The organism is Providencia sp. PROV114 (assembly GCF_032704305.1).
GTDB classification, from domain to species: domain Bacteria; phylum Pseudomonadota; class Gammaproteobacteria; order Enterobacterales; family Enterobacteriaceae; genus Providencia; species Providencia rettgeri.
This window is the reverse complement of the sequence record NZ_CP120528.1, coordinates 1095755-1326440: the sequence shown is the minus strand read 5'-3', so window position 1 is coordinate 1326440 and position 230686 is coordinate 1095755. Positions and strand designations below refer to the sequence as shown.

Sequence of the window (230686 nt, the reverse complement as noted above, 5' to 3'; positions counted from 1 at the left end):
GTACCGCGCGACGGTCTAATGGTTTATCTAACCCTTCAATCGGTAATACTGGGAACACTTGGTCGATTCCCCAAGAGTCTGGTAGCGATTGGAATAAGGAAAAATTCACATAAAACTTATCAGCCATGCGCTCTTGGAGTTCGTCGATTATCGGACGATGAGCACGATTACTTGGATCTAAATCCTGTTGAATACGGCGGCAAATATTTAGATATAACTCTTCTGCCCATGCTCGTTGCGTTAAATCTAGTACGCCGTGTGCATACTGAGTGTGCGCTTCTTGTAAGTCGAACTGGCTATCATGCAGCCATTCACGTAATGAACGGCTATTACCTTGATGCTGCATTGACTCCCACGTTTCCCATAAGGAAATCAATGAACGTGGTGCATCTTCATGAGGTGGTGTTGTTTTGGTAAATTCATTACGCTCAACACCAATTACATTGGAGACTAAAACGGTATGATGAGCAGTAAGAGCTCGGCCAGACTCTGTGATTACGGTTGGGTGCGGTAAATCGAATTCTTCACACGCATCCCCAATTGCCCAAATCACGTTGTTAGCGTATTCATTTAAACCATAGTTGACCGAGCAATCGGATTGAGAACGAGTACCTTCATAGTCAACACCAAGGCCACCGCCCACATCAAAGCACTGAATGTTAACGCCTAGGCGATGTAATTCCACATAGAAACGCGCTGATTCACGGACACCCGTAGCGATGTCGCGAATATTGGCCATCTGAGAGCCTAAATGGAAATGAAGCAACTGTAAGCTGTCTAGGCGATTCGCATTGCGTAAAATTTCCACTAATTGCAGTACTTGAGTTGCAGCCAAACCAAATTTAGATTTTTCACCGCCACTTGCCTGCCATTTACCTGAGCCTTGGGAAGCCAAACGGGCACGAACCCCTAAGCGTGGTGTGACATTTAAGCTTTCCGCTTCTGCCAATACCATCTCAATTTCAGACATTTTTTCGATAACAAGATAAACCTTGTGACCTAATTTTTCCCCAATTAACGCTAATCGGATATATTCACGGTCTTTATACCCATTACAGACGATAACAGTCTGTGTTTTACCTGCGTTGGCTAAAACAGCCATTAATTCAGCTTTTGAACCCGCTTCAAGGCCGAGCGGCTCGCCAGAATTAACCAGCGATTCAATGACTCGGCGTTGCTGGTTAACTTTTATGGGATAAACCAGAAAGTAATCGCCTTTATAGCCATAAGACTCACGTGCGCGTCTAAATGCCGCGTTTATTGAACGTAAACGATGCTGTAAGATTTGCGGGAAACAAAACAATGCAGGTAAGCGTAAATGCTCCTGCTCTTCTTTAACCTGATTAACGAGGTCAGCTAAATCAACAAAGGTGTCCGGGTTCTCAGGATTCGGGCAAACACAGACATTTCCGCGCTCATTCACCTGATAGTAACCACCACCCCAATACGCGATGTTGTACGTCTGACGCATTTTGCGAGCGATATTATCATTCATAATAAACTCCTTTTATGGAGGGGTGAGTGACGCGTTCTCCTTCCTGATGCATGTCAGTGAGGACATAACACTGCAAGGCAGTTATGTCGGGGAAACGGCAATACTCAGATTTTAATAAAAAGTGCTTAGAACTTCTAAACAGTGACAATATACGACCTTAAGCTGACAGATTAATGACTCAGCCTCGAAGGTGTATTAAAGATGTGACGGTAACTTCGTGATGAAGTAAAGAATGACAGGAAAGTAAATGCCAAAGTCACGCGGCGATCCGCATATGACGGTTGGATACTGTTATTCAGTAGATTATGGATCATTACCCATTAACCCCCAATATAACTGTTTACCCCTTTAAAATTTCAATGTGGTAGCACTATTTTGGCAGTTTGACCTGTTGATTTAAGCTATATCACCTTATTTTTTATTGAAATTCAAAAGTTTATAAACATTCCTGATAGATAGCAGAAGTTTTATATCATTCTGCTGGTATATAACGGGAAACAACAACCATCCGTTACGGTCGCAGTTTATACATCTATTGCGCTCAAAAAGCAAAACCAAAATGACTAAATTGCGATAAAACTTTACCCATTGCTGTTTTATGGCTCTATTCCTTTTTTGTATAAATACAGGTAGAAATTTTTACCGTATGGGACTAAAATAGCCGTCTAGATGTTAAAACATCCAATTATAAATTTGCGAATTCTTAAGGTATTAATCTCATGGCTACACATCTCTTTACTTCTGAGTCTGTATCAGAAGGGCATCCAGATAAAATTGCTGATCAAATCTCTGACGCAGTACTTGATGCTATTCTGGAACAAGACCCGAAAGCTCGCGTTGCCTGCGAAACCTACGTCAAAACAGGTATGGTAATGGTCGGGGGAGAAATCACCACCAGTGCTTGGGTTGATATTGAAGAAATCACGCGCAAAACTGTTCGCGAAATTGGCTACACCAGTTCCGAAATGGGCTTCGATGCCAATTCATGTGCTGTTTTAAGTGCAATTGGTAAACAGTCGCCTGATATCAACCAAGGTGTTGACCGTGTTGACCCATCAGAACAAGGCGCGGGTGACCAAGGCCTAATGTTTGGTTATGCAACCAACGAAACTGATGTATTAATGCCTGCTCCTATTACTTATGCACACCGCTTAGTTCAGCGCCAAGCGGATGTTCGTAAAAATGGCACGTTGCCATGGTTACGCCCAGATGCGAAAAGTCAGGTAACATTCCAATACGACAATAACAAAATTGTAGGTATTGATGCCGTTGTTTTATCTACTCAGCATTCTGAAGATATTCAACAAAAAGACCTGCATGAAGCGGTGATGGAAGAGATCATCAAGCCAGTTCTACCAGCAGAGTGGTTATCAAAAGATACCAAGTACTTTATTAACCCAACGGGTCGTTTTGTTATCGGTGGGCCGATGGGTGACTGTGGCTTAACAGGCCGTAAAATCATTGTAGATACCTACGGCGGTATGGCTCGCCATGGCGGTGGGGCATTCTCTGGTAAAGACCCATCAAAAGTTGACCGTTCAGCAGCCTATGCAGCACGTTACGTGGCAAAAAATATTGTCGCCGCGGGCCTCGCAGACCGTTGTGAAATTCAAGTTTCTTACGCTATCGGCGTGGCAGAACCGACATCGATTATGGTAGAAACCTTTGGAACAGGTAAAGTTGATGAGTCATTATTAATTCAATTAGTTCGTGAATTCTTTGACTTACGTCCTTACGGCTTAATCAAGATGCTTGACTTATTACACCCAATTTACCAACAAACTGCTTCATACGGCCACTTTGGTCGTTCACAGTTCCCATGGGAAAAAACTGACAAAGCTGAAGCATTGCGTGCCGCCGCAGGCTTGTAATTACGTCGGTAAATAAACCACATACAACCAAACCCATCTAATGATGGGTTTGAGGTTGTTGACAAAGCGGGATAAAAGCGTGGTTTTTCCCGCTTTGTGTTATCAGCCGAAATCAATAAATTGATTTTCCTCGTTTATTTTCAAAACCGATTAGACTTGCGCTGAATTAACGGTTAATTTTTTTGCGTAAACTGGAAAATAGCCATTCCAGCAACCATCGCTAATGTAAATATTATCCCTTGTGTCAATCCCATTCCTGTTAACAATAATGCAGGTCCTGGGCAAATCCCTGCTAGCCCCCATCCCACACCAAATAACACACTTCCGGTGACTAGTTTTTTATCTATCGTTTGATTGGTCGGAATTTGCAATGGGCAATTTAGTACACTAACAGAGCGTTTTTTAACCCCTAAGAAAGCAATACCACTGATTACCATTCCAACTGCCATCGTAATTAATAAAGAGGGATCCCACGTTCCAGTAATATCTAAAAACGCTAAAATCTTTGCTGGATTTCCCATTCCGGCAATGACCAATCCTAAACCAAACAGTATCCCTGAAATTAATGCGATAAGAATAGGCATTGGTTTATCTCCCTATCCCATAATGGTTGGCTAGTGCGACTGTCGCAAAAGCAACAATCATAAAGACTAATACTGCAACAATTGAACGACGAGATAACCTTGCCATGCCGCAGATCCCATGACCGCTAGTACAGCCACTTCCCAGTCGTGAGCCAAAACCAACAAACAGCCCAGCTAAAACTAAAATAGGTGTACTGGTTGCAATGCTAACTTCTGGTGTAAACGCCAACCAAGTAAATAGTGCTGGGGCGCTCATCAGACCAATAATAAAAGCGACTTTCCACGCAGTATCTCCCTTCGTTGGTTTTAGCAACCCACCTAAAATACCGCTAATACCCGCAATACGGCCGTTAAAAACTAATAAAATTGCAGCGGCTAACCCAATCAATACACCGCCAATTGCAGCAGACAGTGGTGTAAAATTAGCCCAATCGATTGTCATTTCATATCTCCTTCACAGGGCAATAAAGCTGGTATAATGTATTGAGTAACGTAAATAATTTCGCATCTGCAATCGCATAGTAAATGCGCTTTCCTTCACGACGCGTCATCACTAAGCCTTCATTACGCAATACCGTTAATTGTTGAGAGAGTGTCGGTTGTAATATTCCTAACTGCTCTTCTAACTCACTCACGCAGGCTTCACCCTGTGTTAATTGGCATAATAAAATTAAACGATCAGGATTCCCTAGTGTTTTCAATAATGAAGCTGTTTCTGACGCGGCCTGCTTCATCGCTAATAGTTGCTGTTCAGATGGATTATTGTGCATATGTTCTTGCTGTTTTACATTATATAAAAATACAATATATATTTTGGTATAATATATGTCAATTATTGCTTGTTTATGCCCATTGCCTTCACGTATCCTTTACTCCATGAAAACAATCCGTGTTCCACTTTTTCTACAACAACAAGTTATGCGCATATTGCGAGAAAAGCTCGCACTTGCAGAGCATAAACTCGAACAGTCATTTCCAGAACCAACGGTTAATTACAAACAACGGGGAACAACTGCGGGTAGTGCTTACTTAAAAGAATGGGAAATTCGCCTCAACCCCAGTTTACTCATCGAAAATACAGAACAATTTATTGATGAGGTTGTGCCTCATGAATTAGCGCATTTGTTGGTTTTTCATATATTTGGCCGTAAAAATATCGCACCACATGGCAAAGAATGGAAATGGATGATGCAACACGTACTGGAAGTCACAGCGAAACGTACACACAACTTTGCGGTTACGACAGTAAAAAGTAAAACTTTTCGCTACCATTGTGCCTGTGAAATGACTCATGAATTAACCATACGCCGTCATAACAAAGTGCTACGAGGTGAAAACCAATATTTATGTCGAAAATGTGGGGAAGTGTTAAAACAAGAAGAGGTTTTTGTCGCTGCGGCAGAAAATTAACCTTTCTGCCGCATCAAGTTTGAGGTGTGCGCTTAGGCAAACTCTGTCATCACTAATTTTGCGATTTCAAAGTAAATAATTAAGCCAGTTCCATCAATAAAAGTTGCAATGAACGGTGCAGAAACGACTGCTGGGTCCACTTTCAGTTTTTTCAATACCATTGGAATAATCGAAGAAACAACCGCGCTCCACATTGTAATCGCAACGATGGTTAAGCTAACCACAATAGTCACTTCGTGGCCAACACCTAAAATCCATGCACGGATTAATGCCGCACCACCGATAGTCACCGCAACTAAAAATGAGGTAGAGACCTCTTTCTTTAGTACTGTGCCGAGATTACGTAAACTCACCTCGCCCAATGCCATTGCACGGACTAATGTTGATGTAATTTGTGTTCCACTATTACCGCCTGTACCAATCAACAGCGGAATGAAAAACGCTAACGAAATTGCGGCTTCGAGTTGTTCTTCAAATGCTTTTAATACAGTTCCTGTATACGCTTCGGCCACAAATAGCATCAACAACCAAACGACACGTTTACGCCATAAAGTTATAGGGCTTGTCGTTAAGTAGGGCTCATCTAATGGGGTGGTAGCGCCTTGTAGCTGCGCATCAAGTGTATTCTCATCTTCAATCAGTTCGGCGATATCTTGCGGACGCAAAACACCCATTAATTTGCCAAATTGCACCACAGGTATCATATCTAAACCGCTATGATTAATCAGGTCATAAACATCATGACGTGATTGTTCTGGGGCAACAGAAAAATAATTGTGTCTCATGATATCAGACACTAATAAATTTTCAGGTGAAGCTAATAATGATTTAACTGAAAGAATACCATTTAAATAATTGTCGTTATCGACAACAAATAAATAGGTTGGGATTTTCTCGCCATCAAGGTGCTCAATAAGATTTTGTTTCACACAAGCTATTGAGTCTGCGACAGAAACTGGCAAATATGATTGACTCATATAAGCGCTGACTGTTGCATCATCAACTTTTGGTGACGGTGTATTATTGTCTTTGAGGCGCGCGCCTTTCATTGCGGATTGAGCAATAGCAACTGCTCCCGCTTTGTTCTGGGTAGTGAATGTCATTTTTTTAGTCCCTATTACTGTTGGTTACTCAAACAGTACTCACATAGGGGCGAAACCAGATGAGAGAATGCGAAAGCTATCTCTTCGTCTCGGTTTTAGCACTATACAACGTATCCTGATTTAGCAGGAAGTTACATGGGGATATACCTTCGGTCGATATATCCTGTCCTAATCTTGGGCGTCTCTCGACGTCGTCAGATCAGTAACCTATGTTTGTATAGGAGCCTCGCCTAACGAGATACTGCACTTTGGATGCGGCGCGAATTATACCCATTGGTGAATTAATTGCCACCCTATATCTACGGTTTTTTACGCATGAGAAACTTATTGTTTAGGTTTCGTTTAAGTTTATATTAAATAAATCTTCACAAAGTAACAGAATGTAACTAATAATAAAATTAAATATTCAAATTAAAATAAATATATTTAGTTACTTATCAATAACCAACCCTTAGATAAATCTAAATAATATTTGTAATATTATTTAGTAAATCTTATCGATAATTAATCAAAACTTACCTGTCGATTTACCTTATAATACAAAAAAACAATATAAAGGAGTTAGCCTAATTAAATATAACTGAAACGCTTTATTAGAGTATATACAATCACTAATATTAATCACCTATTGGTTTTTTATATTAAAAATAATCAAACAAGTAAATTATGATATAAGAAAATACACTTATATCACTATTTAATTCGACATTATCATTAAAAACTATTCTTTTAAATTGTTAATATTTAATTTCAGACATCAATACAGTATTAAATATCACAAGAATTATCTTAGAATATTTTTTATTTTATTTAACAGTGAAAGTTTTATTATGGATAAAGTAATTGTTGGAATGTTAACAAACTTAACATTTCGCGTAAATGATGAAATCAAAATTGCTGCCATTTCTGCTTTAGGAGATTTCAAAGCAACGATTGAGTATAATGATGCCATCATAAGAATCATAGACTTATGTCAAGACCCAAATAAAGAGGTTGCTGTGTCAGCGATTAATACACTCAGCAAATTATCTATTTATTTTTTACGTAGTTCACTACCGGAACATTAATTACACTCTCAATTCGAGTATTGTAAATAATTACTATGATTTATTTTATAATACTGTCCCATTAATAATCTAATGAGACAGTTTGCATATATTAAATAATTTTACGCTATTTCAGTGTCGCCCTGCAATTGGCAACTACACGCTAAAACATAACCTTCCGCTATTTCTGCTTCGGTTAATGTCATTGTACTTGTGGTTGTATAATTTCCTGACAGCACTTTTGTTTTACAACTTCCGCAAACACCCGCTCGGCAAGCCGCAATAACAGGTTGTTTATTTTGCTCCAGTGCAGATAATAAAGACGTCCCCACTGGGACTTTAAAATCGACCAATCGTTGACGAATTTTTAACGTAAGAATATCTTCACTATCAACAACTTCTGGTTCAGTAGAAAAACGCTCCATAAAGAAATGTTCAGCAGGAACACCTAAATTTGCAGCAAATTGCTGTGCATTTTTCATATAAGGTACAGGCCCACACGTCATCACAATTCGTGAATTAATATCGGGTACTAACGCTTTCAATTTCTCTTCGGTTAAACGCCCTTGAGCAATATCGCCATTATCTGGTGTTTCCGCCATGACACACAATTGCAACCGTTCTGGATATAACCGGACGAGCTTTTGCCATTCCTCAGCAAAAATAACTTGCTTATCATCGCGAACATTGAATAGCACTTTTACATGGGAATTTGGGCGATTCACCATCAGCCAACGTGTCATTGACATAATCGGTGTCACCCCACACCCAGCAGCTAACATCAAATACTGCGAGTTTTGTAGATTGGCACAGGTGAATTCCCCTTGTGCTTCTGAAAGCCAAAGGTAGTCACCTTCTTTAACTGAGCGTGTTAGCCAATTTGACCCTTCTCCATCGTCTAACCGCCTGACAGTAATGGAAATAAAACGACTTTGTCCCGGTGATGATGAAAGAGTGTAAGCACGCATGACATCATCACTATTTTTAATACTGACCAAAGCATATTGACCGGGTGAATATGTATAAAAATCATGATTGATAAGGTTGATTGTCCAGACATCTGATGTTTCTTGAATAATAGAATGAACTTGCATTCTATTTGGACATAAACTACTTGGCATGGTCATCGCGCTACTCCTTTAAAGGGGGTCGCTGCCCCCATCTTTCACATCGTTTTTAAGCTTTTTCTATCGGTTTATTGATCATGCAGGTAAAATTTCTGCCAGATCTTGCTCAACTGTTGTAATACTTCGCATGCCAAATTTCTCATTTAACACATTCAATAAGTTTTCAGTTAAGAAACCAGGCGCTGTTGGGCCGGTATAAATATTTTTCACACCCAACGCTAATAATGTTAAGAGGATAACAATTGCTTTTTGCTCAAACCAAGACAGAATCAAACTCAATGGTAAGTCATTAATACCACAACCAAGTTTCTCTGATAGATTCACCGCAAGCATAATGGCAGAGTACGCATCGTTACATTGGCCCACATCCAATAAACGCGGAAGCCCTTCTAACGTACCAAAATCTAATTTATTAAAACGATATTTACCACAAGCGAGTGTAAGGATTAAGCAATCTTCGGGTACACTACGCGCAAAGTCCGTGTAGTAGCTACGCTCACCGCGGCTACCATCGCATCCACCAACGAGGAATACGTGACGTAATTTTTTCTGTGAAACTAAATCAATCACCGCATCTGCCGCACCGAGTAGTGTTTGACGACCGAAGCCAACTGTAATTTTGTGTTCGATTTCGGTATACGGGAAACCAGCCAGCGACTGAGCTTGAGCAATCATTGCAGAAAAATCATCACCTACTAAATGTTTTGCACCCGGCCAACCCACAATACTACGCGTCCAGATACGGTCTTTATAATCACCGACATCAGGGTCAATAATACAGTTAGAGGTCATCAAGATAGACCCTGGGAACTTAGCAAATTCCACCTGCTGGTTTTGCCAACCGCTACCATAGTTACCGACTAAATGCGCATATTTTTTCAGCTCTGGATAACCATGTGCTGGCAGCATTTCACCGTGGGTATAAACATTGATACCCGTACCTTCAGTTTGTTCTAACAACATTTTTAAGTCTTTCAGGTCATGACCTGAAATTAAAATACACTTCCCTGCGACTGGACGAACGTTAACTTCCGTTGGTGTTGGATGACCAAATTCGCTCGTTTCACCTGCATCCAAAATTTCCATGATCTTGAAATTCATCAGACCAATAGCCATCGCATTATCAAGCAGCTCATTCATATCTGATGGCAATGTTCCAAGCCAAGCCATAATTTCATGGTATTGGCCATAAACCTCATTATCATACTGACCTAAAACATGGGCGTGTTCCATATAGGCTGCCGCCCCTTTTAGGCCATATAGGCATAACATACGTAAACCGTGAATGTCTTCGCCGACATCAGCTTTATCAATATCTAATGAAAATTGAGCCGCTTGTGCCTGTAGGGTTGGAATGTCAGTCCCATTTAATTGCAAATTAATTAATGGATGATTGAAAGCCACAACACTATTCACAGATTGACAATGTTTGATTAATTTATCACGCAAATAAATAGCTTCACGGGCATAACCGATAATACGTTCTGAATCAAAGTTGACGTTAGTTAAAGTAGAGAAAAATGCGCGCGGAGCAAAACTATCAATATCATGGTCAATAATACCCAGCGAGCGAGCAGTGACTGCGCTTGCAGATAAGCTTTGCAATACAGCAACTAATAAATCTTGAAGGTCAGATGTTTCTGCTGTTTTACCGCACATACCCTGCGCGTATGCACAGCCATTTCCAGCTGGAGTTCTAATTGTTTGTTCACATTGCACACAGTACATGTTGTTAGCCTCTTAAAGTTGCATTTCAAATACAACATTAAGACTACGCTCTTTATTAGAATAAAAAAGTGGAATTATTCATTATCTAATGGTTTATTGATCTATATTAATATTCATTGCAAATGAGAACTATTCACAGTAATGAAAGTATGCTATTCGTGCTGCTGTTTTTTGTATTTCAGCTGCCTTGCTTAAATACACTATTTTGCATTTTATTTTTTTCCTGATACCGTTCTTACGGTAACTCTTGTTATACTTACCTATAAGTGTTTGTTATTCCATCGTATAAAGAGAATCCAATAAAGATGAGCCAGGTAAATTCAGCAAGTAAATCTATGATAAAAAGCCGGTTACGGATTTTTAAACGGTTAAAAGAATCAGATAAAACACCTGTAAAAATCTTACTACTCGCGGCACTCATTGGTGCTGCGGTCGGTCTTATCGGTTCTCTATTTGAAATAGGAACAACTTGGATTAGCAACTATCGCGTTCAATCAGTGAGTGAATGGGTTGCTCCAAAATGGCTGATGGTTGTTGGGATGTTTTTTATCTCGGCACTTCTTGCCATGTTAGGCTATTACCTAGTTAAACGGTTCTCCCCTGAATCGGGTGGGTCTGGGATCCCCGAAATTGAAGGTGCATTACAAGATTTGCGCCCCGTAAGATGGTGGAGAGTCATCCCAGTTAAGTTTATTGGTGGATTAGGGACATTGGGTTCAGGCATGGTGTTAGGGCGCGAAGGGCCAACTGTACAGCTTGGTGCGAACCTTAGCCAAATGTTTTATGATTTATTTCGTTTAAAAGATAATGAGTCGCGCCATACCTTACTTGCCTCTGGTGCTGCTGCTGGTTTATCTACAGCATTTAATGCCCCTTTAGCTGGCATTTTATTTATTATTGAAGAAATGCGCCCGCAATTTAAATACAGTTTAATTTCAATTAAAGCGGTATTTATCGGTGTTGTTACCTCCACCATTGTCTATCGGTTAATTAATGGGGAAGCTATTATATTAAATATCGGTCAATTCTCCTCTGCACCGATGAATACTTTATGGCTTTATTTAATTTTAGGATTAATGTTTGGTGTCATCGGTATCTGTTTTAATGGTTTTTTATTGTACCTACAAAGTAAATTTTTAGCATTTTACCAAAATAAAATTTCTCGCTTTGTATTGATGGGCGGGCTAATTGGTGGGGCTTGTGGTGCAATTGGCGTTTATCTACCTGAAATTGTTGGTGGCGGCTATTCAGTGATCCACCAGATGGTTGCAGGCCAATTTACCATCACTTTATTATTCATATTTTTTGCTTTACGGTTTTTAACTTCGACGATTAGCTTTAGCTCTGGCGCTCCAGGGGGTATTTTCTCCCCTTTACTCGCCCTTGGTACCTTATTTGGTGGTGTTTTCGGCTACGCTGCCCTCGAAATATTCCCTAATTACCAAATTGAAGTGGGGACTTTCGCTATAGCAGGCATGGGAGCATTATTTGCCGCAACCGTCAGAGCACCATTAACTGGGATAGTTTTAGTTTTAGAAATGACAAATAACTACCAGTTAATCTTACCGATGATTATTACCTGTATTGGTGCCACAATGATAGCCCAATTTTTAGGTGGTAAACCGCTATATTCTGTCTTGCTCGAAAAGACTTTAGCCCGAAGCGAAAAAGAAACCGCTAATTCCGCCGCTAGCAAACCTTAACGATTAGAAATAAAAAAGAGTTGCCACCCACGGCAACTCTTTTACTAAGATAACCTATGCAAGTCTCTTACTTACTTTTTCCGTGCAATGAGTGTTGCAAAATTTAATTTAATACGATTACCTTGTGAATCAGTGCGGTGTAAATGACCAGGGTTTTCGTTATATTTTAAAATATCCCAATCCTTATAATACCCTTCTAGCTCCCCTGGTTTTAAGAAGCATTTAAATGGCACTAAATCCAGCGGTGCATCTGGCGTTTCAACGGCACACACAATAACGTTAACTCCCCCTGGCAGGGTATGTTCTTGCATATTAGTAATAACATTGGCGATTTTTTCTCGCTGCAAGAACATTAGCACGACAGTGGAAATGATAAGTTCGTAGTTCTCTTGTATTTGGTGACTATTAATATCATAAACAGCCGTATGAATATTCTCTACCCCAGCTTGTTTTTTAACGAAGTCAATTGCTTGGATATGCTGAGGGTTGATATCTACCGAGGTTACGTCATAACCCTGTAAGGCAAGATAAAAGCTATTTCGGCCTCTTCCCGAACCTAAATCTAATGTTTTACATGGCTTACTAAGGTGGTTCTCACACAGGTAGCGCACTTCTGAATGTGGAGTCGTTAACCCGTGTTCTTTATAAAATTTCAGTTCTGGTTTGCATAAAAAAGCCAATTGGCATTCCATGTCATCACTACAAGCAGAAATACGATGCCAAACTTGAGGTTCGATAATAGGCGGCTGGTTATGAATATCAAAAGTAAAATGTTGTTCGCTGCCATCCTCATTAAAAATGATAAAATCTAAAGAGCCTTTTAGCACTTTCAACTGTGCATATGTATCTTCTTTTGTATTATGACGCTCTTGGAACATTAACGGTAAAGACGCTTTATTCCAAACCGGCATGGTTTTGTAACACACGAGATTATTCATATCATCACCAATAAGTTGCATTTTAAATACATCTTATACCGTTCGTTTGCTATCTGCAAAACATTCATGGATAAATTATCGAGGACTTGATTCATATCAACCCCCTATAGATAAAGAGGGCTGATACGCGCTATAGGATAAGTTAGTAACCTAACTGTTTCGCACTTAACCCTAAGAATTCAAAAGGTTTTGTAACCACATATTTATTGGTCGCATCCCCCGAATAAATATGGCTCTGCTCTTCACCCAGATCCAACTTTTTCACTTGTCCAGTTTCTGCTGAAAAGTCAATTTTTGCCAAATCAGTCCAAAAAATATTTGGCGTCAATGCAGATTCAAAAAAATAGAGCTGACGTTTATGGTCAACTAATGTCCGCCAACGCGTTGACGATATTTCAGGTGAATTTTCGGACGTCAATCCGTAAGGGACAGACACATTACGTACGACACTGAAAACACTGGCGACCGCTTTATTAGGCGTTGTTTTCTGAGGAATTGCATTAATATAAAATTGCGCACGAGCAAATCTATCAGCGGAACGGTTTGTCCCCGGTAGCATGACAGTACCACCAATTCCTTGCCAATATTCCTGCATTGCTAATTGCTTCTCATAAGTAGGCGAATTAGTCATAACTTGATACTTGCGACTATGATGAATGACCTGCTTACCATCAATATATTCAATAATTGCGCTATCGCCACTCGCATCTGATAATGACAAATGTAAAGTCGCTAACCTATCTTGCCCAGGAACATTATCCGTTGCCACGACCAGTGGATTTTTTTCTAACGCTGCAACAGCCTCTTCCACTGTCGCATAATTATCTAGCACATATTGTGCCCATAGCGATATCGACAACGCAGGTTGCTTATTATCTACTTGAGGGTATTTTGATTCAGCAAGCCATAATAAATTGGCAACTAGACCTTCTTCGTTCACTCCATCAGTTGTTGAAATATCATAACCTGAGGCGATCACACTACCGTATTTTGATTTCCATTTTAAAGAGTTAGGTCCTGCAATGCCATCACGCTCCATACCTCGAGGAAAGATCCATAGATTAGTGCCTATATCGTATTTCCAATCCATTGTTCTTCCGGTCATTATCTGTTCATTTTCACCTAAATAAACAACCCGAGTACAAGCTTGACTTACTGCAATTGGCATTGATATCGCAGCCGCAGCGGCAAGTGCGATGATACTTTTCTTAATAAATTGCATGCCATCTCCAAAATAGTTAAAAATAAATTTATATAATAAGCATACTACATAAATACGAACTATTTATGCTCAAATAATAATGCATTAAAAAAAGTGCGATTAACGCTATGAAATGTAATACTTAATGACACAAAATGGTACCAATATTAATCAGCACCATTTTGCTAAAAAGAATTAATTATTTACTGATGAAAATAAAGAACGTAACAATGCCGCTTTTTTCGGATTATCTGGAATAGATAATATTTCATCATAAAAACTAATAGAAATACGGCACGCTAGTGCAGGTGATTTCTTCCCTGCTTCTAAATTCCCAAGAATTGCAGTATCTTCACCATACTTTGCAGAAAGCCCACTAGCAAGTTGGGTTAATTCCTCAGAATATTCTGTCGGGGACATTAACGCCTGTTTTACACCCGCTTCACTTGAAATTAAAAGTTCATTGGTTGCCTGAATTTGTTTCAACAAAACAGCTTGGCTTTTTTGTGGTGGAATAATTTCTGCTGTTTCTCTCAAATGCGGAAATAGTGAATAAAAACACGTTTTTCCCGTTGGGTCTTCTTCCAATAAGATTTTTAGGTAATCATTAACTCTGCTAGTAAAGTTAATCACGGAGTCATCAGAGGCATATTCCATACGCTCTAGTACTAACTTCATGACATTCCCGACTACTTGGTCAAACAGTTGACGGCGTAAATCTTCATTAGTTGGGTCGTATTGTGTAATTAGATGCTCAAAACTTTGATAGGTTTCAGGGCTTATTTTCTTAACCGTCGCGATAATCGGTAATTCTTTTTCAACTTGAGCAAGTGCCTCTGAATGAATTGCACTATTATTTTCTGTAGATAACACATTGTTATCTTTACTTAACCAATAAAAACCGAATGCAAATGCAATAAAAATAATGCTAACAATTAATGCGGTTTTACGTGAGTTATTTGTATTCAAAGTTACCCTGCCTTTTCTTGTAAAACGGTTCCCCACAAACACTTTCAAGCTACTTATATACTGTAGAACCAATTGCATATAATGCCATGGCATCTAAAACCGATAATATTCACGTATCTAAAGTGTTAATGCCACGAATTGAACGATAAAAAGTAATAATGCTTATTTTAGCTTGTATTAAAGTCGTCTAGCTATAGGAATAAGGGAAATTGCGAGGTTCAGACGGGGAATTTGCCACAAAGAAACAATTTATAATACGCTGGATTTAAAAAAACCTCCAGCACTCGAAAGCCTGAAGGTTTTTTATGATAAAAATCTTATTTAACTTGAACACCTTCAACTGAAATCAACAGTTGTGCTTCTTGAGATTTAGGACCCAAATCAGATTTGATGTTAAATTCTTTTAACTTAATATTACCTTCTGCTTCAAAACCTGCACGGTATCCACCCCAAGGATCTTTACCTTCGCCCATTAATTTAGCGTCTAATGTAATTGGCTTAGTGACACCATTTAAAGTGAAATCACCAGTGATTTTGTAGGCTTCACCGTCTTTCTTCACTTCTGTTGAAACGAATTTCGCTTCAGGGAATTTGGCTGCATTTAAGAAATCACCACTGCGTAAATGTTTGTCACGCTCTGCATGGTTAGTATCAATGCTACCTGTCTTAATAGTAACTTCGACTTTATCTTTTGATGGATCTTTTGCATCATAAGTAAAAGACCCATCAAAGTCTTTAAAGCTACCATATACCCAGCTATAACCTAAATGCTGAATACGAAATTCAATAAACGCGTGTTGGCCTTGCTTATCAAATTGGTAAGTTTCTGCTAATGCTGAACCTGCCGTTAAAAAAAGTGCACCAGTAGCCAGACCAAGAACCGTTTTCTTCAACATAATTATCTCCACGTTACTTATCGGGGTTAAAACCCAACATTCTTTTTAATGTAATATCACGATCAAAAAAGTGATGTTTAAAAGCTGCAAAAGCATGCAACACTGATAATAGAACCACTGCCCAAGCTAAATATAAATGAACTTCACCTGCGGTATCTGCTTGTGTCGCAGCACCGGTAAATAGTGCAGGAACATCAAACCAACCAAACACACTAATAGGTTGTCCATCAGCGGTTGAGATTAAATAACCACTGATCAAAATACTGAATAAAATAATATAAATCAGAATTTGAACAATAATAGAGCTAGCTTTCGTTAATTTACTGTAGCTTGCTAATGGCTTCGGCGGCGGTGAAATAAATCGCCAAATCACACGAAATGCCATAACAATAAATAATAATATTCCTATACTTTTATGTATCTCAGGAGCTTGATGATACCAACTATCATAATAGCCTAGTGTCACCATCCATAAACCTAAAGCGAACATTCCATATACGACAATTGCGACTAGCCAATGTACGAGCAAAGAGATATGCCCATAGCGGCTTGCATTATTTTTCCATTGCATGATAAAAACCATTTAGAGAAGAAGGTAATATTTTATTAACTAAGCCGTAATAATCATAAGGTGAAATTAATTTTATTCCTATCCCAAAGTTAAACAAATATTTTGTTGAAGACATTCAAATACGATCAACATAATGAAAAATAGATTACTATTTGATTTTGTCTAGTTTTAATTATAAAAGTTGAATAAAGATTCTTCCACTTTTGTAAATGGTCGTAACTAAATACTTAGTTCATTTATTTATTAATTTCAATTAAATCTAGCTTATTCCTAATAGATATAAGCTATTTTCGATAAAATAACATTTGTAGGTCTGCCTTTTTCCCCATACATTGGTATTCGTCCTTTTAACATTGCGCGAACTGACTGATAGGTTAAATACTATGTATAAACTTTGGATAGCAAATAAAAACTACTCTTCATGGTCATTGCGCCCATGGGTTTTACTAAAGGTATTACAGATCCCGTTTGAAGAAAATTTGTGTTTATTTGAAAACGGTAAAAGCAGTCATGAGAAATTCAGTCGTTTTTCCCCTACCGGTTTAGTCCCTTGTTTAATCGATGAAAACCAAACAATATGGGATTCATTAGCCATTTGTGAATATATTGCAGAAGACTTCCCGCAAGTCTGGCCAAAAGATCGCAAAGCCAGAGCATGGGCTCGAAGTGCTAGCGCAGAAATGCACTCAGGTTTTAGTGCGTTACGCCAGCAATGTCCGATGGATGGTGCTCATAATGCACCACTTAATAATATTTCAATTGAATTACAAACTGACTTAAACCGCTTGCAGAAACTATGGCAGGATGGGTTGAACCAATTTGGCGGCCCTTGGCTTGCGGGCAATGAATTTACGGCTGTAGATGCCTTCTTTGCACCCGTTGCCTTCCGAATCCGCAGTTATCATTTACCTGTAAGCCCAGCGGCTAAACAATGGGTTGACCGAGTTTTAGTTTTGCCTGCAATGAAAGAATGGCATGACGCAGGTTTACAAGAACCGAATATTGAGCATTAATAATAGGCGAATAGGGAGGCATTATGTGCCTCCGATTTTATTTGATTAGTAAAAAATCACCTGCTCGAACATCAAAATTAATATTTAATCAATTTGTCGGCTATTCAAGCTACAGTCGGTTATTTAACAGACAAATAGCAGCTATAATTTTTCATCCCACGGGTCTGCCGTCATAATATCGCCAAGTGGTGTGTGTAATGTAACCTGTTCATTTTTAAACCACTCTGCTAATGAAAACCCACCCTTCGGCGTTTCAACATGGATATCGATTGGGCAATAGGGTGTATTCGCCTTAATAGCAAACTCAGCAAAATCTTCTTTTTCTTGAGGGTTCGGGCAGCGAATGACCACATCAAGGTCGCAGTCTGACAACATACTTTGGATATCTGTCGCTAAAGTGTAAGCACAGCTGCCTGTGACTCCCCATTGCCAAGGCCATTTAGTCTGCGAAATGATCCATAAAACCTGCACAGGTGGTAAAGCGATAAACATGGAACGTTGTAGTTCCACCGAATTTGCCACCAAGGATTCCACATTCATAATGTGCGTGATTGCCGATTTTTCAATTTGTGTCGTGATGCGTTGGTGTGGCTTAATTCCTCGAATTGCAACAGTCAGTTTATTCTCATCCGCTTTATTTCGATATACCGTCAACGGTAATTTACTGTTCCATTGTGAGCCAACCCATTCAGGAAGCGATTCTATCGCGACATCATTATTACTGCTGACCCAAACAAAATCATGAGGATTGATTATTTGCATTTTATTACCTTTATGATTGCTACGACTGCTCTTCCCTATTATGCCTTTTTTGTCACATAAAAACAGAATATCAATACTAACAACGCCACTGATACCATTTAATGGTAACTTGTCATAAATACTGAGTGATTGCCTTGAAATTTCACACCGTATAATATTTAATTACGTTATTAATTAATGAGTTAAGCTTCTATTTACGAGCATCGAATTATGAGAACGTTTCCTGCTATTCATGATGGGATTATTTTTACCAGCTGTATGTTTTTTAGTGCCGCAACTGCTTTTGTGATTTTAGATGCGCAAGCAGCGATGTGGGCGACATTCTCAACACTGTATTCATTTAATTTATTCAATGCAGCAAAAGAATATAAAAACTATGCTTACACCGCTTGTTGTTTATTGATGATTTTAGTGGCTATTTTTATCGGTGATACCCTGCGGCTTGGTACGGCGTATTATATTTATCTCGCCATTTTTTCGTTCATTTATTACCAATTGTATGGCACAGATCCCGCAATGGATTTAACGATGAAGTTTATGATTATCATGTCGACAATTGGCACCATTTTACCTGATATATCAAGAAGTTTGGCGTTAGGTTTTATTATTGGCAGTGGAGTAACGCTAATCACGTATTATCTCCTTAGTCATAAAATGACACGCCATAGCGTTATTACGAGTGCTTTAGTTGAACAAAATTTGTTTACGTTGAGAAAAAATATTATTCCCCGTTCGATGATTTATGCTTTAGGGCTATTACTCGCACTTGCCATTCCACGCAGTATAGATCTAGGGCACTTTTATTGGACATTATTGACCTTTGTTTTTGTATTGCATCCAAAATCACAAAGCATCGTTAAAATTACTTTGCAGAGAGTCTTAGGCAGCCTTATTTCTGTTTTATTGCTGTATTTTTTATTCAACCTACCACTTATGCCATACATCGGTTTAATTGCAGTTGTGGTATTCGCCTTTTTAATGCCAATGAGTTTTCATCATGGATATACGTTTATGACATTTGTCGTGACAAGCTTAATTTTATCCATTCTTGAGCTCGTTATATATTGGCGTCACCCAACCTATGAATTATTGTTTGACCGCGTTCTTGAAACCGCCTTAGGAGGAACCATCGCCATCATGACGAGTATTATTTTAAAGTTATTTAGAGAAACAAAATAAAATTAAGCATATTCCCCAATAAGAACGTCTGTTCTATACTCAAAAAAGAACACATTGGGAAAAGAAGTCTTAGTCCTAAAGCCTAGCCCTATCAGTATCATTATTCTTGAGTGTGACATTCAAGCAAAGAGGAACTGAAGATGAAAATATCGATTATTGGCGCAACAGGTTTTGTTGGCAGAGCATTAGTTGCTGAAGCGCTACTTCGGCATCACCAAGTAACAGCGATTTCTCGTCATAGTAATCAACTATCTCAACACGCTCACTTAATCACCGCGGCTGGAGATATCACCGATATTCCATGGTTAACCTCTCGGCTAAAGGGGCAGGATGTTGTCATCAGTGCGTTTAATGGCGGTTGGCAGAACCCTAATTTGTATCAAGATACTGTTGCGGGTAACCTCGCAATTTTACATGCTGTACAAAAATCCATGGTCAAACGGTTCATTGTGGTGGGTGGTGCAGGAAGTCTAAAAACCACTGCAGGTATTGATTTAATTGACTCCCCTGATTTTCCTGCTGAAATAAAGCCTGGCGCCCAAGCAATGAGAGAATTTAAAAACCAATTACAATCCATTGATTCATTAGATTGGACCTACGTTTCTCCTGCCGCCATGCTTGAAGAAGGAGAAAGAACAGAAACCTTCCGGCTTGGCGGGAATCAATTATTAATGAATGGTAATACTCCCGCTAAAATTTCTGTTGAAGACTTTGCAGTTGCTATTCTTGATGAAGTGAATAATTCACAATTTATTCGCCAACAATTTACCGCAGCCTATTAAGTTTAAGCATAAAAAAGCCGGTAAATAGTTACCGGCAAAGATAGATAACAGAACTTAATTCATTCACATATTGCTGTTTTTAACTTACTTTTCACGATGTTTCGCTGCATAGATTTCGCTGTTCACCCAGTTATGGTCTTTTTCCCATGTAAATAACCATTTACGTGTTGGTCCCGCCATCACATTAAGGTAATAGTTATCATAGCCAGCCACTGTCGCCATTGGGTGATACCCTTTTGGTACCATAACAACATCTTTGTTATATACCGCCATGCACTCATCTAACTCGCGGTCGTCAGTGTAAACACGCTGCATACAAAAACCTTGAGATGGATTTAAACGATGATAATAGGTTTCTTCTAGATAAGTTTCATTGGGTTCATTATCGGTGTCATGTTTATGGCTTGGATAAGAGCTGGTGCAGCCTTCATCTGTAAAGACCTCCACGACTAATAAGCTATCAGCGGCTTTATCATCCGGTAAAATATTATGCACGTAGCGCTTGTTATAACCATGGCCACGTTGCTCTGCACCAATATCATCTGGACCAATTAAACGTGTTGGATAGGTGCCCTTTCCTTTAGCACTGCAAACGGCCAATTCAAGATCGGTATCTGCGATGACCTCAGCAAACTCTTGGGCTGTCACATACACAGCATAGGGTTTTTTACGTTCGAAAGGATCCATTCGGTCGCCAATGTTTTCAAACGTTTGATTAGTTGTTTTAATCGTCGCTTTACCTGCTACTAAGACTAAGCACATTTCATTTTCAGAAGCAGGTAAGGAAATAGACTCACCTTGTTTTAATTCGTAAACATCAAAGTGAACATAACCCCAGTTAGCGATTTGTGGAGTGATATGCTGAGTACGCTTATGTGCATCTGGAGCATGGTATTTCGACAATAATTTTGACATAACTTTCCTCTGACACTTTTTAGATTCTAGATAGGCAATTCTTTTTAGTCACTAACCGTTTCATCAATCAAATAGTTCAGTTTGTGGCTAGGCGGCTAGCGCACCAATCCCTAGGAGCATACACAAGTATGTGACTAGGGGGGGTAAGCGAAGCCAACAACGCCACAGACTGAAATATGACGACGATTTAGATTAAACCCGCATCCTTAGCAAACTTAGACAAATTGTTGTAACCCAATGTGGCATAAGTTAATGGATGCGCAATCGCAGGGTCTTGCTCTGCTTCAACCACCAGCCAGCCATTTTCATATTGGCTATTTTTCAATACCTTAAACACGTCAGGATAGTTAACGCAACCATCACCCGGTACCGTGAACACACCGGCTAATACAGCATCTAAGAAGCTGGTTTTACGGTTTTTAACATCTTTTAGGACATCTGCACGGACATCTTTGCAATGTACGTGATTGATCCGTTTTGCCCAACGTTTAGCCACTTCAACCGGGTCTGCGCCAGCAAAGGTTAAGTGGCCAGTATCTAGCAATAAACCGACCTCATCGCCCGTGTGCTTCATTAGGTTATCAACATCTTCTGCTGACTCAATCACGGTTCCCATATGGTGGTGATAGGCGATTTTCACGCCTTGAGATAAGGTATATTTCGCGAATTCGGTCAGTTTCTTACCGTATTCTTCCCATTTATCGGCTGGGAACAATGGACGCATATGAACAGGTTTGTTTTGGTCGCCATGAATACAGTTGGTCACTTCTGCAAACACCATCACTTTAGCGCCTAAATCACGCAGTAACGCTAAGTGCCCTTGTACCGCTTCAATTTCTTCTTCCACGCTGCGAGATAATAGTTCTCCCGAATACCAGCCTGAAACCAGTTGTAAGTCATGCTGTTTTAAAATCGGCCCTAGAATCTCCGCTTTGCGTGGAAATTTATTACCTAATTCAAAACCAGCGAAACCTGCTTGACGGCCTTCAGTTAAACATGTTTCTAGAGATGTTTCTGCCCCTAAAGTGGGTAAATCATCATTCGTCCATGTCAACGGGTTGATACCAAGTTGGATTGCCATGATGAAGCTCCTGTGTAGGTAAAAGTAATATTATTTACGCTGACGCCATAGGGCTATCAGGTTTAAGTAATTAGTTTTGATTTTCTGAACCAGCTCATCGTCATTGATTTCACCTTTCATCCACTCCAACGAAGGCTTACCAAATAAGGTACGACCAACAGCAAATCCTTTGACGATGGATTTTCCAGCTGCGGCATTAAAACCCGCTTGTAACTCAGCTTGTGGCGCATCAAGCCCTAAGAGTACGACACCGCGGCAATATGGGTCACGCTCTTGAATCAATCGGTCAACCGCATCCCAATTTTCTGCTTGTAGTGGTGGTAATTTCCACCAATCAGGCTTGATACCTAAGTTATAGAAGCGTTTGATTGCGCGTAAATACAGCTCATCATTGCGTTCCATATCTGCGGGTAATATCACTTCAAGCAATAATTCATGCCCTGATTGGCAGCAAGCACTGTAAACTTCTTGAACTGTTTTTTCTTGCTCTAAACGCAGGGGATGGTTGTCTTCTGGATGGAAAAATACCAAACATTTCACAATATGCTCTTTTGGCCAACTGATCAGCTGAGAACCGATATTGCCATGTTCTAAGCACAATGGTCTTGATGCCGGTAGCTCAATTGGACGGCCTATCCACCAACCACGACCAGTCACGTCATTCAATACGTCTTGGCCAAAGGTACTGTCGCAAAGTAGCCCTGCTTTACCTTGTAAATTTGCTTCTTGCGCCACTTCACTACTGGCACGGAAAATCAATTTCTTCAGATAAGGAATACAAGAAATATCAGCACCAGCATTACGAGCCATATCAACAAATTGGATGCGATGGTCGAATGCCATAACACAGAGCTCATTCCACTGTGTGCGACGTGAAGTCACTCGATGTAAATGGTTGAGTATAGGATCGAGATCTGGACGTGGTACTGCCGCAGCACGTTCAAGGTAATTATCTAACTCGATTTTTGTTGGCATTGCAGGCGCACAGCCATGGCGAGAAACCACTAAAGCCCCACAAGCGTTCGCATAAGCACAGGCTTTTTCCCAACCATCACCGTTTAAATAACCGCGTAGTAGACCAGACATAAATGCATCGCCAGCACCTAATACGTTAAGTACTTCAACTCTGACACCATGAACAGTGATCCCTTCGTCCAAGGTTTCGGGGATTGCACCGCTAAATACGGAGCAGCCAAGAGAGCCACGCTTGCATACTAGTTCTGCATCCGTTAATTGACGGATATTTTTAAGGGCTTGTACGGTATCCGTTGTGCCACCAGCAATGTGGAACTCTTCTTCGGTACCTACAATCAGGTCAAACTGCGATAATACTTCTTGTAGCTGCGCAGTCACGCTATCAGAAGCAATAAAGCGCGTTTCTCCGTCCCCCAAAGAGGTCAGCCCCCATAAGACTGGGCGATAATCGATATCAATGGCTGTTTTGACGTTATTACGTTTAGCATATTCCAATGCTTTCAATACCGCCGCGCGGGTTTTCGGATTAGATAAATGCGTTCCTGTAATTGCCAAGCAACGCGCGGATGCAATATATTCTTCCGTAAAATCATTTGGCGTAATCGCCATATCTGCACAGTTATCACGATAGAAAATTAATGGGAAAGTATCCTGATCTTTGATCCCTAAGATAACTAATGCCGTTAATCTGTCTTTGTCTGTAATAAGATGGCTGGTATCACAGCCTACCCGCTGTAATTCCTCACGTAAAAAGCGTCCCATGTGCTCATCCCCCACACGGGCAAGCATTGACGATTTTAATCCTTGTATTGCAGTGCCGAATGCCACGTTTCCAGAAGAGCCGCCTAAATATTTGGCAAACGAACTCACATCTTCTAAACGAGAACCTATCTGTTGTCCGTACAGGTCAACGGCAATACGGCCCATACAGATAACATCTAACTTCTTCTGCTTATCCATTAATTACCCCTTAACTACAACAGAATTAATTGATTTCTTTAACGTTAACCCAACGTTGTTCATCATATGAACGTGCTATCGCGTCTAATATTCGTGATACTTTCCAGCCCTCTTCAAAATCAGGCCACATTGGCTGCCCTGTTGCAACGCCATCAATTAAATCACGCACTTCAACTGTTTTTTGGTCATTAAAGCCAATACCATGGCCTGCACCATTACAAAATGGCGCATAATCCGGGTGCTCTGGCCCCACAAAAATGGTTTTAAAACCTTGACGATTGCTAGGTTCATCATGACGATAGAGCTTTAGCTCTGCCATTCTTTCTTGGGTGAAAGACAGTGTTCCTTTGGTGCCAGTCACCACATAAGTTAGCCCCATTTTACGGCCAGCTGCGATTCGTGAAGTTTCTATGACACCCATTGCGCCACCAGCAAAACGCACCATGGCATGCGCCTGATCTTCATTTTCAACCGTAACCATAACGGCTGACCCCGCTTTTTCTGGACGCTGTTTAATGACAATTTCCATATCACCACAAACGGTTTCAATATCCCCTACGAGGAATTGCGCCATATTAATAATATGTGCAGATAAATCTCCCAGAGCACCTAGGCCAGCTTTTTCTTTAAAACAATGCCAGTGAATCGGCGCGCTAGGGTCAGCCATATAATCTTCATTATGGGTGCCATAAAAATGGATAACTTCTCCAATTTCGCCATTTGCAATGATTTCTTTGGCTAGCTGAGAGGTAGGATTTTTCATATAATTGAACCCCACTAACGTTAAGACTCCCGCCTTTTTAGCCGCTTCGACCATTTCTTTGGCATCTTCAGAATTGAGCGCTAATGGTTTTTCGCAATAAACGTGTTTACCGTGCTTAATTGCCTCCATTGCCATTTCTTTGTGCAGGAAATTAGGCGAACAGATATCCACCACGTCAATATTTGGATCTGCAACTAATTTTCGCCAGTCATCGGTTGCACGATTAAATCCCATTTCCTGAGCTCGGGTCTGTGCTAACTCAGGGGTAATTTCTGCTATCATTTCACGAACCAATTTTCCCTGTAATGGAAAAACGGTTGCTGCTTGTGCATAAGCAATGGCATGAGCTCGTCCTATATAGCCAGTACCTATCATCCCGATACGGATCTCTTTCATCTGTTCTACCTCTCGCTCATTTTTTGTAACACAATGGCTGGCCTAATACTTGTTCCAGATTTTTATTTCAATAATCATGTTATACGGAACATTCGTTTCATTATCAATATTATTAGGAATATTAATTTCATTATGTGATCCAACGTTAACTTTTAATGTAATTAGCTAATATATAAGAAAATAATTATTAATTTCAGAGAGGATGAAAACAATAAAGAGGTAATAACCTGGAATGAAATGAAATAGAATAACTAAAGATGAAATTTATTGAGTATGGGATCAGGTAAAGATCCCATACTCGCTTCAAAACCCAAAGCTAGCGATGAAGAATGCTTAAAAATTCTTCTTTACTTGACGTCAAAGACAATGCATTGGCAATAAACTCATCACTGAAAATCAGTGCAATTTCCCTAAGTACATCAATGTGTTCCCTTGATTTTGCAATCACACCTATTGCGATAAACATCACATTGGTTCGGTCCCATATCACCCCGTCAGGAAATTGAAAAATTTCAACACCGGTATGCAAGATAATATCATTGGCGGACTTAGGTAGATGAGGCAACGTAATGCCATTCCCCAAGAATGTTGATATTTGTTGTTCCCTTTCCGTTAAGAAATGCACACAATCCCTATCAACATAACCTTTATTTTTAAATTCCGTACCCACCATTTTGAGTACTTCAGCTTTATTTCTTGCCTGACAACCTAAATGCAAATTACTTGTGGTTAGTTGTTCTATCATATCCAACCCTCGATTAAGTTAATTAGGTATATTCACACCACCAATAAGTAATAATTACATTGATGAGAGCTCTTCTTCTAATTGCTCTAATGATTTGTTTGATGTTTCTGGTAATAACTTCACCACAAAAACGATAGCTAAGTAGTTTATTACCGCAAAAATTAAGAATACTGGACCTAAACCAAGTTCTGCTTGTAATACAGGGAATAAATAACTCACAATCGCATTCATAATCCACATAAAGAAGACTGAGATCCCCATAGATAACCCGCGGATTTTAAGTGGAAATAGCTCTGCAAGTACTACCCAAGTTAAAAAGCCCATTGTTCCTTGCATAACCCCAACAAACACCGCGCCAAGTAACCAAATTAATGTTGCTTTAACATCCCCGGTTAAGAAGTAGTCTGTTGCTGCAATTAATAAGTGTAACGATGCCATTAGAGCAAAACCACCAACAATCAGTGTCTTACGTTTAAATCGGTCAACAAGGAATAGTACCCCTATCACCATACCACCAACAGAAAACACACCATTTAATACGTTGAAAACTAAAGAAGTTTGCTCAGAAAAACCCGCTGTTTTGAGAATTTCTGTACCATAATACATAATAACGTTAACCCCAGTCGTTTGCTGTAATGCCGCCCACACCATCCCAATTAATACCAATTTAAAAATCCAAGGCGTATTAAAAATTAACGCTAAATTTTGTTTATTGGCATTCGGATGACGTTTAGCTTCCGCAGCTTCAACATCTAATAAGGTCACGATATCTTCATATTCTTGAATAGCACGTTTTTCAGGGCGAATTTGCTTTAAAATTTTCAGCGCTTCTTCACGACGGTTTTTACTCATTAGCCAGCGTGGGCTTTCAGGCGCTTTCCACATACCAAATAATAGGCACAATGCAGGTACCGCCTGCACTAACAACATATAACGCCAGACATCCGGTAGATGACCCCAAATAGAACCGATAATCGCATTGATAGCAAATGCCGCTAACTGCCCGATAACAATAGCAACTTCATTGAGTCCGGTAAGTTTTCCCCGCATTTCAGTCGGGGCCACTTCCGAAATAAATGTCGGTGCTGTCACTGAAGCCCCGCCCACCGCAAACCCCAATATAAACCGAGCAATAAGAAGAACTTCAATGTTTGGAGCCGCCGCAGATAAAAATGCCCCAAATAAAAACAGAAATGAGAGGTAAAGCAAATAAGTACGGCGCCCGACAAAGTCTGCTACACGTCCACCACAAACACTGCCTAATGCCGCGCCCACTAATAGGACACTCATTACCAGCCCTTCCGTGGTTGGCGTTAATCCCATGTTTTCTTTCAGTGATGAAAATGCACCGTTAATGACACCAGTATCATAACCAAATAGTAATCCACCAAAGGTTGCAACCAAGGTTATTTGGTGCAACCTTTTTCTCTGTTGTTGATTGAGATTCATGATTAATGACATATTATTACCTTATTATTTGAATCATTATGTCTTACCAAAAAAACAATTTTTCAATATTTAAATAAATGTTTAATGTTAAATGTTAAATAATGAAATAAGTTTCTGGCACTCTGGTTTGAATCGCTACTTTGCTAGCTTTAGGCCTGATCGATAAACTCTTTGAAAATAGTTTTCGCGAATTTAAAACGATAAATACATCAGTTAAATTAAAGAAAGTAAGATTATAAAAAGCCTCAATTAATCTCAGAATATTGAAAGCCTAAAGAGTATTAAATAAAAGTAAGGTCAGTATTTTATATACTCATTGATAAATGAATATATTTACAATTGCGGCCAAAAATAGATTTTTAACCGCAAGTCTATAATTAAGTTAAATAGTATTACCGTATTAATTACAATTTAACTTCTTTACCTGTTTTTAATGATTCCAGCGCTTTGTCTGCAAGATATAAAGCCAATTCACCATCGGTACCTGTCGTTTCAGATTCCGCACGGCCTGCTAAGATATCAACAAAATGCTGCCACTCTGCTTGGTATGCTTCATGGTAACGTTGTAAGAAGAAATACTCTGGCTTGGCAGATAAACATCCAACTTCGCTTAACAGCGCAACACTGTTCTCTTTAATATTACCTGCCGTTAATAAGCCTTTTTCACCATGTAATTCAATGCGTTGGTCATAACCGTAACCTGAACGACGGCTGTTAGAGATGGTCGCCATTGCGCCAGATGGGAATTTTAAGATAATAAACGCGGTATCAATATCACCTGCTTGACCGATAGCAGGGTCAACAACATTGCTGCCTTGTGCGTAGACAGAGCAAGGCTCTTCGCCAATCATAAAGCGCGCCATATCAAAATCATGAATCGTCATATCTCTGAACATACCACCGGAGGCTTTGACGTATTCCGCAGGTGGTGGTGACGGATCACGAGACGTGATAATCAAAGATTCTGCTTTACCAATAGCGCCTTGTTGGAATAAATTTTTCAAATGGCGAAATTGAGGGTCATAGCGACGATTAAAACCAATAAACAGTGGAACATCATGTTCTTTCACGCTTTTTAAACACTGTTTCACACGCTCAAGGTCGAGATGAACAGGCTTTTCACAGAAGATCACTTTTTTATGTTTGGCTGCGAGTTCGATTAAATCAGCGTGAGTATCTGTGGCTGAAGCGATTAAAACCCCTTGTATATTAGGGTCTTGTATTGCTTCTTCTGTCGTCTGTACTTTTGCTTGGTATTTTTCAGCCAAGGCAACCGCATTCGGTTGATAAGGGTCGATGACAGAATAAAGTTTGGTTTCTTTATGGCCGGCAATATTAACAGCATGAACCTGTCCGATACGTCCTGCGCCGAATAGTGCTATATTGAACATTCAAATGCTCCTTGATACCTTAAATCCACTATTTGGATATTACGGAATATACCAAATAAAACGTTCATTTCAATTTATAATTTTTTGAAAATTATATTTTTGGGCTCTAGATAACAAATGTTATATTAAAGTGTATTTTTAGTGTTATTCAGATCACAAATTGACAATGCAAGCGAATAGCATTTAACAATAAAGTCTGTGTTTGTTGGCATATTAAATTTCCATAACTTCTTTTTTTGTTCTTTCCCTACCTCGCAATAAAACATATATTTCAATAAATAAATTTTCAAACTATAAAAACCATAAAAAAACCCAGCCAAAGCTGGGTATATAATCCAAAATGATTCGAGTTGTGTTGGCGATGAGCGTAACGCTATCCCCATTTAACTTGAAGTATGACGAATATAGAACGGCAAGTGATAACCACTATGCAAATAAAAACCAAAGCAATCCCTGCTAAGTTTCCAGTAACTACCCTACTTAGTTACACATCTGACTCATTAAGAAAACGAAAAACATTCCTCGACGGTAAAACACCGTCGAGTTATTTTGACACTATAAGGCACTAGCGCAATATGTTGATTAATAAAGACGAACTTTATGTTCAACCATCTCTTTAATTTTTTCAGCGGAAGCAACTATTTGAGGCTTTTTAGAAACTTGAGCCGTTCCTGTGCGCCACCAAGCTTCATAACCATCGGTCATTGTTTTCGGAAGTACTTTAATATCAATCAATACACAGCCCGAATGGGACTTCGCGTCTTTCAGTGCAGCAATCAATTGTTCCTCATCATGTACCCGATAACTTTTACAGCCATAGCTTTCTGCGTTTTTAGCAAAATCGACCTTCACTAACGGCCCATCCATCAACCCCGTCTGTGGGTTTCGATGCCGGTTCTCTGTACCAAAACTTCCCATGCCTTGGCTCATCTGCAGATTATTAATACAGCCGAATCCCGCGTTATCAAACAATAAGATGGTGATCTTAATATTCTCCTGAATCGCAGTTTGCAGCTCACTGTGTAGCATTAAATAAGAACCATCTCCGACCATCGCATAAACAGGTTGTTTTGGCGCAGCAATTTTAGCCCCAACAGCAGCGGCAATTTCGTACCCCATGCATGAATAGCCATATTCAAGGTGGTATGTATCCCGTTGTTTTGGTAGCCAAATACGTTGTAAATCACCCGGTAATGAACCTGCAGCCCCGACAATAATGGCATCGTCTTCCATGTATTGCTGCATCAAGCCTAGCACCCGTGTTTGCGCCAATTCTGTACCAAGCGTTTTACGGTACTCTTCAAGCTTGTCATCAAGATGGCCTGCAATTTCAGGGACAAAATCTAATGGCCGATACTGTATACTAAACAAGCGCTCCAGCTCATTTTTCCACTGTTGTTTAGCCTGCTGAATTTCATCCCCCCACTGAGCTTCATAGTGAGAATCTTTCAATTTTACACTCAGTGCTTGTAACGCTTCTTTGGCATCTGCGACCACTTTCAATGCATCTAACTTACTTGCATCAAACTCCGCAACATTGATATTTAAGAACATCACATTCGGATGACTAAATAACGACTTAGAGGCGGTGGTAAAATCCGTAAAGCGAGTCCCCACACCAATCACTAAGTCGGTTTCTTTAGCCAACAAATTTGCCGCTAACCCACCTGTTGTACCAATTCCGCCCATATTCAAGGGATGACTAGCAACGATGGCACTTTTACCTGCTTGAGTTTCGCCAAATGGAATACGGTAATCTTCCGCAAATTGCAAAAATGCGTCGTGAGCTTCGGAATAACGTACCCCACCACCACAGATGAGCAATGGTTTTTTCTTGCCACGAATTAAATTTACGGCTTCTTCGATACTCACCGTTGTCGGTGGTCTACGTTCAATACGATGGATGCGTTTTTGGAAAAAATAATCGGGGTAATCCCACGCCTCACCTTGAACATCTTGAGGTAGGCAAATGGTTACCGCGCCAGTATCCGCAGGGTCAGTTAACACTCGCATGGCATTAACCATCGCCGCCATCAGTTGTTCAGGCCGTGAAACCCTATCCCAATAACGTGAAACCGGGCGAAAACAATCATTAGTACTGATAGTCCCATCACCGTATTGTTCGACTTGCTGCAATACTGGGTCGGGCTGACGAGTCGCAAAGGTATCCCCTGGCAACAATAATAATGGAATACGATTGGCAGTTGCCGTTGCTGCTGCGGTAATCATATTTGCGGCACCGGGGCCAACTGAAGATGTCACAGCAAAAATTTGTTTACGTTTTTTTTGTTTAGCAAAACCCGTCGCAATGTGCGCCATACCTTGCTCATTACATCCTTGATAAACGCGTAGATGACCAGGCGCTTCTTCAAGCGCCTGACCTAAACCCACAACATTACCATGGCCAAAAATCGTAAATACTCCCTGAATAAACGGATATTGCTCACCATCAACATCAACGTATTGTTGGTTTAAAAATTTAACCAACGCCTGAGCGGTCGTCATTTTCTGCTTATTCATACGGGTCTCCGTTTATTCCATGGTTGGCATTGTGAAACTACTTTCATGGTGCTCTAAGCGAACACTGGCAGGCCAACGGCTAGTGACTGTTTTCATGCGAGTATAGAAACGAACACCGTCATTTCCATGTACATTTAATGGACCAAAAATAGACCGTTTCCAACCACCAAAACTGTGGAATGCCATCGGTACTGGAATAGGTATGTTAATTCCGACCATTCCCGCTTGAACATTTTCTTGGAATTCGCGCGCTGTTTCACCATCACGGGTGAAAATAGCCGTTCCATTACCATATTCATGTTGGTTAATCAGTTTCAAACCCGTTTCAAAGTCTGGAACTCGCACTACGGCTAATACAGGCCCAAAAATTTCTTCTTGATAAATGTCCATTTCAGGCGTGACATTATCAAATAATGTTGGCCCTACAAAATAACCATTTTCGAAGCCTTTCACTTTAAAGTCACGGCCATCGACCAATAACGTCGCACCTTGTTTTTCGCCACTGGTAATATAGTCACAGATTTTGGCTTTATGTTGCGTGGAAATCACAGGTCCCATGTCATTTTCTTTACCGTCAGTAATACCAGGACCCACGGACATTTTGGCAATTTGGCCTTTCAGGTTAGCAATGAGCGCATCTGCCGTTTCATCACCGACAGCTAAGACGACGGATAATGCCATACAACGTTCACCTGCAGCACCAAACGCAGCGCCCATAATAGCATTAGCTGCCTGCCCCATGTCTGCATCAGGCATTAAGATACAATGGTTTTTCGCTCCACCGAGTGCTTGGCAACGCTTACCATGAGCGGATGCCGTCGTGTAAATATATTCAGCAATAGGCGTTGAGCCAACAAAACTAACGGCTTGAACTTCTGGTGCAGTTAAGAGCACATCAACGGATTCTTTGTCCCCTTGAACAACATTAAATACGCCATCAGGTAAGCCAGCTTCTTTTAATAATCTAGCTAATGCTAATGCTAATGAAGGATCTTTTTCTGATGGTTTTAAAACAAAGGTATTACCTGTTGCAATAGCTACTGGGAACATCCACATCGGTACCATTGCTGGAAAATTAAATGGCGTGATCCCCGCACAAACACCCAAAGGCTGCATTAATGAGTGGCTATCAACACCTGTAGCAACATTGGCTGAGTGCTCACCTTTTTGTAAGTGAGGAATACCGCATGCAAATTCAACGACTTCCAAACCTCGGGTTAATTCACCTACCGCATCAGAAAAAACTTTACCGTGTTCTCTTGAAATTAAACGCGCCAGCTCATCCATATTCTCTTCAAGTAAAGCTTTAAATTTGAATAAAACCCGAGAACGTTTTAGGGGAGATAGTTTTGACCATTTAGGGAATGCTTTATTCGCAATCTCAATGGCTTTTTTTGTTTCATCGGCACTGCTGAGTACAACTTGAGCAATTTGCTCCCCCGTTGCCGGGTTGAATACAGGCGCAAAACGCCCACTTTTGCTGGATACTATTTCACCACCAATGAAATTATGAATCTGTTCCATGTTGCCTCTCTTTAGCTGACAGAGTTACCTTGTTACTCAATGTATATGAAATATTTATTTCATTTACAACTAAATTTGAAATAACATTCAATTTATGTGATCTAGACAAAGTTTTTGTGAAATTTTAATCGCGACTAAAAAAATACCAATCCTAAACTTATGTCCATCACCTATTTATTGGCTATTTTGCCGTTGTATTGAGCTAAACATGGCCTTCTTTCAATCAAGAAAATAAGAGAGCAAATTGATGTAAGCTGTTCAATTTATTATCCCAAATTCAAATTATTTCACGATCCTAAAAAAAGAAAATTTTTAAATATGAACTAAGTGTTTCAAAAAGATTCGACTAACGCTGTAAAACAACTACAATTAGAGCCAAATTCTGGAGGTTATATGTCAAGTGCATCAAATTTAAATGAGTTTCAAGAGCAAGTTCGCTCACGATATGACGAACTAAGTAAACGGTTACAGCAAGTGGCACGCTATGTATTAGATAATACGAATAGTGTGGCATTTGATACCGTTGCCGTCATTGCAAAGGAAGCTAAGGTTCCGCCTTCGACGCTGATCCGCTTTGCAAATGCTTTTAATTTCAGTGGGTTTAATGAAATGAAACAATTGTTTCGTATGAACCTTGTGGAAGAAACGGCCAGCTACACAGATAGAGCCCGTATGTTTCGTGAAATGGATGGTTCCCAAGAACTGAGTGATGACCCCTCACAAATTTTGAAGGAGTTCGCTCATTCTAACGCCCAAGCGTTACAACAAATGGCAGCCAGAACCCCTGCTGAAGATATTGAAAAAGCCGTATCACTTTTAGCGAATGCACAGAATATCTACATTATCGGTTTGCGTCGTTCATTCAGCGTTGCAACATATTTAAGTTACGCACTTAGCCATTTGGAATGCCGCCCTGTCCTTATTGATGGGCTTGGTGGAATGTTCAAAGAGCAGATCAGTCGGATCAGTGAAAACGACGTTGTAATTTCAATCAGTTTCACACCTTACGCCTCAGAAACTGTCATGGTAAGTGAGAAAGCGGCTCAAGCGGGTGCACAGCAAATCGTGATTACTGATAGTCAAATCAGCCCATTGGCAAGTTTCAGTGATGTTTGTTTTGTTATCAAAGAAGCCCAAGTAGATGCATTTCGTTCGCAGTCAGCCACCTTATGTTTAGCACAATCACTAACCGTTGCATTAGCCTATCGTCAAGGCAGCAGCTTAGTCTAGTTATACGGCTCTGTAATTAAACACCTCCATTAATTCAGAGCCCCTTCCTACCTTTTCCCTGATTAACATAAACGTCATTATTGAATACTAATTAAGTTTCATCTTTTTCTTTAATTTGTGAATCCCATCAGAAAATACAAGTTCTAAAATAACAATAAAATGAAATTATTATTTCACCCTGTTATGTTGGAATTATATCGCGTGTTAGATAAACCAAGAATAAGGGCTAAGCATGTTAAATACACACTTTCTTTATTTACTCGGCCACCTGCGTTTACTTGAAGAACAGCATTCTGTCACGTCAATTAATCGTTCTGGTATTGGTTTAATCGGCACTGCACCTTATAACCAACTTTATATAAATGCGATAAAATGCTGCACCCATCATAGTGAGCTAAAGTCAATTTGCCATTTGTCCCCATCTCTTCCTTCTATGACTGACTTCATGTGCCAAAAGAAAAAAATAGAAGCGCTAATCAACAATGATGACGTTGATTGCATCATAGTGACATCCACTTGTAGTGATGAATTACTAAAGTTTGCTATTCAGACAGCGGTAACTGCTGGAAAAGATGTTCTATTGAATGATATCCCTAACTTTAGTGAAAGCGAACTGAATGAAGTATTAAAGCAAGCCATGCGTCATGACGTATTTATTGACTACAACCAACCTTTGAGCTCTGATAACCAGTTCAATCAAATAAAAGCATCTTTAATGCCTAAACATGGTAGCGAAACAGGGTTATTACGTATCACAACACACCGAATAGTAGAGCCAGAAAACCAACTACCATTCAATATATTACGAAACACCATCACAAAGAACATAGAATTATTGTTATCACTAATGCCTGATTTTGTCCTTTCACTTCCTTCTATTCAGTTCTCGCATCCCTTCAATCAAAGATCCGATGGCGACGTCTTAATAATTAATTTACGCCAAGAAAACGGTTTATTGGTTTCATTTGAAATCTTTTTTAATACAGGAAAGATCTCAGACAAACTATCATTGAAGCAGTGCAATAACCGCTATGAGGTAGAGAAAAAACTTTCTTTTAATGAAAAATATCAAGAGGTTAATCAAGATAATTTCATTGTAAAGCAACTTGACCAATTTGTTTTAAGGCTCAGTAGTAATACAAAATTAGCTAAGATTAATCAATGGAGCCGCGCTAATGAGCTAACAGATAAAGTAATAAAACAGTTAAATATCTATGGATATATTTGATTACCATAAAATATAAAGATTATTCTGATAGAAACAGAACACATTATTATATTAGTGGGTTATATAATAATACTCTAAAATTTAATGTAACATAATCAAATTACTTATAATCAGTGTATTAACCTACACGTTCCACTATTTACATTGACAATCCCATATAAAAAAGAAGCCGGGTCAACATTGAAGAGGTATGCAAATTGGAATAATGAATCAACATCAATACAACTCTCTCCTGTCTCAAATCGATTCATTTCTTCTTCTGTTACACCGATTAAACTCGCCATTCTTTCTATCGATATTTTATGGTTTTCTCGTTGTTTTCGGATTTTTATCCCTAGCATTTTAGCAATACTTTCTTTCCCCATAATAACCTCTACTAAATATTAAAATTAATATAATTAACCGGCGCGTAAATTATCACCAACCATAAATTTATAAATTGACTTAAAATAATAAAACCCTAATTAAATAAGTCATTTAAAGACCATTCATTTATGATTTAAAAAACCAAACCATTAGCTAACTTACTGATATAAAAAGGCTAGGTGATTTTCATCATTACATTTAACTCGTGAAGCTGGTCACATTATTTAATCTCACTATCAATAGTTAAATTTACATTATTATCAGTCGACGACTAAAAGTTGTATTTTCAAGTTAACTAAAATTCTAGCTTAGCTCTTCAGTTAGATAAAACTATCTTGCTTGATTTAATGTTATAACCTTAAGAAATTAGTGACAATTTGTATTCATGCGTATCAATAAGTTTCCAGAAGATAATTATAATAAATTGAATTTTTTCACATCATAAAAAAAGACGTTTTTTTTTATTTATTAGTCGGAATTACAACATTAAATTTAGACGATAAAGCAAAATATTTCATATTATGCTTATAATACTAAATGACCTTTTCAGATTAATGGTTTACATTACACACCTCTTATATTGAGCCTCAAAAATAGATTACTTCAACAGGCTGTTTTCGATAAAAATAAAATTACTTCACCCTATTTATGCCATGTTCATTACTTTCAGTCCATACTGCAATATGTAAAAATTAGATAAATTACACAAACTCTAAATAGGTGTATTTAGGTAATATTCCTACTTTTTTACTTCCCAAAACTTACTTAACTTCACATCTTTTTAATAAAATTGTCAGTTGGCGTGGTATCATATTACGAGCACCTATGAATACTTACCTGTCATAACCTTGATGTATTTTATGGCTTATTATTTTTTTGGTAAGTAAAAGAGACCTGAAAGGAAAATCATGCTACAAGAAAGTGTTATCAGGGAAATCATTCTCTGGATAGAACAAAATTTAGAATCTCGCCTATCCCTAGATACTGTTGCCGATAAATCAGGATACACCAAATGGCACTTTCAGCGCCTGTTTAAGAACCAAACAGGGCTCGCGCTTGGTTCCTATATCCGAGCAAGACGCCTTTCTTGTTCTGCTGTCGCATTACGACTAACAAATGACAGCATAATGGATATTTCTCTGAGGTACCGTTTTGACTCACAACAAACTTTTTGCCGCGCGTTTAAAAAGCAATTTAATCTCACGCCTTCTGAATATCGAAAACGCGAAGGTTGGAAGATTGAAGGGTTCTGTTTACCTCTACGAGAAAGTAAAGAGTTAAATGTTCGAGTTAAATTGACTCAATTACCAGCCATTAATTTACTCGGCACTAAACATCGTTACACTAAAGATATTAATGAGTGGAACCTAAAAACGGATGAGCTACGCCGATACTATTGGAAAGCTTTTTTCGATAAAAACCCTTATGTCACTCAGCATTTATATGCAATTCATGGTGTAGACCAAAGTGCGAATGCAGAAGGCCATTTCCTATATACCACGGCTCTAGATGAACAAGATGTAGAGATTGCACTTCCCCAGACAACCCATTTACAATTACCTGCAGGTAATTATTTAGAAATCAAGATAACCAGTAGCCTTCATGGTATAGATTACAATGATATTATTTATACTGCTTATGGGAAGGTACTTGCTGAAATGGACATCGTCCGTGGCGAGGGACCAGATGTAGAACAATATGTCCTGAAATCGAAGCCCTCTTATGAAGCGTTCGTGAATGACTCACGAAATTTTATTCAAGAGCTAAATTACTATATTCCTGTTATTATTTAATAAATAGCAAACAACCCATACGGAAACTGTACGGGTTGTTTACCTAATAATTAAAATGTCACATTAATTTTTGCCCAGAAATTTCTTCCTGGTTCATTTACTGGCACATTGGATGAATAACCAAAACCGCTATTTCCAGCTAAGTTAAGGTGCTCACTGTAGGTTTTGTCGAACAGGTTATCAACGCCTGCGCTTAACTTCATGTTTTCATTAATTGTATATGCTGTATTTAATGAAAAAATCGTAAAACCTGCACTTTTACTAAAGTCTTTACCCACCACATTGCCATCGTTTATAGCAACGCGATTTTGGCGGCTAACAACGCGTACTAAACCTGTCGTGGTCCAATCGCCTTTTTCCCATGATAAGCCAAAACGGCTTTCCAACGGTGGCATCTGCGGTAATGCCTTTCCATCTGTGCGATTTTCTCCCCACGAATAAGCCAAGCTTGCATCTGCTTTCCATTCATCACTGAGTTTTTGTGCTACACCGAGCTCGCCCCCCATGATTAACGCATTCACATTTTCAACCTGACTCATTCTTGGGTTTGTTGCGCTATAGCGGAAAAGAATAAAGTCATCAACATGCCCCACATAAGCAGAAACCCAGGCATTGGTATCTTCATGACTATATTTAGCACCAATATCTAACTGAGTCGTTTTTTCTGTTTTTAGCTTATCAAACACATTATTGCTACCATCTGGGCCAAGTTTAGGCGAGAACAGCTCCCAATAATCCGGAAAGCGTTCGGTATAGCCGACACCTGCATATAGCATAATAGGCGTGCCAGATAATGAATGCTCATAACGCGCAAAGCCCGCTGGCATCACCGTATTACGCCCTGAAGAACCTACTTCTGTATTATTTTCAACTATCACGCGATCTAAACGAGCTCCACTGACCACTTTGCCTTGTTCAGTCGCATGCCAAGTTAATTCACTAAAAACACCATAGTCTTGGAATTGTGCATCTTTTTTCCAGCTATTATTATTGTTTTTACGGTGTTTATTGGTCTGCATGTCAGCCCCTGCACGCAGTTCATAATCTTTCCACAACCATGTTCCCATGGTACGGCCACCCATGGTTTCGCGATCAACACGCATTTTCATTGGCATATTCATCATACCGTGGCCTCCATGCCCCATATGGCCACCGCTCATTCCACCGCCTGATGGAGAGCGAAGCGAGTAGTTATCCATAATATGGTCGGCATAATTGTAGTAAATATTAGCCTCAATTTTATCAAATACCTCGCCGATATTACTCTTTTCAAAGCGCAAGCCTAAGCTTTCGCGTTTAAATTGAGCCCCATCCATTCCTCTCCCCGCATAGCGAGCTTCCCCATCACCTTTACCGGCGGTCAGTTCTAATAATGTGTATTCATCAGGCGTCCAGCCAACAGCAATATCTGCATTCCACTTATCCCACTTCGAAGGAACCTTATCACCATTGCCATCTTTATAATCATTTGAACGTGATTTATTACCAATGACACGAATATACCCCGTTTCATTACCTAAACTGATATCTGCATTGCCATCCCAACGCTCATTAGATGCTGTTAAGGCACTTGCGTTGCCTTTAATACCCGCTTCAGTAAATAGCGGCTTTTCGCGCTCAAAACGGATTGTTCCAGCAGAATTTCCTGGCCCCCATAAAACAGTTTGCGGGCCTTTAATCATATTCAGTACATCAAAGTTTTCAGGTGAAATATAAGAAGTCGGCGCATCCATACGAGAAGGACACGCACCTAACATTTCACTATCATTGGTTAAAATACGCAAACGAGAGCCGAACATGCCACGAAAAACCGGATCACCGTTAGTTCCACCATTACGTATTTGTGAAAAACCAGGAATGGTTTTGAGGTAATCAGAACCATCACTTGCAGGGACTGGCTGCCTTGGTGTCTTTGGCGACGTGGTGATTGTTAATGGCGAATCAACAGGCGCCGTCACAATCATTACTGAGTTTTCAGAAATAGGGCTTTGATTATCTTCATTTTTCGCTAATGTTGATGCCGTAAAAATCGCACTAATTACCAGTGTCGCAATAGGAGCCACTTTAAAAACGTGTGTATTCATTTTTCACCTGTTTCTTAGAAAAGGAAGATGCTACCTTCATCTTTTAGGCTGCAAACACATTTCAGCTCCCACAGATAAATTGCTTAATAAGCAAAGAAATTCAAGGCGAGCGAACGCGTTTTGCCCAGTGAAGGCAAAATAGCAATAAATTGATTTGTAATATTTACAATGCTAAGACATCAGGAAATAGGCGGGGCTCGAGCAAGGTGTAATGACCATGGTCTAAATAACCAAATGTGAACACTACGTTCAAAAGGAATAAATAGTGCCAGTGTCGCTAATTGCCGAATAACTACGGCAATAAATAAGATAAGAAATGGGAAGTGGATCAATAATTGGCAGTAACCACATGCAATGTCTTCCATCGGAGATTGCCCAATCCCCGTCATTAACATGTGATTCATTGGTGCAGAAACGTCACAATTTTCAGGCATCAGCATACCTTGATGCGAGTGCATCGAATGGCCTGCCATTGATGAATGCTCAATTGTACTATTAGGGTTAGTGCTCACGCAGTGTTCCATCAGCCTCATCGATTTAGAGAACAATGGAGCGATAAACAGCATAACCACAGCCAATAGTGCAAGATAGGCAGCAAATTGTCTGATTGAAGTGCGCAGGTGCAACGTTTTTCCGTCATCTGAGTACGAATTTATAGTGCAGAATTGTATCTTATTTAGATACCCATTGTTATTGATATTTACCGAAAATGTTAATTTAAGATGAACTTTATTGATAAAATTGATTATCTATCATCAATACAAACCCATTGAAAAATCAATCAATTGACTGATTTATAGTATTAGGTACATTTCTCTAAGTCAGCAAACTGTTTTAAAGGCGCCATAAAAAAGTAGCAACCACAAGTGATTGCTACTAATTTTCCATCCAAAGAATTCTAAAAATAACAAAGGGTATTCTATGCTAATAAGTTTGCAGGGTTATCAATACAAAGGCGGTTAATCATCGATTTATCCACCCCTTTTTTGGCCAATAACGAGAGAAAAACATTGGGTACAAATCCCCAGCCATTACCCCCATTTTTTGCCCACATTTGTTTGAGAAAAACATCATGACTCAACACGATTTGTGCCCCATACCCCATCTCAATCAGTTTACAAACCGCAACCGCAGTTTCTGTTACTGTTGGTGCAACACCTTCTTTTGGAAATGAAATATCTAGACCAATCATGTCAAACTCAAGCCAAACACCTCTATCAAGCATACGGCGTTGATAGTCAAAATCTTTACCTGACGGGTCTGAGTGTGCCAATGAAATTTTAGCGGGATTAACACCCATTTCTTTGATTAAAATATCGAGAACCTCATCTCCTCGACGTTGCCAACCAGGCATATGAATATTCATTGAAACATGGTCATTAGCCAGTTGCGCTACTGATGCCGCTCTTAGGCTATTCTTTTCACCATCAGTAAAAAAAGGAGATACCCCGATTTCACCAATCATTCCTGCACAAATATCCGTTCCATCAATGCCTACATTTAGCTCATCATCAATCATTTTAGCCATAGCATCGATATCATTGACTAACCGGTCACCTTCAAACTTTTCAATATACAGGCCAGAAGAAGCAACCACATTAATACCCGTTTTAATGGCAACTTCGCGCAATTGATGTACATCACGGCCAATCGCTTTGGAACCTGTAGCATCTACCAATGTTTTACCACCAAGTTCCTTAAAATTATTGACTTCATAAATCACATCTTCGATTGGCTTTTTATCCATATTGTCACAGCAGCAATATGGGTCGTGCTTCAGTCCCCATTGAATATCGGCACTGACTTTTTTATCAACCAACACATGTGAGAAGTCATAAAATGGCTCATCGACAACCGTTGATAAATCATTAAACAGATGTTCATGTGGTAATGTCAGTCCCATATCTTCTTTTTTAACGGGCCCTGTCACCGTTTGGATATAACCTTTCATTTTATACTCCTGCGGCTTTTGTCGCTTTGGCTTCTCTAAACTCAGGAATGGTCGTAATAATTGCGCCGACTAAAGCAAATACTGTTCCAATAATAGTCACTAAGTACACGGTATTGCCCAAAGACGGTAGCAATAAGTCAATCAGTACCGAACCCAATAACTGCCCTGCCGTTGAAGCAACACCGAGCATCAACAAACCTAAGCCGCGGACTAAGATTGCCATTAATGCAATGGACATTAAACCTAACGGGCCACCTAGGTACATCCACCAAACACCCGGTAAATCTAAAGTGAGATGACCTAATGCCATACGGATCACGAGAGCTATCGTCAGTACGGTAAAACCAACAATAAAGTTCCACGTAATAGAAACCATCATTGAACCTGTTGCTTCTGCAACTTTTGAGTTACCTGCGGGTTGCCACCCTGCTAACAAACCAGCTAAAAAAGGCAAAATAGCTAAATAAATGGCAGAACTTGAATGCCACTGTGGTGAAACCACAAACAACGTCGCGACAACCGCAAAAATGGCACCTAATACACGAAAGGTAGTGAATGGTTTTTTCTCATCGATACCAATACCAAAACGGTCACACAGCAAGCCTGATAATAATAGTGCAGAAATCAATGCAGTTTGGAAAGTTGCGATACCTAATGCACTCGCGGATGCGCCTTCAGAAAACACCACCATCGCACCGCACAGGCCTGCAAACCAATTCCACAATGGAATTTTTTTATTTTTAATTAAGCTAGGAATTGCTGCAAATTGTTGTCTGGTTTGTTTCTTCGCAATAATGATAAAAAACATCACCACCAAACCACTGGCAAATGAAATAACGGCGCTCGCATTTCCATCTTTTAATACATCACCCAGCTGCCCATTCACTGCGGATTGCATTGGCGATAACATACCGGCTAATACCGTCGCTATCATTAAAAAAGGGGTAGAATAACTTTTAACACTCATAAAATATTCCTTTTGGATTTTTGACTATGAGTCATTATTTTTTGTAATCGGCTTACAAGGTGCTGAATTAACTCAGCACCCATTTTCTTTATTTTGATTTTTTACTTTTAAAGAATTAATTAACGAGCGATTTGCTTAAGAATATTTACCCACATATCTGAATAATGCTCCCAAGCCATAAACTCACGACTTCCCCAGTGTGGCGAGCAGTCACTCATAAAACAGCCTGTTTTTCCTTTGTCATATTCACCGAATACCAATAATGGGTCTTCACCAATATTTAAAACAACTTGTGTATTTTCTTTAGCAGCAACTTTGTTATAACCTAAAAACATTGGCCAATTACCAAAGTTTTTAATTGATTCATGGCCTGTATTAGCGGGTGTTGCAAAAACTCCCTCAGGGGTTTCAACGCGGTCGTCACCATCTAACATTTCAACCGGTAATACATCGGCTAATAATGTATTTTTATAATTAGCTTTGGCTTCAATTCCCATAAATGACAAGTAACCACCGATCATTAATAAACCACCACCTTGGCTAACATATTGTTTAATTAATCCAAGTGCGTTAGGTAATACTTTCATATTATAGAAAGTGTCATTTTGTAATAAGAAAGTATTGGCACCGATATCGCTAATAACAACAACATCGTACTTTTCTAATTCCTCTACGGTTTTAGGGAATGCCATTTGCACGGTATGTGCAGGCATATAATCAATTTCAACGCCTTTATTTCTTAAACATTCTAATAAGAAAGTTGCACCTTCTTCATATTTACTTGAAGTAAAGCTGTCATAACCTTTAGTGTGGATCATATGGATATGCCATGATTCACCAATAAATAGAATTTTCATTTTTTTCCTCTTTTCAGAATATTAATTTATTCAGGGGATTGAGTCACAACCTGAGAATAGGTTGTTTGATTAATACGATGCATAACATTTATATCTTCAGGCATTTCTGAAGCATTACTTGTTTCAACAGCAAGGGATGAAAACGCCGATGCATAGCGCAAGGCGTAAGAAAACTGTTTACCTTTCGCCAAAGATGCAGCAAGAGCCCCATTGAATGCATCGCCGGCACCCGCCGTATTCTTAACAACAGCAGTGTAAGCCGGGGAATAAATGAACTTATTACCATCAAATGCAATAGAGCCTTTGCTTCCGAGTGTAATAACTACTTTTTTTACACCTTTGTGATAGATAACTTCAGCCGCTTTTTTAGCACTTTCTAAATCAATAACATTAATATTAGAAAGCAGACTTGCTTCAGTTTCGTTAGGGGTTAAAATATCAATCTTTTCAATTAATTCATTAACGATGTCGTTATACGGCGCAGGATTTAAAATAATTGGAATTTTATATTCATTACCAATCTCAATAATTTCCTTTAACGCTTCAATATTCGTTTCTAACTGAAGAAGAATAATATTTGAGTTTACAATTTTATCTTTTTGAATCTTCACTTCGTCAGCAGTAATATCCATATTAGAACCTGGATATATTGAAATAATATTTTCTCCACTATTTTCAGATACAAATATAGATGCTGTACCCGTTTGATATTTTTCAGTTTGGTATATGGTCGAAGTTTTAATTTTAGATGACGATATGAAGTTTATTGCATATTCACTAAATTGATCTGTTCCTATCTTCGTAATAAAGTGGACAGGTGAATCTGAATAACTCGCTGCTAATGCTTGGTTACACCCTTTACCACCAGGAGAAAAAATAAATTTATTTGATAATAATGATTCGCCTGCCTCTGGTAACCGAGGTAAGTAACTAATCATATCTACGTTAAATGAACCTAATACACATACTTTACCTAACACGGCATCATCCTTATCTGTTCTTTCATTAAAACTTTCATTGCACTCAAGAAATTGAATTATTTCTTTTTTAGCAACTTTATCTAGTGTTTCAAATTCGATGTATGCGCCACCATGGCAACGGCTAATAATTCCTTTTTTTGCTAAAGAGTTTAAATCTGCTCTAATGGTTTCTTTAGTGACATTAAGTTCTTTCGATAAAACAGAAACTTTGGCTGATCCAGTATTTTTTAAAATATTAATTATTTTCTTATGTCGTTCTGCTTTCATGCCATTTTACCTCATGGCATTTACTCTAATTTATACCTTGTTACATTAATGTGATTGTACTCATAGGTTCTCCCTGCAAAGCAAAAAAAAGCAAAAAGCATAAAAGTAAAAACAAAAAAAACCAAAAAAGAATAACTAAAGGTAAATCTTCTATTATTATCAAAATAATATAAGAATTGATTAGTTTACTTTATGGAATTTAGACTAAGAAGGAAGTACATAAGTAAATATAATAATTCGGATTATTTATTATATATTTCATAAATATAAAAACTTTAAAATAAAACAAAGTTAAATTAATAAGTTATATTTATATCTTCATTAATTAAATAAGATAAAATAACCCTGATTAATCGCTATAATCTATTATGGGTAAAATAATGATAGGTTGAGAGAAGGATCACAATTTGAGTAAATGGATTATTCACCAGATAAACAAAAGGGAGCGATTGCTCCCTTTTTAGACTTGCTGCCAAACCTATTATGTTTGGCAGCAAGTCTAATTGGTTTTGAAAATACATTAGGAAAATCAACTCATTGATTTTCGGCTGATAACACAAAGCGGGAAAAACCACGCTTTTATCCCGCTTTGTCAACAACCTCAAAAGGGAGCGGTTGCTCCCTTTTGGTCATAGTAATTGACTGCCGTTAACTATTCCGCTTTCGCTGGCAACCCTTTCTTTTCGTGTACCATCATCAGTGCTTGTTCAACACTGCGCTCGATGATAGGGCGACGTTGGTCATTCTCTGGCAGTAGTTTTAACATCATTTGCCAAGCAGAAATGGCTTCAGCGTAGCGTTCTTGCTCAAACGCATTGAATGCAAAAATGCTCAACGCTTTCACATTGGTACGGTCTTCTGCAATCAGCTTTTTAAGTAGTTCCGCACCTTGACGGTTATCTTCTGGGTCAGAAGAGCGCGTCAAAACTTCCGCATAGCCCATCACTACATTTTCATTTTTAGGTGCTAGGCGATAAGCACGGCCATAGGCATCGGTTGCCATGGTCGCATTCCCCAACACCATACCAATACGGCCTAGCATTTCCCACGCTTCTACATTTTGCGGGTCTTCTTGAAGGCGAGTACGTAGACCTAAGGCGAGGTGTTCCATTTCCGCATTATTAAGTGGCGGCTCTGACGGGTCTAGCGCTCTATCTAGCAAGGCCGGAGCTTGTTGGTAGGCATTATTCCAATCCGCCACTTTCTCGTAGCTACCTACCTGATAATAAGCACCACCCGCAACACCTAATGCAATGATAAAACCGGGTAAATAAACCCAATTGCTAGTGCGAGAAGCCTCAGGTAATGATTCTTCATCACCCTGCTCAACCTGTTTTAATCTAACGCGTTTTTTAGAACGGGCAAAAATGATCCAACCGCCTACCGCTATCGCAACAAACGGTAATCCCCACAGCATAACCGTTAGCGGTGTCAGCGGTGGGTTATAAGTGACGAAGTAACCATAACGGGCAACCATGTAATCAACAATTTCATCACGGTTCTTGCCTTCTTTCATTAACTCATACACTTTTTGGCGCAAGTCCAGTGCAATCATTGAGTTAGAATCTGCAATGCTGTTGTTTTGGCATTTAGGACAGCGCAGTTCCTCGGTTAATTTACGGAATTGCTGCTCTTGTTGTTCATTATCGAAAGTAAAGACTTCTGTCGATGCATATGTCACCGTTGCACTTAACGTTAACATCAATAAACCCAGTAAATACCTCATTGGTTCGCCTCCTGATTATAGCGCTCCCAAAGGGGTTTAAACTCTTTTTCCCAAACGCGCTCGTCCATTGCCCCTGCGTGACGATAACGGATCACACCATTACCATCAATTAAGAACGTTTCAGGTGCCCCATATACCCCTAGGTCAAGGCCTAACATCCCTTCACCATCAAATAAGCTTAAGGCATAAGGGTTGCCCAACTCACGCAACCACACAATGGCTTTATCCCGTTTATCTTTATAGTTCAACCCAACCACACGAACACCCTGTGCAGACAACTTATTCAAATATTGATGTTCTGCTCGGCATGTTGGGCACCATGTTGCCCAAACATTCAATAAGATAGGTTGCCCTTGTGTTAATACATCAGATTCGTAGTGCTGCCCCGGGTTTTCTAATGACTCAAGACGAAAAACAGGCACTGGCTTACCAATTAAAGCAGATTCTAATAAACGAGGGTCATCCCCTTCTGCATTACGCATCAATTGCCATAACAGAACCGCGGCAATTCCTGCAAAAATAATAAAAGGAATTAAGAAGACTTTGCGGTTCATGCTGTTTCCCCTTGTAATTTACGGCGACGATAACGTGGGTCAAACAAGCAGAATAACGCACCAATAGCCATTAATACGCCACCAGACCAGATCCAACGAACAAACGGTTTATAATACAAGCGCATAGTCCATGTATCTTTAGCAATTTCCTCACCCAATGCAGCATATAAATCGCGAGTAAAACCACCATCTATCGCCGCTTCAGTCATAACAGCTCGACTAACACTATAAAAACGTTTTTCTGGCATTAAAACACCGATGACTTTGTCTTTTTCCTTCACTGAAATACTGCCAATGACACCTTGGTAGTTAGGGCCATCAGCTTCTCGTACTCCATTAAATACAAAGGTATAAGCACGAATTGAAATGCTATCACCCGGCTTCATTTTCACGTCACGCTCAATACTGTAATTTTGGCTAAAGGCAATACCGACGATAGTTACCGCCAAACCTAAGTGCGCCAGTACCATTCCCCAGTAACTTGGTGTGAGCTTGATTTTCTTACTGATGCGGACTCGCATTTCTGCGAAGGCAAGAATAGCAATCCAGCACGCCATCATTAAGCCGACAACCGTTAGGGCTTCTACCCTATCTTCCATCAATAATGGCAGAGCAAATGAGAGAATAACGGTTAAAACAGTTGCAATGATTAATAACTTTTTAATCGCCGCAGGGCGGTCACGCCCCCAACGTACGAGTGGCCCAATTCCCAGTAACAAGGCAAATGGCACCATCAACGCGATAAACATGGTATTAAAGAACGGTTCACCAATGGAAATCGTACCTAGACCAATTTGTTTATGAACCAACGGTAGCAAAGTACCGAGTAACACGACTAACATCGCGGCTGTTAGGATAACGTTATTGCCCAATAACATGGATTCACGGGACCATAGCGCATTGTTAACTCTTGAGCGTACTTTGTGCCCACGCAGTGCAAACACTAATAAAGAGCCGCCAATCACTAACACCATGAAGGCTAAGATGAATAACCCTCGAGATGGGTCTGAGGCGAAGGCGTGTACGGAAACCAGTACCCCCGAGCGGACTAAGAAAGTCCCGAGCAAACACAATGAGAAAGCAAAAATCGACAATAATAGTGACCATGCTTTAAAAGTGGCTCGCTGCTCAGTCACGGAGAGTGAGTGGATCAATGCTGTTCCCACTAACCATGGCATAAAGGAAGCATTTTCCACCGGGTCCCAGAACCACCAGCCCCCCCAACCTAATTCATAATAAGCCCATGCGGAACCTAACATGATCCCTAGCGTTAAAAAGAACCATGCTGCCATCGTCCAAGGGCGAGCAAAACGCGTGAAAGAGCTATCTAACCGGCCACTTAACAATGCAGCAATCGCAAAGGCGAATGCCACTGAAAAACCGACATATCCCATGTATAACAATGGTGGGTGGAAAATCAGCCCTGGATCTTGCAGTAATGGATTGAGGTCACGCCCTTCAATCGGAAAGGCGGGTAGCGTGCGCGAAAACGGATTTGAAGTGAAGATGATAAACAGCAAAAAACCAACGCTAACCATCCCCATAACAGCTAAAACACGAGCAACAATATCGAGAGGCATGCGATAACTGCAAATTGCCACCGCAAATGTCCAGCCACTCATTAATAATACCCAAAGTAATAATGAGCCTTCGTGAGCTCCCCATGTTGCCGCAACACGATACCAAATAGGTAATTGCGTATTAGAGTTATTGGCAACATAAGTGACTGAGAAATCATTAACAACAAAGGCATTCACTAATACTAGGAATGCCCCTGTTACACAAAGAAAAAGTAACCATGCTAATGGACGTGATGAAGCCATTAAGCGTGCATCATTGCGCGCCACTCCCCATAGCGGGTAGAAAGACAGCAAAACGGCAAGACCTAATGCCAAGCACAGTAAAACGCTACCAATTTCAGGGATCATGATGCATTGTCCTTATAGGCAGCAGCTGGCCTGCGATGGTTTTCTTGCATCGCTTTTTCAACCTCTGGTGGCGTATAGTTTTCATCATGTTTCGCAAGCACTTCTTTCGCTAAAATATGATTATTCTCTTGTAATTCCCCTTGAACAACGACACCTTGCCCTTCTTTGAATAAGTCGGGCAAAATTCCATGATAACTTACGTTAACCTCACCTTCGGCATCATAAACAGTGAAAGTGATATTGACAGCGTTAGAGACAGGGTCAGAATCACGTACTACACTACCTGGCATGACCATGCCACCGACACGTAAGCGTTGCCCAACTTCAGGGATTTGCTGAGTTTCTCGCTTACCATAAATGATTTCACCGGGGGTATAAAACAAGTCAATGCTTGAGCGTAATGCATAGAGAATTAATGCGAGGGTTAGCCCCACACCAACCAATATGGAACAGATCAGCCAAAGTCGGTTACGACGACGAATATTCACACTCCCTCCCTACGCGCTCTTGCTGCTTTTTGCCTGACTTCACGAGCTTGCTGTTGAATAATTGCATTTATTATCATTTTTCTTTGTATATACGTATGCAAACAGAGTAACAAAATAGGTATTAATGTCAGCGCAACCGCCAGCCATACATAAAAACCATAGCCGCCCATCGCCCAAAATTCACTCCAAGATGCAAATGCGCTAGTCATGATTGACGTCCTTTTTTATTCACAATATCTAATACCCATGGACGGTTACGTTCTAACATCAATAATTGGCTACGTAAACGGATTAACGTTAATGAGATAAAAAGAAATAGGTAACCAAGGATAGCTAAACGAAGTGGTGTACGCATAGCAGGGTTGATGCTTTCTTGCATGCGAGTCGAAGGTTGGTGCAAGGTTTGCCACCATTCAACTGAATAATGAATGATAGGTAAGTTAATCACACCAATTAATACTAAAATTGCAGCGGCCTTTCCTGCGGTGCGACGGTCATCAAACGCATGCCATAAAGCAATAATCCCCACATACAGAAAAAATAGAATTAATTCAGAGGTTAAACGTGCATCCCATACCCACCATGCACCCCACATTGGTTTACCCCATGTCGCACCTGTAACTAATGCAATAAAGGTAAATACCGCCCCTATTGGTGCCATCGCCGCTATCGCCAATTCCGAGACTTTCATTTGCCAGACTAGCCCAACAAAAGCAGTAATGGCCATCGTGGCATAAATTCCCATCGACCACATTGCGGCAGGAACATGAATATACATAATACGATAGCTTTGGCTTTGAACTTTATCGGTTGGCGCAAAACCAAATCCCCAAATCCATCCCACCGCTAAACAAATTACACTCAATATAATAAACCACGGTATTAGACGCCCACATAACCGATAAAGGTTGACTGGGATGGCTAGTTGATGAAGCTTTTTCCACATAGTTTAATTACCCTGATTTATTATATTGTTAGTAAATGCTGCGTGACAGCATCATACAATACACATTAAAAAAGCAAATATATTGATTTAACACAAATATAACTTAGGCTGATCATACTCAAACGCATAACCAGCCTATTTATTGATCATTACTTATAATTCATCGATGTAACTCATCATAAAATGATTACCTTGAATTAAAAGCCAGGTTCAACTTCACGCATGTCCGGCAACTTATGGGCGATCCCTTTATGGCAGTCAATGCAGGTTTTACCATCCGTGATGGCTTGGTCATGCATTTTGGCTGCAACTCCTTTTTGTGCTGTAAAGTCCATATACTCAAAGTTATGGCAGTTACGACACTCTTGTGAGTCGTTATTTTTCATTCGTCGCCACTCACTTTGCGCCATCGCTAACCGATGGTCTTCAAATTTTTGTGGCGTATCAATGATGCCAAAAATTTTTCCGTATAACTCTTTACTCGCTTGAATTTTACGCACCATTTTGGGACCAAACTCATGCGGTACGTGACAATCAGGGCAAGTTGCGCGGACACCACTACGGTTAGTATAGTGAATAGTATCCATATATTCTTCATAGACATTCTCACGCATTTCATGGCAGCTAATACAGAACTCTTCCGTATTGGCCATTTCCATACCGGTATTGAAGCCGCCCCAGAAAATAACACCACTCACGAAACCAATCAGCAATAAGGTTCCTAATGCTAATCGGCTTGGCCTACGCCACCAGCGCCATACTCGGCCGATTAACCCAAACAAGCCCTTTTTCTTCGGCTTGTCATCATTTGTTTGCTTATCATTGTTATTTGACATAATTCCCCCTTATTTCCCAAAACCTTTGGATGGGGTAAATGTGTTATCAACAATCGGTGCTGTGTCTGACTGAGGCACGTGGCACTGTAAACAGAAGTAGCGATTTGGTGCAACTTCGCCAAGGACTTTGCCTGTTGCATCCATAAAGTGCGTTGGGCTGACTCTTGGTGCCCCTGTCGTGCGGTAATTTTCCACACCATGGCATTGCAAGCAACGATTAGTATTGGTGGTAATTTGATAACCTTCAACACTATGAGGGATCATTGGTGGTTGATTCACATAGTTTAATGCCATTCTTTCTTGCTCTTTCGGAATATGAATGCTTCCTTCTGACGTACCGGATACTTCTGGTGATTGGGTCAGGTCTACACCATTAGCAGCCCAAACAAGACTGCTTACAACAAAGGCCATTCCAGCCACCCAACGGCTGATCGTCTTTTTCAGGACAGGATTTTTCATGATTTTGCTCCCGAACTCCATCTTAGTGTTATTTTAAAAACATCCTCAGAACAAACATCGATGCAACGACCGCAAGTGATGCAATCTTTATCGGATATCTGCGCTGGAGCTTGTTTATCTAGGACCGGTGCGCGCAGAACTTGCGGCTCCGGACAAATGTGGAAACAGTCCATACAACGGCTACAGTTTTCTTTATTTTCCGCTGTAACAACCAATGCGCCCTTGCACCCTGCCACGCCATATAGCGCACCTAATGGGCAAAGGTGACCGCACCAACCATGTTCCACAACTAATAAATCGAATAAAAACAGTGCAACTAAAACCAATGCACCGCTGCCAAAACCAAAAATTAAACTGCGCCCCATTAATGAAACTGGATTAAGCCATTCCCAAAGTAAGGTACCTGTAATAGCAGAACCGATCAGGATCACGACCAGCAATACATAGCGAATATTGCGCGGTATTGTTGCGGATTGGTTAAAATCAAATTTAAGTCTTAACCACGCCGCCGCATCCGTCACTGGGTTTACAGGACAGACCCAACTACAGAAAATGCGCTTACCCAGCAGTGCATAAACCCCGAATACGATAACAGCCCCAACTAATGCTGAGATCCCCGGTAAGTAACCACTTGCTAAGCTCTCTAAGGTGATTAATGGGTCAGTCAAAGGTACGGTGTCTAACAATAAGCTACTGCTGTAGTTACCATGTAAAATCCATACCCCAAACCATGGCCCACTCAAGAACATCGCTAACACCAGCAATTGGCTTATACGTCTAAACACCAACCATTTGTGGCTCTGCCACCAGCCTTTTTTTGCCTGAGCTTCACGTCCGGCATCACGTTTACGATTCGCCATTGTTACCCTCCAGCCAACCAAAGCGGTAATGGTGTCCTAACTCACCTTTCGCCAGCGACCTTGGTAATACCTTGATAGCTGCCTCTTCCAATACACATGCCTGTTCACATTTACCGCATCCCGTGCAGTAGTTGCTATTGACGGTGGGTAAGAAGCGCGCGTGCTTACCTGTTCGGTGGTTTTGTTCAAGTTCCAATGTGATGGCTTCATCAATCAGTGGACATACGCGGTAACATACATCACACCTTAGCCCTTGAAAGTTCAGGCAGTTTTCCTGATCGAGTAAAACGGCTAACCCCATGCGTGCATCGTTAATCGACTCAATGTCTTTATCCAATGCACCACTTGGGCAAACCTTGGCGCAAGGAATGTCCTCACACATTTCACACGGATTTTCTCGGGCGATGAAGTATGGCGTTCCAGAAGCCAAACCGGATGCCAATGTCGCTAATTTCAACATGTCATACGGGCAGGCTTGAACGCATTGTCCACAGCGGACACATGCACTGGCAAATGCTTTTTCATCAAGGGCTCCCGGCGGACGAAGCTTAACGCCACTCGCACGGGAAGTTTGTTGCTGAAGCCCCAGCACCACACCAACAGCCGCCAACCCACCCGCAGTACGGGCGACATCGCGTAAAAAGCGACGACGACTATTCTGGGACTTAGCCTGTTGAGACTTAGCTTTCTGGGGCATGAGCAATTACACCTTTTCCAGTTTAACGGCACATTTTTTGTAATCCGTTTCTTTTGAAAGCGGATCGGTTGCATCCAGTGTTAAGTTATTCACTAGCTGCGCAGCATCGAAGAACGCCATGTAAACTAAGCCTTTTGGTGGTCTATTACGGCCACGTGTTTCGACAATCGTGGTCACATCACCACGGCGTGAAACCACTTTGACTTTATCACCACGGCGTAAACCTCTCTCTTTCGCATCGATTGGATGTATAAACACAAGAGATTCAGGGAAAGCACGGTGCAGTTCAGGAACACGGCGTGTCATACTACCGGTATGCCAATGTTCTAATACACGGCCTGTTGATAACCATAAGTCATATTCTTTATCTGGCGATTCCGCAGCAGGCTCAAATGGCAGAGCAAAAATCACCGCTTTACCATCTGGTTTACCGTAGAATTGATAACCCGCGCCAGCCTTAACGTAAGGGTCATTTCCTTCGCTATAACGCCACTGAGTTTCTTTGCCATCAACCACTGGCCAACGGATACCGCGCGCTTTGTGGTAGTCATCAAAATCAGCCAAATCATGACCATGACCGCGACCAAAGCCAGCGTATTCCTCGAACAGCCCTTTTTGTAAGTAAAAACCTAATTCACGAGACTCATCATTAAGTTGGTCTTCTGCTAACTCGCTCACAGGGAACTTCGTTACAGCTTGGTTAGCGAATAACACGTCATATAGGGTTTTACCGCGTAATTCAGGTTTTTTCGCGAGTAACTCTTCAGGCCACACTTCATCCGTTGTAAAGCGTTTAGAAAACAGTACCATCTGCATTAAGTCAGATTTTGCTTCGCCTGGTGCCTTAACTTGCTGGCGCCAAAATTGGGTACGACGTTCCGCATTACCGTAAGCCCCTTCTTTTTCTACCCACATGGCTGTCGGTAAAATTAAGTCGGCAGCCAATGCGCTGACCGTTGGGTATGGGTCAGATACCACGATAAAGTTACGTGGGTCGCGCCAACCAGGCATACGCTCTTGGTTGATATTCGGGCCCGCTTGCATGTTGTTGTTACACATTACCCAGTAGAAATTCAATTTACCGTCTTTTAAAGCACGGTCTTGGGCAACAGCGTGCAAACCCACTTTTTCAGGGATCGTCCCAGCAGGTAACCCCCACACACCTTCTACTTTTTCACGGTGTTTTTCATTGGTAACCACCATGTCCGCAGGTAAACGGTGTGAGAACGTACCGACTTCACGAGCAGTACCACACGCTGATGGCTGGCCTGTTAATGAGAACGGCCCACAACCCGGTTGAGAAATTTTTCCTGTCAGTAAGTGCAAGTTATACGCTAAGTTATTCGCCCAAACACCGCGAGTGTGCTGGTTAAAGCCCATGGTCCAATAAGAAACCACTTTCGTTTTAGGGTCTGCGTAAAGTTTAGCGAGTTCTTCTAACTGATCTTTTGGAACCCCGGTCATTTCTGCGGTTTTGTCTAACGTATATTCTGCAACAAAGGCTTTATACTCGTCCCATGTCATTGGCTCAGACGCATCAGAACCTGCATTTTTCGCATTTTGTTCGAGTGGGTGAGTTGGGCGTAATCCATAACCGATATCTGTTGCACCACGACGTAAATTCACGTGTTTATCGAGGAATTCCTGATTAACTGCGTTATTTTGAATGATATAGTTTGCAATATAGTTCAGGATCACCAAGTCAGATTGTGGTGTAAAGACGATGCCGTTATCCGCTAATTCAAAGCTACGATGTTTGAAAGTCGATAACACCGCAACACGCACGTCAGGGTTAGACAGACGACGGTTGGTGATACGAGACCACAAGATTGGGTGCATTTCTGCCATGTTTGAACCCCAAAGGACAAACGCGTCAGCATGTTCAATGTCATCATAACAACCCATTGGTTCATCCATACCGAAAGTACGCATGAAGCCCACTACCGCAGAAGCCATACAGTGGCGTGCATTAGGGTCTAAGTTATTAGAACGGAAACCACCTTTGAACAGTTTTGATGCCGCATAGCCTTCCCAAACTGTCCACTGGCCCGAACCGAACATACCAATCCCTTCAGGACCTTTTTCTTTTAATGTGGTTTTGACTTTTTCTTCCATAACATCAAAGGCTTGCTCCCACGTAATCGGTGTGAACTCCCCATTTTTGTCATATTCGCCGTCTTTCATACGCAACATTGGCTGCGTTAAACGGTCTTTTCCGTACATAATTTTTGGTAAGAAATACCCTTTGATACAGTTTAGACCACGGTTTACAGGGGCTTCTGGGTCACCTTGGCTGGCCACAATACGACCATTTTGAGTGCCCACCAGTACCCCACAGCCTGTACCACAAAAACGACAAGGGGCTTTGTCCCATTTAATACTTTCTTGTTGACCAACCACTGCTTTCGCAATGCTCGGTGCGCCAATACCGGCCGCCGCAGCAGCGGCCGCTATCGCATTGGCTTTCATAAAGCTACGACGACTGAGTTTCATAATCTTCCTCACCTTGCTCTTCCTGCTGATGGTAAACCAGCGAAACATCTAGTACGCCGTCAATATCGCGTACTAAATCAATAGTATCTAACAACGTTCTACTACCTTGCCCTTCAACAACCACAATCAGTTTTCCGTTTTCCGGGGCGCTTAGCGCCACTTCACAATGGGAAAGTTGATTAATTTCTTCGGCCACAGTAGACAGTCGCTCACTTTTTACTTGTACTATTAAACTGCACACTTGATAGTTACTGTGCATGTTCATGCTCCACGGTAATGGCTGAAACTGGGCAACCTGCGACGCAAGCACCACAGCCTGTACAACCTGGTGTTTCTACTTTTGGCTGGTATATACCGGCCATTGACGGACGAAAAGAGATGACTTCAGGCTCACAACTGTCTTGGCAACGACGACATTCAATCGAAAGATAAGCAAGACAATTTTGGCCAATCGAAATTGAGATATCCCAAGGTTGGGAATGTTTTGGTAGGAAAATAGGTTCTGGACATGCTGTTGCACATGCATAGCAAAATGTACATTCACCACGCTTAAAATCAACAACAGGGTAGCCCCCTGCTCCTGGTTGGATAATTGCCGTTTCGCAACTTTCAACACAGGCATTGCAACGGGTACACAATTCGATAAATTGCGTTTCACTACCACTCCATGGCGGCCGAACCACTGGGGCTGCACTACGCCACGCACCAGTTAATACTCCCCGACGGGTGAGATCAACCATGTTTTTTTCCTTTACATTGCCAACAAAAAAACTAAAACGTATTGATAAACCGCATTTTTTATATGTGTATTTATGAGAAATATTAACGATAGAGGTTATAAAAATACATACTACCAAGTGGGTAAAAGAGGTAATTACCCGTATACGACTAGAAATGACAACATTTACGTTATTTACTCACCATTAGCTAAAAGTAGCACCAAAATGATAACCAAGTAGGCCTTTTTAATTATTTATTAACATTTTTTTAATATGTATTATTAATTTAAACTCAAGTTTTAATTTTTTAAATTATAATTCCAGCTCAAAACTACTACTAAAGTGGTATGTGCAATGTCATTTAGCAAAAAAATATCTGTATTTTTTTTGATATTAAACAACTTTCATTTCTAACTTTATTTTAAAAACAGCACTCAAATATTTAAAATAAAAAAATTATTTTAAAATCAATAAAATAAAATCAGATAACGCCAAATATCAAAATAAGAATCATTACTAATTAATTATTAAAAGTAACAGTTTAAAACTACAGAAAAATAACTATATCAATTTCAATAATACCTATTTTTTATTATTTCCTCACATTCTATTTCCTTATTACAAATTATCTTTTGATCAAAAACAATATTTTTAGTGTGGTTTTTTGTTACACATATAAATTGGCAATGTCTTGGTAGCAGATGAAAGCTTGCTATCAAACCTAAATAACAAAAAGATACCCAAAATAGTTCGAGTCACAGGTCACATTACAACAACAACTCGAAAAATGAAGGGATGACTGGCTAAAATTACTCGAGGCCCTTTTTATGGCAAACATAAGAAATAATGCACTATGCTTATTGAGTCTGGTTGCAGGAATATTTCTCTTTACCTCTGTTCATGCTCAAACTCCGACTAAAGATAGTACATCTACCATCAACGCTCGAAATGAAACTTTCGAAGCTGCTCACCCTGATCAATACCACTCTTGGCGAGCAACATCCGAGCAATCAAACCGAGAAGACGCATTAGCGGAAGACCCTCGCTTAGTCGTTCTCTGGGCTGGATACCCATTCTCACGCGACTACAACAAACCTCGTGGTCACGCCTATGCCATCATCGACGTCCGTGAAACCTTACGAACTGGTGCTCCGAAAGATGCCCAAGATGGCCCGCTTCCGATGGCATGTTGGAGCTGTAAAAGTCCCGATGTGGCTAGGCTTATCCAAGAACATGGCGAAGATGGCTATTTCGAAGGTAAGTGGGCAAAAGGTGGCCCAGAAGTGGTGAATGTCTTAGGTTGCGCAGATTGCCATAAAACCGACTCAGAGGATTTTGCAAAAGGTAAACCAGAGCTAACACTTTCTCGCCCTTATGCAGAGCGTGCAATGGAAGCGATTGGCAAACCGTTTGATAAAGCCAGCCGGTTCGACCAACAGTCCATGGTGTGTGGCCAATGCCACGTAGAATATTATTTCTCTGGTGATAAAAAAGCCGTGAAATTCCCATGGGATAACGGCACCAAAGTGGAAGATATGGAAGTCTACTACGACAACATTGGTTTCTCTGACTGGACCAACTCACTGTCGAAAGCTCCAATGCTAAAAGCCCAACACCCAGAATATGAAACTTGGAGTGCGGGTATTCATGGCAAAAATAACGTGACCTGTATTGATTGCCATATGCCAAAACTGCAAAACGAAAAAGGCGAACTGTATACCAGCCATAAAATTGGTAATCCATTCGACAATTTCGAACAAACCTGTAGCACTTGCCATACCCAAAGCAAACAACAACTGCAAGATGTGGTTGCTGAACGTAAAGTCGCTATCCAAGAGATGAAAATCAAAGCGGAAGACCAATTGGTTCGCGCTCACTTTGAAGCGAAAGCCGCATGGGATGCAGGCGCAACAGAAGATGAAATGAAACCAATTTTAACCGATATTCGCCATGCACAATGGCGCTGGGATTTAGCTATCGCCTCCCACGGTATTCATATGCACGCACCAGATGAAGGCCTACGTATGTTAGGTGGTTCGATGGATAAAGCGGCAGATGCACGTACCAAACTCGCTCGCCTGTTAGGCTCTAAAGGCATCACCCATGAAATTGCCATTCCAGATATTTCAACCAAGGAAAAAGCACAACAAGCCATTGGTTTAGATATGCAAAAAATCAATGCGGAGAAACAAGAGTTCTTAAAAACTGTCGTTCCGCAATGGGATGACCAAGCTCGTAAAAATGACCTATTAGCCAAATAACCATGATTTGCCCCAAATAATGGGGCAATACAACCAATGGAGTGAATATGAGCGTACTACGTTCGTTATTAACTGCTGGGGTGCTGGCAACAGGCTTATTATGGGCAACAGCCGCATCCGCAACCCCACAAATGGCACAAGAAAATGCAGAAGGCCGTTGGGTTGTCACGCAGCAACGCAGTGCTGACAGCGCCTGCTTAGACTGTCATAAACCAGACCAAGAAGGCATGCATGGCACTCACGCAGAAGTGATTAACCCTAACAATAATTTACCCGTGACTTGTACCAACTGCCACGGTAACCCAGGGCCTGATCACCGTGAAGGCGTCAAAGATGTCATGCGCTTTAACAACCCAATGTATAACGTTGAACAACAAAACAGTGTCTGTCTGTCATGTCACTTACCAGAGCAACTACAAAAAGCGTTCTGGCCTCATGATGTCCACGTCACCAAAGTGGCCTGTGCCAGTTGCCATGACCTTCATCCGAAACAAGATACGATGAAGGTACTGACTGATAAGGGCAAAGTAAAAATATGTGTCGACTGTCACTCAGATCAACGCAATAACCCTGATTTCAATCCAGCAGCGGTGAAATTGCGTAAGGAGCAGCCATGAGTTGTTCTCGTCGTCAATTCATTATCTACACAGGAGCACTGGCGGCGGTAGGAGGGGTTGCTAGCCATACGCTAGCTAACACCATGAAAATAGATGGCGTTCGCTACGGCATGGTGCACGATGAAAATCTGTGCATCGGCTGTACGGCGTGTATGGATGCGTGCCGAGAGGTTAACCAAGTACCGGAAGGTGTTTCACGGTTAACCATCATCCGTAGTGAGCCCATAGGCCAATTTCCTGATGTTAAATACCGTTTTTTTCGCCATTCCTGTCAACATTGTGAAAGTGCGCCTTGTGTTGATGTTTGCCCTACTGGTGCCTCTTTTATCGACAAAACAACGGGGATTGTTGATGTAAACCCTGACTTATGTGTCGGCTGCCAATACTGTATTGCTGCCTGCCCTTATCGTGTCAGATTCATTCACCCTATCAATAAAACTGCGGATAAATGTGATTTTTGTCGTAAAACGAATCTAAAAAAGGGTAAGCAACCAGCTTGTGTCGAGTCTTGCCCGACCAAAGCATTAACCTTTGGTAATTTAGATGATCCTAAGAGCGATATTTCGTTGATGCTAAAAGAAAAACCGACTTATCGATTCAAGATTGCACTCGGTACTCACCCCAAAATGTATCGAGTCCCGTTCAAATATGGGGAGGTTAGCCAATGACAACAGCTTCTGCTTTCCATTTTGAATCCTTAGTGTGGGACTGGCCCATTGCCGTTTACTTATTCTTAATTGGTATTTCAGCTGGGCTCGTGGTACTTGCGGTACTTATGCGCCAGTATTATCCCACTGCGGCTGGCAGTGATAGCACTCTCATGCGCACAACACTGATTTTAGCTCCGACAACAATCATCTTTGGGTTATTGATCTTAATTCTCCATTTGACGCGTCCATGGACATTCTGGAAATTAATGTTTCATTACAGCCCAACTTCGGTGATGTCGATGGGGGTAATGTTATTCCAAGTGTATATGGCTGTACTTGTTATTTGGCTTGCTAAAATTTATGAAAAAGAGCTCATGGTTTTACAGCAAAAATGGCTGCCTAAGTTTACGCTTATCCCAAGAATATTAACCCTGCTAAATCGTGCGATGCGTTCTCTGGATATTGTAATGCTAGTCTTGGCTGTTTTGCTTGGGGCTTATACCGGATTTTTACTTTCAGCATTAAAATCTTATCCATTCTTAAACAATCCATTATTACCAGCTTTATTCCTATTTTCAGGAATATCGTCAGGTATCGCGGTATCATTAATGGCAATAGCATTACGCTACCGTAAAAATATCCATAACGACGAAACCGCATTTTTACACCGTATCGAAGGCTTTGTTATTTGGCTCGAGATATTCCTATTAGCAGCCTTTTTTGTCGGGCTAGCGTTAGGGGATGACGGGAAAATTCGTTCATTAATTGCCGCATTAGGCGGTGGTTTCTGGACTTGGTGGTTTTGGATTGGCGTTGTCGGGTGTGGTTTTATTATTCCTCTGCTATTCAAAAAATGGATGGATAAAGGACAAGGTGCAGCAAGAGTATTGATTATCAGTGGTGCAAGCTTACTGGGTGTCTTCTGCTTACGCTTCTTTGTGTTATACGCAGGGCAGTTGACCGTCGCATAACTCACTCAAAAATAAGGGTAATCATTGGAACTAATACTCCCAGAAATTGGCTTTCTCTGCCTCGCATTGGCACTCTGTATTGCCTGTTTCCAAGCATTGTTTGGAGTTATTGGTTTCTTCCGCCATATTCCGAGGCAAATGCCTCGGAATATTCTTTGGACCTACTTACAGTTTCTTTTCTTGCTCGTTGCCTATGTTTGTTTAACTCTCAGCTTTATTCAAAGTGATTTTTCAGTCGTGTATGTGGCGCAACATAGCCACCGGCTATCGCCGCTATATATTAAAATTGCCGCAGTATGGGGAGGCCATGAAGGCTCAATATTTCTTTGGCTACTGTTTATCTCTGCTTGGAGTTGCCTATTTGCATGGTGTTATCGTCGGCAAACTCACCCCGTATTTCCTCTCACATTAACCCTACTCGCTATTATTAGTACCGCATTATTACTGTTTATCGTCTTTTATTCGGACCCCTTTGTTCGCATTTTCCCTCCTGCTATTGAAGGGCGAGATCTCAATCCAATGCTGCAACATTGGGGGTTGATATTACACCCTCCACTGCTTTATTTAGGTTATAGCGGGTTAATGGTCGTAACCGCCTTGGCACTTGCATCCACGCTGTGCACGCAATTTAACCAAACTGTTGCAAGGCTCTGTTGGCGCTTTGTCGTTCCTAGTTGGTGCATACTCACTTTGGGTATCACACTGGGTTCATGGTGGGCATACAGTGAACTTGGTTGGGGGGGATGGTGGTTTTGGGACCCAGTTGAAAATGCATCACTGTTACCATGGCTAAGTGCAACTGCGTTATTCCATAGCCTTACCATTTCATACAAAACGGGTCATTATCGTCATTGGTCAATATTACTGGCGATCCTCACGTTTATTTTATCTCTATTGGGCACGTTGATTGTACGCTCAGGTATTTTAATGTCTGTCCATGCGTTTGCTTTAGATAACGTTAGGGCTGTCCCCCTCTTTTTACTATTCAGTTTCCTGAGTTTCGGTGCTTTATGTATATATGGTTGGAAAGCTAAAAACATTGATAATTTACCAACCAAAACTAATCGCCGTCAGCTTTATTTATTACTCACTTTAATCCTATTTTCTACTGTATTATTCATTGTCCTGACGGGCACACTTTACCCGATGATTTACACGTTATTTGGTTGGGGAAAAATATCGGTTGGGGCACCTTATTTTAACCAAGCATTACTGCCATTTGGTATTTTGATGCTAATCATAATGGCGGTAAGTGCCATTTATCCGCTTAACAAAACTCGGATTAAAGCCCAATGGCGTATTCTTTTCATTATACTTCTCAGTGTATTAGTAAGCTTATCTCTTTGGTCTAAAGGGATTATTATCGCTCTTTCTTGTGGTTTTTTATTTGCTATTTTACTTATCTTTTGGCTACGACCCATCGATGCTATTCGTCAACAATTCCCTTCCCTTATCGCTCATACAGGGGTTGTGATTTTTGCGGCTGGCATTGCCTTATCCATTGGTAGTCACCATGAAACCAGTGTTAGTCTTTCTGTTGGGCAATCTATCTCACTCGCAGATTATCAATTTCAATTCAACGAGTTGCAACTTGAAGCTAAATCTAATTACACTACCGAAAAAGCCATTATACAAATTAGCAAAGCTAACCAACCATTACACCAGCTAATCACCGAGCGCCGCTTTTATACTGCTCGCCAGCAATTAATGATTGAACCCGGTATATATTGGGGGTGGCTACGTAATTGGTATGCGGTATTAGGTGAGAAAACGGGAACAAATAGCTATGCAATACGCCTTTACGTACAAGATGGCATTCAATGGATTTGGAGCGGTGCGTTTGTAATGTGTTTTGGCCTATTAATAAGCTGGATAAAAGGGAGGATAAAAAATGCTTAAAACCCTATTAGCACTATTTTTCCTATGTTGCTCTTTTATATCCAATGCTCAGATTGTTGATGTGTGGCAATTTAATTCTATTGAAGAACAAGAATATTCTTTGCAAATAGCCTCACAATTACGTTGTCCGCAGTGCCAAAACCAAAACTTACTCGAATCCAATGCACCCACTGCAGTAAGTATGCGCCACCAAGTTTTTAAAATGGTTGCAGAGGGGAAAGATAAAGCGCAAATCATGCATTATATGACCGAGCGATATGGCGATTTCGTGCTGTATAACCCTCCCTTGACTATTGGTACCGCACTGCTTTGGGGATTACCGGGCATTGCTCTAGTTGGCATTTTTTATTTCATTTTCAAATTTTATCGCTCACAAAAACAGCCGATTTTAGAGAACAATTTTCACCATCAGCAGGTATTCGAGCAATTATTGTCAGATGATGTAACAGCGCCATCAGTTGCAAAGCAATGGCATATTAATAAATTACTCGCCATATTAATGGTGTCAGTTGTTATTGGTTACTTTTTTTCGCCTCGGTTTGAATTAGCCTACCAGGAATACCAACGTATTTCAGATCCTCTACTCTCATTCACACCATTGCAGCAAGAACAAAATGATTTATTACGCTTGCAAGATGATATTCGCCAATCCCCTAAAAATAGTGAGCTTTGGGCTACTCTAGGTGAATACTATCTCTATCAAAATAGTTATGATAACGCATTAATTGCTTATCATAGAGCGTTAAAATATGGAGGAGAAAATGCTCAGATATACTCCGCTATTGCAACCGTTTTATATTACCAAGCAGGTCAACAACTAACAGAAGATGTCAGAGCGGTAATCAACAAAGCATTAAACCTTGATAAACAAGAAATTACTGCTTTAATGCTAGTCGCTTCAGATGCTTTTATGAATGCAAATTATGAACAAGCAATTGATATTTGGCAAAAATTATTAGATAGTAATAGTTCTCGTATTAATCGTTCTCAACTCATTGAAGCTATTCATATGGCAAAAATAATGAAGAACAAAAAATAATAATCTTATTCTATATATTTTCGTTACTCTAGGGATTAATACATACTGAATTATCACAATAGTGATAAAGTATCCTTTTATGAAATGTCTATTTATTTAAATGTGTAATTTTTCGTTTCTTATTGGTTACCATTGTTTCCCTTCTATATTACTTCAAATAATCTTATGTTAGATTGGTAACCGTTAATTATCCCAAATGTAATCCAAGTATATCTCCGTAAGTGAAATCACCAATTAAAAGTTAGCCTATGGCAATGAATTTTTATTCAATTTTTATATTTTGGCATTCATTGGGAGGTTCAAAAATAATAACATAAGAAATAAACACTATGAAAAATAAAATATTTTCATTTTTAGTCGTTGGCCTAATTGCAGGCGCTTCCTTTATAGGAGGCGTTGTAAGTAACTATACACCTGATTTAGATATTGTAGAAAAATCTCAAAAAGCGGTTGAGGATTTTTTAGCATTCCCCAAAACGGCCGAGTATAAAAATGTTAAATATCATGAGATAAGAGAAACCTTAGACCATGGTATGCTAGGTTATGTATGCGGTGAAGTGCTTATTTTCACTAGCCAAAACTCATATTCATTTAAACGTTTTGTGGTCAAAACCTATCTTCATGATGACGGCCGTAATGTTGTTTCTATTCCATTAATTGATAGAGATGATAAAGAATTTCCTAATAATGATTTTAATGTAATTTGGAATAAGTATTGTAATAGTTAAAAATATATAAAACCTAACTGTTTAAATAAGATATTTCCGAGAACCTCTTTAACATTACATTAAAATGTTAAAGAGGAGGAAAAATAAAATATTACATCACAAACCACACTCTAAATAAAAATAGCTTTAAATAACCTTAATATTATCGATAGGTATTTTTATTTATCCACCTTAAGCTAAATTAATTACGCCCTTTTTATGAACATCAATAAATCAATCTTTCAATAATGCTTGCATTTTGTTATAGAGCCTCTGTGCTTTCAGAGCATCTAGACAACATACAATCAATTCAAGCTATCTACTTTTGGATTTTTCCCTTCGCATCGAACTATTTTTTCGATAGTAATTCATTCCTGCTTGATATAAAGTCTCTGCCTTTTTTCAAAGTCGTTACTCTTGGAGGCGAAATGTTTATTGGTTTTGATTACGGTACATCTAACTGTGCTGTCGCAGTCATGAAAAACGGGATACCCACACTATTACCATTAGAAGGCGATAACGTTTATATTCCATCAACCTTATGCGCGCCAACAAGAGAATCAGTTTCTGAGTATTTATTTCGCCATTGTAAAATCTCCCCCTCGAATGAAATCGGACAACAAATTTTAAAAAGATCTATCGCGTTTAACCGTGATGAAGGGATCGATTTACTACCCGAGGACATTGTATTTGGGCAAGCTGCTTTAGATTTATATCTGAGCGACCCTAGAGATGTTTATTATGTAAAATCCCCAAAATCTTTTTTAGGGGCTTCAGGCTTACATGATACTCAAATTAGTTTTTTTGAAGACCTTGTCTGCGCGATGATGAAAAATATAAAGGATACTGCAGAACATTCTTTACAGCAGGTTATTGATGACACAGTCATTGGCCGGCCAATTAACTTTCATGGGCGTGGCGGGGAACTTTCAAATCAACAAGCAGAATCCATACTCTATCGTGCGGCAAAACGCGCAGGTTTTAATCATATTGCTTTCCAGTTCGAACCTGTTGCTGCCGGGCTTGAATATGAATCCACATTAAGTAAAGACCAGATCATCTTAGTCGTTGATATTGGCGGTGGAACAACAGACTGTTCATTAATTCAAATGGGACCGACTTATCGAGGTGCACAAGACAGAACACAATCCTTACTTGCACATAGTGGCCAACGAGTGGGTGGAAACGACCTTGATATTTACCTAGCATTAAAACAATTGATGCCACTTTTTGGGATGGAAAGCCAATCTTTATCGGGCATTAAAATGCCATTTCTACAATTTTGGAACCCGATTGCTATCAATAATGTTGAAGCGCAAAAAGAATTTTACTCACGACAAAATTTGACTGCATTAACACGCTTAAAACAAGATGCAAAAGAGCCTCAAATAATATCTCGATTGTTAGAAGTTTATAATGAAACATTAGGTTATAGCTTAGTACGTAAAGCTGAAGAAGCTAAAATTGCTTTATCGGACACTTCCAGTTATTTAGCTCAAATTAAATTAATTTCTGAAAAACTAGAAGTGAATATTCCACATGAACAAATGGTGGAATCAATTGAATCACCAAAAAGTAAAATGATTGAATTAGTTAAAGAGGCTGTCAATCAAGGTGGGGTCAAACCTGATGCGATTTACGTTACAGGTGGGAGTGCTCGCTCACCAATATTACACCAAGCAATTAGCCAAGAATTACCTAATATTCCGATAATACGTGGAGATGATTTTGGTTCCGTTACTGCTGGACTAACGCGCTGGGCAGAAACCTGTTTTAAATAAAGCTACAATAGAGCAATAATGCCGCAGAATAAATTACTCAATCAATGAGCTTTATATCTAGACTGCGGCATTGGTTTAAATGTTATTTTTTAACTTTATGGACAATATCAAAGTACTTATCTTTGCTATCTTGCTCTGGATAAATACGATACGTATATTCTTCAGGTGTTACTGTCACATTTTCAACAACACGAGTAAATAAAACTTTACCGTCATCATCTTTCGCTGTTAATGAACGGCTTTTGCCATTTTCATCAAATGACCAGTCACCTTTCATTTTGGGTTTGCCATCGAACGTGGTCATATTAAAAGTCCCGTCTGGATAATATTCGGCAACCCCAAAGAAGTTTGCAACTTGTTTATCTTCTGCATTTACTTCTTTTTTATCTTGATCTAAAGCTTCTGTCGTTACCCAGACTTTGCCTACCATAATTTCTTCGTAAGCATTTAATTTATGTTCTGCTTTCTGTGATTGGCTTGCTGCTGGAGTTGTCGCTGCATTAACAGCAAATGACATAGTAGATACAACAGCAAAAAGTGTAGGTACTAATAATTTTTTCATTTTTATCCTCTAATAAATTAACTCAAACAACAATTTGATTAAGTTTAGATTAGCGATATAAAGCCAACTTTAAAAATTATATTACGTTTATTTACAAGATAACATCTTATTACATTTAATATAGACTGTTTTACAAAATAAAATATAGCACAAACACATTGATTTTAAAATTAATCTCCTTAAATTTAGCTATTAAGTAATTTATTAATCAGCCAGTAACCCGCTTTTCCCGGTGGATTATTCTTAGACCAAACTAAATCCACATCAATTTTACGTGGCCATAAATCATAATTAATACTCACTAAACGGTTATGGCCAAATTGCTTAACTAACCATGTCGGTAATATTGCCCATCCTGCACCTTGTTCTGCCATTTCTAATAATAGTAAATAATTAGGCGCAAACCAGTTCTTTTCACTATTAATAATAATTTGGCTACTACTACTTAGCCGTAGTTGGCGTGTCATAGTTAAATGCTGATAAGTAATTTTTTTCTCTTTAGCTAATGGATGGCTATTTAATACATATAAACCTAATTCACCTTGAATAGGTAAACGAGAAAAAGAAATATCTGCAGGATATTCTGTTCGAGATTCCATCATACCAACATGAGCCTGTTGGTTTTGGATCATTTCAATAACGGCATTATTTTCTGCAATTAAAAACTCGAACTCAAGATGCGGAAATTGTCTATCTAATGTCGTTACAATATGTTCAGCATGAGGGGGCTGATAAATATCTGAAAAAGCGCAGCTTAATCTTGGTTCTATATCTGGTAGCAGTTCAACTCGAAGCGCTTGAAGACGCTCATCTGCCGATAAAATATCCTCAACTAAACTCAAAACTTTTCTACCTGCAAAAGTTAATGTTGATTCACGTCCCTGCCTATCGAATAACAAAAAGCCCAAGTCGTCTTCAAAACCACTGATTGTCGTACTCACAGTTGATTGGCTTTTATTTAATTTACGAGCCGCAGCAGAGAATGACCTTAGGGATGCCGCCTCCACAAAGGTACGCAATGTTTCTATAGAATAATTCATAAGGTATCGCTTTTTCCGATGGCTGCCATTTTGTATATATATAAAAAAAAGCAAATAATTGCACCCGATTTTTACCCAAAAAATAATTTTCCATATCTTTGAGGTAGTTATGAGCAAGTATACAAAAACATTAACTGAACGAATTTTTCATGCAGTTTCATTTGAAGTCATCGCGATCGCGATAACTGCACCGGTCAGTGCGTGGCTTTTAGGACGCTCAATTTTCCAAATGGGAACAGTCGCTATTGTCTTGTCGACACTGGCAATGCTATTAAACTTATTTTATAACATGGTCTTTGATCGTTATTGGCCCTTATCCAAAGGGCCTCGCCCAGCCAAAGTACGCATTTTTCACGCCGTTGGATTTGAATTGAGCTTTGTGATCATGGGTGTACCAATGCTGGCGTTTTTACTTAAAATGTCATTCTTAGACGCATTCTTACTTGAAATCGGCTTTTTTGCCTTTTTCTTATTTTATACTTATGCGTTTAATCTTGTATATGACATCTTACGTGAGCGTTGGTTTGCGAATAAAGAAAATGCAATACGCGTCTCAGAAACAGCGGTTAAACGTTCTTAATTTTAATTAAATATTCAAACACCGTGTAGCTTATCTATACGGTGTTATTTATGTATCATAAATACGATAAACACGCCGAAATAATTCTCTCTTTTTTTTTTGCAAAATGATGAATGCGTTTTATGCACTCATCATATGCATAGATGTCAATTTCATCATTGAACATGATCACCTATATTGACGCCATCGTAATGATTAGTCCTACGATAACTTTATAAAAATACTACTTAGATGCGTTTATCTATCAATAACAGACCTAAGTTCGAGTGCAGTAAATAGAAGTTAAACATTAAATTCCTTCATTTTTTAGAACTCATTTATATAAAGTTATCCATTATTTTGTCCAAAGTTTAGGCAATGTTATTTAAAGGTATTCAGATGAACAAACTATTTATTTCTTCTGCACTTTTTCTGGTATTTAATTTAAGTGCTCAAGCAGACGTAACCACCCATAAAAATGCCATTATTTCACTCAGTTTTATTGAAAATAATACCGCTTATGCAAACCAAATCGCTATTGCTAACCATGCAAAAGCCGCTAATTTATCACCTAATGGTATCCAAGGTATTACGAAATCTTTTGCACAGATGAATTCGCATGAAAAAGCCACTACTGCATTAAGTTTTAATGAAAATAATATGTCCGCAGCGAACCAAGCAGCCATTAATTCACATCTAAAAGCTGGTAATTTAGCAACAGATAAAATTAATGGTATCAGCAAAAGTTTTTTAGCAATGGATGGACATGAAAAAGCCGCAGTCGCGTTGAGTTTTACCGAAAACAACCAATCCCCTTCTATCAAATACGCTGTACAGCAACACTTAAGCAGGAGCCAGACAAAATAATAAAATAGAGAATGATATTTAACTGATTTATCACACAATTAATCTTATTAAGGCTTGGTGACTCACCAAGCCTTTTTCATTTTTAAAATTATATTATTAAAAATCAATGCATTAATAGTAAATAACATATACCCATCAAAGTTGATAATAACTATCATTTGCAATTGATAATTATTAACATATAATTCGAATCGTTATTTTATCTTATGAGTTATAACTCAAGCATAACTACTTAAGACCTGTTTTGGTCTACCCTCTTTAGGTTCAACAAGAAAGAATATTGAGGTCTTATGATGAGTCGAAAATTAATCACTTTTACGCTATCCATAACCCTGCATATTCTTGTTATTGGGTACTTAACCTATGTTACGGCTCAATCATTATCCTTAAAAAACCAAGCACAACAGGATGCGCCGATTATATCGATCGCATTAACTCAAGCGGTTAACGTTGCAGAACCTGAAGAGCTCCTTCAACCGATAGAACTCCCTAGTGAGGTAAAAATAGAACCCAGCCCAATTATTGAAAATGCCGCCGTTGTTGTGCCTAAAAAGCAAAAAAAGGTGATCAAAACACAAAAAGAACCCGTAAAACCCAAAGAACTCACTAAAAGAACTGAAAACCCCAGCAAACAAGCTGATTCCGAAATTAAAAATGATTTGCCAATCGCACAACAACAAAAAGCCGGTGACCTTGTTTCTTCTCAATCAGCAGGAATTAAAGGCCCCAAAAACCAACATGCGACTAGTGACACTAATAGCCAACTAATTAATGCCTATCGAGAAAAACTGCGCCAAGAAGTTGAGCGAAACAAGCAATACCCTCGCCGCGCAAAAAAAATGAAAAACCGTGGTATCGCAACTATTCAATTTCAATTAAGCCAAACCGGAGAAATTAGTTTAATTCGCTTAGCAAGCAGTTCAGGAAATGATTTATTAGATCAAGCCGCTTTACTTGCAGTACAAAAAAGCCGCTCTGTCGGTAAGCCACCAGCAGGTTTTGCTCAATCTATCACTCTCAATATTGAATTTAATTAACCAACACTGATAATAACAATTATTTTCAATAAAAAAGTACACCTTAATTGGATATTAGATGTTCACTTTATAGTTAGTTATTCTGTATTTATTTTTCATTCCAAAAAATAATAATAAATTTTATTGTTTTTTCAGAACAATCAATGCTCCTAGAGAAATTTATTATTATTTTCCAACTATATGACTAAAAGTCTTCTCCCTATTTTCCGAAAATGGCCTTACCGAGAGAAATATTTTCTCTACAAAACTCAATATTAACATTTCTAAATTTTTAGACACGAGCAATAAAAATAAAACCTGTTTTTATTCATAACGTTATAATGATATCAATTATCATTAATATTTATTTATTATAAAAAAGTTACCAGTTTTGCAAATATAACTTCGTTGATATGGCGCAAAAAAAACTAAATATGTCAGAGTAAGATAGCCCCTGAATAACACTATATTTAATATGGTCATAAAGGCTAATATCAATGAATACAAAAAATAAATTATTAAATAGCCCTATCTCAAGGCGCAATGTCGTGAAATCTGGCGCTGCTGGCGGTTTATTTGCTGCAGTTGGCGGTTTATCACTTCCTTTTAATGCAAAAGCAATCGATACCTCTCAAAACTCAACATCCCCTGAAGAAAAAGCCGTTTGGAGTTCATGTACCGTTAATTGTGGTAGCCGTTGCCTATTACGCCTCCATGTGCGTGACGATGAGGTATATTGGGTTGAATCTGATACCACGGGAAAAGATGAATATGGTAATCATCAAGTCAGAGCTTGCCTGCGTGGTCGCTCAATCCGCAGAAGAATGAATCACCCAGATAGATTGAAATACCCAATGAAACGTGTGGGTAAACGTGGTGAAGGCAAATTTGTCCGAATTTCATGGGAAGAAGCCCTTGATACTGTTGGTAATAGCTTACGCGATATTCTAAAAAATTATGGTAATGAAGCCGTTCACGTTTTATATGGTACTGGCGTTGATGGCGGTAATATCACCAACTCAAATGTTCCTTATCGCTTAATGAATTCATGTGGTGGTTTCCTGAGCCGCTACGGCAGTTATAGTACTGCACAAATTCGTGCAGGTATGAATTACCTATACGGCTCCCAAGAAGCAAATAGCCCCGATGATATTGCAAATACAAAACTAGTTGTGATGTTTGGTAATAACCCTGCCGAAACTCGTATGAGTGGCGGAGGTGTCACTTATTATGTCGAACAAGCGCGCGAACGTTCAAATGCGCGCATGATAGTCATTGACCCTCGTTATAATGACACTGCTTCTGGTAGAGAAGATGAATGGTTACCTATTCGTCCTGGTACTGATGGTGCACTTGCTGCCGCATTGGCTTACGTGATTATTACTGAGGATATGGTCGACCAAGAATTTGTCGATAAATACTGTATCGGCTATGACGAAAAAACCTTGCCAGCTTCGGCACCTAAAAATGGTCACTATAAAGCGTATATTTTAGGCCAAGGTGCTGATGGTATTGCTAAAACACCACAGTGGGCCGCTAAAATTACAGGTATCCCAGCAGATAAAATCATTAAGTTAGCCCGTGAAATAGGCCAAGCAAAACCCGCTTATATTGTTCAAGGTTGGGGACCTCAACGTCATTCAAATGGTGAGCAAACGGTTCGAGCAATTGCCATGTTAGCCATTATTACCGGTAATGTTGGCATTAGTGGTGGAAATTCAGGCTGTCGTGAAGGTACTTATGATTCCGGTGTTGAATGGTTCCCGATGCTCGATAACCCAGTAAAAACTCAGATTTCTGTTTTCACATGGACTGATGCCATCGAACGCGGTACCGAAATGACAGATATTCATGATGGTATCAAAGGGAAAGATAAATTAGATGTTCCCATTAAATTTTTATGGTGCTATGCCAGTAATACATTGATAAATCAGCATAGTGATATCGCTCGCACCCATGAAATTTTACAAGATGACAGCAAATGCGAAATGATTGTCGGCATCGACCACTTCATGACGGCCTCTGCAAAATATTGCGATATTTTACTACCTGATTTAATGCCTACCGAACAAGAAGATCTTATTCCTAGCGAGTCCGCAGGAAACATGTCGTACATGATCTTAGGCCAACCAGCCACTAGCGCTAAATTTGAGCGTAAGCCCATCTATGAAATTTTGTCAGAAATAGCTAAACGCTTAGGCCCTGATGTCGAACAGAAATTTACCGAAGGCCGCACCCAACACGAATGGGTTAAATATTTATGTGAAAAAAGCCGCGAGCGCTTCCCTGATATGCCAACTTATGAAGAAATGAAAACCGTGGGTATTTTCAAGCACAAATGCCCAGATGAGCATGTCATTGGATTTAAAGCCTTCCGAGATAACCCTCAAGCTAATCCACTGAAGACGCCTTCAGGAAAAATAGAAATTTACTCAGAAAGCCTAGCTGAAATAGCAAAAACATGGCAATTAGCACCAGATGATGTGATTGACCCGCTGCCAATTTATACCGAAGGCTTTGAAAGCCATACCGATAGTCTTAATAAAAAATACCCATTACAAATGACAGGGTTTCACTATAAAGCCAGAACACACTCAAGTTATGGCAACATTGATATCTTAAAACAAGCTTGTCGCCAAGAAATATGGATTAACCCTATAGATGCCAAAGCACGTGGTATTAAACAGGGTGATATGGTCAAGGTTTTCAATGACCGAGGTGAAGTTCATATTCCAGCGAAAGTGACACCACGGATCATGCCAGGCGTGACTGCTATGGGCCAAGGGGCTTGGTTAGATGCCGATATGTTTGGCAAAAAAGTAGACCAAGGCGGGTGTATTAATGTCCTCACGACTCAACGCCCTTCACCGCTTGCTAAGGGGAATCCTCAGCATACTAACTTAGTTGAAATTGCAAAACTATAAGGAGCCCGGTATGTCACAACAATATGGTTTTTATATTGATACACAACGCTGTACGGGCTGCAAAACGTGCGAACTCGCCTGTAAAGATTTTAAAAACTTATCCGCTGATGTTCATTTCCGTCGTATTTATGAATATGCAGGCGGCGACTGGACAGAGCAAGATGGTGCATGGCATCAAAATGTATTCTCTTATTATCTTTCCATTTCATGCAACCATTGTGAGGACCCTGCTTGCGTTAAAGTTTGTCCAAGTGGCGCGATGCACAAACGTGAGGACGGCTTTGTCATTGTCGATGAAAGTGTTTGTATTGGTTGCCGTTATTGCCATATGGCATGTCCTTATAGTGCGCCTCAGTTTGATGCAGTTAAAGGGCATATGACTAAATGTGATGGCTGCTATGAACGTGTGGCTGAAGGCAAAAAACCCATTTGTGTTGAGTCTTGCCCGCTACGTGCATTAGATTTTGGGCCCATTGAAGAGCTACGTGCAAAATACGGCACAATCAATGAGATAGCACCTCTACCCGCTGCACATTATACCAAACCCAATATTGTGTTAAATCTCAATGCAAATTGCCGTCCTGTTGGTGACACCACAGGTTATTTAGCGAATCCGGAGGAAGTTTAAAATGGGCGCAGGCTTACATGAATATCCGTTAATCTTCTTCACCGTTATAGGTCAAAGTGTTGCCGGTGCATTTATTCTCATGGCTCTGGTATTGTTAATGAAACCCTTGCAAGAGCAGCATCATAAAATAGTGATGAGCATGTTTGGTTTATGGGCGTTAATGGGAATTGGCTTTTTACTTTCCATGCTGCATATGGGCTCGCCGATGCGTGCATTCAATTCAATGATACGTGTTGGTCATTCCGCTCTTAGTAACGAAATAGTCAGTGGTTCAATATTCTTCGCCTTAGGTGGGGTATATTGGTTACTGTCATTATTGAAAAAAATGCCTAAGTCTATTGGTACTATTTGGTTAATTATCACTATCATTTTTGCGGCAATATTTATTTATGCCATATCCCGCGTTTACCAAATTGATACCGTCCCAACTTGGTTTAATCACTATGGTAGTTTGCAATTTATCCTAACCAGCTTTATTGCAGGGCCTGTTCTTGCCGCATTTTTATTACGCATAGCAAGCTATGATATCAATAACGTCCGTTTCTTTACATTAATCAGTATTGTTGCAGTGGTTGCGAGTAGTATTTTGGTGACGGCACAGGGGTTTGAATTAGGCTCTATCCAAAGCTCTGTACAGAAAGCATCAGAGCTTGTTCCAGATTATGCCTCACTGATGGGTTGGCGTACTGTTTGCTTAACATTAGGGCTAGCTTTCTGGATTTACCCACATGTTAAAATGAAAAACCCTTCAATTATCGGGCTATTAGTCGCCGTATTATTGGTGATTTTTGGTGAATTGATTGGTAGAGGCATTTTCTACGGGCTACATATGACGGTAGGTATGGCTATCGCCGGATAACGACTATTCCATTGTTTTTACGATGATAAGGGGGCTAATTACCTTCTTATCATCGACAACAATCGCATGTTTCGCTACGATCGCACCAAAGCGTCATCATCAACATAGCAAGTGGACAAATATGGAACAAAAATTATTGGCAGATTTTTCGCTTTGCGCGCAAACTTTGGGGGCATTATTTTATTATGACCCTTCTGATGCACGCGTAAATAAACTAATTGATTTATTTACGACGAGCGAATGGTTAGCTGAGTGGCCATTTACTCAGGATTATGATTGCCAACGTATTGATAAACTTTTTCAAGATAGTCTTTCTGAATCAGAAACTTTACAAGAAGCCTACCAGCGCTTATTTATTGGCCCTTATGCATTACCTGCACCACCTTGGGGTTCTGTTTATCTTGATAAAGAAAATGTTATTTTTGGTATTTCGACACTTGAATTAAGAGCATGGCTTCGTAATAACCAAATCAATATTGAATTAAATCAAAAAGAACCCGAAGATCATGTGGGGCTAATATTTCTTCTCACTGCCTGGGTGATTGAAAATAAACCAGAACTGTTACGTGAATTACTAGAAATACATTTTTTACCTTGGGTATATCGCTATTTAGAAAAAATGCAATTGCAAAGCGGGAATGCTTTTTATGAAGCCACTGCGCTGCTGGCGACAGAAACTTTAAGACATATCCAACAAAGCGCTCAATTAACCCCAGCGAATAAAGAGCTTTGTCTTTAGTTTTATATCGTTCAAATAAGCATTTTGTGAAGTAAAAACCCTCTAAATAAATCAGACTATTTAGAGGGCTTAAAATATTATGGGCGTTTTTTAGGTGTGTGGTAGGTATCACTCAGAAGTAAAAATGCGTTACTAATGGCCTAATTACTGTACCTGCGATAAAGCAAAATCGGCATCAGCGAGTAAATCATCTATATCTTCACAGCCCAATGAGAACCGCAATAATCCATCCGTTACGCCTTGCAGTAATCTTTCCTCTTCAGGGATACACGCATGAGACATCATTTTAGGGTAGGAAATAATTGATTCAATTCCCCCTAAGCTGACCGCAACGAGTGGAATACGAATTGCTTCTAAAAATTGTTTTACATTGTCATAGCTACCCAAATCAAAGGAAACCACCATTCCGCCATTTTTGGACTGTTGCATATGAATCATATGGTTTGGGTGTGAAGCTAACCCCGGATAAAAAACGCGTTGTACTTTTGGGTGCTCATTCAGATATTCTGCAAGCTTTTGCGCATTTTCACTAGCTCGTTCAACTCGCATTGCCATTGATTTTAAACCACGCATCGTCAGCCAGCTATCAAATGGAGCTGCAATACTGCCAATAGCCACCGCAGACTTATGTAACCACCTCGCATATTCAGGGTTATTCGTTGCTACTGTCCCCAAGATCACATCACTATGGCCATTTATAAATTTAGTCGCACTATTAATAGAAAAATCAATTCCAAGAGAGATAACATCTGATAACAATGGCGTCATAAAGGTATTGTCACAGATGGTAATAATATTATGCTGTTGCGCAATTTCAATAACAGATTTTAAATCAGTCACTTGTAATGTGGGGTTAGATGGCGTTTCAATATAAAACGCTTTGGTATTCTCCGTTATTGCTTGCTGATAGTTCATTGGGTTAGTCGCATCAACAAATGTCACTGAAATGCCATAACGAGGCAGAAATTCAGTCATTAACTGGAAAGAACCACCGTAAATATTTTTGCAAGCAACAATATGGTCACCCTGGCTAAAATTAAGTAATACTGCGCTTATTGCTGCCATTCCTGATGAAAAAATCTCAGCAAATTTCGCGTTTTCAATCGCGCAAATTGCCTCACTTAATGCATCTCTTGTTGGATTGGAAAAACGCGAATAAATATGGTCGTAACTTTCCTCAATATTGGCTTGTGAAAATGTGGATGATTGATATAACGGAATAGAAGAACTTCCGGTATATTTATCTGTCATGGGGTAACCATGAATAACCTTGGTATTAATTTTCATAAGTAAATCGCATTATCAAAAGTCTATTTAATCGTTGCTACATTGATTTCAGAATAAGCAAAAATAGCGGGTGCTCCGCCAGTATGAATAAAAAGTAATGGCTGATTGCCATCAATACTTTCTTTTAAAATATGATCAACTAAACCCGCCATGGCTTTACCGGTATACACAGGGTCAAGTAGTATTCCTTCTTTTTGAGCTAATAGCTCAATGGCTTGTTGGCCCTTGTTATTCGGCTGACCATAGCAAGGTGAAAAATACTGATCCCACAGATTCACTTTAGGAAAATCTGTCAGGTTTAATAATTTACCAATTTCCTGCTGTAAGGTTTCTACCTTAGGTTGTTGCTGCGCAACTGTTCTTGAAACGGTAACACCTATCACTGGAGTTTGAGGAAATACCGATTGTAATCCCATAGCTAGCCCTGCATGCGTTCCTGCGCTACCAGAAGCAACAATAACTGCGGCAAATTCAATATCTTTAGGAGTCTGCTCGGCAACTTCTAATGCACAATTAACATAACCTAATGACCCTAAAGCATTAGAACCACCAATAGGTACAATATAAGCATCTTGCAATCTAAGGGATTCAACTAACGCTTGCATTTGTAAGCTTGGGTCGGTTAACTCATCACAAAAATAACAGCGGGCATTAAATAAATCTGTCAGTTGTTTATTACCATTTGTTAAAAATAATGAATTCAAACTCTGTAATGGGTTTTCTAATAATGCGACACATTCCAGACCATACATTGATGCTATTGCAGCTGTTTGGCGAACATGGTTTGATTGAATAGCCCCTGCCGTAACAATCACCTTAGACTTTTTTTGTATCGCATCTGCAATAATATATTCCAATTTTCGCAGTTTATTGCCCCCCATTGCTAGGGGGGTCATATCGTCACGCTTAATATAAATATCACGGCCTAAATATTCTGAAAGATTATTTAATTTTGCTAACGGTGTTGGTCCTTGAAGTAGATCTATTTTATTTATTGCAGCTAATCGTTGTTTAATGCTCATTATATTATTCACCTTATTAATATGTGAAACCTAAATAGAGATAAACCATCAGCGCAAAAGCGGCAGTCACCGTGGCATAAGGCATTTGGGTACGAATATGCTCAATATGGTCACAATCTGTTGCCATAGAGGCCACAATCGCATCACTGGAAATGGGTGATGTCATATCCCCATAAATTGAACCTGCTATTGCGGCACCAATCATATATTCAACAGGCATTCCGACTGAAAGCCCTAATTGCACACCGATTGGGATCATAATCGCAAATGTCCCCCACGATGTTCCAGTTGCTAATGACATCACCGCACTAATTAAAAATATAAAACCGATTGAGAAAGCCGGTGAAATGACACCAGAGGTAATTTCAGCTATATAAGCACCAGTGTTTAAATCTGAAGAAACGGTTCCCATTAAAAAAGCGAGGATCATCACTGAACTAATTTTTACCATGCTGGCATAGCCGATGTATAACTCTTTAAAGAAAGTCTCAATATTAAGCACACGACGCGCTAAGAACCACACAAAAGAGACTAAAGTTCCAAACATGACTCCCCAATATACCGATGTTGAGCCACTACCTTTACTAAAATCACCATTACCAGTGATATAAAGCGCAATAGGTACCATTAATACTGTTGATAAAATTGGAATAAAAAAGTTAAGAGAGGTATGGCAATTAGGATGCTCAATAATATCTTCATCATCCTGCTCAGTTTCTTCAGCAGACAATAAAGTTAAAGCTTGCTGCTCTGCGCGTAAATCCGCTTTTTTCATTGGTCCCCAAGAAACATTGGAGAAAATATAAAATAATACTGAAGCTAAAGAAAACCACGCCATGATATTAAATACCATTGAGCCTGCTAAAATTTCAAATGGCTCTCCAGTAATTAAACCTTTAGATATTTGTACACCAATAACACCCATCATTGCCGCTCCCCAGCCGTTAATCATGGCTGATGAACAAACTGATACGCAGGAAGTTTGTACAATATAGGACATTTTTTCTGGCGAAACACCGTATTTCTTCGCTAATGTTTTTGTTGATGCTCCAGCAATTAATTGGTTAATTGAACTTTCAATAAAAATTAATGATGTAATAATCATCGCCATTAATTGAACAGCTTTTTTATTTTTAATTAACCTTGTTTTATTTGTTAATAATTTAACTAATGATCGCACACCACCAGTAACAACGACTAGCCGCATAATACCGCCAATCATTACCATAAATAGGATAGTTTTTGTATTTCCCGGTGATGCAAACGTATTAATAATACCATCGAGCGTTCCGTTTATACCCAATAATATATTATGGTCATATATAACGGTAAAACCAACTATAATCCCCAGCAATAACGATAATATAACTTGTCGTGTAAAAATGGCTAAAAGTATCGTCACCATTGGCGTGACGATGGTCCAAATTCCATAATCATTCATTAGATGCTCTCTTATTATATTTTAATTTTATTTTGATTTTAATAAATTAAGATAGTGCGTTTTCTAAATCATTTAATAAGTCAGTGATATCTTCAATACCTACAGATAAACGTAATGTGGTGTCATATACATGGATACTTTCCCTTTCTTCTTTTGTCATCGACCCATGTGACATCGTTGCCGAATGGTTTACCATGCTTTCAACACCACCCAATGATTCGGCTAATACAAAGTAATTAACTTTAGATAAAAACGTTTTAGTATCTTCAATATCCCCTTTCAATTTAATTGTCACAACTGCTCCACCTGTACGCATTTGCTTTTTACATAATTCATATTGAGGATGTGAAGCTAATCCTGGGTAATAAACCTGTTCCACTTTCGGGTGCGTAGACAAATAGCTAGCAACTTGCGCTGCATTGCTGCATTGTGCCGCCATACGTAACGCTAATGTTTTTAATCCACGTAAAGCAAGGTAGGCGTCAAAAGGAGAAGCAATTGCTCCTAAAGTCGTTTTTAGAAAATCAAGGCGGCTGGCTAAGTCTTCCCTTTGGGTGATCACAGCACCACCAATTAAATCGGAATGACCGCCAATATATTTACTTGCCGATAGCATCACTAAATCAGCACCTAATTCTAACGGCTTTTGGTTCCAAGCTGTTGCAAATGTATTATCAACACAAGTCAAAATATTATGTTTTTTTGCAAGTGAACAAATCGCATTGATATCAACTAACTCCAATAATGGATTAGTTGGGCTTTCAATCCAAATTAAACGCGTATTCTCTTTTATTTTTGTTTTAACTTCATCAAGGTTATTCAAATCTACATAATCTATTTGATGACCGCTATTAATGGTTGAAACTCGTTCAAATAACCGAAATGTTCCACCATAAACACCTTTCATCGCAATAATATGCGAGTCTTTTGGTAATAAATTTAAGACTAAACTTGAAGCCGCCACACCGGATGAGGTTGCTGTTGCATAACTTCCACCTTCAATTTCTGCTAATAAGGTTTCATATGCATAACGCGTTGGGTTGCTGCAACGTGAATAACAATATTCACCATGCTCTGTTAAACTTTGCTGAACAAAAGTACTGGCTGTTGTAATAGCAGGGAAAATAGCATGATTAACTGTATCTTGCTGCTTTCCACCATGAATTAAAATTGTAGCAATATTCTTAGTCATAATCTAAAACCCAATATAGTAAAATAAAAGTGATATCTTTATATTTGTTGCTAAAAAGAATATGCCATAGGGAAATAGAAAATTTTTTCTAAAAATTGGTGTCTTTATTCAAATTAAGAGAAAAATTTTCTATTAAAGAATTAATTTCCTTTTAATTCATAATGTTGATGCGTTTCCCATAAATGAGCGAGCCGTCACAATATTATTATTTTGTTTATCTTCCACAACCGACCAATCCATAAAAAATACATAACCCACTAAAACAAAACAATAAATGTTTTATTAAAGTTAAATATATCATCACGCAATGTAATTATTTAGTAGATATTCTGTCGTTGATTTAACATGAACCCTAGTACTCATACCTATTTTTCCTCTTCTTATACTGCACAATAGGCATATAAGAGAAAGTTATTCTCTTTTACTTTATTTCTTATAATGAGCTATATCACTTGAAAGCTATAACAATTCGATTAATGCAAATCAACACGCAAAAGAATGGCTATCAAGCAACAATATGCTCAAGGACTATTTATAAGATAGGCACAGAGACTAAATTTGATTGAGTTATTTTTAATTTAATCACCCCAATTTTTTGTTTAAAAAAAGTACAATAACTATTACAAACTATGATAAATGAAATGCTACCGCTATTTAAATTATTAGAAAAATGCATGACCACTATATATTTTATAAATTATTCTAATCACTTTTTCTTAAAGAATCTCAATTTAGCCTAGTGCAGAACTATTCATTATAAATTCAAATTTGCTCGAACAAATTCAGTAATGTATTCCATATTACATATCTTCGTAAAATTACTCTCTATATGGGTTTAATTTTTTAGTGAAGAATCATCTTGTATACAAATTATTTATTATGATACAGTCAAAAAATGCCTATGATTCAAGCATCAAGTATCGATATTGGTTATATCCTTTACTGTGATATGACTCGCTTGAGCATAAAAATTTGGGGCATTAGTTTTCCACAATACAAACAATGAGAATCAAAAAAAAACACAATTATTATTAGTAAATTTGAATTTTATCTTTTGTTCTTATCTTTAATAAAAGCCACGTTTTATTTAGCGAAAATCTGAATTATATAAATTTAACTTAATATAAACTCTGTTTTTATATTACCTAAAATTAAATTTACCACAATAAAAACAACTTAATTTTGTAGTAGAGACAATATAAGGAAACAATTATGAATAATAACTTTTCAGTGCATGAAGCCAGTATGCTTGCGCTACTTAAACAAGTAGTCAATATTGAATCAGGTTCTTATGACAAAGAAGGTGTAGATAACCACGCTGCTGTCTGGTGTGAAAAATATCGCGAAATGGGGTTCGAAGTCGAAATCATTGAAAATGAATCACTCGGTAATAATTATCGAATTTATCACCCATCAACAAAGGCTGATATATTAATTTTATTGCATTTAGATACCGTTTTTCCTAAAGGTACCGTTACTGAACGTCCTTTTAGCATTGAAGGTGACCGCGCTTATGGCCCTGGCGTGATTGATATGAAAGGCAGTCATGTCATGGTATATCAAGTCATGAAACAACTTTATGATAATCAAGACATTCGCTATAAAAATATTGAGATTCTCCTCAATTGTGACGAAGAAATTGGTTCTATTTCATCTCGCGGTGTCATTGAACAATGTGCTTTAGGAAAACGCTACGCACTTGTGATGGAACCTGCGCGTGCCAATGGCGCGATAGTGAGTGCTCGCCGTGGTGTTGGGACTTATGTGTTAAATATTGAAGGGAAAGCCTCACATTCAGGTATCGCACCTGAAGCAGGTATTAGTGCAATTCAGGAACTATCATATAAAATTCAAAGCCTACACGCACTCTCAGCTCATGATAAAGGCCTATCCGTTAACGTTGGTTTAATTTCTGGCGGAACCTCCGTTAATACTGTCGCACCGAATGCCAGAGCAGAAATCGATGTTCGTATCTCGTCTGAAGAACAAGGTATTGAAATCGATAAAAAAGTCAGGGAAGTGTGTAGTACACCAATATTAGACGGTATCAAACTCACCTTAACCGGCGGAATTAATCGCCCACCTATGGCTAAAACGGATGAAAGCACCGTTCTTATCAACATCATTAAAGAAGAAGCTGCACAACTAAATATTGATTTACTCGATGTTTCTACTGGCGGTGGCTCTGATGCCTCTTTTACTGCGGGTGTCGGAACTGCCACTGTAGATGGGTTAGGCCCGATTGGTGGTTACCAGCACAGTGATAAAGAATATTTAGAAATACCGTCGCTCACAGAGCGTGCTCAACTATTTTTCAATGTATTACAACGCATTACACAATAAAAAATAATCCAATAGGAAACTCTATGACAACGATGTCAACAAACACAACAACACCACCTAAAAAACGTTCTGAAGGCTTAAATCCTTATGTGCTTTTGTTTTTTATCTTAGTATTGGCAGGCATTGCGACGTGGATCGTTCCCGCGGGGCAATATGCATCAGAAACAAAAGTCATCACCATGGTAAAAGATGGTATAGAAACAAAAGTATCTAGTTCTTACACCATTCCCGGTAGTTATGAACGCTTACCTGAACAACATGGCATTTTGCCAGGACAAATTTTCACCTCAATTGCCGATGGTCTAATCAAAGCAGCTCCTATTATCTTTTTGATTATTTTCACTGGAGGTGCTTTACATCTTCTTGAAGAAACTGGGGCTATCAAAAAAGTACTCAATAATATCTCGCGCAGTAAAAGGCTTAATGACTTTTTACTAATCAGTATATTCTTTGTCGTTTTTTCTATTTTAGGAACAACAGGAATTGTCGTTAACTCAATTATTGCATTTGTTCCTATCGGTCTTTTAGTTGCTAAATCCGTGGGAATGGACGATAAATTTGGTGCCGCTTTAGTCTATGTCGCGGCTTATTCGGGCTTTAACGCCTCAATCATGGCACCAATGACAGTTGGCCTATCTCAAGGTTTAGCCGACGTCCCGTTGTTATCCGGTCTCGGTTTTAGAATGGCAATTTATATTGCATTTGTTATCGCGGGTATTTTATTTTTAACGATTTATACCAAAAAATGCCGTAACAAAGGTATGGTTCGACCTGATATTGAAATTAATACTGACGAACACCAAACCTCTAAAATTTCAGCTTTGCATGTCATCACCCTTTCCTATAGCGCATTCTGCTTAATCGGATTTATTTTCGGTGCCGTTGAGTGGGGCTGGGGAGAAAAAGAGATGATGGCAATGTTTATCATTTTAGGCGTTGGCGTGGGTATTTTAAACCGTATGTCGCCTAATACCATTGCTACTGGTTTCTTAAAAGGTTGTGCAGGAATGGTAGGCGGCGCGTTTATCGTTGGTATGGCTCGTGCGATTGCTATCGTATTATCTGATGGCATGATTCTGGATACCATCGTTAATGCCATTATTTCAATGATGGACGGTTTACCGAAGACTTTATCTGCCCTTTCCATGTTCGCAACCGCAGCAATTATGCACTTCTTTATTTCATCTGGTTCTGGTGAAGCGGCAGTGCTTGTACCTATTTTCACGCCAATGGGAGATTTATTAGAAATTACTCGCCAAACGACGGTGCAAACTGTATTACTTGGAGAAGGTGTTGTTAACTGTATTAACCCAACATCAGGAATTTTAATGGCTGTACTTGCAACGGCAAAAATTCCTTATACACAATGGGTGAGATTTATTTGGCCATTAGTCTTCACATGGATAGCCATTTCTATTGTCGCTCTCATATATGCAGTAATGACAAATTTAGGTCCTATCTAAAATATCAATATTGAATAATCCACTCTTCTTAGCACCGCTTTTTAGTGGTGCTAAGGGTTGTTGATACAAAATAGAGTAAAAAGGTGTTTTTCTCGTCTTGTGTTATCAACCGCTGTTGTAAATTTTCCATTTCATCACTTCCTGTTGATTTAATTTTGAACTATATCAGTGATAACCAGGTTCTACATTAATAACGAATTAAAAACAGACAGAGTAAGGTAGGAATAGTATTATTAGCCCCATTATGCCTTTTATTCTATTTGAGATTGTATTGTGACTTCATTTGCTGACCTAAATGCGCTTTCTGCGGAACAACTCGCTAACTTGCAAGAGTTAGGCTACCTAAACATGACGCAGATCCAAGCTGCCGCTCTTCCTCCGATCCTTGCTGGTAAAGACGTTCGAGCACAAGCTAAAACTGGCAGCGGCAAAACTGCTGCTTTTGGTCTGGGCTTATTACAACATATTGATGCCAAGTTATTTAAAACTCAGTCATTAGTTTTATGCCCAACTCGCGAACTGGCAGATCAAGTCGCCAATGAATTGCGCCGTTTAGCTCGCGCTATCCCTAATATCAAAATTTTAACACTCTGCGGTGGTGTACCTTTTAGCGTACAACGCGACTCCCTTGCTCATGCAGCACATATCATTGTTGCTACACCGGGACGCTTACTTGATCATCTAAATCGTGAAACAGTACAACTTGATGCCTTGCAAACATTGGTTTTAGACGAAGCAGACCGAATGCTCGATATGGGCTTTATGCCAGATATTGAAACCATCATTGACTACGCACCAATTAATAGGCAAACATTATTATTTTCAGCTACTTGGCCAGATGAAATTGCACGAATTAGCCAGCAAATTCAAAATAATCCACAAACCATTGAAATCAATAGTGTTGATGAACTTCCCGCGGTTGAGCAGCAATTTTATGAAGTTGCGCGTCACGAAAAAATTACATTATTACAAAAGCTCTTGAGCCGTGAACAGCCCGCTTCTTGCGTCGTTTTCTGTAATACTAAAAAAGATTGCCAAGCTGTTTATGATGCCTTAACTGCAAGCAAACAAAGTGTCCTAGTGCTTCATGGTGATATGGAACAGCGTGAGCGTGACCAAACTCTTGTGCGTTTTGCTAATGGAAGTAGCCGTGTATTAGTGGCTACGGATGTCGCATCCCGCGGGTTAGATATTAAAGCCCTCGAAATGGTGATTAACTATGAATTATCATGGGATCCTGAAGTGCATGTTCACCGCATCGGCCGAACTGCACGCGCCGGTGAAAGCGGTTTAGCAATTAGTTTATGTGCACCAGAAGAAGCCCAGCGGGCCAATGCTCTAGAAGAAATGTTAAACATGAAGCTTAATTGGCAAGCCGAACCAACAGGTTTACGAGTCACTCCATTAGAAGCGACGATGGTGACCTTATGCCTTGATGGCGGTAAAAAAGCCAAAATACGCCCCGGCGACATTTTAGGTGCCTTGACCGGAGAAGTTGGCCTCAATGGCGACGATATTGGCAAGATTGTGATCCACCCTACCCATGCCTATGTGGCACTCAAACGTGAGGTTGCCGAACATGCTCGCAAGCATTTACAGCAGGGGAAAATTAAAGGGAAATCCGTTAAGGCTAGGTTATTAAAATAATCGGTGTGATTCGTGTTTCCTTCTGCACAATGTTAGTACGCAAGGAAACACGATAATTTTCTTACTTTTTTATGATGTGGCGTTATTCTCTTGCGGTAAGGCAGATTTAGGCAATCCAAAAATCTTATCAAAGGCCCAATTAAAAAAGAAAGTATAAATTGGGATAAAAATAATTAAGGCGAAGTCGAGTATTAACGCCTGTAAAAGACTAATTGATAACCACCATGCAATTAAAGGAATTAAAAAAATCACTAACGTTAATTGAAATAATATAGCGTGTACAAACCGGCGCCTAAAGGTTCTAATGCGTGATTTTTGTTTTGATTCCCAATATTCAAATGCAGTATTGAAAATAAAGTTCCAGCTCACTGCAATAGTCGTTATGACTAAAGCTAATGGGCCTGTTGTTTCCGCTGAATTACCGGAAAGAAAAGCCAATGCCAACGCTGAAATTAACCAGCCAATAACCTCATAAGCCGTTACAAAAACAATTTTACGTTTAATCCCCTGCATTTTCCCACCTCCAAAAATATCATTATCAACAAGGTGGTAAAATAAATATTATTCAATGATAATAAAAGTCAGCTTCTATCAATTTTATTGAAAGGTCAATCATGCCATTTAATAGCGATAACCTAACGATTTTTCTCACCGTGTTAGATAAAGGCTCATTTTCTGCAGCGGCTAGGGCATTAAAACGCGTGCCATCTGCGGTCAGTATGGCAGTCGCTAATCTAGAAGCTGAACTTGGATTTGAACTATTTGATAGACACACTCGGGAGCCTAAACCCACTGAAAAAGCACTGTCATTAGCCCCCTATGCACGACATATTGTCGCTAACTTATCGCAGCTCAATACGTTTTCTTTAGAATTGACTCAAGGCGTTGAAAGCACGCTGACTATTGGTATTGCGGCAGGTATTAATGCCAATTTACTCTTTGACGCTCTACATATTTTAAGCCAGCGTTACCCTTTACTGCATATTGAGCTGATTACCGCACCTCAAGATGATCTTTTACCGTTACTACATGAACAACAAATTCATCTCGCGATTGTCTTTGGCGGTTTAAATGTTAATTCCCAAGAGCAATTTCATTACATTGGCGAAGAATCAATTATTGCCACCATTTCGGCTAAACATCCCTCTTTGCAAAATAAAACGTCACTCTATATCGAAGACCTTGTTGAAAGCCGCCAAATAATTATTGCAAGTCGTCAACGTGAATTGAGTGATATACGCATTCTAGTTTCTAGTAATTATTGGAAAACAGACAGTTTTTCTTTAGCTCTCGGTTTAGTCGAAAGTGGTATGGGATGGGGAAATTTTCCTTTATCACTTATTAAAGATAAATTGCACGATGGTTCACTAAAACCCCTTGAGTTTAAAAATACCCCAAATGGCTTCAAACTGCCTATTCATGTGGTATGTTTGCAAGGTCATGCGCTTAAACGTGGTGCACAAGAATGCATTGAATTACTGAAAAATAAGGTAATTTAAACCCTCAATTATTTATTTTTCCTATTTTTAATTCCATAAATTAAATTATTTCTGGACACATTAATTCTTTTAAACCATCAACGAAAACGTTTGCTTTTTATTTTGATGGCTATAAAATGCGTCGGATTTTTTTGGCCTGAGAAAAATAACTGGAGACAATCGTGCCTGACGATAAAAATTATAGCCATGGCCCCGTGCCCATATCCGCGCGGAAAGGCGGACTTGCATTAACCTTTGTGATGCTAGGTTTAACGTTCTTTTCCGCCAGTATGTGGACCGGAGGCGCTCTCGGTACCGGTCTTGATTTTCATGATTTCTTCCTCGCAGTTCTTATCGGTAATCTTCTTCTTGGTATCTACACCGCATTTCTTGGTTTTATTGGTTCTAAAACAGGCTTAACTACCCACCTTCTTGCTCGTTATTCCTTTGGTATTAAAGGCTCATGGCTCCCCTCTTTCCTATTAGGTGGCACACAAGTCGGCTGGTTTGGTGTCGGTGTTGCGATGTTTGCCATTCCTGTTGGTAAAGCCACGGGTTGGGATATCAACTGGTTGATTGGTATTTCAGGGGTCTTAATGACCGTTACGGTTTTTTTCGGTATTTCTGCTCTAACTATACTGTCAATCGTTGCAGTTCCTGCCATTGCGATACTCGGCAGTTATTCCGTCTACCTTGCTATCACTGACATGGGTGGAATGAGTGCATTGCAGGCAGTCGTCCCCGCAAAACCTATCGATTTTAACCTTGCCTTAGCCATGGTAGTGGGGTCTTTTGTGAGTGCTGGAACATTAACAGCTGATTTTGTGCGTTTCGGACGAAAACCTAAGATTGCGGTGCTTGTCGCCATTATTGCTTTTTTCCTTGGTAATTCATTGATGTTTATCTTTGGAGCTGCTGGTGCGGCATCATTAGGTATGGCAGATATCTCAGATGTGATGATTGCCCAAGGTTTACTATTACCCGCAATTATCGTTTTGGGTTTAAATATTTGGACAACTAACGATAACGCCCTATATGCGTCAGGTTTAGGGTTTGCCAATATCACCGGCTTATCCAGCAAAACCTTATCCATTGTCAATGGACTGGTTGGAACGCTATGTGCGCTGTGGTTATATAATAATTTTGTTGGCTGGCTAACTTTCTTATCTGCGGCTATTCCCCCTATTGGCGGAATTATCATCGCCGACTACCTCATGTACCGCCACCGCTACGAAACCTTTGATCGCAGTAAAATGCGTGATGTCAACATCAGTGCATTAATCGCCGTTGCCGCTGGGGTTATCGCAGGTAACTGGTTACCAGGTATTGTTCCTGTCAATGCCGTGTTGGGCGGTGCATTATGTTACGCTATCCTTAACCCATTATTAAATCGCCGCCATACTACTGATTCGGAGATGACCCGTGCTTAACCAAACTATCAAACATATCCATAATGTCCGTTTACCTGAGCGTGATGGCCTGTGGCGTATTGATATCGACAATCAAAAAATTCAAGCCATTCTTCCACAACCTCAAGGTGAAGTATTACCAGACAGCTTAGACGGTGAAGGTGGATTAGTTACGGCTCCCTTCGTTGAGCCACACATTCACTTGGATACCACTCAAACCGCGGGGCAACCAAGCTGGAACCAGTCAGGAACACTCTTTGAAGGCATCGAACGTTGGGCAGAGCGTAAAGCGATGCTCACCCACGATGATGTTAAAAATCGAGCGTGGCAAACCCTTAAATGGCAAATTGCCAATGGTATTCAACATGTTCGTACTCATGTGGATGTGTCAGATCCGACATTAACCGCACTGAAAGCGATGTTAGAGGTAAAACAAGAAATCGCACCTTGGGTTGATGTGCAAATTGTGGCTTTTCCACAAGAAGGTATTTTGTCTTATCCAAATGGCGAAGCCCTGTTAGAAGAAGCGTTACGCCTAGGAGCCGACGTCGTTGGTGCCATTCCACATTTTGAATTTACTCGTGAGTATGGCGTGGAATCACTCCATAAAACATTTGCTTTAGCACAAAAATATGACCGCTTGATTGATGTCCACTGTGATGAAATCGATGATGAGCAATCCCGTTTTGTTGAAACAGTCGCAGCGTTAGCACATGCACAAGGGATGGGTTCTCGCGTCACGGCAAGCCATACCACCGCAATGCATTCATACAATGGCGCTTATACTTCCCGTTTATTTCGCCTACTAAAAATGTCTGGAATTAACTTTGTCGCTAACCCACTAGTAAATATTCACTTACAAGGCCGCTTTGATACTTATCCAAAACGCCGTGGAATTACGCGAGTGAAAGAGATGCTAGCCGCGGATATTAATGTGTGCTTTGGTCACGACGATGTATTTGACCCATGGTACCCATTAGGTACAGCCAATATGTTGCAAGTACTGCATATGGGGTTACATGTCTGCCAATTAATGGGTTACCAGCAAATCAATGATGGGCTGAAACTGATTAGTGAATACAGCGCACGTACATTGAACTTGCAAGATTATGGTGTGAGTGAAGGAAACCGAGCTAGTTTATTAATTTTACCTGCAGAAAATGGCTTTGATGCCGTGCGTCGTCAAGTCCCTGTTCGTTATTCTGTTCGCGATGGCCAAGTTATCGCTAATACCCAACCCGCAGTAACCCAAATTCATTTAGAACAAACAGAAGCAATCCATTATGGATATTCTCCAAAAATCTAATCATTGAATTTTTATTCCTAAATGGCTCTCTATAATCATAGGTGAGCCATTTGCTCTACGCCTCATCATTAATTTCAATAAAATCAGCCCAAAAAACCAATCTTAATCAGATAAAAAGCAACAAATAACGTTTTTTTTCACACAAATGTCATTTCTATATACTAGACTTATTCCAATACTCATTGAAGAGCTTGAAAAGCTTTGATGAGCAAATAATTGTCTTATAAGAACTCTTTTTTTGGTTATAAGTGCCATTTCTAAGTATTAAGTGCAATTTCTATTGAAATTCAATGTGAACGTTTTATATTTTTTATAGAGTTATCTGAAACTGGATTTGAGCTTTATTTATAGCAACAATAACGCTAATACACTGACTGTCGTGCAGCGGTGGTCAATATTCCTGTTTTGCTGTACCACGAATACGTCACAAATAAAGTTCTCTGAATCCCACTTTGATAAAAATTGGAGATCAGATGAGTACTGAACAAGTCGTTAACCAAAAAACCACTATCGACTCCTGGCAACGCATTGCTACTGAATTATTGAGTGAAGCTGGCATTAAAATTAATGGCTCCCGCCCTTTCGATATCCAGGTACACAACCCCCATTTCTTTAAACGAGTGCTACAACACGGCTCAATAGGATTAGGTGAAAGCTATATGGATGGTTGGTGGGATTGCGAGCGTTTAGATATATTTTTCCAATATGTCTTACGCCATAAACTCGATAAAAAAATACCTCACAATTTCAGTGATACACTGAAAATTGCTGTCGCACGTGTTCGCAATTTACAAACCCTAAAACGTGCTCGTATTGTTGGAAAAGAACATTACGACCTCGGAAATGACTTGTTTTCCCTAATGCTCGACCCTTATATGCAATATTCTTGTGGCTACTGGAAAGGTTTAGAAACGGTTCCTGAAAACCTTCCTCTCGCGCAAGAACAAAAATTAAATTTAATCTGCGAAAAACTGCAATTAAAACCCGGTATGCGATTACTTGATATCGGCTGTGGCTGGGGGGGACTCGCTGCCTATGCAGCAAAAAACTTTGGGGTTTCTGTTACGGGTGTCACTATTTCCGCTGAGCAACAAAAATATGCTCAAGCTCGCTGTGCAGGCTTAGATGTTGATATTAAATTAGAAGATTATCGGAATCTTAACGACCAATTTGACCGTATTGTCTCTGTAGGTATGTTTGAGCATGTCGGCCCTAAAAATTATGCGACTTACTTTGATGTTATTCAACGCAACCTAAAAGCTAACGGTTTGTTTTTACTTCACACCATTGGTTCTAATCAAAATAAAGTGAATGTTGACCCATGGACTAATAAATATATTTTTCCAAACGGCTGCCTACCTTCTGTGCAAAATATTGGCGAAGCCAGCGAAGGTAAACTGGTCATGGAGGATTGGCATAATTTTGGTGCTGATTATGACCATACTCTCATGGCATGGTATTCCCGTTTTCAAGCCGCTTGGCCTGAGCTCGAACATAATTATACGCCTCGTTTCAAACGCATGTTTTCTTATTATTTAAATGCTTGCGCTGGTGCATTTAGAGCACGAGATATCCAATTATGGCAAATACTGTGGAGCCCACAAGGTGTGAGCGGTGGCCTGCGTGTTGCGCGCTAAATCTTAGCCCTGAACATGGTCTTCAACAGATAAACAGCAGCTAAATGAACCTTACTGGCTATTTGAAGAATCAATGCGCTCTATTCAACCATTGCTCAATAGCCTGTAAGCCTTGCTGTATATCATTTTTCAGTTGAGTATCCGCCATTGGCTGCTGCTCTAATAATGCACAGCTTTGTACTGCACTTTGCATTCCTAAACTAGCACAACTGCTTTTTAACTGGTGAGCAAGGCGTTTTATTTGTTCTGTGTTATTTTCTGCTCGTGCAATATCAATTTGGTCGATTAGCGGCAGGGAATGCTGTTTAAAAATACTCACCCATTCACGAATTTTTGAGAGCCCCATTAATTCAGCATCACTAATAAGCTGTTGCAAATCTACAAATTTTTCCTGAACACTAGAATCGGACAACGTATACTCACCGCCTGAAATATATTTAACGATCAACTGGTTTAACCTATCTCTTGGTACTGGTTTTTGAATGATACCGCGAAAAACTTGACTCGTCCGTTGGTGCAATGTTTCATCAATCACATGAGCACTAAAACCAATCAAAACCAATGCGGGGTAGGCTTTCGCTATTTGTTTAGCCAAGGTGATCCCATCGATATCAGGTAAACCAAAATCCACCAACGCTGCCGTAAATTGTTGCCCAGTTTGTAAAGCAGCTAATGCTTCTGCCGCAGAACCAACAGTGGTTACCTGTGCCCCACTTCGAGTTAACATTTCTCCACTTATTTTCTGAGTCAATGGGTTGTCTTCTATGAGTAATAAATGTACGCCTCGCATGTCTGATGGTAGATCCGCCGATTTACTAACTGGATGTGAGGCGATAGATAACGGTAATGTTAAACGAAAACAGCTTCCACTCCCTAACTGGCTACTAACCGTCAATTCACCGCCCATCGCTTGTGCTAAACTTGCACTAATTGTCAGCCCAAGCCCTGTTCCACCCCGCTGGCTATCGACTTGCACAAATGGCTTAAAAATATCAGTAAATCGCGAGTTATCAATGCCACACCCGGTGTCTTCCACTTCAATAAACCAATATTTGCCATAACGGCAACTACGCAAAGTAATCCGCCCCTGCTGAGTGAAACGTAGTGCATTACTGAGTAAATTCGTGATAATTTGCCGGATCCGGAGCGGGTCCCCTTGTAAGGCAGTAGGTAAATCATCTGCAATATCAGCAACTAACTGAATGGCATGATTTTTATTACTGGCATTCATTAAATACAAGGTACTTTCCAATAATGGCTTGGGCTCGAAAGGTTCCTCATTGATAGAAACATTTTGTCCCCCTGCTTCAATAGCAGAGTAATCCAAAATGTCATTTAAAATAGCTAATAAGGATTCACCTGAATCCGTAATTGCATATAAATCATCATGATATTGATTAAGCGCTTTATTTTCTAATAGCAATTGCGCTGTCCCCAAAATTCCATAAAGTGGCGTGCGAATTTCATGGCTCATTGCCGCCAAAAATGCCGATTTTGCCTGATTGGCTTTTTCTGCTTCAGCGCGAGCTTTGCGGTGCTCAACAACCATCACCCGCAGTTCTGCCGTTCTCACTTTGACTTGGTCCGCTAGTTGTTCACGCTGATTATTTAAAGCATGGACACTCGCACGAAATGCATCCATTAAACGGCCAATCGTATCAAGCTCTTTCACGCCTGCGGTTTCAGGAAATGCAGAGTCAATATCGCCCTCAAGCAAGCGCTGAAGCGCTTGGGTTTGCTGTGCCAACGGCTTTGTCACTAAGCGGTAAACCACTCGCCAAAGGATCAAAATCAATGAGAGTAATGAAACAATACTTAATGCTAACAACCAATTTTGCCCCCGTTCACTGGCTTGTTTAAGTTGCCCCAATGCGGTTTGGTTACGAAGTTCAATGATGTCAACTAATTGAGCTACTTCACTACTAAAACGTGCAAATTGGTCAATATTATTTTGCGATAAAATCTGTAAACGAGTTGTGATGTCGTTATCTTGGCGATACAACGTAATTAACTCGGTATAACGCTTAACGCTATTTAAGGCATTTTCTACCTGGCTTCTCACGGCAGGGTCTTCAATATATTTTTGCCGACGTTGTAAGATTTTGACTGCAGAATTCAGCTGATTTTCTAATTCTGCCATATTACGATTGGGTTGGTTTGAACCTAAATTAAGTACCATTTGCTGTACGCGCATAGCGCTTAATCGCAGCTCATTCATTTGGCTAGCATATTCAAGATCAATATCAATAAGTTGATCAAGGGCTTGCTGTGCTTGTTCCCCTTGTTTTCGCTCGATTAGGTCATAAATACTCACCTGCGTTGCACCAGCGGAGGTCGCTGCATTATTGGCTTGGCCATGCGCTTTTTGGGCGATATCACCCGCCGCAGCGATGATATGTTGCCTTAACTGTTGTTGCTCAGTGCGCAGTTTTAACCGCTGGCCAACTAATTCACCTTGTTGGCTTAATGATTGAGCGATTTCTTTTTCTTGTTGTTCTATATCTTGTGTGTTGAAGCCTTGTTCCCGTAATGTTTTCAGCAAATTAGTGATTTTAAGGCTTTGTGCCGTTAACATCCGTCCTTGCGCTAACCAAATACTTTCGCTATCTGCATTGGTGAGATTCTGCGCAGAAAATAGCTCCCAAGCACTTGCTTCACTCAATTGCCTTGCCATATTCATGGTTGGAATCAAAGCCTCGGTATTGGCCTGTTCAACTTGGCTAACAAAACGTAAGTTGTACCACCCCACAAGGGTGCTGATAAAGGTCAATACTGCCATCAGCGCAAAGCCCATCCACAATCGTCTAGTTAGTGATAAATTCACGGTTTAGTTAGCCTAAAAATTAAAATGGTTGAGTTAACTGCAAGAAAGCATTTAGGATAAAGGTTTCTGGTTTGTGAGGCTATCATGCGTGTATTGATTTTACTACTGTTCACATTTTACTCATTACTGAGCCTAGCAATGGCGCAGAATAGTTCACTCATTCAGTGGCGTGATACACTACACTTTACCTCCCAACCACATAATCCCATTACCGCTACAAAAACATGGAAATTGTGTGCGCTTTATCCTAGCTTAAAAGATTCTTATTGGTTATCAATTAATTATGGTATGCAAAAAGCAGCCAAAAGCTATAGTATTGACCTAAATGTATTAGAAGCTGGCGGATATAACCAGCTAGCCACTCAGCAAAAGCAAATTACGCAATGCCAACAGTGGGGAGCAGATGCCATTTTACTGGGCAGTAGCACTACAGCCTTTCCAAACCTGAGCCAACTGGTAGGAAATACGCCTGTCATTGAAGTCATCAACGCGACACACGATAAAACAGTTAAAACCCGCGTGGGTGTACCTTGGTTTCAAATGGGCTATCAGCCGGGACGCTATTTAGTGCAATGGAGCCAAGGTAAGCCATTGAAAGTGTTACTTATGCCTGGGCCATTAAATGCTGGCGGTAGCCTTGAAATGGAACAAGGATTCAGAGAGGCTATTGCGGGTAGCCATGTACAAATTGTGGATGTTGCACAAGGGGATAACGACATTGAAGTTCAACGCAATTTATTACATGAAATGCTAGAGCGTAGCCCAGATATTGATGTCGTCGTTGGCACAGCTATCGCCGCTGAAGCCGCAATGGGTGAAGGCCGTAACTTAACAAAACCATTGAATATTGTTTCTTTTTACTTATCACATCAAGTCTATCGCGGCTTAAAAAGAGGCCGAATAATTATGGCAGCTAGCGACCAAATGGTTTGGCAAGGTGAGCTAGTCATTGAACAAGCCATCAAAGTATTACAAAAGCAGCCAGTTCCAAACAATATAAGCCCGCCAATTTTAGTGCTTACTCAACAAAATGCAGATAGTGAACACTTACGTAATTCATTATCTCCAGGAGGATTTAGGCCCGTATATCAGTATACATCGGCGGCTAAAAAATAACCTTCACCATGCTGAGTCACTAATAAATCAGCATTAATCTTGTGGCGTAAACGGCGAATAAGTACATCTACCGTGCGTAAATCAGGGTGATCAACTCGACGGGCTGATAACATACGTAAAAGACGTTCTCGGGTTAGAATCTCCCGTGGGTTTGTCACAAAAGCCACTAGCATTTCATATTCAGCACGAGTGAGTTTGATTGCTTGATGCTTAAATTCGAGCGTATGCATCGAAACATTTAGGCAATAGCCAGCGAACTGATAGCAATTATCTTGAGAAACAACCTGGGTTTGTGATGGTTTAGCAAGATCAATTCGCCAAAGTAAATTTTTGACACGAACAACGAGCTCCCTGAGTTCCAAAGGTTTAGTAACGTAATCATCTGCTCCCATTTCTAAACCCACAATACGGTCAATTTGGTCACAACGGCCTGTGACTAAAATAATTCCTACTGTAAAACGCTCACGTAGCGCCCTTGTTAACATTAACCCATTTTCATCCGGTAAATTAATATCCAACAGAATCAAGTCAACTACTTGCTGATCCATAATTTCGCGTAAACCTGCACCATTCCCCGTAACAGAAACACGATATCCTTCTTGCTCAAAGTAAGCCTGTAAACGCGCCTGAGTAACGGGTTCGTCTTCAACAACCACAATATGATGTGATGTCATTGATATACTCTCTTCTGTTCATATCTGTTCATATTTACCCATATCTTGCCGTAAGCTGTTCATCCTGACTAGTACCGCTATTCATATTAACTCAATAAGATCGCCTGTATTAAACCATATAATTACAGGGGCTATTATGCGGAAACTCTGGAGAGCGTTGCGAAAACCAAGTGCTCGTTGGTCAATGCTTACGTTAATCGTTGTCGGGATTGCAGTGGGTGTTGCGTTAATCGTTGTACCCCATGTTGGGATGAAAGTGACTAGCACCACCGAGTTTTGTGTCAGTTGCCATAGCATGGAACCCGTTTACGAAGAATATAAGCAATCCGTGCATTTCCAAAATGCCTCTGGGGTACGTGCAGAATGCCATGACTGCCATATTCCCTCCGACCTTCCAGGCATGATTAAACGGAAACTCGAAGCAAGCAATGATATTTATCAAACATTTATTGCTCATTCGATAGATACCCCTGAAAAATTTGAAGCCAAACGCGCCGAACTTGCAGAACGTGAATGGGCTCGCATGAAAGAGAACAATTCGGCCACTTGCCGCTCTTGTCATGATTACGACTCGATGGATCACGCCAAGCAAAATCCAGAAGCGGCTCGCCAGATGCAAATCGCTGCGAAAGAGAATCAATCCTGCATTGACTGCCACAAAGGAATTGCCCACCAATTACCTGATATGAGCAGCGGTTTTCGTAAACAATTCGATGAGCTGCGCGCGAAGGCAAATAGTGATTCAGATATTCTGTATTCACTTGATATTAAACCTATTTATGCAAATAAAGGGGATAAAGACCCTGCTGGTTCGTTACTTCCTGCCTCAGAGGTGAAAGTCCTAAAACGTGATGGCGATTGGCTACAAGTTGAAATCACTGGGTGGACAGAAACTGATGGCCGCCAACGAGTCCTATCCGAATTCCCTGGTAAACGAATTTTCGTTGCTTCTATACGCGGTGATGTTCAAGAAAATGTGAAAAATTTAGAGAGTACCGTCGTCGCTGCAACAGATACCTCATGGAGCAAATTGCAAGCGACCGCCTGGATGCAGCAAGGCGATATGGTCAATGATATCAAACCGATATGGGCTTATGCAGACTCTTTATATAACGGCTCCTGTAATCAATGCCATGGCGCGCCAGATATTGCTCACTTTGATGCTAACGGTTGGATAGGCACATTAAACGGTATGATTGGCTTTACCAGTTTAGATAAGCGAGAAGAGCGTACCTTACTGAAATACTTACAAATGAATGCATCTGATACCGCAGGATCTTCACACGGTGATAACGGAGTACAGAATGAAAAATAATCCAACTTTTCAAGCTTCTCGTCGACGCTTTTTGTTCCAGCTTGGCGGGCTCACTGTTGCGGGTATGTTAGGCCCTTCCCTCTTAACACCACGTAAGGCTAGCGCTGCAACGGCTGGTGAACAAACTGCGGTGGTACAAGAAGGCATTCTGACTGGGTCGCACTGGGGTGCAATCCGCGCTACTGTGGTTGATGGTCGCTTTATCGAAGCCAAGCCCTTTGAACACGATAAATTTCCATCCAAAATGATTGCAGGGTTACCTGACCATGTTCATGGTACTGCCCGTATTCGTTATCCAATGGTACGTGTTGATTGGCTACGTAAACGCCATTTAAGTGATACCTCACAACGAGGTGATAACCGCTTCGTACGTGTTTCTTGGGATGAAGCCCTTGATTTGTTCTATCAAGAATTAGAACGTGTTCAAACAACCTATGGACCAAGTGGATTACTCACTGCAAATGGTTGGCAATCGACAGGGATGCTTCACAACGCTTCAGGTATGTTAGCTCGCGCCATTGCGCTGCATGGCAATAGTGTCAGTACTGGCGGAGATTACTCAACAGGGGCTGCACAAGTAATTTTACCTCGAGTTGTTGGGTCGATGGAGGTTTATGAACAACAAACCTCTTGGCCGTTAGTCCTCAAAAATAGTAAAACCATTGTGTTGTGGGGCTCTGACCTGATTAAAAATCAACAAGCTAACTGGTGGTGCCCTGATCATGACGTTTATGAATATTATGAACAATTGAAAGAAAAAGCCGCTAACGGTGAGATAAAAGTCATCAGTATTGACCCTATAATCACCTCAACGCATGATTACCTTGGGCGTGCCAATGTTCAACATATTGCGATTAACCCGCAAGCGGATGTACCATTACAATTAGCCATCGCCCACACGCTTTACATTGAAGACTTACATGATAAAACCTTCTTAAAAGAATATTGTGTCGGTTTCGAGCAATTTGTTCCCTACTTAATGGGAAAAACGGATGGGCAACCCAAAGATGCACAATGGGCAGCTGAAATTTGTGGTATTGATGCCGATACAATCCAAGCTTTAGCTCGCCAAATGGCAGCAGATCGCACCCAAATCATTGCAGGTTGGTGCGTTCAACGCATGCAACATGGTGAACAATGGTCATGGATGATTGTTGTTTTAGCTGCGATGTTAGGTCAAATTGGCTTACCGGGTGGAGGATTTGGCTTCGGTTGGCACTACAATGGAGCAGGAACCCCTAGCCGTCAGGGAATTATTTTAAGTGGTTTTTCTGGCTCAACTAAAGTGCCCCCCATTCATGATAACAATGACTACAAAGGCTACAGCAGCACCATTCCTATTGCTCGTTTTATTGATGCGATTTTAGAGCCCGGAAAAACAATCAACTGGAACGGTAAAGCGGTTAAATTACCGCCACTAAAAATGTGCGTATTTGCCGGAACCAATCCATTCCACCGCCACCAACAAATTAACCGTATTATTGAAGGTTGGCGCAAGCTTGAAACGGTTGTTTCTATCGATAATCAATGGACATCCACTTGCCGCTTTGCCGATATCGTATTACCGGCAACCACGCAATTTGAACGTAATGACCTTGACCAATACGGTAACCATTCAAATCGTGGCATTATTGCAATGAAACAACTCGTTGAACCGCAATTTGAGTCACGCAATGACTTCGATATTTTACGCGACCTATGCCGCCGTTTTGGTCGTGAAGAAGCCTTTACTGAAGGTTTGGACGAAATGGGCTGGCTAAAACGTATTTGGCAAGAAGGCAGCCAGCAGGGGAAAGGCCGTGGTATTCATCTACCCTCCTTCGATGTCTTCTGGGAAAAAGACGGTTATGTAGAATTTGAGCATCCACAAATGTTTGTTCGTCATCAAGCATTTAGAGAAGATCCCGACTTAGAACCATTAGGAACACCGAGTGGTTTAATTGAAATTTACTCAAAAACTATTGCCGACATGCAATATGATGATTGCCAAGGCCACCCAATGTGGTTCGAAAAAGCAGAACGCTCTCATGGTGGTCCAGGTTCAAAAAAATGTCCATTACATTTGCAATCTGCACATCCCGATTTTCGCTTACACTCACAACTGTGCGAGTCCCCTGTATTACGTCAATATTATTCCGTTAGTGGCAAAGAACCGGTCTTTATTAGTCCTCAAGATGCGAAAGCTAGGGGTATACAAAATGGTGATATCGTTCGCGTTTTCAACGACCGAGGGCAAGTGTTAGCGGGAGCCGTGGTTTCAGACCTATACACAAAAGGCGTTGCCCGTATCCATGAGGGAGCTTGGTATGACCCGACTAAGGGCGGAGAAATCAATGCGCTGTGCAAATACGGAAACCCAAACGTATTGACGCTTGATATTGGAACCTCTCAATTAGCGCAAGCCACCAGTGCACATACAACCTTAGTAGAGATAGAAAAATATACAGGACAAGTGGATAACGTGAATGCATTCGATGGGCCAATTGAAATGGTTGCTCAGTGTGAATATGTTCCTGCATCACAGGTGAATAAATGACAAAACAAAGCACTTTTGCACCAGAACAAATAGCGTGTATTTATGCATGGCTAGCACAATTGTTCTCACGTGAACTAGATAGTGCAACATTAGTGCAACTTCAATCTAGCGAGATGATGGATTGGTTTACGACTGTCGAGCAGGAACCCGTTCTAACTTTGCCAATTCAAGCAGTTAAAACAAAAGTCCAAGCGCTAATAATGCGAAATGATGCACAACTCGAATTAGCCGCCGACTTCTGTAGCTTATTTTTAATGTCTGATAAGCAATCAGCTTTACCTTACGCCTCAGTTTATCCAAACTGTGAGCAAGGTAATGAACAAATTAAGTACTTATTAGCCGAGGCTGGAATGGAAACTAATGAGGCATTTAGAGAGCCTTCTGATCATATTTCAATTTTTTTAGAGCTATTAAGTCACTTACATTTTTCATTAAATGAAGCCCATTTGGACCAAGAAAAAGTAAGGCAATTGCGCCTAAAAACCTTGTCACTTTTACTGCAATGGCTACCAATATTTAGCCAAAATTGCCAACGGTATGATGAGTTTGGTTTTTATGCCGCTTTGAGTCAACTGTCGTTAGCACTAGTTCAATGGGATAAGCAAACCTAGTAGATGCCATTTAAATAATTTATATATTATTCAACTATTATTAAATAAAGGGATATTGATAAATAATATCCCTTTTAAATCTGAGTCATAACACCTGAGTTACTGTAAAGAAATAAGTTTTTCACGGCTCAGCCCAGTGCTTTTCATTATTATCTCGATACTAACTCCTTGCTCCAAAAGATTCCGTGCAGTTGCTATATTTGCCTCTTCTTTGCCTTTTTTAAATCCCTCTTGCAACCCTTCTTGCCGCCCTTCTTGCCGCCCTTCTTGCCGTCCTTTATCTTGCAATCGTTGCGCAATATTCATGATTGTCTCCTTATGCTTTTCTGTTTGTTCACCTAAAACTTGAATAACTTGTTCAAAATTATGGGAGTCCAAGGCAATAAACAAATAATTTAGGATAGTTATGATGTCGTTATCACTATTATAATGTTTATTGAGTGCCTTCGCCAAGAGAGGGAGTACTTGTTGGAATTCATCCCGAAGATATTTATGTTTCATCGCTAATTCCATTACTGCTATTTTTCGATGGTTAACGAGTTCATTATCATCAATAACGGTAATATCTACGAGTGGAAACGGTTGTGTGTATAACTCATGTGCAATCTCTGGTAATGGAAAACACTCCGTCCAAAGTTGTGTATATGGATAAGGCGAACGCCCCCCATGGTAAAATAATATAGGCACAACAATGGGTAATGTTGTATTTCCTTGCTGCATATGCTGATTCATCGCTAAAAACGCATAATGCATTAAACGCCACGCCATAAGTTTATCGGGGGTTGATTGGTGTTCAACTAAAAGATAAATATAACCTTCCCCTTGAGAGGTTCGTACTGAATACAATACATCCGATAACCGTGAGCGAAGTTGTTTATCAATAAACGAGGAATTTGTCAGCGATAACGTATTGAAATCACATAATGATTTTATATGTTCCGGTAAATGAATTTCAAAGAAGTCTCGTGCATTTGCAATGTTTGTCATAAATCCTTTAAAAGCCGCATCATGTATCGTTGATGTCGTTTTTTTCTTCATTCAACAATCCTTATTGAAAAGAGCAACGACCACACAATAAAGCAAAAAATTCAGTTTGTCTGTTCAGTATAACCATGTGATAAAAATCGAAATTTTTGAAAGAATCGATATTCATAACCTTAATATTACATTAATGAAAATAACGTTTGAGTAATACCACAAAATATATCGATGGCTTTATTAAAAAACACCAAAATAGCTTTTAGCACTAACGCATTCAAACCATCATAGTCAATTTTGATATGCTATATACTTTGCTCCTACAAGCTTAACGATTTTTTATTTCAGCCCTCTTTACAATTATTCCATGGTGCTAAATGACAATAGAATATAAAAACAAACACACATCTCAACTTTCAGCAGAGAATAGAGAGGCATTATATTTCATGCTATTTCAAAGCTTTGAGCAAGATTTTACCCATGATGATTTTGAACATGCTTTGGGGGGAATGCACGTCTTGGCTTATGACCAACAACAAATTATTGGCCACGTTGCTATTATTCAACGTCATATGGCAATCGGTAATACTCCAATAACGGTTGGCTATGTTGAAGCGATGGCGGTACGGGAAAACTACCGTCGCCAAGGGATCGGCAAACAGCTTATGCTGGCTACCAACCAAATTATTGCCGATTGTTATCAACTGGGTCTGCTTTCTGCATCAGATCAGGGCTTCCCTGTATATCAATCTGTCGGCTGGCAGGTATGGAACGGGCCATTATATGAGCTCAATCAAAGCCATTATATCCACTCTGTCGATGAAGAAGGTGGCGTCATGGGGTGGTCAAAAAACAATTTAATTGATTTTTCACAACCCCTATATTGTGACTTTCGCAGTGGAGACCAATGGTAGCCCTATTTGTAATAAAAAACAGATAAGCTACACAAATAACCTCGTTTTTATTAAGCGGGTACCAACCCCGGCTGTACTACGCTATAAATTTGTTTTTTCAATTCACCTTGCTTAGCCAACTGATAAACATGCGCAGCAACATCCGCACGCATCACTAAGCCATGAACTTCAACCTCTTGTTGAAGAACTGCTTTTCCCGTTGGCTCACCATGTAATAACCCACCAGGGCGAACAATCACATAATCTAATGAGCTAGTTTGTAACCATGACTCCGCAAGGGATTTTTCTCTCACAGCCTGACCAAATGCAGCGCGTGACCGGGCAGACAAATAAGGCCATGAATCCCCACAACCTAATGATGTGACTAACACCATACGAGATATCCCAGCTTGTTCTGCACAATCAATCACCGTACGGTGAGCTAAATAATCTTGACTCCCTCCCATGGTTGAAATAACCGTGGCAGTTGTTCCTGCTGCATGACAAGCAGCCTTAACCACTTCACTATCACAAGCATCACCAATGAAGATTTGCGCACCTACCGCCTCCAATGCCTCTGCAGACTGCTTATTACGCACAACAACGATGACAGGGCGTTTCTTTGCAATTGCCAACTGAGCAATTTGACGACCAACACCTTTTCCACCCGCGCCAAAAATTAACCATGGAGCCATATCTTTATTCCTTTATATTTTGAGTGATTATAAACCTAGCTGTGTACCGTAAAGACAAAATTACCACAACAGTAATGATAATGCGCATTGTTTGCATTTGTTTTTTTTTGATTTATTTACCCCACCATTGTCTACGAACGATGATGAAATAATAAACAACATCAACTTTAATGTTTTTAATGTAATCCATTCAATCAAACGCATTAAAATGTGACTAATTTAACTTTTTTATCAAAAAATAATTACCATTAAAATTGATAATCCAACAAATTAACTACAAAAATAAATCGTAATATCAACCACTAACAGCAAGATCAATATCACTATCTCATTGATACCCATAATTATTTTAATGTTAATGCGAAGAATTATCATTTGCATTTATATTATTATTTGATTTAATACAACTCGTCATATATATGCGAAATAATAATTTCTTAATCAATAGTATCGTTAATATCTTTAATAAAAATGGAGTATTTCGATGAAAAAGTTAAATATTATCGCTCTAGCACTCGCAACCTGCACAGTAACTTTTGGTGCTTCTGCAGCAATCGGTTCTGGCCAAAGCCAACCTTTCGATGCTAATCAGCCTTCCGTCCGTGTTGGTGCAACAGAAGGAACCGGTGGTGGTCATGGCGGTGCTGCGGGTGACCCAGGTATTGGTGTGCAATCTGTTTATGGTGGAAAAACCATTTCTTTCTCAGGCTTAACTCGAATGGCACCAATACAGGCAGGAAATGAAGCACATGTTATTTCCATGCCTAATGGACCTGGTTCGCATGACAAAATGGGCGTTTTTAACTTTGCCAAAATTGCAGATGCAGAAGTCTATTTTGGTGAATGGTCATCGACAGGACAAGTTAGTGACACCACACATACCGCTTACTATTCTGGCAAGGATGTCACCACCAATATGCCTACAGCTGGCACAGCGGAATACTCCGTTAAAGGAATAAGCCAATACAATGGAGGCGCACTAACCGCAGGGACTCTGACAGCCAACTTTGGTACTAAATCCTTAGCAGGGAATATTGGTGCAACCAATATTGATGCCACCATTAAAAACAATGCCACTTTCGCCGGGGCGGCCACTCTTAATGGTGAATCAGGCTCAACAAATGGACACTTCTTTGGCGATCAAGCTAAGCATATTGCTGGTGTCACTCAATTTGAAGATCACAGCAAAGATATGGCCTTTGGTGGAAGCCGTGGGAATATTTCCCAGTAACCCGTAAATCAACCTTGGTGGCCAACCATAAAGCGTGACAGGCAGTTGGCCACTGCCTTTTATTACCGAAGCTAATCCTATGCGATATCTGTTATTAACTCCTGCTATAATGATGCTTATAGCCGCATTCTCTGCATTTCCAGCCAGCTTGGACACTGACCGAGAACAATTGTTATGGCAAAAAGACAAACAAAACTATCGTGATAAAAGTGCAGTAGTCCCCAATAAAGACCAATTGCTTCTCCCAGATGACCTATCAATTAACTTAAATGGGGAAAATTATGCCCTTGAGAATAATGCCCAAGACCTCGGGCAAGCCATTTATCTGGCAATTAACCACAGGCAATTTGAAGACGTACAGCGCTTATTACCCCGCTACCAACAACTCGCTGATGCGGATCCACTACTCATTTTATTTGCAAAAGCAGAAATTGCTAAATCGCAAAATCATTACCCTGAAGCGATTGCCCACTACCAACAAATATTGGCACGGTCGCCAAAGTTTCTTCGCATAAAATTAGAACTGGCCCGGGCTTATTTTGAAGATAACCAAAATAAAGAGTCTTTGGCTTTATTCCAAAATTTAATCAACGATAAAACACTCGCATTACCTACGAATGTGAAGCAAACCATCCAGCAATTTATTAGTGCTATCGAAAACCGCACCGCTTGGACTGGCAGTCTCTCCTTTGGCTATAAATACAACAGTAATATCAACCAAGTTCCAGATAAAAATAAAGTTTGGGAAACGCCAGGGGGAACCTGGAAAATGGCTAACCCCAAATCATCACCGGGACTCACCTATGATGCAAGTCTGAGTAAAATTATTCCTATCTCGGGCAATCATTCCCTGCAAATCAAGGGGACATCTTATGGTGACCGCTATCCGCACTATGCTGAATTCAGTGAAAACACGTCTTCTTTAGCAACTTTATATCGTTTTAATGATGCGAACACCACTATCGCATTCGGCCCATTAGTTGAGTTAAAAACGGTCAATGAAAAGCGCCGTTATTTAGGCATAGGGGGAAAAATTGAAGCTGACTACCAATTTTCACCTCGTGTGCTCCTAAGTACCTCCGCTGACTACCAACAACTTCATTATCAAAAACCGTATGACAGTGCCAATGGTAATCGAAGTAGCCTACATCTAACCGGTGTCTATGGTATTACCCCAGATACCTCCCTCTTTTTGGGGGCTGATGCGACTCGTCTCACCACAGAAGTTCGTAGCGATGATTATGACCAATTGGGTATCCGAGGCGGCTTTTATCACGTGCTAACACCCGATATTCATTTACTGGCACTTGCAACTTACCGAGAAAGCCAATTCAAGGCCTTCAACCAAATGTTGAATGTTAAACGCCATGATAGAGAAGCGATGTATTTTGCGCGTCTTAGTTTTCCAAATTATTCATTGCTCACATTTACGCCTTATACCAGTTACCGCTTTCGTGATAACCGCAGTTCTGCAGATGGAATTTACTCCTACCACCAGCACGAAATTTCTATTGGGTTAGAAACCCGTTTTTAAGCGTTATGGCATAGAGAAAAACACAATGTATAAATACAAATTAACACCTATTACTACTGCAATTATTACTGCTCTTTTTATTCCAACAACCGCTTTAGGGGAAAAAGAAGAACACATCGGCACCATTACTGTTCAAGATTCAGCAAAAACTATCAAAGAACGGGATCAACAAGGTTACGATGATCAATATGATGCTAAAGGTTCTAAAATTTATTTAGGAAAAGACCTTGTTGAGCGCTATAAAGGTACCAGTACCGCGGATGTGCTTAATAGTGCAGTTGGTGTCTATAGTGGTGATGCAAGGAACAGTGGCGCGTTAGACCCGAATATTCGAGGCATTCAAGGGCAAGAACGTGTTCCTGTCACGGTTGACGGCACAGAACAGTCGTTAACCGTTTATCGGGGTTACAATGGGGCAAACAACCGTAACTATGTGGACCCAAACCTCATTAGTAGCATTGAGATTGAAAAAAGTGGTTCTCTTGCTGGTGATATAAAAACCTCTGTAGGTGGTGGGATAGCCATCAGAACCATAGGAATAGATGACGTTGTTGAACCGGGTGAAAAATTTGGTGTCAGCTTAAAATTGGAAACCAGCAGTAATTCTACTCGTGAGCGTGTTCCCCACTTTGGTTATGGCGAAGATTACCGAGATCACCCTGAGATTTATAAAAATAATAACTATGTTTTCTCTGATCCAGTCGTCAACATCACACCGAAATCCCGAGGAAGCGCTCAATTCTTTAATTTTAAAGATAATGGCGGAAGAATAGCGGTTGGGACTCGACAGGAAAAGTTTGATTTAATGGCCGCCTATGCTTATCGCCGGCAAGGTAATTATTTTGCGGGGAAAAATGGCGCTCACCGTTATAAAGAATCGGTTCAATTAAATGAACAACAAACAGTACAGCAACAGCTTGGTCCAGACCCTTACTTACCTTTTGCTGCCAATGTATTTCGCCCCGGAAAAGAAGTTACGAATACCTCCAATGAGTTGGAATCCTATTTAGTTAAAACTAATTTATATCTCACTGAAAACCAAACATTACATCTTGGTTTTCGCCGAAGTGAAAGCACCTATGGTGAAATCATGCCATCACGTTTAGGATTTGCTGAGCTTGAAGGAAAACAAGTATTACCCCAATGGCCATTAGCTCACTTTACGGTCAATGCTTATAATGCCGAATATAAATGGAAACCTGAAGATAATCAATGGATTGACCTAAACGCAAATGTGTGGATGACCCATTCCGTAGGGGATACCAATACCTCAGGTGGCTACCCACGAGAACCCAAAGAACGCGATTGGGGCTTCGAGTATGGTTATGGTGGTGGAAAAGACCCTAACATTGATGGTTCATTAATTAATACCGCAGCAACTAACTCTGAGAATGACCGTATTGGCTTTAATTTGCGCAATACCATGGCACTCACGCCCGATCTTGATTTAACGATCCGCGGTTCAATGCTCAAAGAAAAATTGGACTCTAACGACGTACCGCCATCTCAAACCGCCAGCCCTTTTATTGCCCTTCCTCGTAAAGGTCATCGCCAAGAAACCAGTATTGCCTTTAACTTTAACTATCGCCCAACGAGCTGGTTAGAACTGGATGCGGGAGCAAAATATATTGATGGCTGGACAGAAGATGATTATTTAAAAGAACAAATGCGCAATCGCACCAAGGGCTTCCAAAACCCTGACGAGCGCCTTGCTAAACAAATAAATTACAACCGAATTTTAACCAAAGAAGAGTATAACGAGGCTGTTGCCAATGGCTACCAAGCGTTTAATGGTGGTTATAAAAACAGCCAAATATTACTTAAAACATTAGGATTGGAAGATACCGACTATACCGTTTTTATTACTAAAAGAAACAACGCTCAGCGCCCAGAAGAAAATGGTGTTTTAGACGTTAATTTCCGCGCCGAATGGAAATCAGATAGCGATGGACGCTATACCACCAAAACAAACCCTTTCCATAACGGTACTTTTGACTCTCAAGCCCGTGCTGTTGACCCTGTTACTGGCAAGGAAGTTTATGTCTATGGTTCAAGTTATTCACACCCAGCCGATGACATCAAGCGCGAACTCACTGAAGAAGAAAAATGGAAGTTCTCAGGCAAACAAAAAAGCCATGGCTGGGCTCCCGCTTTTGGTGCCAATATTTGGTTATCTGATAACGACCGGGTTTATGCACGCTATATAGAGACGGTTCGCTTACCGAGTATTTTTGAAAACAGCATTGGGTTTGCAGGGGAAAGTGAAGCCCGTAAAGAGAAAATGTTATTTAAACCCGAACGTGCAAAAACCTTTGAATTTGGTTATTCACGTAATTTACAAGGTTTACTCGGCGCTGAACGCCACGCTGACGTGAAAATAGGCTATTACCATACTGTCATTGAAAATGCTTTTGACCGTGATGGACGTCTTAATTTTGTTCAAGTAAAAGAACATAAAACAGCAGGAATTGAAGCTTTGGCACGCTATGATAATGGTGGTGTATTTATGGATATTGGTGTCGATTACCGCCTCAAAAATGAAGTCTGTGATGATTCGGCTCCAGCCAATCTTGACCCGGCTAATCGCTATAATATCTCCCAATGTACAACTGCAGGTTTCCCTGGCGGTTTTTTACGTACACAATTACAGCCTAAATATGCCATAAATTCCAACCTAGGCATGCGCTTTATGGATGAGGCCCTCGAAGTGGGAACACGCTTACGTTATACCAGTAGCGTACAAAATAAAGATGAACGCAAACTGATGCAGCAGTTCCCGGGGAGTTATTCGATGGCGAATAATAGCCCAATGCACTGGACGCCTACCTTTACTGCAGATGCCTACGCAAGTTATCAAATTGACAAAAATATTAATGTCGAATTCTTAGTGACCAACTTAACTGACCGTTATTATATCGACCCACTGACGCGCAGTATGATGCCAGCCCCCGGGCGCACACTACGCTTAGGATTAAATGCGCAATTTTAGATAAATATTGTAGGTTTATCGCTCTACAAATATCCGCTGCTAACTATAAGTTGGAGCGGATATTCGTCATTTCAGCACTAAAAAACTAGCCGCATAATGGTTTCATCAAATTCATCTTGGTCAACAACGGAAAAACCAAACTGTTCAAAAAATGGTTTCATCATGTCATTGCCTTCGATATAACAAATTGATACTGATTGATATTTACCTAAACTTTTTATTTCATCGAGAACAAGTGGAATAGCCAGAGAACCAAAGCCTTTTCTTTGGTGTTTAATATCAATCATCAATTGGCCAATAAAAACCTCTTCGGGCCGACCATTTTCATGGTTTGAATAATATTGAACAAAGCCAACGGGCTCATTATCAACATAGATACCACGATTAATATAGTAATCAAAAAATTTTGAGGCTGCGATTGACTCTGAGTTAAGAGCCACAAAGTCTTCCTGTTCTTTAGTTATTTCAAGACATATAATATCCACCCAATTATCTTTGGTGATATCTTTTAACGTAATAGTCATAAACACCTTTCTTTAGGTTTGCCGTTCACAATGCCGCTGCGATAAAAAGACGATTTAGTGTAAATTAACAACAAACACTTTTTTGTTCGCGCAATTCGTGCCTTTATATTTTTCGATATTCAATAAACAAATAACAGGTAAACATGTTACGGATAACATGAATTTCAGCAAATAGACTAAAATAAAATTTCGACTCATTTATTGCTTTCAAATTAAGAAATATTCAGAATTGAGATCCATGTCAAATATCACTGCCAAATACAATATTATTGTAATTTATCAAATTTTTTTGAAGAAAACTCGCAAAAACAAATCAGTTTATTAATCTAATAATTAAATTAAATTCAGACTAAAATGAAAATAAAAACCCAAAGAAACCATAACAACCTCCAATTAAAATTCAATTTTTATCATTATATAAATTCAGTAAAAATAAAACCTTGCCATAAAAAAATAAATAAAACCTGAACAACCTCACATTTACTGGGTATTTGATAATTTCTCGCATTAACACACCAAAAAATCAAAATTACTTATGAAACAGCATGTTAAATAATTAATAATAATTTGTATCAATCTGAAAAATAAAAATATTTTTAATATAAAAATGCAAAAATATTTCAATAACTACATCTTTATTAATAAATATTAATTTATTGATTTTAACCATGCCTTTTCGGCATGGCTAAGAGACTTTCGGAATATTGTCAGGAAAATAGTTTCATGGATAGTATGAATACGAAAATGATGCATTTTTATTATAAATATATACGAAAAACTCTTAAAAACATTTCCAATGAAAGGTAACACTATGGGTATATTAAAAGATAGTAAGTTGCTTTTGGTTAGCTTACTTATCATTCTTCTTTCGGAAGCTATAGGGCAAATTAAAATCAGTTTAGTCATGGTTTTTCCAATGCTTTATTCCATGTTGATGGGTGGTATTATCAGTTTTCCAAAATTCAAAATCCTCAGCGAAAAAAATATGGCACACGCGAGCTCGATAATGAGTGTTGCGTTAGTTATCTTAATTGCAAAATTAAGCACCTCCGTTGGTGCATCTTGGGAAAAAATAATTCAAGCCGGTGGCGCATTAATCTTGCAAGAAGTCGGCCACTTTATCGGTACTATTTTGCTCGGTTTACCGCTTGCTATCATGTTAGGCATGGGCCGTGAAGCCGTTGGTGCCACCTACTCTATCGGTCGTGAACCTAATATTGCCATTATCGAAGCCAAATATGGTTTAAGTTCACCAGAAGGCCGCGGCGTTATGGCAATGTATATTTGCGGGACGTTATACGGTGCAGTTTGGATGGGTGTTATCGCCAGTGTTATCGCAGGACTCGATATTATGAGCCCACTTGCTTTAGCCATGGGTGCTGGTGTGGGTAGTGGTTCGATGCTAGCAGCATCTGTTGCCCCATTATTGGAACTTTATCCTGAACACGCCGCAGATATTCAAGCATTCTCATCCTCTGCAAACTTGATGTCTTCGGTATTAGGTCTGTACATCTACATCTTCTTCTCCTTACCGTTTGCCTCTTTCTTGTACAACAAATTGAAAAGAAAACGTGCAACCGCATCAGCAGATACAGAATAAGGATATAAGATCATGAAAAAGATGGCAGAAATTGCAATAATCATCGTGTTAGTCATCATCTTCACTTCACTGGGTGATGCACTCGGCGGTTCAATTTATGGCCGTGGTAGCTTTGGCGCAGTCTTTAGTGACTCACTTATCGCCATGGCATTATTAGGGGGTATGTCATTTGTGGCATACTTAATTGCACAAATCCCACCATTAGGTAAGTTACCCGTGATTTTCTGGGTATCTTTAATTGCGGCGGGTCTGTGTTCACCGTTATTCCCTTACGATAAAGAAATGATCGCAATGACAGGTAAAATCTCACTTGCCGTCATCAGTACGACAGTACTTGCCTTTGCTGGTCTTTCACTCGGTAAAGATATCGACAAATTTAAAGCCATTTCATGGCGGATCATCCCAGTTTCACTGGCGGTCTTTACAGGAACATTCTTATTCGCTGCACTTATTGGTCAAGTGACACTTTCATGGAGCGGCGTTATCTAACAATAGGAAATATTTACCATGACAATGACCAAAGACCAATTGAAAGCCATCGTCTGCGAGACAATTGCATCCCATAAAGGGGATATCAAAAAATTGGCTGAAGATATTTGGGCAGAACCTGAGCTCGGCTATAAGGAAGTTAAAACAGCAAAAAAAGTGGAAGCTGCATTTTCTGCCTTAGGCGTTAATTACCGTAACCAACTCGCATTGACGGGGGTTAAGGCTCGCCTTAAGGGTGGAAAAGGGAGTAAACATAGTATTGCTGTGATTGGTGAGCTCGATGCAATTATTTGTGCGGAGCACCCAGAAGCTGATGATTTAACGGGCGCTGCCCATTGCTGTGGGCACAATGCACAAATAGCTAACATGATGGCAGTCACTATTGGTCTGGTTAAGTCAGGTGCTATGCAATACCTCGCGGGAGACGTCGTTCCTTTCGCCGTTCCCGCAGAGGAATATGTTGAACTAGCTTATCGTAATAAACTGATTGAGCAAGGAAAAATCAGTTATATCGGCGGTAAACCTGAGCTGATATCTCTTGGTGAGTTTGATGATATCGATATGGCAATGCAAATTCATTTAACCAGTGTCAAACCTGAACGTGAGACTGGTTTTATTGAAATGTCGACCACCACCAATGGGTTTATTGGCAAGCTGATTAACTACAAAGGCAAAGCATCCCATGCGGCGGCGGCCCCTCATCTGGGCGTTAATGCACTCAATGCGGCAATGATGGGGATCATGGGGGTGAATGCAATTCGCGAAACCTTCCAAGAAAAAGATTATATTCGTTTCCATCCTATCATCACACAAGGCGGTGATTTAGTGAATGTCACCCCAAGTGATGTCCGTATGGAAAGTTATGTCCGAGCGTCAAATGTTCCCGCAATGATTGATGCGAATGAGCGTATTACTCGCGCATTGGTTGCTGGCGCAATGTCAGTCGGTGCAGAAGTAGAAGTCAAAGATTTACCGGGTTACCTGCCGCTATATAACAACGATACGTTAAACGACTTATTGCAGCACAATGCCCACGACTTGATTGGCGAAGAAAATGTTTGGGTTGCTGGCCATATGACTGGAAGCACAGATACAGGTGACTTATCACATATCATGCCAGTGAGTCACCCGTGGATTGGCGCAATTCGCGGTGGCTTGCACGGTAAAGATTACGTTGTTTTTGATGATGATATGGCCTACATCCGCCCTGCGCAAATGATGGCAATGGCAATTATTGACCTATTATTTGATGATGCATCCCAAGCTGACGAAATGTTAGCTGATTACACCCCATTGATGAGCAAAGAGGAATATCTCTCATTTATTGGCTCTTTTAAGAACTAATTATAGAAACATGTCCCTTATTAATGCGTTAATCGCAATAAGGGGCATATAATCTTTCCAGCTTTAATCCTATCTTTATAGTTTCCCCTCTCATTAATTCAATATATTTTATATTCGTCATCTCATGTAAAATAATTTGTAAAGCCATGCTATCTACATCCTATTTCAAATAATAAAATTTAGCGTAAACTCAATAACCGCCTCTCTTAAATATAAAAATTTTTAATATAAAAACCAGAAAATACAAATTTAACATGCTGATATTAAAGGGATTTAATTATCTTTACATTTCCTGATGATTATTTTATTAAATTACCATCCTTATTATTCATGAGCCATGCAATACTGATATGATATAAATACGATCTCCATCACGCTCACTTTTTTAATATCCACGTTAAAATTCACTCTATGAATTATTAGATAAAATAACATCTAGCAGAAGTGATTTATTTCTGAATCTAGCGCTTAAAATATACATAAATTAAATGAGTACGCTGTTTCTTATTCATGCTCACACCAGGGGCTCCTTAACAGCATTAAAAACGCTTTTTGTATACGGGATAAAACGTAATGACCAATAAATACAATATCAGTGAAAAGCTCTTTGCTTTAGAAACGTTTAGCAAAAAAACACGTCAGGATTTACATAAGATCCCTGAATTATCTGGGCAAGAATTCAAAACCTCACAATATTGCCGTGAATTGATGGAAAGCTTTGGCTATAACATCCGTTTATTTGAAGGTTACACCGGTTTTACTGCTGAATTGATTATCGACCCAACAAAGCGCTTGATTGCCTATCGTACCGATATTGACGGCCTTGAAATGCCTGATTTAACATGCAATGAGCACAGCTCTGTCCATGAAGGTTGCGCTCATAACTGTGGCCATGATACCCATATGACCATCGCCTTAACGGCAGCAAAATACCTTAGCGAAAACCGTTCTGAACTCACTCATAACGTCCGTTTTATCTTCCAAATGGCCGAAGAAGACATGCGAGTACCGGGCGCTAACAAAATGGTAGAAATGGGCTGTATGGAAGGTGTTGATGAAGTATACGGCTTACATAATGATGCCGCTTTTGAAACGGGTTATATTAAATTCAATTCAGGGGTTATGTCCTCTTATGGCTCAGCGTGGACGCTAGATGTTCATGGCGTTTCAGCCCACGGTTCAACCCCACATAAAGGGTTAGATGCTATCCGCGAAGCAACACGTATCATTGATTATATGGACTACATTGTTGCCAAAAAAACCGATCCTTTCAGCCCTGCCGTATTTGGTTGTGGCATGATTAATGGCGGAACTATTCCAAATGCGTTGGCTGATCATGTTCAGGCACGCGGTACCATCCGTTCAATGGATGAAGAAACCGACAAAATTTTAAAAGCCAGCTTTCATGAAATTGTCGCTCGTAGTGAAGCCGGCGGGTTTAAAACCACACTAGAAGCAAGCGGTTATCCCGCTGTCGTCAATCACCCGCAGGCTGCTAAAGTGATTTATGATGCTGCTGCGGCATTCTTACCTGCTGAACAGATAGATGCGAATGGTAAGCCAATGACGGGTAGTGAAGACTTCAGTTATATGATCAATGCCACTAAAGATAAACTCGGTGCCATGTACTTTTTAGGAAGTGGTAATCAAGCAAAAGGGATTAATAATTATTTACACGCTAACCCTTACTTTGTTGATGACGATTGTTTGCTGATTGGCGCTCAAATTTTTATTAATATTGCCACTCGTTAGAATAAAAATAACACACACAGTAATTTCAAAGCCGAGTAAATCATATTACTCGGCTTTTTTCTTATAGCTCAGGTAATTCTCTATATAACCTATCTCGCTCATTTTGTTCTGTAGGCACCCATTGATTCGGTTGATGAATATAGTTCAAATCAAGGTGAGGTGCATAATTAGAGATAAAATCATACATATAATCTTTTAAATGCATATGCCGGTTAATGCATACATGTGTATAACTTGGCTTCACTAAATGGCTAATATCAATACAGCGTAATGTCTCGCTATCTTCCTCTGGGTCAAAAGCCACCGTTGAAATAATACCTACCCCAGCACCACGTTTTACATAGTATTTAATAATTTCGGTATCTACCGCAGTTAAAACAACATTTGGCGTTAATTTATGTTGGTAAAAAACTTGGTCAAGTTTTGAATGCCCGGTAAAACCAAATACATAGGTAATTAATGGGTAACCAGCAAGGTCTTCAATAGAGAGCTGTTCACATTGAGCTAGCGGGTGGTCATGGGGCACAATAATACTGCGCGACCATTGGTAGCAAGGCATCACCAATAAGTCATCATAAAGGTGCATAGATTCGGTCGCAATAGCAAAATCCACATCCCCATTATTCACCATTTCTGCTATTTGGGCGGGAGCCCCTTGGTGAAAATGCAGTGAGATATTGGGGTAACGTGCGTTAAAACGTTCAATCACTTGGGGTAATTTATAGCGGATTTGTGTGTGTGTGGTTGCGATATGAAGATTTTGTTTTATCGTGGTATCTTCATGTGAAACGATACTTTTAATTTTATCGAACTGCGCCAGAATATCACACGCGACATGATGAACTTTCTCCCCAATCGGGCTAAGAGACAATAAGTTATTATTTTTTCTATTGAATAATGAAACGTTCAGTTCATCTTCCAATATTTTAAGTTGCTTACTGACAGTCGGCTGAGAGGTATATAATTTTTCAGCCGCGTTGGTGATATTGAAATCACTTCTAACCACTTCAACAAAACTTTTAAGCTGACTAATGTTCATTGCTGATTTATCCAATGCAAAATGGATTAAAAAATAGAGATATAAATCCAGAGTAAGATGCGACACCTTGGTTGTTATGTACAGCAATTATACCATAACGAATGGATTAGCAAGAACTACACTGTTGCTTATTCCCAAGCAAATCACCCCTCTTTTATAATAAAGCAACCTAACATTAGTAAATGAAAAGCAAATTATTCACTCAAGATCACTAAAATTAAATTAATCACAAAATAAATAGTCATTTTGTGATAGCCATCTTACTTACTTTGGTTTTTACGCCATTTTCAAAAATATCTGGCTAAACAATACAATTAATCCTAATTCATTTTACTTAGATTGGGGGCGCCAATTTCTTATTAATCAATTGGTAGACAGGTTAATTATGCCACTAAGAATGGCATTATAAATAAATTATAGGTGCAAACATGAAAAGAATTAAAACCAAGTTTCTTTTGTTATTTTATATAATTATTTCAATAACCTCCACCAGTGCTTTAGCTACATCAGATAGCGATGCCCTTTATTTTTACCTTGTTAGACATGGACAAACTTATTCTAATATTAAAGAAATGACCATTGGTGGAGGCGGTAATGCTCAGCTTACAACCAAAGGGCGCTATGATGCACGCAGCCTTGGTTTAGGTTTAGAAGATGTCGATTTTATCGCCGGATACAGCAGTACATTAGGTCGAGCTCATGAAACCGCCAGTAATATTTTAACTGGCCGTAACATGGATATTATTGAGATTGAGAACTTAAAAGATATTTCTTGGGGTAACGCTGAAGGCGGTAGAATTGATGACTTAACGAGCCAATACGGCCATTCTGGTAATGAATTTGAATACTACTTTGGGAACTATAAAGATAAAAACTTCAAATCTGTCGTCAACACTGAAAGCATGTATGACTTTTCCCAACGCTTCGAGTCTGCATTATTAGATATTGCTAACCGTCATAAAAATGAAACTGGTAATATTTTAGCCGTTGGCCACTCATCAATGGCATTTTACTTGCAGAAATATCGTCAAGATAAGCCATTATCAGGGTTAAGCAATACTGCCGTTTCGGTATTAAAATATAAAGATGGTCAATTTACGCTTATCGACTTTAATAATACGGATTATTTAAAATCAGGTTATGCAAAACAAGAGAAACTTCCGCCTCTTGAAATCTCGATTGTCATCAACCCAATGACTATTTTAAATGATGCCAATGTAATGGAAGGCACCTCAGACTCCGATCTCAGTAAATCAGGTGTTGCGGCGGTTAATCAATTGAAACAACACATTAACCCTACTGACTATTTGGCGGTTTATAGCAGCACATTAAATAGAGCCAAATATACTGCAAACCACTTATTTGAAAATAGCACCCTACCAATCCAAATTAATCGTAATTTAGATGAAATTTTCCTTGGCCTTTGGGAAGCGGAGAAAATCAGCACATTAGAAAAAGACCCTAAAGGCCAGTTTACCAAATTACATTCAGGAAAAAATGTGTTGAGCTTTGAATCCCCAGTCGATGGTGAAACAGGAGCTATTGCAGCCTACCGATTAGAAAGCTTACTTAGAGATATTGGTATCAAAAATGAATTCCATACTGGAAAAATCATGGTGGTTACTCACCCGATTATTTTCAGTGCGTTTTTAAATAAAGTTCAGCCAGAGTACCAATTCATCCCTAAAAAAGACTTACAACTGATTACCCTGCAATATAAAAATGAAAAATTCAGTGTCAAAAACATCCAGTCTTTTAATGGTAAATAAGAGAAATTAACACCTTATAATCGCCAATAAAAAACCTCGCCATTGCGAGGTTTTTATCTCTTCAGAAAAGCTCAAAACGAATTATACATTTTTCCTTTCGATAGTTTCTTCCCCCCAATATAGCCTATCCGCAGTGGTCTTCGAAAAGGCCAGAGGTAAAACTTCATCAGAACCTTCCTCCCAAATTTGTTCTGCTAACACTTCATCATTATTCGCTAACTCAAAAATAGCTTGAGCAATTTCAATTGAGGTTTCTCTAACTTTAGCCCATTCAGCTATATCGTGAGGCTCTTTCATTATTCGCTCCTGATTAAATGGTTCTGGTAAAAATACTGAGAGATTTCAAGTCTGTGAATAAGATCACTACGACTTTAAATATATTGCCATTTTTCCCTTTTAGTGGCGCTCCATTGAACGCGCTCACTATTCACTCTCTCTAGTATATGACTATAAGTTAAGTAATAGAGATAAAAAAGTCATGAATATTCGCCATGTTGTTGCTATTGATTTAGGCGCATCTAGCGGTCGAGTCATGTTGGCTTGCTATGATGTGCATAATAAAAAATTATCATTAGATGAAATTCATCGTTTTACAAACCATTTGATCACTGAAGGCAACCATTGCTATTGGGATCTTGACGACATTGAGAACCAAATCCTGATTGGCTTACACCGTGTAGAACAATCTGGCATCAACATTGACAGCATCGGGATCGACACTTGGGGTGTTGATTATGTCCTACTTGACCGTGAGGGTCATACCGTTGGTCGCAATTTCTCCTACCGAGATAACCGCACGCAAGGTGTCATGGAACAAGTTCAAACCGATCTCGGTGTTCAAAATATCTACCAAAAAACAGGGATCCAATTTCTCCCTTTCAATACCTTATATCAATTGAAGGCATTGCAACAATCACACCCTCAATGGTTGAAACAAGCACACCATTTATTATTGATTCCTGATTATTTAGCATACCGTTTGACCGGGCAAGTCAACCATGAATATACCAATATTACCACCAGCCAAATGGTTAACCTGCAAACAGGTGATTGGGATGAGGAGTTAGTCGAATATTTACAATTGCCACGCCGTTTATTAGGTGAAATCAAGCAACCGGGTAATGTCATTGGCTATTGGATCACACCGAAAGGCCAAAAAACCCCCGTGATCGCCGTAGCAAGCCATGATACGGCCAGCGCTGTCATTGCGGCTCCAATAGCCGATAGCCATAGTGCTTACTTAAGCTCAGGAACTTGGTCATTAATGGGCCTCGAGCGCACATCCCCTTGTACATGTGAAAATGCATTTGTTGCCAACATTACCAATGAAGGAGGAATTAATGGCCACTACCGAGTCCTAAAGAATATTATGGGGTTATGGTTATTCCAACGCATTTGTCTTGAACACGATGTGCAAGATATTTGCAGCCTCATTACCTCAGCAGAAGCTATCCCAGCATTCACGTATCTGATCAACCCGAACGATAACCGGTTCTTGAACCCGGAGTCGATGAGCCAAGCCATTAAAGAAGCTTGTCAGGAAAATCAACAATCCGTTCCAAATACTGCCGCTGAGCTAGCTCGTTGTGTTTTCGACAGCTTAGCACTGCTTTATCGTCAAGTGTTCCTTGAATTACAGCAGATAAATCATGCCCCATTACAACAACTGCATATCGTCGGTGGCGGCAGCCAAAATGCCCTACTTAACCAACTCTGCGCCAACACTTGCGGGGTTCCTGTGAGCACAGGTCCGATTGAAGCCTCCACCTTAGGAAACATTGGGTATCAGTTGATTGCCCTCAACACCATTCCAGATGTACCAACCCTGCGCACCATTATTGCAGAAAATACCGAACTTTGTTGGTTTCAACCTCAAAGCATCGCACTGGATGAACCTTGGAAACGATTTAAAACCATTACGGGCTAACTCAAGTTATTAACCGTATATCGATAAGTTATAAGGAAAATTTCATGTCTAATTACAAAGAAAGTTATCTTATTGCCAAACAACGTTTTGCTGACCTTGGTATCGATACTGAACTAGCGATGCAAGCTATGGCTGACTTGCCTGTATCAATGCATTGCTGGCAGGGAGATGACGTAGCCGGCTTTGAAAAATCAGCAACCGCTTTAAGCGGCGGTATTCAAGCTACAGGTAATTACCCCGGCAAAGCGACTAATGCAATTGAATTACGTGCAGATATGGATAAAGCAATGAGCTTAATTCCGGGCCCTAAACGCGTTAATCTGCACGCTCTTTACCTCGAAGCTGATACCGCCGTCGAACGTAATGAAATTGAACCTCGCCATTTTGCCAATTGGGTTGATTGGGCGAAAAAAAACCATATCGCGCTCGATTTTAACCCATCTTACTTTTCCCATCCGCTAAGTAGCGAAGCGACGCTGACTCACAGTAATAAGGAAATTAGAGACTATTGGATTGGTCATGGACAAGCTTGCCGCCGTATTTCTGCGTATTTTGGTGAGTCATTAAACAGCGCTTCCGTGATGAATATTTGGATCCCTGACGGCATGAAAGATCTCCCTATTGACCGCTATGCCCCTCGTCAACGCTTAGTCGAGTCATTGGATGAAATTATCAGTGAAAAAATTGATATTAAATATCATATCGATGCCGTCGAAAGTAAATTATTCGGTATTGGTGCAGAATCTTACACCGCAGGCTCCAGTGAGTTTTATTTGGGCTATGCCATCACACGTAAAACCGCTTTATGTTTAGATGCGGGGCATTTCCATCCAACTGAAATCATTTCGGATAAAATTTCAGCGGTCATTCCTTATGTTGAACGTCTATTACTGCACGTCAGCCGTCCTGTGCGTTGGGACAGTGACCACGTCATTTTACTCGATGATGAAACTCAAGCCATTGCCAATGAAATCATTCGCCATAACTTAAAGAACCGTGTGCATATTGGCCTCGATTTCTTTGACGCATCAATTAACCGTATTGCCGCTTGGGTCATTGGGACTCGTAATATGAAAAAAGCGTTACTTCGCGCCTTACTTGAACCAACCACAAGACTACGCCAACTCGAAATTGAAGGAGACTTCACAGCTCGCCTCGCGCTGTTAGAAGAACAAAAATGCCTGCCATGGCAAGCTGTTTGGGATGAATACTGTGAACGCAACAATGTTCCTGTCGGCGAAAAATGGTTAGATGAAGTTAAAAAATACGAAAAATCAACATTATTAACACGTTAAGGTGAATTGTATGCAAGATATTCTGACATCTTGGTTTGTTCAAGGAATGATAAAAGCCACCAGCGATATGTGGCTCAAAGGCTGGGATGAACGTAATGGCGGTAATGTGAGCTTACGACTCACTGAAGATGATGTTTCGCCATTTAAACACACTTTTCACGCTGACCCACGTTATATCGAAGCGACAGAGCCAGTTAAAGAGCTCGCAAACCAATATTTTATTGTTACAGGCTCCGGTAAGTTTTTCCGTAACGTTGCCTTAGACCCCGCAGATAACTTGGGTCTGGTTCGTATCGATAACGAAGGTCAGGGTTACCACATTGTTTGGGGCTTTGTGAATGGTGCAATACCAACCTCTGAATTTGCTGCACACTTTCAATCGCATATCACACGTATGCAAGCCACTAATGGCACTAACCGAGTCATCATGCACTGTCATGCAACTAACATCATTGCATTAAGTTATGTTTTACCGCTCGATAGTGCATCCATCACTCGTCATTTATGGGAAATGAGTACTGAATGTTTGGTGGTTTTCCCTGATGGTATTGGTGTGCTGCCATGGATGGTCCCCGGCACAGATGGTATCGGTTTAGAAACAGCGGAACAAATGAAACAACATGGCTTAGTACTTTGGCCATTCCACGGTATTTTTGGCTCTGGCCCAACTTTAGATGATGCTTTTGGTTTAATTGATACCGCAGAAAAATCTGCGGAGATATTGGTAAAAGTTCTCTCCATGGGTGGTAAAAAACAAACTATTTCAACAGAAAATCTGATTGCGCTTGCCAAGCGATTTAATGTCACACCAATGTCTGATGCATTGAAATAAAACCTGTTTCTCTGTGGATACCCCTTTCCTTCCACAGAGAAATTAAAACGATAATAAACAGTGAGGAATAGTTCATGGGCAGTGGAATTTTACTCGGTATTTTTTGGCATTTTGTCGGCGCAGCTTCAGCTGCCTGCTTTTACGCACCATTAAAAAAAGTTAAAAACTGGTCATGGGAAACGATGTGGTCCATTGCCGGTATTTTTTCGTGGATTATTTTACCTTGGACCATCAGTTATATTTTACTTCCTGACTTTTGGGCCTATTACAACTCTTTCAGTGCAAGTATTCTGATCCCTGTATTTTTATTTGGCGCCATGTGGGGGGTTGGTAATATTGGTTATGGCTTGACCATGCGCTATTTAGGTATGTCAATGGGGATTGGGATTGCCATTGGTATTACACTCATTGTTGGTACCTTGATGACCCCTATTATTCAAGGCACATTTGGCGAGTTGATTGCCTCGACTGGCGGAAAACTAACGATTCTTGGTGTCTTAGTGGCTGTTCTAGGGGTTGCTATCGTTTCCTATGCCGGGTTACTGAAAGAAAAGGCGACCGGAGTGCAAGCTGAAGAGTTTAACCTGAAAAAAGGCTTATTACTGGCAGTCATGTGCGGTATTTTCTCAGCCGGTATGTCATTCGCCATGAGTGCAGCCGTCCCTATGCACGAAGCTTCCGCTGCCCTCGGCGTTTCTTCTCTTTATGTCGCATTACCAAGTTACGTCATCATCATGGGTGGCGGCGCATTAATCAACTTAGGTTATTGTTTTATTAGGCTTATTTATCGCCAAGATATCTCTTTCAAATCAGATATCTCTGTCCCCAAAGCCCTACTGATCAGCAATATTTTATTTGCCATTTTGGGTGGCGGTATGTGGTACTTCCAATTCTTCTTCTACGCATGGGGACACGCCAATATCCCATCACAATACGGCTTTATGAGCTGGATGCTACATATGAGTTTTTATGTTCTGTGTGGCGGTATTGTGGGGTTAGCCCTAAAAGAATGGAAAGGCACTGGCAGAAAACCTGTCCGAATTTTATGTTTAGGCTGCTTAGTGATTATCTTAGCTGCAAACATTGTTGGCTTGGGAATGGCAGCATAACGTAACGACTTTTTATTTTAATCGATCGGGAGGTCAGCGATGACCCATAGAATGATACTCAATGAAACCTCATACTTTGGCGAAGGGGCTATTAACCACCTTGTAGAGGAAATTCAAAAACGCCAATTTAACAAAGCACTGATTGTTACGGATGCGGATCTGGTTAAATTTAATGTTGTCAGTAAAGTCACCCAATTATTAGATAACGCTAAATTGGACTACGCCATTTATGATGCCGTTATTCCTAACCCAACCATTGATACCGTCCAACAAGGACTAAAACACTTCAAACAATTTAATGCAGATTATCTTATCGCTATCGGTGGTGGTTCCCCACAAGACACCGCTAAAGCGATTGGGATTATTATCAATAACCCACAGTACGAAGATGTGGTGAGCTTAGAAGGTGTCGCTCCAACCCAAAACCCAGCGGTTCCAATTATCGCCATCCCAACGACCGCAGGAACCGCGGCTGAAGTCACGATTAACTATGTCATCACGGACAACAAACTGTGCCGTAAATTTGTTTGTGTTGACCCCCATAGTATCCCTATAGTAGCCATTATTGACCCATTAATGATGGCATCCATGCCTGCAAGCTTAAAGGCTGCTACTGGCGTTGATGCCCTCACTCATGCCATTGAAGGCTATATCACGAAAGGAGCTTGGGCACTTACCGATGCTCTGCACCTTAAATCCATAGAGTTGATCAGCAATTCGTTACGGCAATCCGTTAAGGGCGACCCGCAAGGCGTTGAAACAATGGCTCTTGCACAATATATGGCTGGAATGGGCTTCTCTAACGTTGGTTTAGGGTTGGTGCATGGTATGGCTCACCCACTTGGGGCGTTTTACAATACACCTCATGGCGTCGCCAATGCCATTTTATTGCCTCATATCATGGCGTATAACGCAAATTATACAGGGGAAAAATACCGCGATATCGCCCGTGCAATGGGCGTAAAAAATATAGACTCCCTACCACTTCAAGAAGCCAGAGATACCGCCATTGCAGCTGTCTTTGCGCTAAACAAAAACGTTGGTATTCCTGAAAAACTGCGTGAAATCGGCATGAAACCAGAGGATATTCCATCCCTTGCTCAAGCCGCCTTTGATGATGTGTGTACTGGGGGTAATCCACGTGATGCAACATTAGAGGATATCGCTGAATTATATCAAGCGATTTATTAGAGGACAGTATCATGATAAAAAAAGCATTTGTGATGCAAGTTGCTCCTAACGCTCACCAAGAATACCAGCGCCGACACGATGAAATTTGGCCTGAATTAGTGCTTACACTCAAAGAACACGGTGCACATCACTATTCTATTTTCTTAGATAACAATCGAAATTTATTGTTCGCCTATGTGGAAATTGAATCACAAGAACGCTGGGATAGCGTTGCACAAACAGAAGTATGCCAAAAATGGTGGAGGTATATGTCGGATATTATGCCATCAAGCCCTGACAACAGCCCTATCAGTGATGAGTTAAGATCGGTATTTTATTTAGACTAATATCCCCCAGACAGTGCTAGTCTTTGGCTAGCACTTACCTCAATTTATTTTTCTGTAAAAAACAGCGTCGATATGCGCTTGCGGTCATATTCATTTTTCTATGGAAAACACTCGAAAAATAATTACTATCCTCATAGCCACATTGCCCCGCGATTTCACTGATAGACAATGAAGTACTACGTAATAATAATGTCGCTTGGCACAGACGTAATTGTTGCAGATATTCCATTACCGTCATTCCTGTTTTCGACTTGAACAAACGCTGTAATGAACGCGCGGACAACTGGTGTTCCTGAGCAAAATTATCTAATGAAAATGGTGTATTTATACTTAAATTTAAACAGTTTATTAGCTGATCCATTTGATGTAATAAGCTTATTGGCGCTTGGTCAGGCTGATACCTTAAACGGTAAATATAAATTGCCAGTTGTAAGAATAACCCTTCACAAAGATGAATCGATGGAATATCAGGCTTTTGGCATTCTGATGCTATTTTTTCAATAATTGGCGTTAATGTTGGTAAACTCGAAGGCGGTAGCTTCCAATGCCTAGATATTGCTGGCTGATGGCCTAATGGCACATACTTTTCAATAGATTGTTGAATCAAAAACTCATTAGGCTTATATAATATATTTACCAGTTTTAAATTATTTACAGAGTGATAGCCATGACGATCCTCTGCGTTAATATAAAACAGATCACCACACGTAATCGGATAATCATCACCATTCCAATGGTGTAAGCCATTCCCGGAAAAAACAATCACAAACTCATTAAAATCATGGCTATGAATAATAAAATCTTCCTGAGAATTCCGTTTTTCTACCGTCACGGTATTTTCAGTTCGAATAAAATAATCGCTGCTGTTGAGAGTGATAATTTTTTGTATCATGGTCACCTCAAAAAAGTGTAAAGATGATCATGGCGATCTTTGTTAATTACTGCAATGACGCAGGTCACGAGGTGTGAAATTATACTCGCTCTTAAAACGCGTTGAAAAATACGCACTATCATTAAAACCACTTTCCAGCGCAATATCTGTAATAGTTTTCTCTGAAAAACGGATTTGATAATATGCTTCAGATAGCCTTAATTTTATTAAATAATTTTGTGGCGATATGCCTAAATTATTTTTCATATATCGATGAAAAGTACGCAGCGAAACCGAAAACTGAGTGGTTAAACTTTCCCAATCAATTTCTTCCATAAAGTTTGCATTCAACCATCGTAACATCTGAATAATACGCTGTTCATTATTCCCCTCACCTACGTGGTTATAACGTCCCTCTTGCAAGTTCATAATTAACTGTAAGAACAAACTTTCAGTATAAGCAGGGTCAGAACCATCACTTTCGTTAAGTTTATCAATAAGCTGTTGCGCTTTATTGCAATGCTCTTTATTTAATAGCCAATGGGAAATGTTTTTTTCAGTGTCGGCAGGAAAAAAATGACTGATATTGTTTAAATAAGTAAAGGCAGAGTCTGAACGATATAACACATTAGTTAAATTGAGGTTAGAGACATTATCAAATAAGTGATAATCGCTGGATTTAATGTAACACACCATACCTGGGCATAATGTATAAGGCCGCCCATTAAGTACATGCAGGCCAACGCCTTGAGTCACCAAAAAAATCTCACTAAAATCATGTGTATGCTCAGGAAAAATAGGCTGAGGTACCCTTGGTTCAACCGCAATGTGCTGCTGTGGTGTGATAAAAAAATCTTCGCTATAGAGTTTCATGAAAGATCTCCCAATAAGTACTCCTCACCTGTATATTCACTGTTGGGTTTATGTCGCGATATTCCATTTACCGTAAATACCCCTACCCTTTCATTCTAGTGATCTTATCCAAAATCACCTTGAAATTACTGCCAAGCAATCACTTGTTATTGGCAATATTTTCAAGAGTTCATCGAATAAATGTGCGAAATGTGACATTGAATACACCAAAGCTACTTCATCTAAGATTACTGTTTTGTAAGAGAAGGCAATTTTCAGGTATTTTAACTCTCTGGCTTATAAAAATAGGATTGGTTATCAATAAACTGTTATCGAATGTAAACATAACCTTATGTTTTCACTTATTAGTTTCTGGATCTATGGCTCCCGATAAAGATCGGTTCATTATTACCGCCAAATGGATAAGTCTGCTTTACTATCACAATGATTTTTCGATTTTAAAGAAACTACATGAGAGGTACGTATTTTTGATCCGCAGTCTGAGTACTTAATTTCATCTATCAATTCCTATTTAAATGAAACGCCCATATCGTATTATCAGAATCGATTTCTATCAAACTGGTCGAGCTTAGTACATTTATAAGAAAGTTAATCTGATAGAAAAATAGTTTGTAGGTATTCATGAGGGCTACTTGGGAAGACTATAAGGTAAAAACCAGCTAATCCACTGAATTTTAGGCATAAAAAAAGACATCGATTGATGTCCATTGACTTCGAAATGGTACGCCCTACAGGATTCGAACCTGTGACCTACGGCTTAGAAGGCCGTTGCTCTATCCAACTGAGCTAAGGGCGCATTGATAATGCGGGCAGCCTATCTGGCTGATGGCGTTGAATTATACGGTTGCTGCGCGCTGAGTCAATGGCTTTTCGCTACTAAAATAACTATATGCTCATTTTATGTAATAGTTTGAACTGACAATGACCTTAACTTCTGACAAAATAGAGTCATTACCGTGTCTCATATATGGATTAAGTTACAGATGTTAGCAAAAATTATTGATGGGAAAACGATTGCGCAGACAATTAGGCAAGAAGTTGCTCAAAAAGTACAATTACGTTTAGAACAAGGAAAACGCGCCCCTGGGCTTGCTGTGATTTTAGTTGGCGCTAACCCCGCGTCACAAATCTATGTCGGCAGCAAACGCCGTGCTTGTGAAGAAGTCGGTTTTATTTCACGTTCTTATGATTTGCCAGATACAACAACAGAAGCTGAATTACTCAAACTGATTGATGATTTAAATCAAGATACTGAAATTGACGGAATTTTAGTTCAACTACCATTACCTGCGGGGATTGATAACGTCAAAGTTATTGAGCGTATTCATCCAGACAAAGATGTTGATGGTTTTCATCCGTATAATGTCGGCCGCTTGTGCCAACGTGCGCCGCGCCTTCGCCCATGCACCCCTAAAGGAATTGTTACTCTACTTGAGCGCTGCGGTATCAACACTTATGGTTTAAACGCTGTAATTATTGGCGCATCCAATATTGTTGGTCGTCCAATGAGCTTAGAGCTTCTGCTAGCGGGTTGCACTACAACAGTAACGCATCGCTTTACCAAAGATTTAGAACACCACGTTCGCCATGCTGATTTAGTTGTTGTCGCAGTGGGGAAACCCAATTTTATTCCTGGTGAATGGATTAAACCTGGCGCGATTGTGGTCGATGTCGGTATCAACCGCTTAGATAGCGGCAAAGTCACAGGAGATGTCGATTTTGACGAAGCCGCGAAAAACGCAGCTTGGATCACCCCAGTGCCTGGTGGTGTTGGCCCAATGACCGTTGCGACTTTAATTCAAAACACCCTTCAAGCATGTGAAGAGTACCACGATATTTAATGTAATTTTGGAGTAATCATGGATATATTCAATTTAAATGGGCACCCACACGTCGAACTGTGTGATTTGCTAAAAATTGAAGGCTGGGCGGAAAGCGGTGCAATGGCAAAAGCCATGATTGCAGATGGCTTAGTTGAAGTTGATGGTGTGGTCGAAACACGTAAACGCTGTAAAATTGTCGCGGGTAAAATCGTTTCAATGGGCAGCCAAAAAATTAAAGTTGTAGAATAATACATTTAGGTAAGCTGAAAAATTTCAGCTTACCTCTCTTTGCATAATAAATAACCACCTCCCTTTCCCCCTTTGTTCAAAATAATCCGATTTATTGTAAAACGACCAAAGCTCTTTTGAGGTTTTAGAAGATTTTTTCTTTAGCCATATTTAGTGTATTAAACATTCAAATAACCAAGCATATTGATAATTTAACTTATTGGTTTACAAAAACAAAAAGCTTCAGCAATTACTTCAGCTTTGTCATAAGACAGATAAAAAACACTCAGTTCCTCCCCTTAAAAAATTTAACTTAGCTCTCATTTTTTGTATTTCGTACCTTAGCGACATAGACAAGGCTAAACGATTCAGCTAACCTTGTTAACGATAACATGATTAACAAATAATCAGATCCGCTTGCAAGTCTTCTGGCTGATCCGGCAATAAATAATAATCAGGAGAAATTATGTTTAACTTACCAATAAGCGATATCCACCTTGCAGCTGCTGCATCTGATAAAAAAAATGCAATAGAACAAGTCGCTAAGGCTCTCGAAAATGCAGGTTATGCAAAAAGCGGTTACGCACAAGGAATGCTTAACCGAGAAACCCAAGCTCCCACCTTTTTGGGTAATGGTATCGCAATCCCACACGGGACAACGCAGACACGAGACCAAGTGTTGAAAACAGGTTTTGCTGTTTTCCAATTCCCTAATGGTATTGACTGGGGTGATAACCAAACTGCTTATATTGTTATTGGCATTGCGGCTCAATCCAATGAACATCTCGAATTACTTCGCCAGTTAACCCACATTATCAGTGATGAGCACACAGCTGACGCGATGGCCAAAGCTGACACCCCTGAAGCCTTAAAGCAACTTCTAATGGGTGAACGCCAAACTCAACCAGTGAAACTTGATGACTCAATGGTCACTGTTAGTGCTCAAGTTGATAATATAAACACATTAAAAATACAGAATATTATTAACTTACAAAACGCCCAAGCTGTTAGTACTGACTTTATTACCCAAGTTCTCACCCAAACACCTTCGTATTTAGGTCAAGGTATTTGGTTAAGTGATAGCCCTATTGGAAATATTCAGAATGCGATTGCGATAACGACCGTAAAAAAAACATTTAGCTTTCAAGGTAACCCAGTCAATGCCCTAATCACTCTCTCTTACGCTAATTATCAGATAGAAACTTTTTTACTTAAAATAAATAATTTATTGAAAAATAAAGAATTAAATCTAATTAACAACAATGGTAACGTTAACAATTTAATTAATTTATTGCGTAGTGAAGATTCACACACGGAAAGTGAATCATCAAGTACATCCGTAATCACTCAGGACTTCACCGTTCTTAATCCACATGGGCTACATACGCGCCCGAGCACCCAGCTAGTCACCACCATTAAGCAGTTCGAAAGCACTATTACTGTGAGTAATCTTGATGGTACTGCGACTCCCGTAAATGGTCGCAGCTTAATGAAAATCGTCAGTTTAGGCGCTAAATGTGGGCACCGTTTACGAATTCACGCAGAAGGTACAGATGCACAAGAAGCTATCGTTACCATTGGCGAGGCAATTAACTCAGGACTTGGAGAAGAAATCGCATGAGCAGAAGAGTCGCAACTATCACGTTAAACCCCGCCTATGATTTAGTTGGGCTTTTACCTGATATTCATAGAGGTGATGTGAATTTAGTCAAAACTGCTGGGCTTCATGCCGCTGGAAAAGGCATAAATGTGGCCAAAGTACTTAAAAACTTAGGAATTGATGTCACTGTTGGTGGTTTTTTAGGTAAAGAAAACCAAGATGGTTTCCAAAAAGCGTTCAGCGAAACAGGAATTGCTAACCGCTTTCAGGTTGTCGAAGGCCGCACCCGTATCAATGTAAAACTGACAGAGCACACCGGTGCAGTTACCGATTTTAATTTTTCAGGCTTCAGTGTCACTAAAGCGGATTGGCAACGTTTCGTCACCGACTCACTCAGCTGGGCGGGTCAGTTTGATATGATTTGCGTCAGTGGAAGTTTACCTCAAGGCGTTGATTTAAAAGATTTTACTCAATGGATGTTACGCCTTAGAGAACAATGCATGTGTGTCATTTTTGATAGTAGCCGTGAAGCTTTTGTTGCTGGACTCAAAGCTTCTCCTTGGTTAGTAAAACCGAATCATCGTGAACTTGAAATTTGGGCAGGAAAATCTCTTCCCACTCATCAAGATATTGTTGATGCCGCAAATCAACTTCGCCAACAAGGTATTGCCCATGTGGTGGTTTCTTTAGGCGAAAAAGGTGCCATGTGGGTCAATTCATCAGGCGCTTGGTTTGCTAAACCACCTGAATGTGACGTTATCAGCACCGTTGGCGCAGGGGACTCAATGGTAGGAGGGTTAATTTACGGGCTAATGATGAGGCAGACAAGTGAGCACACACTACGCTTAGCTACTGCCATTTCTGCACTTGCAGTCTCCCAACCCAATGTCGGTATCACAGACCGAGCGCAACTTGCACATATGATGACAAAGGTTGACTTACAACCGTTTACGGCTCAATGAGGATGAAAAACATGAAAATATTAATCGCTCCAAGCCACCAGCAAGGCCCTGCTATTTGCTGGCTAGCCATCGATGCCTTAAAGAATGTATCTGCCTTACAAAATATCACCTTCACTGAACAGCTTACTGATGCTGATATTGTGATTTGTTTTGACACTCAGTTGCCTGAAGATTTCAATTGTGCAGACAAAAAAATCTATTTCGGCCACCCCGATGTCGCTGTTAGGCAACCTGCTGAATTCCTGACATCAGCAATTAATGAAGCCACACTTTGTGAACAACAAATTGCCGAACCGCAGCACACAAAAACTTTCTCTATATTAGCCGTTACAGCTTGCCCTACAGGGGTTGCTCACACTTATATGTCCGCAGAAGCACTTGAAGCTGAAGCAAAAAAACGAGGCTGGAATATCAAAGTAGAAACCCGTGGTTCTGTAGGGGTTGGAAATGAAATTACACCAGAAGAAATTGCACAAGCTGATTTAGTCATTGTCGCTGCTGATATCGAAGTCAATGTGGATAAATTTGCGGGAAAGCCAATGTACCGCACCTCTACCAGTGCAGCATTGAAGAAAACAGCACAGGAATTAGATAGAGCGATAAAGGAGGCGAGTACATTTTCACCACAAAATGGCAAAAACTCATCACAATCAAGCCAATCCAACGAAAAACGCGGAGTCTATAAGCACTTACTCACAGGTGTGTCTTATATGCTCCCGATGGTTGTGGCAGGAGGATTGTGTACTGCACTTTCATTTGCTTTTGGTTTAGATGCATCCAATGTAGAAGGCTCTCTGGCCTGGGCGCTTAGCCTAATTGGTGGGCAAACAGCCCTTGCATTAATGGTGCCTGTACTATCGGGTTATATCGCCTATTCCATTGCTGACAGAACAGGGCTAACCCCGGGTTTAGTCGGTGGGGTACTTGCGACCACCTTAGGTGCAGGTTTTTTAGGCGGGATCATTTCCGGTTTCCTTGCGGGCTACAGTGCTCACTTTATTAGCACTCGATTAAAATTACCGCAAACAATGGAAGCGTTAAAACCGATTTTAATCGTGCCATTGATTTCGACTTTATTTACCGGTTTAGCCATGATCTATGTGATTGGTCACCCTGTAGCGTGGTTGATGGACTGGTTAACCAACTGGCTAAATACCATGGGAACCACCAATGCAGTGATCTTAGGTGCAATATTGGGTGCCATGATGTGTACGGATATGGGAGGCCCGGTCAACAAAGCTGCTTACGCCTTTGGTGTCGGCCTATTAAGTTCACAAACCTACGCACCAATGGCAGCGATTATGGCTGCAGGTATGGTGCCGCCACTGGCAATGGGGATTGCCACATTAATAGCGAGACATAAATTTGTTCCCGCTGAACGCGAAGCAGGTAAAGCCTCTTTTGTTCTCGGTTTATGTTTTATTTCAGAAGGTGCTATTCCGTTTGCCGCCAAAGACCCTATCCGTGTTCTTCCTGTTTGTATCATTGGTGGTGCAATAACTGGGGCGCTATCCATGTACTTTGGTATTCAGTTGATGGCACCTCACGGTGGTTTATTTGTGCTGTTAATACCCGGAGCTATTAATCATGTATTGATGTATTTATTCGCGATAGTAGCTGGTACGGTGGTTTCTGGTGTGCTTTATGCCATTGTCAAAAAAGCAACGCCCAAAGAAGCTCAACAAGAAATGGCAAGTATTGCTTAATCGCTCAGATTTAAGTTCCATTCCTAGTCCCTGTTGGTAGTCTTATTCCCCCCTTAACTGGGGGGCTTTTATTTCACACTAAAAATAAAAAACGGTTAAATATCAATATCTAACCGTTTAAATATGCAGGATTTTTTAAGTCCATCAGTACTCGAAAGGATAACTTGGGGAGCATACAAAAGTATGTGACCCAAGTAGCCAAGTGATGGCAACACCGCCACAGTATGAATATGACTCTTATTAATACGCTAAATAGTTCGTGTTGTGGCTAGGCGCCGAACGTGGATAACTTGGGGAGCATACAAAAGTATGTGGCCCAAGCAGCCAAGTGATGGCAACACCACCACAGTATGAATATGACTCTTATTAATACGCTAAATAGTTCGTGTTGTGGCTAGGCGCCGAACGCGGATAACTTGGGGAGCATACAAAAGTATGTGACCCAAGTAGCCAAGTGATGGCAACACCGCCACAGCACGAAATATGACGCGTATTATTTGCGACGCCACGTAGTACCAGTAGCCCCATCCTCAAGCACAACCCCCATAGCTGTCAGCTCATCACGAGCCGCATCTGCTTGCGCCCAATCTTTATTTTGACGCGCATCTAGGCGTTGTTGAATTAATGCCTCGATTTTTGCCACTTCCGCATCATCTTCAGTCTGTGCGCCGCCTTTTAAGAAACTTTCTGGGTCTTGTTCTAACAAACCAAGAACGCTAGCCAGTTCACGAAGTTGTGCCGCCATCGCATTGGCCGCTGATATATCTTCTGATTTCAGACGGTTAACTTCACGTACCATGTCAAACAACACGGAATAAGCTTCTGGTGTGTTAAAGTCGTCATTCATCGCCTCAATGAAACGTGCTTTAAATTCATCACCACCAGCAGGAACTGCCGATTTATCGGTACCGCGCAATGCCGTATACATACGCTCAAGCGCAGTGCGCGCCTGTTTCAAGTTTTCTTCTGTGTAGTTAAGTTGACTACGATAATGGCCTGATAACAGAAAATAACGCACTGTTTCTGCATCGTAATACTCAAGTACGTCACGAATAGTGAAGAAATTATTGAGAGACTTAGACATTTTCTCTCTATCAACCATGACCATACCGGAGTGCATCCAGTAATTCACATAAGGGCCATCATGAGCACAGGTAGATTGTGCGATTTCATTTTCATGGTGTGGAAACATTAAATCTGAGCCGCCACCGTGAATATCAAAATGGTTGCCTAATGTTTTACTGTTCATTGCCGAACATTCAATGTGCCAACCTGGACGGCCTAAGCCCCATGGGGATTCCCAGCTTGGTTCGCCTTCTTTAGACATTTTCCACAAGACGAAGTCCATTGGATTACGTTTTACATCAGCCACTTCGACGCGAGCACCTGCTTGCAACTGCTCTAAATCTTGACGGGATAACAGGCCATAATTTGGGTCAGTTTTCACCTCAAACATGACATCGCCATTCGCAGCAACATAAGCATGTCCACGCTCAATCAAGCTTTGGGTTAATTCAATGATTTCACCAATATGATGCGTTGCACGTGGTTCGCTATCAGGGCGTAAAATATTCAATGCATCGAAATCTTTATGCATTTCAGCCAACATACGTGTTGTTAGCTCTTCGACACTTTCATTATTTTCTGCTGCACGTTTAATGATTTTATCGTCAATATCGGTGACGTTGCGCACATAATTTAAGTCGTAACCCAAATAACGTAAATAGCGGCTAATTGCATCAAATGCCACAAATGTACGGCCGTGGCCGATATGACACAAGTCGTAGATAGTGATGCCACACACATACATCCCAATCTTCCCTGCGTGGATGGGCTTAAACTCTTCTTTTTGACGACTTAGTGTATTAAAAATTTGTAGCATCTGAACTTTTCCATTTATTTGAAAAATGATTATCGATTTCTACCGATAAAATATCATGTTATTGAACCCCGATCACCTTAAGAATGCAAGGGTTTACCCCGCTTCCTTTTCAGTTTATTCATTAGGTTTAATACACACCTATTATGCTATAAACTACCCGCTAAGCTTCCTTCCGCTTCAAGTCAGGTTTTATCTGTGATATAAACGTGCTGATCTCAACGCTTTCGCAAGTTAGCGCACAAAAAACAATTATTCAGGATAGCTATTATGGTTACATTTCATACCAATCACGGTGATATTGTTATCAAAACGTTTGACGATAAAGCCCCCGTTACAGTCGAAAACTTTTTAACTTACTGCCGTGAAGGTTTTTACAATAATACCATTTTCCATCGTGTTATTAATGGTTTCATGATCCAAGGCGGTGGTTTTGAGCCAGGCATGGAACAAAAAAACACTAAAGCACCTATCAAAAACGAAGCTAACAACGGTTTAAAAAACAGCCGTGGTACCTTAGCAATGGCTCGTACTAACGACCCTCATTCAGCAACAGCACAGTTCTTTATCAACGTTGCTGACAACGACTTCTTAAACTTCCGTTCAGAACGTCCAGATGGCTGGGGTTACTGTGTATTTGCTGAAGTGGTTGAAGGTATGGACGTTGTTGACAAAATCAAAGGTGTCTCAACTGGCCGTAGCGGTTTCCACCAAGACGTTCCACGTGAAGACGTTATCATTGAAAAAGTGACTGTCAGCGAGTAAACCTGACGCATGTCCACTTACATCATTGCAGATTTGCATTTAAGTGAAGATGAACCGGCGATCACCGCCGGTTTTATCAACTTTATTCAACAGCAAGCCATCCATGCCGAAAGCCTGTATATTCTCGGCGATTTTTTCAATTATTGGGTGGGCGATGATGACAACAACCCGCTACATCAACAAGTTGCCAACGAACTAAAACAGCTTACAGATCGCGGAATACCCTGTTATTTCATTCATGGAAATCGGGATTTTTTAATCGGTAAACGCTATGCGAAACAGTGTGGCATGACCCTATTACCGCAAGAAACATTGCTCGAACTTTATGGTAAACGTATTTTAATTTTGCATGGTGATACATTATGTATAGACGATGCCGCCTATCAAAACTACCGTAAAAAAGTTCACACACCTTGGGTCCAACGGCTGTTTCTGCTACTCCCCCTCTTTGTGCGTCGCCGTATCGCGCAAAAAATGCGACAAAATAGCCAATATGCAAGCAGCATGAAAGCCGAGTCGATTATGGACGTCAATTCGCAAGCCGTTATTGATGCATTACAAAGGCACCAAGCGCAATGGATGATCCATGGTCATACTCACCGCCCTGCTATTCATGAGGTGAATATCGGTGGTGAATTGCATTATCGAGGTGTATTAGGTGCATGGCACTATGAAGGTTCTGCTTTTGTCATTAGCGAGCAAGGCATTGAACTGATTTTCTTTCCATTCGAGTAATTTTAATTAGCCCCAGAATTTCTCTTCGCATACACGACTCGTTTGCTTAATTATTAATCACGCAAACGTTTTCCTGACTGCATTCCCGTGATATGATCACCTTAATTCAATTTCCCCATCTTAGGGTCATGTTTTTTTCACTACAGGAAAGCACCAAATGACTGCCCAAGTTTCTGCTCAATCTGCGGCAAAAATCGCCATTGTTATGGGTTCGAAAAGTGATTGGACGACAATGCAGCACGCTGCTGATGTATTAAATGAACTCCAAATTCCTTTTCATGTCGAAATCGTCTCTGCGCACCGTACCCCGGATAAATTATTTTCCTTTGCTGAAAATGCGAAAAAAAATGGGGTTGATGTGATTATTGCAGGCGCTGGTGGTGCCGCTCATCTACCGGGTATGTTAGCTGCAAAAACCTTAGTACCTGTCTTTGGTGTACCAGTACAAAGCGCTGCTCTCAGTGGTGTCGACAGCCTATACTCCATCGTTCAAATGCCTAAAGGTATCCCTGTCGGCACACTAGCAATCGGTAAAGCAGGTGCAGCAAACGCAGCACTGTTAGCCGCTCAGGTATTAGCAATAAGTGATACTGCTATTTTCAACCGCCTTGCCGCGTGGCGTGAAGCACAAACCAATGATGTGCTAAACAACCCAGACCCGAGGGAAGCATAATGAAACCCGTTTGTGTGCTTGGTAATGGCCAACTAGGTCGCATGCTGCGTCAAGCGGGTGAGCCATTAGGTATCGCCGTTTTTCCTGTTGGGCTTGATGCAGAGCCGGAAGCCGTTCCTTATCAGCAAAGCGTCATCACCGCTGAAATTGAACGCTGGCCAGAAACACCTTTGACAAAAGAATTAGCTCGCCATAATGCCTTTATTAACCGTGATATTTTTCCACGTTTAGCGGATAGGTTCCCACAAAAAAGTTTATTTGATAGTTTGCAACTTTCCACTGCACCTTGGGCATTATTAGAATCCCCTGAACAATGGCCTGAATTATTTGCAACTTTAGGCGATTTCCTCATTGTAAAACGCAGAACTGGCGGCTACGACGGGCGTGGTCAATGGCGTGTTCGCCCTGGTGATGAAAAAGACTTACCCGCTGAAATTTACGGTGAATGTATCGTTGAACAAGGCATCCCTTTTGATGCGGAAGTGTCTGTCATTGGGGCCCGAAATGCAGAGGGGAAATCCGTTTTTTACCCAATTACTCATAATTTGCACCAAGAAGGTATTTTGCGAACGAGTGTAGCCTTCCCTAAGTCAACTAACCCGCAACAGGAACAAGCTCAAGCCATGCTCAGCGCGGTCATGGATGAGTTAGGTTATATTGGTGTGATGGCAATGGAATGCTTTGTCGTGGGCAATAACCTACTGATTAACGAAATTGCGCCTCGAGTACATAATAGCGGCCATTGGACACAAAATGGCGCATCCATTAGCCAATTTGAGTTACATCTACGTGCCATTTTAAACCTGCCAATGCCATCACCTGAAGTGTATAGCCCTGCTGTTATGGTCAATTTAATTGGTACGGATGTAAATATAAACTGGTTAAATTTCCCCCTAGTTCACCTTCACTGGTATGAAAAAGAGGTGCGCCCTGCTCGGAAAGTGGGCCATTTAAACCTTTCTCATCGCGACTGCAATCAATTGTCTGCAACACTTGCTGCTTTAGTTCCACTTTTACCAAATGAGTACAAAAGTGGCATTGAGTGGGCAAATGCAAAATTAGACTGGTACTCTCACCAATAAATAGGGAAAATAGCCCTATTCGATGCCCGAACCTATTTTCGGGCATTATGCTATTTACGCCGTCATCCAGAAAACAAATATCCTGATTTAAGGTGTGCGGCATTACTGGAGTCAATATGTCCTCGCAGCCTTTTAGTCCGTTTTATCAGTGGTGCATTCTTGTTCTATTAGGGCTGGTTTATTTTTTAGCCACTGCAACCACCTTTACATCTCTTGGTGTGGTTTTGCCTGAGATGATAAGTGAGCTCAAATGGAGTTGGAGTGAGGCTGGATTTGGTTTTACGCTACTGGGCTTAACTTGCGGGCTTGCGAGTTTTCTCCCTTCTCTACTGATCCGTAAAGTCGGTGTACGGGCCACTTTATTGCTAGGTACTAGTGTCTTTGTTGCGGGTTTTTATAGCCTTTATTCCACGCAAGCCATCAGCACCTATTTTTTAGGCACCGCATTAATTGGTATTGGTTTCACCTTACTCGCCACAGTTCCTGGGACTTACGTACTTTCACGGCTATTTGAAAAGCAATCCCTTGCCTTTGGGTTATATTTCACCATCGGGGGTTTGGGAGGCGTTGCAGGCCCTTGGATTTACTTTTACGCCTCAAACCAGTTAGGCTCTTGGCGTATGCATTGGGTTCTATGCGCCGTTTATCTGAGCATTGTCACGTTAATCACTATTTTTATGCTGCGTGAAGGTAAACAAGAACAAGAACACGCAAAAAAAGTGATGCAAAAACAAGTGAGTGATGCGAGTAAACCCATTTATCGCACTCCAGAAGTATGGACAGTCGGCAGAGCACTACGTACATGGCAGTTTTACTTAATTGCTGCAACTTATACCTCATTTTTATGGTGTGGTATTACCGTTAATAGCTTTGCTGTTGCCCATATTGAAGAGCGTGGTTTTGGCTTGACCGTGGCGGTTTCATTGTTAAGCACAATGGCATTTGTTAATGCATTCTCAAGGCTTATTGGTGGGGCCGCTGGGGAATGGCTAGAACCAAAGAAACTATTAATTGGTAGCCTAATTACCATGGTATTAGGTGTTATCTTCCTCAGTATTGCCACCTCATGGCTATGGCTAATCTTGTTTGTGTTATGCGTTGGCATTGGCTACGGCATGACTTTTTTGGCATCAAGTGTTTTGCTTTCAAATTATTTTGGCCGAGGCCCATACCTAGAACTATTCTCTGTGGTGAATTTAATTTCAACCGTTGCTTGTTTAGCGCCTTTTATTGCTGGTGCAATAAAAGATTTCACAGGGAGTTTCACCCCTGCATTTTTGATTATTGCTGCGCCTGTTGTCGTGATTTTAGGTCTTACCTTGATGATGAAGCCCCCTGCACTCAATCACAAATAAAAAATCCCGAGTGCTTAGCTCGGGAAAAATTAAAACCAAAGGGAAAACAAGTTTAAGACCAGATATTGGATCAAAACATACCGCTTATTTGTGCCACCGGAAAAATCAAAATGTGGCGCAAAATCAATTACGGTTTTAACAGCTCAGGAACTTTTAATAAGATAAATTCGTTATCATCCGCTTTATTTGGTTCACGACTGGATGAGAACGGGTAGTTATTATCATTGCCAACAATAATGTGTTCGCTATCAACCACATCAACGTTCTCTATGGTAAAGAATGGGAAAGTAAACACCCCGTCATTTAAGGGTTTTCTTGCCATATTGTTCGGGTCTTTGATATTCATTAAATCAATATAAGCCTGCTTATTTACTGGTTTGCCTATATTGTTATCTGAAAATTCAATACGATAAACACGCTTGAATTTAGCTAAATTACTAAAACAATTTTCAGTATTACTGCTTCCCGCCGTGCAGGCTTTATCTGCTGTACCTTCACCATTATCACGCTCAATGATTAGGCCGTGAGTATCATCAATAAGATTAAAATCACCAATGGCGTTTTGGTTATCTTCAAAGACATATAACCAACTTCTGCCAGTCCAATCTTGTTTTTTTACATCAAATTCAAGAATACGTGCTGCACGTTTGCCATCAACATTTTCATAATCTTGTTTGTCATCAAGCCAAATCGCCCCTTCTAGCATTGGATAGAGCTTAGAACCGTCTGGCGATGATGCCATACCTTCAAAACCTTTCGAACGGTTGACTTGGAAAGTCACTTTATCTGTGGGTTTGCCCGGTGTGGTGATTTGGTAGTGGTCAGGAGAAACGACTTTCTTTCCATCTACTTGCGTTTCAAACAAGGCTAATACCTTGCCATCCAAATCCATTTTGATTAAGTAAGGACCAAACTCATCACCAACCCATAAAGCACCATCCGCAAATTGAAAGCTTTCAGGATCAAAATCACTGCCTGTTAAATAGCGTTCTTTTGTACTTTCATTCGTAATATGAAAAGGGATAATTTTATCGGGATCATGGAAGAAAACCGTTTTTAATGGTGTCGTATTACCCGTTTGAAAATCAATGTCATATTGAGTGACATACAACATAGAGTCAGGAGAGTTTACTTTGTTGCCAAATCCATTATCAGTTAAAACCCAGTAAGTACCATCCGCCATGCGTTTGATACCCGAGTGCCCTTGACGTGGTTGGCCTTTAATTGGAATGTGCATTCCCGTTGGGCGATCTGCAGATTTACCTTCCACTTTCCCTAAACTATCTACACGAGCGCCTGTGGTAAATTTACCACTCACTTGCATGTCTGAAGGTGCATTTTCAGGTGTAGCGACAGTGGAATTAACCGGAAGAATGGAGTGACCCGCTAATGTAGCTGGCACTTCTTGTTGAGCAAACCCAATGATGCTAAATGAAATTAAACTAGCCAATAAAGATAACGAGCCCAGTTTACGTTTAATAGAATAGTTATTCTGCATTATTATGTTTCCATTTTAAGGCTATCAATAATTGATGGCGGAATCATAACGTTGATGAATGAAGCTTTTATGAAGGATTGGAGACAGTTATTTTACTGAAAAACAGGTTGTTTTTAGAATATTCAATAAATAGGGGTATCAAGGTATTCCCCTAATACCACATACTCTAAATAATTCGAGTTGCAGCTAGGCGACAAGTGAAGATAGACCGATGAGCATACAAAAGTCTATGACCCGGCTATCTTAGTGCAGTCAACACCCATACGGCTTGAAATATAACGAGTATATACTCTAAATAATTCGAGTTACAGCTAGGCGACAAGTGAAGATAGACCGATGTGCATACAAAAGTATGTGATTCGGCTATCTGAACGCAATCAACAACGCTGCAACTCGAAGTATGACGAGTATTTAACTATTAGGTAAACGACGGTGCTGATTACCCGTCCCTAATAAACGCAGTCCTAACCACCCACCGCAAATAGACAATAAAATTGCCGCGCACAAAGGCAATAATACCCACATACGCCATTCAGGTTGCCATGGGAAATCAAACACTTTACTTTGCAACAGCCACAATGCAATTTCTGCTCCAAAAGCTGCGGCAAGCCCAGCCATTAAGCCAAGTAATGCAAATTCGCTCCATAGCGTTCTACGCATTAATTTTTTGCTAGCGCCTAATGTTCGATATACCACAAGCTCCCGCTCTCGCTGGCTCATCCCCACTTGAATTTGAGCCAATAATAGCAATAACCCACAGAAAATAACCAGTACCACCATAACTTCAAGAGCTTGGCTAACTTGCTGAAGAATTTGCTGAATTTGGGTAATAATTGCGCCAGTATCGAGCACATTAATTGTCGGGTAATGACGGCTAAGTTGCGTCAATAGCTGCCCATCACCGTCATAGTGGAAGCTGCTCAGCCAGGTAGCCGGCATTTGAGAAAGACTTTCTTCAGAGAAAATAAAATAGAAGTTCGGTCGCAGGCTCTCCCAATCAACCGTACGAATACTACTGACTGTTGCACTAAAGACCTGAGCCCCTGCGTTAAATGTTAGTTTATCGCCTAATTTCAATCCGAGCTCTTTGACAACCGTTTGTTCGATCGAAACTTCTCCCGCTTTCGGTGGCCATGTCCCTTCGTCAACCACATTAGCTGGCGCTAAATCAGATTGCCAAGTTAAGCTCAATTCACGTCGCACCGTATTATTATTCGGATCACGTTGATCTGCCCATTCAATCGCTGACTGGTCATTAATATCGGTTAAGCGCGCTAACACCACAGGGTTGAACTCTGTTGGCTTGACATCAAACTCAGCCAATAACTTGGTAACAGGTTCAAGCTGTGACTGGTTCATATTAATTAAGAAATAGTTCGGGCTATCTGCGGGTAACTGTTGCTGCCAGCGATCAAGCAAATCACCACGTACTAAAATTAGCAGCGCCAATAACATAAATGATAGCGAAAATGCACTCATTTGTGTGATGGTTTGTAACGGCTGGCGCAATAGGCGACTAACGGATAAACGCAAACTTAATTGGCGAAACTTAATATGACGTAGCCCCCATAAGCCTACCCAACCAATCAGCGCAAGTAGAATGGCCACCACGACAATACCCGCTAAAATTGACCATAACAGAGGGTTTACGCCAGCAAAAATAAATAACCCACCAACCACAATTAAAATAACAATTGGCAGATAATAATACAGCGGCCAAACGGGTGATTTGGCATCTTCACGTAATACCCTTGAAGGCTGGGTTGCCATCAGTTGGTAATAAGGGCGACTGCCAACAATAATAGCAATAATGAATAATGTACCGATTGCCCAAACCCAAGGCATTAAACTCGCAGGTGGCAATTCCTTCGGCAACATAGCCCCTAAGATTTGCATTAAAATGCCTTCAAAAGCCAAACCTAATAATGAGCCGAGTAAAGCCGCAGCGATTAAAATCACTAACCACTGCCCAATAATCCACTGACGTAATGCGCTACGCCCTGCTCCTAGAGTTTTTAATACTGCGATTAGTTGATGACGGCTGCGGCAATAATGCGTCATTGAAACCACGACCGCAGCAATGGCTAGCAACAGTGTTAATAACACTGATAGCAATAAAAATTGTTGAGCACGTTGAAACGTTTTCCCTACTGCGCCGTTATCTTCGCTTAATGTATACCAACGTTGATCATTTCGCAGATCTTGCTCATATTTTTGTTGAAATGCATCAATCAGCTGACGATCACCGGCAAACATGTCGCGATACGTTAATCGGCTGCCTACTTGAATAGCCCCCGTTAGTGGCGCATCTTCAATCGCTATTAATACTCTTGGAGCAATCTGGAACGGGTTAAATCCGCTGTCGGGCTCTTGGATTAATTTACCCGAGACTTTTAGCGTTGCATCTCCGATATCAATGTTATCCCCTACATTGAGGTTCAATAATTCTAATAGCCGCGGAGCGACTAATATTTCCCCTTTTGTCGGGGTTAACCCAGCGGGTTCAGTGATAAGCTCGCCATATAATGGATATGCCTTATCTGCAGCTTTCACTAACACCAATTGTGGCCGAGCGTCTTCATCTTCTGTCGCATAAGCCATGGTAGAAAATGATATTTGTTGGCTGAGCGCTAAGCCCTCTTTTTGGGCTTCCTGTAACCATATAGGGTCGCTTGGATGAGAAGAGCGTAAAACTAAATCCCCCGCTAACAACTCACGGCTTTGGTAGCTCATGCTATTTTCAATGCGATCGCTAATTCGCCCTAAAGCCAATACACAGGCAACTGCAAGAGTAAGCGCAAGCCAAACAATCAATAACGAGGGTGTTTTCCATTCACGCCAAAACCAACGCCAAATCATGCTTCTTCCCTCAACTGCCCATCAACCAAACGCAAACGACGTTGGCAACGCGCAGCTAGCTCGTTATCGTGAGTAACCAAAATCAAGGTTGTTCCATGCTCTTTGTTCATCGCAAATAATAAATCTGCAATTTTATCCCCTGTATGGCGATCGAGGTTACCCGTTGGTTCATCAGCAAATAAAATCTGAGGGCGGCCATTAAAAGCTCGAGCAAGTGCAACGCGTTGTTGTTCCCCCCCTGACAACTGTGGTGGCATGTGTTTTAAGCGATCTTTTAAGCCTAAATCAGTCAGTAAACTCGCCGCGTGTTGATAACTTTCAGACTCAGATTCGCCACGTAGCAAAGAAGGAAGTTGCACATTTTCAATGGCATTTAAGGTTGGGATTAACATAAAAGATTGGAACACAAAACCGACACTTTGTGCCCGTAAACGTGCCCGTTGCTCTTCATCCATTTTAGTGAGGTCTTGGCCTAATAAATTAACCGTTCCACTGGAGCCGTCATCCAACCCCGCGATAATCCCTAACAAGGTTGATTTCCCCGAACCAGACTCCCCAATTAAAGCAATTGTTTGCCCGGACTCGACAATTAGCTCAACACCTTGCAATATAGTCAGTTCATGTTCACCTTGGCCAACACGTTTAATGAGATGATGAACTTCAAGAATATTATTCGCCGACATATATTGGTATTTCTCCTGTTACTGGCTGCAAGTGGGCACGCACTTGCGTCAACTAAGCTATTAATCTTAGGTGATAGCCTAAGTGCAGGCTACCGTCTACCGGCTGAGCAGGCTTGGGCCTCTTTGCTTGCCGAACGTTGGCAGAAACTTTCCCCACCCGTTGCTATTATTAACGGTAGTATTAGTGGGAATACCTCTGCGCAGGGGTTAGAACGCCTTTCCATGTTACTCGAACAAAACAAACCTAACTGGGTATTGATTGAGTTAGGTGCAAATGACGGCTTACAAGGTCTCCCAGTAGAACAACTTGAAGCTAATTTACAACAGATTATTAAGCAAATCGTGCAATCCGGTGCGAAACCGCTCTTAATGCAAATTCGTATTCCACCTAACTATGGAAAACGTTATACGACAAGTTTCGAAAAAGTCTATCCGAAATTGGCGCAAAGTAATCAAATTCCATTACTGCCATTTTATATGGAAACCGTGATAACTAAGCCTGAATGGATACAACAAGACGGTATTCACCCGACGGTTGAAGCCCAGCCATCCATTGCTGATTTTATGGAAAAACAACTTTCTGAACATATTTTACCGTCTAGTCAATAAAACAGACGTTAAACAAGGGGATTAAAACGCTCTTTTATACCCGAAATAGATTCAGTTGCATGAAACCAAGGTAAAGTTATGCAAACATCAGCACGAAACAAAAAATCAGTCCTAGTCACAGGTGCTTCAAGCGGTATTGGCTTTTGTGCTGCACAAACACTTCGCCAGCGTGGCTACCATGTTATTGTTGCCTGCCGTAAAGAAAGTGATATTTTGCGCCTGAAAGAACAGGGTTATGACACCGTCTCCCTTGACCTCGATGATAAAGATAGCATAGAAACAGCGGCTCAAACGGTGCTAACACTCTGTAATCATCGCCTTTACGGGTTATTCAACAACGCCGGTTTTGGGGTGTATGGGCCATTAAATAGCGTCAGCCGCGAGCAACTCGAAGCACAATTTTCCACTAATTTTTTTGGTGTTCACCAGTTAACTTTTTTGCTATTACCCGCCATGAGCGCGCACCATGAAGGCCGAATTATCCAAACCAGTTCGGTAATGGGGGTGATTTCAACCCCCGGCCGTGGCGCTTATGCAGCCAGTAAATACGCACTGGAAGCATGGTCTGATGCCTTACGCCTAGAGTTGGCAGGAACGGGGGTAAAAGTAAGCTTAATTGAGCCCGGCCCTATTCATACAGCATTTACTCAAAATGTTGAACAAACTCAAAAAGATAAGCCTGTTAAAAACCCAGGTATTGCCTCACGTTTTACCTTAACACCGGAACATGTGGTAGAAAAATTGATCCATGCGTTAGAAAGCCCGCGCCCAAAAGTACGCTATTCTGTCACGTTATTAACTGTCGCTGTGCGTATCTTAAAGCGTATTTTACCTGACAAAATAATGGATAAAATACTGGCAAATCAGGGGAAAAAAGCTTGAAAAAAGCAAAATCAGCCCCATTTTATTACCATCGCCCAAAAATTCTATTGATAACAAATTCAAAAGAGACTTCTTATGTTTGCTAACGCTCAGATAATTGATATTAACGAAACCAACCTACACCAAGTCATTGAACAATCAATGAACTTACCTGTCATGTTTTACTTTTGGTCACCGCGTAGCCCTCATTGCCAAGATTTCGGTACTATGTTGGAAAAAATTGCCAACGACTACGCAGGGTCATTTATTTTAGCTAAAGTTAATTGTGATGAAGAACAAATGATCGCCAGTCAGTTTGGCTTAAAAGCGATCCCTACCCTGTATGTGTTGCAAAATGGTCGTCCTGTTGATGGCTTTGAAGGGCCACAACCCGAAGAGGTCGTACTGGAAATTTTATCTCGCGTGCTGCCAAGCCCAGAAGAAATGAAAGCAGCACAAGCCGCTGAATTAATAGCAGAAGGTAAAACACAAGAAGCGCTACCATTGTTAAAAGAAGCGCATCAGCTGAACCCAAAAAATAGCGAAATCACATTATTGTTGGCAGAAACCCAAATCGGTTTAAATCTTGTTGATGACGCACAAGCTACCTTAGAAGCAGTCCCATTACAGGATAAAGACAGCCGCTACCAAGGTTTAATCGCACAAATTGAATTATTAAAACAAGCTGCGGACACCCCTGAAATTCAGCAATTGCAAGATGAATTCAATCAAGATCCGCAAAATACAACGTTAGCTGTTCAATTAGCCCTAAAACTGCATGAAGTGAACCGCAACGAAGAAGCGCTGGAAATGTTATTCGGCTTTTTACGTACCGACTTGGGTGCAGGTGACGGCGCAGTGAGAAAAACTATGATGGACATTATGTCTGCCATGGGAACCGGTGATGCCATTGCCAGTAAATACCGTCGCCAAGTATATTCATTACTTTACTAATTAAGGGTTAAATATGGACTTGTTCGCCTTTGGTGCAATACCGATTATCATTTTTGTCGCTGTCGTTATTGTTTTTACCTGTGTTAAAACAGTACCGCAAGGCTTTCAATGGACAGTTGAGCGCTTCGGTCGCTATACCCGTACGTTACAACCAGGCTTGCATATTATTGTGCCATTTATGGACAAAATTGGCCGTCGTATCAATATGATGGAACAAGTCCTTGATATCCCATCCCAAGAAGTTATTTCTCGCGATAATGCCAACGTCACTATTGATGCGGTCTGCTTTATTCAAGTCGTTGACCCAGTACGTGCGGCCTATGAAGTCAGCAACCTTGAGCTTTCCGTACTAAATTTAACCATGACGAATATTCGTACCGTATTAGGTTCCATGGAACTAGACGAAATGTTGTCGCAACGTGATTCCATTAATAGCCGTTTATTACACGTGGTGGATGAGGCAACTAACCCTTGGGGTGTCAAAATTACCCGTATCGAAATTCGTGATGTGAAGCCACCAAAAGAATTAATTAGTGCGATGAATGCGCAGATGAAAGCTGAACGTACCAAACGGGCTGATATTCTTGAGGCTGAAGGTATCCGCCAAGCAGCAATTTTAAAAGCTGAAGGTGAAAAACAGTCACAAATTCTCAAAGCTGAAGGTGAACGCCAATCCGCATTTTTACAAGCCGAAGCACGCGAAAGAGCTGCGGAAGCGGAAGCAAAAGCAACACAAATGGTATCTGAAGCGATTGCCGCTGGTGATATGCAGGCGATTAACTACTTTGTGGCGCAAAAATACACCGATGCACTGACCAGTATTGGTTCTGCCGAAAACAGCAAAGTCATCATGATGCCATTAGAAGCCAGTAACTTAATGGGCGCAATTGGTGGGATTACTGAGCTAATCGGTGAAAGCAAGAAAACCGGTGCCATAAAAAAACAGGTAAAAGAATGATAGAGCTTATCAGTGCTCAACCCGCATGGTTTTGGCTGTGTCTTGGTGGGCTATTGCTGATTGGTGAACTTCTTGGTACCGCAGGCTATCTTTTATGGTCGGGTATTGCTGCGGTGCTTGTTGGGGTTATCGTTTGGGCTCTGCCATTCATCGGTTGGGAGTGGCAAGGGATCTTGTTTGCCATTTTTACCGTTGTCTCTGCTGTGTTATGGCGCAACTGGTTGAGGAACAAGCAAAAAAATAAGGCAGATAACGTCAATCAAATCAGTCATCAACTGATTGGTGTGAAAGGCCGTTTGTTGTCAGATACCGAAGAAGGCTTTAGCCGAGTACGCCTTGCAGATGGTAGTTGGCGCGTGTATAGCGACACGCCATTAAGCGCCAACACAGAAGTGGTGGTCATCGCAGTAGACGGTATCACCTTGCAGGTTAAACCTTCTCATGATGACAACACCCACGTGCCAAGTGGTCAATAATCGGGCAATCTGCGCCATCATCCCCAGGGCATACGTCCACGAGCTCTTGTAATGTATCTCGAATGGCAGACAATTTAACGATTGTCTGCTCTATTTCATTTATCTTAGCTATCGTTGTCGTCTTTACATCAGCACTATGTCGGGTTGGGTTGCGAAATAAACCTAATAGTTCGCCACATTCATCCAAGGTAAAACCCACATCTTTTGCCTGTTTTAGCAACACGAGTTCGTTTAGATGGCACTCCTGATAATAACGGTAGCTATTTTCCCCTCTTTCAGGTGGTGTAATTAGCCCTTTGTCTTCATAAAAACGAATAGCTTTTGCAGTTAGCCCCGTTTTTTTGGCAATTTCACTAATATTCATAATTCCTCTTGACCTTAACCTTGCTGGAAGGTGTAACCTTTGTTCATTGTCGAATTATAGACCTAATTGTAGATAAAGTTATAGACCCAATACATCAAACGGGTTTTGGAGGCTGCAAAATGAGTAACATGATTATTTTAAAATTACAGGGGCTAAGCTGCATGCACTGTGTCGGCTCAGTCACTAAAGCGCTCGAAGGGCACGGTGATGTCACTAACTTAAAAGTCACTATCGATTATGCCGTAATGGAAAGTGATGCCAATGTGGCTGACTTAATAAAAACCATCGTTGACGCAGGTTATGAAGCTGAAGTGGCTACAACCCCTGATATCGAGTTACAGCTTTCTGGCCTCAATTGTATGAAATGTGCAGGTAAAACACAAAAAGCACTCGAAGAGGTTGATGGCGTTGCTGCTGCCGTTGTCGATACCACCAGCGCCAAAGTATACGGTTCTGCTGATGCACAAGCGTTAATCGCCGCTGTTCAACAAGCGGGTTACAACGCAGAACTAGCTCAAACAAAAGCGATCACTTTAGCCCTTTCGGGTCTAAGTTGCATGAAATGTGCCGCTAAAACACAGCAAGCACTAGAAGCAGTCGATGGTGTTGAAAGTGCAACTGTCGATACCCAAACCGCTGTTGTCCAAGGTACGGCATCCGCAGAATCCCTAATTGCTGCGGTTCAAGCCGCTGGCTACCAAGCAACTGTGGGTGAATCTCACCCAAAAACTGAGCCGCTGAGTACCACAACTGAACAGCCGGAAGCTGATTCAGCGGCAATCTGTGAGATCCCGGCACAAGAGTCTGATTTAGGTGAACAACCTGAAATTAGCCCAATGGATGACAGTGTGCAGTTACTGCTTGATGGCATGACCTGTGCCAGTTGTGTCAACAAAGTCCAAAAAGCCTTAAATAGCGTACCAGGCGTTGAAAATGCACGTGTCAACTTAGCTGAGCGCAGTGCTTTAGTCACCGGAACTGCTGAGCCGAATGATTTAATCGCCGCGGTTGTTAAAGCAGGTTATGGCGCGGAAATCATTCAAGATGAAGCTAAACGCCGAGAGCGCCAACAGGAGGTCGCGCAAGCCAATATGCGCCGCTTCCGCTGGCAATCAGCATTAGCACTTGCCCTTGGTATCCCTGTGATGGTGTGGGGGATGATGGGCGATAACATGGTGCTGACTGAGCAAAACCATACCATTTGGCTCACCATTGGTGTATTAACCCTTGCGGTCATGGTATTTGCAGGTGGGCACTTTTATCGAAATGCATGGCAAAGCCTAAAAAATGGCAGTGCGACCATGGACACCTTAGTCGCGCTAGGAACAGGGGCGGCTTGGCTCTATTCTATTGTAGTCAATATTTGGCCTGAATGGTTCCCAGACCAAGCCAGACACCTTTATTATGAAGCCAGTGCCATGATCATCGGTCTTATTAACCTAGGTCATGCCTTAGAACAACGAGCTCGCCAACGCTCATCCAAAGCCCTTGAACGCTTGCTAGACCTGACGCCGCCAACGGCCCGTGTTGTCACAGAACAAGGCGAAGTGGATATGCCGCTGGAGCAAGTCAAAAAAGGAATGGTTTTACGCTTAGCAACGGGTGACCGTGTCCCTGTTGATGGTGAAATTATCGAAGGCGAGGTTTGGTTAGACGAAGCCATGCTAACGGGTGAACCGATCCCTCAGCAAAAAAGCAAAGGGGATCAAGTCCATGCGGGAACTGTTGTACAAGATGGTACCGTACTATTTCGTGCCGCTGCTGTCGGCAGCCAAACGACTTTAGCGCGCATTATTCACCTTGTTCGCCAAGCACAAAGTAGTAAACCACAAATTGGCCAGCTTGCTGACCGTATTTCTGCTGTGTTTGTACCGGTCGTTGTGGCTATTGCCTTAATTTCAGGTGCAATTTGGTACTTTATTGGGCCTGCACCACAAATTACTTACGCACTCGTTATTACCACAACGGTATTAATCATTGCGTGTCCTTGTGCGCTAGGCCTTGCAACGCCAATGTCGATTATTTCTGGCGTGGGCCGAGCGGCTGAGTTTGGCGTATTAGTGCGCGATGCGGATGCATTACAGCAAGCAAGTGAGTTAGACACCATTGTCTTTGATAAAACAGGTACATTGACTGAAGGTATGCCACAAGTTACGGATATCCATGTAGTTAATGGGTTCGAACAAGACACCGCCTTACAGTTTGCCGCTTCATTAGAAAATGGTTCTAATCACCCACTGGCTCGCGCTGTTTTAAATCGCGCAAAAGGCTTAACACTGCCCGCTAATCAGCAGTTTAGAACCTTAGCAGGGTTAGGTATTAGTGCAATAATTGATGGAAAAACTATTTTATTAGGTAACCAAAAACTGTTAGCACAAAATAATGTTGATACCCGTGATATTGAAGAAACACTACACCAACAAGCCACTCAAGGTGTTACTCCCGTCTTACTGGCTGTTGATGGTAAAGTTGCCGCGCTGTTATCTATCCGTGACCCATTACGTGAAGACAGCATAAGTGCGCTGGCGCGGTTGCACAAACAAGGTTTCCGTTTAGTCATGTTAACCGGGGATAACCCAGTAACAGCTAACGCGATAGCCAAAGAAGCGGGTATTGATGAAGTGATTGCAGGCGTTATGCCAGACGGTAAATCCGCCGCAATTGAAGCCTTGCAAGCCAAAGGGCACAAAGTTGCAATGGTGGGTGATGGCATCAATGACGCCCCTGCTCTAGCCCGAGCTGACGTTGGTATTGCGATGGGTGGCGGCAGTGATATCGCGATTGAAACTGCATCCATTACCCTAATGCGCCAAAGCTTACATGGTGTTGCCGATGCGGTGTCTATTTCAAAAGGAACACTGCGTAATATGAAGCAAAACCTATTTGGTGCCTTTATTTATAATACGTTAGGTATCCCGATTGCCGCTGGTATTTTGTACCCAATAACGGGAACATTACTAAACCCTGTCGTTGCAGGTGCAGCAATGGCATTATCATCGATTACAGTAGTCAGTAACGCAAACCGTTTACTACGCTTTAAACCTGAAAAATAATAGCTTAAAGTGGGAGGAACTGATGTTCTTCCCACTTTTTAATGATTGATATTGTTCATCTCTAAACCTTCTCTCTACAACACTTCATTTTCATACTAATACTAAGTAAAAATTGTATTATCTTATATGTCATTAATATCAAGCTAAGTCTATACTAGTAAATAGTTAGTTATTTCATATTTGGAGAGCAAAATGCTTAATATTGATCGTGAAAAACTTGCCAAACTTGCGGGTGAAGAGTTTAAAAAACAACGTACATTTTTGGTGATATTATCCATTTTATTATTAGCGGGCGGAATTTTTTGTATCATCAACCCAATGATATCGGGTATCGCTGTCAGTACCGTACTGGGTGTGCTCCTGATTATTGGTGGCGTTGGCGCGATTGTGAGCATTCTAAGTACCGTGATCTATACCGGTTGGTCCCGACTGTTTGGTTTTATCATTGGTCTTATTTATATTATTGTCGGCTACTCTTTCATTAAAGACCCGTTGCAGAGCCTAGTCGCGTTGGCTATTTTAGTGGCGGCTTTATTTATCATCGGTGGGGTTATTCGGTTATATGTCGGCTTCCAACAAATTAGCTCAGCCGGCGGCTGGTTACAAATCATCATCGGGCTGTTAGATTTCTTCATTGCTTATTTACTCATCGGTAATGGCCCAATTACATCAATTACTTTACTGACAACCCTAATTGGCATCGAAATGGTGTTTAGTTCCTTTAGTTTATTCACGTTGCTCAGTGTATTTAAAGGTATTAGTAAAAATAATTAATCCTATCATGCCCCTTAATAGGGGCATTTTTTTACATTATTTCACCTCCACGATGACACCAATCGGCTAAAAAATGCGTAATCGACGATGAGCATTCGCAAATTGCGGTAAGATTGTTTACCCTAAGAAAATGAGAAATAACGCAGGAACGAAATCGTGGGTAACTTGTTTGAAAATTTAAAGAATTGGCTTCATACAGAAACTGCTCCGGTTTACCCTTACCCTGCTGTTGATATTCGGCTATCAAAAAAACTGAAATTGCACATTGTGGGTAGCATTCACATGGGAACAGAAACGATGTTTCCTTTGTCTGCCACATTATTAGACAAACTTAATCTCGCAGATGCCTTGATTGTTGAGGCGGATATCACTGAAACCCACTCTCCATTTCCTAGCGATGATATCGCTGAGCTTCTTCCTGTTGAACAACGGCTAACTCGCGATGAATATCACCTTTTTCAACAATATTGTTTAGAGCTCCGCCAATCCCCCGAGCGTTTTGATACCTTACCCTCATGGCAAATTGCCCTGATTTTGCAAGCGACCCAAGCCCAAGAACTCGGGCTAAGAGGCCACTATGGCATTGACTACCAACTTATCCGTAATGCGCAATCACAACTCAAACCAATTATTGAACTAGAGGGCACTGCCTCTCAAGTTGAATTGCTGCTTTCTTTGCCTAATAATGGGTTAGCGTTATTACAAGACTCGCTGAACCACTGGCGTGCAAACGCGCGCTCGCTACAAACGATGATAGGCTGGTGGTTAGACTACCAACCCAATAATCGTACCGCTTTACCCAATACCTTTAGCGAAGACATTTATCAGGTATTGATGAAGCAACGAAATGCGAATTGGAACGAGCAGCTTAGATCACTCCCTGATGGTAACTATGTGGTCGCCGTTGGTGCGTTACACCTGTTTGGTGAAAATAGTCTGGTAGAATATTTGCGAAACTAAGTTATAAATAGAAGGCTCAAAATGACCCCAGCCGTAAAATTACTCGAAAAACAAAAAATTTCCTTCACATTACACCCCTACGATCACGACCCAAATGAAAGTAACTTTGGTGATGAAGCAGTACGAAAACTTGGGTTAGATGCCAAGCAAGTGTTTAAAACCTTATTAGTCGCACTCAATGGCGATCAAAAAACATTAGCCGTGGCCGTAACACCTGTTTCAGGGCAACTAGATTTAAAACTGGTTGCTAAAGTGTTTAAAGTCAAAAAAGTTGAAATGGCAGACCCACAAATCGCTCAAAAAACAACGGGGTATTTGCTTGGGGGCATTAGCCCATTAGGTCAAAAAAAGCGCTTACCAACAGTCATTGACGACCAAGCTCAGCAATATGCCAGTATGTTCGTTTCAGGTGGAAAACGTGGTTTAGATATTGAACTTGCTCCTAACGATCTCGCCAAAGTACTGAATGCAACCTTCGCTGAAATACGTAAATGATATTAAACCCGTGACAGTCGCAGCGACGATTGAATGGTTATCGTCTCAAGAAGGTGGTAGGCAACAGCCGCCAGCAATTGGGACTTATTATGCTGTTGCTCGTTTCAGCCTCAAACCCGATGAATCTTGGAGTGTGATATTCCAGCTAGCGTTTCATTTACGCAATAGCCATAATCGACAAATAAGCCGAGGAACTGTGCGTTTTCTTGTTGATCATGCGCCTCATGAATATTTATTACATTATCATTCATTTGATATTTATGAAGGCCCTCATTTAGTCGCTCATGCTTTTTTGCTCTAAATAATGACGATAAAAAGCCCCACCGCGAGCGGTGAGGCTTTCAAGGTAATAATGATTTAATTATTTATTATTATAAATAATCTCACCTTTTGGTTCATAATCTGCCGCTTTCAGCGGGGAATGTTTTTCAATATACCCTTTGAGCACTTCCGCATCGACAAAGCCGGTATTAACGTAGTTAGGATGGTTGTCAATTTTCGGGTAACCGTCACCACCAATCGCATTGAAATTCAACGTTGCCATACGATAAGTTTTGGCTGGGTCAACAGGCTTACCATCAATTTTGACATCACTAATCGTGCCATCTTTATTCAGCGTTAAGTTCACGTTGTAGAACTGGCCATACGCACCTGCATCCGGTTTCATATTCGCAACTGCGGTCAGGTATGGGATAACTTCATCCCCTTTGAAATCGACATAAACTAACTCATTAGCAAACGGCTGAACCTTGAGCACATCTTTATAAGTGATATCGCCACTTTCGATAGAGTCACGAACACCGCCGCCGCTCATAATCGCAAAATCAGCCCCTGCGCGTTCTTTTTGTGCGGCTAACAGAAGGTGCCCCATATTTGTTTGCACAAAACGCACTTTACTGCGATCACCTTCAAGTTTACCTTCAACTGAGCCCACTTTAACACTCAATTGCTTGTCACCTTTTTCTTGATAAGGTGTCAATAATTTCATCATATCAGGGTTATGAGCAATTTCTTGCGTATAATAAACACGCTCGCTAGTCCCATCTTCTTTTGTCACTTTTTTCTTCAAGTTAATTGGGATTAACTGGTAGTGTTTCAGCGTAAACTTGCCATTTTTAAATTCAAAATCTGCACGACCAACATATTTACCCCATTCATGGGCTTGCACAATCCAAGTTCCATTTTGGTTATCTGGCGCACACGGTGTACCTGGTACATAATCCTCTTGTTTGTAGTTTTTCTTTTCTTGAGACATACAAACAGGGTCTTGTGAGTGACCACCCACTATCATATCTAAATAGCCAGCAGGTAAGCTGCGCGCCATTTCTACATCGCCCGGAGCATTTGAACCATGATTACCATCATCATAGTGCCCCATATGAGTTGCTGCGATGATAATGTCTGGTTTTTCTGTTGCGCGAAGCTCTTCAACCACTTTTTTGGCTTCGTCCGCAGGCACACGGAATTCGACATCAGGGAAATTGGCAGGGTTACCGATACGCACTGTGTCGTCGGTTGTCAGCCCCATAACAGCAATTTTCACACCTTGTTTATCAAAGATTTGGTAAGGTTTGAAAAGGCGTTTACCTGTGCTGCTTTGATAAATATTGGCAGATAAAAACGGAAAAGTTGCCCATTTTTCTTGCTGACGCAACGTCTCAAGTGGGTTATCAAACTCGTGGTTCCCTAATGCCATTGCATCGTAACCGACTAAGTTCATTCCTTTAAAATCGGGTTCTGCATCTTGTAAATCAGACTCTGGTACACCGGTATTAATATCACCACCAGAGAGCAGTAAAACACTGCCGCCTTGTTTAGCGACTTCGTCACGAATTTCATCAACTACCGTTTTTTGCGCCGCTAAACCATATTCACCATGGTCGTTATGCCAGAAGTGGCCGTGATGGTCATTGGTATGCAAAATGGTAATATTGTATGTTTTGTCTTTTTCCCACGCATTTGCCATAGTTGCGGGTATTAACGCTAACGATACCGTTAATGCGCATGCCTTAAATGCAAACTTCATACATTTCTCCCTGCTGGTATAGGAATTTTTATACAGTCATATTAGATTATAGTTTGTCACTACCTGCTGTCTTATAGCATAAAAATATGAGCAGGATTTGATACCTATTGCAGAATAAGAAATTCGTTTCATAAAAATGAGATCGCCATCAAATAATTTACGAACACTAGTTATTCACGTGATTTATTTATTTATTTAAATAAATTGTATTTCAGTTATATTGATAACAATTATGTAACACATAAAGTTGATAATGACATGAGTGAGCAAACCACAACACCCAACAACCCAAGCCCGTCAAAGCCATTAAATAAAACAGGGAAAACGGTCTTTAGTATCCTAACCGCGATCAGTGTCTCTCATTTACTTAATGATATGATCCAGTCACTAATCTTAGCGATTTATCCTTTATTACAATCTGATTTTTCACTGAGTTTTGCCCAAATCGGGATGATAACCCTTACTTATCAGATTACTGCATCACTGTTACAACCGATTATTGGCTACTATACGGACAAACATCCACAACCTTATTCCTTGCCAATAGGAATGAGCTTCACGCTAACGGGGCTAATCTTGTTAGCGATGGCAGAAACTTTCCCGACCATATTACTTGCAGCCGCATTGGTTGGAACCGGTTCTTCTGTCTTCCATCCTGAATCTTCTCGTGTGGCGCGTATGGCTTCAGGCGGTCGTCATGGTCTGGCGCAATCCTTTTTCCAAGTCGGTGGTAACTTAGGTGCCTCCCTTGGGCCACTACTTGCAGCACTGATTATTGAACCATACGGAAAAGGCAACATTGGTTGGTTCTCGCTTGCAGCCCTGCTTGCGATTGTTATTTTATTGCAAGTTAGCAGCTGGTACAAACAACAACACCGCGCTGCAAGTAAGAAACCACTCAATTCAGGGAATGTTAACGTCTTACCACGAAAGACAATTATTGGCTCTTTGGCGGTACTGTTAATTCTGATTTTTTCAAAATACTTTTATTTGGCGAGCATCAGCAGCTATTACACCTTTTATTTGATCGATAAGTTCGGTGTTTCTGTGCAAAATGCGCAAATTCATTTGTTTGTTTTCTTATTTGCCGTAGCCGCTGGTACTATGATTGGCGGGCCAATAGGCGACAAAATAGGGCGTAAATACGTTATTTGGTTCTCAATCCTTGGAGTTGCACCATTTACCTTAATTTTACCCTATGCATCCCTCTATTGGACTGGGGTACTTACCGTCATCATTGGTATGATTTTAGCCTCCGCATTTTCGGCTATTTTAGTCTACGCACAAGAGCTGATCCCCGGTAAAACCGGCATGGTATCAGGGTTGTTCTTTGGATTAGCATTCGGTATGGGAGGTGTTGGTGCGGCAGTTTTAGGCCATATCGCAGACCAGACCAGTATTGAACAAGTTTATCATTATTGTGCTTTCTTACCATTACTTGGGATTTTTACAGTATTGCTACCAAATATTGGTAACAAATAGATTTATTTTCTTATTTTACCCATACTTACCTAAAAATAAGTATGGGTCTTTCCTTCCATAATCTCGATAAATTTCAGATAAAAATCTCACAAACACAAAGCTTGTAACGATTTAGCTCCTTTAACCTGCATTTTTTTTAAAAACATTTCATTTTTTTAAGGAAATTTATCTCAAAAAAAGTTAGAATATAAAAACATGCAATTTGCATTTTAAAATGAAGGCCTCATTTTAAAAGTCAACGGCATGTACCCACCTTTCTATTTTTATACTAACCAGAGGAGACTAAATGGAGCATTCAACGCCCTTAATCACAACCATTGTTGGTGGTCTCGCCCTTGCATATTTGTTAGGTATGATCGCACAGCGATTAAAAATTTCCCCTTTAGTTGGCTATCTTGCAGCCGGTGTCCTAGCAGGCCCATTTACCCCTGGGTTTGTTGCTGATGCAGCACTGGCACCTGAACTTGCTGAAATCGGTGTTATCTTACTGATGTTTGGGGTAGGCCTACATTTCTCATTAAAAGATTTACTTGCTGTTAAAGCCATCGCCATTCCCGGAGCTATTGCTCAAATCGCAGTAGCAACCTTACTGGGCCTTGGCCTGTCGATGTTATTTGGCTGGGGAATATTTACAGGCGTTGTATTTGGCCTATGTTTATCAACTGCCAGTACCGTCGTATTACTTCGTGCATTAGAAGAACGTCAATTGATTGAAAGTCAGCGTGGGCAAATTGCTATAGGCTGGCTGATTGTTGAAGACTTAGCGATGGTCTTAACACTCGTTCTACTGCCTGCGGCGGCAGCTATCATGAACACGGATGATGCCAGCTTCAGTGAGCTCGCATTAGGCCTTGCATGGACAATTGGTAAAGTTGTTCTATTCATATTTATTATGATTGTCGTGGGCCGTAAAGTAATCCCATGGATTTTATCGCGTACCGCATCAACAGGTTCTCGTGAGCTATTCACTCTTGCTGTTCTCGCACTCGCATTAGGCATTGCCTATGCTGCTGTGGCTATTTTTGATGCTTCATTTGCCCTTGGTGCGTTCTTCGCAGGAATGGTATTAAATGAGTCTGAACTCAGCCATCGCGCCGCACAAGACACTCTGCCACTACGTGATGCCTTTGCCGTACTGTTCTTTGTATCAGTTGGGATGCTGTTCGACCCAGTCGTATTAATTGAGCAGCCTCTGGGAATTTTAGCCGTTCTCGCCATTATCATTATTGGTAAATCCGCAGCTGCCTTGGTACTTGTTAGGATGTTTGGCCATTCACGACGAACCGCATTAACTATTTCAGTTAGTCTTGCGCAAATTGGTGAATTTGCCTTTATCTTAGCCGGAATGGGGTTAACCCTAGGTGTCATGGATAAAGACGCGCAAAACTTGGTGTTAGCGGGTGCAATTGTCTCTATTATGCTGAACCCTGTGTTATTTAGCTTATTAGATAAGTACCTTGAGAAAACCGAAACTATCGAAGAGCAACTGCTGGAAGAGACTCTGGAAGAGGAAACCCAAGTTCCTGTCGATATCTGCGGCCACGCCATCATCGTTGGTTACGGCCGAGTAGGTGGCATGCTTGCAGACAAACTGCGTAGAAGGGAAATTCCGGTTGTCGTTGTTGAAGATACCCGCTCTCGGTTTGAAGAACTTGCTGAAAATGGCTTTAGCGCAATCTTAGGTAATGGCGCCAATAGAGAAATTATTAGCCTTGCCCGTATTGAATGCGCCAAAACATTGCTCTTAACTATCCCTAATGGTTATGAAGCCGGTGAAATTGTCGCAACCGCGAAAGAAATGAACCCAGATGTCACTGTGATTGTTCGTGCCCATTATGATGATGAAGTCAGCTTTATTAAAGAACGAGGAGCAGACCATATCATTATAGGTGAACATGAAATTGCAAAATCCATGGCGACACTCATGTGCAATGATGTGGAAGAGTTCGGTTGTTCTATCGATGATATGATTGATGGTGACAATGATAAAAAAGGTGAAGGCAAAAGTTTAGATGATTATCTAAAACCCGCTCATTAACCTCTATTTCCATTAATAAAAAAAGGAAGCCATTGCTTCCTTTTTTATTACATTGAAATTTATACGCTTATTATTTCTATCCACTCTAGATAGTTTATCTTCGGTTTTTACTTTCCCTCATCGTTCACTCTAAATAGTGAGCGATAAACTCATCCCCAGTCCAAACTGGCAGCCCTTGGTCTTTAAAAAACTGAATTTCAGCTGCAACACCACCGCTTTTTTCCCAGCCAGGTAATGTCAGCACAATTAAACCATCACACCGCTTTAGAAATTCCATATCAATAGAAGACCATGCGACTTTTTGTCCTTGTGAGGCTAAGTATTGGTTAATTGGATGGGTCATTGTGATTTGGCTATAGGTAGCGATACCTTTAAGCGCCAGTTCTGCTGCAAATTTAGTGCATTCAGCAAAGCGCATTTCTACAACATTGCTATCGGGGTCTGAATAAGGGCAAGCAATAAAATAAAGGCTCATAATCTTTCCTAGGTGTTGTTAATTTTCGATGAACATTTTTTAGTTAAAGCAACCCCATGAAAAATAATTAATTATTTTCCACAGGGAGTGTTTAATTTATAGAATTAAAACTTATTCAACGTCCGCAACAATAATTTTCGTTTTAGGATGTTTTTTACTTTCAGGTAATTTAAATTCTTTGCTGGTTGTCACTAAATAATCAATATTGTCCCAACTTGTCACAAAATTAATCGCATGTTTATTCGCTTTCGTGCCATCCGCTAACACCATTAATTTATCGCTGTTTTCCATCATCTTTTGTGCGATTGCCGCTTCGTCGACGTGCTGATCCATCACGCCATGCAATGCGTGTATCGCCCCTGCCCCAATGACTGCATAATCAGCAAAAAACTCAGCAATATTTTTTAGTGCAATAGCCCCTAAGCACGCATTTTGCGCTGCGTTAAATTGCCCTCCAATCAAAATCGTTTCGATAGTTGAGTTTTCTTGTAACGTATTTGCCAATAACGGCGAATTTGTAATAACGGTTAAGTTATCAATCAATTTGATTCTTTGGCTAAATTCAAAGGTGGTTGTGCCAAAATCAATAAACAATGTGTCTCCAGGTTTAATCAGCTCAGCCGCTTTCGCCGCAATCGCTTTTTTCTCATCAACCGCGGCTTGTGCTCTTTCCGTAAAATTACGCTCAAATTTTGATTGAATATTGACAGCCCCACCATGGACTTTTTTCAGTAACTTCTGTGTTTCAAGCTTACTAAGGTCACGACGGATGGTTTCTTGCGCGACATTAAAATGTTTAGCAAGCTCCTGTACGTAAACCTGCCCTTGAGTAGAAAGCAGCTCAATGATGGTTTGATGACGTACTTTTGAGGAACGTCCCTCACACATAGTTTAATCCTTCTTAACCATTTAACTTTCCAGCACTATACAACAGTGATACTAATTTCAGTAGCTTCCTGCTGTATTTTTGTTAAATCAATGTTTTTCAGTAAAATACGTCGTGTTGGTAAACAGCGATGGCGTTTTTCATATAACAGGGTATCCCCTGCCATAACACGAATAGTTCCGTTCACTGGCTGTTCAACTTTGATATTAAAATCAATTTGTCGCACTGATAAATTATCCATATCAATACACGCTGGAACACTAAAACAAATTTTCTCATTAACTTGTACAGGAATACGCTGGGTAACTTTGACATGTTGTTGGTGATGATTTGCTAATAAATCGTCTGCAATATATCCGCCAGTTATAAGACCTTCTTGGTAACATTGGTCACCCATATCGGCTGGATGCAACATATTGCCAGCGGCATAGTAGCGAGTATCAGAGCAACGCCCATATTGGTCTGTTACCGGTTTTCCTGTCGCCGCATCAAAGCTCAAATGGCTTTTACGGATTAGCGTATTTTCACCCACAAATTGCCCCGTAAAAATGACCGAATCACACATGATTTTGTGGCTTTTACCTTTCGTTTCAACAACCACATATTCCACACGATCTAAGCCACCAATTTCAGTAATTTTACTATTTAAATAAACGGGGGTTCCCATCGCTTTAGCAAATAAAGTCGCGGGTTTAAAAGCTAAAATCCGCTCACCACTTTCAATCATCGCTTGGGCTTTAACGCCTGCGTTTTTTAGTGTCCATAGCGCAGAAAAACTCACTAATTCACTGCCTACAATCACGGGATTACGGCAAGGCTTCTTGCCATTTAAATAAACAAATTGCTGTAATGCCCCTGCGGTTAAAATTCCTTGTGGCCGCAAGCCTGAAACTAAGCGCGGATGGCGAGGTGTTTCTCTTACCCCTGTCGCTATCAAAACCCGTTTAGCTTGCATTTCAACAAGACCTTCTGGTGTTGAAACGGTTAATTTCCCATTAGGTTGTAACGCAGTCACCGTGCTACGGGTAAAAATCGGGGTATCTCCCAATTGATTAACAATTTTTTCAGCAAATTGGTTGCCTTTCATCGGCCGTTTAAAAGCTAAAATGCCAAAAGTTGGGTGCTGGCAGTGGCGTGGAACGCCACCAGCATGGGCTTCACGCTCAATGATGGCGATATTTTGTATACCACGACGACGTAGTGCCTGTGCCGCAGCGACACCTGTAGGGCCCGAGCCAATGATAATAACATCATAATTTACACTCATTTTACGGCCTCCACTGCCAATGTGTGGTCGAAGCGACCATTAATAATTTCAGCCACCTGACTACTACAATAAAACCCATTACAACGCCCCATCATCACTCGCGTTCTGCGGCGTAAAGCCCCTAAACACTCTGGAGGAATATCCGAATCAAATGCGGCTTCAATCTCCCGCTGGGTCACTAATTCACAATGGCAGACAATACCGCCATTGCTTTTGCATTGGTAATCCCGTTGATGATATTCAGAAATCATTGGCATAGTTGGCCAAATCAGTACTTCTGGTGGTGATAGCTCAAAAAGCGGTGTGAAATTCTCTTGGTACAATTTACCAAGATAGCTTGCCACCCCTAAGGCTGAAGTTAAACCTGTGGAACGAATTCCCCCTGCACATATCCACTGTTTTTCTGGATAGTCATTAATGCGGTAATATTTTTCTTCTGTAGCAGGGCGTAACCCCGCATAGGTTGCGGTCACACTGTAATTGTGCAATGAAGGTAACATGCGAGAACCTTGGGCAATTAAGTCCTCAAGCACTTCTTGTTTTACCTCTGCTTTCCAGCGGTCATCTTGTTCTTCCGCTGTAGGGCCAAGCAAGAGGTTGCCGAAGATGGTTTTCGATAGCAATACACCTTTTGTGATAGCAGTCGGCACTGGTAGGATAATCGCATTGATATCCGCTGCTGCCGCTTTGTCATAAACAAGAAATTGCCCTTTACGTGGCTTTATTTGGAACGGTGATGGGTGGCAAATTGATTCGACAATATCCCCATTAATTCCTGCACAATTAATGACTAAACGGGCAGAAAACTCACCTTTTGATGTGGTTAAATGCCATAGTCCATCATGGAGTGTTCCACCATTAACCTCACAATGAAAGTGGTACTCAGCCCCATGCTTCACTGCTTGGGTTAAATACGAAAGTGGCGTACTCCATGGGTCAATAACCGCTTCACCTGGCACAGAAACAGCTGCAAGTGCCCCTGGTGCTAAATGGGGTTCTCTGCGATATAGCTCTTCTTTATCAATAATTGCCACATCTAATACGTTGTTAGTATGTGCTTGTTCTACTATCGCCGGTAATTTACTGAGTTGCTCATCATTCCATGCAACCACTAATGCCCCCGTTTCAAGAAGAGGTAAATTCATTTTTTCTCTGATTGCAATGAATTCACGATACCCTTCTTGCATGCACTCAAGTTCTAGACCCCCTGGTGTGGCGTCAAAACCTGTGTGTAATAGCGCACTATTTGCCTTACTTGCTCCCGAAAGGATGTCACCTCCACGTTCAAGTAACAACGTGTTGGCACCCATCAGTGTGAATTTACGTGTCACAGCACAGCCAATGACACCACCGCCGATGACAATGACATCCCAAATTTTTTTATTATTAATATCCATGGCTGAGATCCTTAACTTAAAACTTGCACACATAAAACCACATAATTCCCACAATCACAATAATTAAAACAACACAAAGCACAGCAATAACCAAAAACTTACTCACATTGTTACTTTATTGTGATTTTTGTCACATTAGTGAAACTTACTGTGAGTTTTTTGTGGATTTTATTTCCGATTAAACGATAGTAAGCAAAAAAACAGACCTATTTACAACATTTATAACACTGGGAATACTGTGATGCTCAATCAACGTTATGCGGCTATCGATCAGGGAACAACGGGAACCCGGGTCGTTGTCTTTGAAGAAGGCGGCCATTACCACTCCCCTATGAGTATTCCTCATAAACAAATCACGCTGAATAGTGGTTGGGTTGAACATGACCCAGAGGAAATACTGGCAAACATCATTAAATGCTTACATAGCTGCGAAGTCGTTGATGCTATTGGGCTTTGTCACCAAGGTGAAAGCATTGTCGCATGGGATGCGGATAGCAAGCGCCCTTTATACAACGCAATTGTTTGGCAAGACTTACGGACAGAAAAAACCATCTCAATGCTCAAGGAAGCAGGGTTAGAGCCGCTGGTACAGTCTAAATCAGGCTTACCTCTCGACCCTTATTTTTCCGCCAGCAAAATGGGCTGGATTATTAACAATGTTGTCGGTGCGAAAACATTAGCGGATAAAAATAAATTACGCATCGGTACGATGGATGCTTTTTTTCTCGACCGGTTATGTGGCGTATTTGTCACCGACTATAACTCGGCATCTCGAACTTCATTACTCAATATTCATACGCTAGAGTGGGATCAAGAACTATGTGACATTTTTGGTGTTCCCATCCATTGCTTGCCGCCTATTAAAGATAACATTGGTGACTTTGGCGCAATAAATCTTGATGGGCACCTCACCCCAGTCACCGCCATTATTGTTGACCAATTTGCTGGCACATTCGGCCATGGTTGCCGTGAGAAAGGTGATGCCAAAATCACCTTCGGTACCGGCGCGTTCTTGCAAGCACTAACTGGCACTGATATTCCACAAACTCATGACAGCGGTTTATTGCCCACACTCTGTTGGAAGTTTCCCAATCAACCTCCTGTATTTGGTTTAGATGGCGGCGTCTACAACGCAGCATCTGCCATCAATTGGGCTCGCAAAATCGGTTTATTTGACTCATTCGATGAACTCGGGGATTTCAGAGCTGAATCCGCTATTAAACGCGGCCTAGCCTTTGTCCCTGCATTATCCGGTTTAGGATGTCCATATTGGGATCGCAGTGCTGCAGGCCTTTGGGCGGGTCTTTCATTAGATACCGACAAAAAAGACATGATGCAATCGGTTTTGGAAGGCATAGCCGCACGTTCCGCTGAAGTTATTTTTGCAATGGAAAAAATTTCACCACTAGGCCAGTCAATCTCAGTCGATGGAGGGCTCTCTTCAAATCAATATTTTAAGCAATTTTTAGCCAATTTATTACAAAAAAACATTGAAGCACCAGCAAACCGTGAAGTAACTGCACTAGGCGCCGCCTTGTTAGCTCGCAAAGGTCTCGGGATCACTCATGAAATGGCGGTAAGACGCAATGCAACTGTGACACATCCTGATGGAACGAATATGCAAGGTGTGATGGAACAATATCGCGACATCATTGCCCGTTCTCGCCAATTAAGACACTAAAATAATAAAAGGAAACCCTACCATGGCTGAATTCGGAAATTACATTATTTATTTAATTATGTGTGGCGCCATTATTGGTGCTGTCGCATCCATTGTTAGACCCGCCAGCGAGCTTGGAAAAGAGTTTGTTAATGGGATCTTTTCTATTGGTCCCGTATTTCTCGCTCAAGCCGGGATCATGGCTGCTGTTCCGCTACTCTCGCAATTAATCTCTTACATTCTTGGACCCGTCTTTTCCTCTGTCGGCTCAGACGTTTCTATTGCAGCCTTATCGATTATTGCCGTTGATATGGGCGGCTACCAACTTGCCGATGCACTAACGACTAATCGAGATATGTGGATCACCGCAATGTTGATCGGTTATACCTCTGGAGCCACTATTGTTTACCTGATCCCTGTAGGGTTAACAATGTTAAATCGTAAAGATCATAAATACCTTGCACTTGGTGCGATGGCAGGGTTGATCTCCATACCATTTGGTGTATTGGCTTCGCTGCTATTAATTACCTTCAATAATATTCCTGTAAGGGACATTATTTCTACGAACTCACCAGCGGCACATCAATTAACCTTAGATTTCTTTACCATGTTGCAATACCTGATGCCGTTGTTTGTATTCTGTTTTTTATTAGCCGCAGGGCTAAAATATCGCCCGATGTTAATGGTAACGGGCTTCCTGATTTTTGGTAAAATTATGGATGCATTCGTCAAATTAGTCTTAGCATTTTCCATTGTTGAACACTTTACTGGTGTATTCACCAAAGTTTTCGGCGCATGGGGCTTTGACCCACTGTTTGCTGACCAAAATGAACTATTCCGTGCCATCGAAATTGCGGGTTATATCGGTATCATGTTAGCGGGCACATTCCCCATTTGTTATCTGTTCCAACGCTACTGCAAGCCTTTAGTCCGTGCATTAAGTAACCGTTTAAAACTGAGTGATACAGGTTCTTTAGGTTTTATTATGGTTATGGCAAACATTATCGCTACTTATCATTTATTCAAAGAAATGCGAGCGAGGGATAAGGTATTATGTGTGGCATTTGGTGTTTGCGCACAAGCGACCATCGGTGATCATCTTGCCTTCACGGCCAACTTTCAACCTACTCTCGTTTTACCTATTTTACTGGGCAAACTAGTAGGCGGCTTCTTAGCGGTATTTATTGCGATTAAAATCTCAGTACCACAGGCGATGCGTTATGAAGCTGAAGATGCAAAAGCAGCTGAAATAGTTAAAGAAGAAAGTGAGCTCACTGTTGCTAAACAACATTAATTAGCATTAACCATACTTATTTATTTAAAAATAATTAGCTGTATGCCAAATATGAATACTCCTAAAGTAGCATACAGCTTTTATTTATTAGTCTGAAATTAACTCAAACTCTCATCCATTATTAATATTACACTCACCATATGGATATCTATATTAGTCATCATTAAGCATTACATTATTTATAGATATATAATTTGAAGGTAAAAAAATCACCTCAATTAATAAAATTTAGTGACAACAATTCATCAGAATAATTGTTCGAAAAAAAGCACCTCAATAACAATTATATTGAAGTGCCTTAAAATTGACATCATTAATTCAAATGAGAATTATTTCGCTTTAACGTTCCCAATAAGACTCTTCTAAACTATCTTCTTTTTCAGGTAAGCCACGACTCAAACGAGGTGAATGCTGAGTTAATACTTGATAACTCACACGGTTAGCATATTTGCATACTTGAGCTAAAGAGGAATATGTTAAGTATTGGCGTTCATGTTTACTGGAATTCGGTACATTTGAACGATGGTAAGAATTGGCAGTAATATCGTGAAGTAATGCCGATAACGCCCCATCTCCCGCCCCATTCGTGTTCATTATTTTTTCAGGCCCGCCCATATAAGGCTCAATATGAGAGAAAATACGTAATGGAACTTGGCAATCTTGTTGGCGCATTGCTCGGCTAAATTCATATAAGTTAAATTCTGCAATCGCACCCGGTAATAGTGGGTGCTGCGTCGTACGTTTATAAGCGTCTTCAGTGTAGCCGGCCATATATAGGCCTGATGGGCCCGCTGTACATAAAACTAAATCGACCCAGTCTAATGCCATATTAGAGGCGAGTAATGGGTCGCTCAGCCCTGTCAGTTCCTGCGCTTCGTCCTCATTCATTGCAACGACTGAAATATGTTCCGCTAAGAAATCACGCCAGAATTGAGGGTCTTGAGCGATGACAAATTTTGTTCCAAGCGTCAACACAACGGGAACATTGTGCTTTTTCGCATACGCAATAGCCTGCATAGTCGCATCAGGCATGGTTTCTCCGGGTTTACAACGGACTAAATAAGCCGTTAAAACCAACGCAGAAGCACCCGCAATGATATCCTCTGGAATACTATTTGGGTGCAAGCGATTCATATGGCCAGGGCTGATAGCAAAAGTTCGCTCGCCATTTTCAGTGATCAAGGTAAAACAGCGCCCAATAGGCCCATCCACACCTTGTAGAAAATTTAAATCCATGCGGCTTGAGGTATGGCACAGGTAGCGATATGCATAGCTACCAATTTGGATGTTATTACACATTGTGCCCAATAAAACAGACCTGTCATCCGCTAATACCGAATAATTGTGCAAGGTATTGCCAATCGTTCCACCTGCAAATTCATGAGTAATCAATGCATTATCTGTGAGCTCTTTATACAAAGCTTCGGCGGCATCATCTTCAATAACCAGTGAATGCCCCTTACTCAACTGGTAGCGCTGAATAAAGTCGTCATCCACTTTCGCTTCAATATCGACTAATGTTTGGTCGATACCAACGATATAGGACTTACAATTCTCATCATCTGCCAAGGTTTCTTTTAAAGGCTGTAATAAAGGATCTCTGAGACTAACAGGAAAATAGTGTTTTGATTTGCGCTGACCGGGGAATTTCATAATTAGAAGATTAACAATGGAACATCGCCCTATTCTAACACGATAAAATAAAGCCAGCACCTGCAAAGAAGGCACTGGCTTCATTGTTTGTCATTTGGCGGTAATTTTACTGATTTTGATATTTATAATCGCGATAAAGCTCCCGACTTAACACAAATGCACAGCTCAAAATTAAACCTAATATGGCGCTCAACGCAACAATTAACGCTGATTTAGGCGAATCTTTATGCAATGGTAAGTCTGGCGTTAAAATAAATTTAACTGGCGTAAAATCTAACTCTTTACTGGTTAACTCTTGTAAATCATCAATATAAATCTTACGGTTTTGTAGGTTTTCGCTCATCAATGCTAAATCACGATTTTGAGTTTCAATCAGTAATTTTTTCTCTAAAGCTTCAGTCCCTAACGCAATAGGGTAATCAGGGTCATCATTGATAGCAACAGATTCGCTGGCGATCGGTTTTTCAATTCCAGCGGCTTTTGCAATATCAACAGCTCGTTTAAGCCTTTCAACCTTAACATCGTATTCAGTTTGAATTTTGCTGACTTCGCGTTTTAGTGACTCACTGGCATAAATAAGTTTCTCTGAAATCATATTATCGATTTCAACTTTTAGCTGTTGCCTTACTTTCGATGCACTATAACGAATATAGCCTTCTAGTAAATCTTGGGCTTCAGTTGGCAACGGAGCAGTGAAGCTTAAAACAATATCATTTGAAGTACTGTTTTTTTCTTTTGACAGATCTTGAATTTTAATATCATTTGAAATGATTGAATTCACTAGCCTTTGCTGAGCGATAACATCATCTTTTGGGTCAATTTTCTCTGCAAGGTTATGATAATACTCAGTACTTCTCACATAACTTTCTTGATTAACTTTCGAACGATATTGGTCAATAAACGCAGTAAAAACACGTTGAGCACTTAGATCAACAGGAACATCTAATACATCCAATTGCGCTTTAAATGCATTAACTTCTTTGAGCTCTTCAGATGCGGGGGGAATAACAATAGCAGTACTGCTCCATTTTTGAGGTAATAGTTTAACAACACCAACACTCACCGCAATACAAACAATCGTAAATATAAGAATCAAAAATTTATGTTTTAACAAAATGGAAAACAAGGCCATTAAATCAATCTCATCGTTTTGTTGTATATGAAATTGATGAGCAGAAGACGGCTTCTGCTCTATATTACCTTGTGGGGGCTGCTTATTGCTCATATTAATTCCAAAAGACATAACATTTATTCAATCATTTATAATTTCAGATAAGTGATTATAGTCCATAATGAGCCTATTGATATATCGATAAGCAAACTTTTCTTCATTAATTTGCTGAATTAGTTATTTTAGTACATCTTGAATTATTGAATTAATCATATGAATGCTATTTGGATTATCATTTAAAGCCGGTATGTAATTATATTTATCACCGCCACTACTCATAAAAAATTCTTTATTTTGTTCGCTAATTTCTTCTAATGTTTCTAGGCAATCAACTGAAAACCCTGGACAAATGACCTGAACGGATTTTACGCCTTGGGAGGGTAATTCATGCATAGTTTTATCCATGTAAGGCATCAACCAAGGCTCACGTCCAAAACGTGACTGATAGGTGAGCATGACTTTATCGCTTGGGTAATTCAACGCCTCACGGAGTGCCTCTGCCGTTTTTTCGCACTCTTGCTGGTAAATATCACCTGTATCGCAATAACGCTGTGGAATGCCATGGAACGACAATATTAGCCTATCGGGTTCACCATGCAGGGCAAAGCTTGCTTCTATCGAGGCCACTAAAGCTTGAATATAAGCAGGATGTGTCGCATAGCTACGAATGAATTGCACGCTTGGAATGGTACGTCTACTTTCAAACGCTCGGGTTAATGCATCATAAACCGCTGCAGTTGTCGTGCAGGAATACTGTGGATACAGTGGAAGAACCACTAAGTCGGTAACACCTTGGTCTAGCAAACTATCTACCGCACTTTTAATTGAAGGCGAACCATAGCTCATGCCTATCTCTACAGCAATATTAGGCAATAACTCTGCTAACTTTTGTTTTTGACGCAAAGAATAAACCAGTAATGGTGAGCCACCTTCTAACCAAATAGACTTATATAACTTCGCCACTTTAGAAGAGCGAAGAGGCAAAATCGCCCCATGTAAAATCGGCTTCCAAATCAAGCGCGGTACATCAATAACGCGTTTATCACTAAGAAATTCGGCTAAATAGCGTTTCACTGCTGAGGTTGTTGGGGCATCAGGGGTTCCTAAGTTTGCTAACAAAATGCCGTATTTTTTTTCTGACATGAAACAACTCCTAATTGATAATTATTCCCAACTTTAGCACAGTTAATTAACGATTTTTGTCACCAAGTGGTATAAAAAAGAAAGGCAGCGATCATCGCTGCCTCCATATAATACCTTATACTTAAAATAATTCGAATTGCAGTTACAATTACTGCAACACAAAGCATAGTTAGTACAAATATTAACCTAAAATTTTCGCCAGTTCTTCACTAACTTCAGACACTTTACGTGTACCATCTAATTTGAAGTACTTGGTGTTCCCTTGTTTAGCTTCATTTTGGTAATACGCAATTAAAGGTGCAGTTAATGCATGATATTCAACCAGACGCTTACGCACGGTGTCTTCTTGGTCATCTTTACGGATGGTTAGTTCTTCACCTGTTACATCGTCTTTGCCTTCAACCTTTGGTGGGTTAAAGTTGATGTGATAAACACGGCCTGATGGTGCATGTACACGACGGCCAATAATACGCTCAACAATGATTTCGTCTGGTACATCAAACTCCAGTACATTATCAACAGTGATGCCCGCTTCTTTCATCGCATCCGCTTGTGGGATTGTACGAGGGAACCCATCCAACAAGAAGCCATTGCGGCAGTCATCTTGTTTGATACGCTCTTTAACTAATGCGATAACTAATTCATCAGTAACTAATTTACCGTTATCCATCAGCTCTTTAGCTTGTAAGCCGAGTTCGCTCCCTGATTTAACAGCGGCACGTAACATGTCACCTGTTGAAATTTGAGGGATCCCAAACTTTTCCATAATAAATTGAGCTTGAGTGCCCTTACCAGCGCCTGGAGCGCCAAGCAGAATGATACGCATTGCGTAAACCCCTTGCTATTTAGATTTTTATAATTTGAAAAGAAAACAAGCTACCATACCATTAGCATGCTGCTTTACTCAAGAACACACGTAAACGATTTCGCATTTATCTTTTTTCGCAAAAGAAAAAAACCACGCTAAAGCACAAGCAAAAGCGTGGTTTATGCTCAATATCGAAAATATCAAATTAAATTACTTTAAAAGTAATTCATTGATTTTACGTATAAATAGGTTTGGATCTTCCAATGTGCCACGTTCGGCTAACAGTGCTTGATCCAACAAGACATCCACCCAATCAGCAAACACGGATTCATCTGACACTTCTGCAGCTTTTTTCACCAATGGATGCGTTGGGTTCAATTCGAAGTTATATTTTACTTCTGGTGCGGCTTGCCCAGCTGCTGCAAACAGTTTCGCCATTTGTGTACTCATTTCATCCACGTCTGTTGTGACAATGGCAGGCGTATCCGTTAAGCGATGCGTGAGTTTAACGTCTTTAACGCGCTCACCAAGGAATGACTTAACGCGTTCAACAAATGGCTCTAATTGCTTATCCGCTTCCTCTTGTTCTGCTTTGTTTTCATCCGCTAGCTTATCTAATGACTCGTCTGCTTTACTTACGGATTGGAATTGTTTACCGTCGAATTCAGACAGATAGTTCATCATCCATTCGTCAATACGGTCAGATAACAGCAAGACTTCAATACCTTTTTTACGGAATAACTCAAGGTGTGGGCTACCTTTTGCCGCTGCATAGCTGTCTGCAGTGATATAGTAAATTTTATCTTGGCCTTCAACCATGCGGCTAACATACTCTTCTAGAGAGACGTTCTGTACACTGCTATCGGTATGAGTCGTCGCAAAACGCAGAAGTTTAGCAATAGTTTCGCTATTTGCCATATCCTCTGCAGGACCTTCTTTCATCACTAAACCAAATTGTTGCCAGAAAGTTTGGTATTTTTCTGCGTCAGATTTGGCCAGTTTTTCCAACATTTGCAGAACACGTTTGGTTAATGCGCTGCGTAAACTACGAGTTAATGCGCTATCTTGCAGTATTTCCCGCGAAACGTTCAACGGTAAATCATTGGAATCCAGCACCCCACGAATAAAGCGCAGGTAATTCGGCATGAACTGTTCCGCGTCATCCATAATAAATACGCGTTGAACATAGAGTTTCAAACCATGCTGTTGGTCACGATTCCATAGATCAAACGGGGCTTTAGACGGCACATACAGCAAGCTAGTATATTCTTGCTTACCTTCTACGCGGTTATGTGTCCATGTCAGCGGGTCTGCATAGTCATGGGAGATATGTTTATAGAATTCTGCGTATTCTTCGTCTGAAATTTCAGATTTACTGCGAGTCCATAATGCTTTCGCTTGGTTAATTTTTTCCCAAGTTACCGTACCGTCTTCTTCATTTTTTTCTTCGATTTCAACGGGTAAAGCAATATGATCAGAATATTTGCTAATCACTGAGCGTAGGCGCCAGTTATCGAGATATTCTTTTTCATCATCACGTAAATGCAAGGTAATTTCAGTGCCGCGCTCCGCTTTTTCAATATCAGCGATGGTATATTCACCTTCACCAGCAGATTCCCAGAACACACCTTCATCGGCAGGAGCACCCGCCGCACGACTACGTACCGTCACTTTATCGGCCACTATAAATGCGGAATAGAAGCCGACACCAAATTGACCAATCATTTGGCTGTCTTTGACTTGGTCGCTACCTAATGACTCTAAAAATGCTTTCGTGCCTGATTTTGCGATAGTTCCAAGGTTTTCAATCACCTCTTCACGGCTCATACCGATACCGTTATCACTGATGGTCAATGTACCTTGGTCTTTATCGGCACTAATACGCACACGCAACTCACCATCGTTTTCATACAATTCTGGTTTAGATAATGCTCGAAAACGCAGTTTATCTGCTGCATCTGATGCGTTGGAGATCAATTCACGTAAGAAAATCTCTTTATTCGAATAAAGAGAGTGGATCATTAATTGGAGGAGTTGTTTAACTTCTGATTGGAAACCACGCGTTTCCTGTCCTTTCATACTCATTAATCGCCTCTATTTCATCAATCTAATTGGATAGGTTTGACTTATCGATGCAGATTAGTTGGGGGCGAAAAACAGAAATTCAAGCGAAAGGGATAAAAAATTTAGCAGACCAAACTCAAAAGCCAATGATTAGAAAGAAAATAATAACAACCGCAATCATTTTAAAGGTAGTTAATGAAAGGAATAATTTTACTCATCTCCAATCATATCCTCTAAATAATTTGTGCTGTAGCTAGGCGTCAAATACGTTAATTCCTAGGAGCATACTAGTATGAGAACCAAGTCACCGAGCCCAGCCCCCTACGGCTCAAATTAGTAACTGAATTCTGTAGGGGGATTTTAGAAAAACGAAATCAATATCATCCTCTAAATAATTTGTGCTGTAGCTAGGCGTCAAATACGTTAATCCCTAGGAGCATACACCAGTATGTGACTAGGGTTAACGCATGAAGACAACAACGCTACAGTGCAAAGTATGACGAGGATATCAAAGTTTAAGGCGGCCGGAGAGCGAATGAGACAACGTCGTACTATCGACTAACTCTAACTCCCCACCCACTGGCACACCGTGCGCAATTCGGCTCGCCGCCACCCCATATTGAGCACACATTTGCCCAATATAGTTTGCCGTCGCTTCTCCTTCAACCGTTGGATTGGTTGCTAAAATCACTTCAGTGATAGTCTCGGACGCCAAACGCTCTTCGAGTCTATCAAGGCCGATATCCATTGGGCCGATTCCATCAAGTGGGGACAAATGCCCCATAAGGACAAAATAACGCCCGGAAAATTGCCCGGTTTGTTCTATTGCATAGATATCTGCTGGACTTTCAACAATACAAATCAAACCATTTTGTTGACGACGTGGGTTATCGCAAATATTACAGATATCTTGTTCTGTAAATGTTCTGCAATCACGGCAATGACCTATTTCAGACATGGCTCGAGTGAGCGATTGCGCTAAACGCATTCCCCCACTTCGGTCACGCTGTAAAAGATGAAAAGCCATTCGCTGCGCTGACTTGGGGCCAACCCCCGGGAGACAGCGCAGAGCTTCCATCAACGATTCAAGAAGCGGACTTGTTTGCATTAGAATGGCATCTTAAAGCCTGGTGGTAATTGCATACCACTAGAAACACTCGCCATTTTTTCTTTTTGAGTTTCTTCGATACGACGTGCAGCATCATTAAATGCCGCTGCAATCAAATCTTCTAACATTTCTTTGTCGTCTTCGAGCAAGCTAGGGTCAATCTCAACACGGCGGCAGTTATGTGAGCCATTAATCGTCACTTTAACTAACCCTGCACCAGATTCGCCTGTAGCTTCTAGTTGAGCGATTTCTTCCTGAACTTTTTGCATTTTATCTTGCATTTGTTGGGCCTGTTTCATCAGGTTACCCAATCCACCTTTACCAAACATAGTTATCTCTCACAACTGAGGCTACAGCTTAATAATGAGACTGTAGCGTTAAACGGGGCGAATACTCTCTTCATCTAATTGCGCATCAAACATTGAGCGCAGTTTTTGAATCGTTTTATCCGCAATAATAGACTGGCGCGCTTGTGCCAGTTTTTCTTCATAAATCGCCTGTCGCCATTCTAACGGGGTTTTCACCTCGCTATTATCATCATGAACGATTTTCAGTTCAACAGTACGACCATATTGTTCACTCAGAGCTTCTTCCAACACTTTGTGGGCCGATGGTTTATCGAGGTGCTTCTGAGCTGAGCGCAAATGTAAAATAATTTGCGAATCACTTAATTCTTCTATATATGAATTCAAAGCTAATTGTTCAACCAGTTTGGGAATATTTAATTTTGCGATTTTCCCTGACCAGCTATCCCGAATTCGCCCTTCTTCAATAATTTTAACGGCTAATTCAGGCGTTTTTTCATATTCCAACGCCTCTTTGATTCCGCTTGGCGTTGTTACCGCTTCTTTTGGAGCCATCGACTCTTCATTTTGCGGTTTCCACTGGTACTGCTTTGGTTTTTGTGGTTTTGCTGCCTGAGCCGCTCTATTTTCCACATTTTGTTGATGTTTGCTGGTCACGGCGGCCAGCCTTTCCAGTGCTGATGCCGCCGGCTTAGCCCTTTCAGGCATCACCGGTTTAGCCTTTTTTGGGCTAGGATCCTCACTTTGGGGAGATTGTAACGCCTGCCTCGCCTTCAATAACTGTAATGTTGGGCTATTGTCTGGCAGATTTTCCGCTCGCACTTGTGTCGGAGGCACCCTTTGCGACATATTTAATGCCGCAGACGGTGCTGATTGAACAGCGGCTTGCGGGATAACCTGTGGCGGAGCTTCAATTTCAGCAATCACATTTTTAGGATGAAAAGCTAATGCACGTAATAGTGCCATTTCAACCCCCATACGCCGCTCAGGGGCATAGGGAAGTTCTTTTCTTCCGACTAATAACGTTTGGTAAAACAATTGGAGATCTGCAGGGGAAATTACCCTTGCAACCTGCCGTAACCGCCCCTCTGTCGAAGATGGGTCTGTTTCTTGCTCAGCTGGAAGCAGTTGGATCATTGCGATACGGTGTAATTGCGACAGAATTTCCACCAGCAAGTTTTCCCAATCTGCACCGCGACTAGCAGCTTGCTCTACCTGTTCCATTACCGCCATGCTATCGGCACGTACTAGTGCTTCAATAATAGCTAATGGCTGTTCGTCATCAAGAGTTCCTAGCATTTGGCTAACGATATCAGCCGTGACTTTCCCTTGCCCCATCGCAATGGCTTGGTCAGTTAAGCTTAATGCATCACGCAAACTGCCATCCGCTGCTCTTGCTATCAACTGACGAGCACGTTGATCATGTTCAATATTTTCTGCATTCAGGATGAGTTCAAGTTGCTCACTGATTTGCGTGACATCTAACGCTTTTAGATGGAACTGCAAGCAGCGGGACAAAATGGTCACAGGGAGTTTTTGCGGATCAGTCGTCGCCAACAAAAACTTCACATGTTCAGGTGGTTCTTCAAGCGTTTTTAATAACGCATTAAAACTATGACGAGACAACATGTGTACTTCGTCAATTAAATAAACTTTGAAGCGCCCACGTGCTGGCGCGTATTGGACATTGTCTAATAATTCACGAGTGTCTTCGACTTTAGTACGAGAGGCTGCGTCAATTTCAATTAAATCGACAAATCGCCCTTGCTCTATTTCAAGGCAGTTGGCACATTGCCCACAAGGCGATGCAGTTATCCCTGTTTCGCAATTAAGGCCTTTGGCAAACAGGCGAGCAATCGTCGTTTTTCCTACGCCACGTGTACCGGAGAAAAGATAGGCATGATGAAGCCGCTGATGCGTTAGCCCATTAGCGAGTGCAGTCAAAACGTGCTGTTGACCAACAACGTCTGAAAATTTTTTGGGGCGCCACTTACGGGCAAGTACCTGATAGCTCATGGATTCCACTGTCATTTAACATGGTACGTGAATATATATAATCATAGTACCATGCTACCACAGCCTCAACCTATACAGCGAGGCAGTGATAAAAATAGAGGGAAAATAAAGATTAGTGGCCTGGGAACTCAACAAGGCTATATGAAGAAACACCTTCTTTTTGTAGACGCTCAACACCGCCAAGATCAGGTAAGCTGATGATAAACGCAGCTTCAACAACATTAGCACCAAGCTGTTTGATCATTTTCACCGTTGCTTCCACTGTACCACCTGTCGCGAGTAGATCATCAACAACTAAGACGTTATCGTCAGGGTTGATGCTGTCTTTATGGATTTCAAGTGTATCCGTACCATATTCAAGGTCGTAAGTCATACTTAATACTTCACGTGGTAATTTCCCTTTTTTACGTACAGGGACAAAACCTACGCCTAAACGTAATGCGACTGGAGCACCGAATAGAAAACCACGTGCTTCAGTTCCTACAATTTTAGTGACGCCTTTATTTTGATAATGTTCGACTAACATATCAATTGTTGCTTGGTATGCAGCAGGGTTATTTAATAAAGTGGTAATGTCACGAAAAATCACACCTTCGATTGGATAATCTTGGATAGATGCGATACTTTCTTTAATCAATTGCAGTTGTTGCTCTTTAGCGGTCATAATAAAAGCCATGTAGTAAACACGAAAGTGTAGAATCTATGTAAAGTACCATAAAAATGCAATAAGAAGCCGTCAATTTGGCATCAGTTTTGTTGCTGAATATCAATATTCCGCTATTTTTGACACTTAATGAGAACAAAAAATGAAAATCCCCGCTCTTTTAGATGCGTTAAAAAAGCAGATTGATGAATTGAAAACTCGAGTGGACCCCATAAAAGACCTTGAGTTTTCACATTCACGCTTCGACATGCAATTGTTTAGCCGCAAATCCACCCGTCTAGGGGATTGCCAAAATGAATTACAGACCTTGTATCAGCAATTGTGCCACAGCGTAACGTTAAACCACAGCGAGCAGGTCAATTTCCTAACGGAGAAAATAGTCCACCAAATACAAGCCATTTCTCGGGAGATTTCTACACAAGCTTTACGTGAGAAAGAATCCAGTTTTACTAAGAAAAAGGAACAGATTGATTTATATGAACGTTTATCACAACACCAAGACTATGAACGACGCTTACAAGCGATGGTGAGTGAAAAAGAGCTTCATTTAAGTGAGCTAACTGACCACCGTCTTCAACACCAGTGCCAAAAAGAACTCGCTGTACTTGCAGGGCGTTTGTACCGTTGCCGCCAAGCACTTTTGCGTATTGAGAAAGCCATTGAACATCAAGAAAATCAATATTTTGATTAAATATTGGAAGGAATCAGTATGAGTTCACTCAAAGATGCTCCACAAGAAATCCAACTTGCTGTTGATTTAATCTACTTATTAGAAACCTCTGAGATAGACACCGATGTGGTTCTCAAAGCACTTGAAATTGTGAAAAATGATTATATGTCAAAACAAGTGCAAGCAGCACAAGCTACCTGCACCAAAGAAACTTAACGGGTCTAGTGCGTTTCACCATCACTATCTTTAGGTCTTCGCTTCACTTCTTGCACTTCATCACCTTTATTATTATGCAAATGAACCTCTAACTGGTTGAATGCAATATCAATGTCATTTTCTCGACATAATTTGTCTATCGCGCGGTTCACTTCATCACTTGTCACGCCACGGTCACCAATTTGCCGCACATAAAAACGTAATTCATGGTCTAACGTACTGGCGCCAAAACTGGTGAAATAAACATTGGGAGCGGGTTCGGTCATCACCTTGTTATTGCTGGTTGCTGCCGATAATAAAACCCGCTTCACTTTATCCAGATCTGAACCATAAGCCACGCCGATCGCAATCGTGATGCGCGTGACGGTGTCTGATAGCGACCAGTTGATCAACCGCTCAGTCACAAAAGCTTTATTCGGAATGATCACTTCTTTACGATCAAAATCGACAATAGTGGTTGCCCGGATACGAATTTTACTTACCGTTCCTGAGTAGGTGCCAATCGTAACAGTGTCTCCAATACGGATCGGCCGTTCGAATAGTAAAATGATCCCTGAGACAAAGTTGGCAAAAATTTCCTGTAAGCCAAACCCTAACCCGACGGTTAAAGCAGCGGCTAACCATTGCAATTTGTTCCATGTCACGCCAATCATCCCTAACGAGGCAATCGCGCCAATCCCCACGATAATATAAGTTAATATTGTCGTAATAGCATAAGTAGAACCCTGACGGAGTTTTAACCGTGATAACACCAATACTTCCAGTAACCCAGGGAGATTTCGAGTCATCACCCAAGACACAATGATGATCACAAGAGCCAATATTAAATTCGCTAAGGTTACGAATTGTAAAATATTTCCCCCTTCTGCCGATGTGGCGGTGTAGCTCCACAAGTTCACGCTATCTAAGAAAGAGAAAATGGTGATAAAGTCAGACCAAATTGCATAAAACGCTAACGCAAAGATAATAAACAACACCATCGTTGTCAGGCGTAGCGATTGCTGGCTAATCAACTCGATGGTCATGGGTGGCTCTTTAATGGGTTCGTTTTCAACATCTTCTTGCTTCAACATCGCACGACGTTCTATAGCACGTTGATATGCCAACTTACGAGCCACCAGTGTTAGTCCCCTTAAGCAAGCATTGTAAGTGATATACCACAGGAGTAGAAGATAGAGGCTATCTAACCAACGATTGGCCAAACGCAATGTGGTGTAGTAATACCCCGCCATCATTAAGCCCACTAAAATTAATGGCGAAAATGTCAGTAATGTCATGACAATACTGCGCGTTAAGTGACTACCTTTCTCTTGCCAAACCTGTTTACAAAATGGGATTGTAAAAATACACAACAGTATAAGAGAAACTAGCACAATTAATTGGCCAATCACGTCCTCAGACACTTTCAGTGGGTTGCTAACGCCATAAGTGGAAAAGAAAATAAGTGGCACCAGAGGAATCGATAGCCTAATCATTCTACGTCGTGTTTGAGATATTTTCTCTTTTTCAATACCAAAATGTTTTTGTGCAATACCTTGGGGTTTCAACACACGAAACGTCAGCTCAAATAACGCCCAAAATATCGCTAACTGTTGGCTGAACTGCCAGAAAAATGGGCCTTGTACATTCCCTGTTTTCAAAAACCAGTAACCAAATGCGAGTAAAAACAGTGAAATAGGCAATGTTTGCATTAATGTCAGCAGAATCGCAAATGGCGTACTTAGTACGCTATCATTGCGCAAACTTGAAAGCCGTTGGTCAATATCTTGCAATCGGTTATTAATTTTACGATTAAACCAAATAAACAGTAGCGCGACCAAAACAAGTGGAATAACCACTAACAGTGAATTACTCACGCCCCGTTTAATGCTGCGGTTTGATAAACTAAAATCAAAGCTATTAATTTGTGTCGCTGCGGCTTCAGGAAAAGCTTTCACCCATTCCAAATCAATCGGTTTATTACTATTCACCCAAAATATTTGCTGTGCCAAGGTATTTTCAAGCGACCCCACTACACTCAATAATTGGTTTTGATCCAGTTGTAGGTTGATTGCTTGCGAAATTTGCCCGCCAAGCTGCTGGTTAAGTTCATCTAATAACCCACGACGAACTTCCAATAGTTTCAATAACGTGGATTTATCTTCCGTTGATAATAATGTGCTATTGGTAAGCTCATCCCCAGTTTTTATCTCAAATTGCTGTTCCAACTTCGTAATATAATCATTAGGTTGGTAAAGTTCATCACGTTGTTGGTTAACATCAAATTGTTCAAGCCGCAAATCGGCGATCGTTGTGGGTAAATTTTTCGTTAGAATATCAGGTGGTAAGTCAATTTGTTGTTGAAACAAAATTCGTGAAAGCAATAAGCTACCGCGTAATACATTAATTTGTTCTTTTAAATTTCGTTCTGACTGTGTCGCTCTTTCAAGCCAGGTTTTTACACGGATACCATTTTGAACCAATTTATTGCTATTTTCTGTCACTGTAATTAACCGGTCGCTCAGCGCATTATTAATCGCAATTTCTTTTTGAATAAGGGGATTTTGTTGAGCTTTGATATCGGTTTCAGAAGTACTTAATGCTTCACGCACCGTTGATTGGGAGTCATTTAGGCGGCGATGACTAATAGCATTTTGTACTTGCTGAATATGATGTTCCAATTGTTCAATATATGCTGCGGTATAATCACGCTGTTTTTGCAGTACATCTTGTAATTGAGTGTTAGCCTCTAGAATACGTTTTTGATATTCATTTTGCTGCTGTAATAAGTACTGTTCAACTTGCAGCATTGTGATTTGAGTCGGCCTTAAATTCACAGATTCATTTAATGAACTATTTAGCTCATTACGAATTTCCTGCAATCGTCTCGCATTTTCCAACATCATCGCTTGTGCCCTTTCAGGCTGCGTTTGTAAGCCAATTAATTGGCTACTATAGGTTGCGAGGTCATTTTGTTCTGTTTGCAGATTTTCTAAGTAAGAGGTTTGTAATGCTTTTAATTGTGAAAGAGAGCTATCTTGTATTTTTCGTAGGAAATTTTCGGTGAGTTGTTCATTTTCATTTTTTATTTGCAACAAACCTTGTGCAGCTTGTTTTGATTCTTCACTCGCGCTACTGAGTTTTTTTTGCAGATCAGCCGTTCGTTGTTCGAGTTTATCCAGTTCGTCATAAAAATCTGAGGTTTTTTCCAGATCGGCGAGAACAAGTTTATCTTCCTCACTGAGTGAGTTTTTTTTATTCAATGCATTGAGTGCACTTTTAATTTCATTCTTATCAGGTAAGTTATTTGACGTTAGTGCCGTAATTGAGCTGGAAAAAGATGCGATGAAAAAGAACAGTATGATTGATACTAACTGCTGCCACTTCCATTGTTGTTTCATCATAATGGCATTCCTTTATACGAATAATACGTTGCTTAATTAAACAAAGTGCCGATAACAGCCTATCAGCACCTAATTTTACCTAACCAAACACATTTTACGTAGAATATTAGAAAGTTAATACTTTATCAGCCGTTAATGTCCAGCTTGCAAGCTCGACCAATGTACCAACTTCAACACCATCAGCAAGGGTTAATTCACTCACACCACGGGCATCTGTACAAGTTTTGCATAATTTAACGGGAACATTTTGTGCCGTTAAAATCTCTAACATTTGTTGAAGGTTGTAGCCTTCTTTAGGCTTTTGAGCCGCTAAACCTGCTGTCACTGCATCTGACATCAGAAAAATTTTTAAATCTAACTGTGGCTCTTGCTCTTTTAACGTTATCGCTAATCGCAATGAGTTGAACAATGTTTCACTGCCGTAAGGTGCTCCATTGGCAATAATCAAGATAGAGGTCATGTCGGACTCCACTTATTCAGTTTGAATGGGTTTTAACCGGATCGCGGTATTACATTTTAGTGTTTCTAATAGTGTATCAACCAATGTAATTGTATGTTGATTAATATTAAAATTTTCTGATTGGAGTAGCCAGTTTTCTAACAAACCAGACATTAATGAACGGATCATAATCGCGGCACACTCCACATCAAGGTCTGCTGGAAGCTGCCCCGCATCAATACAGGCAGTCAAGTTATCCACAATTCGGCATTGGCTTGCGACGTAATTAGCGCGTTTAAAATCAACTAACTCTGCCATTTCGCCAACTAATTCGCACTTCAAAAAGAAAATTTCCATCAAAGCGCGGTTTTTAGGGCTTTCAATAAAATCAGTCAAAATATAAACTAATAATTCTCTTAGTATTGAAAGTGGATCGTTGGTATATTTAGAACGATAATATTCTTCGGCTTGTACTATTTGGTTATCACCAAATTCACAAGCTTGATAAAAGAGATCAACTTTGTTTTTGAAATGCCAATATATTGCACCTCGGGTAACCCCCGCTGCTTTTGCAATATCGGCTAATGATGTGGCAGAAACTCCTCGTTCAGAGAATGTTTTGATGCAGCATCTAATATTTCCTGACGGGTTTCTTCAGCCTGTTGTTTAGTTTTTCGTGCCATTGTGACCCGTTTCTATCGAAAGCTGATTTACATACATTCGTGTATGTTTGTACTATAGCACAGTGATAAATCATATTGTTTACCATTTTTCTTATTTTTGTTTTGAACTCATATTGATTAATTGAGGTTAACTTATGCGAAAAAACAGAGGGGTGTTACCTCTGGCTCTGTTAGTTCTTTCAGGTGGCTTGGCTCTATCCGGTTGTAACGATGAACAACAAGGTGGCGGAGAACGCCCGGCGCCTGAAGTAGGAATTGTTACGCTTAAAGCCGAACCTCTGACGCTCAAAACCGAGTTACCAGGCCGAACATCCGCATTTCGTGTTGCCGAGGTTCGCCCTCAGGTTAGTGGCATCATATTGAAGCGCAACTATAAAGAAGGTAGCGACGTAGAAGCAGGGACATCTTTATACCAAATTGACCCGGCACCATTCCAAGCAACCTATGACAGCGCAAAAGCGGAGCTAGCAAAAGCACAAGCTAATGCGAATCTGGCTGCATTAACGGTGAAGCGTTATAAACCATTGTTAGGGACTAATTACATTAGTCGTCAGGAATACGACCAAGCAACGTCAACCTATGCGCAAGCACTCGCTGCCGTCAAAGCGGCTGAAGCGGCGGTTGAAACTGCACGTATCAACCTGAATTATACCAAAGTGACTGCACCGATTAGCGGCCGTACTGGCAAATCGAATGTGACTGAAGGGGCTTTAGTATCAACAGGGCAAACCACTGAATTAATGCGTGTTCAGCAACTTGATCCTATCTATGTTGACGTAACACAATCAAGTGACGATTTCTTACGCCTCAAAAATGAGATAGCGAAAGGCGCTGTACAGCGGGAATCAGGAAAAGCACCTGTCAGCTTGATCAACAACAACGGTCAAGAATACGCACAAAAAGGTGTTCTGGAATTCTCTGATGTCACTGTTGATGAAACAACAGGGTCTATCACGATGAGAGCCATGTTCCCTAACCCGAACAAAGAATTACTTCCAGGTATGTTTGTTCGTGCTGTATTAGAAGATGGTGTTATTGATAATGCGATTCTAGTTCCGCAACAAGGTTTATCTCGTACGGCTCAAGGAACTTCTCAAGTCATGGTTGTTGACGCTGAGAATAAAGTTGAAGTCAGAAAAGTTAAAGCAGGACAAGCAGTTGGCAACAAATGGCTGGTAACTGAAGGTCTAAAAGCAGGTGATCGTGTCATTGTCATCGGCTTACAAAAAATCAAACCAGGAATTGTTGTGAATCCTAAGGAAGCAAACTTAGAAACGCAATCCATAGACAATCAGGCAAAACCTGAAGAAAAGTCTAAATAAGGGAGCGGCTGATTAATGCCTAAGTTTTTTATAGAAAGACCAATTTTTGCGTGGGTAATTGCTATTATCACCATGCTTGCTGGTCTGTTGGCAATTATCCAGTTACCTGTTTCGCAGTACCCGACCATCGCGCCACCGGCTGTTTCTATTTCAGCTAACTATCCGGGAGCGGATGCTGAGACGGTACAAAATACAGTAACGCAGGTTATCGAACAGAACATGAACGGTATCGATAACTTGGTATATATGTCATCGAGCAGTGATTCATCAGGTTCTGCTAGCATTACGCTGACATTTGAAGCAGGAACTGATGGTGATATCGCGCAAGTACAAGTGCAAAACAAATTGCAACTGGCGATGCCATTGTTGCCACAAGAAGTTCAGCAACAAGGTATTAGTGTCGATAAATCAACTAGTTCATTCTTAATGGTTGCGGGTTTCGTTTCTAACGATGGCTCAATGGGGCAATATGATATTGCCGACTATGTAGGGTCAAATATTAAAGACCCACTTAGCCGAGTTAACGGTGTAGATGAAACTCAACTGTTCGGTACCCAATATGCAATGCGTATTTGGCTAAAACCAGAGCAACTTGTTAAGTACAACATGACCACCACAGATGTCATTAATGCGATCAAGGTTCAAAATAACCAAGTCGCAGCAGGACAACTCGGTGGTTCACCATCTGTAGCAAATCAGCGTTTAAACGTTTCTATCATTGCGCAGACACGGTTAAATAGCCCTGAAGAATTTAGCAATATTTTATTACGTGTAAACCAAGATGGTTCACAAGTACGTATTAAGGATGTTGCTGAGGTCCAATTAGGTGCTGAAAACTATAGTACGATTGCCCGCTTTAATGGTAAGCCAGCAGCAGGTATCGGTATTAAACTGGCAACGGGAGCGAACGCATTAGATACGTCTAATAACGTTCGTGCCGCGCTTGAGGAAATGAAACCTTTCTTCCCTCAAGGGTTAGAGATTGTTTATCCATACGATACAACCCCATTCGTTAAAATTTCAATTAACGAAGTGGTTAAAACGTTAGTAGAAGCAATCATGCTGGTTGTTGTTGTAATGTATTTGTTCCTACAAAACATCCGTGCAACACTGATACCAACGATTGCAGTACCTGTCGTATTGTTAGGTACCTTTGCTATCTTGTCGGCATTTGGTTATTCCATAAACACGTTGACCATGTTTGCGATGGTACTCGCCATCGGGCTTCTCGTCGATGACGCCATCGTTGTTGTTGAGAACGTTGAGCGTGTTATGCAAGAAGAAGGCTTATCACCAAAAGAAGCGACCAAAAAATCAATGGGTCAAATCCAAGGTGCGTTAGTCGGTATTGCAATGGTGCTGTCTGCGGTATTTATCCCTATGGCCTTCTTTGGGGGTTCTACAGGGGCAATTTACCGTCAGTTCTCAATTACCATTGTATCCTCCATGATCTTATCAGTACTGGTTGCGATGATCTTAACGCCAGCACTGTGCGCCACCATGTTGAAGCCAATTGAAAAAGGCAGCCATGGTAGCCAGAAAGGGTTCTTTGGGTGGTTTAACCGTACATTTGAAAAACAAGCACACCACTACACCGACAGTGTAAGCCGTATGCTTAACGGTACTGGTCGTTATCTCGTCATTTACCTGCTGTTAGTGGTTGGTATGGCGTTCATGTTCGTTCGCTTACCGTCTTCCTTCTTACCGGCGGAAGACCAGGGGGTATTCTTGTCAATGATCCAATTACCACCGGGATCAACGCAAGAACAAACCCAAGCGGTACTAGATGAAGTGAATAACTACTACCATACCGAAGAAGCTAAAAACGTTGAATCGGTCTTTACCGTTGGGGGCTTTAGCTTCGCAGGTCAAGGACAAAATATGGGTCTTGCCTTCGTCGTTCTGAAAAATTGGAGCGAACGTAAAGGCGATGAAAACCACGTTGATGCGATTGTACAGCGTGCGAATATCGCACTGTCAAAAAAACAAGAAGCATTGATTTACGCCTTTAACCTACCCGCAATTGTTGAGTTAGGTACCGCAGACGGGTTTGACTTCGAGTTAGTTGATAAAGGTAACTTGGGGCATGATAAACTAATGCAAGCCCGTAACCAGTTGCTTGGATTGGCGGCTCAGCACCCAGAAATGCTTCAAGGTGTTCGCCCAAATGGTCAGGATGATACCTCGCAATACCGTATTTATATTGACCAACAAAAAGCACAGGCTCAAGGTGTCGCTATCAGTGATATCAACGCAACATTGAGTTCTATGTTTGGTGGAAGCTACGTGAATGACTTTATCGACCGTGGTCGTGTGAAGAAAGTTTACGTACAAGGTGACGCAGAAAGCCGTATGTTACCTTCTGACATCAGTAACCTGTATGTTCGTAATAACCAAGGTAAAATGGTTCCGTTCTCTGCATTTATGGACGAATCCAAAGATCCTTGGAAGTATGGTTCACCACGTTTAGAACGTTATAACGGTGTCCCTGCGATGAATATTCAAGGCCAAGCAGCTCCGGGACAAAGTACGGGTGATGCGATGCTGTTAATGGAAAAACTCACCACTGAAAACCTGCCTGAAGGAATTGGTTACGAGTGGACGGGTATGTCTTATCAAGAACGTTTAGCAGGTAACCAAGCCCCTGCACTGTATGCGATTTCTTTGATAGTGGTATTCCTGTGTCTGGCTGCTCTATATGAAAGCTGGTCTGTTCCATTCTCAGTTATGTTAGTGGTTCCATTAGGTATTATTGGTGCGTTATTGTTCACCAGTGTTCGTGGTTTAGACAACGACGTTTACTTTAAAGTGGGCCTCTTAACCACCATTGGGCTATCGGCGAAAAACGCAATATTGATTGTTGAATTCGCCAAAGACTTGATGGAAAAAGAAGGCAAAGGGTTAGTCGAAGCAACACTGAATGCAGTTAAAATGCGTTTACGACCAATTCTGATGACATCTCTAGCATTTATGTTAGGTGTTATCCCACTGGTATTTAGTAATGGTGCAGGTTCTGCATCCCAGAACTCAGTAGGTACTGGTGTTCTTGGGGGTATGTTCGCAGCAACCTCGCTGGCTATCTTCTTCGTTCCTGTATTCTTCGTGGTGATCCGTCGCCGTTTCTCGAAGAAATCAGAGGACATTGAACACAGTCACCCACCAACAGCTCAATAAACGCTGATGAATGACAAAAAGAGCCACTAAATGTGGCTCTTTTTTTATCTAAATGCTGATTCCTATAATGCGCTCTAATACATCATCCCAGTGGACAAAAATAAAAAATCAAGCCAAATTAATTTGGCTTGATAAGCCAATTGGTATAAGTTCAGTTCGTTCATTTTTTCCGTCTAGCATAATATCTACATTTAATTGTTCTATGTGACGCATAAAATTTATTCTATCCGTTAATAAATCTATAATATCGGTAGAGTCTGACTGTCGTTTTGCTCTTTCATTAAAATATGTCGATAAATACATTAATCCGTAATTTTCCTTTAGCTTGTTAACTAGATTATCGAGTACTATATAATCATGCTCCTGCGCTATTTTAATCATCAAGTGGCGATAAGACTCAGATTTTGAACCATAGGCTTCACGTAATATTAACGATGTGTCATTATGGATATCTGTAATAATGAGATCATTACCTTGCCGGTTAATGAACATCTTTCTCCAATTGTCAACTGACGGTATAATAATATCATCTACAGCATTATCTTTTGCGTTATTATCAATAATAATGGCACGATAAGCTTTCCAAGCATCTACACTAAATTCATATGTATCCCCCCCTTCTCCACCACTTAATATTAATGTATCAACATGAGCTATTTTAGATGGATTAATGATATCTGCCTCATGCGTTCCTTTAATTACAAATGAAGCGCCTATCTTGTTCGATTCTTTTGTTCCATTGTCAGGCTGATAAAGTATTTCGTTCTTATCCGTTAGCATCATGAAGCCATTATCAATTTTCTTAATATTTTTAAATACTAACTCTGGGTATATTTTAATGCTATCAGCTATATTATTATTTGAACTCATATAGGTATTAATAACACCGAATGAATGTCGCATAGTATCAATATTAACAACTTGCTGACTATATAATTTACCGGTATTTCTATCAAATATAAACCCGTTTTGATTATCTGAATCAAATCCTAAAAATTGTAGCTCATGTTCTGATAACAAAGAGTGAGCAATAATAAATTTGCGATCAAAGTACCATGCAGGAATGATACTCTCATCTGAGCGCCTTAATCCCAATAAAGCAATTGCCTGTTTTGTTCCATTATAGTTGTCGTCAAGCTTTGATAACCAATTAGATGAATCTAATGTTTTTAACCAATGCTCATTAAATGCGACTATATCTATACTACCATCCGCATTAACTTGCTGTATCTTTCCTGACTTTCTTATAACAATAATATTTCCATTCCAATTAAAAACAGTGTTTATTTGTGTAATCGGGATTGAGTGTCCGTATATTTCTTGTGTGATAACCTTTGTTGTTGGATTGTTGATATCAAATACATCTTGCCCCAAGCCTTCTTGACGATATAATCTATCTTTTTCTTTACTATAGAAAAAGAACACTTCCGTTTCACTGTCGTCAATTAAACTACCAACAAGTGTTAAATCAGCAGGGTTTTCAACAACCTTTGTATATTTATTTACACCAAGGTTAACCTTAATTAAAGTATTTGTGTCACGACGTAGCCAATAACGACGATTGATACCATTTTCATCTTTACCATCAATAGTTACTATCTTTGCAAGATTTAACGTAGAAAAATCTAACTTATCAGATTCTACTTCGCTAAGATTTTGACTGTAACGATCATTAGGTACATTATAATACATTTTTAAAATATGGTATCCCGAACTATTTATTTTTGTTGGTGAATTCGCTAAATATTCTAACAGCTTACTACTATTAAAAATATTAACGAGTTCAGATTTTTTTCCATCTATTTTATATTTAGTGAAAATTTCGTCATTATTATCATGATGAGTTAAACTAAAATAAATATTTTCATGCTCCCTCCATAGCTTATGTACTTTAAACGGTGATGATTTCTCATCAGCTAAATAATAATTATTATCGAGTTGACCACCATTATTAATATTGCTCCGCCAAATAATATTTTCTTCCTGAGAAAAGAAATAGGCATACTCTGCATCAATAGTTCCGAGTGTAGGCGAATGATAGATTTTATTTATTGAATTAGTAAAAAGCATTCTTTTTGTTGCGACCTCATAAAAAGCTCTCCCAACATTTTTCTTACCATATATATAATCATCAACTACAATAAAGTTACCGTGCAATTGGTGTTTATCAGCCAATTCATTTAGGTGCTGTTCAATTGACTGGCCTTTATTACTCCACTGTCGACCATCCTCTCTGATAACTTGAATGAGTTTATTTTTAAAATCTACCTCACGAACTTCATGCTCTGAATTAACTAAAATAACTTGATCAGATAAGGCACTTGGATCAATATTTATATTTAAACTGCCAATTCTTAGATAACCATCATTAACTTCTACTGTAGGATCACCGCCATCAATCAAACTTGTATCAATAACCCATTTTGAATTATGCTTAAAATTTGAATCATTTATTAATGTAATATTAACACCATGGTTAATACTAATAATATATTCACCACCCGCTCCGCTAAGGTTATAAGATAGTTTCCCATACCATTCACTGGATATTTTAGGCACGGCAATATGTGCTTTATTTATGGGTAAAATAATATTTGTTTTGGTACTGACATATTCATGATAAATTCTAGTTATAATATACTCACCAGGAAAAGAATAAAAATCATAATCAAATTTATCTGTTTCTTCTAATCTCCGCAAAACATTAAAACCATAATCATAACGAGTCAATGCACCTGGAAATAGATTAAAAGAATAATTAATATATGACTTTGGCACCCCTGGTAAAATAACGGTATCTGTCTCTTGAAATGGAATGTCATGCTTGCTCTGATAACCAAGTCCTTCTCGAATATTAATGGCTTGTTTTTTATCAACCACCGAATAGGGAAGATACGCTGCCCAAGCAATATAATCTTTGCGCCCACTACCATTTCCACTGCGATGGGGCTGTGTACGGTAGAGATACTGGCTATCAAAGTTAATTTTTTTTGAGCGTAAGTCAATACGATCAAATACAGCCAAAGGACGTGGAACTAAGATCCGTTTACCACTTTTATTATCTATTTGATAATCAAATCCATTCCCACTATACGCATCATCTAAATGTTGGAAGTAGACCCCAACTTCTTTCGCATGCTCGCCAATTTCAGCATATGCACGTGCTAGTCCCACAATTCCAATTCCGAGGCCACCAACAATCACACCCACACCACCAAATACAGCAGCTGCCTCTGTAGCTCCGACAATACCTGCACCAATTGTTGCACCACTTAATAGTAAACTTGCTGAATCGAATGCCAGCTGAGTTCCAAATACAGCCTTTTGTGGATCATTTTCTGCATGTGTTAATTCATAAATATCAAACCCAACCATTGCGCCTTGAAAAACAGTACCGATCCCTTCATTAGCTACCCGGGCAAATGATGATGAAAAAGTCTTCATCGCAGAGTGGGTAATTCCCGCCTCCTCACACCAAAGCGTTTTAACTAACTTTACAACCTTTGTCACATCATTTACTGCACCATGCGCCATCATACTATAAGTGACATAAGCATGAATTTTTAATGCTTCCGCTAAATTTGATGACATGCCACTGCTTATGTTTTGTCTATTTTTATTCGCAGCCCACTGAATTAATGCGTGAACGGCCATTCCCATGTTCATTCCATCAACATGTTCCGCATTACCTATGCCACCTCGGCGCCGTAATTCAGAATGGTGAAATTCGTAGCTTTGTTCAAATGTATTTATATTTTCATTAAAGTACTCTTTAAATTCCATCAAAGTACTATCTGTTGTTTCAATCCAGCGCTCTCGAAATGCGATGTCTTTATTAATAAATTGAATGCGGTATTTTCCCTCCTCAGTCATTTCTATACTAGAAAAATTAGGTAACCATGTTTCATCTAATTGATACTGTTCAGATATCTCATTAAATACTCTCTCAATTTTGTCCCCCCATCGTTCAGCGGTCAAAATTGTTAACGATGCTTTTATATTTAACTCTTTAGTGATTCGTATTTGATTTTCAATAAATTTAATCGTATTTTTACGCCTTTCAGCAACAAGATTCAAATCATCTGTATTAGATAAATCTGATACGACTAATCCCCCGCCCACTGCCACATTTCTCATCCCGTCAACATCAATAGAAATTAATTCAAAAATAGGTTTCGAATCAGAGCCTAAAGCAACATATAATTTAGCCATTTTTTTATTTATCATAAACTTATTTAGAGCTGAAAAAAGTTTATGACTACTTTCAAATGTGAATATACCGAAATTAGGATCGTAAAAATAATAGGTTACACTATCTTCATATACAATTTTCCCCAACATCATCGCATGCTTCTGGCTATTTAAGGCATACATTTTCGTTGCATTCCCCTCAGTTAATCTAGCCTCAATAGCATTTAAATCTAGGTTACCTTGAGAACTCGAAGACTGTACCGCTTCAATATTTGAATGAAGCCTTATTAATGATTTTTTTAATAGAATTGAGCTGTTATCTGTTGGTGATGCGGCAGCTAAAAAGAGTTTGTCGAGTAGTACATTACTACCATTTGGCCCATTCTCCTCTAATGCAACAGCCATAGCTCTAACAAGCGGATAACAGCGACCATCTGACATATCTCCCATTAAAGGTAAATAAAAATCTTGGGGGGATAGCCTAGAATTTATACTGCCCTCTCTCTTAAATAATTCATTTATTTCCCTCGTATTTTCTAAAATTTGATGACGACCTTCGTTATCTATCGTATTTTGAATATGCCTATACAATGCGCCACGTTCTGTCACGCTCAATTCAGGATTTAAATATAGAGCCATCATCTCTGATGAAGTCATTTCTTGATTAAAGCCTCGAATATCAGTTTTATTATAGTTATCATAACCTTCATTAAATTTATCATTAGCAATATTACGATCTCGCATCACCGCCAATTTATATTCTTTATTTAGCGCTATATTCGTAACACCGTTACCAAGTTCTTCATTTACGACTTGAACAACAGAGTCAATTCCAGTCTTATTTTTTATTTGTAGCCATAACCAGCTTCTTTCTACAGATAATGACTCAGTTAATATCGATAAATGTTTTTGAGAATAGTAATCTTTAATAATTTTTTTTATTTCCAGAATTGATATTAATTTATCGATCCTTATATTTTCGTCATTACTTCGTATTGACTTACTCTTTAGATTGTTTAATTCAACTTTAAAATCATCAATTTGTTTAATTAATTGATTGATTTTATCATAAATTTTCTTTTTAACCTTGCCATTTAAATCAACCCATGATTTTATTGCTGAGTTCTCCAGCGAAAACCCCCCATCAATATATTCACCTTCTGAAACCTGGTCCGTATTTATACCAAATTCCTTTGCTATTTCTTTTAATTTATTTTGTGATGCATGGCGATATCGATTGAATTTTTCTAATTGTTTCTCGGAAAATTGATTATCAACATAATAACCTATCATAGAACTTTCGTTGTTACGTAGCTTAGGAATAGGTGTTCCATTGATCAATTCATATTCTTGCTTTTGTAATAATAACCGCCAATGGCCATCCTTAAAATACATATACGCCATCGCAAGGCCTTCATCAGAGCCTGGAACTTGGTAGTCCATATAATCAAATGCCATTACAACATTATCATACAATATAGAACTATTCACACGGCCATCATGATAAACACGATAGGTTGTTTCATTCAGCTTAGTAACAATAACGGAGCACCCTGTTAAAGAGCCCGTGAATAAAAAACTATCCTCAGCAGCCTGAATAGGTATATCAACATAAGCAGGCGTTGCACTGGACTGATTAGCCCCGTTATAACCTAAAAAATAAGCATGGAATGCTAATGAAGGCGAGATGCTTGAAGGCTCATATCTATATTCAACCGCATAACTATTCGGACCAATTTTAACTAAGTGTGCACGTCCATAAGGTGGTATTTTACCCATTGTTGTCATGCTATCCCCACTAATCGCATGCAAGCGGGTAAACGATAATGTGTCTGCAAGAAAGTTCTTAACATCAGGACTTGCTGGACTATTTTTAAGTGGCATACTGCCAAATAATCCAGATTTTAAACGACTATCACGCAGTACTTGTGCAACTAAATTAGAGTTAACTGTATCATAGCCCATCTCTTGCACTGTTCTCAGTAAAATTTGTTTTATTTGGCGAATTATTAATAATGATTCTGTATTAATAATTAGAAAATTATTATTTTTTTTAATTTCATCCATTTTATAAATGGAATTTTTTAATAAACAACTATTATTAAACATATAATTAAATCCTTTTATTTACCTATGTTATATAAGAGCATCTCCACATATCAAGAATTACATTTTATAAAAAATAATTCCATTAACAATCATTAAACAAATAATAAAATAAATATAATAGCTATCATTATCTTTTACAGGGATTATATAAGCAATAAGAATACAACTTTCTAAACTTAATATCTTAGCCGATAGAACTGGGGGAAAATACCAAGCTATTAGGCCGGTTCATTTCATTTGAGAGCTATCAATATCAGTGTCAAGACAGTTTTCTTTAGCTTCAAAATACCATTGATATCAAGGTGCTGGTACAAACAATGAATTTTTCATTACGTGGCGACGGTTATTTTGTAATATGTAGCACAGATAAAATACAGATAGGGGAAAATCAATTTAGTGATATTTCTAGTTTATTCTCAATAGCCTATTAGATTTACTACCAAACATAATATGTTCGGTATCAGTCTGATACCGGTCATTAGACTAGCATTTTTTATTTGGTAATCTTTGTAATCTACGCCATCACTACATTATCAAAAGGAATCGAACTATTAATTCTCCCATCATGATAGACCCGATAAGTTGTTTCATTTAGTTCAGTAACGATCACAAAACTATCAGAAAGTGTACGTGTAAATAAAAATTTTGCTTTAGATGAGTACTTGGGTATATCGATATAAACGAGCGATTTTTTACCTGATGATTGCCGTTATATCCTAGTAAAACGAATTGAACATCAACTTTATTATAAATTGTAGGAATGTGACTTAAATGATTTAATATCTACACTTGCAACTCTATTTGTTACACTTACCCAACTAATCGTTGTTGATTTTAATTTTGCATCATTAAAATTTAAAATAATTATTTTTATAGCATCCATGTTAAATTTTAATATACTAATGAAAAATAAAATAGATTATATTTAATTACACCTATTAGGGTTATTATTACAAGGAAACGTAATGAATAAAAAAATGCAATTTATCTTTCTAACAAACTCTTTTTTATCATGTTTGAGTTTTTCTTCCTTTTCTCAAGCCGATGTATCTAAAGCAAAATTAATTAATATCGAAGCTCCTCTAAAAAATCATATTTCATTTAACTCTTTTGAGAGTTTATCTTCTAATGATCATGGCCTCATTTTTAATAATGATATTAATGATAATAATCAACTTGCAAACAAAGCTGCAAAACTAATATTGGCTGAAGTGACAGGAACAGAAGAAAGTAAAATTAAAGGTGTCCTCGGTATTAAAGGACAAGCCGCGAACCTAATTATTGCTAATCCCAATGGGATCTCATGGGCTGATGGCTCCATAAGTAATATTAATAGCTTATCTTTAATTGCAGGTAAGTTAGAAAAACAATATGTTAAAAATAAAGAAACGAAGCAGCTTGAAGCAAAAGCACTAGATGAATACAGTCAATTGAAATTCTCAGTTAGCCCCGCAAGCCAAATCAACATCAGCCAACAGCATGCCAGCCCGTTACAGCTTTCTAAACTGAATGTGTTCGCCGATCGAATAAAACTACAAAATGCACTAAATATTACGGCTGCGGTTCAAAATTATCTGAGTACATCCGGAAGTGCTTCAATTTCCCCACGAGAAGCAGTCATTCACTCAGGCTCTAAATTTAAAACGGATACACCTTATAGCCAAGGCAGCCACCTAGAACTGGGAGAAAATACCAAGCTATTAGGCCGGCTTATTTCATTTGAAAGCCATCAATATCAGTGTAAAGACAGCTTCCTTTGTCCTCAAAATACAATTGATATCAAAGGTTTGATACAAACAATGAATTTTTCATTACGTGGCGACAGTGATTTTGTAATGCACGGCACAGGTAAAATACAAATAGGGAAAAATCAGCAAGTGCTTGTCGCACAGTAATGAAAAACGGGCTCATTTTTAATGAGCCCGTAGGTCGTTGGGAAAGTGAAATAAAAATGTGTTTCTCTCACTTTATACTTTTAGCTAAAATCAATTTAGTGATTTTTCTTGTTTGCTTTATAGCCAAAAGAACCAAGCAAATAGAGAGATAACAATAATACATGCTACGTTCAGAACTGCACCGACCCGTACCATTTCAATTTGCCTGATATAACCAGAACCAAATACAATCGCATTTGGCGGAGTCGCAACAGGCAACATAAACGCACAAGAGGCACCAATACCAATAATCATAGTTAATACAATAACTGGCATACCTAATGCTTCCGCAACAGTAGCAAAAATAGGAACTAACAGGGCGGCACTTGCAGTATTACTCGTAAATTCAGTCAGGATGATAATAAAGGTTGTCACCGCTAAGATAATCACAAACCAATGACTTGTCCCAAATGTCATCTGCATCCAGTCAGCCATAATTTTACTAGCGCCTGAAGAACTTAAAATTGCACTGAGAGTCAACCCCCCACCGAACAGCATCAATACGCCCCACTCGGTATTTTTTTGGATTTGTGACCAACTAGCAACCCCTGTTATACCAATCAAAATTGCAGCAATCATAGCAATAATGGTGTCGAGATCCTTCACACCACCAAGTGCTTCACTAATAAACGTACTGGTGATCCAACAAACTACCGCAAATAGGAAGATCCCCATTGCTGTAATACGTTTGCCATTCCATTTAACATGCTCTAATTCAATTTCAAAACGGTGTTTCAGATTTGGGCGTAACATCATGTACATCAATACAAACATCATCGGTAGTAAAACTACCATGATTGGAATGCCGTATTTCATCCACGATAAGAAATCTAAACCTAATGCAGCAGCGGCAATTGCGTTTGGTGGGCTACCCACAATAGTTCCTAGACCACCAATACTGGCACTATAAGCAACACCTAATAAAACAAACACAAACGTATTACGTTCATGACGTACATCGAGATTAGATAAAATACCTAATACAAGGGGTAACATCATTGCAGCAGTTGCTGTGTTACTAATCCACATTGATAGCAGCGCGGTAACACCAAACAACAGTAATACTGCGACTGATAAACGACCACGTGCAGCCATTAGTAAGCGGTTAGCAATTAGACGGTCTAAGCCTTGAATATGCAAAGCCGTCGCTAAAGCAAAGCCACCGAAGAATAGGAAAATAATTGGGTTTGCGAATGATTTAAGCGCTTCCCCAGTATTCATTAATCCAAGCCCAACCGCTAAGATAGGAATACAAAGTGCAGTAATAGTGACATGGATAGCTTCAGTTAGCCAAAGCACACCAATGAAAACCATCATTGCAAGGCCTGCATTTGCCTTGTCATCAAAAGGCAAATATTTTAAAAGTAAGATCAGTAGAACAATATCAACCGCTAAAATGATCCAACCCCGTTTATTGGATGGGGTCGGGCTGACCGCTGGTTGTAGGGATTCGGAAGCGTCCATGTAAACTCCATTAGCTCGGAAGCAAATTATTTTCGAGTATTATTGTTAATATTTTTTTGCAAGAGCTGGAATATAAAGTTAATTGTATGAAATTAAAATGTGGAGGAACTAAAAGTGCGATCTACACCGTATAATTTCATCGTTTTTCATGTAAACTCCAAAAAACCTACCCATTCACTCGTAAAAATCGAAGAATTAAATACTAAAATAGCTACTATAAATTAGCATATTATTTCTAAAGAGACGTATATCAATCAACTATCTAATTGATTGATTTTAAATTGATTATTAAATATAAAGTGAGTCAATAAAAGGCTGATCAATCATTAAGCTTACTAAAAATCCAATCAAATTTATTATGATACATTAGAGATAATCATAAATTACTGGGAATATATAGTAAAAATGGCTTCCTCAGCAAAGGTTTCAGTCGAAAAAAAAGGAAGCCATCGGCTTCCTTTCGTATAAATTGGTTAACGAACTAAAATTACGCTTGGCCTTTAACTTCTTTTAAGCCATTGAATGGTGCATTTTTACCTAATGCTTCTTCAATACGAATCAGTTGGTTATATTTAGCAACACGGTCAGAACGGCTCATTGAACCCGTTTTGATTTGGCCTGCAGCTGTACCGACTGCTAAATCTGCGATAGTTGCATCTTCAGTTTCGCCTGAACGGTGAGAGATAACAGCTGTATAGCCTGCATCTTTCGCCATTTTAATTGCAGCCAAAGTTTCAGTTAAAGAACCAATTTGGTTGAATTTGATCAGGATAGAGTTAGCAATGCCTTTATCAATACCTTCTTTCAAGATCTTAGTGTTCGTTACAAACAGGTCGTCACCAACCAGTTGGATTTTGTCACCAAGAACTTTAGTTTGGTATGCGAAACCATCCCAGTCAGACTCATTCAGACCATCTTCAATAGATACGATTGGGTACTGTTTAGTCAGTTCTTCTAAATAGTGAGTGAACTCTTGTGAAGTGAAGGTTTTACCTTCGCCTTTCAGCTCATAATTGCCTGTTTCTGCGTTATAGAACTCAGATGCTGCACAGTCCATTGCCAGTGTTACGTCTTTACCTAATACATAACCTGCTTGCTCAACCGCCTCTTTAATTGCTGCTAATGCCGCTGCGTTTGACTCTAAGTTAGGCGCATAACCACCTTCATCACCTACAGCAGTGTTCATACCTTTAGATTTCAGTACTTTTGCTAAGTGATGGAAAATTTCAGAACCCATACGAACAGCTTCTTTCAGCGTTGGTGCGCCAACAGGCTGGATCATGAATTCTTGGATATCAACGTTGTTATCTGCGTGCTCACCACCATTGATGATGTTCATCATAGGTAGAGGCATAGAGTATTGACCGTGAGTACCATTCAGGTCAGAAATGTGCTCATACAGAGGCATACCTTTCGCTGCCGCAGCTGCTTTAGCATTTGCTAAAGATACAGCCAGAATTGCGTTTGCACCAAATTTAGATTTGTTCTCAGTGCCATCGAGATCAATCATGATTTTATCGATGTTAGCTTGGTCTTTAGCATCTTTACCGATCAGCGCTTCTGCGATTGGACCATTAACAGCAGCAACTGCTTTCAGAACACCTTTACCCAGAAAACGTGCTTTATCACCGTCACGCAGTTCCAGAGCTTCACGAGAACCTGTTGACGCACCTGATGGTGCTGCAGCTAAACCAACAAAGCCACCTTCTAAATGAACTTCAGCTTCTACAGTTGGGTTACCACGAGAGTCAATGATTTCACGACCGATCACTTTAACAATTTTGGACATTAGGTTTTCCTCAGTACAAGTTAAATTTTGGGAAGTTGGTGCACCTGCGCCGACTTCCCCATATCTTATTTCAACTCACCTTTCTGGTACTTACCAGCGGCTTTAACAAAACCTGCAAACAACGGATGACCATCTCTTGGTGTAGAGGTGAACTCTGGGTGGAACTGACAAGCCACAAACCATGGATGATTTGGGTTTTCAATAATTTCCACCAGCTTGTTATCTACTGAACGACCTGCAATTTTCAGGCCCGCATCTTCAATGCGTTTCAGCAGTAAGTTGTTCACTTCATAACGGTGGCGGTGACGTTCAATAATGGTTTCTGAACCATACATCTCACGTACAAGGCTACCATTCACTAGGTGGCATGGTTGACTACCAACACGCATTGTTCCACCAAGGTCGCTCTCTTCTGAACGCACTTCAAGGTTACCCTCTTCGTCACGCCATTCTGTAATCAGCGCAACAACTGGGAATTTACAATCCGCTTTAAATTCTGTTGAATTTGCATCTGCCATATTGGCCACATTACGTGCAAATTCAATCAATGCAACTTGCATACCCAAACAAATCCCTAAGTAAGGGATCTTGTTTTCACGTGCATATTGAGCAGTCAGAATTTTACCTTCAATACCACGCTCACCAAAACCGCCTGGCACTAAAATAGCATCTAAATCTTTTAGTAACTCAACACCACGCGTTTCGATGTCTTGTGAATCAATCAATTTGATATTCACAGTTAAACGGTTTTTCAATCCACCGTGTTTTAATGCTTCAATTACAGATTTATACGCATCTGGTAACTCAACATATTTACCAACCATTCCAATGGTGACTTCACCTGCAGGATTAGCTTCTTCGTAAATAACTTGTTCCCACTCAGATAAATTAGCTTCTGGCGCATCAATGCGAAAACGGTTACAAATGTACTCATCCAAACCTTGTGATTTTAACAAGGCTGGAATTTTATAAATTGAATCAACGTCTTTGAGAGAAATAACCGCTTTCTCTGGCACATTACAGAACAATGCGATTTTTGCACGTTCATTTGCTGGGATCACTCTGTCTGAGCGACAGATTAACACGTCTGGCTGGATACCAATTGACAGCAATTCTTTCACAGAATGTTGAGTTGGCTTAGTTTTCACTTCACCAGCTGCTGCAAGGTAAGGCACTAATGTTAAGTGCAAATATAAAGTACGCTCACGGCCGACTTCTGCAGCCATTTGACGAATCGCTTCAAGGAATGGCAATGATTCAATATCACCCACTGTACCACCAACTTCAACCAAAACAACGTCATGGCCTTCGCCACCACGGATGATGCGGTCTTTAATTTCATTAGTGATATGAGGGATAACTTGAATTGTAGCGCCTAAGTAGTCGCCACGGCGCTCTTTGCGCAGAACTTCAGAGTAAACACGCCCAGTCGTAAAGTTATTACGACGAGTCATTTTAGTACGGATGAAGCGCTCATAATGACCCAAATCTAAGTCAGTTTCAGCGCCGTCTTCTGTAACGAAAACTTCCCCGTGTTGGGTTGGGCTCATTGTGCCTGGATCTACGTTGATGTAGGGATCCAGTTTCATAATAGTCACATTGAGTCCACGGGCTTCGAGTATAGCCGCCAAAGAGGCTGCGGCAATGCCTTTACCCAGAGAGGATACGACCCCGCCGGTCACAAAAATATAATTAGTTTTCATGCTGAACCTGAAAGTTTAGGTTTAAAAGATGATGGATATAACAGGACGGGAAAACAGTATACCCGAACCTTAATTTCGCTACAAATGTTCTAAGCATAATAAGGCTAAATTTCATCAATACTCTAATATTATCAGCAAGTTAAAAGCGAAAATTATTTATCGCTTCAAAATTAGTCATCTTTGTCTATTTTCATAGATTAACACAGTTCAAATGCAAAAGCTAAATCCTTTCAGCTCATTGTATGGTATAAAAAATGCGATTCTGCACTAACTTTGATTTTGAATAACTATTTACTCTACTTGTCGCTATTTAACACCTCAATATTTCACGTCACCCATTATTTTTGAAGCTTTGTTTGGTGCTATTGAATGAAGTGCTTTTAGAACAAACCAACAACCGCCAGATTTTAAAACAACTAATGGTTTAAACAATTGCAGACAAGGTTCGCATTACAGCTAGGCGGCAAGAGAGGATATCTTCGGGGAGCATACACTAAGTATGTGACCCGAGTAGCCGAACGCAGCCAACAACGCTGTAGTGCGAGGCCCGACGAGAATTGGCTCTATATAGTTCGTGCTACAGCTAGGCGGCAAGAGAGGACATCTCGGGGAACATACACTAAGTATGTGACCCGAGTAGCCGAACGCAGCCAACAACGCTGTAGTGCGAAATATGACGAGCCATTTTATTCTTGGCTCTTAACCTGCTGCCAAAGTGCCTCCATCTCATTAAGTGTAGCACTTTCTGTCGTTTTACCACTTTCCGCGAGGCTTTTTTCGATTTGGCGAAAACGACCTTCGAATTTGTTACACGCTTTTTGCAACGCTATTTCAGGTTTATAACCTAAATGGCGTGATAAATTCACGGTTGCAAACAATAAGTCGCCAATTTCCTCTTCTAAGCGCGACTGGTCAACAACCGCCTGAGTGGCTTCTTCCATCACTTCTTCAAGTTCTTCATGAACTTTACCAACAACAGGGCCTAGCGTATCCCAGTCAAAACCAACTGACGCACAACGTTTTTGAATTTTATAGGCTTTCATTAGTGCTGGGAGTGAATTTGGAATATCATCTAGCACAGAAAATTGCGATTTTTCAGCTCGCTCTTTGGCTTTTCGTTTTTCCCATCCCTCAATCACTTCTGTGCTACTCAGTGTATTATTTGCATCGAAAATATGAGGGTGGCGATGTTCGAGCTTATCACTAACAGATTGGCAGATATCGCTAAAATCAAAGAGTGATTTTTCATTCGCCATTTGCGCATAGAAAACCACTTGGAATAATAAGTCTCCCAACTCACCTTTTAAGTCGCTAAAATCTTCACGTTCTATCGCATCAAGCACTTCATAAGTTTCTTCAAGCGTATAAGGCGCAATAGTTTTAAATGTTTGTACCTTATCCCATGGGCACCCTGTTTGCGGATCTCGAAGCTGCTTCATAATTGATAATAAACGTTCGATTTGAAGATTTGTCTGACTCATTGTATTAACCTTTAATTTTTTTGTTTCTAGTTGTCCTTTATCCCAAACTTATCAGAGTTGATGAGCAATCGACAAATTTTTCCCAAAAAAATAAATTTTTGCTAACTAACTCATGAAGAAACAGAAGTTGTATAGAAAAGAATAATTAAAAACATGAAGAGAGGGATTTTTAGAATATAAATATACCGATTTTCAAAATAGTTTGAATTGTAGGTAGGCGGCAAGCGAAGATATCTCGGGGAGCATACACAAGTATGTGACCCGAGTAGCTAAGCGCAGCCAACACCCCTACAACTCAAAATATGAAGAAAATCACTGAGAATGACGCTTTGCTTCTATAACATCCGCCAACTGATTCAGCTTAGCTAACACCCGACTCAGCACCTCAATGTTATACAGCTCAATAGTCATATCTATCGTTGCCAGTTGCTGTTTTACATCGCTGCGGCTACTGACACCAAGCACATTGACTTTCTCATTTGCTAATATTGTCGTGATATCACGCAGCAGGCCGCTGCGGTCATTAGCAATAACTCTAACCACAAGAGAATAACCACTCGAGTAGTTTTCTCCCCAAACTGCATCTATTACGCGTTCTGGTGCATGGCTTTGTAGTTCAGCTAATTGTTCACAGTCTGCACTGTGAATGGAAATACCTCTTCCTTTCGTGATAAAACCGACAATTTCATCCCCTGGAATTGGCTGGCAGCAGCGTGCAATATGGTGCATTAGGTTACCAACCCCTTCAACCACCACTCGGCCGCTACTATGAGATGGTGCTCTTGGGAGTGAAGACTTACTTTCTAATGTCTTCATTGCCGCACGGTCTTCTTCTTCGGCAGTGGCTTTGTTAAATTTGCTCTGCAGGAAATTCACTAATTGGTTGATACGGATATCACCGCCGCCAATTCCTGCCAAAACCTCATCCAATGAATGAACATTGTAGCGTGCGATTAGCAGTTTTTCTGCTTCACGAAGGCTAATATCAAGCTGTGATAGTTCGCTATCTAAAATTTGACGCCCTGCAAGGATATTTTTGTCTCTATCTTGTTTACGGAACCAATTTTGGATTTTAGCTCGCCCACGGCTGGTTGTGACATACCCTAAGTTAGGGTTTAACCAGTCGCGGCTTGGATTTGGATGCTTTTGAGTAATAATTTCAATTTGATCGCCCATTTGTAATTGATAGCTAAATGGGACAATACGCCCACCTATTTTTGCACCAATACAACGGTGGCCGACATCACTGTGAATATGATAAGCAAAATCAAGCGGTGTCGAGCCTGCTGGTAAATCCACCACATCCCCTTTTGGGGTAAAGACATACACTCGGTCATCAAACACTTGGCTACGAACTTCATCTAGCATTTCGCCAGAATCTGCCATTTCTTCTTGCCATGCAATCAGCTTACGTAACCATGCAATGCGGTTTTCGTAACTACTGCCTTTACCAATGCCAGTCGCGCCTTCTTTGTATTTCCAATGGGCCGCAACTCCCAGCTCTGCATCTTCATGCATTTGGCGGGTACGAATTTGAATTTCAAGCGTTTTGCCGTTTGGCCCTAACACCACTGTATGAATAGATTGATAACCATTAGGTTTCGGGTTCGCCACATAGTCATCAAACTCATCGGGAAGATGGCGAAAATGGGTATGTACAATCCCTAACGCGGCATAACAATCCTGCAAGCGTTCAACAACAATACGCACCGCTCGCACATCAAACAGTTCATCAAATGCCAATGATTTTTTCTGCATTTTACGCCAAATACTGTAAATATGCTTAGGCCGGCCATAGATATCAGCTTGAATATTCTCTTTTAACATGTACTTACGTAAGGTTGTTACGAAAGTATCTATATACTCTTCACGGTCAATACGACGTTCATGGAGGAGCTTTGCAATTTTCTTATATTCATCGGGATGCAAATAACGAAAACAGAAGTCTTCTAACTCCCATTTTAACTGCCCAATTCCTAGGCGATTTGCTAAAGGTGCATAAATATTTGAGCACTCTTTTGCCGCTAAAACGCGCTCATCTTCAGTGGCATCTTTGACTTCACGTAAATGTGCAATTCGTTCCGCTAGTTTAATGACAACGCAGCGGAAATCTTCCACCATCGACAATAGCATACGGCGAATATTATCGACTTGTGTCGAGCTCGTTTCACTCGATTGCGTGGCTTTGAGTTGACGAATCGCATCCATTTCCAGCACGCCTTTAACGAGTTCGTGAATGGATTGACCAAACTCATCAATAACTTCTTGCTCTTCCAACTTCCCCTCTTCCACTAAAGGAAAAAGTAAAGCTGCTTGTAAGCTGCCGATATCCATACTTAATGTCGATAGGATTTCGGTCATTTCAATACCGCGCCACAGTAACAGAGGGGCGATTTCTTGTCCGGCTAGTTTATCGTGACAATATTGCCAGGTATGGATGAGCTTTTCTTCTGATTGTTTATTGCTCAATCCCAGACCGTTAACCCACTTTTCTGGGGCAAACTCACCTGCTGGGGTAAGATGCGCACTTCTTACTGCAACCATATATTCTCCCTACCTATTAAACCTCTGGGCGACGGATAAATAACGCCATTGACTCTAAATGGCTAGTATGCGGAAACATGTCTAGCATCCGCAACTGTAATAACTGATAGCCCCCATCAAGTAAAACTTTGCTATCTCTTGCCAATGTTGTGGGGTTACATGAAACATAGACAATTTTTTCTGGCATCAGTTTAATTAAATGTTCCATAACACCAGCGGCTCCAGCTCTAGCGGGGTCTAATAATACTTTATTAAAGCCATGAGCCGCCCAAGGTTGTGTGTGTATCTGGGCTTCTAAGTTTTCATTATAGAATGTCGCATTACAAATAGTATTGAGCTGTGCGTTATTTCGTGCCTGTTTGACTAAATTTTCCACACCTTCAACACCCACAACGGATTTCACTAACCGTGCGATAGGTAATGTAAAGTTACCCATTCCACAAAAAAGGTCTAATACCCTATCTTCACTGTTTAGATCTAACCATGCTAAAGCTTGTTCTACCATCAACTGGTTAACTTGCCCGTTCACTTGAATAAAATTTAATGGGTTAAATTTTAGTATTTCCCCAGCAACTTGATACTCAGGTTGTGGCGAATTTGGTGACAGAGCCTGTAAGTTTTCATCATTACCCGCTAACCAGATAGACACTCCGTGCTGATTTTCAAAATCGCTTAACTTTTGAGTATCTGATAACGAAAAAGGTGTTAAGTAACGAATCAATACAATTTTGCTATTGTCTGCGTGAATAAGCTCTACGTGGCCCAATTTCGCTTTATTACTGAGCTGGTTAATGCATTCAGAAAGTGGTTTTAATAAGATATCCAAATCAGGAGATAATATAGGGCAATTTTTTATATCAACTAATGTGTTAGATTGAGATTGACGAAACCCCATAACGACATTTTTACTTTTAGGCTGATATTGTAGCCCCAACCGAGCTCGGCGACGGTAGCCATATGACTCACCATAAATCACCTCGGCACAGGATATATCTTGCAATGTTTCGCGTCGCATCAGATAAGCTAAAGCATGAGCTTTACTTTCTCTTTGTAGTGCAATGTCAACATGTTGCTGTTGACATCCCCCACATTGGTTAAAATAACGGCACCGTGGCTTTACTCTTTGAGGGCTCGTGCTCAAACGTTTAATTACCTTCCCTTTAGCAAACTGCCGTTTCTCTTCCGTCAATTCAATTTGGGCTTCTTCTTCAGGCAATAAACCTGTTACAAAAATGGTTTTTCCTTCGATACGAGCAACACCTTGCCCTGCGGCATCAAGGCTATCAGCTACAACCGTGATCTGGCGGCGTGGAGTGGTACGGCGATTAGGAGAGTAAAATTGAGCCATAAAATAGTCACTACAGAATATTAAGTTATAAAAATCATGATTGTCGAGTTTTCAATTTTAATGCGTTGTTTTTTTTCGCTAATTAATCAAGGAAAACGAGCAGGCTATTATACCTGCTTTCCTATCATTTGATTGACTACTTTTCTATTTTTATTAAGCTATTCAGTTATTATATCAATTGCTAACCATAAATTTACGATATTCTTCATAGGCATAGTGGTCTGTCATACCGCTAATATAGTCTTGAATCAAACGAGCTCGATAATAAAACTCAAGGATAGATTTATCTGCTTCATTCGTTGCAGAAATTTTCTCAAGTGCTTCCGTGTAAGATAAGCGATGCTTATTAGATAATTTATGGAATAACCTCGTTTCAATGAAAAAATGCTTGTGGTAATTTTTGTCCACGAGGTCAGCAAAATCGCTTCTATCCATCATCAGTAGTGGACTATAAAAATCTAATAATCCACTGATAATTCGATAGCCTTGTAGTTCTAACTCTTCAACTTCATGGTGGTTAAATACATGTTTAAAAGCCACTGTTTTCAGTACTTTTAATAGCCTATGCTCTGGACTTTTATCTTCTAACAAAGCACTGTTAAAAGTGCCGTTATAAATTTCGGGTAGATTCTTAATGAATTGTTGTGCGCTATAATGAGACAATTTTCCTGTGATATTTACGCGCAAATACATAAAGAATTGATCTTGCTGAATACGCCTTGTGTGGTTGTCACTGATATTATTGAAAGCTCGCATAATGGTTTGATCGAATAAATCATTTTGTTCAATATCTCCCCACTCTGCTTTTAAATACTCAATCAACTGCTCAACAGTAAAAATGCCTTTTTCCGCAGCGTCATCCAAATCAGCAATGCAATATGAAATATCATCAGCCGCTTCCATAATATAGGACAGCGGGAAACGGCAATATTTTTCCATATCGAGCTTTTTGGTTAGCTCACTGACAAAGTCCACCTCTGACCAATAATAGCCTGGTTTTTTCATCAAATAATCAAACTCAGGGGGAATTGGCTCCAAATCATAAGCTCCACGCGTATATTTTAAGATAGAGCCAACTTGCGCATAAGTTAAGTTTAGTTTGAGTAAGCGATGCGCCATACGTAACCCTTGCGCATTACCTTCAAATGAGCATAAATCCTGTTTTAATTGACGGCGGAATAAATCTTGCTTTTCATTTCCAGTTAACTGTAATGCAGGTATTTTGCATGGATCAGGGGAATTCGGAGTAAATAAGTAACTAGGCGATAGTAATTTAGTAAACCACCGTTGAATTGCTGCCTCACCAAAATGCCCAAATGGTGGATTGCCAATATCATGCATTAAGCAGGCCATTTCGACTAAGCTCTCAAAAGCATCACACCGTTCATCTAGCCCATAAGGTTCAAGCAATTTTTTCTTTTTTAGTTCGCCTAAAACCGTTTTACTGATGTAACGGCCAACCTGCTGTACTTCTAGTGAGTGAGTTAAGCGACTGCGAACTGCTGCATTTTGCTCTAAGGGAAAAACTTGCGTTTTTTGTTGCAAACGGCGAATGGCAGCTGAATTAATGATCCTCCCGCGGTCACTTTCGAATAAGCGATTAACCGCATCTTCATCTTTAGGTGAAATTTTTTGGTTTTTCGCACTGCTCATGTAGTTGCGCTGAAAATTTAACTTCTTAACAAAATTAATCTCACCCACTCTGCCACCCTCCCTATCTCAATTAATGCTTCATTATATAGCCTAAATATAGGAAAAAAACTTCACGACTCACCTTTCAATGTTACACTTCGTGCATCTTTGTAATTTCGTTGTCTAAATCCGAGTTGTTGCAATTAAAATTGCGAACCCACTCGAAGAATACAGCAATAACACAATAAAACATTATCGTCCCTAGTCAAAATATTGACACTAATAGTGCAAATTGAGCAGGGAAAAGGAGACAAAATGAAAGTTGGAATAATTGGCGCCATGGAACAAGAAGTGGCGATTTTGCGCTCGCAAATTGAAAACTGCCAAACTATTAACCGCGCTGGCTGTGAGATTTATACAGGTCAAATTAATGGCGTTGACGTTGCGTTATTGAAATCAGGTATTGGTAAAGTCGCTGCCGCAATCGGCACAACATTGTTACTGGAGCATTGCCAACCAGATGTCGTGATTAACACAGGCTCCGCCGGTGGGCTAGACCCTCGTTTAAATGTTGGTGATATCGTGGTTTCTACTGAAGTTCGTTACCATGATGCTGATGTGACAGCATTCGGTTATGAACCTGGCCAAATGGCACAGTGCCCACCCGCTTTCGTCGCGGATACTAAACTGATTGAAGTTGCTGAGCAGTGCATTCAGCTATTGGATATGAACGCTGTTCGTGGTTTAGTTTGTAGCGGCGATGCTTTTATTAATGGTGCTGAACCACTGGCTCGCATCAAAGCGATGTTCCCGCAAGTTGCGGCAGTAGAAATGGAAGCCACCGCGATTGGCCAAGTGTGTCACCAATTTGGTACCCCGTTTGTCGTTGTCCGTGCCATTTCAGATGTGGCTGATAAGGAATCCCACACAAGCTTCGATGAATTCTTACCCGTTGCTGCCCGTCAATCGTCATTAATGATCACTGCAATTTTATCCAAACTCGCTTAATAATTCTCATAAAAAGTATAACTAATTGTTAGTTATACTTTTTTAATGTCACGATGAATTTTGTTATGAAAAGAATAACGCATTATTTCTCTCTTACTATTACCTTATTATGTGGTTTATTGGTGGCTTTTTCGGCACTAGGAGCGGCAAAGCAACGCGTTATCAGCTTATCACCAGCCAATACTGAGCTTGCTTATTCAGCAGGGCTTGGGGATAGCTTAATTGCGGTCAGTGCTTACTCCGATTACCCAGAACAAGCTAAAAAACTAGAGCAAGTCTCTGATTGGCAAGGCTTAAATGTAGAACGTATTATTGCACTAAAACCTGATTTAATCCTCGCATGGCGAGGAGGCAACCCCCAACGCCCTCTTGATCAGCTTGCGAATCTCGGCATTCCAATTATTTATTTTGACCCTCAAACCATTGATGATGTCATTAATTCAGTCACTGAGTTGGCACAATACAGTCCAAACCCAGAGCTTGCACAACAAAATGTGGGAATAATGCGCGCTAAGCTAGCGCCTTATCAAAATACAAAAATTTCTAATAACAAACCTAAGAGAGTGTTCATTCAGCTCGGCTCTCAACCTCTATTTAGCGCTGGTAACCATACGCTGCAAAATGATGTCGTCGAGTTTTGTGGGAGTGAAAATATTTTTGCTAATAGCTCAGTTCAATGGCCACAAGTCAGTCGTGAGCAGGTACTCACTCGCAAACCAGATGTAATAATCATGACGGGCTCAGCAGAACAGGAAAAAGCAGTGAAAGAATTTTGGCACTCCCAGCTCAATATCCCAATAATCCGATTAAATGAAGATTGGTTTCACCGTGCAGGCCCAAGGATTGTGAACGCAACCGAACAACTGTGTGAGCAGTTAAATTCATTATCTAATTAAGAATTAAGAATTAAGAATTAAGAATTAAGAATTAAGAATTAAGAATTAAGAATTAAGAATTAAGAATTAAGAAAATTTTCTAAATAGTTCGAGTTCTGGCAAGGCGGCAAATGAAGGTATCTCGAGGAGCATACATAAGTATGTGACCCGAGTAGCTGAATGAAGCCAACACAGCTACAGGTTGAAGAAGAACTCAATAATTCTCTAAATCATTCGGCCTGTAGCAAGGCGGCAAATGAGCTAGAACCTAGGAGCATACAAAAGTATGTGACTAGGTCTAGTGAATGCAGCCAACACAGCTACAGGTTGAAGGATGACGAGAATTAGACGCTGAAGGACGAACCACACCCACAAGTAGACTTAGCATTCGGATTAGTCACAATAAAACGCGAACCTTCCAAACCTTCGGTATAATCAACACTTCCACCGACTAAATATTGTAAACTCATTGGGTCTACGACAAGAGCAACACCTTGCTTTTCAATTGTCATATCGCCTTCGTTGATTTGGTCATCAAATGTGAAACCATATTGGAAACCGCTGCATCCGCCACCAGTGATATAAACACGCAGACGCAGATTTGGGTTGTCCTCATCAGAGACTAGATCTTTAACTTTAATTGCTGCCGCATCAGTAAATTGCAAAGGCAGAGCTGCATCATCACTCATTTTTTACTCCAAACCGGTGACCGGTAAATTCATGCGTAGGCTAAAACCTACTCAGATCAATTAACCTAATTATCCGCCACTTGACTAAATGGTTCAAGTGTTGTTAAGCAATTAGACACATTGTGCATATCTTCGTATCAATATTTGGTTTAATTGGTGTGGTGCTTTAGAATGAGGGCAATTTTTTCTTAGCCTCTTTCTGGAGCCCTGCGATGTCACAATCTGAAAAACTTTACGCACAAGCAAAAGAACAAATCCCTGGTGGTGTAAACTCCCCTGTTCGTGCTTTTAATGGTGTTGGTGGAACCCCATTATTTATTGAAAAAGCGGATGGCGCTTATATTTATGACGTTGACGGTAAAGCCTATGTGGATTACGTTGGCTCATGGGGACCGATGGTATTAGGCCATAACCATCCTGAGATCCGTGATGCCGTGATCAAAGCTGTCCATAAAGGGTTAAGTTTTGGTGCACCGACTGCCGCCGAAGTTGAAATGGCTGAATTAGTTTGTGAGTTAGTCCCCTCTATGGATATGGTACGCATGGTGAATTCAGGTACTGAGGCGACCATGAGTGCAATTCGTCTGGCTCGAGGTTACACAGGCCGCGACAAAATCATCAAATTTGAAGGCTGTTATCATGGCCATGCAGACTGTTTATTAGTCAAAGCTGGTTCTGGGGCGCTTACGATGGGTGAACCAAACTCCCCAGGCGTCCCCGAAGATTTTGTAAAACACACATTAACTTGTACCTATAATGACCTAGCTTCAGTTCGCCAAGCATTTGAAAATTATCCAGAAGACATTGCCTGTGTGATTGTTGAACCTGTTGCTGGAAATATGAATTGCGTACCACCAACGGCTGAGTTCTTACCGGGTTTACGTGCGTTATGTGATGAATTCAATGCCGTACTCATCATTGATGAAGTCATGACTGGCTTTCGCGTCGCATTAGGTGGAGCACAAGATTACTATGATGTTCAACCTGATTTAACCTGTTTAGGTAAAATCATCGGTGGTGGTATGCCTGTAGGTGCCTTTGGTGGCCGCCTTGAAATTATGGAAAAACTAGCCCCAATTGGGCCTGTTTACCAAGCGGGAACCTTATCTGGTAATCCTGTCGCGATGGCTGCTGGTCTTGCTTGTTTAAAAGAAGTCTCTCAACCGGGTGTGCACTCACGTTTAAATGAATTAACAGAAAAGTTAGCTCGTGGTTTAAAACGTGTTTCCCAAGAGCAAGGTATCCCGATGGTTATCAATCACGTCGGTGGTATGTTTGGTATTTTCTTCACCGACGCACCAACAGTGACTTGCTACCAAGATGTGATGAAGTGCGACGTTGAACGCTTTAAGAAATTTTTCCATTACATGTTAGAGCAAGGCATTTACCTTGCGCCTTCTGCATTTGAAGCGGGTTTTATGTCAATCGCCCACAGTGATGAAGATATTGAGAAAACAGTTAAAGCGGCAGAAACAGCGCTGATGAAGATCAAAACGAATTAATTCATATTGAAATTACGGAGGTGAAATGTTACCTACTTTCACCTCTATTCTTTTGCATCGGTAGAGAAAGATTGGATAGCCACCAGTTGCAGCCTTACACCACAATTTTCTAACTCATTAATTCTCTAAATAATTCAGCCTGTAGCTAGGCGGTCAGCGAGCTAGAGCCTAGGAGCATACAATAGTATGTGACTAGGTCTAGTGAGTGCAACCAACAACGCTACAGGTTGAAGTATGACGAGAATTTAGGGATTATTGCCAAACATATCCTTAACCCAATCCGGTGCATCATCTTGCTGCTCGCCATTATTACCATTGAGATCCCAAATTGGCGCTTCGTTTTCAGACGCTTGGCATAACCCTTCTGGGTTATCCGTCCAAATCGGCAACATTCTACCGCCGCCGAAGTTTGAGCAACTTAATTGGCCGTCAGCTGTGACTTGCATATCAACAATGCCCTCTGGTGCACGGTTGATAAGAGCTAATGGCGCTTGGTTCTCTAAGTAGCGTTGATACACTTTCAGTGCGCCTGTCGCCCCTGTTAATTGTGTTGGGCCGTTATTATCACGGCCAACCCACACGATCGCTACTTCTTTGCCATCAATACCTGCATACCAGCTATCGCGTAGATCGTTAGTTGTCCCTGTTTTACCGGCTAAATTATACTTAGCATATTTGGTCAATAAAACTCTGCCCGTACCTTGTTTAACCACTTGCTGCATACCATACAATGTGAGGTATGCAGCTTGGGAAGGTACTGCTCGCTCAGCTGATGGGTAGCTTTGGTAAATTTCATTGCCATCTCCATCAATAACAGAACGCAATGCCGATAATTTCGCACGATTACCGTTACCACCAATGGTTTGATAAACTTGAGCAACTTCCGCTGGTGTTAGATTAATTGCACCTAATAGCATCGCAGGAACTTTTTCCATAGCAGCCGCGGGAGCTCCTAAGCGTACAAACGTATTAAACACTTGGTCTAAACCAACCTCTAGCCCTAAGTTTACCGTTGGGATATTTTGTGATTTTGCCAAAGCGTCAACTAACATCATACGGCCGTTGAAATTACGGCTGTAGTTTCTTGGGCTCCAGTTTTGGTTTCCGACTTTTACTGTTAGTGGCTCATCTTTTAACCATGTATTTAAACGAAAACGGTCCGGTTCACTTAGTGCAGCGAGGTATACCGGAGGTTTTGCCAGAGAACCAATGCTACGCCGTGCATTTAACGCACGGTTAAACCCTGAATATTGGGGTTGAGAGCCACCAACCATCGCGCGTACTTCGCCATTAATGCGGTCAACTACCACCATTGCCCCTTCTATGTCATCTAATTTACGAGATTTACGCAAATCAGCGACACCATTTTCAACTGCATTTTCAGCCGCAGTTTGAGCCACTGGGTCTAGAGTGGTAAAAATTTTCGCACCAGAGAGTTCTTTAACTTTATCACCCAATTTTTCATTGAGTTCTAAACGAACCATTTGCATAAAGGCAGGTTGAGAAGCCACCAGCCCTTCTTTGTTTTTCACACCGAGAGGCCTTGCGCTTAGCACTTGATACATTTCTTGGTCAATCACGCCACGCGTTTCCAAGATTTTCAGCACAATGTTTCGACGTTTAATCGCATTTTGTGGCTTAGTCCAAGGATTATACGTTGATGCCCCTTGTACCATACCGACTAATAACGCCTGTTGGTCAAAGCTTAACTCATTGATTGGTCTACCGAAATAATACAGGCTCGCTAACGGGAAACCACGAATTTCGTCATTACCATTTTGGCCTAAAAAGACTTCGTTTAAATACAGCTCTAAAATACGCTCTTTGCTGTAATTGTAGTCCAGTAAAACCGCCATATAGGCTTCATTGGCTTTACGCTTTAATGTCCGTTCATTGGTCAAAAACAGATTTTTGACTAACTGTTGGGTTAAAGTACTTCCCCCTTGAACGGAGCGCCCTGCACTTAAGTTAGCAACAACAGCACGGCCAATAGAGTATAAACTGACGCCATCGTGCTCATAAAAGTTGCGATCTTCGGTTTCTAGTAAGATTTTAACTAGAGACTCAGGAAAATCAGATATCGGTAAAACTAACCGTTGCTCATTATTCGCCGACTGCATCATCGTGATCAGTTTCGGGTCTAAACGGAAAAAGCCAAATGAGCGACCGTTTTCCATGTTTTCAATCTTGCTCAACGCGTTATTTTCAAACACCATGCGCGCAAGGATTTGCCCTTCTTTTTGATCAGGGAAATTAAACGGCCTACGTAAGATTTCGATGCTATTACCACGCACCACAAATTCGCCCGATGTCGTTATCTTACTCACCTTACGGTATTGCATACCTTCAAGTAGGCGAACCATTTCTGCCTGGCTGTAGTCCATCCCCGGCTCAAGGTTGACCATTCGGCCGTATACTGCGGCGGGTAAATCCCAAACCTTACCATCGAGGCGTTCTTTAATTTGTTGATTTAAATAAAAACCATATGCCGCAAGTAAAACAGCAAACACGATCATCAGTTTGACTAGTAGCCAAAACCAACGCCATTTACTTTTTACCTTTCGAGGTTTGTTATTTTTTGAGCCTTTTTTAGCCATTTGCTCTTCTTCATCTTCATCATCGAGATATTGTTCGTCAATATCATCATCTTCGAATAAATCTTCATCGTCATAGTCATCGCGGTCTCTACGGCGGCGGCGGGATGAAGACTGTTTTTTCCCAGCAGTTTTTTTGTTACGTCTGCCGATTGGTTCAAAATCTTTACCTGACATGGTCACTCCATATCACATTACAAAATAACTTAATAACGCACTAGTAATGTCAGTTTAGTGGTTAATTTTGGCCTAGAACCCCAGAGATTTCACCAAAGAAAGCTCTTAATTACATTTCCTTACTCAGTCGGCTCATTGATAGAGCCAATGAGGAAACCCGCTATTAGAGCATAAAAATAGATTATTTCGCACCCATCATCGCTTTTTTTGTTTGTCTCGTTGGCGCAGTATTTACAGGGTCATCTGGCCATAAATGTTTTGGATAGCGCCCTTTCATCTCTTTTTGTATCTCTTTATAGCTGCCTTGCCAAAATGCACCAAGGTCTTGCGTGATCTGTAACGGCCGCATGGCAGGAGACAACAGAGAAACTGTTACGGTTATTTTTCCTTGTGCAACAGTCGGGTTCGCTTTTTCCCCGTACATTTCTTGCATACGAATCGCTATGACTGGTGGTTTATCTAATGCGTAGTGAATACTTACATCATGTGAAGATGGCGCTCGATAGGTTACCGGAAACATGCGTTCTAACCACTGTTGCTGCTGCCAATCTAATCGATTAACCAATAAGGAGGCTAAATCAATCTGCTGTAATTTTTGTTTATTTGTTATGCCATCAAGATAAGGCTCTAGCCATTCATCCAGTGAATCCAATAATGCCGCTTCATCAAAATCAGGCAAATTAATATCAGGAAAATACTGCTTAGCTAACGTGCAGCGGATACACAGTTGTAGAGCATTTTCCTGCCAGTTTAATTGCTGCAAGCCATTTTGCTTCAACCAATAAACTAACGCATAACGAATTTCAGTGTTATCAGGGTTGCTTAAACGTTCTGATTTCACCACTAATTGACCGCATTGCAAGCGTTTCCAAGCTAATAATGTCCCTTTTTGTTCATCCCATTCGACCGTTTCTTGTTTGTTAAACAGCGATGGGCAATCTGCTTGTAGTCTGTCAATATCTACAGGGTAAGCCAAGGAAATACGGGCATCTGCCATATTTTCGGGTTGCCATAAAGCCACGACGATTAACCATGGAGAACCGGATAATCTATCCGATTCATTCAATATCGCCCCTAAACCATTCGCCAGTTGATAGCGTTGTTGGTTATCTCGAGATTTCGCTATGTAGTCAGGAAACGCTGTGGCCAGCAACGTTGGTAACCACTCACTAATAAGTGCATCTTGCTTACCAATGATACTCGATACTCTTTGTTCACAAAGCACTGATGCTCTCTTACACCACCCCTCTGTTGGCCTTTCTATGCAATAGCGAAGATCCGCATCTTGTTGACGAGGTGGTTCCTCGATAATCGCCACCAACAGTGCAGCTAATTGGATAACAGACTGATTTTGGCTTTGTTGTGCTTTACATAACATTGCCGCTGTTCGTACTGAACTGCCTAACTCCGCCATCTGCTGCCCAAAAGGCGTTAACTTGTTTGCTGCATCAATAGCACCTAATTTGCCAAGTAAATTTTTTGCCGCTGATATTGCCGGTTTAGGGGGTAAAGTCAGCCAGTTCAGCTGTGCGGCATCGTGACAACCCCATTGTAATAAAGATAACCATAAGCTGCTCAAGTCACTTTGTGCAATTTCGGCCTCGCTAAATTGTGCCGCACGCTCAGCCTGCTCTTCACTGAATAAGTGCCAGCAAACACCTTCTTCCAAACGGCCTGCTCGGCCTGCACGTTGTGCCATCGACGCTTGGCTAATTCGCTGTTTAACTAGTTTTGTTAGTCCTGTTCGTGGATTGAATTGCCCCACGCGTTCAAAACCACTGTCTATCACAAGGCGGATCCCTTCAATCGTCAAGCTGGTTTCTGCAATATTGGTGGCTAATACGACCTTTCGCACTCCTTCTGGTGCTAGCTGAATCGCCTGTTGCTGGGCTTGTAGGGATAATGCACCGTATAAAGGACATAAAAGTATGTCCTCACTAACCATCAAAGCGAGCTCTGCTCTTACTTTCTCGATTTCCCCCATACCTGGAAGAAATAATAATAAAGACCCATGTTCTTGCTGCAATAACTGCCAAGCCGCCAATGCGACTTCTTTATGAAAGAGTTTATTTGGGTTAATAGGATGATATTCACGTATTACGGGGAATGTACGCCCTTGTGACGTGATAACCGGAGCATCAGGAAACAACTGAGACAGCCCTTGATTATCCAATGTCGCAGACATCAATAGAATACGTAAATCTTCACGTAAGGCTTGCTGTGAATCAATTAGCAAAGCGAGACCAAGGTCTGCCTGTAAATTTCGCTCATGGAACTCATCTAAAATGACTAAACCAACCCCTTCAAGCATGGGATCATTTTGCAGTAAGCGAGTGAGTACGCCTTCGGTAACCACTTCAAGACGCGTGTGGCGACTAACTTTAGTTTCAGAGCGCATGCGTAAACCAATAGTATGACCAACTTCTTCACCGAGTTGCTGTGCAAGGCGAGCAGCCACTGAGCGCGCTGCTAAGCGACGAGGCTCTAACATGATAACCCGCCCGTTAATAACCCCACTCTTTAATATTTCTAACGGTAAAACTGTTGATTTACCAGCACCTGTCGGTGCATGAAGCAAAACTTGAGGAGAAGAGGTTAATGCGGTAAGTATGTCCTCACAAACTTCAAATATCGGTAACACTGGGGTTATCACTCCATGTATTTAACTTTTACTGTTAGACATTGTAGCATTAGCCTCTTTTGCCAGTAAGCATATTACCGACAACGATAGCGGAGACCCCATGGAATTTGAACCCGCCTTACAACCAGCTACTTTAATTAAGCGTTACAAGCGCTTTTTGGCTGATGTCACTTTACCGAGCGGTGAAGAAATTACCATTCACTGTGCAAATACAGGCGCTATGACAGGTTGTGCTACCCCTGGTGATACCATTTGGTATTCGACTTCCAATAATACAAAACGCAAATACCCGTATAGTTGGGAGTTAACCCAAACCGCAGACGGCCATTTTATTTGCATTAATACCCTTCGTGCGAACCAATTAGTTGCACAAGCATTAACCGAAAAACACATTCCAGAATTATCTGAATATAGTGTAATAAAACCTGAAGTTAAATATGGCACAGAAAATAGTCGAATCGATTTTTTTCTAACGCAAAATGGATTGCCAGATTGCTTTATCGAAGTAAAATCAGTAACTTTACTCGAAAATAATCAAGGATTCTTTCCTGATGCAGTGACACTTAGAGGCCAAAAGCATTTAAGAGAGCTCATGCATATTGCGAAAGAAGGAAAAAGAGCCATACTATTGTTTGTTGCTTTGCACACAGGTATTCACGTAGCATCAGCAGCGGCTCATATTGATAAGCAATATGCGCAATTATTAGAGGCAGCGAGACAAAGTGGTGTTGAAGTGCTTTGTTATCAAGCTGATATAACTGTTCAACAAATGGTGTTAAGTAAGCAGATTCACTTTAACTCTATTAAATAAAGTTTTTTTAACCGATTTTTATACGAGGCCGCAGAGTTCTGGGCGCTAAAAAGGGAATAAACACGCTCGCCCTCACAGCATTACAAAACTCATTGCAGGAACGATTGCCAAGAGAGCAGTCTTCTGCTATTTATAGCGACCTTAATTTTTCCCCCTTGGGGTTTTTGTAAAATTTGCGTGTGTAGGAGAAGCATTATGCAAGAAGGGCAAAAACGTAAGACATCGTCCTTAAGCATTCTCGCCATTGCTGGGGTTGAACCCTATCATGAAAAAGCTGGCGAAGAGTACATGAACGAGGCCCAGTTGGCGCATTTTAAGCTCATTCTCGAAGCATGGCGCAATCAACTCAGAGATGAAGTGGACCGGACTGTTACTCATATGCAAGATGAGGCAGCTAACTTTCCAGACCCCGTTGATAGAGCCGCTCAGGAAGAAGAATTCAGCCTTGAATTACGTAACCGGGATCGTGAACGTAAACTGATTAAGAAAATCGAAAAAACGCTGAAAAAAGTTGAAGATGACGACTTTGGCTATTGTGAATCATGTGGTGTAGAAATTGGTATCCGTCGTTTGGAAGCCCGTCCTACCGCTGATTTATGTATCGACTGTAAAACATTAGCAGAAATTCGCGAAAAGCAAATGGCAGGCTAGTGTCTATATGGAGTCCTGAACGGCGCATATTACTGCGCCGTTACAAGGGAAACGCTTCATGCTATTATGTTCCACTCCTGACATGTTCCGCTCCTGACTTTTGATTTACATTAACCATCAAGTCAACCCCATCCTACTCCCTATTTTCTGCCAGTTGATGGCCACGATCGCCTCTCACTCACCTTTAAATAAGATAAATATTTACTTTCACATAATTTTTTACGCAAATAGATTATGTTATTTTTTTGCTCTACAGTTTGAGCTTAAATAATTAACTGACAACAAAAAATCGCTTAAAATAAGGCTTCTAATCGTATCCGCCTATAGCGAGAACGCTTTTCTGGCTATTATTTTACGTAAATTTTATTGGTAACGTTTATAATTAGAGGTGACTTTTATTCGTTTAACCATTCTCAAAGAAACTTCTGTGAGCTATGATTAGCCGCTTATTTTGTTTAATGAATATTGGTAATGACATCGAGGTGTACTATTTTTAACCGAGTAGCAAATTTCTGCCGTAATATTTTATCTCGCAATACAGACGCATCCCCTGAAGATGCAGTACAACATCGTGATCCTTCGCGAGATATACAGGCAGCCGGTAAAAGGCCAGTCACTCATTCTGCTCATGCGCAAACCGCATCTAAAGAGCAGAACACAGCTCAACCCCATAAAACAACCCCTATTAAAAAAACGGTTCGTCAATCTCAACGTGCCGATTCAACACCTGAGAAGCGCCCTACAATGACAACCGTAAACGACGAAAACATTACTGTTATCCCGCGTTCCGAGCACCCTATTTCACGCAGTGATATTAGTGACAATGCATTAAAAGTGCTGTATCGCTTAAACAAAAGTGGCTTTGAAGCCTACTTAGTGGGTGGTGGTGTGCGTGATTTGCTTTTAGGTCAAAAACCTAAAGACTTCGATATTACGACAAACGCAACGCCTGAACAGATCCGCAAATTATTCCGTAACTGCCGTTTAGTGGGTCGCCGTTTTCGGCTGGCACATATTATGTTTGGCCCCGAAATCATAGAAGTTGCAACTTTCCGTGGCCACCATGACCAAAATGCATCAGATGACAAAAACTTATCTGCACAAGCACAAAACGGCATGCTATTGCGCGATAACATCTTTGGCTCCATTGAAGAAGATGCGATTCGTCGGGACTTCACCGTTAACAGTCTATATTACAACATTGAAGACTTCACATTACGTGACTACGTCAATGGCTTGAATGACCTCAAAGCTGGCGTTATTCGTCTAATTGGTGATCCTGAAACGCGCTATCGTGAAGACCCTGTTAGAATGCTAAGAGCGGTACGTTTTGCCTGCAAATTAAATATGAGCATCGAACCAAAAACCGCTGAGCCAATTTACCAACTTGCTCATTTATTGAGAGAAATTCCATCTGCTCGGTTATTTGAAGAGTCTCTCAAATTACTCCAAGCAGGCCAAGGTTACGCTACCTATAAAATGCTCAAAAAGTATGGTTTGTTTGAGCAACTTTTCCCTGTTGTCGCAAGCCGTTTTACAGATAACAGTGATTCGCCAATGGAAAAAATCATTGAGCAAGTTCTTAAAAATACTGACTTCAGACTAAAAAATGATAAGCGTGTTAACCCTGCTTTTTTATTTGCTGTTATGTTATGGTACCCAGTTACAGAGCATGCTGAGAAGTTATCTCAAGAAGGCGGGTTGGCCTATTACGACGCCTTTGCGCTGGCAATGAATGATATTCTAGACGAGCAGTGCCGTTCAATTGCTATCCCAAAACGCATTACAACCACAATGCGTGATATTTGGTTATTGCAGTTACGCTTACCTCGCCGCCAAGGCCGTCGTGCCAATAAATTAATGGAACACCCAAAATTCCGTGCAGCGTTTGATTTATTAGAATTAAGAGCTAATGTCGAGCACCGCAACGAGTTACAAGAGCTAGCGTTATGGTGGACTGATTTTCAGCAAGCAAATAATATCAAACAGCGTGAAATGATTTCGGAATTAGGCAATGCACCCACTCGCCGCCGCCATCGTCCACGTTCATCACAAGGCGGTTCTGGGGCACGTCGGTCAAATAAGTCATAATAGATAGAGAGAATATAATGGAACAAGTCTATATTGCTGTAGGAAGTAACCTTGGTGAGCCACTATTACAGGCACAGCAAGCTATTGCAGCTTTAGATGCGATACCCAATAGCCGCGTTGTTTCTACCTCTTCTGTTTATCGAACTAAGCCTCTAGGCCCGCAAAATCAGCCAGATTTTCTTAATCTGGCTGTGTTACTTGAAACAACTCTTGAGCCCGAAGTTCTCCTCAACTATACACAAAAAATCGAACTTGAGCTGGGCCGTGTACGCAAAGAGGAGCGTTGGGGGCCACGAACGCTGGACCTCGATATCATGCTTTTTGGTAACCGTATCATCAATACTGAACGGTTGATCGTTCCACATTATGGGCTAAAAGAGCGTGAATTTATGTTGTATCCGCTTAGTGAAATCGCCCCTTCTCTTGTTTTTCCTGATGGCGAAAAGCTTTCAGAAAGACTCACACAAGTCCCTCGAAATGGCCTAACGTTTTGGGATATTCCAGCCTGAAATGTTCAACCTCTTATGAGGTATGGTCGCAGGGAGATCATTTCCGGAGGTTATTATAATGAAACCAATTTCTCTGGCTGATTTATGTCAGTTTAAAAAAGACAAACACAAATTTGCAACTATGACAGCCTATGACTCAAGCTTCGCTCAATTATTTTATGAGCAAGGTATCCAAGTGATGCTCGTTGGAGACTCACTTGGAATGACGATTCAAGGTGAATCCTCCACCTTACCCGTTACTGTCGAGCAAATTGCTTACCACACCCGATGCGTTCGCAAAGGCGCGCCAAATGCCTTCATTATTGCAGATATGCCATTTATGAGTTACGCCACACCAGAACAAGCTTGCGCCAATGCGGCTATTTTAATGCAGGCAGGCGCAAACATGGTCAAAATTGAGGGTGGCAGTTGGTTATGTGATACGGTAAGAATGCTAGGAGAACGCTCTGTTCCTGTGTGTGGCCATCTAGGTTTAACGCCACAAGCCGTCAATGTCCTTGGCGGTTATAAAGTCCAAGGACGTGATGAAGTCACCGCCAATCAATTACTCAAAGATGCGATTGCACTAGAAAATGCAGGCATCCAATTGTTGGTTCTTGAATGTGTCCCAACCACCTTAGCCAATCATGTTACGGAAGAGCTACTATTGCCCGTGATTGGTATTGGTGCGGGAAATGGGACTGATGGACAAATTCTTGTTATGCATGATGCGCTGGGTATTACCGCACGAGCCCCTAAATTCGCAAAAAACTTTTTAGCTCAAGCGGGCAACCTTCATGATGCTATTCGTATGTATATCCAAGAAGTGGAAGATGGCATTTACCCAAGTGAAGCCCATTCTTTTTCTTAATTGATGTCAGAAATTATAAGGAACACACGTATGCTTATCGTTGAAACGGCGCTTATCTTACGCCGTGAAATCCGCCGCTGGAAACAAGAAGGCAAACGTATTGCACTTGTCCCAACAATGGGTAATTTACATGATGGTCACTTAACACTCATTGACCAAGCAAAAAAACAAGCTGATGTTGTGATTGCCAGTATCTTCGTTAACCCGATGCAATTTGATAGGCAATCTGATTTAGCCAATTACCCACGAACGTTGCAAGAAGATTGCGAAAAACTAAAACGTCGTGACATCAATTTGGTTTTTGCGCCTTCCCCTCAAGAATTCTACCCAGAAGGGATGGAAAAACAGACTTTTGTTGAAGTTCCAGAGTTATCGACCATATTAGAAGGCGCAAGCCGCCCTGGGCACTTTAAAGGTGTCGCAACGGTTATTACTAAGTTGTTCAACTTAGTACAGCCAGATATTGCCTTGTTTGGTGAGAAGGATTACCAGCAATTACAATTAATTCGCAAGTTAGTTGCTGACTTATCATTTGATACACAAATTGTTAGCGTCCCAACAGTTAGAGCCAAGAATGGTCTAGCACTGAGCTCACGCAACAATAATTTGTCAGCGGAAGAGCTAAAAACAGCGCCTAAGCTGTATCAAATTATGCAACAAGCGGGTGAAAAATTAGTGGCTGAACCTGATGCATCTGAAGTTATTATTGAAGAGATGAACAATAGCTTACGAGAAGCCGGCTTTACTCCTGATGAGCTATTTATTCGCGATGCAGATACATTATTACCACTTGGTGAGTCCAGTAAACGTGCGGTTATTTTAATGGCGGCATGGTTAGGTCAAACGCGTCTTATTGACAATTTACAAGTTGACCTACCAAGTAATATTGCATAAAACAATAAGACTTATAACACTATCACAGCAACCATCTTGCTGCGTTGCTAAGCCTGTTGCGACTTATATACACGTAGTCAACAACGCTGCAATTTGAAGGACGAAGAAGACATGTTAAGAAGAATGTTGCAAGGCAAACTCCATCGCGTCACAGTCACACAAGCAGACTTACACTACGAAGGCTCATGTGCGATTGATCAGGACTTTATGGATGCCGCTGGGATCCTTGAATACGAGGCCATTGATATTTACAACGTTGATAATGGCGAACGTTTTTCGACTTACGCAATTTCAGGCGAACGGGGCTCAAAAATCATCTCGGTTAATGGTGCTGCTGCCCGCCGCGCTGCGGTTGGTGATAAGCTGATTATTTGTTCTTATGTACAAATGGAAGATGAAGATGCGCGCCTACATAAGCCAAAAGTGGCTTATTTTGATGAAAACAATAAAATGAGTCGCATCGCAAAAGCAGTCCCTGTTCAAGTGGCATAATGTTGGATTTTATTTATCCAACAATTTGATTAGTATTGCCATTTATATACATCTCAATAAAAAACGGCTTTTGATTACGCTAAGTACCAAAAGCCGTTTTTTTTACACAATTTCAGCCCAAAATTTAACTTCTTAAGCCTCTACCCTGCTCAATCAAAAACCATGTTAATGCATAAAAGACGACTAAGAAAATCATTAAGACGCCTAACGTAATCGCGATAGAAACATCGGCTATTCCCAGAAAACCATAACGAAAGCCGCTGATCATGTACACAATTGGGTTCAGTTTAGAAACGGCTTGCCAAAACGGTGGTAACAGCGATAGTGAATAAAATACACCACCTAAATACGTTAATGGTGTTAAGACAAAGGTTGGAACAATACTAATATCATCAAATGTCTTTGCGAAGATAGCATTTAGTAAGCCAGCAAGTGAAAATACAATTGCGGTTAGCAATAACGTTATGACTACCATTGACCATGAATGTACTTGCAATGGAATAAAGAATAACGATACCAATGTAACAAGAAAACCCACTAAAATCCCTCTAGCAACACCACCGCCGACAAAACCTGCGATAATAATATGCGTCGGAACGGGGGCTACCAGTAATTCTTCGATATTTTTCTGAAATTTAGAGCCAAAGAAAGAAGAACAAACATTTGAATATGAATTAGTGATCACCGCCATCATGATTAACCCAGGGACGATGAATTGCATATAATCCACACCACCCATATCACCAATTCTAGAACCAATTAAGTTACCAAAAATCACAAAATACAGCGACATTGTGATCACCGGTGGTAATAGTGTTTGTATCCAAATACGACCAAACCGTGTGACTTCTTTTATCCAAATGGTTTTCAATGCGACCCAATATAATGAGATCATCTTGCAATCTCCTTCTCGGTTGCATTACTTTCTCTTTTAACTAAGTTAACAAATAACTCTTCTAATCGGTTTGCTTTATTTCGCATACTTAAAATCTGAACACCTTGCTCACTAAATTGGCTAAAGACACTATTTAGACCTTGCTCTCTTTTAACATCCACCTCAAGTGTTGAAGTATCTATCAAACGAGATTCATACCCTAATAATTGAGGGATCGGACTTTTTGGCATTAAATCAAAAATAAAGGTTTCTGATTCTAATTGGCTCAGTAATTGCTTCATACTAGTATTTTCAACTAATTCACCATGTTGAATAATGCCAATATTACGGCACAACATTTCAGCCTCTTCCAAATAGTGAGTTGTTAAAATAATTGTCGTCCCCTGAGCGTTAAGATTCTTTAAAAATGTCCACATTGAGCGACGAAGCTCAATATCAACACCCGCCGTGGGTTCATCCAAAATTAATAGCTTTGGTTGGTGCATCAATGCACGGGCTATCATTAAACGGCGTTTCATACCACCGGACAAATTACGTGCCCGCTCATCACGCTTTTCCCATAAATCAAGTTGGGTTAGGTACTGCTCTGCACGTTGTACCGCAACAGAACGCGTAACCCCATAATAACCGGCTTGGTTAAGGACAATTTGTAATACCGTTTCAAATGGATTGAAATTAAACTCTTGAGGCACTAATCCAAGTTGCTGCTTTGCTTGCACAACTTGTTTTTCTAAATCATAACCAAATACTTTTACAGACCCGCTTGTTTTGTTTACCAGCGAGCTAATGATCCCTATTGTAGTTGATTTACCCGCGCCATTTGGTCCCAACAATGCGTAAAAGTCACCGTCTTCAACGCTCAGATCAATCCCTTTCAGGGCTTTCACACCACCTGGGTAGGTTTTGGTTAACTGCGATAACTCAAGTGCATATGTCATATGTAAAAAAAACCTTTATTCTTAGAACGGTTTGAAGGCAATATATCGCCATGATGCCACTTTTTTCTGCTCTATGTTATGCAGAAAAGAGATAATTAGTTTATACAATATAATTCAATATGTTATAAATTTAGGGTTGTCTTGTCTAAAAGACAGGTTCATCATAAGGGCATTAAAATTAGTATAACTAATTATTAATTAATCAATAAATGTTGTATAAGATTTTATCGCAAAGTAACACAACTAGGCTATAAGTCATGATGAGAAAAATCGAAGAGCTGTTTGCTAACAATGAAGCATGGTCAGCATCAGTCAATGAACAAGACCCCGAATTCTTCAAAGAATTATCAAAAGCACAAAAGCCGAGATTCTTATGGATAGGCTGCTCTGACAGCCGAGTACCTGCAGAAAAACTCATTAACGCGGCACCTGGGGACCTTTTTGTGCACCGTAATGTTGCCAACTTAGTCATTCACACTGACCTAAACTGTTTATCAGTCATTCAATATGCGGTTGATGTCTTACAAGTTGAGCACATTATTATTTGCGGCCACTATGGCTGTGGTGGTATTGAAGCGGCGGTTGATAATACCGAACTTGGCTTAATTAATAACTGGCTATTACACATAAGAGATATTTGGTACAGACATAGCTCTATGTTGGGTGAATTAAAGCCTTGTGAGCGTCTTAACCGTTTATGTGAGTTAAATGTTGTTGAGCAAGTTTATAACTTAGGGCATTCAACGATCATGCAGTCTGCATGGAAACGTGGCCAAAAAGTGATGATCCACGGCTGGGTATATGGGATTAATAATGGTCGATTACAAGACTTACATATTACTGCCGATAGTCGAGAAAAACTTGAATTGTGTTACCGTGAAGCCATTTCTACTTTAACTCAAAAAAAGTAATTTAAAATATAAATTGGAAGCTCTTATAATTAAGAGCTTCTTTCTTATTAATCCCCAAATCAGCATAATTAAAATATAAAAAACTTTCCTTTCAATTGACTAAAAAAAAGAAAATAAAATTCAATTAAAGCAAATTTATCATTAACAACAAATGAGAGTAAACAATTAAAATTAAGATATAACGTGTTGTTAATATTATATTAAAACAAAAGGACAGCTTACGCTGCCCTTTTTATTCATGCTATTCTAAAGTTTTATTCTTCAAGTAACGTTACATGGCCAATATAAGGTAAATGGCGATATTGTTGAGCGTAGTCAATACCGTAACCCACCACAAATTTGTCTTCGATAGAATAACCAATCCACTCAACAGGAACCTGTACTTCTCGACGTGAAGGTTTATCCAGCAATGTACAAATAGCGACAGATTTAGGGCCGCGTAATTCGAAAATCTCACGTACTTTATTTAAGGTATTACCTGAATCAATAATATCTTCAACAATTAAGACGTGTTTATCGCGAATATCTTCATCCAAGTCTTTGACAATTTTAACATCACGGCTTGATGTCATCGCATTACCGTAACTTGAAACAGTCATAAAATCGACTTCATGGGGAACATCAATCTTACGGCATAAGTCGGCCATAAAAATAAATGAACCTTTTAGTAAGCCAACAAGGACTAATTCACCATCAAGTTTTTGATAATGAGCACTAATTTTATCGGCTAATTCGCTGATTCGCTGAGTAATCTCTTCTTCAGAGATCATCACTTCAAGGGTATGTTTCATCTTCTATTACGCATCTATGGGAATGGAAAGCGCGTAATTTTATCATAGGCAGCACGCATATACTAATAAAGGAAAATGCAGTGCTAAAATTTCACACTACATTTTCTCTGAAAGTAAATGTGGCTGTTAACTCACAGTGAAGCCCAACATCATCCCTGTATCTTCATGCTCTAAGAGATGGCAATGAGCCATATAAGGGTGCTGTTGTGTTGCAGGGTGTTTAAATTCAACTAAAATTTCACTCACCTGCCCTTCTACTTTGACAATATCTTTCCATCCTTGACGATGAGGCTCTACGGCTTGGCCGTTTTCTTTTAGGATACGAAAACGCGTGCCATGAACATGGAATGGATGCAACATCATATCACCGCGTCCTGAAACGACCCAAATTTCTTGTTGATTCATAGGAGCGTTGAATGCAGGATGCGTCATTGAGAAAACTTGCCCATTTATAGTATTCGCATTATGAATATCCAAGCCATCAGAACCTGTACCACAATGGCCGCCACTTCCCATTTTGCCATTCATATTTCCATGATTCATATTACCTGCATTCATGTTACCGTGGTTCATATTCCCCATCATTGCACCATGACCGCCCATATTCCCCATCGCCTGATCGCCATATTTTTCACGCAACATCATCATGCCTTGCATATCTAAGCGCATATCCATCATTAAATGGAAACGACGGCGATTTAAGCCAGCAAGAGAAGGAATCGCGGGTATGGCTGCTAGTGTTGATGGTAAGTCACCTTCCCCTTTCGTCAACGTTGTTTCGATACGCAGCACTGGCAAAGGCTGGTCAAATGGTGCAATCGTCATTCCCATTTGCCCGACAGGTAGCGTTACCAAATCAAATGCGCGGCCATCGGAGGCGTCAATTAATACCTCAAAACGCTCTCCCATCAAGATAGGTAATTCGGTTAGCGCAATCGGCTCAGCTAATAAACCACCATCACTCGCAACGACATACATTTTACGTCCATCACTGGTGGAAATATTTAAGCTTCTAGCATTACAGCCATTTAATAACCTTAATCGTATCCAACCTTTCGGGGCAACATGTTTAGGATAAACAGCACCATTCGTTAGCATGATATCGCCAAACCAACCCACTGCGGCACTCATCACATCAAGTTGATAATCAATTTGGCCATCATCTTTTAGGCGTTTGTCTTGCAAAATGACTGGAATATCATCAACACCCCAATCGTTTGGTAAGCCATGCTTTGTGCTGTCATCATCTTTAATTAATACAAGGCCTGCTAACCCCATAGCCACTTGATAGCCGGTTTTTCCATGAGTATGAGGATGGAACCAACATGTCGCTTCACTTTGGTTTACCGTAAAATTCACTTTTCGGCTTGCGTTTGGTTCGATTATTGCTTGGGGGCCGCCATCTTGTTCACCTGAAATTTCTAAACCATGCCAATGAACTGTCGTGTCTTCTGCCAGTTGGTTAACAATATTGATATTAACATTCTGTCCATTTTTCAAGCTAATTGCAGGGCCTAATAAATTGCCGTTATAACCCCATGTTGTCGTTTGCTTTCCAGGAACAAATTGTGAAACGCCCTTCTGGATAACCAACTGAATGTTACCTTGCGCATCAGGCTCCAATAAGGGGGGGATCGCTAATGTTGGATAATTTCCCGCTGCGACCGCGATGCGGCTCCAAATAGGCAGCGCACTTGCAGCATATGTGATAGCACTTAATTTAAGAAAATCGCGACGTAGCATTGATAACCTTCCTTTTATTTATCAAATTGATAATCATCTGTGGTGTGATTTATGACAAATTACACTTTCGAAGCAAAACATGGTTTAATGACGGTATGATAAAGCTTCCCCTTACAGGAAGGTCAATAAAACCACTCCATAAATGTGGGTTTATTACATGGATTTAAGAAAAATATAGTTGACTAACAATTCTATTCTTATGCTAACGTAACTTGACATAGAAAACAGATAGAATAACGAATGCGCAAATTTATATTGATGTCATGCTTAATGACTCTGTTAGGGATAACCAATTCTGCCAGAGCTCTTTCCACCAACGAAGCTGAAGATCTTGCTGATCTCACGGCCGTTTTTATTTATCTAAAATATGATTGCGGGTATTCACAAATCCCAGATAGAGAAATTGAACGTGCTATTGTTTACTTTGCGAAAAGTAACAAATGGGATCTTAGTAACTATAATGCGGAAAAAATGACCGTTCTTAACAAAGAAAGTTATAGTGATCTAAAAGGGATACCACTCACCACCGAGTTTAAATGCCAGTCTCTTGCTCGCGATTCACTAGGCCTCTTTGCTTACGTCAAATAAGCAGATGAAAAAAGCCTATCAAGAAAACATGCCAAATATCGCCTGCATGTTTTCTTTCTTTACTTTAAATGACTATTTCTTTTTTGCCTTCTTTCTTGCCAAAACAACGCTATCGATGGAATACTTTGAATAATTACCATCCTGATAATATGGTTTGACATAACAAAGCCCGCATCTAAATTCATGGTGATTGCGGCGAATGTCATCGCTTCCATACTCCCCGGAGCCCACGCTAACAATAGTACCGAAATATCATAGCCTGTAATCCAAGAGGCAAATACCGTGATAAGAAAAGTCAGCACGATATTAACCACCACAACTTGGGCCGAAGAGTATATATTTTTAATTAACGATGAAAGTGGAAACACAATGAAATGGTTACCAATGTTCATCCCAATTAATACCATACTGAGTTCAGTCAACATCAACGGGAAATTTAATGGGATATCCGCCCAACCTTGAATAAGAGTTGCTGCCGCTAATGACGTTAACATAAAAGGTGCGGGGACTTTTAAACGCTGTAATATTGCCCCTGAAATTACCCCAACTGCAATAATGAGCACTAGCCATCCCGTTGCAACTAATGTCAATTCTGGAAATTCTATTATCGGTTGAGGATCTCCATCGCTCCCCACAACAATTCCTGCTAATAAAATAAGAATAATTAAGCGAATTGTATGGGAAATAACAATTTTCTGAGGTGGGGTATGAGTATGGTCAGTTAATGCCAGAATAGCTGCCATAGCACCGGGGACAGAGCCAAGCATCGCTTCTTGTTTTGTCCAACCGACTTTGCGGTAAAACCAAAAAAAACTAAATGAAAATTGTACAGCCAAACAGACAACTAGCATCAATAGTAAAAGAAATAAATTGTCTGCTTCATTAAGTGATACTTGATTAAACATCAAGCCCACAGAGGTCCCGAGCGTGACTTGAACAAAGGTAATAGTATGTTTAGGGATGGCAAACGAAACACCAAAACGATGAAAAATGATAATGGCAATGATTGGGCCAAACATCAATGCAAGGGGAACTCCGAGGTAAGTCAGCCCGCCACCAATCAAGGCACAGATGGAAATCCCACCTAACATTTTTAATAATTTCATCATATGGTATTAACCATTAAGTCTTTTTATAGTCCTAATTTATATCATATTATTTTAAGTCATATGACTTTAGTTTTTATTTATTTATTACCCTAGTGGTATCCACCAGAATTTATCTATTTATTAGGTTTTGATCTTATTATTTTGACTTGGTTTGAAAAATTTCTCTTAACTAAAATTAACATAACGTAGCCATAAAACTATTTTTTCCGTTTTATATTATCAGCACGAGCTTGATTCATTATTGCTTTGGACATCCATTGAGCTAACGCAGTGACTTGGGCATCATCCATTTTCCAAATATCTTTTAATACTAAAAATATTTCGGAACCATAAATAACAGAAAAGGCTCTAATCACTTTATCTATAATTTCTTGCGGATATTCTGATTTCATTGGCGATGTCACCATCGCAAGAATTTCTTTGCGATTTCCACGTTCTAGACGCTTATCATTAACATTTTGTGGATCAGCTCGACCCTGAGCCCACTGCTGCAATGACGCTTGCAATGCAGCCCGTAAAACACCTTCATGTTCAAACATACGCGGAAATGCATAGGTTAATAACTCGTCAATACGATCTTCAGTTTGCTCACTTTGTGGGCGCCAAGTTAAAATTGGCCCTAAGCTCTCATTAACCGTTGCAGTAATTAAATCGGCCTGCGTCGGAAAATAACGATAAGCTGTCGCACGAGAAACTCCCGCTTCAAGCGCTAATTCAGAAACAGAAGGCATTGCCCCTTTTTCAAATAAATCTAAAGCCGTCGTAACCAATAATACATAGGTCCGTTTTCGTGTCCCTTTGTATTCTGAGTATGAATTAGTTTTAGACA

General features: G+C 40.4%; 188 protein-coding genes, 1 tRNA gene, 1 pseudogene and 1 riboswitch (2 of these 191 cut by a window edge). Of the genes and pseudogenes, 92 read left to right on the top strand and 98 right to left on the bottom strand.

Features of this window, described 5'->3' with window-relative positions:
• Window positions 1-1495, bottom strand: partial view of a biosynthetic arginine decarboxylase gene (gene speA / locus P3L37_RS05700; protein ID WP_004262076.1) — the 5' portion only. Its footprint begins 410 nt before the window's first position; 1495 of the gene's 1905 nt are visible here — the first part of the coding sequence; it begins with the start codon at window positions 1493-1495; its stop codon lies beyond the left edge, outside the window.
• Window positions 1496-2214: 719 nt separating this feature from the next.
• Here speA and metK point away from each other — a divergent pair.
• Complete coding sequence (metK, locus tag P3L37_RS05695) at window positions 2215-3366, top strand: methionine adenosyltransferase (protein WP_004262078.1); 1152 nt, start codon at window positions 2215-2217, stop codon at window positions 3364-3366.
• Between the two features lie 173 nt (window positions 3367-3539).
• Here the strand turns inward: metK and P3L37_RS05690 are convergent, their stop codons facing one another.
• From P3L37_RS05690 to P3L37_RS05680, 3 genes are read right to left on the bottom strand one after another with little or no spacing between them, the layout of a single operon-like run.
• Window positions 3540-3950 (bottom strand): DUF6691 family protein, encoded by a 411-nt coding sequence (locus P3L37_RS05690; RefSeq protein WP_004262080.1) that lies wholly within the window; start codon window positions 3948-3950, stop codon window positions 3540-3542.
• Window positions 3951-3954: 4 nt separating this feature from the next.
• Window positions 3955-4392, bottom strand: a complete 438-nt coding sequence (locus P3L37_RS05685; RefSeq protein WP_109912702.1) for a YeeE/YedE family protein — start codon at window positions 4390-4392, stop codon at window positions 3955-3957.
• A 1-nt stretch (window position 4393) separates the two neighbouring features.
• Window positions 4394-4720 (bottom strand): ArsR/SmtB family transcription factor, encoded by a 327-nt coding sequence (locus tag P3L37_RS05680; RefSeq protein WP_110732107.1) that lies wholly within the window; start codon window positions 4718-4720, stop codon window positions 4394-4396.
• 106 nt (window positions 4721-4826) lie between these two features.
• Between P3L37_RS05680 and P3L37_RS05675 the strand changes: the two genes are divergently transcribed.
• Window positions 4827-5360: a SprT family zinc-dependent metalloprotease gene (locus P3L37_RS05675; RefSeq protein ID WP_147318185.1), complete on the top strand. Its 534-nt coding sequence runs from the start codon at window positions 4827-4829 to the stop codon at window positions 5358-5360.
• A 32-nt stretch (window positions 5361-5392) separates the two neighbouring features.
• On the opposite strand, the gene P3L37_RS05670 is transcribed toward P3L37_RS05675, so the two are convergent.
• Window positions 5393-6463 carry a magnesium transporter gene (locus P3L37_RS05670; protein WP_109912704.1) on the bottom strand — a complete coding sequence of 357 codons (1071 nt, stop codon included), beginning with the start codon at window positions 6461-6463 and terminating at the stop codon, window positions 5393-5395.
• Window positions 6464-6536: 73 nt separating this feature from the next.
• Window positions 6537-6708: riboswitch (M-box (ykoK) riboswitch) on the bottom strand.
• A gap of 585 nt (window positions 6709-7293) precedes the next feature.
• On the opposite strand from P3L37_RS05670, the gene P3L37_RS05665 reads away from it, so the two are divergent.
• Window positions 7294-7530: a HEAT repeat domain-containing protein gene (locus P3L37_RS05665; RefSeq protein ID WP_004913253.1), complete on the top strand. Its 237-nt coding sequence runs from the start codon at window positions 7294-7296 to the stop codon at window positions 7528-7530.
• 101 nt (window positions 7531-7631) lie between these two features.
• Here the strand turns inward: P3L37_RS05665 and hcr are convergent, their stop codons facing one another.
• Entirely contained in the window at window positions 7632-8636 is a 1005-nt protein-coding gene (gene hcr / locus P3L37_RS05660; RefSeq protein WP_004913257.1) for an NADH oxidoreductase, read from the bottom strand.
• 75 nt (window positions 8637-8711) lie between these two features.
• Window positions 8712-10364 carry a hydroxylamine reductase gene (gene hcp / locus P3L37_RS05655; RefSeq protein WP_004913261.1) on the bottom strand — a complete coding sequence of 551 codons (1653 nt, stop codon included), beginning with the start codon at window positions 10362-10364 and terminating at the stop codon, window positions 8712-8714.
• A 305-nt stretch (window positions 10365-10669) separates the two neighbouring features.
• On the opposite strand from hcp, the gene clcA reads away from it, so the two are divergent.
• Window positions 10670-12067 (top strand): H(+)/Cl(-) exchange transporter ClcA, encoded by a 1398-nt coding sequence (clcA, locus tag P3L37_RS05650; protein ID WP_004913264.1) that lies wholly within the window; start codon window positions 10670-10672, stop codon window positions 12065-12067.
• Window positions 12068-12138: 71 nt separating this feature from the next.
• On the opposite strand, the gene tehB is transcribed toward clcA, so the two are convergent.
• The 5 genes from tehB to P3L37_RS05625 form a co-directional block, all read right to left on the bottom strand.
• Window positions 12139-13026 (bottom strand): SAM-dependent methyltransferase TehB, encoded by an 888-nt coding sequence (gene tehB / locus P3L37_RS05645; RefSeq protein WP_004913269.1) that lies wholly within the window; start codon window positions 13024-13026, stop codon window positions 12139-12141.
• A gap of 121 nt (window positions 13027-13147) precedes the next feature.
• Window positions 13148-14227: a linear amide C-N hydrolase gene (locus P3L37_RS05640; RefSeq protein WP_109912705.1), complete on the bottom strand. Its 1080-nt coding sequence runs from the start codon at window positions 14225-14227 to the stop codon at window positions 13148-13150.
• A gap of 174 nt (window positions 14228-14401) precedes the next feature.
• The gene (locus tag P3L37_RS05635) at window positions 14402-15175 is read right to left on the bottom strand and encodes a hypothetical protein (protein ID WP_004913275.1); all 774 of its coding nucleotides are present in this window, start codon (window positions 15173-15175) and stop codon (window positions 14402-14404) included.
• 317 nt (window positions 15176-15492) lie between these two features.
• Window positions 15493-16071, bottom strand: a complete 579-nt coding sequence (locus P3L37_RS05630; RefSeq protein ID WP_042851639.1) for a YceI family protein — start codon at window positions 16069-16071, stop codon at window positions 15493-15495.
• 13 nt (window positions 16072-16084) lie between these two features.
• On the bottom strand, window positions 16085-16642 hold the full coding sequence (locus P3L37_RS05625) for a cytochrome b (RefSeq protein WP_004913280.1): 558 nt from the start codon (window positions 16640-16642) through the stop codon (window positions 16085-16087).
• A 383-nt stretch (window positions 16643-17025) separates the two neighbouring features.
• Between P3L37_RS05625 and P3L37_RS05620 the strand changes: the two genes are divergently transcribed.
• On the top strand, window positions 17026-17655 hold the full coding sequence (locus P3L37_RS05620; RefSeq protein ID WP_109912706.1) for a glutathione S-transferase family protein: 630 nt from the start codon (window positions 17026-17028) through the stop codon (window positions 17653-17655).
• A 141-nt stretch (window positions 17656-17796) separates the two neighbouring features.
• On the opposite strand, the gene P3L37_RS05615 is transcribed toward P3L37_RS05620, so the two are convergent.
• Window positions 17797-18417: a malonate decarboxylase holo-ACP synthase gene (locus P3L37_RS05615; RefSeq protein ID WP_004913285.1), complete on the bottom strand. Its 621-nt coding sequence runs from the start codon at window positions 18415-18417 to the stop codon at window positions 17797-17799.
• A gap of 210 nt (window positions 18418-18627) precedes the next feature.
• On the opposite strand from P3L37_RS05615, the gene P3L37_RS05610 reads away from it, so the two are divergent.
• Together P3L37_RS05610 and P3L37_RS05605 are read left to right on the top strand one after the other, a co-directional pair.
• Window positions 18628-19596 (top strand): FUSC family protein, encoded by a 969-nt coding sequence (locus P3L37_RS05610; protein WP_004913289.1) that lies wholly within the window; start codon window positions 18628-18630, stop codon window positions 19594-19596.
• Between the two features lie 140 nt (window positions 19597-19736).
• A complete protein-coding gene (locus P3L37_RS05605; RefSeq protein WP_004913290.1) occupies window positions 19737-20378 on the top strand; it encodes an NAD(P)-dependent oxidoreductase in 642 nt (213 codons plus the stop codon).
• 84 nt (window positions 20379-20462) lie between these two features.
• Here the strand turns inward: P3L37_RS05605 and iolB are convergent, their stop codons facing one another.
• The 9 genes from iolB to P3L37_RS05560 all read right to left on the bottom strand — a co-directional run bounded on the left by iolB (window position 20463) and on the right by P3L37_RS05560 (window position 33097).
• On the bottom strand, window positions 20463-21293 hold the full coding sequence (iolB, locus tag P3L37_RS05600) for a 5-deoxy-glucuronate isomerase (protein ID WP_004913292.1): 831 nt from the start codon (window positions 21291-21293) through the stop codon (window positions 20463-20465).
• 187 nt (window positions 21294-21480) lie between these two features.
• Window positions 21481-22374 (bottom strand): myo-inosose-2 dehydratase, encoded by an 894-nt coding sequence (gene iolE / locus P3L37_RS05595; protein ID WP_004913294.1) that lies wholly within the window; start codon window positions 22372-22374, stop codon window positions 21481-21483.
• 30 nt (window positions 22375-22404) lie between these two features.
• Window positions 22405-24309, bottom strand: a complete 1905-nt coding sequence (locus P3L37_RS05590; protein ID WP_110732111.1) for a bifunctional 5-dehydro-2-deoxygluconokinase/5-dehydro-2-deoxyphosphogluconate aldolase — start codon at window positions 24307-24309, stop codon at window positions 22405-22407.
• A 25-nt stretch (window positions 24310-24334) separates the two neighbouring features.
• Window positions 24335-25468, bottom strand: a complete 1134-nt coding sequence (locus P3L37_RS05585) for a Gfo/Idh/MocA family protein (RefSeq protein ID WP_004913299.1) — start codon at window positions 25466-25468, stop codon at window positions 24335-24337.
• 316 nt (window positions 25469-25784) lie between these two features.
• Complete coding sequence (locus P3L37_RS05580; protein WP_004262128.1) at window positions 25785-26213, bottom strand: PTS sugar transporter subunit IIA; 429 nt, start codon at window positions 26211-26213, stop codon at window positions 25785-25787.
• Window positions 26214-26267: 54 nt separating this feature from the next.
• Window positions 26268-27674 carry a sugar porter family MFS transporter gene (locus P3L37_RS05575; protein ID WP_004913304.1) on the bottom strand — a complete coding sequence of 469 codons (1407 nt, stop codon included), beginning with the start codon at window positions 27672-27674 and terminating at the stop codon, window positions 26268-26270.
• Window positions 27675-28066: 392 nt separating this feature from the next.
• Entirely contained in the window at window positions 28067-29053 is a 987-nt protein-coding gene (gene iolG, locus P3L37_RS05570; protein ID WP_272667426.1) for an inositol 2-dehydrogenase, read from the bottom strand.
• Window positions 29054-29635: 582 nt separating this feature from the next.
• Window positions 29636-31573: a 3D-(3,5/4)-trihydroxycyclohexane-1,2-dione acylhydrolase (decyclizing) gene (gene iolD, locus P3L37_RS05565; protein ID WP_110732113.1), complete on the bottom strand. Its 1938-nt coding sequence runs from the start codon at window positions 31571-31573 to the stop codon at window positions 29636-29638.
• 12 nt (window positions 31574-31585) lie between these two features.
• Window positions 31586-33097 carry a CoA-acylating methylmalonate-semialdehyde dehydrogenase gene (locus P3L37_RS05560; RefSeq protein ID WP_004913311.1) on the bottom strand — a complete coding sequence of 504 codons (1512 nt, stop codon included), beginning with the start codon at window positions 33095-33097 and terminating at the stop codon, window positions 31586-31588.
• A 393-nt stretch (window positions 33098-33490) separates the two neighbouring features.
• Here P3L37_RS05560 and P3L37_RS05555 point away from each other — a divergent pair, with 393 nt between their 5' ends.
• The gene (locus tag P3L37_RS05555) at window positions 33491-34327 is read left to right on the top strand and encodes a MurR/RpiR family transcriptional regulator (protein ID WP_004913314.1); all 837 of its coding nucleotides are present in this window, start codon (window positions 33491-33493) and stop codon (window positions 34325-34327) included.
• 232 nt (window positions 34328-34559) lie between these two features.
• A complete protein-coding gene (locus tag P3L37_RS05550; RefSeq protein ID WP_239466005.1) occupies window positions 34560-35555 on the top strand; it encodes a hypothetical protein in 996 nt (331 codons plus the stop codon).
• A 110-nt stretch (window positions 35556-35665) separates the two neighbouring features.
• Here the strand turns inward: P3L37_RS05550 and P3L37_RS05545 are convergent, their stop codons facing one another.
• Window positions 35666-35920: a helix-turn-helix domain-containing protein gene (locus P3L37_RS05545; protein WP_004913320.1), complete on the bottom strand. Its 255-nt coding sequence runs from the start codon at window positions 35918-35920 to the stop codon at window positions 35666-35668.
• A gap of 909 nt (window positions 35921-36829) precedes the next feature.
• On the opposite strand from P3L37_RS05545, the gene P3L37_RS05540 reads away from it, so the two are divergent.
• On the top strand, window positions 36830-37714 hold the full coding sequence (locus tag P3L37_RS05540) for a helix-turn-helix domain-containing protein (protein WP_004913323.1): 885 nt from the start codon (window positions 36830-36832) through the stop codon (window positions 37712-37714).
• A 50-nt stretch (window positions 37715-37764) separates the two neighbouring features.
• Here the strand turns inward: P3L37_RS05540 and P3L37_RS05535 are convergent, their stop codons facing one another.
• From P3L37_RS05535 to napF, 19 genes are all read right to left on the bottom strand, one after another.
• Window positions 37765-39798 carry a TonB-dependent copper receptor gene (locus tag P3L37_RS05535; RefSeq protein ID WP_272667428.1) on the bottom strand — a complete coding sequence of 678 codons (2034 nt, stop codon included), beginning with the start codon at window positions 39796-39798 and terminating at the stop codon, window positions 37765-37767.
• 179 nt (window positions 39799-39977) lie between these two features.
• On the bottom strand, window positions 39978-40310 hold the full coding sequence (locus P3L37_RS05530; protein ID WP_371021336.1) for a DUF2946 domain-containing protein: 333 nt from the start codon (window positions 40308-40310) through the stop codon (window positions 39978-39980).
• A 407-nt stretch (window positions 40311-40717) separates the two neighbouring features.
• Window positions 40718-41749 (bottom strand): phosphotriesterase, encoded by a 1032-nt coding sequence (locus P3L37_RS05525; protein WP_109912711.1) that lies wholly within the window; start codon window positions 41747-41749, stop codon window positions 40718-40720.
• Window position 41750: 1 nt separating this feature from the next.
• Complete coding sequence (locus P3L37_RS05520; protein WP_004913337.1) at window positions 41751-42716, bottom strand: DMT family transporter; 966 nt, start codon at window positions 42714-42716, stop codon at window positions 41751-41753.
• Between the two features lie 119 nt (window positions 42717-42835).
• Window positions 42836-43573 (bottom strand): glutamine amidotransferase, encoded by a 738-nt coding sequence (locus P3L37_RS05515; protein ID WP_109912712.1) that lies wholly within the window; start codon window positions 43571-43573, stop codon window positions 42836-42838.
• Between the two features lie 26 nt (window positions 43574-43599).
• On the bottom strand, window positions 43600-44820 hold the full coding sequence (locus tag P3L37_RS05510; protein ID WP_109912713.1) for a PfkB family carbohydrate kinase: 1221 nt from the start codon (window positions 44818-44820) through the stop codon (window positions 43600-43602).
• A gap of 652 nt (window positions 44821-45472) precedes the next feature.
• Window positions 45473-46546, bottom strand: coding sequence for a cytochrome c-type biogenesis protein CcmH (locus P3L37_RS05505; protein WP_109912714.1), 1074 nt, complete (start codon window positions 46544-46546; stop codon window positions 45473-45475).
• Entirely contained in the window at window positions 46543-47100 is a 558-nt protein-coding gene (gene dsbE, locus P3L37_RS05500; protein WP_004262204.1) for a thiol:disulfide interchange protein DsbE, read from the bottom strand. Before dsbE ends, P3L37_RS05505 begins: the two co-directional genes overlap by 4 nt.
• Entirely contained in the window at window positions 47097-49028 is a 1932-nt protein-coding gene (locus tag P3L37_RS05495; protein WP_004913344.1) for a heme lyase CcmF/NrfE family subunit, read from the bottom strand. The genes dsbE and P3L37_RS05495 overlap by 4 nt, the downstream gene beginning before the upstream one ends.
• Complete coding sequence (gene ccmE, locus P3L37_RS05490) at window positions 49025-49516, bottom strand: cytochrome c maturation protein CcmE (RefSeq protein ID WP_004913345.1); 492 nt, start codon at window positions 49514-49516, stop codon at window positions 49025-49027. The genes P3L37_RS05495 and ccmE overlap by 4 nt, the downstream gene beginning before the upstream one ends.
• Entirely contained in the window at window positions 49513-49725 is a 213-nt protein-coding gene (ccmD, locus tag P3L37_RS05485) for a heme exporter protein CcmD (RefSeq protein ID WP_004262214.1), read from the bottom strand. Before ccmD ends, ccmE begins: the two co-directional genes overlap by 4 nt.
• Window positions 49722-50462, bottom strand: coding sequence for a heme ABC transporter permease (locus P3L37_RS05480; protein ID WP_004913347.1), 741 nt, complete (start codon window positions 50460-50462; stop codon window positions 49722-49724). The genes ccmD and P3L37_RS05480 overlap by 4 nt, the downstream gene beginning before the upstream one ends.
• A gap of 197 nt (window positions 50463-50659) precedes the next feature.
• Complete coding sequence (napC, locus tag P3L37_RS05475; protein ID WP_109912715.1) at window positions 50660-51298, bottom strand: cytochrome c-type protein NapC; 639 nt, start codon at window positions 51296-51298, stop codon at window positions 50660-50662.
• Window positions 51299-51307: 9 nt separating this feature from the next.
• The gene (napB, locus tag P3L37_RS05470) at window positions 51308-51757 is read right to left on the bottom strand and encodes a nitrate reductase cytochrome c-type subunit (protein ID WP_004913351.1); all 450 of its coding nucleotides are present in this window, start codon (window positions 51755-51757) and stop codon (window positions 51308-51310) included.
• Complete coding sequence (gene napH, locus P3L37_RS05465) at window positions 51754-52617, bottom strand: quinol dehydrogenase ferredoxin subunit NapH (RefSeq protein WP_272667430.1); 864 nt, start codon at window positions 52615-52617, stop codon at window positions 51754-51756. Before napH ends, napB begins: the two co-directional genes overlap by 4 nt.
• Entirely contained in the window at window positions 52604-53314 is a 711-nt protein-coding gene (gene napG / locus P3L37_RS05460; protein WP_004262231.1) for a ferredoxin-type protein NapG, read from the bottom strand. Before napG ends, napH begins: the two co-directional genes overlap by 14 nt.
• Before the next feature lie 6 nt (window positions 53315-53320).
• A complete protein-coding gene (napA, locus tag P3L37_RS05455) occupies window positions 53321-55807 on the bottom strand; it encodes a nitrate reductase catalytic subunit NapA (RefSeq protein ID WP_004913361.1) in 2487 nt (828 codons plus the stop codon).
• On the bottom strand, window positions 55788-56066 hold the full coding sequence (napD, locus tag P3L37_RS05450; protein WP_004913364.1) for a chaperone NapD: 279 nt from the start codon (window positions 56064-56066) through the stop codon (window positions 55788-55790). Before napD ends, napA begins: the two co-directional genes overlap by 20 nt.
• A complete protein-coding gene (gene napF, locus P3L37_RS05445) occupies window positions 56056-56547 on the bottom strand; it encodes a ferredoxin-type protein NapF (RefSeq protein WP_004262238.1) in 492 nt (163 codons plus the stop codon). Before napF ends, napD begins: the two co-directional genes overlap by 11 nt.
• Window positions 56548-57353: 806 nt before the next feature.
• Here napF and nrfA point away from each other — a divergent pair.
• The 8 genes from nrfA to yegD all read left to right on the top strand — a co-directional run bounded on the left by nrfA (window position 57354) and on the right by yegD (window position 66451).
• On the top strand, window positions 57354-58787 hold the full coding sequence (gene nrfA, locus P3L37_RS05440) for an ammonia-forming nitrite reductase cytochrome c552 subunit (protein ID WP_109912716.1): 1434 nt from the start codon (window positions 57354-57356) through the stop codon (window positions 58785-58787).
• Between the two features lie 47 nt (window positions 58788-58834).
• On the top strand, window positions 58835-59404 hold the full coding sequence (nrfB, locus tag P3L37_RS05435) for a cytochrome c nitrite reductase pentaheme subunit (RefSeq protein ID WP_004913368.1): 570 nt from the start codon (window positions 58835-58837) through the stop codon (window positions 59402-59404).
• Window positions 59401-60072 carry a cytochrome c nitrite reductase Fe-S protein gene (gene nrfC, locus P3L37_RS05430; RefSeq protein ID WP_004913371.1) on the top strand — a complete coding sequence of 224 codons (672 nt, stop codon included), beginning with the start codon at window positions 59401-59403 and terminating at the stop codon, window positions 60070-60072. Before nrfB ends, nrfC begins: the two co-directional genes overlap by 4 nt.
• Window positions 60069-61025: a cytochrome c nitrite reductase subunit NrfD gene (nrfD, locus tag P3L37_RS05425; RefSeq protein WP_004913373.1), complete on the top strand. Its 957-nt coding sequence runs from the start codon at window positions 60069-60071 to the stop codon at window positions 61023-61025. The genes nrfC and nrfD overlap by 4 nt, the downstream gene beginning before the upstream one ends.
• Before the next feature lie 24 nt (window positions 61026-61049).
• Complete coding sequence (locus tag P3L37_RS05420; protein WP_004913376.1) at window positions 61050-62924, top strand: heme lyase CcmF/NrfE family subunit; 1875 nt, start codon at window positions 61050-61052, stop codon at window positions 62922-62924.
• Window positions 62917-63963 (top strand): heme lyase NrfEFG subunit NrfF, encoded by a 1047-nt coding sequence (gene nrfF / locus P3L37_RS05415; protein ID WP_109912718.1) that lies wholly within the window; start codon window positions 62917-62919, stop codon window positions 63961-63963. The genes P3L37_RS05420 and nrfF overlap by 8 nt, the downstream gene beginning before the upstream one ends.
• Window positions 63964-64292: 329 nt before the next feature.
• Complete coding sequence (locus P3L37_RS05410; protein ID WP_110732116.1) at window positions 64293-64691, top strand: hypothetical protein; 399 nt, start codon at window positions 64293-64295, stop codon at window positions 64689-64691.
• Between the two features lie 407 nt (window positions 64692-65098).
• Window positions 65099-66451 (top strand): molecular chaperone, encoded by a 1353-nt coding sequence (gene yegD, locus P3L37_RS05405; RefSeq protein ID WP_109912719.1) that lies wholly within the window; start codon window positions 65099-65101, stop codon window positions 66449-66451.
• Window positions 66452-66533: 82 nt separating this feature from the next.
• On the opposite strand, the gene P3L37_RS05400 is transcribed toward yegD, so the two are convergent.
• Together P3L37_RS05400 and P3L37_RS05395 are read right to left on the bottom strand one after the other, a co-directional pair.
• On the bottom strand, window positions 66534-67013 hold the full coding sequence (locus tag P3L37_RS05400) for a DUF4822 domain-containing protein (protein WP_004913390.1): 480 nt from the start codon (window positions 67011-67013) through the stop codon (window positions 66534-66536).
• Between the two features lie 185 nt (window positions 67014-67198).
• Window positions 67199-68053, bottom strand: coding sequence for a LysR family transcriptional regulator (locus tag P3L37_RS05395; protein WP_109912720.1), 855 nt, complete (start codon window positions 68051-68053; stop codon window positions 67199-67201).
• Between the two features lie 109 nt (window positions 68054-68162).
• On the opposite strand from P3L37_RS05395, the gene P3L37_RS05390 reads away from it, so the two are divergent.
• The 7 genes from P3L37_RS05390 to dmsD all read left to right on the top strand — a co-directional run bounded on the left by P3L37_RS05390 (window position 68163) and on the right by dmsD (window position 75645).
• Window positions 68163-68633 carry a multidrug/biocide efflux PACE transporter gene (locus tag P3L37_RS05390; RefSeq protein WP_109912721.1) on the top strand — a complete coding sequence of 157 codons (471 nt, stop codon included), beginning with the start codon at window positions 68163-68165 and terminating at the stop codon, window positions 68631-68633.
• A gap of 378 nt (window positions 68634-69011) precedes the next feature.
• Window positions 69012-69479, top strand: coding sequence for a hypothetical protein (locus P3L37_RS05385; RefSeq protein ID WP_109912722.1), 468 nt, complete (start codon window positions 69012-69014; stop codon window positions 69477-69479).
• Window positions 69480-69769: 290 nt separating this feature from the next.
• The gene (locus tag P3L37_RS05380) at window positions 69770-70516 is read left to right on the top strand and encodes an energy transducer TonB (RefSeq protein ID WP_109912723.1); all 747 of its coding nucleotides are present in this window, start codon (window positions 69770-69772) and stop codon (window positions 70514-70516) included.
• A gap of 476 nt (window positions 70517-70992) precedes the next feature.
• Window positions 70993-73419 (top strand): selenate/tellurate reductase subunit YnfF, encoded by a 2427-nt coding sequence (gene ynfF, locus P3L37_RS05375; protein WP_147318183.1) that lies wholly within the window; start codon window positions 70993-70995, stop codon window positions 73417-73419.
• Between the two features lie 10 nt (window positions 73420-73429).
• Window positions 73430-74047 carry a DMSO/selenate family reductase complex B subunit gene (locus P3L37_RS05370; RefSeq protein ID WP_004913401.1) on the top strand — a complete coding sequence of 206 codons (618 nt, stop codon included), beginning with the start codon at window positions 73430-73432 and terminating at the stop codon, window positions 74045-74047.
• A gap of 1 nt (window position 74048) precedes the next feature.
• On the top strand, window positions 74049-74906 hold the full coding sequence (locus P3L37_RS05365; RefSeq protein WP_109912725.1) for a DmsC/YnfH family molybdoenzyme membrane anchor subunit: 858 nt from the start codon (window positions 74049-74051) through the stop codon (window positions 74904-74906).
• Window positions 74907-75027: 121 nt separating this feature from the next.
• A complete protein-coding gene (gene dmsD / locus P3L37_RS05360) occupies window positions 75028-75645 on the top strand; it encodes a Tat proofreading chaperone DmsD (RefSeq protein WP_004913405.1) in 618 nt (205 codons plus the stop codon).
• 144 nt (window positions 75646-75789) lie between these two features.
• On the opposite strand, the gene P3L37_RS05355 is transcribed toward dmsD, so the two are convergent.
• The 4 genes from P3L37_RS05355 to P3L37_RS05340 are packed head-to-tail and all read right to left on the bottom strand — an operon-like array spanning window position 75790 to window position 80587.
• Window positions 75790-76932: a trans-sulfuration enzyme family protein gene (locus P3L37_RS05355; RefSeq protein ID WP_004913408.1), complete on the bottom strand. Its 1143-nt coding sequence runs from the start codon at window positions 76930-76932 to the stop codon at window positions 75790-75792.
• A 23-nt stretch (window positions 76933-76955) separates the two neighbouring features.
• The gene (locus tag P3L37_RS05350) at window positions 76956-77954 is read right to left on the bottom strand and encodes a D-cysteine desulfhydrase (RefSeq protein ID WP_109912726.1); all 999 of its coding nucleotides are present in this window, start codon (window positions 77952-77954) and stop codon (window positions 76956-76958) included.
• A gap of 16 nt (window positions 77955-77970) precedes the next feature.
• Window positions 77971-79395, bottom strand: coding sequence for a Na+/H+ antiporter NhaC family protein (locus tag P3L37_RS05345; protein ID WP_109912727.1), 1425 nt, complete (start codon window positions 79393-79395; stop codon window positions 77971-77973).
• A gap of 46 nt (window positions 79396-79441) precedes the next feature.
• Entirely contained in the window at window positions 79442-80587 is a 1146-nt protein-coding gene (locus P3L37_RS05340) for a trans-sulfuration enzyme family protein (RefSeq protein ID WP_109912728.1), read from the bottom strand.
• A 1212-nt stretch (window positions 80588-81799) separates the two neighbouring features.
• On the opposite strand from P3L37_RS05340, the gene P3L37_RS05335 reads away from it, so the two are divergent.
• The 3 genes from P3L37_RS05335 to dbpA all read left to right on the top strand — a co-directional run bounded on the left by P3L37_RS05335 (window position 81800) and on the right by dbpA (window position 86040).
• A complete protein-coding gene (locus tag P3L37_RS05335) occupies window positions 81800-82930 on the top strand; it encodes a M20 family metallopeptidase (protein ID WP_004913419.1) in 1131 nt (376 codons plus the stop codon).
• Window positions 82931-82953: 23 nt separating this feature from the next.
• Window positions 82954-84393 carry a YfcC family protein gene (locus P3L37_RS05330; protein ID WP_004913421.1) on the top strand — a complete coding sequence of 480 codons (1440 nt, stop codon included), beginning with the start codon at window positions 82954-82956 and terminating at the stop codon, window positions 84391-84393.
• Window positions 84394-84666: 273 nt separating this feature from the next.
• Window positions 84667-86040 (top strand): ATP-dependent RNA helicase DbpA, encoded by a 1374-nt coding sequence (gene dbpA, locus P3L37_RS05325; RefSeq protein ID WP_110732119.1) that lies wholly within the window; start codon window positions 84667-84669, stop codon window positions 86038-86040.
• Between the two features lie 69 nt (window positions 86041-86109).
• On the opposite strand, the gene P3L37_RS05320 is transcribed toward dbpA, so the two are convergent.
• Window positions 86110-86553 carry a PACE efflux transporter gene (locus P3L37_RS05320; protein WP_004262335.1) on the bottom strand — a complete coding sequence of 148 codons (444 nt, stop codon included), beginning with the start codon at window positions 86551-86553 and terminating at the stop codon, window positions 86110-86112.
• Between the two features lie 101 nt (window positions 86554-86654).
• On the opposite strand from P3L37_RS05320, the gene P3L37_RS05315 reads away from it, so the two are divergent.
• The 4 genes from P3L37_RS05315 (at window position 86655) to cfa (ending at window position 91870) form a co-directional block, all read left to right on the top strand.
• Window positions 86655-87539: a LysR family transcriptional regulator gene (locus tag P3L37_RS05315; RefSeq protein WP_004913429.1), complete on the top strand. Its 885-nt coding sequence runs from the start codon at window positions 86655-86657 to the stop codon at window positions 87537-87539.
• 161 nt (window positions 87540-87700) lie between these two features.
• A complete protein-coding gene (codB, locus tag P3L37_RS05310) occupies window positions 87701-88948 on the top strand; it encodes a cytosine permease (protein WP_109912731.1) in 1248 nt (415 codons plus the stop codon).
• The gene (locus tag P3L37_RS05305) at window positions 88941-90233 is read left to right on the top strand and encodes a cytosine deaminase (protein ID WP_004913433.1); all 1293 of its coding nucleotides are present in this window, start codon (window positions 88941-88943) and stop codon (window positions 90231-90233) included. Before codB ends, P3L37_RS05305 begins: the two co-directional genes overlap by 8 nt.
• A gap of 473 nt (window positions 90234-90706) precedes the next feature.
• Complete coding sequence (gene cfa, locus P3L37_RS05300; protein WP_109912732.1) at window positions 90707-91870, top strand: cyclopropane fatty acyl phospholipid synthase; 1164 nt, start codon at window positions 90707-90709, stop codon at window positions 91868-91870.
• 70 nt (window positions 91871-91940) lie between these two features.
• Here cfa and torS read toward each other — a convergent pair whose 3' ends face one another.
• On the bottom strand, window positions 91941-94694 hold the full coding sequence (gene torS / locus P3L37_RS05295; protein WP_196718820.1) for a TMAO reductase system sensor histidine kinase/response regulator TorS: 2754 nt from the start codon (window positions 94692-94694) through the stop codon (window positions 91941-91943).
• A gap of 93 nt (window positions 94695-94787) precedes the next feature.
• Between torS and torT the strand changes: the two genes are divergently transcribed.
• Window positions 94788-95810: a TMAO reductase system periplasmic protein TorT gene (gene torT, locus P3L37_RS05290; protein ID WP_375372865.1), complete on the top strand. Its 1023-nt coding sequence runs from the start codon at window positions 94788-94790 to the stop codon at window positions 95808-95810.
• Here torT and torR read toward each other — a convergent pair.
• A complete protein-coding gene (gene torR, locus P3L37_RS05285; protein WP_004913440.1) occupies window positions 95783-96484 on the bottom strand; it encodes a two-component system response regulator TorR in 702 nt (233 codons plus the stop codon). The two genes, torT and torR, sit on opposite strands and share 28 nt — an antisense overlap.
• Window positions 96485-96620: 136 nt before the next feature.
• Here torR and torC point away from each other — a divergent pair, with 136 nt between their 5' ends.
• From torC to torD, 3 genes are read left to right on the top strand one after another with little or no spacing between them, the layout of a single operon-like run.
• Window positions 96621-97799: a pentaheme c-type cytochrome TorC gene (torC, locus tag P3L37_RS05280; RefSeq protein WP_036958495.1), complete on the top strand. Its 1179-nt coding sequence runs from the start codon at window positions 96621-96623 to the stop codon at window positions 97797-97799.
• Entirely contained in the window at window positions 97789-100335 is a 2547-nt protein-coding gene (gene torA, locus P3L37_RS05275) for a trimethylamine-N-oxide reductase TorA (RefSeq protein WP_110732121.1), read from the top strand. Before torC ends, torA begins: the two co-directional genes overlap by 11 nt.
• Entirely contained in the window at window positions 100332-100946 is a 615-nt protein-coding gene (torD, locus tag P3L37_RS05270; protein WP_109912736.1) for a molecular chaperone TorD, read from the top strand. Before torA ends, torD begins: the two co-directional genes overlap by 4 nt.
• A gap of 99 nt (window positions 100947-101045) precedes the next feature.
• Here torD and P3L37_RS05265 read toward each other — a convergent pair whose 3' ends face one another.
• Entirely contained in the window at window positions 101046-101984 is a 939-nt protein-coding gene (locus tag P3L37_RS05265; protein WP_110732122.1) for an Rpn family recombination-promoting nuclease/putative transposase, read from the bottom strand.
• Window positions 101985-102301: 317 nt separating this feature from the next.
• Between P3L37_RS05265 and P3L37_RS05260 the strand changes: the two genes are divergently transcribed.
• A complete protein-coding gene (locus P3L37_RS05260; RefSeq protein WP_042851643.1) occupies window positions 102302-102838 on the top strand; it encodes a GNAT family N-acetyltransferase in 537 nt (178 codons plus the stop codon).
• 50 nt (window positions 102839-102888) lie between these two features.
• On the opposite strand, the gene P3L37_RS05255 is transcribed toward P3L37_RS05260, so the two are convergent.
• Window positions 102889-103512 carry an SDR family oxidoreductase gene (locus tag P3L37_RS05255; protein ID WP_238562787.1) on the bottom strand — a complete coding sequence of 208 codons (624 nt, stop codon included), beginning with the start codon at window positions 103510-103512 and terminating at the stop codon, window positions 102889-102891.
• A 484-nt stretch (window positions 103513-103996) separates the two neighbouring features.
• Between P3L37_RS05255 and P3L37_RS05250 the strand changes: the two genes are divergently transcribed.
• The 3 genes from P3L37_RS05250 to P3L37_RS05240 all read left to right on the top strand — a co-directional run bounded on the left by P3L37_RS05250 (window position 103997) and on the right by P3L37_RS05240 (window position 109266).
• Window positions 103997-104743, top strand: coding sequence for a Slam-dependent surface lipoprotein (locus P3L37_RS05250; RefSeq protein WP_004913462.1), 747 nt, complete (start codon window positions 103997-103999; stop codon window positions 104741-104743).
• Between the two features lie 79 nt (window positions 104744-104822).
• Entirely contained in the window at window positions 104823-106277 is a 1455-nt protein-coding gene (locus P3L37_RS05245) for a porin family protein (protein WP_147318182.1), read from the top strand.
• Window positions 106278-106302: 25 nt separating this feature from the next.
• Window positions 106303-109266 carry a TonB-dependent receptor domain-containing protein gene (locus tag P3L37_RS05240; protein ID WP_109912740.1) on the top strand — a complete coding sequence of 988 codons (2964 nt, stop codon included), beginning with the start codon at window positions 106303-106305 and terminating at the stop codon, window positions 109264-109266.
• A gap of 77 nt (window positions 109267-109343) precedes the next feature.
• Here the strand turns inward: P3L37_RS05240 and P3L37_RS05235 are convergent, their stop codons facing one another.
• Window positions 109344-109790 (bottom strand): GNAT family N-acetyltransferase, encoded by a 447-nt coding sequence (locus P3L37_RS05235; protein ID WP_004913470.1) that lies wholly within the window; start codon window positions 109788-109790, stop codon window positions 109344-109346.
• An 811-nt stretch (window positions 109791-110601) separates the two neighbouring features.
• On the opposite strand from P3L37_RS05235, the gene P3L37_RS05230 reads away from it, so the two are divergent.
• From P3L37_RS05230 to P3L37_RS05215, 4 genes are all read left to right on the top strand, one after another.
• Window positions 110602-111390, top strand: a complete 789-nt coding sequence (locus tag P3L37_RS05230; RefSeq protein WP_004913472.1) for a DUF3100 domain-containing protein — start codon at window positions 110602-110604, stop codon at window positions 111388-111390.
• 12 nt (window positions 111391-111402) lie between these two features.
• Entirely contained in the window at window positions 111403-111879 is a 477-nt protein-coding gene (locus P3L37_RS05225) for a hypothetical protein (protein WP_004262394.1), read from the top strand.
• An 18-nt stretch (window positions 111880-111897) separates the two neighbouring features.
• Window positions 111898-113223 (top strand): amidohydrolase, encoded by a 1326-nt coding sequence (locus tag P3L37_RS05220; RefSeq protein ID WP_004913476.1) that lies wholly within the window; start codon window positions 111898-111900, stop codon window positions 113221-113223.
• Between the two features lie 573 nt (window positions 113224-113796).
• Window positions 113797-114975 carry a M20 family metallopeptidase gene (locus P3L37_RS05215; RefSeq protein ID WP_109912088.1) on the top strand — a complete coding sequence of 393 codons (1179 nt, stop codon included), beginning with the start codon at window positions 113797-113799 and terminating at the stop codon, window positions 114973-114975.
• Between the two features lie 61 nt (window positions 114976-115036).
• Here P3L37_RS05215 and P3L37_RS05210 read toward each other — a convergent pair whose 3' ends face one another.
• Complete coding sequence (locus P3L37_RS05210) at window positions 115037-116014, bottom strand: LysR substrate-binding domain-containing protein (RefSeq protein ID WP_109912087.1); 978 nt, start codon at window positions 116012-116014, stop codon at window positions 115037-115039.
• Between the two features lie 428 nt (window positions 116015-116442).
• Between P3L37_RS05210 and P3L37_RS05205 the strand changes: the two genes are divergently transcribed.
• On the top strand, window positions 116443-117783 hold the full coding sequence (locus tag P3L37_RS05205) for a 2-carboxy-D-arabinitol-1-phosphatase (protein WP_109912086.1): 1341 nt from the start codon (window positions 116443-116445) through the stop codon (window positions 117781-117783).
• Between the two features lie 81 nt (window positions 117784-117864).
• On the opposite strand, the gene P3L37_RS05200 is transcribed toward P3L37_RS05205, so the two are convergent.
• Complete coding sequence (locus P3L37_RS05200) at window positions 117865-118080, bottom strand: YccJ family protein (RefSeq protein WP_004913488.1); 216 nt, start codon at window positions 118078-118080, stop codon at window positions 117865-117867.
• Window positions 118081-118261: 181 nt separating this feature from the next.
• Here P3L37_RS05200 and rhaB point away from each other — a divergent pair, with 181 nt between their 5' ends.
• The 6 genes from rhaB to rhaM all read left to right on the top strand — a co-directional run bounded on the left by rhaB (window position 118262) and on the right by rhaM (window position 124463).
• Window positions 118262-119710, top strand: a complete 1449-nt coding sequence (gene rhaB, locus P3L37_RS05195; RefSeq protein ID WP_109912085.1) for a rhamnulokinase — start codon at window positions 118262-118264, stop codon at window positions 119708-119710.
• Window positions 119711-119754: 44 nt separating this feature from the next.
• Entirely contained in the window at window positions 119755-121005 is a 1251-nt protein-coding gene (locus P3L37_RS05190; protein WP_109912084.1) for an L-rhamnose isomerase, read from the top strand.
• 10 nt (window positions 121006-121015) lie between these two features.
• Window positions 121016-121837: a rhamnulose-1-phosphate aldolase gene (rhaD, locus tag P3L37_RS05185; protein ID WP_004913496.1), complete on the top strand. Its 822-nt coding sequence runs from the start codon at window positions 121016-121018 to the stop codon at window positions 121835-121837.
• A gap of 74 nt (window positions 121838-121911) precedes the next feature.
• Entirely contained in the window at window positions 121912-122946 is a 1035-nt protein-coding gene (rhaT, locus tag P3L37_RS05180; protein WP_004913498.1) for an L-rhamnose/proton symporter RhaT, read from the top strand.
• A gap of 39 nt (window positions 122947-122985) precedes the next feature.
• Entirely contained in the window at window positions 122986-124137 is a 1152-nt protein-coding gene (gene fucO, locus P3L37_RS05175) for a lactaldehyde reductase (protein WP_004913500.1), read from the top strand.
• A gap of 11 nt (window positions 124138-124148) precedes the next feature.
• Complete coding sequence (gene rhaM / locus P3L37_RS05170) at window positions 124149-124463, top strand: L-rhamnose mutarotase (RefSeq protein ID WP_109912083.1); 315 nt, start codon at window positions 124149-124151, stop codon at window positions 124461-124463.
• 34 nt (window positions 124464-124497) lie between these two features.
• Here the strand turns inward: rhaM and P3L37_RS05165 are convergent, their stop codons facing one another.
• From P3L37_RS05165 to P3L37_RS05155, 3 genes are all read right to left on the bottom strand, one after another.
• Window positions 124498-125355 (bottom strand): helix-turn-helix domain-containing protein, encoded by an 858-nt coding sequence (locus tag P3L37_RS05165; protein WP_004913509.1) that lies wholly within the window; start codon window positions 125353-125355, stop codon window positions 124498-124500.
• Between the two features lie 42 nt (window positions 125356-125397).
• Window positions 125398-126207 (bottom strand): HTH-type transcriptional activator RhaS, encoded by an 810-nt coding sequence (gene rhaS / locus P3L37_RS05160; protein ID WP_109912082.1) that lies wholly within the window; start codon window positions 126205-126207, stop codon window positions 125398-125400.
• Between the two features lie 719 nt (window positions 126208-126926).
• A tRNA-Arg gene (locus P3L37_RS05155) sits at window positions 126927-127003 on the bottom strand.
• Window positions 127004-127190: 187 nt separating this feature from the next.
• Between P3L37_RS05155 and folD the strand changes: the two genes are divergently transcribed.
• The 5 genes from folD to fruA all read left to right on the top strand — a co-directional run bounded on the left by folD (window position 127191) and on the right by fruA (window position 132526).
• Window positions 127191-128048, top strand: coding sequence for a bifunctional methylenetetrahydrofolate dehydrogenase/methenyltetrahydrofolate cyclohydrolase FolD (gene folD / locus P3L37_RS05150; RefSeq protein WP_004913518.1), 858 nt, complete (start codon window positions 127191-127193; stop codon window positions 128046-128048).
• A gap of 18 nt (window positions 128049-128066) precedes the next feature.
• On the top strand, window positions 128067-128279 hold the full coding sequence (gene ybcJ, locus P3L37_RS05145; protein ID WP_004913522.1) for a ribosome-associated protein YbcJ: 213 nt from the start codon (window positions 128067-128069) through the stop codon (window positions 128277-128279).
• Window positions 128280-128724: 445 nt separating this feature from the next.
• Window positions 128725-129879: a fused PTS fructose transporter subunit IIA/HPr protein gene (gene fruB, locus P3L37_RS05140; protein ID WP_109912081.1), complete on the top strand. Its 1155-nt coding sequence runs from the start codon at window positions 128725-128727 to the stop codon at window positions 129877-129879.
• A complete protein-coding gene (gene fruK / locus P3L37_RS05135; RefSeq protein WP_110732200.1) occupies window positions 129876-130820 on the top strand; it encodes a 1-phosphofructokinase in 945 nt (314 codons plus the stop codon). Before fruB ends, fruK begins: the two co-directional genes overlap by 4 nt.
• An 11-nt stretch (window positions 130821-130831) precedes the next feature.
• A complete protein-coding gene (fruA, locus tag P3L37_RS05130) occupies window positions 130832-132526 on the top strand; it encodes a PTS fructose transporter subunit IIBC (RefSeq protein WP_004913531.1) in 1695 nt (564 codons plus the stop codon).
• 493 nt (window positions 132527-133019) lie between these two features.
• On the opposite strand, the gene cysS is transcribed toward fruA, so the two are convergent.
• The gene (gene cysS, locus P3L37_RS05125; RefSeq protein WP_272667433.1) at window positions 133020-134408 is read right to left on the bottom strand and encodes a cysteine--tRNA ligase; all 1389 of its coding nucleotides are present in this window, start codon (window positions 134406-134408) and stop codon (window positions 133020-133022) included.
• A 267-nt stretch (window positions 134409-134675) separates the two neighbouring features.
• On the opposite strand from cysS, the gene ppiB reads away from it, so the two are divergent.
• From ppiB to P3L37_RS05100, 5 genes are all read left to right on the top strand, one after another.
• Window positions 134676-135170 carry a peptidylprolyl isomerase B gene (gene ppiB / locus P3L37_RS05120; RefSeq protein ID WP_004913539.1) on the top strand — a complete coding sequence of 165 codons (495 nt, stop codon included), beginning with the start codon at window positions 134676-134678 and terminating at the stop codon, window positions 135168-135170.
• A 9-nt stretch (window positions 135171-135179) separates the two neighbouring features.
• On the top strand, window positions 135180-135905 hold the full coding sequence (lpxH, locus tag P3L37_RS05115) for a UDP-2,3-diacylglucosamine diphosphatase (RefSeq protein WP_110732201.1): 726 nt from the start codon (window positions 135180-135182) through the stop codon (window positions 135903-135905).
• A 157-nt stretch (window positions 135906-136062) separates the two neighbouring features.
• Window positions 136063-136578: a 5-(carboxyamino)imidazole ribonucleotide mutase gene (gene purE / locus P3L37_RS05110; RefSeq protein WP_004913545.1), complete on the top strand. Its 516-nt coding sequence runs from the start codon at window positions 136063-136065 to the stop codon at window positions 136576-136578.
• A complete protein-coding gene (gene purK / locus P3L37_RS05105; RefSeq protein ID WP_109912076.1) occupies window positions 136578-137660 on the top strand; it encodes a 5-(carboxyamino)imidazole ribonucleotide synthase in 1083 nt (360 codons plus the stop codon). The genes purE and purK overlap by 1 nt, the downstream gene beginning before the upstream one ends.
• 116 nt (window positions 137661-137776) lie before the next feature.
• A complete protein-coding gene (locus P3L37_RS05100; protein WP_004913552.1) occupies window positions 137777-139015 on the top strand; it encodes a CynX/NimT family MFS transporter in 1239 nt (412 codons plus the stop codon).
• Window positions 139016-139142: 127 nt separating this feature from the next.
• Here P3L37_RS05100 and P3L37_RS05095 read toward each other — a convergent pair whose 3' ends face one another.
• From P3L37_RS05095 to ybbA, 3 genes are all read right to left on the bottom strand, one after another.
• Window positions 139143-140513, bottom strand: coding sequence for an esterase-like activity of phytase family protein (locus tag P3L37_RS05095; protein ID WP_272667434.1), 1371 nt, complete (start codon window positions 140511-140513; stop codon window positions 139143-139145).
• 411 nt (window positions 140514-140924) lie between these two features.
• On the bottom strand, window positions 140925-143372 hold the full coding sequence (gene ybbP, locus P3L37_RS05090) for a putative ABC transporter permease subunit YbbP (protein ID WP_110732202.1): 2448 nt from the start codon (window positions 143370-143372) through the stop codon (window positions 140925-140927).
• Window positions 143369-144055, bottom strand: a complete 687-nt coding sequence (ybbA, locus tag P3L37_RS05085) for a putative ABC transporter ATP-binding protein YbbA (RefSeq protein ID WP_004913560.1) — start codon at window positions 144053-144055, stop codon at window positions 143369-143371. Before ybbA ends, ybbP begins: the two co-directional genes overlap by 4 nt.
• Here ybbA and tesA point away from each other — a divergent pair.
• The 5 genes from tesA to P3L37_RS05060 all read left to right on the top strand — a co-directional run bounded on the left by tesA (window position 144023) and on the right by P3L37_RS05060 (window position 147913).
• Entirely contained in the window at window positions 144023-144664 is a 642-nt protein-coding gene (gene tesA, locus P3L37_RS05080) for a multifunctional acyl-CoA thioesterase I/protease I/lysophospholipase L1 (protein WP_272667435.1), read from the top strand. The genes ybbA and tesA overlap by 33 nt on opposite strands.
• A gap of 78 nt (window positions 144665-144742) precedes the next feature.
• Window positions 144743-145546, top strand: coding sequence for an SDR family oxidoreductase (locus P3L37_RS05075; protein ID WP_198634978.1), 804 nt, complete (start codon window positions 144743-144745; stop codon window positions 145544-145546).
• A gap of 75 nt (window positions 145547-145621) precedes the next feature.
• The gene (locus P3L37_RS05070) at window positions 145622-146479 is read left to right on the top strand and encodes a co-chaperone YbbN (protein WP_004913567.1); all 858 of its coding nucleotides are present in this window, start codon (window positions 145622-145624) and stop codon (window positions 146477-146479) included.
• A 13-nt stretch (window positions 146480-146492) separates the two neighbouring features.
• Entirely contained in the window at window positions 146493-147437 is a 945-nt protein-coding gene (locus tag P3L37_RS05065; RefSeq protein ID WP_109912071.1) for an SPFH domain-containing protein, read from the top strand.
• Entirely contained in the window at window positions 147434-147913 is a 480-nt protein-coding gene (locus P3L37_RS05060; protein WP_004913573.1) for an NfeD family protein, read from the top strand. The genes P3L37_RS05065 and P3L37_RS05060 overlap by 4 nt, the downstream gene beginning before the upstream one ends.
• On the opposite strand, the gene cueR is transcribed toward P3L37_RS05060, so the two are convergent.
• Window positions 147867-148277: a Cu(I)-responsive transcriptional regulator gene (gene cueR, locus P3L37_RS05055; protein ID WP_004913575.1), complete on the bottom strand. Its 411-nt coding sequence runs from the start codon at window positions 148275-148277 to the stop codon at window positions 147867-147869. The genes P3L37_RS05060 and cueR overlap by 47 nt on opposite strands.
• Window positions 148278-148396: 119 nt before the next feature.
• On the opposite strand from cueR, the gene copA reads away from it, so the two are divergent.
• The 5 genes from copA to P3L37_RS05030 all read left to right on the top strand — a co-directional run bounded on the left by copA (window position 148397) and on the right by P3L37_RS05030 (window position 153860).
• A complete protein-coding gene (gene copA, locus P3L37_RS05050; protein WP_110732203.1) occupies window positions 148397-151330 on the top strand; it encodes a copper-exporting P-type ATPase CopA in 2934 nt (977 codons plus the stop codon).
• Between the two features lie 192 nt (window positions 151331-151522).
• Window positions 151523-152104 (top strand): HdeD family acid-resistance protein, encoded by a 582-nt coding sequence (locus P3L37_RS05045; RefSeq protein WP_004913580.1) that lies wholly within the window; start codon window positions 151523-151525, stop codon window positions 152102-152104.
• A gap of 156 nt (window positions 152105-152260) precedes the next feature.
• Entirely contained in the window at window positions 152261-153064 is an 804-nt protein-coding gene (locus tag P3L37_RS05040) for a TraB/GumN family protein (protein ID WP_004913582.1), read from the top strand.
• Window positions 153065-153085: 21 nt separating this feature from the next.
• Window positions 153086-153559: a Cys-tRNA(Pro)/Cys-tRNA(Cys) deacylase YbaK gene (ybaK, locus tag P3L37_RS05035; RefSeq protein ID WP_004913586.1), complete on the top strand. Its 474-nt coding sequence runs from the start codon at window positions 153086-153088 to the stop codon at window positions 153557-153559.
• Window positions 153531-153860, top strand: coding sequence for a hypothetical protein (locus tag P3L37_RS05030; RefSeq protein ID WP_071524548.1), 330 nt, complete (start codon window positions 153531-153533; stop codon window positions 153858-153860). Before ybaK ends, P3L37_RS05030 begins: the two co-directional genes overlap by 29 nt.
• Window positions 153861-153920: 60 nt before the next feature.
• On the opposite strand, the gene ushA is transcribed toward P3L37_RS05030, so the two are convergent.
• On the bottom strand, window positions 153921-155585 hold the full coding sequence (ushA, locus tag P3L37_RS05025; protein WP_004913593.1) for a bifunctional UDP-sugar hydrolase/5'-nucleotidase UshA: 1665 nt from the start codon (window positions 155583-155585) through the stop codon (window positions 153921-153923).
• A gap of 258 nt (window positions 155586-155843) precedes the next feature.
• Here ushA and P3L37_RS05020 point away from each other — a divergent pair, with 258 nt between their 5' ends.
• Window positions 155844-157067 (top strand): MFS transporter, encoded by a 1224-nt coding sequence (locus P3L37_RS05020; RefSeq protein ID WP_110732205.1) that lies wholly within the window; start codon window positions 155844-155846, stop codon window positions 157065-157067.
• Between the two features lie 286 nt (window positions 157068-157353).
• Window positions 157354-159105 (top strand): YbaL family putative K(+) efflux transporter, encoded by a 1752-nt coding sequence (gene ybaL / locus P3L37_RS05015; protein ID WP_004913598.1) that lies wholly within the window; start codon window positions 157354-157356, stop codon window positions 159103-159105.
• A gap of 124 nt (window positions 159106-159229) precedes the next feature.
• On the opposite strand, the gene P3L37_RS05010 is transcribed toward ybaL, so the two are convergent.
• From P3L37_RS05010 to P3L37_RS04995, 4 genes are all read right to left on the bottom strand, one after another.
• Window positions 159230-159580: a DUF1937 family protein gene (locus tag P3L37_RS05010; RefSeq protein WP_004913600.1), complete on the bottom strand. Its 351-nt coding sequence runs from the start codon at window positions 159578-159580 to the stop codon at window positions 159230-159232.
• Window positions 159581-159691: 111 nt separating this feature from the next.
• Window positions 159692-160468 carry a DeoR/GlpR family DNA-binding transcription regulator gene (locus tag P3L37_RS05005; RefSeq protein WP_004913603.1) on the bottom strand — a complete coding sequence of 259 codons (777 nt, stop codon included), beginning with the start codon at window positions 160466-160468 and terminating at the stop codon, window positions 159692-159694.
• A 35-nt stretch (window positions 160469-160503) separates the two neighbouring features.
• Entirely contained in the window at window positions 160504-161733 is a 1230-nt protein-coding gene (locus tag P3L37_RS05000; protein ID WP_109912067.1) for an NAD(P)/FAD-dependent oxidoreductase, read from the bottom strand.
• Window positions 161730-163130 carry an NAD(P)/FAD-dependent oxidoreductase gene (locus P3L37_RS04995; RefSeq protein WP_272667436.1) on the bottom strand — a complete coding sequence of 467 codons (1401 nt, stop codon included), beginning with the start codon at window positions 163128-163130 and terminating at the stop codon, window positions 161730-161732. Before P3L37_RS04995 ends, P3L37_RS05000 begins: the two co-directional genes overlap by 4 nt.
• Before the next feature lie 241 nt (window positions 163131-163371).
• Between P3L37_RS04995 and P3L37_RS04990 the strand changes: the two genes are divergently transcribed.
• Together P3L37_RS04990 and eutH are read left to right on the top strand one after the other, a co-directional pair.
• Window positions 163372-164811, top strand: coding sequence for an FGGY family carbohydrate kinase (locus P3L37_RS04990; RefSeq protein WP_110732206.1), 1440 nt, complete (start codon window positions 163372-163374; stop codon window positions 164809-164811).
• 22 nt (window positions 164812-164833) lie between these two features.
• Complete coding sequence (gene eutH / locus P3L37_RS04985; RefSeq protein WP_110732207.1) at window positions 164834-166084, top strand: ethanolamine utilization protein EutH; 1251 nt, start codon at window positions 164834-164836, stop codon at window positions 166082-166084.
• 339 nt (window positions 166085-166423) lie between these two features.
• On the opposite strand, the gene P3L37_RS04980 is transcribed toward eutH, so the two are convergent.
• The 9 genes from P3L37_RS04980 to apt all read right to left on the bottom strand — a co-directional run bounded on the left by P3L37_RS04980 (window position 166424) and on the right by apt (window position 177016).
• Window positions 166424-167737, bottom strand: a complete 1314-nt coding sequence (locus tag P3L37_RS04980; RefSeq protein WP_004913614.1) for an inosine/guanosine kinase — start codon at window positions 167735-167737, stop codon at window positions 166424-166426.
• Window positions 167738-167843: 106 nt separating this feature from the next.
• Window positions 167844-168962: an LPS O-antigen length regulator Wzz(fepE) gene (gene wzz(fepE) / locus P3L37_RS04975; protein ID WP_004913617.1), complete on the bottom strand. Its 1119-nt coding sequence runs from the start codon at window positions 168960-168962 to the stop codon at window positions 167844-167846.
• A gap of 123 nt (window positions 168963-169085) precedes the next feature.
• A complete protein-coding gene (gene hemH, locus P3L37_RS04970) occupies window positions 169086-170051 on the bottom strand; it encodes a ferrochelatase (RefSeq protein ID WP_004913620.1) in 966 nt (321 codons plus the stop codon).
• A gap of 181 nt (window positions 170052-170232) precedes the next feature.
• Window positions 170233-170877: an adenylate kinase gene (adk, locus tag P3L37_RS04965; RefSeq protein ID WP_004913624.1), complete on the bottom strand. Its 645-nt coding sequence runs from the start codon at window positions 170875-170877 to the stop codon at window positions 170233-170235.
• Between the two features lie 192 nt (window positions 170878-171069).
• Window positions 171070-172938, bottom strand: a complete 1869-nt coding sequence (htpG, locus tag P3L37_RS04960) for a molecular chaperone HtpG (protein ID WP_004913627.1) — start codon at window positions 172936-172938, stop codon at window positions 171070-171072.
• Between the two features lie 493 nt (window positions 172939-173431).
• Entirely contained in the window at window positions 173432-174031 is a 600-nt protein-coding gene (recR, locus tag P3L37_RS04955) for a recombination mediator RecR (protein ID WP_004913633.1), read from the bottom strand.
• Complete coding sequence (locus P3L37_RS04950; protein WP_004260403.1) at window positions 174031-174360, bottom strand: YbaB/EbfC family nucleoid-associated protein; 330 nt, start codon at window positions 174358-174360, stop codon at window positions 174031-174033. Before P3L37_RS04950 ends, recR begins: the two co-directional genes overlap by 1 nt.
• A gap of 48 nt (window positions 174361-174408) precedes the next feature.
• The gene (gene dnaX, locus P3L37_RS04945; RefSeq protein ID WP_109912059.1) at window positions 174409-176352 is read right to left on the bottom strand and encodes a DNA polymerase III subunit gamma/tau; all 1944 of its coding nucleotides are present in this window, start codon (window positions 176350-176352) and stop codon (window positions 174409-174411) included.
• 112 nt (window positions 176353-176464) lie between these two features.
• A complete protein-coding gene (gene apt / locus P3L37_RS04940; RefSeq protein ID WP_004913642.1) occupies window positions 176465-177016 on the bottom strand; it encodes an adenine phosphoribosyltransferase in 552 nt (183 codons plus the stop codon).
• 142 nt (window positions 177017-177158) lie between these two features.
• Between apt and priC the strand changes: the two genes are divergently transcribed.
• Window positions 177159-177707 (top strand): primosomal replication protein PriC, encoded by a 549-nt coding sequence (priC, locus tag P3L37_RS04935; RefSeq protein WP_109912058.1) that lies wholly within the window; start codon window positions 177159-177161, stop codon window positions 177705-177707.
• An 18-nt stretch (window positions 177708-177725) separates the two neighbouring features.
• Complete coding sequence (rsmS, locus tag P3L37_RS04930; RefSeq protein WP_004913648.1) at window positions 177726-177902, top strand: pleiotropic regulatory protein RsmS; 177 nt, start codon at window positions 177726-177728, stop codon at window positions 177900-177902.
• Between the two features lie 5 nt (window positions 177903-177907).
• On the opposite strand, the gene mscK is transcribed toward rsmS, so the two are convergent.
• The 3 genes and pseudogenes from mscK to acrR all read right to left on the bottom strand — a co-directional run bounded on the left by mscK (window position 177908) and on the right by acrR (window position 182407).
• Window positions 177908-181285: a mechanosensitive channel MscK gene (gene mscK, locus P3L37_RS04925; RefSeq protein ID WP_109912057.1), complete on the bottom strand. Its 3378-nt coding sequence runs from the start codon at window positions 181283-181285 to the stop codon at window positions 177908-177910.
• Window positions 181286-181391: 106 nt separating this feature from the next.
• Window positions 181392-181745 carry a DsrE/DsrF/TusD sulfur relay family protein gene (locus P3L37_RS04920; protein WP_004913652.1) on the bottom strand — a complete coding sequence of 118 codons (354 nt, stop codon included), beginning with the start codon at window positions 181743-181745 and terminating at the stop codon, window positions 181392-181394.
• A gap of 12 nt (window positions 181746-181757) precedes the next feature.
• Window positions 181758-182407 (bottom strand): annotated as a pseudogene (acrR, locus tag P3L37_RS04915) (multidrug efflux transporter transcriptional repressor AcrR).
• A gap of 134 nt (window positions 182408-182541) precedes the next feature.
• Between acrR and P3L37_RS04910 the strand changes: the two are divergent.
• A complete protein-coding gene (locus P3L37_RS04910) occupies window positions 182542-183729 on the top strand; it encodes an efflux RND transporter periplasmic adaptor subunit (protein WP_004913654.1) in 1188 nt (395 codons plus the stop codon).
• 15 nt (window positions 183730-183744) lie between these two features.
• Entirely contained in the window at window positions 183745-186903 is a 3159-nt protein-coding gene (locus P3L37_RS04905) for an efflux RND transporter permease subunit (protein ID WP_272667437.1), read from the top strand.
• 108 nt (window positions 186904-187011) lie between these two features.
• Here the strand turns inward: P3L37_RS04905 and P3L37_RS04900 are convergent, their stop codons facing one another.
• Window positions 187012-193203, bottom strand: coding sequence for a TcdA/TcdB pore-forming domain-containing protein (locus tag P3L37_RS04900; RefSeq protein ID WP_272667438.1), 6192 nt, complete (start codon window positions 193201-193203; stop codon window positions 187012-187014).
• A gap of 965 nt (window positions 193204-194168) precedes the next feature.
• Here P3L37_RS04900 and P3L37_RS04895 point away from each other — a divergent pair.
• Window positions 194169-195098, top strand: a complete 930-nt coding sequence (locus P3L37_RS04895) for a filamentous hemagglutinin N-terminal domain-containing protein (RefSeq protein ID WP_231136892.1) — start codon at window positions 194169-194171, stop codon at window positions 195096-195098.
• 117 nt (window positions 195099-195215) lie between these two features.
• Here the strand turns inward: P3L37_RS04895 and P3L37_RS04890 are convergent, their stop codons facing one another.
• The 7 genes from P3L37_RS04890 to dgt form a co-directional block, all read right to left on the bottom strand.
• The gene (locus P3L37_RS04890) at window positions 195216-196601 is read right to left on the bottom strand and encodes a DASS family sodium-coupled anion symporter (protein WP_004913667.1); all 1386 of its coding nucleotides are present in this window, start codon (window positions 196599-196601) and stop codon (window positions 195216-195218) included.
• 487 nt (window positions 196602-197088) lie between these two features.
• Complete coding sequence (gene eno, locus P3L37_RS04885; RefSeq protein ID WP_004260453.1) at window positions 197089-198390, bottom strand: phosphopyruvate hydratase; 1302 nt, start codon at window positions 198388-198390, stop codon at window positions 197089-197091.
• Between the two features lie 65 nt (window positions 198391-198455).
• Complete coding sequence (pyrG, locus tag P3L37_RS04880; protein ID WP_004913671.1) at window positions 198456-200093, bottom strand: glutamine hydrolyzing CTP synthase; 1638 nt, start codon at window positions 200091-200093, stop codon at window positions 198456-198458.
• Between the two features lie 686 nt (window positions 200094-200779).
• Window positions 200780-201574, bottom strand: a complete 795-nt coding sequence (gene mazG, locus P3L37_RS04875; protein ID WP_109912054.1) for a nucleoside triphosphate pyrophosphohydrolase — start codon at window positions 201572-201574, stop codon at window positions 200780-200782.
• A gap of 312 nt (window positions 201575-201886) precedes the next feature.
• On the bottom strand, window positions 201887-204118 hold the full coding sequence (gene relA / locus P3L37_RS04870) for a GTP diphosphokinase (RefSeq protein WP_004913677.1): 2232 nt from the start codon (window positions 204116-204118) through the stop codon (window positions 201887-201889).
• A 16-nt stretch (window positions 204119-204134) separates the two neighbouring features.
• Window positions 204135-205466 (bottom strand): 23S rRNA (uracil(1939)-C(5))-methyltransferase RlmD, encoded by a 1332-nt coding sequence (gene rlmD / locus P3L37_RS04865; RefSeq protein WP_109912053.1) that lies wholly within the window; start codon window positions 205464-205466, stop codon window positions 204135-204137.
• A gap of 174 nt (window positions 205467-205640) precedes the next feature.
• Entirely contained in the window at window positions 205641-207167 is a 1527-nt protein-coding gene (dgt, locus tag P3L37_RS04860) for a dGTPase (protein ID WP_109912052.1), read from the bottom strand.
• A 246-nt stretch (window positions 207168-207413) separates the two neighbouring features.
• On the opposite strand from dgt, the gene mtnN reads away from it, so the two are divergent.
• Both mtnN and btuF read left to right on the top strand, forming a co-directional pair.
• Window positions 207414-208106: a 5'-methylthioadenosine/S-adenosylhomocysteine nucleosidase gene (gene mtnN, locus P3L37_RS04855; protein WP_115166792.1), complete on the top strand. Its 693-nt coding sequence runs from the start codon at window positions 207414-207416 to the stop codon at window positions 208104-208106.
• A gap of 65 nt (window positions 208107-208171) precedes the next feature.
• A complete protein-coding gene (gene btuF / locus P3L37_RS04850) occupies window positions 208172-209002 on the top strand; it encodes a vitamin B12 ABC transporter substrate-binding protein BtuF (RefSeq protein ID WP_164528503.1) in 831 nt (276 codons plus the stop codon).
• 323 nt (window positions 209003-209325) lie between these two features.
• On the opposite strand, the gene erpA is transcribed toward btuF, so the two are convergent.
• The gene (erpA, locus tag P3L37_RS04845) at window positions 209326-209670 is read right to left on the bottom strand and encodes an iron-sulfur cluster insertion protein ErpA (RefSeq protein ID WP_004260480.1); all 345 of its coding nucleotides are present in this window, start codon (window positions 209668-209670) and stop codon (window positions 209326-209328) included.
• A 212-nt stretch (window positions 209671-209882) separates the two neighbouring features.
• Here erpA and hemL point away from each other — a divergent pair, with 212 nt between their 5' ends.
• A complete protein-coding gene (gene hemL, locus P3L37_RS04840; protein ID WP_004913690.1) occupies window positions 209883-211172 on the top strand; it encodes a glutamate-1-semialdehyde 2,1-aminomutase in 1290 nt (429 codons plus the stop codon).
• A gap of 245 nt (window positions 211173-211417) precedes the next feature.
• Here hemL and mrcB read toward each other — a convergent pair whose 3' ends face one another.
• Together mrcB and hrpB are read right to left on the bottom strand one after the other, a co-directional pair.
• Window positions 211418-213943, bottom strand: a complete 2526-nt coding sequence (gene mrcB, locus P3L37_RS04835; RefSeq protein WP_109912048.1) for a bifunctional glycosyl transferase/transpeptidase — start codon at window positions 213941-213943, stop codon at window positions 211418-211420.
• A 181-nt stretch (window positions 213944-214124) separates the two neighbouring features.
• Window positions 214125-216584, bottom strand: coding sequence for an ATP-dependent helicase HrpB (gene hrpB / locus P3L37_RS04830; protein ID WP_272667440.1), 2460 nt, complete (start codon window positions 216582-216584; stop codon window positions 214125-214127).
• A 100-nt stretch (window positions 216585-216684) separates the two neighbouring features.
• Between hrpB and sfsA the strand changes: the two genes are divergently transcribed.
• The 7 genes from sfsA (at window position 216685) to panD (ending at window position 222882) form a co-directional block, all read left to right on the top strand.
• Window positions 216685-217395 (top strand): DNA/RNA nuclease SfsA, encoded by a 711-nt coding sequence (gene sfsA, locus P3L37_RS04825; RefSeq protein ID WP_004913698.1) that lies wholly within the window; start codon window positions 216685-216687, stop codon window positions 217393-217395.
• A gap of 195 nt (window positions 217396-217590) precedes the next feature.
• Complete coding sequence (dksA, locus tag P3L37_RS04820; RefSeq protein WP_004260494.1) at window positions 217591-218046, top strand: RNA polymerase-binding protein DksA; 456 nt, start codon at window positions 217591-217593, stop codon at window positions 218044-218046.
• A gap of 744 nt (window positions 218047-218790) precedes the next feature.
• Window positions 218791-220137, top strand: coding sequence for a polynucleotide adenylyltransferase PcnB (gene pcnB / locus P3L37_RS04815; RefSeq protein ID WP_206608472.1), 1347 nt, complete (start codon window positions 218791-218793; stop codon window positions 220135-220137).
• Between the two features lie 17 nt (window positions 220138-220154).
• Window positions 220155-220646 carry a 2-amino-4-hydroxy-6-hydroxymethyldihydropteridine diphosphokinase gene (gene folK, locus P3L37_RS04810; protein ID WP_004913705.1) on the top strand — a complete coding sequence of 164 codons (492 nt, stop codon included), beginning with the start codon at window positions 220155-220157 and terminating at the stop codon, window positions 220644-220646.
• A gap of 58 nt (window positions 220647-220704) precedes the next feature.
• Window positions 220705-221496, top strand: a complete 792-nt coding sequence (panB, locus tag P3L37_RS04805; protein ID WP_004913707.1) for a 3-methyl-2-oxobutanoate hydroxymethyltransferase — start codon at window positions 220705-220707, stop codon at window positions 221494-221496.
• Between the two features lie 30 nt (window positions 221497-221526).
• Window positions 221527-222390: a pantoate--beta-alanine ligase gene (panC, locus tag P3L37_RS04800; protein WP_004913709.1), complete on the top strand. Its 864-nt coding sequence runs from the start codon at window positions 221527-221529 to the stop codon at window positions 222388-222390.
• A gap of 111 nt (window positions 222391-222501) precedes the next feature.
• Entirely contained in the window at window positions 222502-222882 is a 381-nt protein-coding gene (panD, locus tag P3L37_RS04795) for an aspartate 1-decarboxylase (RefSeq protein ID WP_109912045.1), read from the top strand.
• A gap of 124 nt (window positions 222883-223006) precedes the next feature.
• Here the strand turns inward: panD and P3L37_RS04790 are convergent, their stop codons facing one another.
• Together P3L37_RS04790 and P3L37_RS04785 are read right to left on the bottom strand one after the other, a co-directional pair.
• On the bottom strand, window positions 223007-223777 hold the full coding sequence (locus P3L37_RS04790; RefSeq protein ID WP_109912044.1) for an ABC transporter permease: 771 nt from the start codon (window positions 223775-223777) through the stop codon (window positions 223007-223009).
• Window positions 223774-224715 (bottom strand): ABC transporter ATP-binding protein, encoded by a 942-nt coding sequence (locus P3L37_RS04785; RefSeq protein ID WP_004913716.1) that lies wholly within the window; start codon window positions 224713-224715, stop codon window positions 223774-223776. Before P3L37_RS04785 ends, P3L37_RS04790 begins: the two co-directional genes overlap by 4 nt.
• 257 nt (window positions 224716-224972) lie before the next feature.
• On the opposite strand from P3L37_RS04785, the gene can reads away from it, so the two are divergent.
• Entirely contained in the window at window positions 224973-225626 is a 654-nt protein-coding gene (gene can / locus P3L37_RS04780) for a carbonate dehydratase (RefSeq protein WP_042851647.1), read from the top strand.
• A 254-nt stretch (window positions 225627-225880) separates the two neighbouring features.
• On the opposite strand, the gene hpt is transcribed toward can, so the two are convergent.
• Window positions 225881-226417 (bottom strand): hypoxanthine phosphoribosyltransferase, encoded by a 537-nt coding sequence (hpt, locus tag P3L37_RS04775; protein WP_238562587.1) that lies wholly within the window; start codon window positions 226415-226417, stop codon window positions 225881-225883.
• 126 nt (window positions 226418-226543) lie between these two features.
• Window positions 226544-228160 (bottom strand): multicopper oxidase CueO, encoded by a 1617-nt coding sequence (cueO, locus tag P3L37_RS04770; RefSeq protein ID WP_004913722.1) that lies wholly within the window; start codon window positions 228158-228160, stop codon window positions 226544-226546.
• A 240-nt stretch (window positions 228161-228400) separates the two neighbouring features.
• On the opposite strand from cueO, the gene P3L37_RS04765 reads away from it, so the two are divergent.
• Window positions 228401-228748, top strand: coding sequence for a YacC family pilotin-like protein (locus P3L37_RS04765; protein WP_004913725.1), 348 nt, complete (start codon window positions 228401-228403; stop codon window positions 228746-228748).
• A 59-nt stretch (window positions 228749-228807) separates the two neighbouring features.
• Here the strand turns inward: P3L37_RS04765 and P3L37_RS04760 are convergent, their stop codons facing one another.
• Both P3L37_RS04760 and P3L37_RS04755 read right to left on the bottom strand, forming a co-directional pair.
• Window positions 228808-229857: an AbrB family transcriptional regulator gene (locus P3L37_RS04760; protein ID WP_110732211.1), complete on the bottom strand. Its 1050-nt coding sequence runs from the start codon at window positions 229855-229857 to the stop codon at window positions 228808-228810.
• Between the two features lie 197 nt (window positions 229858-230054).
• A protein-coding gene (locus P3L37_RS04755) for a TetR/AcrR family transcriptional regulator (RefSeq protein WP_109912041.1) crosses the window boundary here: on the bottom strand, window positions 230055-230686 show its 3' portion. The gene runs 1 nt beyond the window's last position; only the last 632 of its 633 coding nucleotides appear in the window; the start codon is cut by the window's right edge — 2 of its three bases fall inside, at window positions 230685-230686; it ends in the stop codon at window positions 230055-230057.

Excerpts from the sequence above, each read along its gene's own strand:
- P3L37_RS05510 (WP_109912713.1), bottom strand. The coding sequence starts at position 44,820 with ATGAAAGCAGAACGACATAAGAAAATAATTAATATTTTAAAAAATACT.
- apt (WP_004913642.1), bottom strand. The coding sequence starts at position 177,016 with ATGACCGCTAAAGAGCAACAACTGCAATTGATTAAAGAAAGTATCGCA.
- P3L37_RS05585 (WP_004913299.1), bottom strand. The coding sequence starts at position 25,468 with ATGAAAGAGATCCGTATCGGGATGATAGGTACTGGCTATATAGGACGA.
- P3L37_RS05385 (WP_109912722.1), top strand. The coding sequence starts at position 69,012 with ATGAACAAACTATTTATTTCTTCTGCACTTTTTCTGGTATTTAATTTA.
- P3L37_RS05365 (WP_109912725.1), top strand. The coding sequence starts at position 74,049 with ATGGGCGCAGGCTTACATGAATATCCGTTAATCTTCTTCACCGTTATA.
- P3L37_RS05225 (WP_004262394.1), top strand. The coding sequence starts at position 111,403 with ATGAAAAAGATGGCAGAAATTGCAATAATCATCGTGTTAGTCATCATC.
- P3L37_RS05240 (WP_109912740.1), top strand. The coding sequence starts at position 106,303 with ATGTATAAATACAAATTAACACCTATTACTACTGCAATTATTACTGCT.
- dksA (WP_004260494.1), top strand. The coding sequence starts at position 217,591 with ATGCAAGAAGGGCAAAAACGTAAGACATCGTCCTTAAGCATTCTCGCC.
- pyrG (WP_004913671.1), bottom strand. The coding sequence starts at position 200,093 with ATGAAAACTAATTATATTTTTGTGACCGGCGGGGTCGTATCCTCTCTG.
- P3L37_RS05095 (WP_272667434.1), bottom strand. The coding sequence starts at position 140,513 with ATGCAGAATAACTATTCTATTAAACGTAAACTGGGCTCGTTATCTTTA.
- napF (WP_004262238.1), bottom strand. The coding sequence starts at position 56,547 with ATGGTTGATCTCACCCGTCGGGGAGTATTAACTGGTGCGTGGCGTAGT.
- P3L37_RS04760 (WP_110732211.1), bottom strand. The coding sequence starts at position 229,857 with ATGATGAAATTATTAAAAATGTTAGGTGGGATTTCCATCTGTGCCTTG.
- yegD (WP_109912719.1), top strand. The coding sequence starts at position 65,099 with ATGTTTATTGGTTTTGATTACGGTACATCTAACTGTGCTGTCGCAGTC.
- rhaD (WP_004913496.1), top strand. The coding sequence starts at position 121,016 with ATGCAAGATATTCTGACATCTTGGTTTGTTCAAGGAATGATAAAAGCC.
- P3L37_RS05395 (WP_109912720.1), bottom strand. The coding sequence starts at position 68,053 with ATGAATTATTCTATAGAAACATTGCGTACCTTTGTGGAGGCGGCATCC.
- copA (WP_110732203.1), top strand. The coding sequence starts at position 148,397 with ATGAGTAACATGATTATTTTAAAATTACAGGGGCTAAGCTGCATGCAC.
- P3L37_RS05630 (WP_042851639.1), bottom strand. The coding sequence starts at position 16,071 with ATGTTGAAGAAAACGGTTCTTGGTCTGGCTACTGGTGCACTTTTTTTA.
- P3L37_RS05580 (WP_004262128.1), bottom strand. The coding sequence starts at position 26,213 with ATGATAGAACAACTAACCACAAGTAATTTGCATTTAGGTTGTCAGGCA.
- P3L37_RS04920 (WP_004913652.1), bottom strand. The coding sequence starts at position 181,745 with ATGACCTCTATCTTGATTATTGCCAATGGAGCACCTTACGGCAGTGAA.
- P3L37_RS05605 (WP_004913290.1), top strand. The coding sequence starts at position 19,737 with ATGAAAATATCGATTATTGGCGCAACAGGTTTTGTTGGCAGAGCATTA.
- P3L37_RS05230 (WP_004913472.1), top strand. The coding sequence starts at position 110,602 with ATGGGTATATTAAAAGATAGTAAGTTGCTTTTGGTTAGCTTACTTATC.
- relA (WP_004913677.1), bottom strand. The coding sequence starts at position 204,118 with ATGGTTGCAGTAAGAAGTGCGCATCTTACCCCAGCAGGTGAGTTTGCC.
- tesA (WP_272667435.1), top strand. The coding sequence starts at position 144,023 with ATGATGAACTTCAAGAATATTATTCGCCGACATATATTGGTATTTCTC.
- P3L37_RS05005 (WP_004913603.1), bottom strand. The coding sequence starts at position 160,468 with ATGTGTGAGGGACGTTCCTCAAAAGTACGTCATCAAACCATCATTGAG.
- erpA (WP_004260480.1), bottom strand. The coding sequence starts at position 209,670 with ATGAGTGATGATGCAGCTCTGCCTTTGCAATTTACTGATGCGGCAGCA.
- ushA (WP_004913593.1), bottom strand. The coding sequence starts at position 155,585 with ATGAAGTTTGCATTTAAGGCATGCGCATTAACGGTATCGTTAGCGTTA.
- P3L37_RS05010 (WP_004913600.1), bottom strand. The coding sequence starts at position 159,580 with ATGAGCCTTTATTTTATTGCTTGCCCTTATTCAGACCCCGATAGCAAT.
- purK (WP_109912076.1), top strand. The coding sequence starts at position 136,578 with ATGAAACCCGTTTGTGTGCTTGGTAATGGCCAACTAGGTCGCATGCTG.
- eno (WP_004260453.1), bottom strand. The coding sequence starts at position 198,390 with ATGTCCAAAATTGTTAAAGTGATCGGTCGTGAAATCATTGACTCTCGT.
- ybbP (WP_110732202.1), bottom strand. The coding sequence starts at position 143,372 with ATGATTTGGCGTTGGTTTTGGCGTGAATGGAAAACACCCTCGTTATTG.
- iolD (WP_110732113.1), bottom strand. The coding sequence starts at position 31,573 with ATGAATAAGCAGAAAATGACGACCGCTCAGGCGTTGGTTAAATTTTTA.
- adk (WP_004913624.1), bottom strand. The coding sequence starts at position 170,877 with ATGCGTATCATTCTGCTTGGCGCTCCAGGCGCTGGTAAGGGCACTCAA.
- P3L37_RS05320 (WP_004262335.1), bottom strand. The coding sequence starts at position 86,553 with ATGCAGGGGATTAAACGTAAAATTGTTTTTGTAACGGCTTATGAGGTT.
- hcr (WP_004913257.1), bottom strand. The coding sequence starts at position 8,636 with ATGACCATGCCAAGTAGTTTATGTCCAAATAGAATGCAAGTTCATTCT.
- can (WP_042851647.1), top strand. The coding sequence starts at position 224,973 with ATGATGAGAAAAATCGAAGAGCTGTTTGCTAACAATGAAGCATGGTCA.
- clcA (WP_004913264.1), top strand. The coding sequence starts at position 10,670 with ATGAGCCAGGTAAATTCAGCAAGTAAATCTATGATAAAAAGCCGGTTA.
- P3L37_RS05515 (WP_109912712.1), bottom strand. The coding sequence starts at position 43,573 with ATGAAAATTCTATTTATTGGTGAATCATGGCATATCCATATGATCCAC.
- P3L37_RS05315 (WP_004913429.1), top strand. The coding sequence starts at position 86,655 with ATGCCATTTAATAGCGATAACCTAACGATTTTTCTCACCGTGTTAGAT.
- P3L37_RS05625 (WP_004913280.1), bottom strand. The coding sequence starts at position 16,642 with ATGCAATGGAAAAATAATGCAAGCCGCTATGGGCATATCTCTTTGCTC.
- cueO (WP_004913722.1), bottom strand. The coding sequence starts at position 228,160 with ATGCTACGTCGCGATTTTCTTAAATTAAGTGCTATCACATATGCTGCA.
- dnaX (WP_109912059.1), bottom strand. The coding sequence starts at position 176,352 with ATGAGCTATCAGGTACTTGCCCGTAAGTGGCGCCCCAAAAAATTTTCA.
- P3L37_RS05480 (WP_004913347.1), bottom strand. The coding sequence starts at position 50,462 with ATGTGGAAAAAGCTTCATCAACTAGCCATCCCAGTCAACCTTTATCGG.
- P3L37_RS05070 (WP_004913567.1), top strand. The coding sequence starts at position 145,622 with ATGTTTGCTAACGCTCAGATAATTGATATTAACGAAACCAACCTACAC.
- purE (WP_004913545.1), top strand. The coding sequence starts at position 136,063 with ATGACTGCCCAAGTTTCTGCTCAATCTGCGGCAAAAATCGCCATTGTT.
- P3L37_RS05210 (WP_109912087.1), bottom strand. The coding sequence starts at position 116,014 with ATGAACATTAGTCAGCTTAAAAGTTTTGTTGAAGTGGTTAGAAGTGAT.
- P3L37_RS05000 (WP_109912067.1), bottom strand. The coding sequence starts at position 161,733 with ATGAGTGTAAATTATGATGTTATTATCATTGGCTCGGGCCCTACAGGT.
- btuF (WP_164528503.1), top strand. The coding sequence starts at position 208,172 with ATGAAAAGAATAACGCATTATTTCTCTCTTACTATTACCTTATTATGT.
- rhaM (WP_109912083.1), top strand. The coding sequence starts at position 124,149 with ATGATAAAAAAAGCATTTGTGATGCAAGTTGCTCCTAACGCTCACCAA.
- P3L37_RS05685 (WP_109912702.1), bottom strand. The coding sequence starts at position 4,392 with ATGACAATCGATTGGGCTAATTTTACACCACTGTCTGCTGCAATTGGC.
- napA (WP_004913361.1), bottom strand. The coding sequence starts at position 55,807 with ATGAAACTCAGTCGTCGTAGCTTTATGAAAGCCAATGCGATAGCGGCC.
- ccmD (WP_004262214.1), bottom strand. The coding sequence starts at position 49,725 with ATGACTAGCGCATTTGCATCTTGGAGTGAATTTTGGGCGATGGGCGGC.
- recR (WP_004913633.1), bottom strand. The coding sequence starts at position 174,031 with ATGCAAACAAGTCCGCTTCTTGAATCGTTGATGGAAGCTCTGCGCTGT.
- ybcJ (WP_004913522.1), top strand. The coding sequence starts at position 128,067 with ATGGATATATTCAATTTAAATGGGCACCCACACGTCGAACTGTGTGAT.
- napD (WP_004913364.1), bottom strand. The coding sequence starts at position 56,066 with ATGCACAGTAACTATCAAGTGTGCAGTTTAATAGTACAAGTAAAAAGT.
- P3L37_RS05675 (WP_147318185.1), top strand. The coding sequence starts at position 4,827 with ATGAAAACAATCCGTGTTCCACTTTTTCTACAACAACAAGTTATGCGC.
- folD (WP_004913518.1), top strand. The coding sequence starts at position 127,191 with ATGTTAGCAAAAATTATTGATGGGAAAACGATTGCGCAGACAATTAGG.
- napC (WP_109912715.1), bottom strand. The coding sequence starts at position 51,298 with ATGTCAAATAACAATGATAAGCAAACAAATGATGACAAGCCGAAGAAA.
- mtnN (WP_115166792.1), top strand. The coding sequence starts at position 207,414 with ATGAAAGTTGGAATAATTGGCGCCATGGAACAAGAAGTGGCGATTTTG.
- P3L37_RS05560 (WP_004913311.1), bottom strand. The coding sequence starts at position 33,097 with ATGGAACAGATTCATAATTTCATTGGTGGTGAAATAGTATCCAGCAAA.
- P3L37_RS05220 (WP_004913476.1), top strand. The coding sequence starts at position 111,898 with ATGACAATGACCAAAGACCAATTGAAAGCCATCGTCTGCGAGACAATT.
- P3L37_RS04900 (WP_272667438.1), bottom strand. The coding sequence starts at position 193,203 with ATGTTTAATAATAGTTGTTTATTAAAAAATTCCATTTATAAAATGGAT.
- P3L37_RS05215 (WP_109912088.1), top strand. The coding sequence starts at position 113,797 with ATGACCAATAAATACAATATCAGTGAAAAGCTCTTTGCTTTAGAAACG.
- P3L37_RS05235 (WP_004913470.1), bottom strand. The coding sequence starts at position 109,790 with ATGACTATTACGTTAAAAGATATCACCAAAGATAATTGGGTGGATATT.
- P3L37_RS04910 (WP_004913654.1), top strand. The coding sequence starts at position 182,542 with ATGCGAAAAAACAGAGGGGTGTTACCTCTGGCTCTGTTAGTTCTTTCA.
- torR (WP_004913440.1), bottom strand. The coding sequence starts at position 96,484 with ATGACATCACATCATATTGTGGTTGTTGAAGACGAACCCGTTACTCAG.
- torC (WP_036958495.1), top strand. The coding sequence starts at position 96,621 with ATGCGGAAACTCTGGAGAGCGTTGCGAAAACCAAGTGCTCGTTGGTCA.
- sfsA (WP_004913698.1), top strand. The coding sequence starts at position 216,685 with ATGGAATTTGAACCCGCCTTACAACCAGCTACTTTAATTAAGCGTTAC.
- iolB (WP_004913292.1), bottom strand. The coding sequence starts at position 21,293 with ATGTCAAAATTATTGTCGAAATACCATGCTCCAGATGCACATAAGCGT.
- P3L37_RS05610 (WP_004913289.1), top strand. The coding sequence starts at position 18,628 with ATGAGAACGTTTCCTGCTATTCATGATGGGATTATTTTTACCAGCTGT.
- P3L37_RS04995 (WP_272667436.1), bottom strand. The coding sequence starts at position 163,130 with ATGGATATTAATAATAAAAAAATTTGGGATGTCATTGTCATCGGCGGT.
- rsmS (WP_004913648.1), top strand. The coding sequence starts at position 177,726 with ATGAGTTCACTCAAAGATGCTCCACAAGAAATCCAACTTGCTGTTGAT.
- P3L37_RS04980 (WP_004913614.1), bottom strand. The coding sequence starts at position 167,737 with ATGAAATTCCCCGGTCAGCGCAAATCAAAACACTATTTTCCTGTTAGT.
- hpt (WP_238562587.1), bottom strand. The coding sequence starts at position 226,417 with ATGAAACATACCCTTGAAGTGATGATCTCTGAAGAAGAGATTACTCAG.
- metK (WP_004262078.1), top strand. The coding sequence starts at position 2,215 with ATGGCTACACATCTCTTTACTTCTGAGTCTGTATCAGAAGGGCATCCA.
- nrfD (WP_004913373.1), top strand. The coding sequence starts at position 60,069 with ATGACAACAGCTTCTGCTTTCCATTTTGAATCCTTAGTGTGGGACTGG.
- P3L37_RS05060 (WP_004913573.1), top strand. The coding sequence starts at position 147,434 with ATGATAGAGCTTATCAGTGCTCAACCCGCATGGTTTTGGCTGTGTCTT.
- P3L37_RS05335 (WP_004913419.1), top strand. The coding sequence starts at position 81,800 with ATGAATAATAACTTTTCAGTGCATGAAGCCAGTATGCTTGCGCTACTT.
- P3L37_RS05370 (WP_004913401.1), top strand. The coding sequence starts at position 73,430 with ATGTCACAACAATATGGTTTTTATATTGATACACAACGCTGTACGGGC.
- P3L37_RS05550 (WP_239466005.1), top strand. The coding sequence starts at position 34,560 with ATGTTAAATACACACTTTCTTTATTTACTCGGCCACCTGCGTTTACTT.
- P3L37_RS05410 (WP_110732116.1), top strand. The coding sequence starts at position 64,293 with ATGAAAAATAAAATATTTTCATTTTTAGTCGTTGGCCTAATTGCAGGC.
- P3L37_RS05045 (WP_004913580.1), top strand. The coding sequence starts at position 151,523 with ATGCTTAATATTGATCGTGAAAAACTTGCCAAACTTGCGGGTGAAGAG.
- panC (WP_004913709.1), top strand. The coding sequence starts at position 221,527 with ATGCTTATCGTTGAAACGGCGCTTATCTTACGCCGTGAAATCCGCCGC.
- hcp (WP_004913261.1), bottom strand. The coding sequence starts at position 10,364 with ATGTACTGTGTGCAATGTGAACAAACAATTAGAACTCCAGCTGGAAAT.
- cfa (WP_109912732.1), top strand. The coding sequence starts at position 90,707 with ATGAGTACTGAACAAGTCGTTAACCAAAAAACCACTATCGACTCCTGG.
- torD (WP_109912736.1), top strand. The coding sequence starts at position 100,332 with ATGACAAAACAAAGCACTTTTGCACCAGAACAAATAGCGTGTATTTAT.
- P3L37_RS04890 (WP_004913667.1), bottom strand. The coding sequence starts at position 196,601 with ATGGACGCTTCCGAATCCCTACAACCAGCGGTCAGCCCGACCCCATCC.
- fruB (WP_109912081.1), top strand. The coding sequence starts at position 128,725 with ATGTTTAACTTACCAATAAGCGATATCCACCTTGCAGCTGCTGCATCT.
- P3L37_RS05535 (WP_272667428.1), bottom strand. The coding sequence starts at position 39,798 with ATGAATACACACGTTTTTAAAGTGGCTCCTATTGCGACACTGGTAATT.
- cueR (WP_004913575.1), bottom strand. The coding sequence starts at position 148,277 with ATGAATATTAGTGAAATTGCCAAAAAAACGGGGCTAACTGCAAAAGCT.
- ybaK (WP_004913586.1), top strand. The coding sequence starts at position 153,086 with ATGACCCCAGCCGTAAAATTACTCGAAAAACAAAAAATTTCCTTCACA.
- tehB (WP_004913269.1), bottom strand. The coding sequence starts at position 13,026 with ATGCAACTTATTGGTGATGATATGAATAATCTCGTGTGTTACAAAACC.
- P3L37_RS04790 (WP_109912044.1), bottom strand. The coding sequence starts at position 223,777 with ATGATCTCATTATATTGGGTCGCATTGAAAACCATTTGGATAAAAGAA.
- P3L37_RS05380 (WP_109912723.1), top strand. The coding sequence starts at position 69,770 with ATGATGAGTCGAAAATTAATCACTTTTACGCTATCCATAACCCTGCAT.
- P3L37_RS05555 (WP_004913314.1), top strand. The coding sequence starts at position 33,491 with ATGTCAAGTGCATCAAATTTAAATGAGTTTCAAGAGCAAGTTCGCTCA.
- fucO (WP_004913500.1), top strand. The coding sequence starts at position 122,986 with ATGACCCATAGAATGATACTCAATGAAACCTCATACTTTGGCGAAGGG.
- P3L37_RS05665 (WP_004913253.1), top strand. The coding sequence starts at position 7,294 with ATGGATAAAGTAATTGTTGGAATGTTAACAAACTTAACATTTCGCGTA.
- P3L37_RS05390 (WP_109912721.1), top strand. The coding sequence starts at position 68,163 with ATGAGCAAGTATACAAAAACATTAACTGAACGAATTTTTCATGCAGTT.
- P3L37_RS05100 (WP_004913552.1), top strand. The coding sequence starts at position 137,777 with ATGTCCTCGCAGCCTTTTAGTCCGTTTTATCAGTGGTGCATTCTTGTT.
- folK (WP_004913705.1), top strand. The coding sequence starts at position 220,155 with ATGGAACAAGTCTATATTGCTGTAGGAAGTAACCTTGGTGAGCCACTA.
- P3L37_RS05680 (WP_110732107.1), bottom strand. The coding sequence starts at position 4,720 with ATGCACAATAATCCATCTGAACAGCAACTATTAGCGATGAAGCAGGCC.
- rlmD (WP_109912053.1), bottom strand. The coding sequence starts at position 205,466 with ATGGCTCAATTTTACTCTCCTAATCGCCGTACCACTCCACGCCGCCAG.
- nrfF (WP_109912718.1), top strand. The coding sequence starts at position 62,917 with ATGCTTAAAACCCTATTAGCACTATTTTTCCTATGTTGCTCTTTTATA.
- eutH (WP_110732207.1), top strand. The coding sequence starts at position 164,834 with ATGGCTGAATTCGGAAATTACATTATTTATTTAATTATGTGTGGCGCC.
- P3L37_RS05250 (WP_004913462.1), top strand. The coding sequence starts at position 103,997 with ATGAAAAAGTTAAATATTATCGCTCTAGCACTCGCAACCTGCACAGTA.
- P3L37_RS04895 (WP_231136892.1), top strand. The coding sequence starts at position 194,169 with ATGAATAAAAAAATGCAATTTATCTTTCTAACAAACTCTTTTTTATCA.
- hemH (WP_004913620.1), bottom strand. The coding sequence starts at position 170,051 with ATGTCAGAAAAAAAATACGGCATTTTGTTAGCAAACTTAGGAACCCCT.
- ynfF (WP_147318183.1), top strand. The coding sequence starts at position 70,993 with ATGAATACAAAAAATAAATTATTAAATAGCCCTATCTCAAGGCGCAAT.
- pcnB (WP_206608472.1), top strand. The coding sequence starts at position 218,791 with ATGACAACCGTAAACGACGAAAACATTACTGTTATCCCGCGTTCCGAG.
- dmsD (WP_004913405.1), top strand. The coding sequence starts at position 75,028 with ATGGAACAAAAATTATTGGCAGATTTTTCGCTTTGCGCGCAAACTTTG.
- P3L37_RS05190 (WP_109912084.1), top strand. The coding sequence starts at position 119,755 with ATGTCTAATTACAAAGAAAGTTATCTTATTGCCAAACAACGTTTTGCT.
- P3L37_RS05690 (WP_004262080.1), bottom strand. The coding sequence starts at position 3,950 with ATGCCTATTCTTATCGCATTAATTTCAGGGATACTGTTTGGTTTAGGA.
- P3L37_RS05065 (WP_109912071.1), top strand. The coding sequence starts at position 146,493 with ATGGACTTGTTCGCCTTTGGTGCAATACCGATTATCATTTTTGTCGCT.
- P3L37_RS05520 (WP_004913337.1), bottom strand. The coding sequence starts at position 42,716 with ATGAGTGTTAAAAGTTATTCTACCCCTTTTTTAATGATAGCGACGGTA.
- P3L37_RS05075 (WP_198634978.1), top strand. The coding sequence starts at position 144,743 with ATGCAAACATCAGCACGAAACAAAAAATCAGTCCTAGTCACAGGTGCT.
- fruK (WP_110732200.1), top strand. The coding sequence starts at position 129,876 with ATGAGCAGAAGAGTCGCAACTATCACGTTAAACCCCGCCTATGATTTA.
- P3L37_RS05020 (WP_110732205.1), top strand. The coding sequence starts at position 155,844 with ATGAGTGAGCAAACCACAACACCCAACAACCCAAGCCCGTCAAAGCCA.
- ppiB (WP_004913539.1), top strand. The coding sequence starts at position 134,676 with ATGGTTACATTTCATACCAATCACGGTGATATTGTTATCAAAACGTTT.
- nrfC (WP_004913371.1), top strand. The coding sequence starts at position 59,401 with ATGAGTTGTTCTCGTCGTCAATTCATTATCTACACAGGAGCACTGGCG.
- priC (WP_109912058.1), top strand. The coding sequence starts at position 177,159 with ATGAAAATCCCCGCTCTTTTAGATGCGTTAAAAAAGCAGATTGATGAA.
- P3L37_RS05255 (WP_238562787.1), bottom strand. The coding sequence starts at position 103,512 with ATGGCTCCATGGTTAATTTTTGGCGCGGGTGGAAAAGGTGTTGGTCGT.
- P3L37_RS05545 (WP_004913320.1), bottom strand. The coding sequence starts at position 35,920 with ATGGGGAAAGAAAGTATTGCTAAAATGCTAGGGATAAAAATCCGAAAA.
- P3L37_RS05495 (WP_004913344.1), bottom strand. The coding sequence starts at position 49,028 with ATGATCCCTGAAATTGGTAGCGTTTTACTGTGCTTGGCATTAGGTCTT.
- fruA (WP_004913531.1), top strand. The coding sequence starts at position 130,832 with ATGAAAATATTAATCGCTCCAAGCCACCAGCAAGGCCCTGCTATTTGC.
- hemL (WP_004913690.1), top strand. The coding sequence starts at position 209,883 with ATGTCACAATCTGAAAAACTTTACGCACAAGCAAAAGAACAAATCCCT.
- panD (WP_109912045.1), top strand. The coding sequence starts at position 222,502 with ATGTTAAGAAGAATGTTGCAAGGCAAACTCCATCGCGTCACAGTCACA.
- P3L37_RS05505 (WP_109912714.1), bottom strand. The coding sequence starts at position 46,546 with ATGAGGTATTTACTGGGTTTATTGATGTTAACGTTAAGTGCAACGGTG.
- P3L37_RS05340 (WP_109912728.1), bottom strand. The coding sequence starts at position 80,587 with ATGACTAAGAATATTGCTACAATTTTAATTCATGGTGGAAAGCAGCAA.
- P3L37_RS04905 (WP_272667437.1), top strand. The coding sequence starts at position 183,745 with ATGCCTAAGTTTTTTATAGAAAGACCAATTTTTGCGTGGGTAATTGCT.
- P3L37_RS04765 (WP_004913725.1), top strand. The coding sequence starts at position 228,401 with ATGCGCAAATTTATATTGATGTCATGCTTAATGACTCTGTTAGGGATA.
- nrfA (WP_109912716.1), top strand. The coding sequence starts at position 57,354 with ATGGCAAACATAAGAAATAATGCACTATGCTTATTGAGTCTGGTTGCA.
- mazG (WP_109912054.1), bottom strand. The coding sequence starts at position 201,574 with ATGAGTCAGACAAATCTTCAAATCGAACGTTTATTATCAATTATGAAG.
- P3L37_RS05400 (WP_004913390.1), bottom strand. The coding sequence starts at position 67,013 with ATGAAAAAATTATTAGTACCTACACTTTTTGCTGTTGTATCTACTATG.
- P3L37_RS05165 (WP_004913509.1), bottom strand. The coding sequence starts at position 125,355 with ATGATACAAAAAATTATCACTCTCAACAGCAGCGATTATTTTATTCGA.
- iolE (WP_004913294.1), bottom strand. The coding sequence starts at position 22,374 with ATGGCAATCCAACTTGGTATCAACCCGTTGACATGGACGAATGATGAT.
- P3L37_RS05640 (WP_109912705.1), bottom strand. The coding sequence starts at position 14,227 with ATGCAATTTATTAAGAAAAGTATCATCGCACTTGCCGCTGCGGCTGCG.
- P3L37_RS05030 (WP_071524548.1), top strand. The coding sequence starts at position 153,531 with ATGCAACCTTCGCTGAAATACGTAAATGATATTAAACCCGTGACAGTC.
- P3L37_RS05355 (WP_004913408.1), bottom strand. The coding sequence starts at position 76,932 with ATGAAAATTAATACCAAGGTTATTCATGGTTACCCCATGACAGATAAA.
- nrfB (WP_004913368.1), top strand. The coding sequence starts at position 58,835 with ATGAGCGTACTACGTTCGTTATTAACTGCTGGGGTGCTGGCAACAGGC.
- mscK (WP_109912057.1), bottom strand. The coding sequence starts at position 181,285 with ATGATGAAACAACAATGGAAGTGGCAGCAGTTAGTATCAATCATACTG.
- dsbE (WP_004262204.1), bottom strand. The coding sequence starts at position 47,100 with ATGAACCGCAAAGTCTTCTTAATTCCTTTTATTATTTTTGCAGGAATT.
- P3L37_RS05200 (WP_004913488.1), bottom strand. The coding sequence starts at position 118,080 with ATGAAAGAGCCTCACGATATAGCTGAATGGGCTAAAGTTAGAGAAACC.
- rhaB (WP_109912085.1), top strand. The coding sequence starts at position 118,262 with ATGAATATTCGCCATGTTGTTGCTATTGATTTAGGCGCATCTAGCGGT.
- napG (WP_004262231.1), bottom strand. The coding sequence starts at position 53,314 with ATGCCCCAGAAAGCTAAGTCTCAACAGGCTAAGTCCCAGAATAGTCGT.
- P3L37_RS05615 (WP_004913285.1), bottom strand. The coding sequence starts at position 18,417 with ATGCAAATAATCAATCCTCATGATTTTGTTTGGGTCAGCAGTAATAAT.
- ybbA (WP_004913560.1), bottom strand. The coding sequence starts at position 144,055 with ATGTCGGCGAATAATATTCTTGAAGTTCATCATCTCATTAAACGTGTT.
- P3L37_RS05575 (WP_004913304.1), bottom strand. The coding sequence starts at position 27,674 with ATGTCATTAATCATGAATCTCAATCAACAACAGAGAAAAAGGTTGCAC.
- iolG (WP_272667426.1), bottom strand. The coding sequence starts at position 29,053 with ATGTTCAATATAGCACTATTCGGCGCAGGACGTATCGGACAGGTTCAT.
- P3L37_RS05205 (WP_109912086.1), top strand. The coding sequence starts at position 116,443 with ATGAAAAGAATTAAAACCAAGTTTCTTTTGTTATTTTATATAATTATT.
- P3L37_RS04785 (WP_004913716.1), bottom strand. The coding sequence starts at position 224,715 with ATGACATATGCACTTGAGTTATCGCAGTTAACCAAAACCTACCCAGGT.
- panB (WP_004913707.1), top strand. The coding sequence starts at position 220,705 with ATGAAACCAATTTCTCTGGCTGATTTATGTCAGTTTAAAAAAGACAAA.
- rhaT (WP_004913498.1), top strand. The coding sequence starts at position 121,912 with ATGGGCAGTGGAATTTTACTCGGTATTTTTTGGCATTTTGTCGGCGCA.
- P3L37_RS05670 (WP_109912704.1), bottom strand. The coding sequence starts at position 6,463 with ATGACATTCACTACCCAGAACAAAGCGGGAGCAGTTGCTATTGCTCAA.
- P3L37_RS04950 (WP_004260403.1), bottom strand. The coding sequence starts at position 174,360 with ATGTTTGGTAAAGGTGGATTGGGTAACCTGATGAAACAGGCCCAACAA.
- P3L37_RS05590 (WP_110732111.1), bottom strand. The coding sequence starts at position 24,309 with ATGGATAAGCAGAAGAAGTTAGATGTTATCTGTATGGGCCGTATTGCC.
- P3L37_RS05260 (WP_042851643.1), top strand. The coding sequence starts at position 102,302 with ATGACAATAGAATATAAAAACAAACACACATCTCAACTTTCAGCAGAG.
- rhaS (WP_109912082.1), bottom strand. The coding sequence starts at position 126,207 with ATGAAACTCTATAGCGAAGATTTTTTTATCACACCACAGCAGCACATT.
- P3L37_RS05620 (WP_109912706.1), top strand. The coding sequence starts at position 17,026 with ATGTATAAACTTTGGATAGCAAATAAAAACTACTCTTCATGGTCATTG.
- P3L37_RS05350 (WP_109912726.1), bottom strand. The coding sequence starts at position 77,954 with ATGAGCATTAAACAACGATTAGCTGCAATAAATAAAATAGATCTACTT.
- P3L37_RS05265 (WP_110732122.1), bottom strand. The coding sequence starts at position 101,984 with ATGAAGAAAAAAACGACATCAACGATACATGATGCGGCTTTTAAAGGA.
- cysS (WP_272667433.1), bottom strand. The coding sequence starts at position 134,408 with ATGCTACAAATTTTTAATACACTAAGTCGTCAAAAAGAAGAGTTTAAG.
- napB (WP_004913351.1), bottom strand. The coding sequence starts at position 51,757 with ATGAAAAATCCTGTCCTGAAAAAGACGATCAGCCGTTGGGTGGCTGGA.
- P3L37_RS04990 (WP_110732206.1), top strand. The coding sequence starts at position 163,372 with ATGCTCAATCAACGTTATGCGGCTATCGATCAGGGAACAACGGGAACC.
- P3L37_RS05525 (WP_109912711.1), bottom strand. The coding sequence starts at position 41,749 with ATGAAAGGTTATATCCAAACGGTGACAGGGCCCGTTAAAAAAGAAGAT.
- lpxH (WP_110732201.1), top strand. The coding sequence starts at position 135,180 with ATGTCCACTTACATCATTGCAGATTTGCATTTAAGTGAAGATGAACCG.
- P3L37_RS05330 (WP_004913421.1), top strand. The coding sequence starts at position 82,954 with ATGACAACGATGTCAACAAACACAACAACACCACCTAAAAAACGTTCT.
- mrcB (WP_109912048.1), bottom strand. The coding sequence starts at position 213,943 with ATGTCAGGTAAAGATTTTGAACCAATCGGCAGACGTAACAAAAAAACT.
- P3L37_RS05245 (WP_147318182.1), top strand. The coding sequence starts at position 104,823 with ATGCGATATCTGTTATTAACTCCTGCTATAATGATGCTTATAGCCGCA.
- ybaL (WP_004913598.1), top strand. The coding sequence starts at position 157,354 with ATGGAGCATTCAACGCCCTTAATCACAACCATTGTTGGTGGTCTCGCC.
- P3L37_RS05345 (WP_109912727.1), bottom strand. The coding sequence starts at position 79,395 with ATGAATGATTATGGAATTTGGACCATCGTCACGCCAATGGTGACGATA.
- P3L37_RS05540 (WP_004913323.1), top strand. The coding sequence starts at position 36,830 with ATGCTACAAGAAAGTGTTATCAGGGAAATCATTCTCTGGATAGAACAA.
- torA (WP_110732121.1), top strand. The coding sequence starts at position 97,789 with ATGAAAAATAATCCAACTTTTCAAGCTTCTCGTCGACGCTTTTTGTTC.
- htpG (WP_004913627.1), bottom strand. The coding sequence starts at position 172,938 with ATGAAAGGACAGGAAACGCGTGGTTTCCAATCAGAAGTTAAACAACTC.
- napH (WP_272667430.1), bottom strand. The coding sequence starts at position 52,617 with ATGGCGAATCGTAAACGTGATGCCGGACGTGAAGCTCAGGCAAAAAAA.